Origin of the sequence: Thalassospira sp. MBR-102 (assembly GCF_040549275.1) — a bacterium.
Classification (GTDB): Bacteria; Pseudomonadota; Alphaproteobacteria; order Rhodospirillales; family Thalassospiraceae; genus Thalassospira; species Thalassospira xiamenensis.
In genome coordinates, this window is record NZ_JBEPTC010000002.1 from 57,672 (window position 1) to 288,357 (window position 230,686).

The following is a 230,686-nucleotide window of genomic DNA, read 5'->3' on the forward strand; positions in this document are numbered from 1 at the left end:
GGCACCCTGATGATCGCCATGCTGATCGGCACACCGGCACTCAGCCTGATCGGGGCGATTGGTGCGGCACTGATTTTGGGGGCACGACGCGGCGGTGTGCTGGTGTCATTGCTGGTCCTGCCACTATATATACCGGTACTGATTTTCGGTGCCGGTGCGGTCGAGGCCGCATTGCTTGGCATTTCCGCCCAGGCACAGTTACAGATCATGGGGGCGATCCTGTTACTGTCTTTGGCTGCCGCCCCGTTTGCCACGGCCCACGCCATCCGGCAGGCCGTGGAATAACTTAAAACAGACGACCTTCGGCGGCATCGCCGCAAACGGACGAGAGAAAATGCATCGTTTCGCCAAACCAAGCGTGTTTCTGAAACTGACCGGGGCCATGATGCCCTGGGTGGTCGCGCTGACCGTCATTCTGACAGCCACCGGGCTTTATCTGGCCCTGATCGGATCGCCGGTTGACTATCAGCAGGGCAACACCGTCCGCATCATGTATATCCACGTGCCCGCGGCATGGATGGGACTGTTCTGTTATGTCGGCATGGCTCTTTGCGGGGCCATGAGCCTGATCTGGAAACATCCGCTTGCCGATATCTGCGCGCGCGCCACCGCACCGGTTGGCGCAACATTCACCGCCCTTACGCTTGTTACCGGGTCGCTTTGGGGCGAACCGATGTGGGGAACATGGTGGGTGTGGGATGCGCGTCTGACATCAATGCTGATCCTGCTGTTCCTCTATCTTGGCTATATCGCGCTGGTAAATGCCTTTGACGATCCCGAACGCGGATCAAAGGCCGGATCGGCCCTGGCACTGGTGGGCGCGATCAATGTGCCGATCGTCAAATTTTCCGTCGACTGGTGGAATACCCTGCATCAACCGGCATCGGTTGCCCGCATGGGCGGGCCCAGCATCGATCCCAGCATGCTCGCCCCGCTTCTGATCATGGCCTTTGCCTTCACCGGTTATTATTTCATCGTTCTGGTGCTGCGCGTTCGCCTTGAACTCAACCAGCGGCGCATCCGTGCGCTTCAACTCAGCGGCCTGTTTGACGAACGCCCCGTTGCCAGCGGCGATCATGACGAACTCGCCTATGATCAGGGTCACAACGCCGGAGCCAGCAAATGAACGAATTCTTCTCAATGGGCGGCTATGGCAGCTATATCTGGGCCAGTTACGGTATCGCAGCCCTTGCGATGATCATTCTTCTGATCATGACCCTGCGTGGCCTTCGTCAGAGCCAGACCGAACTTGATCAGCTTGAAACTGTTCTGAAAGCCCGCCGTCCCAGACGTGCCCGCACAACAGACCAGTCCCCGACTTCCTGAGCCCAAGCCTTCCTGAGCGGAGAATATCAAAGTGTCTCTTTCGCGTGCCAAATCCCGCAAACGTCAACGCATGTATATCGTCATGGCTGCCCTTCTGGCGGTCGGGGCGGCGGCTGCCTTGGCCCTTACGGCATTTGAAGATTCGGTTGTGTTCTTCTTCAGCCCGACCGAAATCGCCGAAAAATCGCCGATTGATCCCGATCAGCGCCTGCGCGTCGGCGGCCTCGTCGAAGAAGGATCGCTTAAAAAACTCGGCGGCGGTGAAACCGTCACCTTTATCGTCACCGACATGGCAAATGCGGTCACCATTTCCTATACCGGCATCCTTCCCGACCTGTTCCGTGAAGGCCAGGGCGTCGTCGCCGAGGGCCATATGGGTTCCGAGGGCCAGTTCATCGCATCCGAAGTTCTGGCCAAGCATGATGAAAACTACATGCCGCCCGAGGTCGCTGACTCATTGAAAAAAAGCGGTTATTGGGAAGAAATCGAAGCCCGCAACGCCGAACAGATGCGTAATTAAGCCACATTCTGCCATCATAAAAACCTCATATTGAAGCCATCAAAGCGGCATTAAACTGGGTGGATGCCTTGCTGTTTGACAGCAGGGGCTGAGTGGTGTTCGTTTGGTGAACACCACATATCGGGGAAATCTGAAGAACGCATGATCGCAGAGTTTGGACATTTTGCCCTTATCCTGATTCTTGCATTGGGAACCTGTCAGGCCGTCCTGTTCTGTCCGGCCCTGTTTCGCGCAAGCTATCGCGCGCTCGGCCCGACAACGACAATGACACCGGCAATTGCCGGCGGAACCTTGCCAGATGGACTGACCGGCAATATCCGGACTTCCGAAAATGTCGGTTTCGGTGTCTGGCCCCTGCCCTTTGCCATGTGCGTTCTGGCAATCATTGCCGAAGCCGCCCTGATCCATTCCTTTATTGTCAGTGATTTTACCCTGCCCGTGGTCGCCGATTACAGTCATTCATCTACCCCGATGATTTACCGTATCGGTGCCTCCGTCATCTCCGATAGCGGCGCCATGCTGTTCTGGGTCGCGACCAGCACACTCGCGACACTGATATACGCGCTGCAAAGCATTGCGCGCGGCGTTACCGAACAGGATCGTGTCGCCCTTGGTATCCTTGGCATCATTGTCGCCCTTCTGGCGGCGGTAACAATCATTGATGCCGATCCGTTTATCCGGTCGGGCATCGCACCGCTTGACGGCAACGGTCTTGATCCGGAATTGCAGGACCTTGCCGGTATGGCACGCGGGCCGATCCTGTATGCCGGTCTTGCCGGATTATCGGTGATTTTCGCGGTGACCTTTGCCGCACTGCCGGGTGCGAAGCTTGACCGTGCATGGTCGGAACAACTGCGCCCGTGGACGATGATTTCCTGGACATTGCTGGGCGGTGCCATCGCCATCAACGCCTACCGTGCTTATACCGAACAGGCATGGGGCAACTGGTGGTACTGGGATACATCCGAAAATGCATTATTGCTACCCTGGCTGTTGACCACGGCATTCCTGCATTGTCGGGCCGTTCTTGAAAAAACCGAAACCCTGAAACCCTGGACGGCTCTTTTGGCGCTGTCGGCCTTTGCTGCCGGCTGGTTCGGGACATTCCTCGTACGCTCCGATCTATTGGGTCCGTTGCCAACCGCCCTGCTCAGCAGCGGCGACGCTGTTGCCCTTCTGGTTGCCTTCTGCGTTCTGTTTGGCGGGGCCTATTTCATGTTCTGGCGGTGCGCGACCGACATGATCGATGACAAGGACTTCTCGCTGGTATCGCGCGAAAGCGGCATGTTCCTCAACAGTGTGATGCTCTCGGTTGCGGCGGCCACCGTTCTGATCGGCACCATTTATCCGCTGTTCCTGCGCTGGCTGGGCGGCGATATCATCACGGTTGGCCCACCGTTCTTTGTTCAGGCCCTGATCCCCATCGGTTTGCCACTTCTGTTTCTGATGGGCTTTGCCCCGACGCTGCGCTGGCGCAAGGACGAGGCATGGCAGATCGGGCGGCGGATGAAGCTGGCCGCCATGATGTCGCTGATCGTGATCCTGTTTGTCTGGATGCGCTTTATCGATGCCTCCCCGCTGCCGTTGCTGGGGATCGGTCTTGCGGCCTGGGTCTTTACCGCTGCCCTTGGTGATCTTTGGGAACGCCTGTGGCGTCAACCCGACCACGGCGAAGGCAAATACCGCAATCTGCAGCTTCTTGGCCCCCGCTATCTCAGCATGACCTTTGCCCATATCGGGATCGCCATCCTGATCGCCGGGGGATCGGCCAGTGCCATCTGGGAACAGCAGATATCGCTTTCGGCGCGCACCGGACAAAGTATTCAGATCGGCCCCTATAACCTGCAATACGAAGGTGTGGCGCTGCTGCCCGGTGAAAACTTCGCCACCCGCAAGGCGACCTTCATCATCTATCGCAACGCCCAGCCGGTCGCCGAACTGTTCCCCGAAGTCCGCTATTATCCGATCCGTGGCATCGAAACCAAGGAAGCCGATATCTGGCATGGACGCGATGGGGATCTGCATGTTTCCGTTGGCGAACGGGCCGAAGATGGCGGGCGTGTCGTGACCGTCCGGTTCCTGCCAATGATGCCCTGGGTTTGGGGCGGAATGTTACTGATGCTGATCGGCGGTGCCATCAGTATCTGTACGCGCATTATCCTGCGCTATAAGAAAAACGGAGTTCCCGCTTCATGAGATTCTGGATCGCAGTCATCCCGCTGGTACTCTTTGCTGCTCTTGCCGGTGTCTTTCTGACGAATATTGGTAAAGATACATCTGTTGTGCCGTCGGCCTTGCTGGGTAAACCAGCCCCCGATTTCCAGTTGCCCCCATTGCCAGGCCGTGACCGCGGATTGTCACGCGCCGATATTTCAAAAGGCGAGGTATCGGTTCTGAACGTGTTCGCCAGCTGGTGCATTCCATGTCGTGCGGAACATCCGCTCATCAAGCGCCTCGCGCGTGAGGCTGACGTTCCGGTTTATGGCCTGAACTACAAGGAAAAAGACCCGCAGGACGGTGTCAACTGGCTGGATGAACTTGGCGATCCCTATGCCGCGGTCGGGATGGATCTGTCCGGGCGAACCGGTATTGATTTCGGGGTCTATGGCGTGCCGGAAACCTTTATTATCGATGGCACCGGTCAGATCCGGTACAAACATGTCGGGCCCATCTCAAATCAGGTTCTTGAAGAAGTCTTGCTGCCAAAGATTGCGGAGTTAAAAGGATGATCCGTCGAAATTGTTCACTGTTCGCGGCCCTTGTCATTCTGCTGGGCCTGCACGCGGCACCGGCTCTTGCGGTCAATCCCGACGAGATGCTGACCAATCCCAAGCTTGAAGAACGCGCGCGCGACATCAGTCAGGGCTTGCGCTGTCTGGTCTGTCAAAACCAGTCGATTGACGATTCCGATGCCGATCTGGCCCGTGATCTGCGCATTCTGGTGCGCGAACGTCTGGTTGCTGGCGACACCAACGAAGAAGTCGTTGATTACATCGTCGAACGCTATGGCGATTATGTTCTGCTGAACCCGCCGCTGAAACCCGAAACCTACATCCTGTGGATCAGCCCGGCCGTTCTGGCGTTTCTGGCCCTGATTGCGGTGATCGCCTTTTACCGCCGCAAACAGCGCGAAGACGGTGCAGGCCCGAAATCGCTTTCCAATCAGGAACAGAAGCGGCTTGATGAAATCCTTGGCACGTCACAGGATCGCTCGTAACGATGCAGTTTGGCCGCCCCGCATATAGTATTCTCCCGTCGCGAGGTTCCCTGTGATCTGGCTTGGCCTTGTCATACTTGCCGCGTTTGGCGGGCTTGCGATCTATGCCAGCCTGCCGCGTCGGCCTGCGGGGGGGGATAACCACAATACACCCGATGCCCGCCGCGCCTTTGGCCCTATGGCGCGGATCGGATTTTCAACCCTGCCCGTGATTGCCGCAGTTATTTTGTATAGCGCGATCGGCATGCCACAAATTCCGTCGCGCCCCTATTCCGAACGGGCGGGCGAACGCAATCTTGCCGCCGCTGCGGCCGCGGCAAACGATGTGACCGATCCAGACTTTCAGACCGATCAGCAGATCCGCCGTCTGCTCAGTCAGATCGTCCTGTCGCTCGAAGCCAATCCCCGCAATTTGCAGGGCTGGATCGTTCTGGCGCGTGGGTCATTGCGTCTGGGCGATATCGAGCGGGCGGTTGCCGCCTTTGCGCGTGCCTATGCGCTTTCCGGTCATAATCCGTTACTCGCCATCGAATATGCCGATACACGCATTACCGCCCAACAAGGCCAGATTGACAAGGTGTCACGCGATCTGATCCTGCATGCGCTTGGCCAGATGCCAAACCATCAGCTCAGCCGCTATTACTATGGCATGATGCTCAAACAGCAGGACAAGTATCAGCAGGCCCTGAATGTCTTTACCGATCTCTACCGTGACATTCCAAAGGACGACCCGCTCAGCGGTGCGACCGAGGCGGAAATACAATTGCTGAACGCAGAAATCGCCGACGCAACACAGGCCGAACCGAACTAAAGCGTTTTGTGCCCTTCGCTATTGCGTAATCAGGGGACAACCGGTTCTGGTTGCCAGTTCCGGATCACATTTCGGATCGGTACAGATCATGTCAAACTGCTCCAGCTTGGCAAAAAGCATCGGCTTGATGACATTGAACTTTGTTGAATCGACAACAAGGATCTTGTTGGCCGCGGTCTCAAGAACCGCCTGTTTGATATCAACCTCATGGGGGTTGGAACAACTGACACCCCGGCTGATATTGACCCCGCCCGCCGACATGAAGGCGGTATTGATATTCAGGTTCAGAATGGCATTCACGCTGTTGCTATCGGCAAAGGATGCCGAAGACGCGTGATACATCCCGCCCAGCATGATGACCCGAAGGCCCGGCTTTTTGCACAGGATTTCGGCAACATTGATCGAATAGCAGATCGCCGTGATATCCCGATTTTCTGGTAACGCATTGGCGAGATAGGGAATGGTCGTCCCGCAATCAAGAAATATGGTATCGCCCGGTTTGACATAACGCGCGGCAATCTGACAGGCTGTGCGCTTGAGATCGGTATGCGAACCGCGTTCACGGTCCAAGATGTATCCAAGGCCACCGGCTGCTGGCGACTTGAGCGTGATGTACCCCCCCATATATGTGAAAATATTTTCACAATTGGCGACATCACGGCGGACCGTCATTTCCGAAACGCCCAGCAGATCGGCGGCATCTTTCAACCGAATGACATTGCTGACCTCCAGATTGCGGGTCAGGGCTTCTATCCGGTCCTGCGATTTGATCGACATTCAGACTCCGTTCACTGCCGATATACTGGCTGACAGGCCGCAGACACACCTGAAATGATGTCGAAAACCACTCAGCACAACCATAAATTTTATCCTAAAACCTCTGATTATAGCGAGACGGGCAGCAACTCAATCAAGTTCTGTTCTGATATGTTTTTGGCTTGACCGGATGTTAACCCGATGACAGGATCATTTCAATAAATGTTAAAAATTTAACAAAACGACGATAGCAACCCGTTATCGTCGAGGGAAACGTTACATGTCGAATGCTCCACTTCCCGCCGTTGCTGGCGATCTTGCCGCTTATATTGATCACACCCTTCTGGCGGCGGACGCCACCCCCGATCAGATTGTCTCGCTGTGCGCCGATGCGCGAAAACACGCTTTCAAGGCGGTCTGTGTCAATCCGATCTATATCCCGCTGGTCGTGCGCGAACTGGCCGATACCAATGTTCTGGCATGCTCGGTGGTGTGTTTCCCGTTCGGGGCCGATCCGGTTTCCGCCAAGGTTTCCGAAACCCGCTGGGTGGTTGAACAGGGTGCCCGCGAAGTCGATATGGTCATAGCACTTGGCCTGCTCAAGGCTGGCGATACCGATGCCGTTCGCGCCGATATTGCAGCGGTAAAAGAAGCCTGTGGCGATGCCACCCTCAAGGTCATCATCGAAACAGCATTGCTGACAGACGAACAGAAAGTCCTTGCCTGCGAACTGTCCAAACAGGCCGGTGCCGATTTCGTCAAAACCTCGACCGGTTTCGCCGGCGGTGGTGCCACTGCCGAAGACATCGCCCTGATGCGCAAAACCGTTGGCCCGGATATCGGGGTCAAGGCGTCGGGCGGGGTTCGCACCACCGAAGACGCATTCAAGATGATTGCAGCCGGGGCATCACGCATCGGTGCCAGCGCCAGCATTAAGATTATCGGTCAGTAAACGGTGCCGGTGGCCGCATCCCGGCCACCGGAAAATTGCTGTTTTCGGAACGAACCGCATGAAAAGCCTTGGCTTTCATGCCAATAAGACGCAGAAAACTGCCAGCTAAAAAAACGATTTCAATTTGGAGGTAACAATGAACAAGCTTCTTTCATCGCTTGTCGTCGCCGGTTCCCTGCTTGCAGGTGCGGCCCACGCAGACGAAGCGGTCAAAACGCCGGACATCATTTCGAAATTCACATCCGAAACCACCGGCAAGGAATATTCCATCGCCACCGTGGTCAAGGTTGACGGCATCGCATGGTTTGACCGTATGCGCGAAGGTGTCGAACAGTTCGGCGCAGACACCGGTCACGATACCTGGATGGTCGGACCGAGTGCCGCGGACGCTGCCGCACAGGTGCAGCTGATTGAAAACCTGATCGCACAGGGCGTTGATGCCATCAACATCGTACCGTTCTCGGTCGAAGCCGTCGAACCGGTTCTGAAAAAGGCCCGTGACCGCGGTATCATCGTGATCGCCCACGAAGCATCAAACCTGAAAAACGCCGACTACATCCTCGAAGCGTTTGATAACAAGGCATATGGCGCGAAGCTTATGGAAGTCCTCGGGACCTCCATGGGTGGCAAGGGTAAATATGCCGCCACCGTCGGCAGCCTGACCTCCAAATCCCAGAATGAATGGATCGACGGTGCCGTCGAATACCAGAAAGAACATTTCCCGGACATGGAACTGGCGACCGAGCGTCTCGAAACCTATGACGACGCCAACACCGACTACACCAAACTCAAAGAAACCCTGACCACCTACCCGGACCTTCAGGGTATCGTTGGCGGCCCGATGCCGACCTCGGCTGGTGCCGGTCGTCTGATCGCCGAACGCGGTCTTCAGGGTAAACTGCACTTCGCAGGGACCGGTCTGGTGTCGGTTGCCGGTGAATATCTGGCAAATGGCGACATCGAATACATCCAGTTCTGGGATCCGGCGGTTGCTGGCTATGCCATGAACATGCTGGCCATTATGGCGCTCGACGGCAAAGGCGACCAGATCAAGGCTGGTCTTGACCTTGGCCTTCCGGGTTACACCAATCTCAGCACCCCGGAAGGCAGCAATGCCAACCTGGTTTATGGCCAGGGCTGGGTCGGTGTGACCAAGGAAAACATGGACAAGTATAACTTCTGATTTCATCCTTTGGTGAAGGCGTCCATTAAGGACGCCTTCATTTTATTATGAGATCAGGCCCTTTGTTTCACGTTGACGGGCTTGTCATGTCTGAAAATTTCATTGAATTGCGAAACGTCCGGAAAGAATTTGCCGGCGTTGTTGCGCTTAAGGATCTTTCGCTGACGATCCGAAAAGGCGAAATCCACTGTCTTGCCGGTGAAAACGGTTCGGGCAAATCGACCCTGATCAAGATCATGTCCGGTGTATATCAGCCAAATGCCGGCGAGATTTACATTGATGGCAACAAGGTTGAAAGCCTGTCTCCCATGGCGTCCATCGAACATGGGGTTCAGGTGATCTATCAGGACTTCTCCCTGTTCGGGAACCTGACCGTGGCCGAAAACCTTGCCATGAATGTGCAGCTTCGCGAACAGCGTCAGGTTCTGAACTGGCGCAAGGTCCGCGAGATTGCCAAGGAAGCGGTCAAACGTCTCGGGGTTGATCTTGACCTTGATACCGATGTCGAAAAACTGTCCACGGCAGGCAAACAGCTTGTGGCGATTGCCCGTGCGCTGATGTCAGATGCCCGTCTGATCATCATGGACGAACCGACAACCGCCCTGACCGGCAAGGAAATCGAAACGCTTTTTCGCATCGTCAAGGATATCCAGTCGCGCGGGATTGCCATTTTGTTTGTCAGTCACAAAATGCGCGAAATGCTGGAAATCAGCGAACATATCACCGTCATCCGTAACGGCCAGAAAGTGGCCGACGGCCCGACCGGTGATTTTGACGAAGCCCTGATCACCCGTCACATGACCGGGTCTGATATCATTTCCGAACCCTATATCTGGGACCAGCAGAAATATGGTTCGATGCCGCCGCGCATTGAAACCAAAAACCTGACCCACGGAAACGATCTCGACAATATCAACCTCGCGATCAAACCGGGCGAGATTGTCGGTGTTTCCGGCCTGCTTGGATCGGGTCGCACCGAACTTGCCCTGTCCCTGTTTGGCATGATGCCCGGTTACAGCGGCACCATTTCGATCAACGGCACGCAAACCGTGCTTGATACGCCGCAAAAGGCGATCAGGGCCGGGGTTGCCTATGTTCCCGAAGACCGTCTCAGCGAAGGACTGTTTCTAACCCAGGGCATTGATCGCAACATGCTTGCGACCAGTTACGAAAAACTGGCCCCCGGCCTGCTGATTGATCATAACAAGGCCGAAGAATGGGTTGAAACCATGATCCGCGACATGCAGATCGCAACCCCCACCGGCAAAAAGCTGGTCAAGGAACTCTCGGGCGGCAACCAGCAACGTGTGGTGATTGCCCGCTGGCTTCTGACCAATGCCAAATTCCTGATCCTGAACGGCCCGACCGTCGGGGTGGATGTCGGATCGAAGGCGGAAATTCACCGGATCATTCGCGAACTGGCCCAAAAAGAAGGGCTGGCCGTGCTGATGATTTCCGACGACGTGCCGGAACTGGTCCATAACTGTAACCGTATTGTCCTGATGCATCGCGGAGCCTTTGTCGAGGAAATGGCATCTGCCGATACCTCCGAAGACCAGATCAGCGACAAGCTCAAGAATTTAACGTAAGGAAAAACTCGATGGCCTGGTTTCAAAAATCAGAGGTGGTCATCGCGGGCATTCTTGTGCTTGCCATGATCCTGATCGGGCTGGTCAACCCCGCCTTCTGGAGCCTGGACAACATGTTCAGCCTTCTGCGCAGCAACGTGATCATCGGCATCATGGCGCTTGGCGTTTTGCTGGTGATGATTTCCGGCGGGATTGATGTTTCGTTCCCGGCATTCGCTGTTGCCGCGATGTATCTGACCATCAAGGGCATGCTGTATTTCAATTATGACGGTGTTGTCCTGCCCTTCGTTGCCGCGGCGACGATGGGGGCGCTGTTTGGCTGCCTGAATGCGTTCTTTGTTTATAAATTCCGCATGATCCCGCTGATCGTGACCTTGGGTACGGGCAGCATGGTGCGCGGGTTCCTGCTGGGTGTTGTTGGCACCAGCATGATCAACATCAACAAAATGCCCGATGCCCTGATTGATTTCGGAAAGTCCGATATCATCAGCATGGTCAAACCCGATGGCACAACCTATGGCCTGACCGCGATGGTTGCTGTCTATGTCGTTCTGGCCGTGGCCCTGCATATTGTGCTGCGTTATACCATGATCGGCCGCGGGGTTTATGCCATGGGCGGCGATCCCGAAGCCGCCAGCCGCGTTGGCTTCAACATCCGCAAGATCACCTTCTTCATCTATTGTGTGGCCGGGGCCCTGGCCGGGTTTGCCGGCCTCCTGCACAGCGGCATGATCTGGCTTGCCAACCCGCGTGATTTCGTCGGTCTTGAACTGGACGTGATCGCGGCTGTGGTTCTGGGCGGTGCTTCCATCTTTGGGGGGCGCGGTTCCGTTCTGGGAACCATGCTGGGTGTGTTCATGCTGGTGATGGTGAAAAACAGCCTGATCATCATGAAGATCGACACGACGTGGCAGCGCGTTGTTGTCGGCGTCATCATTGTAATTGCCACCGCCATTACGGCATGGCGTGACCGCCGTGCGAATGCGTGAGGGGGCCGATATGAAACGTGAACTCGATTTCCGCAACCTTCTGAACAAGGACAACAATATCGTTCAGCTGATCGCCATGACGATCCTGATCTTTGTTGTCATGACCGCCCTTAGCCCGGATAAATTCCTGCGCTATTACAATTTTGAATCCATCACCTACACCTTCCCGGAACTCGGCCTTCTGTCGATTGCGATGATGATTGCCATGCTGACCGGCGGCATTGACCTTTCGGTGATCGGCATTGCCAACCTGTCGGGAATCTTTGCCGGGGTGATGTTCAAGAAATTCGCCACCGACGCCGGTGTTGCCGATACCGGTTTTGGCATTGTTCTGCTGGGTGGTGTTGTCGCCCTTGGCACCGGGCTTGTCGCTGGGGCTTTGAACGGTCTGTTGATTACCCGGTTAAAAATCACGCCCATTCTGGCCACCCTTGGCACCGGGCAGGTCTTTACCGGTCTTGCCATTGTCATGACTGGCGGTCCGGCAATTGTCGGCTTCCCCGAAGCCTGGGCCTTTATCGGCAATGGCAAGATCTTTGGTCTGGCAACGCCGTTTGTCCTGTTCGTGGTTCTGGCCTGCCTGATTGCCTTCATGCTGCGCCGCACGACCTTTGGCATCAATCTGATGCTGATCGGTACCAACCCGAAGGCCGCCCTGTTTGCCGGTCTGAAACGCGAAAAGATGGTCCTGCTCAGCTACATGCTGACCGGGGTGATGGCGTCCATCGCCGGAATCATTCTTTCGGGGCGTACCAATGCGGCAAAGTCGGATTACGGCACATCCTATCTGCTTCAGGCGGTTCTGATTGCGGTTCTGGGCGGCACCAACCCGGCCGGTGGCCGTGGCACGGTGCTCGGTGTGTCGATCGCGGTTGCGGCCCTGATGCTGCTGTCAAGCGGCTTCCAGATTCTGCGGTTTTCCAACCATCTGATCGATTTTATCTGGGGCGTGTTCCTTCTGCTGGTGATTGCGCTCAACGCCTATAAAAACCGTTCGCGTTAAACGAGGTGACTTCATGACTGCGTCAACCAAGGTTAACCTGCGCAAAACCTTCTTCGGCGACGCCGAACATGTCATCGCATCGCACGGTGGCATGTCGGCCAGCCTGTTTCGCTATGAAACCGGCATCGAAGCCGTCCGGCTGAAAAACGAACGCGGCTATCTGGTCATTCTGCCCTTCATGGGGCAGATGATCTGGGATGCGGTTTTTGATGGCGTGGATCTGACCATGGAAAACATGTTCAGCATGCCGCGCCCGGCCAACGTCATTGTCGAAACCTATGGCTGTTTTGCGTTCCATTCGGGGCTGCTGACCAATGGCTGCCCCGGTCCGACCGATACCCATCCGCTGCATGGTGAAATGCCCTGTGCCGAAATGGACAGTGCCGCCATTGAATTTGGCCATGACGACGACGGTGCCTTTATGGCGATCAGTGGCACCCGCGAATATGTCATGGGCTTCGGGGCGCATTACATGGCGCGACCCCGTGTGGTTCTGCGCCCGGATGCGACGCTTTTCGATATTCAGATGAATGTCGAAAACCTGTCGGGTGCAGCAATGGACCTGATGTATATGTGCCACGTCAATTTCGCGTTCTGTGACGGCGCACAAATCATCCAGCCCGCCGGTTTCACTCCCACCGACACCATCGTTCGCACCGAAGTCCCGGCCCATGTGCCGCGCAACCCGGATTACGATGCGTTTCTTGAAACGCTGGCGCAAAATCCGGCGGCGATGGAAACCCTCGACGAACCGCATCGCTATGATCCCGAACAGGTGTTTTACATCCGCAACGCCAAAACCGATGCGCATGGCAACACCGCCTGCATGATGCGCCGCGTCGAAGGCGATGGCTTCCACATTACCTATAACACCAATGATTTTCCCAAAACGGTCCGCTGGATACTGGCCAATCAGGATCAGAAGGTCGCGGCCTTTGCCCTGCCATCCACCTGCGAACCCGAAGGCTTCAACGCCGAAAAAGCCAAGGGACATGTCATTTCCCTGCGATCTGGCGAAACCCGGAATTTCTCGGTAAGGCTGGGCTATATGACGCAGGCCGAAAGTGACACGGCCGAACAGGCGATCCGTTCGCTGTAAATCAGGAGAATGAATATGGCAGGCAAAATTGCCATTGTCGGAAGCAACATGGTCGATCTGATCACCTATACGGATCGTATGCCGTTGCCCGGCGAAACCATCGAAGCACCACGTTTCGAAATGGGATGTGGCGGCAAGGGCGCCAATCAGGCCATCGCGGCTGCACGTCTTGGTGCCGATGTCATGATGGTCACCAAGGTCGGCGACGATATCTTTGCTGATAACACCATCCGCAATTTCGAAACATCGGGCATTGATACCCGCTTTGTCGAACGGGTACCGGGCACCTCAAGCGGCGTCGCCCCGATCTTTGTCGAACCGTCAGGCGAAAACTGCATCCTGATTGTCAAAGGGGCCAATGCACAACTGTCCCCGGCCGATGTCGACCGTGCTGCCGATGCGCTCAAGGAATGCGACCTGATTTTGATGCAGCTCGAAATTCCGCTGGAAACGGTCTATCACACCGTCGCCTTTGGTGCCGAACATGGCATTGAAACGCTGGTTAATCCGGCCCCGGCCCCGGCTGACCTCGACAGCACCAAAATCGAAAAGGCCACCTTCCTCGTCCCGAACCAGACGGAACTTGCGACGATTTCGGGTATGGCCGTGAATTCACTGGCCGATGCCGAAGCCGCCGCAAGAAGCCTGATCGCACGTGGTGTCAAAACCGTAATTGTGACACTGGGCGGCGATGGCGCGCTTCTGATCAATGGCAATGACGACGCAGTCCATATTGATCCGGTATCGGTCAAACCGGTTGATACGACCGGTGCTGGCGATGCCTTTATCGGCAGCTTTGCGCGCTACTATGCCGAAAACCGTGACGTCAAAGCCGCCCTTGAAATGGCCGTGCGGTATGCGGCTGACAGCATCACCCGTCCGGGTACCCAGAAATCATATGCAACCGTGCAGGATTTCGAAAAGTTCTGCCAATCGCTGTAATCAGGTCTGATCTTCGGACAACAAAAACGGGCGCAGTCATCTGTGCCCGTTTTTTATGTGGTCCGACGACGCGGCACAAATTGCACCGTCCCCTAGGAACCAATCAGATACAGCACACCCAGCAAAGCCGCGACAATCAGAATGAAAGTTCCCGCGACCGCCGCAAATCGCATCACCGGATGCAGTTTGGCAAGTTCCGTGGTTTCATCGCTCTGTGATTTATGGCCGCCTGCTTCGCGGTCTTTGTGGAACCGGCGAAGCGCCTCATCGCCACTCATCGGTGGCATCTGCATCCGGTCCAGAACCGTTCCCTGATCACGACGATCAGATGCCGGTTCACCATTGCGATTATTGTCTGCGGTCATCAATCCCGATCAGCGTTCGGCGGTCAGGCCGTCATCACCAGCACCAAGGTCCTGCGACTGGTAAACCGGCCACTGCCCCGCAGCAAGACGATCAAGCGACGGGCTGTCCTGCCCCAGACGCGACCGATACATCCAAAGGTTCGCCATCACACGCTCGATAAACAGGCGCGTTTCACGCGACGGAATGCTTTCGATGAAATAAAGCGGATCTTCGTTATCCTTCAGCGCCTTCTGCCAGCGCCCCAGATTGCCGATCCCGCCATTATAAGCCGCCATCAACTGCAAGAAGCCGTTATCGACCCCGTTCTGCCCCAGAAGATGATCGACATATTTCTGACCCAGCGACAGGTTGACTTCCGGCTCGTAAAGTTCTGCACGCTTTTCACCGCGATAACGGGTATTGCCGATATAGCTTGCGGTTGCGGGCATCAGCTGCATCAAACCACGCGCCCCGGCGTGGCTCCGCGCCTCGGCATTGAAGCCGGATTCCTGACGCATCAACGCATAAATCAGCGCCCGGTCAACCTCATAACCGCCTTGCGGCGCCCATGGCGGCACCGGATAAAGCGCATTGACGATGACCTCGCCGGTTTTCTGCGCGATATAACCGCCAAGCCGCATGGTCAGCGCCGCAAAATTGGCACTATCGGCAAGCGCCAGGGCCGCACGGCGCAGCTTGGCATCGTCGCTGGCTGCGGCCTTGCGCAATTCCTGTTCGGCCTCTTCACGCCTGTCGATCTGGATCAGGGCAAGGGCACGACGGCCATGCGGATCAAGCTTCAGCTTGTTGGCGCGATTTTCATCAAGCGCCAGACTGTCCCAGTCAAAAACGTCATCCCGGCCAAGCGACCGCAACGCCAGAAGCCCATAAAACGACCGCGGATATTCCGCGGCCTTCTGCAACATCTTGTCGGCTTCAACAAAACGTCCCGCCGCCAGATCAATCCTTGCGGCCCAGAACGCCCCGGCCGACCGCGTCCAGCTTGACGCATAGTCGTTCTTGGTCAGGGCCACAAAATGGTCATGCGCCTGATCCATCTTGCCCAGCCGCCACGCCGTCAGGCCCGCCGTCCAATGCGCCTGCGGCAGGTATTTGCCCGACCGCTTTGCGGCTTCGGCGGCATGGCGCAAAGCCAGATCGGGCTTGCCGAAATAATAATATCCCGATGCAATCGACGTCCGCGCTTCGTCCTGCTCATAGGCATCAAACAAACGCTTGGTTTCCAGTGCCTCAAGCACCTCAAGCGCGCCGGTGGGCCAACCGCCGCCGATCCGCTGGCGAATACGGCGTTTCAGAACCGAAGCGCGCGAACGCTGTGCCGATGAAAGGCTTTTGGTCGATTTGTGGTAATAGGGACGGATATCTTCGTAATCATATCCGGCACCGTTGACATACCCGCCAACCGGTTTCTTCGGATAGGTGGCATTGCCACGGCGTTGCAACGCCAGTTTGTAGATGGTCGGCGCTTCGGGCAGATCGGCATAAAGTGCCAGCCAGTCCTTCAATTCCTTGTAGCGCGACCGATACGCCGTCGGATGCAGATAGCGCTGTGCTTGGACATGCCCCATCAGCAGGTCATCGGACAGACGCGAAATCAGGTTGTCCGCATCTTTCCAGCGGCCCTGCTCCTGCACGGCAAAAATCTGTTCGTAAAGTTCCGCATCACGCTTGGACAGCACAGTCGGTGTTTTGACCGAGCCCGCATCATCACTGGCCGCAGGCGCACTAAGGGCGGCCTGTTCCTTGGTCGCCTGAGCGTCCGTTACAGGCAGCGCCAATGCAATGGCACCCAGTGCGGTAATGAAAACGGTGCGCCGAAATGCCGATATGGCACGCGGCAGCCTTGTTTGTAGTGCTTCGATCAAAACCAGTCTTTCCCCTACGAGACTCCGGCAAAGCCGTGTTTGTATCCCGAAGCAGTTTCTCGTCGCAACCTGTAGAGTGCGGTGTCCCCCCGCATTTGGCAGAGATATATACCAGCAAAAGCCGGTGCCGCGAAATGATTTCTCCGAAATCAACCACTTGGCGGGGGTGGCCGCACATTGCCTGCCCGCTGCATATCGGCCATGCATCGTGCGTTTCGTAAGGTAATTTACGACAATTTCTGCGCAACAGCCCGCAAATCGCGCCACGCCATCCGTTTCTGTTCCGGTGTCCGAAGCAGATAGGCCGGGTGGAACATCGCCGTCACATCGGCAACACTGGCAGCCCCCAGCGGAATTTCTTTCCACGTACCGCGCAACCGGGTGATGCCGCGGTCTTCTTCCATCAGGGTCTTGGCCGCACTGCCGCCAAGGCAGATAACAACTTTTGGCCCGATCAGTTCAAGATGACGGCGGACAAATGGTTCGCACACCGCGATTTCGGCAGTGGTCGGCTGACGGTTTCCCGGCGGACGCCAGGGCAGGATATTGGTGATATAGACTTCCTCGCGCGCAAAGCCGATGGATCGCAACATCGCATCAAGCAACTTGCCGCTCGGTCCGACAAAGGGTTCGCCCTGCCGGTCCTCTTCCGCCCCCGGTGCTTCGCCGACCAGCACCAAACGTGCTTCGGGGTTCCCCACGCCAAAGACGGTATTGCTGGCCGATTTCTTAAGTGCGCAGCCTTCGAACTTTTCGACCGCTTCCTTTAGATCGGCCAGATTTGTTGCCGCCGCGGCAAGGTCGCGGGCCGATTGCCGGGCTTCGTGTGGCGTATCGGATAACAGGAACCCTGCCCCCGGTGGCATGGGCGGCGGCGGGGTCATCGGGGTTGCACCACCGGCGGGCCGTGGCATCGCCGGGCGGGCAGCCGCGCCACCATTGGGCGGCAATGACGCACGGCCGGGCAGGCCTGCCTGTCGGCTCAGGCTTTCGGATGCCTTGAAACGGTCCAGCGGCTCGTCGGCAATCGCCTCGTCCGCGCCCATTTCAAACTGCCAGATCAATGCCTGCAGCGGGTCCAGGTTATTTACATCAAAATCTGTAATTGGTTTGCTCATCTACACAGGAACGGTGTATGTTGCGGCGCACTCTTTGGAATGGCGCATGGATTTCAATCGACTTTAACGATTTTGGATCACTTGCACCATATACAAACGTGACTCAAATCGGTACACCTATACCGATTAAACAATGAATGTGAGAAATCAGGGCTTGGGCGAGACTCTGATCGGTGAATACCGGCTTGTGACCCATACGGACGAAAACAGTCCGAAACGGTCGGCAGCCAAAGGAGAGAGGCCATATGGAACGCGAATCCATGGAATTTGACGTGGTTGTCGTCGGTGCCGGTGTATCCGGTCTGTCGGCTGCCATTCGACTGATGCAACTCGCCCAGGAACATGAAAAAGAAATCACCGTCTGTGTGGTGGAAAAAGGTTCCGAGGTCGGCGCGCATACGCTTTCGGGTGCGGTGATGGAACCGCGTTCGATGAACGAACTTTTCCCCGACTGGAAAGAACGCGGCGCACCGCTGAATGTCCCCGCTGGCAAGGACGAGTTCCTGATGCTGAGCGAAACCGGCGGTATCAAGCTCCCCACCCCGCCCCAGATGCATAACAAGGGCAACTATATCGTCAGCCTCGGCAATGTGTGCCGCTGGCTTGGCGAACAGGCCGAAGCCATGGGGATCGAAGTTTATCCCGGCTTTGCCGCCGCCGAAGTCCTGTTTAACGAAGACGGTTCCGTCAAGGGGATCGCGACCGGCGATATGGGCATCGCGCGCGATGGCACGCCCGGCCCGAACCACGAACCGGGCATGGAACTGCATGCGAAGTACACCTTCTTTGCCGAAGGTTGCCGTGGCTCGCTGTCCGAACAGCTGATCAAAAAGTTTGATCTGCGCAAAAATTCCGATCCGCAAACCTATGGCATCGGCATCAAGGAACTGTGGGAAGTTGACCCCGAAGTTCACGAAGAAGGCAAAATCACCCACACCACCGGCTGGCCGCTCGATAAAAACACCTATGGCGGGTCGTTCCTGTATCACCTTGATAACAATCAGGTCGTGGTCGGTTTTGTCATCGGTCTTGATTACGAAAACCCGCATCTCAGCCCGTTTGACGAATTCCAGCGGTTCAAAACCCATCCGAAAGTCCGCAAGATTTTCGAAAAGGGCCGCCGCATTTCATACGGTGCGCGTGCGCTGAACGAAGGCGGTTTTCAATCGATCCCCGATCTGGTCTTCCCCGGTGGCTGTCTGATCGGCTGTTCGGCCGGTTTCATGAATGTGCCGAAAATCAAGGGATCGCACACCGCGATGAAGACCGGCATGCTCGCCGCCGAGGCCGCGTTCGAGGCCCTAACTGCCGAAACGCCACCCGCTTCGATGGAAAGCTACCCGGAAAAGCTTAAAAACAGCTGGGTCTATCCCGAACTGCACAAGGTACGCAACATCCGGCCAAGCTTTGCCAAATGGGGCTACTGGGGCGGCATGGCCTATAGTGCGGTCGATACCTATCTGCTCGGTGGCAAGGCCCCCTGGACCTTCAAAAACCATGCGGACCATACCTGCCTGAAACCGGCGGCCGACATGCCGAAAATCGACTATCCGAAACCGGATGGCGTGGTCAGCTTCGACAAACTGTCTTCGGTGTTCCTGTCAAACACCAACCACGAAGAAGACCAGCCGATCCATCTGACGCTCAAGGATGCCAGCGTGCCGGTCGACGTCAACCTTGCGGTTTATGACGGGCCCGAAGCCCGCTTCTGCCCGGCAGGTGTTTACGAATTTGTCGCGGACGAGGATAAAGGCGGCAAACGTCTGCAAATCAACGCGCAGAACTGCGTGCATTGCAAGACGTGTGACATCAAGGACCCGACCCAGAACATCGTCTGGGTCGTACCCGAAGGGGGCGGCGGCCCGAACTATCCCAATATGTAAACGTCAAAAGGGCCGCGTCATGCGGCCCTTTCTCGTGATCCTGATGACCGATATGCGCCTATTCCGGCGCATAGCCAAATGCGGCGGGCGGATTGGCCGCCGTTTCGGTCCAGACACTTTTGGGCTGCATATATTCCATCAACCCTTCCTTGCCGCTCGACCTTCCATACCCACTGGCACCAAATCCGCCAAATGGCGACATGACATTGATCGTCTTGTAACTGTTGATCCAGAACGTCCCGGCACGCACATTGGCCGCCACCCGGTGCGCCCGATCCACTGATTGCGTCCACACCGCCCCGGCCAGACCAAACTTGCTGTCATTGGCAATCGCCACTGCCTCGGCTTCATCCTCGAACGGGATGACGGAAACCACCGGGCCAAAGATTTCCTCGCGCGCAATCGCCATGTCATTGCGCACATTGCCCAACACCGTCGGACGCAGGAAATAACCCTCCTGACACGCGGCCCCTTCCGGGCGGATACCCCCGGCCAGCAATTCCGCGCCTTCTTTCTGGCCTGCTGCCACCAACCGACGCACGGTCTGATATTGTGCGTCATTGTTGATCGGGCCGATCTGGGTTGCGCTATCCATCGGATCACCGACCGGAATGCGATTGGCCCCATCGACCAACATATCAAGGAAACGGTCAACCACATTACGCTGCACCAGCAACCGCGATCCCGCGACACAGCTTTGCCCCGCCCCGCTAAAGATCGCGGCCTGCGCACCCAGCACCGCCCGTTTAAGGTCGGCATCGCCAAACACGATATTGGCCGATTTCCCGCCAAGCTCCAGCACGCAGGGCACGATATTCTGTGCGGCTTGGGCCGCGATAATCGCCCCGGTGCGCGGCGATCCGACAAACACCACCTTGCGCGTCACATCATGGGTGGTCGCCGCAACCCCGGTCGTGGTGCCAAGCCCGGTCAGGACCGTAATCACCCCATCGGGCAAACCGGCCTTTTTCGACAGAACCCCAAGTGCTAGCGACGTTAACGGCGTCATTTCCGATGGCTTCAACACCGCAGCATTGCCGGTGCAAAGGGCCGGGGCCAACTGCCATCCGGCGGTAAAGATCGGCGCGTTCCACGGCGTAATCTGTGTCACCACGCCATACGGCTCGGGCCGGGTATAGTTCAGATGGCTGGTCGGGACCGGGATCACATCACCATGCAGCTTATCCGCCCAACCGGCATAATATTCAAACATCTCGGCAACTTTAAGCACCTCGACCTTTGTATCGCGGATCGGCTTGCCCGCGCTCACGGTTTCCAGCAACGCAAGCTGATCAAGGTGATCACGCACCTGCTGCCCGATCCGCCACATGATCCGGCCACGTTCGGCTGCCGTCATGCCCCACCAGACTTTCTGTCCGGCACTGGCCGCCTTCATCGCGGCATCCACGACGTCCGCCCCGGCATCCTTAAGGGCCAAAAACGCTTTGCCGGTCGCCGGATCGATCAGGTCGAACATATCACCGCGTCCGGGCATCATCGCCCCATTGACCCAGCTTCCGATCTCATCGCTGCCAAAAAACGGTGCCATCGCCTTGTGATAGTCACGTGCCATCAGTTTGCTATCGCTGCTCATGATTTGGCTCCTTTGTGGGTCGGGTCGCATTCGGTGATACGGTTGAAATCGGCATTGTCAGACAGCAGTTCCTCGCTCGCCGCCCAGATCTGCCCCGCCAGTTCCGAAACCGGCATCGCAACACTCTTGTCCTTGGCCAACGCCATGGCAAGACGCACGTCCTTTCGCATCAATCCCATGGTAAAACCGCTGTCAAAGGCCCCATTCATCACCCATTTCGGATAATTGACCTCGCTGATCGCACTGCGGCCCGATCCGGCATTCAGCGCCGCAATCAGGTTTTCGGTGGTTACCCCCGCCGCGTTGCCAAGCCGCACCGCCTCGCTCATGGTCAGAAGGTGGCTTGCCACCAGCATGTTATTGACGATCTTCACCGCATGACCCGCCCCCACCGGCCCGACATGGGTAATCTTCCCGCCCAGTGAATTCAGAACCGGCATCGCACGCGCCACATCGGCATCCCCGCCGCCAACCATCATGGTCAGATTGCCGCTATTGGCACCGGCCGGGCCGCCGCTGACCGGGGCATCAATCAGGATATGCCCCTGCATGCGCAGCACCGCATCAAGTTCGCGGGTCACATCGGGCTCGGACGTGGTGGTATCAATCACCAATCGCGGATCGATATCGCGTCCGCCAAGGCCCTCATCACCGCCAAGAACCTTGCGCACATGGTTTGCCGTCGGCAATGACAGGATGATCGTCGGGCACGCCTCAAACAATTCGGACAGTCCGGCGACAATCGTCACCCCCGACGCGGCGGCCTTGGCCTGACATTCCATCGAAACATCAAACCCGATGACCGAAAAACCATCCCGCAACAGGGTGCGCGCCATGCCCAGCCCCATATTGCCAAGACCAACGACACCAATGGTGCCGGTTTCTGGATTACTCACGATATTTGCCTCTTTGCTTTCAGACAGCCGGGCTCAGCCGGTGAAGGCACGCGCCTTCCCGTCACGGCACCGATGCGGTCCGATGTGATTTTTTGATTTTGCCCCCGAACTTTCCGGTGGATATCGGGCGAACTCAAGATCAATTGCCGGAACATGTTGTTGCCGAAACAGCAACACATGTGGTCTGATTAGGTGATCAGGCACACCGCCCGAAACATCGACCACCATTGTCATGCAGTAACATCATGAAGATCGACGACAAGCCGCTTCGCTATTTCCTTGCCGTGTTCGAGGCCGGATCCATCCGCACCGCGGCCGAAAATCTGCGCATCGCCCCATCCGCGATCAGCCGCCAGATCGCCGCCCTCGAAGCCCATCTTGAAACGCTTCTGATGGAACGCACCAAACGCGGCATCATTTTCACGGAATCGGGCCATATGGTCGCTGCCCATGCCAGACGCCGCTTTGAAATGGACGAAGCCTTTTCGGTCGATCTGGCGGCTGCGCGCGGTGCCATCGCCGGAAAGGTGCGCATTGCCACGGGCGAAGGCTTTGTTGTCGATCTGGTCAATCACGTTGTCCGCCCGCTTCGCGATGAATTCCCCGATATCCGCCTTGAAATCGATGTCGCGGGTACTGAAAAAATCACCCACGGCATCCTGCGTGATGATTACGATATGGGGCTTGTCTTCAACCCGCCGCGCAATCCCGATCTGGAACTACTGGCCGAGGATCACGCACCGCTTTGCGCCCTTGTCCCGCCGGGATTTGATCTGGCGAAAAAGGAAAGCTGCACGCTTTCCGATACGCTGAATTACCCGGCGGCCTTGCTTAACCCGCATTTTGGCGTTGCCAAACTTCTGGCCAATGTCGATCAGGGCAACCGGCTGGCCCGTGATGCGTTCCTGACCGCCGATTCGATCAATGTCGCGGTGCATTTCGTGCTGTCAGGCGGCGGCATCACCTTTCTTCCGGCCTTCGCCGTATCCCGACAATTACGCAGGGGCGAGGTCGTCGCGATCCCGATGACCGACCCTTTTCTCGCCCGTGTTCCATCCCATCTTCTGGTGCGCAAGGGACGCCCGAAAACCGCCGCTGTTCGGGCGGTTACCGGCATGATCCGCGACCGGATGGAGGCCTTCGGCTCTGCCTGGTATCCCGAAGAACACGCATAGCATCAAGGCACCTGTTGCCGTTCTGGCAACACAAGCATCCCAAAATGGCACTTGCTCCACCCCGGTCGAGTTTTCATTGTCGGACAAAATCCCCGGCGCCAAAAATGGCAGAATTGTGAAATCTGCCAATGCCGGGATACCGCAGGGATGATGCAACAGTTCTGGCCTTTTTTGACCGTGGCCATGGTTGCGTCGAACACGCCACGTCAAGGAGACTGGGAAATGAACGCGCTTCGGGGACAATTGGAGCTCTGGCGGCTCCACCTCGCCGTTATCGTACTCGGCGCCATCGCCGAACTGATCGGCATTCAGAAAATTCCATTTGGCATCGGCGCGATTTTGCTGCTGCCGCTGCTTTATGCCTTCGTCATGGCGGCATTGATGAACCCCAATATCATGCCGAAATTCGGGAAATTCATCCGCCAGAAGGAAGTCAAGGCCGCATCACCGCTGATCGTGATTGCGATCATGCCGTTTATTGCGAAATTCGGCACCACGATCGGCCCGGCAATCAATACCATCATCGATGCCGGTCCGGCCCTTCTGTTGCAGGAACTGGGCAACCTTGGCACCATCGTTCTGGCCTTCCCGCTTGCGGTCTGGGGCCTGAAAATGGGCCGCGAGGCGATTGGTGCGACCTTCTCGATTGCGCGTGAACCCAACCTTGCGATCATCGCCGACCGCTATACCCTCAAAAGCCCCGAGGGCACGGGTGTGATGGGCGTTTACGTGATCGGCACCCTGTTTGGCACCTTCATCTTTGCCATTCTGGCGTCCCTTTTCGCCAGTGCGGATATCTTTGATCCGCGCGCCCTTGCCATGGCATGTGGCATCGGCAGTGGCTCGATGATGGCGGCCTGCACCGGCGCGCTGACCGAAGTCATTCCGTCCATGAAGGACGAAATCCTTGCCCTTGCCGGGGCCAGCAACCTGCTGACCTATGCGACCGGGCTTTATGCCGGCCTGTTCATCGCCCTTCCGATTGTTGAAAAACTCTATAACGCGACCGCTGGCAAAAACGATATCGCCACCGCAAACAAGAAGGAGGCCTGATCATGTCCGAGAACGCAATTGCAATGGAACGTACCCGTCCGAACATTGATCTGACAGATCACGCCGTCACCCTTGTCATCGTCTGCCTTGTCGGGCTGGTGATGAATACGGTCGGCCCGGCGATCCCGCTTGCCGATGGTTTTGTCGGCATGGTGGTGATCTATCTGATCACCATGGTCGGCCTGCTTCTGACCCGCTTTGCACCGTTCTATCTGCCAAGTGTCGCATGGATTTCGCTGGTCGGTATTCTTGCAACCCTGCCCTGGACCCCGGGGTCGGAATGGATCGTCGCGCAGGCCAAATCGGTCAATTTCCTGGCCCTTGCCACCCCGGCCCTTGCCTATGCCGGTTTTGCGATTGCCAAAAAGGAAATTGAAGTCGCCAAACATTCCGGCTGGAAACTGGCACTGGTTGCCTGCCTTGTCTTCCTTGGCACCTATGCCGGGTCGGTTCTGGTTGCCGAACTGATCCTGCGCCTGCAAGGCGCCTGATCCAACACCATATAAACGGGGGCCATCCGCCCCCGTTCTTTATGACACGCAACAGAGTATGCAGATGACTGTCACCCAATCCTCCCTTCATCCTCGCGCCACCGAACTCGTTGATGAATTCACCCAATGGCGACACCATCTGCATGCCCACCCCGAAACCGCGTTCGAGGAAAAGCTGACCAGCGCCTTTATCGCGCAAAAGCTTCAATCCTTCGGGCTTGATGTCAAAACCGGCATTGCCAGAACCGGCGTTGTCGCCACCCTTCACGGCAAAAAGGGTTCAGGTAAACGCATCGGCCTTCGCGCCGACATGGATGCGCTTGATATCCACGAAACCACCAATTTACCTTATGCCTCGAAACATCCGGGCAAAATGCATGCCTGCGGTCATGATGGTCATATGACCATGCTGCTGGGGGCGGCCAAAATCCTCGCCGAAAATCCCGATTTCACCGGCACGGTCGATTTCATCTTTCAGCCCGCCGAAGAAAACGAAGGCGGCGGGCGCGAAATGGTCGAAGAAGGCCTGTTTGACAGCCACCCGGCCGATGCGGTTTACGGCATGCATAACTGGCCCGGCCGCGATGTCGGCACCATGGCGATGAAGCCAGGCCCCATGATGGCCAGCTACGATATTTTTGAAATCATTGTGGATGGCCGCGGCTGCCATGCCGCCATGCCCCATCTGGGCCGCGATCCGATTACCGCCGCCGGTCAGGTGCTGCTGGCCCTGCAAACCATTACCGCGCGCAATGTCAATCCGCTGCAAAGTGCGGTGATCTCGCCGACCCAGATTTTCGCGGGCGACACATGGAATGTCATCCCCGACACCGCCACCATCCGCGGCACCGTGCGCACCTTCGCGCCCGACATTCAGGATCTGGTCGAAGACCGCCTTAAAACCGTTGCCGATGCCACCGCCAAGGCATTCGATTGCACCGCGCGCGTGATGTATCAGCGCCGCTACCCCGCCACGATCAACAGCGAAGCCGAAACCGCCATCGCCTTTGCCGCCGCCTCACGCGTCGTCGGGGCCGATCAGATCGACCAGAACCCCGAACCCTCGATGGCGAGCGAGGATTTCGCCTTCATGCTCAATGCCAAACCCGGAAGCTATGTCTGGCTTGGCAATGGTCCGACCGACGGCAACTGCCTTTTGCATAACGCCGCCTATGATTTCAATGACGCGGCCATCCCCTATGGGGTGAGTTACTGGATATCACTGGTCGAGGAATGCCTTTCCGCGTGATTCGGAAGGAAAAGACGGCAAAAAACTACGCTATTGGTCAAAAGCAAAACTTCTCTCGATTAGCCTTGCAATTGAAAAGCCTGACAGTTTCGTCAGCGTCAGCCTCGACTGCACGTAAAAACCTGTCTCGCGCATCAATATGGCCCTTCGCAAGTTCTTGGAAGTCATCTGCCAACTCGGCAATACACGAATCTAAATAAGATCCGTTCTTTTGTTCGCACTCAAAAGATGGAAACCATAGACTAATCTTAACGATAGATGCTTCCAGGTAGGCTTGCTTCACTTGTTCCGAATCACAAATGGCAACCGATTGCTGCTTGCACTCTTGGTAAGCCAAAAAGTCCTTACGGATGGCTTCCACTATCATTTTAGTGTCTTCGATTTTACATTGCGCCATTCTATCAAGGTAATCGAAATAGTTTTTCATGCTCTGTTTACAGGCTTCAAATTCATCTTGGTACGTAAAGCCTTCGTCAAGCGAGATGCCTGTCGCACATATAGGTGCCCCCTTTATAAGTGGAGAGTTTGCTGTGATATGTTTCATATCGCCGCAGCCATAAGGGTACGTTTCGATGGGCCAGCTTGCCGCATAACCCGCAGGACGACTGCACGCTGTCAGACTCATCGCTGCCATAAGAACAACAGCCACAACAATATCACGCATCATATCATCTACCCCAAGCCCACCTAAAACATGGACACCTCAGCCCTAGACACCAAACATAATCACATCACGGTTTTCTAAAACAACTCCTAGATGCCATCCCCTATGGTGTGAGTTACTGGATATCGCTGGTCGAAGAATGCCTTTCCGCGTGATTTTCTGCATGATTTTCTGACGGAAATCTCGCATTTTCCTTGTTTAATCCCCAATCTGCGCGTTCAATGTCCGCCCTTTTTTGACTGGCGATGGATGTGTGATGCAAATCGCGATTGTAACGCTTGATGGTTTTAACGAGATCGACAGCTTTGTCGCGCTCTCGATCCTGAACCGGGCCAGGGGCAATGGCCTTCGTGCCGTCATTACCGGGCCCGGCCCATCCGTGACCTCGATGAACGGTGTCGAAGTCACAATACAGGAACCGTTATCCTTCACCGCGACGGCCGATGTCGTCCTGTTTGGCAGTGGCATCCACACCCGCGATCATATCAATGATCCCGATCTGATGGCGCAAATCCATCTTGATCCGTCGCGTCAGATGATCGGCGCGCAATGTTCGGGTGTGCTGTTCCTGCACAAACTGGGCCTTCTGCCCGCGACCATCACGACCGATACCAAAACCCGGTCCCTTCTGGCGCGCACCGATACCGTGCTTGAAGACCGCCCGCTGGTCGCACAGGGCAATATCGTCACCAGTGGCGGCTGCCTGTCATCACACTATCTGGCGGGGTGGGTTCTCGCACGTGCGCTTGGCACTGACAGGGCGATGGCCATTCTGGAATATGTCGCCCCGGTCGGCCAGAAATCGCATTTTGCCAAACAGGCGCGCGACATCATCGTGCCGCAGCTTGATGTTCCCGCCAAACGCCCGCTTTATTGCTAGCGATATCCTCATCACGGGAACGTTTTTGGCTTTGCGCAACCACCTGTGGGAAGTTGCCGTACAATCACATATGCTGCGCCCGGTAGATACCAAGCCAAATGGCAAATGCTTTGCCTTATATTTGCCGACTGGTTAGGGTTAGCTCCATAAAAGTTAGTGGCCCGCATTGAGCGCAGAAAATGCGGCCGGTTGGGAATTGCAGACGCAGGACAAGTTTTTGAAACGCCATCTGTTAAACATCGTCATTCCGATGACGGCTCTTGCCCTTTCGGCCTGCGGCACCACGTCGCAGCCCGCTGATCGTGCCGAGTTCGAATATCCGCAAAGCAACAGCTTCTCGGGCAATTTCCTTGCCGGCAAGGCCGCCCAGATCGAAAACCGCACGGACTATGCCGCGCGCTATCTGTTGCGCGCCCATGAAATCGACCCGGAAAATGATGATTTGCGCCGCCGCGCCTTTCTGGCCCTGATCGCCGAAGGCCGCATTGCCGATGCCGAACCGGTTGCCCGCGTGCTCGTCGATGAAAATCCCGAAGACCTGTTTGCCGTCATGACGGTGATGGATGCCGAAATCCGCGATCAGGATTATCAGGCCGCCCTTGATGCCGTATCGACCCTGCCGCAACGCGGGATCACCGCCCTGATCGTGCCGCTGGCAAAGGCATGGATCTATACCGGCCTTGATCAGCCGCAAAACGCCATGGCCGCCCTTGACGAATTGCAGGGCAACGGCTCGCTCAATCCGCTGTCGGAATATCATCGCGGTCTGATCCTGGCCTATTTCGATGACCTGAACGCCGCCGAAGTCGCGCTTGCCAGCGCCTATGGCGATCCGGCCGATGCGCCGCTGCGCGCGGCCGAAGCATTGGGGTCGGTCTATGAACGCAAAGGCCAGACGCAAAAGGCATCCCTTCTGTATGAAAGCTATATGGACCGCCATCCGCAGTCCCTAGCGATGCCCTATCACCTTGACCGTCTGGCAAAGGGGGAGCCCCCCACCAGCGTCATCCTGACCCCGGCATCGGGTCTGGCCGAGGCCTATCTTGATATCGCGACCCTGCTTAGCCAGGAAAACGCGGTTGATCCGGCCTTGCTCATGGCGCGTTATTCCCTGTCACTACGTCCCGGTGATGACATTACCCGTCTTCTGGTCGGCGAGATCATGGAAATCCAGGAACGCTTTGACGCAGCCGTCATTGTGTATGAATCGATCCCCAAAGACTCCCCGCATAGCTGGAACGCGCGCCTGCGCGCCGCGTCAAGCTATGAACAGCTTGGCAAGACCGACGATGCGATTGCCCTGCTCGAAACCATGGTCAATGAACGCAGCGACCGCCCCGATGCCCTGATCCAGCTTGGCGATATCCTGCGCATCGATCAGGACTTTGCCGGGGCGGCCAATGCCTATGACCGGGCGATTGAACGTCTGGGCGGCACGGATGCTGTCGGCTGGCGTCTGCTCTATCGGCGCGGCATTGCCTATGAACGCGCCGGAAACTGGCCAAAGGCCGAGGCCGACTTCCTCAAGGCGCTAGAACTTGAACCCGATCAGCCCTATGTCATGAATTATCTTGGCTATAGCTGGGTCGATATGGGCAAAAACTTCGATCAGGCCGAAGACATGCTCAAACGTGCCGTCGAACTGCAACCCGATGACGGTTACATCATCGATAGCCTTGGCTGGGTCTATTACAAGCTCGGCCGTTATGATGATGCGGTCGAACAGCTTGAAAAGGCGGTTGAACTCAAACCCGATGATCCGACCATCAATGATCATCTGGGCGATGCCTACTGGCAGATCGGCCGCTTCCACGAGGCCCGCTTCCAATGGCACCGTGCGCTCTCGTTCAACCCGACCGACGAATTGCGCGCCGATGTCGAGGCCAAGCTTGACGGCAAAACACCCCATGCCGGTGACGTTGCCGCAAACTGATTGATCGGGGATAAAGGGCATCCGCATCATGTCTTCGACCCATACCGAACCGGCCCCGGCCAAGCTCAACCTGTTCCTGCATGTCACCGGCAGGCGCGATGACGGCTATCACCTGCTCGATAGCCTCGTCTGCTTTGCCGATTGCGGCGATGTGATCACCGCAACCGCGCGCGATGACACCGAACTCACCCTTGCGATCACCGGCCCGATGGCGGGTGACCTTGGCCATGGCAATATCGAAGACAACCTGATCCTGCGTGCCGCCCGCCTGCTCCGGGCGGAGGCGAATGTGACACAGGGCGCTGACCTCACGCTTGAAAAAAACCTGCCCGTGGCGTCTGGCATCGGCGGCGGATCGGCCGATGCGGCCGCCACCCTTCGCGTGCTCTGCCGGGTCTGGCAACTTGATATCCCGACCGACGCCCTTGAAAAACTCGCCCTTAAACTCGGTGCCGATGTGCCGGTGTGTTTACATGGTAAAACCGTTTTGATGCAGGGGATCGGCGAAAAACTGATTGATCTGCCGGAATTGCCCAGCCTGTCACTGGTGCTGGTCAATCCGGGCAAGGCGGTTTCAACCCCTGAAATCTTTGCCGCGCGCGATGCCGGTTTTACCGACGAAAACCTGTGGGATCGTACGGCACGGTTTCAAAGTGCCGCCACCCTTGCCGCCGCCCTTCAGGACTGCCGCAACGACCTCACCCTTCCGGCATCGGGGATTTTGCCCGAAATCTGTGACGTACTGAATGCGCTGGCCCGCGAAGACGGCTGCTTGCTGGCCCGGATGTCGGGCAGCGGGGCGACCTGCCTTGCGATTTACGACACCGAAAATCAGGCGGAACGTGCCGCAAACGCGATTGCCGAAAGCCAGCCCGACTGGTGGGTGCAGGCCACCGGAATTCAAACAATGCAGGATCGCGCACGCGCACAAATCGGCGCATCCTTCCCGGCCTAAATCCCCGGCAAAAAAAGGTTCAAATAGAGGGTTGCACTCCGGCGCGGGGAACGCTATTTTCCGCGCCACACACGCTGATGGGGCGTGGCCAAGTGGTAAGGCATCGGTTTTTGGTATCGTGTACCGTAGGTTCGAATCCTACCGCCCCAGCCAAGACAAACCGCTTTGAGGAAAACCTCAAAGCGGTTTTCTTTTTTCTGGTGATTGCCCCCGATCTCTGCCGCAAAACATCCCCCCGATACGCATCTTAACGCTGGCAAAGTGATGATCGCTTTGGCATTGTTTCCCCAACAATAATTTCGCTCTTACGTTGCCGCCACGGCACCGCATCGGCCGACCCAAGATTTGAAAAACCATGTTCGAACAAACCTTCAAACGCCTTGATGATGTCCTGTGGAAAGAAGCAGGCTGCACGACGGAACTGGACTATACGGAACAATCATCATGGATGCTGTTTCTCAAATATCTTGATGATCTGGAACGCGACCGCGCGATGGAGGCCGAACTCCTTGGCAAACCCTACAGCTTCCTGATTGACGAAGCCCACCGCTGGGGCACTTGGGCGGCACCAAAGAACGCCGATGGCGAATTTGATCATGACAAGGCCGTCACCGGTGATGACCTGATCGCCTATGTCGATAATGACCTGTTCCCCTACCTTGCCGGGTTCAAGCAACGGGCCGAAAGTGCCGATACCATCGAATACAAGATCGGTGAAATTTTCGGTGAAATCAAAAACCGCTTCCGCAGCGGCTATAGCCTGCGCGATGCGCTGGAACTGGTGGACGAGCTTAAATTCCGCTCTCAGGCGGAAAAACATGAAATGTCCATGCTCTACGAAGAAAAAATCAAGCGCATGGGCAATGCGGGCCGCAACGGGGGCGAGTATTACACCCCGCGTTCCCTGATCCGGGCGATGATCAAGGTGATTGATCCGAAAATTGGGGAGCGCATCTATGACGGTGCTGCCGGGTCTGCGGGCTTCCTGTGTGAAGCCCACGATTATCTGCGCAAAGATGACCTGAGTGCCAATCAGCTTGAAACCCTTCAGCGCCGAACCTTCTATGGCAAGGAAAAGAAGTCACTGGCCTATGTCATCGCCATCATGAACATGATCCTGCATGGCATTGATGCGCCCAATATCGTCCATACCAACACCCTGACGGAAAACATCGCCGATCTTCAGGAAAAGGACCGCTATGACGTCATCCTTGCCAATCCGCCCTTTGGCGGCAAGGAACGCAAGGAGGTCCAGCAAAACTTCCCGATCAAAACCGGCGAAACCGCATTCCTGTTCCTGCAACATTTCATCAAGTCGCTAAAGGCTGGCGGTCGTGCGGCCATCGTTATCAAAAACACGTTCTTAAGCAATTCCGACAACGCAGCCAAAGCCATCCGCAAGGAACTGCTCGAAAACTGCGATCTGCATACGGTGCTTGATTGTCCTGGCGGCACGTTCCAAGGGGCAGGGGTTAAAACCGTTGTCCTGTTCTTCACCAAGGGCACGGCGACCCAAAATATCTGGTTTTATCAGCTTGATCCGGGCCGCAGCCTTGGCAAAACCACGGCCCTTACCGATGCTGATTTTGAGGATTTCGTGAAGCTTCAGGCGACCAAAGCCGAGAGCGAGAAATCTTGGACCGTGAACATCAACGATGTTGATAAGGCAGGCTTTGACCTATCCGTCAAGAATCCCAACAAGGCTGAAGAAGCACCCATGCGCGACCCTGAAGAGATTTTGGCCGAGATTACTGCGCTTGATGCGGAAAGCGCTAAAATCCTTGATGGTATTCGGGGGATGCTGTGATGTGGGAAACAAAAAAACTCGGAGATGTTTGCACCCTAGTCAAGCGAGGAGTTGCCCCAAAATATGTCGAAGAAAGTGGAATTTGCGTAATTAATCAAAAGTGCATCCGCGATCACAGCATCAATTTTGAGTTGGCTAGGCGACATAACTTTGCGGTTAAACCTGTACCTACTGAACGTTATATCCAACTTGGTGATGTTCTCATCAACTCGACAGGCACCGGAACACTGGGCCGTGTCGCTCAAGTGAGGTCAGAGCCTCATGAACCAGCAACCGTAGATACACATGTCACTATTGTTCGCCCGAAATCTGGCATGTTTTTCAACGACTTTTTTGGCTACATGCTAATCAAGATTGAAGACGAGATTGCTGGAAGCGGAGAAGGTACAAGTGGCCAAACGGAGTTAGCGCTTAGCAAAGTCCAAAATGACTTTAACGTGTCATACCCAACTTCATTGGAAGAACAAAAACGCATTGTCGCCATCTTGGACGAAGCGTTTGAGGGCATCGACGCGGCCATTGCCAACACCCAAGCAAACCTCGCCGCTGCCCGCGAGTTGTTTGATAGTTATCTTGGGCGTGTCTTTGTTTTGAACAGCAAGCATTGGCATCTCGCAACTTTGGAAGAAGTATGCTTCAAAATCACTGACGGGAAGCATGGTGACTGTGAGAATGAACAAAATTCTGGATATTATTTTCTCAGCGCGAAAGATGTTAAAAATGGCTTTCTTCAATACGAGAACGCTCGTGAAATCACTCAAAAAGATTTTGAAGAAACGCATCGCAGAACAGACTTGAGTCCCGGCGACATATTACTGACAAACGCAGGCACTATCGGCAGGACAGCAATTGCACTTGAAAACGAAAAAACGAAACGGACAACATTCCAGAAAAGCGTCGCAATCCTAAAGCCAAAAAGAGAGCTGATTGATAGCCGCTTTTGCCTTTACGCGCTGAAAGCAAACTTACGTGCTTTGATTGATTCCTCATCTGGCACAGCACAAAAAAATCTGCTTCTTAGGGATACCCGATCTTTCCAAGTACCTCTACCTAAAGACATTTCAGAACAGGTGTCTATTGCAAAAAAGCTGGAAGAATTTGAGAAGAAAGCCATTCACTTAGAAAGTTTGTACGAAAAAAAACTCGACGCCCTTCACGAACTTAAACAATCCATCCTTGCCAAAGCCTTCCGGGGTGAACTGACACGAGAAGAGATTGCTGCATGAATGAAGCCGAAACCCGTGCGGAACTGATTGACCCGGCCCTGAAATCTTCAGGCTGGGGTGACGTTGAAAACAGCCGCATCGGGCGGGAGTTCACCATCAATAATGGCCGTTTGCAGGGTGGTGGGCAGCGATCCCGTCGCGACATTGCCGATTATGTGCTGTTCTATCGTGGCAAGATGCTGGCGGTGATCGAGGCCAAGCGTCGCGACCTGCCCGATACCGAGGGGGTCGGACAGGCCAAGGCCTATTCGGACAAGCTTCAGGTACGTTTTGCCTATTCGACCAATGGTCGCGGCATCTATCAGATTGATCGGGAAACCGGGCAGGAAACCTATATCGACGCCTATCCCGGCCCGCAGCAGCTTTGGGATATGACATTTGCCACCACCAATGCGTGGCGCGACCGGTTTGCCGCCATCCCGTTCGAGGATAAGGGCGGCACATGGCAGGCGCGATATTATCAGGACATCGCGATTGACCGGACGCTAGAAGCCATAGCAGCGGGGCGAGAACGCATCTTGCTGACCCTTGCGACCGGCACCGGGAAAACCTTTATCGCATTTCAACTGGCGTGGAAGCTGTTTCAAAGTCGCTGGAACCTGTCACGCGAACCCAGCCACCGCCCGCGCATCCTGTTTCTGGCAGATCGCAACATCCTTGCCGATCAGGCCTATAATGCCTTTTCTGCCTTCCCAGAAGATGCGCTGGTCCGTATTGCGCCCGATGTGATCCGCAAGCATGGCCGGGTGCCGAAAAACGGCAGCATCTTCTTTACGATCTTTCAGACCTTCATGTCTGGCACGGATGAGGACGGCGAACCCGCGCCAAACTTTGGCGATTACCCACCGAACTTCTTTGATTTCATCGTCATTGATGAATGCCATCGCGGCGGTGCCAATGACGAAGGCAACTGGCGGAAAATCCTTGAATACTTTTCGCCCGCTGTTCAACTCGGTCTAACGGCAACCCCAAAGCGCAAGAACAATGTCGATACCTACGCCTACTTTGGGGAGCCTGTTTATACCTACAGCCTCAAAGAAGGGATCAATGACGGCTTCCTGACCCCGTTCCGGGTCAAACAGATCAGCACGACCCTTGATGAATATGTTTACTCCCCGGAAGATGAAGTGATTGAAGGCGCTGAGGAGCTAAAAGATAACCATCGTTATCGTGAAGGCGACTTCAACCGCATCATCGAGATCGAGCAACGCGAAGCATATCGCGTCAAAATCTTCCTGAATGCGATCAACCCGTCACAGAAAACGCTGGTCTTTTGCGCGACACAGGACCACGCCCTTGCGGTTCGCAATCTGATCAATCAGATGAAACAAAGCCCCCATCCTGATTACTGTGTGCGTGTGACGGCAAATGACGGGGCCTTGGGCGAACAACACCTTCGCACTTTTCAGGATAACGAAAAGACCATCCCGACGATCCTGACCACATCGCAAAAACTTTCGACCGGTGTGGATGCGCGGAATGTGCGCAACATCGTCCTGATGCGCCCGATCAATTCGATGATCGAATTCAAACAGATCATTGGCCGGGGAACGCGCCTGTTTGATGGCAAGGACTATTTCACCATCTATGACTTCGTGAAAGCCTACGAGCACTTCAACGACCCCGAATGGGACGGCGAACCAATGGAACCGCCAGAACCGATCATCCCGCCAGAAGGCGGCGGCGATGATGAGGATGAAGGCACTATCGTAGATCCCCCCGGTGGCGATGGTTCAGGTGAAGGAGGCTCCGGCGGCGGTGGCAGAGGTCGCGGTGGCGGTGGAGGGTCCGGCCCGCAGAAAATCAAAATCAGGCTGTCGGACGGGAAAGAACGCACCATTCAGCATATGGCAAGCACCATGTTCTATGGCCCCGATGGCAAGGTGATGTCGCCCGCTCAGTTCATCGAACTGCTGTTTGGCAAATTACCTGAACTGTTCCGTGATGAGGACGAGCTTCGCAAGCTTTGGGGGCAACCCGACACACGCACAGCATTGCTAGAGGGTCTTGCAGAGCGCGGCTTTGGCAATGATGAACTGTCCGAAATCAAGAAGATGGTTGATGCCGAAGACAGCGATCTTTTTGATGTCCTGTCTTATATCGCCTATTCATCCGTTCCGATCAGCCGCAAAGAACGGGTGGACGCGCACAGAGCAGACATCTTTAGCGAACATGATGAAAAGCTTCAGGCTTTCCTTGATTTCGTCCTGTCGCAATATGTCAAGGAAGGCGAGCGTGAGCTTGATAACGAGAAACTGCCAACGCTGCTCAAGGCGAAGTATTACAGCATCAATGACGGCGCAACGGCCCTTGGCGGCATCCAGCGCATTCGTGATGCCTTTATCGGCTTCCAGCGCCGTCTGTATGAATAACGAATAAGGTTTGGGGGAGTTTTCCAATGGGTCGAGCACTTTGGGGCCTGCATATGTCGAACGCACACGGCACAGCACCGATTGATCAAGGCTATATCACCATTGGCTGGCCCAATATGGGCGACCTGACAAAGCTCGCCGCAACGCGCGAAGCTTTCAAAGAACGCTTCAAACAGGTGGATACGGTTGCAAAAGAAGGAGCCGTTCCTGTTAAAGCGGGTGTTCTTTATCGCTTTGCCCACGAAATGCAGGTTGGTGATCTGGTTGCATACCCATCCAAACTGGACCGCATGATCCATATCGGCAGGATCACAGGCGATTATCAATTCCGACCTGACGCCCCAAATCGCTGCCCGCATCGCCGGGAAGTAGAGTGGATCAAGCATGTTCCTCGCTCCGAATTCTCCCAATCCGCACTTCACGAGATCGGATCGGCCATCACACTCTTTTCTATCAGCAACAACACCGAAGAATTCATGGCAACCCTTGCCGGTGAAGCGACAGGTGCAAACGATGTGGACGATGAAAGTGTCGAAGAAGTCTCGACACAGGTTGAAGAATCCACCGAGGACTTCATCATCAAGCGCCTGAAATCAAAACTGACCCCGTATGAGTTTGAAAAATTCGTTGCCCACCTGCTCACCCGCATGGGCTTCTTTGCGCGCGTTACATCGCAATCGGCGGATGGCGGCATTGATATTATCGCGCACAAGGATGAACTCGGTTTTGAACCACCGATCATCAAGGTTCAATGCAAACAGACACTTGAAACCGTTGGACGCCCCAAGGTGCAAGAACTACATGGCGCGATTGAGACGGGTGAACATGGTCTATTTGTTACACTTGGCACATATACCAACGACGCCAGAACCTTTGAACGCGGCAAGCCAAACCTGCGCCTGATTGATGGCCCCGGTCTGGTGGATATGATTTACAACCATTATGAACGGTTCGAACCGCGCTATCAGATGTTATTACCGCTCAAACGCACCTATATCCCCGGCCCGTCGATCAGCGCAGCGGAATAACCGGCCTGAACCAAACGGCGCAGCCTGAATAGGGCAGTGCCGTTTTCATTTATATCGCAACCCCCGCCATCCCCACCTTAAGCCCCCGCACAATCTCCCCATCGGTCGCGACCCGTCCGACCGCGTAACCGTCCCCCGCCGGGTTCACTTTCTTGCACGATGCATGCAGTTCCGTGGCCCCGGTTGTGCGCAGCAATTTTGCCGCATTTTCCGGCGTGATGCCGGATCCGGGCAGGATGGTGATCCGCCCTTCTGCCTGCGAGATCAGGCGCGCGATCATGTCCGCCCCCTGTTCGGCGGTCGGCTGCTGGCCCGATGTCAGGATGCGGTCAAAGCCAAGATCGATGGCACCTTCAAGGGCGTCAAACGGATCGGGCACCGCGTCAAACACCCGATGCAATGTCGCCCCAAGCCCACCCGCCTCGGACAGAAGATCGGCCAGCATGTCGCGATCAAGCCGCCCATCCGGCGTTGCCGCCCCAATCACGATCCCCTCTGCCCCGTGGTCGCGGGCAAGGGCGATGTCATGTTTCATCATCGCCACGTCAGACGCGCCATAGATGAAATCGCCGGGTCTTGGCCGGATCATCACCCGGCAGGGCACGGGAATATCGCGCAAACGGGCCATCGCCCCGGCACTTGGCGTCACCCCGCCCACTGCAAGGGCAGCACAATATTCAATGCGGTCCGCCCCGGCGCGCGCGGCCACCATCGCATCGTCAAAACTTTCAACACAGATTTCCAGAAGCGGTTTGATCCCGGCTGTCATACACCCGCCCCACCATCCAGCAGATGCAGCATCGCCGCCCCGCGAAGCCCGCCATCGCGGCTATGCTGCCCCGGCACCACCAAGGGCGCGTCATAACGGCCCAGAACCCGTTTGCGGACCGCGTCATCGATCATCGCAATCAGGCGGCTTTCGGATGCCAGCCCGCCGCCGACCGGCACACAATCGGGGTCGAGCACATTGACCATCAATGCAAGCTCCCCCGCGATCAGATCAACAAAGATGTCAACCGCGCGGGTCGCCAGTGCATCCCCAGCCTGCCAGCCATCGGTGATCTCGTAACTCGGCCGTTCCTGTCCGGGGGAAAGCCCGGCAATCTGCGCGTAAATCCGTTCAAGCCCCCGCGCCCCGCCCCAGGCATCAAGGCACCCGGTCCGGCCACAGCCGCACACCACCGGCGCAAGCCCATGGCGGATCAGCGCACCCGAAACATCATTGCCATGGCCCCATTCGCCGCGAATGCCGCTGCGCCCGCCAATGAACTGCCCATCCACCACAATGCCGCCGCCGACCCCGGTGCCAAGGATGATGGCAAAAACCGTCCGTGCACCCTTGGCCGCCCCGCTGCGTGCTTCGGCGAGTGCAAAGCAATCGGCATCATTGGCAACCCGCACATCGCGGTTCAGGATTCTGGAAAGTTCCGGACCAAACGGCCATCCCTTGATCGCCGGAATATTGGCCGAAATCACCGCCCCGGTCTTGGGGTCAAGCCCCCCGGCAAAGCTGATGCCGATATCGGCATCCTCGCCAAATTCACCGTCCGCATCGGCAATCAGCCCGGCAATCGCCGCAACAAAGGCATCGCGATCCTGCGTGGGTGTCGGCACCTTGATCTGGGACCGGATGTCGCCACTGGCGTCAAACGCCCCGAATTCGATTTTCGATCCGCCAATATCAAATGCGTACTGCATGCCAGCCTGCCCAAAACCCCGTGATCTTTCCTATCGGATATACCACAGGACCGCCGCCCGCAAAAACAAACGGCGTCCGCCACATGTGCGAACGCCGTTCCATATCGACAATCAGATTGATCAGGCGCGCAGCCGTGCCGCCAGATCATCATAACCCGGCATGCCCTTGACCGGCCCAAGGGCTGTCACCGTCGGCGTACCGCCCAGAAGCGACTTGCCCGCCGCACGCACCCGTTCAAGGTCAACCGCCTCGACCTTGGCAATGATTTCTTCCATGGTCTGCGGACCACCAAAAATCTGGATCTGGCGCGCAAGCGTTTCGCAACGACCGGAATTGCTTTCCATGCCCATCACGACCGATGCCTTAAGCTGTGCGCGCGCCCGGTTCACTTCTTCCTCGGTCAAATCGACCGTAGCGCGCACCAGTTCGTCACACATCACCGGCATCAATTCGCCAATGTCGTTCGGCCCGGTTCCGGCATAAATCGAAAACAGCCCGCCATCGACATAATGAGACGAGAAGCTATAGACCGAATAGACAAGCCCGCGCTTTTCCCGGATTTCCTGAAACAGCCGCGAAGACATGCCGCCACCCAGAAGCGTGTTGAACACCTGCAGATCATAGAAACTGTCATCGGTATAAGACACCGTCGGCAGGCCGAAAATCACATGCACCTGTTCAAGGTCGCGCTGCTCGATCCGGCTGCCACCTTCGTAACGAAGGGCTTCCATTTCATGATCTTCATGCGCCGGAAGGTTATCGAACTTTTCCGACACCAGATCGACAATCTGCTGATGATCGACCTTGCCCGATGCCGAAAACACCATGCGTTTCGGGCTGTAACGGCGTGACATGAAATCAAACAGATCATCACGCGATAGCGACGATACATTTTCAGGGCTGCCAAGGATCGACCGGCCCAACGCCTGATCCGGCAGGGCCGTTTCCTGGAAATAATCGAAAACAATGTCATCGGGCGTATCATTGGCCTGCCCGATTTCCTGCAAAATCACCTGACGTTCGCGTTCAAGTTCCTTCGCATCCAGCGTCGAATTCTGCAAAATATCGGCAATCACATCAATCGCCAGTTCCTGATCTTCATGCAGGACCTTGCAGTAATAGGCCGTATTCTCGCGCGAGGTATAGGCATTCATCTGCCCGCCAACATTCTCGATTTCCTCGGAAATCTGAAGCGCGCTGCGACGCCGCGTTCCCTTGAACGCCATATGTTCAAGCATATGGGAAATGCCGTTGATATCGGGTGTTTCGTTGCGCGCACCCACATCAACCCACGCGCCAAGCGCTACGGATTGAACATGTTCAAGGCGGTCGGTCGCAACGATCATCCCGTTGTCAAGCCGGGTGAGCTCGACTGTCATATAGCTTTACTCCTGTGTTTCATTTCATGCCCTCGTATTACTGTATTTCAGGCCGCACGTCGCCTGTCGCGAACATGCGCCATCAATGCACCAACATCATTGGACATGGGCTCGACCTTCTCAGGCCGGTCATATAGGTCAGACAGCCGTTCGGGCAAGTCCGGATAAATCCCCGATGCCTGTTTGACCGCATCCGGGAACTTCGCCGGGTGTGCTGTCGCCAGCGCCACCATCGGCACCGATTTGTCACGATTGCATTTGCGCCCGGCGACAATACCGATCACCGAATGCGGATCAACAAGCTCGCCACTGGTCGCCAGCACATCCTTAATCGCCGCCCGGGTTTCATCGTCACTTAAACGATAACCGTCGAAATGTTCCTGTGCGCGGGCAAACTGCCCTTGGGACATTTCCATGATCCCGGTTTCGCGGAACTTCGTCAGCATCCCGGCAATCGCAAGGCCATCACGATCATAAAGATCAAACATCAACCGTTCAAAGTTCGAACTGACCTGAATATCCATCGACGGGCTGATGGACGGCTCGACACCTTCCATCTTCATCACCCCACTTTCGAAAAAGCGGGCGAGAATGTCGTTGCGATTGGCCCCGACCACAAACTGCTTGATCGGAAGCCCCATCTGCATCGCGGCATAACCGGCATAGACATTGCCGAAATTGCCCGACGGCACGGAAAACGAAATCTCGCGTTCCGGCGATCCAAGCTGCGCCCCCGCCCAGAAATAATAGGCGATCTGGCACATGATGCGCGCCCAGTTGATCGAATTGACCGCCGAAAGACCGACCTCGTCGCGAAACGCATGATCATTGAACAATGCCTTCACAAGGTCCTGACAATCATCAAACGATCCCTCGACCGCGATGTTATGCACATTGTCCGACAGGATGGTCGTCATCTGGCGACGCTGCACTTCGGAAACGCGCCCCTTCGGATGCAGGATGAAAATATCGATATTTTCGCGGTCCCGGCACGCTTCAATCGCGGCCGATCCGGTATCACCCGACGTCGCCCCGACAATCGTGATCCGTTCGCCGCGCTTGGCCAGAACATGGTCAAACAGTCGCCCGACCACCTGCAACGCATAATCCTTGAACGCCAGTGTCGGCCCATGAAAAAGCTCCATCACCCAGTCATTGGCACCAAGCTGCTTAAGCGGTGCGACCGCTTCGTGATCAAACCCGGCATAGGTTTCTTCAAGGATGGTTTTAAGGGCCGCATCATCAACCGATCCGGTCGTGAAAGGCTGTATCACCTTATAGGCAACCTCGGCATAAGTCAGGGTCCGCAGCGCACGAATGTCATCGGCAGTAAAAGTCGGCCAGGTTTCCGGCACATACAATCCACCATCACGGGCCAGACCGGCCAAAAGGACATCATCAAACTGCAAAACCGGCGCGGTTCCCCGCGTGCTGACATAACGCAACGACCTATGCTCCTGAACTGGGCTTTCACAACATTCAGGCACCCCTGCCCCAAACGGGCAAAGACACTCCAAACCGAAAGTTAGTGAGGGGAACAGCCGCCATAGTCAAGGGTCAATCCGGCAGATCAGGCGTGCTTTGCGCAATATCGCGTAACGCCGCGTGATCGCTGCCTATTTATCAAGCTCGATCCCATGTTCCTTGAGCTTGGCTTCGGCTACGGCGGCACGACGCACCACCGTGCGATAGTTATTCAGCAGAATCCGCAGGATCGCCTTGATGAAGCGATCGGACGCCGCCATTTTCTGCTCAAACGTCTGGCGATTGATCGCAATCAGGACCGTGCGTTCACGCGCCCGCGCCGATGCCATCCGCGGCTGGTTGTCCACCAATGCCAGTTCACCAAAAAGCCCCCCGGCTTCGATGGTGCCAAGGATGACTTCTTCGTTGCCATTCATGGTCTTGAAGATTTCAACCCGGCCTTCCTGCACGACAAAGGCTGCACTTCCCGGTTTTCCTTCCCGGAAGATCACCTGATCGGCGGCATATACCTGCCGATCCATCACTTTCTTGTTGCCGTCGGTTATCCCCATGACACTTCCGGGAAAATGGACATTAAATCAGAATATCCTGATGTGGGGCTATTTGCCTGCCGTCACCTGTGCCGGAAGGACGAGTGATGCTATCAGATACCTATCGCCAATCAATCAGTTTCACCCGCCATATCTGTTTTCCATATGCGCCTTGAAGGCCGCCACGCCAAGCGGTTGACCGGTTGCCTCGATCAGAATCTCGTCGGTTGATTTGCTCGATGCCTTGCCGTGGATATTTTCGCCAAGCCACCCCATCAACGGGCTGAAATCACCGCGCGACAGTGCGCCTGGAATTTCCGGCTTGGCCTTTTTCGCTGCGGCAAAAATCTGGGCCGCTGCCATCGCGCCCAGCGTATAGGTCGGGAAATATCCCCACGCCCCCGACGGCCAATGGATATCCTGCAGGCAGCCATCCCTGTCATCGGGCGGCGTAATGCCCAGCAATTTGCCCATCATTTCGTTCCACGCCCCGGGCAGATCGGCAAGCTTCATGTCGCCTTCGATCAGGGCACGCTCCAGCCGATAGCGCAGGATCACATGCGCCGGATACGTCACCTCATCGGCATCCACGCGGATCAGGCCCGGCTCGACCCGTGTATAAAGCCGATGCAGGTTGCCTGCATTCCATGCCGCGTCATCGCCACCAAACGCCGTCTTGAAGACCGGCCCGGCATAGGTCAGGAATTCTTCCGACCGGCTGGCCTGCATTTCCACCAGAAGCGACTGGCTTTCATGCAAGGTCATCCCGCGTGCCTTGCCCACCGGCTGATTGCGCCACGCGCCGGGCAATCCGCGTTCATACATCGCATGGCCGGTTTCATGCAGAACCCCCATGATCGCCGATGTGAAATCATTCTCGTCATAGCGCGTCGTAATGCGCACATCATCGGGAATGCCGCCACAGAACGGATGATGTGAAATATCCAGACGGCCATGCTCGAAATCAAAACCGACCGCCTGCATCAGATCAAGGCCGACCTTGTTCTGAACCGAAACCGGGAACGGCCCGGCCGGGCTGATCGGGGCCGGTTCGGATTTCTGGCGTTCAATCACCTCGGCGGTGAAAGACGGCAGGAACGATTCCAGTTCGGCAAACAGGCTATCGATCCGATCAGACCGCATCATCGGATCATACTGATCCAGAAGCGCGTCATAGACCGACGTGCCAAGGGCCTCGGCCTTGGCCTTGCCCGCCTCTATCGACAGGTCGAGAACGGTCTGAAGTTTCGGCAGCAGTCCGGCAAAATCGTTATCGGCCCGCGCCCCGCGCCATGCGACCTCGCACGACGTCGCCGCCAGCGACATTTTCTCCACCAGATCGGACGGCACCGCCGTGCCATGTACCCAATTGCGTTTCATTTCCGCCAGATTGGCTTTCTGCCACGCATCAAGGTTCTCTGCGCCTGCGGCTTCGATCAAATCGCCCATATCGGGTGCGGTGATCAGTTCATTGGCCATGACATCAAGGGTCGCCAGTTGCTCGGACCGGGCATTGGCCCCGCCATTGGGCATCATTGCCGCCATATCCCAATGCAGCATGCCGCCTATATCGGACAGAACATTGATGCGGCGAAAACGGGCTTCAAGCGATTTATAGGCGTCAGTCATGGAAACTCCTGTTCGGCGGAACCGGAAAACGGGGCAAAAAAAGCACGGCCAAAACGCCGCACAATGGCGGCATCCGGCAATCAAAGGGCTGGATCACAGGCAGCCAGATCAGCTGTCTGCGCCATCCTTCTGCGGGCGGCGGTGATACAGAATAAAGATCACAATCAGCGAAAGCGCAAGGCTGTACCATGTGATCGCATATTGAAGATGATTGTTCGGAAGATCGATTTTGGCCTGACCACCAATCGGCAACCCGCCGGGGATTTCCGTTTCGTCAAGTTCAAGATAATAGCGGCTGGCAAGATCCGCCCCGCTATCCTCGGCCATCGCATCGACATCGACAAAGAACCACTGGTTTTCCAGCGGTTCGTTTTCCGGCTGAACCCAGTGTCGGGTCTGCGGCAGGCGCAACACACCCGTCACCCGAACATTGCCTTCAATAAGGCTGTCAGGCCGGGTTGACGGATCGCGATAATCCTGCGGCACCCAGCCGCGATTGACCAGAATGATCCGGCCATCTTCCTGTTCCAGCGGCGTGATCAGATGAAACCCGATATTGCCCCGGCGTGTGCGCGCCATAAGATACATTTCCTGATCGTTCAGGAAATGACCGTCGGCATAGGCAGCCCGGAATGCCATCGCCGGGTCCGGTGCCACATCGGTTGGCACGGCAATCGGCGGCTCGGACGCATGCGCCTGACGTTCCGCGATCAGGTTCTGTTTCCAGAACAGGCGATCCACCTGCCAGGACCCAAGTCCCAGAAGGATCACAAGGGCAAGACCGGCACAGATTTTGATCGCAGGGCTGGGGCGTGTCGTCAGAAGGGGCATCTATTGGGTTCAATCCTGTTCGGAAGTCGACCGATGGCGATATTGCAGCGCCACCATGAGGCCTTTTAACGGTCGCAGCAAGGCCAGTGTTACCCCGATGATGGTCGGAAACCATAACACCGCATGCAACCACAAAGGCGGCATATAGGTCATCTCGACCCAAAGCGCCAGCGGCACCACGACAAAACCAAGGATGAAAATGATGAAAATCGCCGGGCCATCACCGGCATCATGACCACGAAGGTCAAGACCGCACTGATCACAGCTCTCGCGAACCGTCAGAAAGCCCGAAAACAGCTTTCCCCCACCGCAGCGGGGGCATTTGCATGCCAGCCCGGTGCGTATGGGGGAAAGTGCTGGATAATAATCCATGGTCATTGGGTGACCGGTATCCTTTATTCGCCGCCCCAGATGTAAACGGCAAAGAACAGGAACAGCCAGACAACGTCAACGAAATGCCAGTACCAGGCTGCGGCTTCCAGACCGAAATGATGATCGGGTTTGAAGCCGTCCTTGATCGCACGGCCAAGGCACACCGCCAGGAACACCGTACCGACAAACACATGGAAACCGTGGAAACCGGTCGCCATATAGAAGGTCGATGAATAAATACCATCGGCAAAACCGAATGCGGCATGGCTGTATTCATAAGCCTGAAGACACAGGAAGATAACGCCAAGGGCAACCGTAATCGCCAGCCCCTGCACCATATCCTTTTTCTTGCCTTCAAGGCAGCCATGATGCGCCCAGGTCAGCGTGCAGCCCGACAAAAGCAGGATCAGCGTATTGAGGAACGGCAAATCCCACGGATCAAGGACTTCAACGCCTGCTGGCGGCCATTCGGTCACGCCGGGGCTGAAAATCACAAACGCGTTATGGAAGAATGCCCAGAAGAAGGCGACAAAGAACATCACCTCGGACGCGATAAACAGCGACATGCCATACCGCAAGCCGATCTGCACCACCTTGTTGTGGTAGATGCTGGACTCGCTGATCACGTTGCTCCACCAGCGGAACATCACAAAAAGAATGCCCGCCAAACCAAGTGCTGCCAGCCAGAAATCTGTCGGCGCACGATCCGAATGCATGAACATGACCATGCCACCGGTAAACAGCCCTGCCGACATCGCAGCCACCAACGGCCACGGGCTCGGGTCTACCAGATGGAACGGATGTTTCTGAGCGTGATCACTCATTCCTCGCCCCCCTCAATCCTCACAAATGAAACCTTTAAAGCTCTCTTCATTGGAAACCGGGATACCTGCACAATCATCAGGCCCTAGCCCCCATTTTCTTCGTCCCCGTCCGGCCCTTCGACCGATGCCTCGGCCTTATAGAAGGTATAGGACAGGGTAATGGTCTTCACGTCTCGGGTATTCGGGTCTTCTGCAATCGCCGGATCGACATAGAAACTGACCGGCATATCCACACGCTGGCCGGGTTCAAGCGTCTGTTCGTCAAAACAGAAACAGGCGATCTTGCTGAAATACTGCCCGGCCTTAAGCGGCGTTACATTGTAAACCGCCTGACCGGTAACCGGTTTGACCGACATGTTTTCGGCCATGTAATGAGCAAGGTTGTCTTCGCCCAGTTTCACGGTCATTTCGCGCTGCTCGGGCTTGAACTGCCACGGCAGACGGGAATTCACATCGGCATTGAACCGGATTTTGATGGTTTTTTCCGAAACATCGCGCGGCGCATCGGTGCCAACCTGCGTCGTGCCGCCATATCCCGTCACCTGACAGAACAGCGCATAAAGCGGGACCGAAGCATAAGACAGGCCAATCATGCCGCCAACAACGGCAACACAACCAAGCAATACGCGCTTGTTGCGCGCCTTTGTTTTGTCCGCATGCTTCTGATCAGCCATATATGCCCTAGCTCATCTTAAGAATGGTGATGGCGAAAAACAGAACCGCCAACCCGCCAAGAATGACAAGAAACGCCCAGTTCTTTTTGCGCCGTTTGGCGTAAAACGCGTCGAGTTCGGCTTTGGTCATTTTGGGCTCGGTCATGCCAGATATCCTTTGATCCAGACATCGGCGACCATCGCCCCGAACAGAACGAACAGATACAGGATCGAATATCCGAACATCTTGTGCGGTGCTTTTTCTTCCGCATTGCGCAACACGCGAACCGCATGACGCAGGAACCACAAACCGGTCAGTCCCGCCGTCACGCCGTAAAACACGCCAAGCAACCCGGTCGCGACCGGCACAAACGTGATCGGCAACAACAGGATCGTATAGATCAGCATCTGCTTTTTGGTTGCGGCCTCCCCGGCCACAACCGGCATCATCGGCACACCGACCTTGGCATAATCGCCACACCGGAACAGGGCCAGCGCCCAGAAATGCGGCGGCGTCCACATAAAGATAATCAGAAACAGCGCAATCGAATTGATATCGATCCCGCCGGTCACCGACGCCCAGCCGATCATCGGGGGGAATGCCCCGGCGGCACCGCCAATGACGATATTCTGCGGTGTGCTGCGCTTCAGCCACATGGTGTAAACAAACACGTAAAACGCAATCGACACCGCCAGAAGGGCGGCGGCGGCAAAATTGATCGCAACCGCCATGACGGTCACCGAAAGAATGGATAACGCAATCCCCAGCGATAGCGCCTCGTCGGCGGGCACACGCCCCGCCGGGATCGGGCGGTTCTGGGTGCGTTTCATGTGGATATCGATGTCGCGGTCGTACCACATGTTGATCGATGCCGCCGCACCGCTGGCAACGGCAATGCAGGCAATCGCAACCAGTGCCAGGAACGGATGCATTGTTCCCGGTGCAATCAAAAGACCCACGGCACCGGTAAACACCACAAGGGTCATCACACCGGGTTTAAGCAACGCGATATAGTCGCGCACTTCCGACACCGGTAATGCGGCGATGTTATCGATTGCAAGGGTCTGCTGGGCGGCCTGCTTGGTCATGTAATTCTGGTCTTCTTTTCTCGGGGCGGTCGTATGTTCCCCGCCGGGAACCCATGGTCACCGGCGGGGAACGCAAGATCGGATCAATTACTTGATGCGCGGCAGTTCGTCAAAGGTATGGAACGGCGGCGGCGAGCTGACGGTCCATTCCAGTGTATCCGCACCTTCGCCATATGGGTTGGCTTCGGCCTTTTTGCCACGGATGAAGGCATGCGCCACCACCCCGACAAAGAAGATCGTCGCTGCGAATGAAAGATACGCACCATAGGACGAAACAAGGTTCCAGCCCGCAAACGCATCCGGGTAATCGGCATAACGGCGCGGCATGCCGGCCAGCCCCAGGAAGTGCTGCGGGAAGAAGGTCAGGTTGACACCGATAAAGAACAGCCAGAAATGAATCTTGGCGCCCAGATCGGAAATCTCGTAACCCGACATTTTGCTGAACCAGTAATAGAAGCCCGCAAAGATCGAGAACACCGCCCCCAGCGACAGCACATAATGGAAATGCGCCACCACGAAATAGGTATCATGCAGCGGCAGATCCATGCCCGAGTTCGCCAGGATAACCCCCGTCACACCACCAACCGTGAACAGGAAGATAAACCCGATCGCCCACAGCATCGGTGCGCGAAGCTCGATCGAGCCGCCCCACATCGTTGCAATCCACGAAAATATCTTAACCCCGGTCGGCACCGCAATCACCATCGTTGCCGCGGTGAAATAGGCACGCGTGTCAACATCAAGGCCGACGGTATACATGTGGTGCGCCCACACGATGAAACCGACAACACCGATTGCGACCATGGCATAAGCCATCCCGAGATAGCCGAAAATCGGCTTGCGCGAGAAGGTCGAAATGATGTGGCTGATGATGCCAAAGCCCGGCAGGATCATGATGTAAACTTCGGGATGACCAAAGAACCAGAACAGGTGCTGATACAGGATCGGGTCACCGCCACCGGCCGGATTGAAGAAATCCGTGCCAAAGTTACGGTCGGTCAGAAGCATGGTGATCGCACCACCCAGCACCGGCACCGCCAGAAGCAGCAGGAACGCGGTTACCAGCATCGCCCACGCAAACAGCGGCATCTTGTGAAGCGTCATGCCCGGCGCACGCATGTTGAAAATGGTGGTGATGAAGTTCACCGCCCCCAGGATCGAGCTTGCACCCGCAAGGTGCAACGCAAAGATCGCCAGATCAACCGATGCATCGGGATGGCCAAGCGAGGCCGACAGCGGCGGATAAACCGTCCAGCCGGTCCCGGCACCGCTACCGACCACCGCCGACAGCATCAGAAGGGCAAAGGCCGGCACGAGCAGCCAGAACGAAATATTGTTCAGTCGCGGGAACGCCATGTCGGGCGCACCGATCATGATCGGCACGAACCAGTTGCCAAAACCGCCAATCATGGCGGGCATGACAACAAAGAACACCATGATCATGCCATGTGCGGTGACCAGAACGTTAAAGAACTGGTGATCTTCGATGATCTGGGTGCCCGGATGGGCCAGTTCCATACGGAACCAGACCGAAAACGCACCACCGATCAGACCGGCAACCAGCGAGAATGCAAGATAGAGCGTGCCGATATCCTTGTGGTTGGTCGAAAGGAACCAACGGGAAAAGAAACCGGGCATGTGATCATCATGCGAATGTGTGTCAGCGTGAGCCATAAATCTCTCCCTCACTCTGCCGAAGCCACAGAAACCGGCGACGGCAGATCAACCGACGCGAATTTCTCCTGGGCCTGTGCGACCCATGCTTCGTATTCTTCCATGGTCACGGCCTTGACCGCGATCGGCATGTAGGCGTGGTTCACGCCACACAGTTCCGAACACTGACCATAGAAGGTGGTGCCTGCATATTCGCCCGGAATGCGGGTCCAGGTTTCGTTCAGGCGGCCCGGCACGGCATCCAGCTTGATGAACAGCGACGGCATGGCCCAGTTATGGATCACATCGTCCGATGTCATGATCAGGCGGATATTGGTGTCAACCGGCAGAACGACGGGGTTGTCCACATCCAGAAGGCGCATCTTGCCCTCTGCAACGGCGGTTTCCTCGTCGATCATCAGGGAATCGAACGTGAAATTGCCGCTGTCGGGATATTCATACGTCCAGTACCACTGCTTGCCGATGATCTTCAGCGTCATATCGGCGTCTTCGACGCGGTCTGCGAAATACAGCAGACGGAACGACGGGATCGCAATAATCAGAAGGATCAGGACCGGCGCCACGGTCCATACGATTTCAAGAAGCGTATGGTGGGTGGTCTTGGACGGGATGGGATTCCGTTTCCGGCTAAAGCGGAAAAGAACATAAAGCAACAACAGCAGGACGATCACCGTAACGGCGGTCATCAGCCATGTCAGAAGAATAAAGAAATCATGGCCCTGTACAGCCACCGGCGAAACCGGGTGCTGAAGACCCAGTTGCCATGGCTCAGGCTGACCAACCGCGGCAAGCGCGGCACTATCCAGTCCGGTCAGAACTGCCAATCCCAGCAAAAGAATGGGAAACAGCATCTTGATCGACATGCGAATCTGCCCCCTCGCATTACATCTCAAGGCAATTTGTCCAAAGGAAAGCCACATCGTGACCCTCGACATATACGAACATAACGGGTTGTTCGTTCATCGAAAAGGTATGCCGTGATGACTCAACCATAAATCGGCATAGCCACCAGGATCGCGACGTAACATCAGACAAACCTGATTTTCAAACCCGCATGCACTGCGGCACAACGGTATGGAAGGCGAATAGCCTATCTTAACAGCCTGTTCCAGAAAAAACCTCGCTGCGTTGCACAAAAATATTACTTTTCCTTTCAGGAATTTAGCGCATGGGTTCAATTTTTTTCTAAATCCAATCCCCTACCCTTGCGATAGAAATGGTGCCATTCCTCATCGCGCCGGACCATCATAGCCCGCTTTGCTGCCACGCAACAGACAGGGCAAAATTATCCTTTAGGCGATACAAACCGCAGGTAAAATCCTTATTTAAGTACGGATTTATCGGCATCCCCCGAACGACGCGTGTTTTACCGCCAGAATCACCTCCGTTTGCCCACTTTATCCACAGGCAAAACCATCACAATCAATCATTTACCCTGTTCCGAGTCGTAAAATCATCACTCCCCGTTTCAACACCGGGCCCGGCATGCCCCGACCGCACGCATGAAGTTTTTCGAATGCACCGCACAAAGGTTGATAAACGCGGCGATCTCTGTGATTGTAATCACAAGGAAATCACCGGAAAAAAGCGCACCGGCTTCCGTATTTCGGGACACGAAACCTACATAAAAACGCGCAGATGCCTTTAATTGAGGGAATCTTCCCCAATATCAGGGGAGTGGTCTTGCCAAACTGATCGTTTGGCTGAAACCATTCTATGCAAAAGTATTATATTTTTCTGTTCCGGGATGATTTGTGGATTATCATCGGAACAGGATTACCGTGACGTTTCAGATCGAGGTTCGCTCATGTCCCGCCAAGGAAGCAAAAAGCTTTTCACCGCAGAGCTCCGGCTGCTCAACAAGCTGGAAAGTATGAGTGATATCGTCTCCCTGCCGCTACCGGCCCCGTCCCCTGATGGCGGCGGCGCAGTGGGTGGTGCGGATATGTCGACACTCCATAATGCGATCGAGGATCTGAAGGCAGAACTTCTGTCCGACATCCGCATCATGATGGAAGAACAGAAGAAGCTGAATGCGCGCGCCGATGATGATGATCAGGACGACGCCCGCAACGAGCTTCGCATGCTCAAGACCGAAATTCGCGCACTCGCCAATTCCATTCAGGAAACCAAGCGCGAAATCGCCGCCCTCTATACCGCGCCGGACGACAGCAGCGGCACGCGGATCAACATCGTCAAGGGCGAACTTGATTCCGTCGTCGCCGCGACCGAGGATGCCACCGCCAACATCCTTGAAACCGTCGAAAAAATCGATGCGGTTGCCCATAATATCCGCTCTGCCGCCCCTGATGACTACACGCAAGGGCTTGCCGACGACATCGTTGATCTGGTGGTCAAGGTGTTTGAATCCTGCAACTTCCAGGATCTGACCGGGCAGCGCATCACCAAAGTCGTCAACACCATGAAATATATCGAGGAACGCGTCACCCGCGTCATCGAAATCTGGGGCGAGGATGACTTTGGCGAATTTGATCTGCCCGCCGACCCCAAAGGTCAGGACAATCTCGATAAAACCGTCACCCGCGCACCGCAAAACGTCGAACGCGTCAGTCAGGACGAAATCGATCAGATCTTCTCGCAGGAAGAAATCGACGCCCTGTTTGACTGATCCGCTTATTGGCCTGAAACGTCACCAAAACATCAAAGCCTGCCGGAAACGGCAGGCTTTTTCATGTGCAGAGTTTGGTCCCGTGGCCTTAGGCGTGGCCCGCTTCGCCCGAGAGAAGTTCCGGGGCAAAACCCAGCTTGGCAAAGGCCTGTTCCCATTTGTCTTCGCAATCAACACCAAACAGAAGGTCGGCATCGGCATCGACATGCAGCCAGCCATTGGCAAGAATCTCGTTTTCAAGCTGCCCGCTGCGCCATCCGGCATAACCAAGGGCCAGAATGCTGCTTTTCGGACCTTCGCCAAGCGCAATCTGTTCAAGAATATCGACCGTTGCCGTCACCGAAACACCCGGATCGACATGCAATGTCGCCTCGTTCTCAAAATCGGTACTGTGCAGAACAAAGCCCCGCCCGCTTTCGACCGGTCCGCCGAAATGCACCTGAATATCTTCAATCGTCGGCGCCGGGCGCGCAATGCCAAGCTGTTCAAGCAATTCCGGGAAGGTGATGCTGTCGATCAGCCGGTTGATCACCAGCCCCATCGCGCCATCCTCGTTATGGGCACAGATATAAACCACGCTTTGCGAAAAACGCGGGTCGCGCATGCCCGGCATCGCCACAAGCAGCTTCCCTTCAAGATATTCGCCAGTGTGATCTCTAATTCCCATTCCCGAACTTTTCCTGTGCTGTTCACTCAAGCCTAGCGCGATCCGTCACACATTACCATCGAAAGCCACCCTTGGCGTCAAAACGGGTAAAAATGACATTGATCAAAGACGCAACGCGCCACTGCGCTACATGTAGGTAGCCTGACACGCAATCGACAGCAACACCGGCATAAAAATATGGTGTTTAAGATCACATCGATGGGCACACTGACCGGCACACCAACCTGCACACATCCCGGTAACGCAGTCGTGCCTTGCCATGAACATCAACAGCTATTAGCCATCGCCACATGGCACAAGGCAGCCGTTTGTGCCATATCCATGAAATGGAACATCATCGTTCCTGCCGCGCCCCGAAAGATGTAAAAAGACTTCACGACCAGAAGGAAGCCACCGTGATCCGATCTTTGTTCCTAGCCCTTGGCCTTGTGATTGCGACTATCCCCCCGTTTGGTGCGGGTGCAAGCGCGCAGACAGCGGCCAGCAACTGGGTTGACGAGGATTTTGCATCACTCCGCCTGATCAGTGCGCGCGATGCCATCAATGGCCGCGATGAAATCCGTCTTGGTCTTGAATTCGAACTTAAGCCCGACTGGAAAATCTATTGGCGCAGTGCCGGGGATGCCGGTTTCCCGCCGCAACTCGACTGGACCGGATCAACCAATATCGGCGACGGTCAAATCCGCTGGCCCGCCCCGCATCGTTTTTCGATCTTTGGCCTCGAAACATTCGGCTACAAGGATCACATCATCCTTCCGATTGATGTGCCGGTGACCGATCCCGCACAGGCCGCCCATATCGAGCTTGATGTCGATTATCTGGTCTGTAGCGACGTCTGCATCCCGGCACAGGCAAACTTCACCCTCGATATCCCCGCCAGCCTTTCGGATGGCGCAAACGGCGATACAGCAGGCATCAGCCGCTTTGCCCACGATATCGAAAAATTCGCATCCCGTGTGCCGCTTCGCGGGGACAACCTGCCGATGTCGGTCAGTGATATCTGGCAGTCGACCGCACAATCAGGCGAAAATGACCAGACCGTCCTGAATGTCGCGATCACCGGCCTTGATCAGACCGCATCCGACCCGGTCGAAATCCTGATCGAAGGCAATGTCCGCCTTGGCTTTGGCGTGCCGGTCCCGACCGCAACCGATGACGCAACCGGCACACAGCAGTTCCGGATTCCGATCTATGGCCTGAAAGACGATCAGGCCACGATTGGCGATGACGTGATCGTCACCGTTATCGCCGGCCCCCTTGCCATCGAACAGGACCGTCAGATTGCCGCCGCGCCGTCTGGCACAAGCAGCACAAGCACCACCACCAGCAGCAACGCGACGTCCAGCCCCGGCATCGCCACCACCAGCCTGTGGTTGCTGGGCGCGCTGGCCCTTCTGGGCGGGTTTATCCTTAATTTCATGCCCTGCGTCCTGCCGGTCCTGTCGCTCAAGGTGATGTCGGCGATGAAGGCCCAAGGCTCTGCGCGCAGTGCGACGCGCCGCGGCTTCCTTGCCAGTGCGGCGGGCATCATCACCTCCTTCTGGCTGATCGCGGCCGTCCTGATCGCCATCAAGCTTGCCGGTGGCACGATTGGCTGGGGCATTCAGTTCCAGCAACCCCTGTTCCTGACCGTGATGACGATCATCGTGGCCCTGTTTGCCTTCAATATGTGGGGTCTGTTTGAAATCAATGGCCCGGCCGAACTCGGCAATGCTGCCAACGATACCATCACCGCGCGCGAAAAATCCGGTCACCACCTTGGCGGTCATTTCCTGACCGGCATGTTCGCAACCCTTCTGGCAACGCCCTGCTCGGCCCCGTTCCTTGGCACGGCTGTCGGCTTCGCGCTGGCCGGCAGCAGCTTTGACATCTTCTGGATATTCACCCTGCTTGGCATCGGGCTGGCCGTGCCCTATCTGGCGATTGCCGCCCGGCCCGAAATCGCCCGCCTTCTGCCCAAACCGGGTCGCTGGATGGGCTTTGTCAAAGGCATTCTGGGCGTGGCCCTTGCTGGCACCGCCATCTGGTTGCTGTCGGTTCTGGCCGTGCAGATCGGGATGGGCGGGGCGATTGCGGTTGGCATCGCCCTTGTCATGGCCGGTATTCTTTTGTTTGCCCGCCATCGCACGACGGTGCAGAAACGCAAATATGTCTTTACCGCACTCGCCACCCTTGGCGTGCTGGCCGCCCTGTTCGCACCGGGCTTTTCCAAGGCCCCGCTCAAGAACACCGCATCGCGCACCAGCACCGAAACCCTGCCGTGGCGGGCCTTCGCCCCGGATGAAATCGCCCGCCATGTTGCCGATGGCAAAACCGTGCTGGTCGATATTACCGCCGAATGGTGCGTGACCTGTCAGGTCAATAAAAAGCTGGTCCTTGAAACCGACGATATGACCGCTGCCCTGACCGCCGATAACGTCATCCTGATGCAGGGCGACTGGACCCGTCCCGATCCGGTGATTTCGCAATATCTGGCGGGTTATGGCCGGTATGGCATTCCGTTCAATGCCGTATTCGGGCCCAAGGCACCGGACGGTGTTCTGCTGTCCGAACTGCTCGGCAAACAGGAAGTTCTTGATGCCATCGCCCGCGCATCCGGTGGTACCGACCTTGTGAAAAAGTGATGTGATGCACATCTTTTCGGGATCACGATAAACCGTGACAAAGATTTGAAACCATCGAAACCCCAACGGATATGATTGAAGATCAACCCGTTTTGCTGTTTGATGGCCCTAGAGCCTTTTCCGTTGGGATTGAAGCGTTTTGCCGGAGGCATTCTTCTGTCCCGCAAGGAAGGGATCGCAGAGCGTAGCGGGGCTACGGTCAAGATCCCTGACGCTGCGGGGCAGAAGAATGTCCCGGCCCGAAGGGTTCGGGTTTGGCGAACAAAATCGCTTCAATCCCAACGGAAAAGGCTCTACCCAATCACCAGAACAAGGGCGGCAATCAAGCCCCCCGCATGACGGAGAAAACCCCATGACCATCGAAGTCGGCAGCAAACTTCCCGAAGTCACGCTTTTCCGCGCCACCGCCGACGGCCCCGAAGCCGTCAACACCAACGAATTTTTCGCCGGTCGCAAGGTCGTTGTCTTTGCCGTGCCGGGCGCTTTCACTCCGACCTGCTCGGCCAAACATCTGCCGGGCTTCGTTGCCAATGCCGATGCCATCAAGGCAAAGGGTGTTGATGAAATCGTCTGCCTGGCATCGAACGATGCCTTTGTTCTGAACGCCTGGGCGAAGGCCGAAAATGCCGGTGAAAACATCACCATGCTGTCCGATGGCGACCTCGCCTTTGTCAGCAAGACCGGCCTTGAACTCGACCTGACCGGTCGCGGCCTTGGCAAACGCGCCAACCGCTTTGCCATGATTGTCGATGACGGCAAGGTCACTGATCTTGCGGTCGAGGAACCCGGCGCCTTTGACGTGTCGAGTGCCGAAACCGTGCTGGGCAAACTCTAAGCCCGAAACACCTGCAAAAAGCAAAAAGCTCCGCCTGATCCGCGGAGCTTTTTATTTTGATCTCGCATCCTTGCCTTGGGGGCAGGCCCCTAACGCGGCAGCAAAACCGGGATCGGTTCTGACCGGCTGTCAAAATCGCATTCAAAAGTCGGGTCGGTGTGTTTGGCAATGAAATGCACCACACCTTCGCGGAAATCTTCCTTGATCGGCGACCAGCTCATGAAGACACCGCCGCGATTGTCATATTCGCGAATGTCACGGTCATGGGACAGTTCAACAAAACTGTGGCCCAGATCTTCGGTGGCCCCGGCGACAAGCCATGACGGTTTGATCCCGCCATGCCACAGCAGATAGACACCGCCAACATTGTCAAGTTTCAGCTCGCTGAAATCATCGATCATGAACAGGCGATAATACTCGCCACGCGGGCTTTTCCGCCATTTGATATCTTGTGCTTTCGGCTGGCGCAAAGTGCCAAGCGACCAGAATCCCATTTCATCCTCCAAGCGCACCAAAACACGCGCAACTGCTCGTTACGCGCATCCCAACGCTGCTTTTGTTTTTATGAACTCGACGATATCCGAAAAATGTAAACTTTTGGTTGACCGATTACAAATCGCGATATCGCAAAATCCTGTTCTTAAACAAGACTTCTTCTGGGTTTCAACCCTGAATATAAGACGGGTACCCCGATTTGGAAATACTCAGTCGAACAATTTGTCGATGTCGTCCTGACTGATCCCCTCGCCTTCCAACTGCGGACCATTCAGAAGATCGTCATCCTCGTTCTTCGGCGTCCCGTCATCATTTTCGGGAACCGGCAGATCGGTAAAGGCATCCTCGCCCCAGATCAGGATCATGTTGTGAACCCGTTCTTCAACGAATTCAAGGGTCCGAACCACCTTGTTGATGCGCTGGCCGGTGATGTCCTGAAAGTTACAGGACTCGAAAACCTTGGTGACCAGAAACGCGATCTGTTCGACATGTTCGGCCACAAAGTCGGATGGTGCCGAATTTTTAAGCGTCATCGCCAGATCGTCGATCTGTTCGGCGGATTCAAGGATCGTATGCGTTGCCATTTCCGTATCCTTGATGATCGCATCAAGTTCGGTGGTCGCACTGACAAGGCGGTCATCCTCGGCCTTCGGATGACGCAGCGACGCGATCTGCATCTTCGCCCTGTGAATATGTTCGTTCATTTCCTCGATCTGCTTGCGGATCAGTTCGAGGTCGTCTTTGTCCGGTTCCGACGCACCCGGACGATTGCTATGGGTAAAATTGCTGCTGACCGGATCGGGCAATACATCCATCGCATCGCCATCCGATGCCGGTGCGATATGGGTGGCATCAATACTGCCCCCGGCACGCACCGCATCGCGCAGTTGGGCTACTTCCGACCTCAGGGCACGAATTTCATCAAGTACAGCCTGATTGATCCCGGATGCGTCAACGGTCGCAGCCGGTTTCGGCGCTGGCAATGGCGCACCTGCCCCCATACCGGTTTCAAGCGTCGGATCGAAAAAGGAATCCGACCAATCTTCGACCACACCACCCGAACGTTCTTTTAAACGGCGTTCTGCGGTGAAAACCTTCTGCACGCGACGTGTCATGGCTGACTTCAATCCTCCGGCAACGGGCTTGACCCGATCCCTGTTCCCCCGATCACCCACCCCCGTGGTCAGATGATCACATTAAAACGAGTATAAGGGTCCAGATTGCTACAAGTCCAATGGGTTTCAAGAACAAGCCTTTGAAAAAGAACACCCCGGCCAGATGACCGGGGTGCGCAAAAAGGTTATGTTGCGTTGCAAATCAAGCAGTTTCAGGCATCCAGCGCAGAACCGGCTTTCTTGCCGCTGCCGTCTCGTCAAGACGACGGCGTGGCGTCAGATACGGTGCATTCTTGAAGAATTCCGCATCGCCCGATTCTGCCTTGGCCACCAATGCCAGAACCGCGTCGCAGAACTGGTCAATCGATTCCTTGGTTTCCGTTTCCGTCGGCTCGATCAAAAGCGCACCATGAACGACCAGCGGGAAATACATGGTCATCGGGTGGAAGCCCTCGTCGATGATCGCTTTCGCAAGATCCAGCGTCGAAACACCGGTATCTTTCAGGAAATCATCGTCAAACAGGGCTTCGTGCATGCAATAGCCCGGAAACGCCACGCTCAGCTTGCCTTTAAGGCGCGCCAGCAGATAGTTGGCATTCAGAACCGCATCGCCCGACGCCTGACGCAATCCATCCGCACCGTGGCTTTTCATATAAGACAGCGCACGAATGAACATGCCCATCTGGCCATGGAACCCTTTCAGGCGACCGAACGGTTTGTTGCCGTCCTTCTCGTCTGCGGTTTCCACCAGATGGAATTTCTCGCCCTTGCGCACGACATAGGGGATCGGTGCGAACGGGGCCAGTGCGTCGGAAAACACAACAGGACCCGAACCCGGTCCACCGCCGCCATGCGGGGTCGAAAAGGTCTTATGCAGGTTGATATGCATCGCATCAATGCCAAGGTCCGCCGGGCGCACCCGTCCGACAATCGCGTTGAAGTTCGCCCCATCGCAATAGAAATACCCACCGGCCGCATGGACCAGATCGGCAATCTTGCGAACGTCGCGCTCAAACAACCCACACGTATTCGGGTTGGTCAGCATGATACCGGCCACATCGTCGCCAAGCTTGGCTTCGAATGCCGCAAGGTCCACACGGCCATCTTCGGTCGCGGGGATCGAATCAACCGTAAAACCACAAGCCGCCGCCGTTGCCGGGTTGGTCCCGTGGGCCGATTCAGGCACCAGAACACGACGACGGTTTTCACCGCGCGCATCAAGGGCCGCCCGGATCGCCATCATGCCGCAAAGTTCGCCCTGTGCGCCCGCTGCGGGCGACATGGAAACCGCGGGCATCCCGGTCAGAACCAGCAACCAGTGTGCGCAACTGTCGATCAGTTCAAGTGCGCCCTGAACCGTGCTTTCGGGCTGCATCGGATGCAGGTCGGCAAGACCGGGCATCCGCGCAACCTTTTCATTCAGGCGCGGGTTATGTTTCATCGTGCACGAACCCAGCGGGAAGAAGCCAGAATCGATGCCAAAGTTTTTCTGCGACAGGCGCGTGAAATGACGCACCACCTGCGGCTCGGACAGGCCCGGAAGACCGACATCGCTATCGCGATCAAGGCCGCCAAGGCGTGATTTGATGCCCGCTGGCTTCGGAAGGTCAACACCGGTACGCCCCGGTTCGCCCATCTCGAAAATCAGCTTTTCCTCAAGCACAAGTCCACGGTTACCGGTATGGGTGGTAAAGCTCATGCCAGCACCTCCTTCAATGCAGACGCAAGGTCCGCGATGTCTTCGTCGGTGTTGGTTTCGGTCGCCGCCACCAAAAGGTAATTGCCCAGATCGTCACGGTTCGGATACAGGCGCGACAACGGAACGCCGCCAAGAACACCCTTGGCAACCAGTGCCTCGACCACCTCGGCTGCCGGTTTGGCAAGCTTGACGGTGAACTCGTTAAAGAAGCTGTCATTGACCACTTCCGCACCCGGTACCGCATCAATCGCATCGGCGGTCTTGCACGCCGTTTCATGGTTAAGTGTTGCCACACCACGATACCCGTCTTCACCCAGAAGGCTCATATGCACCGTAAAGGCCAACGAACACAGCCCGGAATTGGTGCAGATGTTCGATGTCGCCTTTTCGCGGCGGATATGCTGCTCGCGGGTCGAAAGTGTCAGAACAAAACCACGCTTGCCATCCTGATCGACCGTTTCACCACACAGGCGGCCGGGCATCTGGCGTACCAGTTTGCTGGTCGTGGCAAAAAGCCCGACATACGGGCCGCCATAATTCAGGTTGTTACCAATCGACTGGCCTTCGCCGCAGACGATGTCCGCGCCAAAGCTGCCCGGTGACTTGACCGCGCCAAAGGCCATGGCCTCGGTAAACACCACAATCAAAAGCGCACCCTTGGCATGACACGCATCCGCAAGCTTGGTGTGATCCTGAATACGGCCAAACACGTCCGGATACTGGACAACCACACACGCGGTCTGATCATCGATCAGATCGTCAAGCTCATCCGCGGTTGCCTGCTTTTCCGGGTGCCCGTCACGACCGGCAACTTCGGTATCGCTATACTGGCAATAGGTTTCCGTGACTTCACGGTAATGCGGATGCAAGCCACCCGACAGAACCGCCTTCTTGCGGCGCGTGGCCCGGCACGCCATCAGAACGGCCTCCGCGCACGACGTTGCCCCGTCCCACATCGATGCGTTGGCCACATCCATGCCGGTGATCGATGCCACCTGGGTCTGGAATTCGAACAGATACTGCAACGTGCCCTGTGCGATTTCCGGCTGATACGGGGTATAGGCCGTCAGAAACTCACCACGCTGGATGATGTAATCGACCGTGGCCGGAACATGGTGGCGATACGCCCCCGCGCCCAGGAAGCTCGGCACGCTGGCCGTGCCCATGTTTTTGGCGGCCAGTTTCGCCATGTCGCGTTCGACCTGCAATTCACCAAGATGATATGGCAGATCGACCGGCTCGGACAGCAACGCGCCTTCGGGCACGTCGCTATATAACTCGTCAACGGACCCGGCCCCGATGGTTTCAAGCATCGAGGCGCGATCCGCACTGGTTAGCGGAAGATAACGCATATCTTAAAGGCCTTCGACAAAGTCTTTATACGCAGCTTCGTCCATCAGCTCATCAAGCTGGGACTCATCGGAAAGTTCCATGCGGAAGAACCAGCCATCGCTTTCCGGGGCTTCGTTCACCAGTGCCGGATTGTCATCAAGCTCTTCGTTGGCTTCGACAACGACACCATCAAGCGGCGCATAAACGTCGCTGGCGGCCTTGACCGATTCGACAACCGCCGCATCGCCATCCTTGGTCAGCTTTTTGCCAACTTCCGGCAGCTCGACATAAACGATATCGCCAAGCGATTGCTGGGCGTAATCGGTAATGCCAACGGTCGCGACACCGTCTTCATATTCAACCCATTCATGTTCCTGCGAGAATTTTTTAGCCATGGTAATTCGTCCCTGTAAGATCAGTTGTCTCTAAAATCTCGGTATCTTTTGCGGGCCGCAAACGCTGCCCGAACTCTTTTTTTCTGATGATCAGCCGCGATAGTAACGATGTGCCGCAAACGGCAGTTCGACGATTTCCGCCGGGCGTGCCTTGCCGCGCACCATCAGATCGACTTTGGTACCCGGGGCGGCAAATTCAATTGCGACATATCCCATCGCAATCGGGCCATCCACGGTCGGGCCAAAACCACCGCTGGTGATTTCGCCGATTTCTTCACCGTCACTGTTCAGGATCGGGGTGTGTTCACGCGCCGGGGCCTTGCCTTCGGGTTTGATCCCGACACGTTTGCGATCCGCCCCATTGGCAAGCTGATCAAGGATCACATCCGCACCCTTGAACCCGCCTTCTTCGCGGCGGCGCTTGTTGATGATCCAGTTCAGGTCACCCTCGACCGGGGTGGTCGTGGTATCGATATCGTTGCCATACAGGCAAAGACCGGCTTCAAGACGCAGCGAATCGCGCGCGCCAAGGCCAATCGCCTCGACCTCTTCCTCGGCCAGAAGCTTGCGCGCCAGTTCTTCGGCGCGCTCATTCGGCACGGAAATCTCATACCCGTCCTCACCGGTATAGCCCGACCGGGTGACAAAGCACGCGATACCGGCAATATCGATCTCGGCAAAGCTCATGAATTTCATATCGGCAACCGCAGGCGCAAACCGTGCCAGCACGCGGGCCGCATCCGGGCCCTGCAACGCCATCAATGCGCGATCATCAATCTCGATCAGCTCCACACCGTTATCAAGATTGGCCCGCATATGGACAATGTCATCATCCTTACACGCCGCATTGATCACCAGAAACAGGCTGTCGCCCGCATTGGTGATCATCAGGTCATCAAGGATCGTGCCATCGTCATTGGTAAAGGCGGAATAACGGGTGCGGCCGGGTTTCAGAATCGCGATATCACCGGGTACCAGCTTTTCAAGCTCGGCGACGCGATGTTCGCCGGTCAGGCGAACCTGCCCCATATGCGAAACGTCAAAAAGACCGGCCTTCGCACGGGTATGCAGATGTTCGCCCATAACGCCCAGCGGATATTGCACCGGCATGCCGTAACCGGCAAACGGCACCATCTTGGCACCCAGTTCGACATGCAAATCATAAAGGGCGGTTTTCAGCAGTTCGGTTTGATGATCGGCCATCAAGGTCTCCAGACAGGCGTTGAGAAACATAGCCGACCAGTGGCCAACCACGTCCCCCTCTGTCTTGGAGCCTGAAAGAATCACAGCCGGTTTGGATACCGGTCTGCTTACATCTTCGGCGAGGCGCACATCGATTTCTGATGCCGCCTGCTTTCCAGAGTCCCATCTCCCCGCGGTCCGTTTGCCTGAGAGTTTCCGGGGTGGTTGCTCCTTCGGCGTCCGCGCAATCCCTATCGATGCAATCCGACGCATCGATCAAGACCGTGGCACTCTCCCACGGGGATCATTTGGGTATGCCCCCTTATACGGATTTGAATCCGACCAGACCAGCCCCAAAAATCATATCCTTTCGACCCCACCCATTAGTATGAGGATTAAAAGCTCTTTTTTAGTCCCTCCGGCAAATGTCCATTCTTTTGTATGAGGATTACCGAAAACGAACTTTTGTCCAAAAACGAAAATCCCGCCACGCGATGCGGGCGGGATTTGATTATTCACTAAAAATGAATAATAGGCCGGATTATTAATTTTTTCCGAAGCGTCGATTGTAGTCGAGCTGGTCGGCACTCAGCTGGAAACCAAGATAGATTTCATAATCCGGACCGGCCCAGACATCATCCAGCGGCACGTTCAAAGTCACCTGCTCGTCGCGATAGCGCGCCAGGTTCAAATTGCTCGGAAACACCATGTCGACATCAAACAGATTTTTCTGGATAAACTCGCCGGACGGGTCCTTAAGTGCCACGAAATACTGGAGTTTTGCGTTGCGTCCCTGCGCTGCCGGGCCCAGTTCGGCATTGATCACCGGGCTGATGACAACGTTCAGGACCTTTTCTTCAAGGTCATAGCCGCAATCGCCCAGATATCCGGCAAATTCGGCTTCAAGGATAACATCGGTCAGGTCTTTGCCCTGACCATTGAACTGCACCAGACGGGCGGTATCATTGGGCAGGAAGGCACGCGGGCATGCCGGGACCGGCTGTTCTTCGAACGTGCCACACGCTGCCAGAAAACCGGCAAACGACACCAAACCCAATGCACAAACACGCCGCAGTCCGTTCGCAATCGTCATCCAAGCCTCTATAGAACTGGTCAAATTCGCTGTCATGCCCGATCCGGGCACAGCCGCGCGCAGTCTATTCGCTCCGATATGGCGACACAACCCGCTTCCGTTTGAAATCAGTGCATTCACAACAATTGCCACCAATACATGCATCCACATCCATCTTTGCATGGTGTCTGTCATTGCACGTCCGGTGCTGGCGGGTTATGTAACGAAGACACTTGAATAATCGCGGCTGGTGTCGCGCATCATGAACATTCGGACCCGTATCATGTCTGACAAAGCCGACCTTCGGATCATCCTTGCCAACCCGCGCGGTTTCTGTGCGGGGGTGGATCGTGCGATCGAGATCGTCGAAAAGGCGCTGGTGAAGTATGGCGCGCCGGTCTATGTCCGCCACGAAATCGTCCACAACAAATTCGTGGTCGACCGCCTGCGCGATATGGGTGCGGTTTTTGTCGATGAACTCGATAGCGTCCCGGACGGGGTTCCGGTGATCTTTTCCGCGCACGGCGTGCCGAAATCGGTGCCCGAAGCCGCCGAAAACCGCCAGCTTGAATATCTTGATGCAACCTGCCCGCTGGTGTCCAAGGTCCATCGTGGTGCGGAACGCCACCATGCGGACGGCAAACATATTCTTCTGATCGGCCATGCCGGTCACCCCGAAGTCATCGGCACCATGGGCCAGTTGCCACCGGGCAGCATGACCCTGATCGAGACCGAAGAAGACGCCGAAAACCTTCAGGTCGAAAACCCCGAAAACCTTGCGTTTGTGACCCAGACCACCCTGTCGCTGGACGATACGGCCAGGATCATCTCGATCCTGCAAGGCCGTTTCCCGGCGATCGAGGTCCCAAAGAAAGAAGACATCTGCTATGCGACCACCAACCGCCAGCACGCGGTCAAGCTGATCGCGACCGACGCCGATGCCATTCTGGTGCTGGGTGCACCAAACTCGTCGAACTCGAACCGTCTGGTCGAAGTCGCGAAACGCGAAGGATGTGACCGTTCGGTTCTGGTCGAACGCGCCAAGGATATCGACTGGTCAAAACTCGAAGGCATTTCGACCCTTGGCATTACCGCAGGTGCATCCGCCCCGGAAATTCTGGTCGAGGAAGTCATTGATGCCTGCCGTGAACGTTATAACGTCACGGTCGAAACCCTGACTTTGACCAACGAAAACGTCACCTTCAAGCTGCCCCGCCAGCTTGCCAGCTAACCCAGCTCTGATGCAGGAAATCCGGATATCCCATGGCCGTCTATACCGACGTTTCTGACGAAGATATCGCCCGTTTTGTCGCCGAATACGATATCGGCACCGTGATTTCGTTCAAAGGCATCGCCGAGGGCGTCGAAAACACCAACTTCCTGCTTCAGACCGATCAGGCATCCTTCATCCTGACCCTGTATGAAAAGCGCGTGAACCCGGATGATCTACCCTTTTATCTGGGCCTAATGGATCATCTGTCGGCCAAGGGACTGAACTGCCCGACACCGATCCACGGCAGGGACGGGGTTGCGTTACGCCGTTTGTGCGGACGTCCGGCCGCCATCACATCCTTCCTGAACGGCATGTCGCCGCGCCGGATCATGCCCCATCACTGCATGGGGCTTGGCACCGCGCTGGCGCAATTGCACACCGCCGGTCAGGATTTCGACATGTATCTTGGCAATGCGCTAAGTGTGAAGGGCTGGCGTCCGCTGTTTGAAAGCTGCCGTGCCGATGCCGATGGCGTTCAGCCCGGTCTTGAAAAACTGATCGAGGATGAACTGGCCTTCCTCGAAGCCAACTGGCCCCATCAGTTGCCCGCAGGCGTAATCCATGCCGACCTTTTCCCGGATAATGTGTTTTTCTTCCCCGGCAAGGACGACGTTTCCGGCCTGATTGATTTCTATTTCGCGTGCAACGATCTGCTGGCCTATGACATTGCGATCTGCATGAATGCGTGGTGTTTCGAACCCGATAACAGCTTTAACGTCACCAAGGCCCGCAACCTTCTGTCAAGCTATGGCAAGGTGCGCGCATTGTCCGATGATGAACTGTCCGCCCTTCCGATCCTTGCGCGCGGGGCGTCGCTGCGGTTCCTGCTGACCCGTCTTTATGACTGGATCAATACGCCCAAGGATGCGCTGGTCACACCGAAAAACCCACGCGAATACATCAATAAACTGCGCTTTCATCAACGGATCGACAGTGCCAGTGCCTATGGCCTGGGCGAGGAATAGAATTATATGACCGGAACGGACGACAAACGCGTCGAAATTTACACAGACGGCGCGTGCAGCGGCAATCCCGGCCCCGGTGGCTGGGGCGCGATCCTGCGATTTAATGGCGTGGAAAAGGAAATGTCGGGCGGTGATCCCGAAACCACCAACAACCGTATGGAAATGATGGCTGCGATCAGTGCGCTTGAAGCATTGAAACGCCCCTGCATCGTCGACATTTATACCGACAGCAGCTATGTCCGGGACGGAATTACCAAGTGGATTTGGGGATGGCAAAAACGCGGATGGAAAACGGCCGACAAAAAGCCGGTCAAAAATGTCGAGCTTTGGCAAAGGCTTCTGGAAGCTCTTAAAACGCATAAAGTTGAATGGCACTGGGTCAAAGGTCACGCCGGACACCCCGAAAACGAACGATGCGACGAACTCGCCCGTCAGGCCGTACCAAAATAAACGCATCCTAAATAAGAAAAACAAAATAAACTTGGTAGACAAGTCCTTGAAGCTGCTGGACTTCGATCCAAAATAGATGGGTCGAATTACTTTTTGTGAATGCTATATGAAAAAAATGAAATCAAACTTGCTTTTGGGCTGACTTCCAGATTGAGTAAGCACAGTCTTAGGGGTATTGGAGCCCACCCGAAGGTCGAGTATGGTTGCCATTAACTAGTCGATAGTGGGTGCCGAGGAGAAATACGCTTGTCGCGCGGATCGTACGGCTTTTTACAACGGAAGTCGCTTAGCAGCCGATTGCTTTTCATCGCGCTGCCGCTGGTTTCCCTGTTCTCCCTCGCCCTGTTCGTTGTCTTCGGATACGTCAGTTACACGGTTCTGCGCGATGATTTGAACGAGAAAATCGAACAAACCGCCGATATCAATGCCCGCGTTCTGGCAACACCGTTCTGGTATCTTGATGTCGACAATATCGAATCAGCCCTGAACGCCATGAGCCGGGATCGCGATATTGTCGCGGTGCAGGCATTGGGGGCCGATGGCACAGAATTCGCCCATACCGGCGTATCACAATCCGAGCTGAACGATACCCTGCGCCTGTCGCGTCGCGTGTTCTTTGAACGCAATAATGTGCGTCATGACGTCGGCGAGCTTGTGATTTACTTCACAGAAGCCCGCGTTCAGGATTTGCTGTTCCGCCGGATGGTGATCGACATGATCCTGTTCGGTTTGCTGATTGCGGTTGTTGCCGCAAGCCTTCTGATCGCGAACAAGCGTTCGATCAAGGAACCGCTGAACCGGCTTTTGCATTCCATCCGCATGACCAAACATGGTCGTCTGCGCCGCCCGGTGGAATGGAACAGTTCGGACGAACTGGGCCTTCTGATCCGCGAATATAACGAAATGGTCGCCCTGCAGGGACAGGCACAGGAAGAAGCCCAGCGTAAACAGGCCCTTCTGGAAGCGACCCTTCACAATATCGGTCAGGGGATATGCCTGTTTGATCAGGACCTGAACCTGATGGTCTGGAACGAACGTTATATCGAATTGCTGAACCTGCCGCGCGATCTGGTCAAGGAAGGCACGCCGCTTTCCGATATTCTGCGCTATAACGCCGAACGCGGCGAATATGGCGATGTCAGCATTCAGGCGCTGATTTCCGACCGCGTTGCGATTGCGCGCCGTCGCGAACCGTATCGCATGGAACGCACCCGCCCGAATGGCCGGGTCGTTCAGGTTGACCACAACCCGATGCCCGGTGGCGGTTACGTTGCGACTTATACCGACATTACCGAACGCAAACAGACCGAAGCCCGCATGCGCCATCTGGCCGTGCATGACGTGCTGACCAGCCTTCCGAACCGTACCCTGTTCCTTGACCGTCTGCGTCAGGCATTGCTATCCGCCCGCCGGTTCCAGCGCGGGGTCACGGTTCTGTTTGTCGATCTGGACCGGTTCAAGGACATCAACGATCACTTTGGCCATGACGTTGGCGATCTGATGATCCAGGAAATGGGGCAGCGCCTGTCGCGCATCATCCGTGATTCCGATACCGCCGCCCGCCTTGGCGGGGACGAATTCGCCATCATCCAGACCGATGTTCAGAATATCGAAGACACCATTGCCCTTGCCCAGCGCATCATCGATGAACTTTGCCAGCCATTCGATTGCCGTGGCATTCGCCTGCATTCGACCGCCAGTGTCGGTATCACACTGTTCCCCGAAGACGGCGAAAACCCCGAACAACTGGTCAAAAACGCCGATATGGCGATGTATGCCGCCAAGGCCGAAGGCCGCAACAATTACCGGTTCTTCCTGCCGTCGATGCACGAGAGGGTCAAGGAACGCAAAACGATCGAGGAAGATCTGCGCAACGCGCTGGAATATGACCAGCTTGAACTTTACTACCAGCCGAAAATCGATTGCCGCACCGAGCGGGTTGTCGGCGCGGAGGCACTGGTGCGCTGGCACCACCCGGATCGTGGTCTGATCCTGCCGGGCGAATTCATTTCGGTGGCCGAGGAATGCGGCCTGATCAACCGGCTGGGCGCATGGGTTCTGAACAAGGCCTGCAAACAGACGCAAATCTGGCGCGAAACCAGTCTGCCGGGCCTGCGCATTGCGGTAAACCTGTCACCGGCACAGTTCCAGGATGCCGAACTGGTCAGTTCCGTCACCCAGATCATGGATCAGACCCGCCTGCCCGATGGTACGCTGGAACTTGAAATCACTGAATCGATCCTGATGAACAACCCGGAAAAGGCCGTTTCAACCTTGAACGAGCTTAAGGCCCTTGGCGTGCGCATCGCGATTGACGATTTCGGCACCGGTTATTCATCCCTGAACTATCTGAAACGTTTCCCGGTTTCGTCGATCAAGATCGACCGGTCGTTTGTCAACGACATCCATGTCGATATGGATGACAAGGCAATTGTCGATGCGGTGATCGGATTGGGCCACAGCCTTAATCTTGAAGTCGTCGCCGAAGGTGTCGAAGAAGTCGAGCAGCACGAATATCTGCGCGACAAGGGATGCGACTTCATTCAGGGCTTCCTGTTTGCCAAACCGTTGCCCGCCGCAACCTTTGAAAGCTGGGTTCTTGAACGCCACGGCACTGAACAAGCACGGGTTGCCGTCAAGAGCTGAGCAAATCCGCAAAACCGCCGCAATCAATAAATCGCCGTTCCGGCCCCTTCCGGCTTGCCTTCGATGTTACGCGGGGCCGGACGTTCGGTTGACTTGCGATCCACCAGATCGACAATTTCGGAAATCACCCGCACCAGTTGGTAATCCTTGGGCGTGTAAACCGCCGATACCCCCATCTGACGCAGAACAAGCATATCGGCATCCGGGATGATGCCGCCAACAACAACCGGGATATGCCCCGCCCCGTGGGCGCGCAGTCCATTGACCACTTCGCGCACCAGCGGCACATGCGACCCTGACAGGATCGAAAGCCCGATCACATGCGCGCCTTCGTCGATGGCATTGCGCACCAGTTCATCAGGTGTCCAGCGAATGCCGTCATAAAGCACGTCAATCCCGGCATCGCCCGCCTTGACCGCGATCTGTTCCGCCCCGTTGGAATGACCATCCAACCCCGGCTTACCGACCAGCATTTTCATGCGTTCGCCAAGCTTTTCGGAAACCTCGTCCACGCGACTGCGCAGTTTTTTGATATCGTCTGCATCCCCGGTCACGATCATCGATGTGATGCCGGTCGGCGCACGATATTCACCAAACACCTGACGCAGCGTTTCGGACCATTCCCCGGTCGTGACGCCTGCATGGGCGCAGGCAATCGAACTTTCCATGATGTTGCGGTCTTCGCGGGCGGCGGCTTCAAGATCGGCAAGGCTTCTGGCAACCGCGGCCGGGTCGCGACCGGCCCGCCATTCTTTCAGTTTTTCAATCTGTTCCTGTTCGGCCATGTCATCGACCGTCAGGATCGATTTTTCCCCCGATGTCAGGGGTGATGCTTCGGTTTCGGTATAGGCATTCACACCGATCACCTTGGTCAGCCCGGTTTCGATATCGGCCAGACGGCGCGCATTGGACCGCACCAGTTCCTGTTTCATGTAACCAAGATCGACTGCGGCAATCGCCCCGCCCATGGCATCGATTTTCGCCAGTTCTTCGCGTGCACCGTCCTTAAGCAATCCGACCTTGCGTTCAATCGCCGGATTGCCGTCAAACAGGTCGTCATATTCCAGAAGGTCGGTTTCATAGGCCATGATCTGTTGCAGGCGCAGCGACCATTGCTGATCCCACGGGCGCGGCAGGCCAAGGGCCTCGTTCCACGCCGGAAGCTGCACGGCACGCGCGCGCGCATTCTTTGACAGCACCACCGACAGCATTTCGATCAGGATGCGATACACATTGTTTTCGGGTTGCTGTTCGGTCAGGCCAAGCGAATTGACCTGCACGCCATAGCGGAACCGGCGATATTTTTCATCGGAAATGCCATAACGATCCCGCGTGATTTCATCCCACAATTCGCAAAATGCCCGCATCTTGCAAATCTCGGTCACAAACCGGATACCGGCATTCACAAAAAATGAAATGCGCCCGACAACTTTGGCGAAATCTTCTTCGGGCACCTGACCGGATGCCTTGACCGCATCAAGCACGGCAATCGCGGTCGCCAGCGCATAGGCCAGTTCCTGCTCGGCAGTCGCCCCGGCTTCCTGCAAATGGTACGAGCACACATTCATCGGATTCCATTTCGGTACCTCGCGATAGGTAAAGGCCGCAACATCGGTGATCAGTTTCAGACTGGGTGCCGGCGGAAAGATATAGGTCCCGCGTGACAGATATTCCTTGATGATGTCGTTCTGGGTCGTGCCCTGCAGGCTGTCGCGCGGCGTTCCCTGTTTTTCGGCAACGGCAATATAAAGCGATAAAAGCCATGCCGCCGGTGCGTTGATCGTCATCGATGTGTTCATCTGATCAAGCGGAATAGCCTCAAACAGGGTCATCATGTCGCCCAGATGCGATACAGGCACGCCGACCTTGCCGACCTCGCCGCGCGCCAGAACATGGTCCGAATCGTAACCGGTCTGGGTCGGCAGATCGAACGCGACCGACAGCCCCGTCTGCCCCTTCGCCAGATTCTGACGATACAGCGCGTTCGATGCGCTGGCCGAACTATGCCCGGCATAGGTACGGATCAACCACGGGCGGTCGCGTTCCGGCTTTGCTGCACTGCGTTGATTTTCCATCGACATGGCGACCTCGCGTATCTTTATTACCCAAAAGCTTTATGTTTATTACAAGAAAACGTTATTAAATTACCTACTAGACATCACTTGGATAATTATATAACAATTTGTGCAACGCGATAAAAGCAAAAACTAAGAAAGCATTCGGGGAACCAGGCTACAACCCAAGGGAAACCGGTGCATTTCAGGGAAAATATCACAAGTTCCGTGGCTTGGAGGATTCGTCGACCGCAGCGCAACACAAGGTAATTTTATTACCAGCCATTTACAGCGCATCCCGGATCGACCCCGAACAAGGAGTGAAGGCCATGAATACGACTGCTGAAGTTCTGCCGTTCCGTGGTGGTCATGAAGAAAAAGACCTGTATGAAATCGGCGAAATCCCGCCGCTGGGTCATGTGCCGAAAAATATGTATGGCTGGGCCATTCGCCGTGAACGTCACGGTGAACCCGATACCGCCATGCAATGCGAAGTCCTGCCGGTGATCCAGCCTGACAGCCACGAGGTCCTCGTCCTCGTGATGGCGGCGGGTGTGAACTATAATGGTGTGTGGGCGTCGCTTGGCAAACCGATCTCGGTCTTTGACGTGCATGACCTGCCCTATCACATCGCGGGATCGGATGCGTCGGGCATTGTCTGGGCGGTCGGGTCAAAGGTCACACGCTGGAAAGTCGGCGATGAGGTCGTCATTCACTGCAATCAGGATGACGGCGATGACGAGGAATGCAACGGCGGCGACCCGATGCTCTCGCCCACCCAGCGCATCTGGGGCTATGAAACACCGGACGGATCCTTTGCCCAGTTCACCTGCGTGCAGGCCCAGCAGCTCATGCCGCGTCCCAAACACCTGACATGGGAAGAAAGTGCGTGTTACACGCTGACCCTTGCCACCGCCTACCGCATGCTGTTTGGCCATCGCCCGCATATCCTGCGACCCGGTCACAATGTTCTGGTGTGGGGGGCCTCGGGCGGCCTTGGATCGATGGCGATCCAGCTTATTACCACGGCGGGTGCCAATGCGATTGGCGTGATTTCCGATGAAAGCAAACGCGATTTCGTGCTGGGCCTTGGTGCGAAGGCCGTGATCAACCGCAAGGATTTCAATTGCTGGGGCCAGTTGCCAACCGTGAATGGCCCGGAATTTGGCGACTATATGAAAGAAGTACGCAAATTCGGCAAGGCGATCTGGGACATCACCGGCAAGGGCAATGATGTCGATATCGTCTTTGAACATCCGGGCGAACAGACCTTCCCCGTATCGTGCAATGTGGTTAAACGCGGCGGGATGGTCGTGTTCTGTGCCGGGACGACGGGCTTTAACCTGACCTTCGATGCGCGCTTTGTCTGGATGCGCCAGAAACGCATTCAGGGCAGCCACTTTGCCAACCTGAAACAGGCCGCCCAGGCCAACAAGCTGGTGATTGAACGCCGCATTGATCCCAGCATGTCCGAAGTGTTTGGCTGGGACGATATTCCGCGTGCGCATATGAAAATGATGCGCAACGAACACAAGCCCGGAAACATGGCCGTTCTGGTTCAGGCCAAACGCCCGGGCATGCGCACCCTTGAAGAAGCAGTCGACGCCTAACCCACATAAAGCGTCGACTGACCGTTGGTGGCCCTGATGCGTTCTCGCCCGATCCGCATCGGGGCTGCCACTTTTCAATCCTTGCCGAACCGGCAGGACAACAATGATAGTCTGCTTCATGCACCAGATGGACCGAACCCGAGGACCAGACCGATGAGCGATAATGCCCTGCTGCCCGAACTGACCCGGCTTTGCGATGACGCGCTGGCGGCCCTTGCCCCGGTGCATCACGCCGCCGAAACCGCCATGCGCGAAAGCGTGACGGTGGATGGCAAAATCGATGCCAGCGCACTGGATGAAAACCAGTATGCCGCCCATGGCTTTGCATGGTTTTCAACCTATGTCACAGCACTTAAGCAGATGAAGGCATGGGCTGATCGGCTTGAAACGCAGGGCAAATTCGGAACACTTGAACAATTGATCCTTCAGGCGGCCTTTGGCGAATATCTGGCGCAAATCCAAGGCGGCATCGCGATGTCGCAGGGCGAGTTCATCCGTCTTTCACCCCTTGGCGTTCCGGCTGATGTGATTGCCGCCCTTGGCGACAGCCGCGCGGTTGCGACCCTGACCGGTTCGGGCAACAACGACGCCACCCGGCGTGCGATTGCCGACCAGATCAAGGACAGCCTTGATACCGGCCGCTTTGGCGAAACCGGGCTTGAAGACGAAACCCTTGATATGGTCCGCGACCAGTTCCGGCGCTTTGTCAATGAAAAGGTCAGCCCGCATGCCCATGGCTGGCACGAACGCGACGAACTGATCCCGATTGAAATTATCAACGAGATGTCCGAACTGGGCGTTTTCGGCCTGACCATCCCCGAAGAATACGGCGGGCTTGGCATGGGCAAAACTGCGATGTGCGTCGTGACCGAGGAACTCTCGCGCGGCTATATCGGGGTGGGCTCGCTTGGCACACGGTCCGAAATTGCCGCCGAACTGATCCGCCTTGGCGGAACGGACGCGCAAAAGCAACATTACCTGCCCAAACTGGCATCGGGTGAAATCCTGCCAACTGCGGTCTTCACCGAACCCAATAACGGATCGGATCTGGCGCATCTGCGCACGCGCGCGACCAAGGATGGCGATACCTATAAGGTCACCGGCAACAAGACATGGATCACCCACGCGGCGCGTTCCGACCTGATGACGCTTCTGGCGCGCACCAACCCCGATGAAACCGGATATCGCGGGCTATCCATGCTGCTTGCCGAAAAGCCGCGCGGCACGGAGGCCGATCCCTTCCCGGCCAAGGGCATGAGCGGCGGCGAGATCGAGGTGCTTGGCTATCGCGGCATGAAAGAATACGAACTATCGTTTGACGGCTTCGAAGTCCCCGCCGAAAACCTTCTGGGCGGGGATGAGGGCCAGGGCTTCAAACAACTGATGGCGACCTTTGAATCGGCGCGCATCCAGACGGCTGCGCGTGCCGTTGGCGTCGCCCAGAACGCGCTTGAAATCGGCATGCGCTACGCACAGGACCGCATCCAGTTTTCCAATCCGCTTTACAGCTTCCCGCGGGTTTACGGCAAAATCGCCTGGATGGTGGTTGAAACCATGATCGCGCGCCAACTGACCTATTTTTCCGCCATCGAAAAAGATCAGGATATCCGCTGCGATATCGAGGCCGGCATGGCAAAGCTTCTGGGCGCGCGCGTTGCGTGGTCGAACGCCGATAACGCGCTTCAGATCCATGGCGGCAATGGCTACGCACTTGAATACCAGATCAGCCGGGTTCTGTGCGATGCCCGCATCCTCAACATCTTCGAAGGGGCGGCCGAAATTCAGGCGCATGTGGTAACCCGCGGTCTTCTGGGCCGATAGCCAACGATTGCCCCCCTGAACTCGTCTCCCTCCAGCGAACCGTGGCCCCGGTGAAAAACCTGGGCAAACTTGGCCCGTCACCCTTGACGGGCCTCTTTCTTGTATCAACCTAAAGTATGATATCTTTATATCTACCTTGCGGTGGTAACATCACCCCAATCAGCAGGTAAAAAATCGAAAAAATCGAAGCCTGCGCGGCCTGATGTGCCGATGGGGAAACAGGGAGAGACGTTTCATGAATCACGCGTCTGCATCACCGGAAAATGCAATTTTCACGCGTGCACATGCTGCGCGTGAAATCTTTGACAAACATGCCGACAAGCTCGCCGAAAGCCTTCTGGCAGAGCTGTTTGGCACAGGCCAAAGCAGCCGCAATCCGCACGATCCGAAGGCCCATGTCAGCGAACTGGCCAAACGCCTGCGCACCTTGATGGCGGCCAATAGCGGATCGGATTTCGATGCCTGCTTTGCCGATCACATTCTGGCCGATGCCATTGCCGGCATCCCCGCCAGCCGCATCGTCCAAGCCTACCACAACACAATCGAAAATTTCGCCAGGCTGGCGACGTCCGAGGGACGCGGCCGACGCGATCCCGGCGTTCTCGATGCCTGCCGTTCGATGCTGATGGGCGATATGGCCTGCCTGATGGCCAAGGCCGAACGCCACGCAGCACAGGCAAGGTCGGCATCGGAAATCCAGTCGATGTCGGAAATCATCGAACGCGAAACCGATAACATCATCGCCGAAGTCGGGTTTCAGGCCGGACGTACCAATGACGTCGCGCAAACCATGGCATCCGATGCGCATGATCTGTCGGAACTGGTTGAACGGATCACGTCAACCACCGCCATTGCCAGCAACAATGTTTCCACCGTCGCCTCCGCGACCGAGGAATTGCAGGCATCGAGCGAGGAAATCGCCGACCGCATCCACAAAACCAACGATATCGCCAGTCAGGCCGTGACCCGTGCACAGGAAACATCGGTCACGATGAACAGCCTGTCAGACACCGCAAGCGAGATCGGCAAGGTTGTCGATATCGTCAAACGCATTTCCGATCAGACCAAGATGCTGGCCCTTAACGCCACCATCGAAGCCGCCCGCGCGGGCGATGCCGGCAAGGGTTTTGCCGTTGTTGCCAACGAGGTGAAAAACCTGGCATCCCAAACCGAAAAAGCCATTTCCGACATCAACGCCCAGATCACCGCCATTCAGGACGCAACCTCCGACGCCGTTGGCGCGATTGAGGGCATCGGCGGCGCGATTGACGAAGTCAGCCAGCTGTCATCGGATATCGCATCATCGGTTCAGCAACAGACCGCCGCCATCAGCGAGATTTCAACCAGCGCGCAGGAAGTTTCCACCCATATGCAGGGCATTTCCAGCGACATCGCACTGGCAAGTGAAAGATCGCACAATGCCAGCAAGACATCGGAAAACCTGCGTATTCTCTCTTCGAATATCCGCAAGGATATCAACGAAATGGAAAACCGGTTCCGCGTTGTTCTGCGCACCAGTGACAGCAGCAACCGCCGCAATCAGGAACGCGTCCCGATTGCCGTTGATATCGAAATGGATTTCGGCAATGGCGACAAACGCAAAGGTGTTTCCGCCGATATGTCGGTTGCCGGTCTTCTGGCGCGCATCAAGGCCAGCGATCAGGACAATGGCAAACCGGTTTCGATCCTGCTTGATGGCAGCACACGTTTGCATGGCATTTTAAAAGCGGTTTCAGGTCTGGGATCGCATGTCCAATTCACCGAACTGGACGAAGACGCCAACCGCACGATCATGGGGCTTTTGCAAAAAACCCGCGATCACGACAACAAGATCGCCGAACTGGGCGCCCCCTTGGCGGCCCAACTGGCAAAGGTACTGGAAAACGGCATCCGCAGCGGCGAGATCCGCAAAGATGATCTGTTCCGTCCCCGCTACGAACCGATTGAGGGCTCTGATCCGATACAGTTCATGACGCCCTACATCCCCTTTACCGACCGGCATTTCACCCCCTTGCAGGAAGAAATCCTGCAAAAGGACAAACATATCGTCTTTGCCGCCGGGGTGGATATCAACGGCTTCCTGCCGACCCATAACAAGGTTTACAGTCAGCCACAGCGCCCCGGTGAACCGGCATGGAACATGGGCAATTGCCGCAACCGGCGCATCTTTGACGACCGGGCCGGCCTGATGGCGGCGCGCAACACCAAACCCAAACTGTTGCAGACCTACTTCCGCGACATGGGATCGGAAGTCGTGTTCATGAAGGAATGCGACATCCCGATTGTCGTGAATGGCGAACAATGGGGCAATCTGCGCATCGGATATCGCGCCTGATCAGATCGGGCAGCAAGATCGCAGATTGAAAAAAGGGGCAGATCGCAAGACCTGCCCCTTTTGCATTTTGACCTAGCGAAATTCAAACAGTTCGGTATGGAATGATTTGGCAGGCAACCCCTCGCGGACCAGATCGCGTTTCAATGCCGCGGCAAAGGGCTGTGGCCCGCAGAACCAGAAACTGGCGGCATGCCAGTCGGGAATATCGGCTCGAACCCGCTCCGCTTTCAAAAGGCCGTCCACATCGTCGCGCCAGACATGCAGGGTAACCCCGGCTTTGTGCGCCAGTTGCCGGATACGGTCCATCAGGGTCGCATCCTCGCTCGGGGCGACCTGATAGAAATCGATCTTCTGTTCGCCCGCAGCCGGTTTCAGCGCGAGTTCTTCAAGTTTTGCAAGGAACGGCGTCAAACCGATACCACCGGCAATCCAGACCTGACGATCATTGCCCTGCCCAAAGGTGAACCGGCCATAGGGCCCTTCAAGCCGGACGTCACCCCCGACGCGCAAATTATCCGGCAATGTTTCCGTATAATCGCCCAGTGCCTTCACCAGCAGGGTGATCTGCGGGAATTCCGGGTTCCAGTGCGAGGAAATCGTAAAGGGATGCGGGCGTTCGTCATCCCCAAAGGCAACGCAGGCAAACTGCCCTGCCTTGTGCCCCTGCCAGCCCGCCTCGGGCATGATGGTGATCTGCACGGTATCGATATCAGGCAGACGCACGATATTGACGATCTTTCCGGCGACCTGCCGGTTACGGCCGACCCGCCCGGCAAGGACAATACATGCCGATATCGTGCCCGCGATCAGAAGCACAGCCGTCACAATGCCAATCGGGCTGATCCAGTTGCCAAATTCAAACAGGAACATCGCATGCACCACCAGTACCAGATACGCCGCAGCGATAAAGGTGTGTGTTTTGGCAAACCAGCGATAGGGAAACCATTTGATCAGGGCAATAATCATCAGGGCCGCGGCAACATAGAACGCCCATTCGCCAATCCCCTCGGCAAAGCCGCGCTGACCGGCAAAGAAGCCCTGTAACTGGGAAAATCCGATCTGATCCCCATGCGACCTGCGCCGACCGCCTTCAATCAGACCAAGGGCCGATGCCCATTTCGGGCCATTCGACCAAAGCCAGTGGATCACGGATGTCACCAGAACCGTAATGCCAAGCCATTTGTGCAGCCGATAGGTCTTGTCGAGCCCGCCGGTATAATCTTCAAGCCAGACCGGACGTGTCGCCAAAATCATGATCAGGCTCATGATGGCAATCGACAGGGTGCCAAAATACTGGACCATGAAATTTCGAAGCTGAATGAATTCGGCAACCTCGAACAGGCCCGGATTGGCCGCCAGCCAAAGCAGCGTAATCACAGAAAGAAAACCGGCATAAATGAAGGATATGTTTTTCATGATCGTGGTCCCGAATGTCACCCCGCAGCCGGGAACACCCCGACAACGGAATGAACTAACCAGAAAAACTTCACCATATTATGCCAAATGGGGCATTAACTTGTATCAAACCGTATCAAAATACCGGTTCTGATACAAAAGGCGGGAAATCGATATCCCCGCCCTGTTGCATCTTCCGCCCTATCAGCTGTGCGAATGCAAAACCGCCTCGGCAATTTCGCGTTCGACATCCGCCGGATAGGCATAGAATCCCGGCTTGAATGACGATGCCCCACCCGATGCCAGCCAGTCGATCCCGCGGATCAGAATGGCGGAAAACGGATCAAACAGATCCTTGCCCGATCCCCCCATGCCCGGTGCGAGGTTAAGCAGGCTGCCACGGTTCAGAAGGTAAACTTCCTTGCCATTCTCAAGCGTGAAACGCTCGATATAGCGACGCATCCGGGTGCGTTCCTGCGTATCAAGCCATTTGACGTCAATTTCGGTATTGGAATGCCCGACATTGACCAGAATGACACCACGACGCGCCAGCTTGATCTGATCCGCGCCAAGGATGCCGGAAAAACCCGTCGCGGTAACGACAATCGCACACTCCCGAAGCCCGTCTTCAAGGCCAACAACCCGGCAACCGTGATGCTGGGCCTCAAGCGCACGAACCGGATCGCGTTCGGCGACGCAAACCACTGCACCCAGATTACGCGCCCGTTCGGCAACGCCGCGCCCGACCGGGCCAAAACCGATCACCAGAACCGAACGACCATAAAGCGCCAGACCGGTAACATTGGAAAACACCGGCCACATTTCCTGTGCCACGTGATGGCGGTTATGCAGGCGATCCTTGATCGCGATATCGTTCCAGTTAAAGACCGGGAAGGTGAAATCAAGCTTTTCAACGCGGTGAACGCCGGTCGTGGTCGCTTCAAGCGCGCCATCAACCTTATGGCCCTTTTTCACGAACGCCTCGATCAGCTCCCCACCCATATCGGCCACGATATCGGCCGGGCTGTCTGACAGGATATCGATGCTTTTGGCATATTCATCGGGCGTCATGCCGGAAAAGGCATGGACCTCGACCCCGTTCGCCGCCAGATAGGCCGCGGCAACATCATCGGTACTGTCGGGGTTGCACGCGCCCACCTTGACCGTGGCGCCTGCTTTGACAAACGGCAGCAGGGTCGGAATGGTGTCTTCAAGAACGTGCTGAAAACTGACGATGGTTTTGTCACGCAGATCACGTTTGGCAACGTAATTGCCGTATTTGGCCGTCACCGGGCAGATCACCTCGCGCCAGGCAAGGGTTTCATCGGTGATATTGGCGGCAAGTGCCGGATCCTTGATACGGCTGGTCGTCGAGGTGGTCATGGGTGGGCTCGCTTGAAACGTGGGACGAATACTGGATTACCCCCATGTGTTAATCCCAGCCCGGTCGGATGAAAAGCATTTCTGACCGGCTGGTCAGATTTTTCATCCGGCGGGCCAATTGATTGCACAACACCGGCAAACTAAGGACGCGCCGGAATTTCCAGACCACGCTTTACCGCCGGTCGCGCAAGCCCGCGTTCAAGCCATGCCGGAACGTTTTTCAGACTGTCATAATCAACCAGTGCCCCGGCATCATAGAAACCGATCAGATTGCGCACCCAGCCAAGGATTGCGATATCGGCAATGGTATATTCATCGCCCATGATCCAGTCACGCCCGGCAAGACGGGTTTCGAGAACACCGAGCAAACGTTTGGATTCCCCAACATACCGATCCCGCGGGCGTTTATCCTCATACTCGCGCCCGGCAAATTTGTGGAAAAAGCCAAGCTGACCAAATATCGGGCCAATCGCCGCCATCTGGAAAAACACCCATTGGATGGTTTCAATCCGGGCAATCGGATCAGACGACAGGAATTTTCCGGTTTTCTCCGCCAGATACAAAAGAATTGCGCCCGATTCAAACAGGCCAACCGGTTTTCCATCCGGGCCGCTCGGGTCAATGATGGCCGGGATTTTGCCATTCGGGTTCAGCGACAGGAATTCCGGTGTCCAGGTTTCGTCCTTGCCGATATCAATGAAATGCGGCTCGTAATCGATACCGGTTTCTTCCAGCATGATCGAAACCTTGACCCCGTTTGGCGTCGGCAGGGAATAAAGCTGCAGGATATCGGGGTCCTTGGCGGGCCAGCGTTTGGTGATGTCAAATGCGGACAGATCAGCCATCTGATTGTTATCCTTCCTGATGAGGGTCATGGCGGTTGATGGGATCGCACATTGCGCCAGATCATCAACCCCTATCCAACGTGATGTCCCCAAGATGCAGGATAAGACGGCCTTCCCGCCAGCGCGAATTTGGCAATTGACTGTTTCCCGCCCTGTTTCAGTCCCACGGCAACAACAGATCAGGCCAACCCGCGCATGCAGATTGGCCTGACTGGACTGCGACATGCGGACCAATAGTCATCCGCTGCCGATATGGGATTGCCTTAACCGCGTGTGATATTACCAGGCGCGATACGGCAGGAATTTACCATCAAGGGTCACAACAACACGGTCGCCCTTCGGATCGGCCTTGCGTTCGATATACATCTCGTAATCGATCGCGCTCATGATGCCGTCGCCGAACTTTTCATGGATGATTTCTTTGATCGTTTCGCCGTAAACGCCCATGATTTCATAAATGCGGTAAACCGCCGGATCGGTCGGCACCGCCTGTTCCCAGATTTTCATCGGGCATTCCTGCAGCACGGCGGATGCCTCCGCCGGAAGCTCCAGCAGCGCCACCAGCATGTCGGCCTTTTCCTTGGGCGCGGAATTCATGCCAAGGCAGACCGAGGTCGTCCAGACCGGGGACATGCCGATCTTGCTGGCGATTTCTTCCCAGCCAAGGCCCTTGGCTTTTTTGGACGTAATGATCAGTTCTTTCACATCTGCTTTTTTCACAGCTTTTCTCCACTTCACTGTCTGTGTCGTTACGAATTAGTCGGCACCATTCACCACCCGCGGACGGGCGGGTGTTTCGTCGGCACCTTTGTTGGATTTTTGGGCAACCTGCCCGTTCAGACCAAAACGGATGACGTTTGGTTCCGAAACGCCATCCTCGTCGCGTTTTCCGGCCAGTTCGCGGGACCGTTTGGCAAGGAATTCGACCAGATGGTTGCGAATGTCGTAATAGTCGGGATGATGGATGATATCGGCGCGAACGCGCGGACGTTCGATATCGACCTGTACCGATTCAGCCACCCGTGCATAGGGGCCGTTGGTCATCAGAAGGATGCGGTCGGCAAGAAGGATCGCCTCGTCCACATCATGGGTGATCATGAAAACGGTCTGATCCGACCCGGCCCAGATGCGGATCAGTTCATCCTGAATGCTGCCACGTGTCAGGGCATCCAGTGCCCCAAACGGCTCATCCAGCAACAAAAGTTCCGGCTGAATGGCAAAGGCCCGCGCAATCGAAACGCGCTGCCGCATACCACCTGATAATTGCGATGGCTTGCGAAGCTCCGCCCCCCCGGTCAAGCCCACCATTTCCAGATATTTGATCGAATGATCATGGACCTGTTTCTTGGTCCAGTTGCGATGGCGCGCCTGCACGGCAAAGGTCACGTTTTTAAGCGCGGATAACCACGGCAACAGGGAATAGTTCTGAAACACGATGCCGCGATCAAGACTGGGCCCCGATACTTCCCTGCCATTCATGATCACCGCACCGTCGGTCGGTTCATCCAGCCCGGCAAGGATATTCAGGATCGTCGATTTGCCGCAGCCCGAATGACCGATGATGCAGACAAATTCGCCCTTTTCGATGCCAAGATTGACGTTTTCAAACACGGTTAACGGATCAGAGCCCTTGGGGCCGGGGAACCGTTTGCTTAGTCCCTGTACGCTCAGGAAGGGTGTTGGCATGGTGCTTTTCCTTATTCCTGGTACTGCACAAGGCGGGCGCAATAGGCGAACGCCGTATCAAGAAGCATGCCGACAAGACCGATCATCAGGATCGAAAAGATCACACTGGTCAGATCCAGATTGTTCCATTCGTTCCAGACGTAATAGCCAATGCCGGTACCGCCCACGAGCATCTCGGCGGCCACAATCACCAGCCACGCAATCCCGATGGAAATCCGCATCCCCGTCAGGATGGTTGGTGCCGCTGCCGGAAGAATGACGATCCACGCGGTTTTAAGCGTGCCAAGTTCATGGGTGCGCGCGACATTGACCCAATCCTTGCGCACACCGGCAACACCAAAGGCCGTATTGATCAGCATCGGCCAGATCGAACAGATAAAGATCACAAAGATCGCCGATGCCTGACTGTCCTGAATGACAAACAGCGCAAGCGGCATCCACGCCAATGGCGAGATCGGGCGAAGTATCTGGATGAACGGATCAAGTGCCCGATACATCAATGGTGACATGCCAATCAGGAACCCGGCGGGAATGGCAATTGCCGCCGCCAGAAAATAGCCCGACAGCACGCGATAAAGCGAATAACCGATCTGAATGCCAATCCCCTTGTCGTTGGGACCGGCATCATAGAAAGGGTTGGAAAGTTCTTCCCACGCCTTGACGAATACCGCAGATGGCGGCGGCACAGCGGCCTTTGGCTCTGCCCCGCCCATCAGGATTTCATATTCTGTCAGTTCACTGCCCAGTTTCTGCTGGGGGCTGGCGGCCTCCCATATTCCAAGAAGAACCGCCAGCAAAACAGCAGACAACAGCAGCGCCCTGGCATTCAGGGATGCGATCATATCAGCTTACCCCTTTGCCAATCGGGAAGCTGTTGACATAGGCCTCGGGCTGATCGGGATCGAACACTTTGCCCATGATCGTGTATTTCTGATAGGTGCTGTCTGGCGCTTCGTAACCAAGGTCTTTCATGATCTTGGCGCAATCGGCCGCGACATAGACTTCTTCGGCGATTTTCTTGTAATCAACATCGCCGTCGATATAGCCCCAGCGCTTCATCTGCGTCAGAATCCACACACCCATCGAATGCCACGGGAACGGATCGAAATCGATGCGATCCGGCACGTTCTTGACCTCGCCCAGACCATCGGCATAACGCCCGGTCAGGACTTGCTCGATCACCGGCACCGGCTGGTTCAGATAGTTGGTCGGCGCAATTGCGGCCGAAATTTCCTTGCGGTTTTCGGGTTTGGATGCGTATTGCGTCGCATCAACAATCGATTTCAGAAGTGCGCCATAGGTATTGGGCATTTCATCGGCAAACGCCTTGGAACAGGCAAATGCGCAGCACGGATGACCTTCCCAGATATCCTTGGTCAGGGTGTGGATGAAGCCGATTTTTTCCCAGACGGCGCGCTGGTTGAACGGATCAGGCGACAGATAACCATCAAGATTACCGGCACGCAGGTTTGCGACCATTTCGGGCGGCGGAACGACACGGATCTGGATGTCCTTATCCGGGTCAAGGCCATGTTCGGCGACGTAATAACGCAGCAGGAAGTTGTGCATCGAATATTCGAACGGCACACCGAACTTGAAGCCCTTCCACTGTTTGGGATCGCGTTTATCAAGATGGTCGTTATGCAGGACAATCGCCTGCCCGTTGATGTTTTCAACTGCTGGCATCAGGAACGGGGTCGCGGTCGAACCCGCCCCCATGGTGATGGCAAGCGGCATGGGCGTCAGCATATGCGACGCGTCATATTCATTGTTCAGGGACTTGTCGCGTGCGACCGCCCAGCCCGCCGTCTTGATCACATCAACATCAAGACCGTATTTCTCATAAAAGCCCATCGGCTGGGCCATGATGATCGGGGTCGCACAGGTGATCGGAACAAAACCGATATTAAGCTTGGTCTTCTCCGGCGTGCCCAGATCATCAAGGATCGCCGCCTTGACCTTATCAAGCGGCAGGACCGATGCCAGTGCCGCCATCATCGTCCCGCTACCAACCATTTTAGCAAAGGAACGACGTGAAATTTCGTTATGCCCGAAGACAGAGCGGACCACCGCACTTTCAATCGCGCGATCCAGCATTTCCTCGCTGCTGGCAAGCTTGCCAGACGGTGATGCCGCCCCGTCAGCCGCCATATCGCTATGCGCGGGCATCGATGCCAGATCGTATGTGTCTTCGTGATGGTCATGACCGGCATGGTGATGTTTGCCGGTTGCGCAAGCCTCGCAGCCGCACGATTTGCTATGCCGCAGATCGCTTTCGCCACTGAATGGATCGCCCAGACTTTTGATAGACATGTGGTCACCCCCTGTTTTGTTTACGCCGCCCGTCAGGCGACACCGATATTCGGGGTGATAACAGCAACCGGCGTGCCAGATTTGTGCGGCGCGACAAACTCTAGGGAAAGACTGGACTTTGGCCCGAAACAGGCGCAATCTCAGGCCATACGAAATTTCGTAATTTACGATATTTCGTAACCATATTTACGAAATATCGTAGGCCGATCATGATGGATCAGATTGCAAACCCGCCACCCCCAACGGTTTCGGACGCCCTGTATCAACAGGCCCTTGCATCGCATATTCATCCGACTTTGCTGGTGCATCCGCAAAGTGATCGCATCATGTTTGCCAATCAGGCGGCGGCGCATTTGCTGGGCCGCAGCATTTCCGATCTGAAATCCACCGCCATGAGCAGCCTGCACAAGGGGCAGGTGCCAAGCCTTGTGGTGTTCAGTCAGGCCGCCCTTTATCACGGCTTTGCCTGGACGCGGGGCCTTAACCTGATGCATGCCGATGGCACCGAAATCCGGCTTGAACACGAAGCCCGCGCCCTGCATTGGGAGGACGAGGATTACCTGATCATCATCCTTTGTGATCTTGATGCCCGCCACCGCCGCGACGTTGATGCAGAGGCCGATAATTACCTGCGCGAAGGCATTGCCGAATGGCGGCGCGCCGAACGTTTTTTCCGTGAAATCGAACGCGAAAACCAGTTGATACTGGGTGCGGCGGGCGAAGGCATTTACGGGGTCAACAGCGACGGCGTCACCACCTTTGTCAATCCCGCCGCCGAACGCATGCTGGGCTGGACGGCAGAGGAACTGGTGGGCAAGGAAATCCATTCGATCATCCACCATTCGCATATCAATGGCGATCCCTACCACGCCGAACATTGCCCGATTTACAATGCGTTTCGCGAAGGCATCGTTCGGCGCGTTGATGATGAAGTCTTCTGGCGCAGCGACGGCAAACCGATCCGGGTTGAATATACCTCTACCCCGATCCGCGATCATGGGCTGGTGATCGGGGCGGTGATCGTGTTTCGCGATATCACCGAACGCAAGATTGCCGAGGAAAAGCTGCATGCGGCGCTTGCCGAAGTCGACCGCCTGCGCGAAAGGCTGGAACTTGAAAACGCCTACCTGCAGGAAGAAATCCTTTCAACCAACAACCACCATGAAATCATCGGCCAGTCCGAGGCGATCAATAGTGCGCTCAAACAGATCGATCTGGTCGCCCCTACCGATGCCAACGTCCTGATCACCGGGGAATCGGGGACCGGCAAGGAACTGATCGCGCGCGCCATCCATCAGGCAAGCCACCGGCGCGACCGTGTTCTGGTCCGCGTGAACTGTGCCGCCATCCCCCATGAACTGTTCGAAAGCGAGTTTTTCGGCCATGTCCGCGGTGCCTTTACCGGGGCCGTGCGCGATCGCGTTGGCCGGTTCGAACTGGCCGATGGCGGCACCCTGTTTCTGGACGAAGTCGGTGAAATCCCGCTGGAACTGCAGGGCAAGCTTTTGCGCGTTCTGCAGGATCAGAAGTTCGAACGCATCGGCGAGGAACGCACGCGCGAGGTCAATGTAAGGCTATTGGCCGCAACCAACCGCGATCTCAAGGAAGAAGTCCGGCTCGGCCGCTTCCGCGAGGACCTGTATTTCCGCCTCAATGTGTTTCCCATTGAATGCCGGCCGCTGCGCGAACGGCCCGACGATATCCCGCCCCTGGCGACACATTTCCTGCGCAATATCTGCCAGCGGCTGAACATCCCGCAACTGACCCTGACCAACGGGCAGGTCAGAAGCCTGATGAAATATGATTGGCCCGGCAATGCCCGCGAACTGGAAAACATTATCGAACGCGCTGCCATTCTGGCCCGTGACGGCAAACTTAATTTTGACCTGCCCGAACCCAACCGCCGCGAAACCGACCCCGGCAACGCCAACCCCGCCCGTGATCAGGCAAGTCCCGCATCCGCAATCCTGACCGAAGATGACCGGCGCAAACACGAATATGACAATATCATCCGCGCCCTTGAAACCACACGCGGCCGGATTTTCGGCCCCGATGGCGCGGCGGTGCTTTTGAATGTAAAGCCGACAACACTGGCATCGCGGATCAAAAAGCTTCGGATTGACCGGCGCGATTTCACGCCATCCGGCCAGCAATAGGAACCAGTCATCGGAAATCGCAAAGATTTTTCGATCTGCGACCTTGCCCCCGCCCGCAGTTTGACGCAGCATGTCGCCCCGCCCGGCACATTACCACCGCAAGGGCGGCACAAAGGAGTAGTCCGGTATGGCTGGATTTTTACAGATTGGCGTTCTGATCGCGATGGCCGCGGTCGCGGTTATTCTGGTGCTTGGCATCATCACCATGGCGCGCGGCAAGGATGCCAGAAAATCCAACAAGCTGATGCAGCTTCGCGTGCTCGTACAGGGGATTGCCCTTTTGCTGCTGGTCATCCTGTCCTTCATGGCGCTTGGCAAATAAAACAAGCCCGCCGGAGGTCTAGCCTCAGAAAGTCACGTCTCAGAATAACGGAATTCAAGATGGTTCAACTGACCCGCATCTACACCAAATCCGGCGACAAGGGTAAAACCGCCCTTGGCAATGGCACCCGCGTTGCCAAAAACGATATTCGCGTTGCGGCCTATGGCACGGTGGACGAAACCAATGCGGTGATCGGGGTTGCCCGCCTGCATGCGACGGGTGATGTCGATGCCATGCTGGCCCGGATCCAGAACGATCTTTTTGATCTTGGGGCTGATCTGTGCACGCCGGGTGACGGCAGCGACGATAACCCGGAACGCCCGGCCCTTCGCATTACGGCCACGCAAACCGAACGGCTTGAGGCCGAAATCGATGCGATCAATGCCGATCTTGATCCGCTGACATCCTTTGTCCTGCCCGGCGGCAGCGCCCTTTCCGCCCAGCTTCATGTCGCGCGCACCGTATCGCGCCGCGCCGAACGGCTGATTGTCGAACTTGCGGGAATCGAGGCGATCAACCCCGAAGCGGTGCGCTACATCAACCGCCTGTCGGACCATATGTTCGTTCTGGCCCGTCATGCCAATAATGGCGGCAAGGACGATATCCTGTGGCAACCCGGCCTGACCCGCTAGGCAAATATTCGAATAAATCCCTGTCTTTTCGGGGGCTGGTTGCCTATCAATGCCGCCAGATACTTCAGAATTTCAGTAAAGAGGTTATCGTTAACGTTAACCTCTTTACGTAAATTGACAAGCCCCGTAGCACCCCCTATTGTGCATCGCGGGGAAAACAGTAACATCGGGCCCCGCTACGGACTGCCCCGGCAGAACGCAGCAAGCCCATAGCTTCGACAACAAAAACGAACAGGTCTGTCATGAAGGTTCTTGTCGCCGTTAAGCGCGTTGTGGATTACAACGTCAAGATCCGTGTCAAACAGGACCAGTCTGGCGTTGAATTGAACAACGTCAAAATGTCCATGAACCCGTTTGACGAAATCGCCGTTGAAGAGGCCGTCCGCCTCAAGGAAGCCGGCACCGCGACCGAAGTGGTCGCCGTATCGCTGGGTGTGAAACAGTGTCAGGAAACACTGCGTACCGCCCTTGCCATGGGTGCCGATCGCGGCATTCTGGTCGAAACCGACGACGAACTGCAACCGCTTGCCGTTGCCAAACTTCTCAAGGAAGTCGTTGCCAAGGAAAGCCCGGATCTCGTGATCCTCGGCAAACAGGCCATTGATGACGACGCCAACCAGACCGGTCAGATGCTGGCCGCCCTTCTGGACTGGCCGCAGGGCACATTCGCGTCCAAGGTCGCCGTTGCCGATGGCAAGCTTGACGTCACCCGCGAAGTCGATGGTGGCCTTGAAACCATCAAGATCGATCTTCCGGCCATCGTCACCACCGACCTTCGCCTGAACGAGCCGCGCTATGCGTCGCTTCCCAACATCATGAAGGCCAAGAAAAAGCCGCTTGATACCCTAAGCCCGGCCGATCTTGGTGTCGACACCGCGCCGCGCCTGAAAACCCTGAAAGTGACGGAACCACCGGCACGTCAGGCAGGTGTGAAAGTTGCCAGCGTCGCCGAGCTTGTCGACAAGCTTCGCAACGAAGCCAAAGTGATTTAAGCGGGGGCCGATCAAATGAGCATTCTTGTTATTGCCGAACACGACAATACCGAACTGAAGGGCGCAACGCTCAATACCGTTGCCGCCGCACAGAAAATCGGTGGCGACATCACCATTCTGGTCGCGGGCGAAAACTGCCGTGCGGTTGCCGATGCGGCCGCAAAGGTTGCGGGCGTCTCGAAGGTTCTGGTTGCCGATAACGCGGCCTATGGCCATTTCCTGGCCGAAAACATGGCGGGTCTGGTCAATGAACTGGCCGGTGATTACAGCCACGTTCTGGTCGCCGCCTCGACCACGGGCAAAAACTTCATGCCCCGCGTTGCCGCACTAAAAGACGTCGCACAGATTTCCGACATCACCGATGTCGAAAGTGCCGATACGTTCGTCCGTCCGATCTATGCCGGGAACGCGATGGCAACCGTTCAGTCGTCCGACAGCCTGAAACTGATCACCGTGCGTACCACGGGCTTTGATCCGGTCGCAGCCGAAGGCGGTTCCGCAACCATCGAAGATATTGCAACTGCGAAAGATGCCGGAAAATCCGCTTTTGTCAGTCAGGAACTGACCGAGTCGGAACGTCCGGAACTGACCGCAGCAAGCGTTATCATCTCTGGCGGTCGCGGTATGGGCTCGGGCGAGAACTTCCACCTGATCGAACCGATTGCCGATAAACTCGGCGCTGCCATTGGTGCTTCGCGCGCCGCCGTCGATGCGGGATACGCCCCGAACGACTGGCAGGTCGGCCAGACCGGCAAAGTTGTTGCACCGCAGCTATACATTGCGGTAGGCATTTCAGGTGCGATTCAGCACCTTGCCGGCATGAAGGACAGTAAGGTCATTGTTGCGATCAACAAGGACGAAGAAGCACCGATCTTCTCGGTTGCCGATTACGGTCTTGTCGCGGACCTGTTCGAGGCCCTTCCCGCATTGGCGAGCGAACTCGACAAATAATCAGATCCCATCTAGGGTCAGAACAATCTAAAGAACGTTGTTCTGACCTTGTTTTGACCCTTGGGGATGAGTGGGGAACAAATGGCTTCGCTTGAAGATATCAAGACCATTGGCGTAATCGGCGCCGGTCAGATGGGCAATGGCATTGCTCATGTGATTGCACTTGCCGACTACGACGTCCGACTGCTTGACGTATCGGCAGAGGCGCTCGACAAGGCGCTTGGCCTGATTGGCAAGAACATGGATCGTCAGGTCAAGAAAGACCTGATCACCGAACAACAGAAAGCAGCAGCCCTCGCCCGGATTACCACGGGTACGGAATACAGCTTCCTGTCTGATTGCGATCTCGTGATCGAGGCCGCAACCGAAAACGAAGAGACCAAGAAACAGATTTTCAAGGCTCTGTGTCCGGTTCTGGGCCCCGAGGCCATCATTGCGACGAACACCTCGTCCATTTCGGTGACGCGTCTGGCATCCTATACCGACCGCCCGTCGAAATTCATGGGCATGCACTTCATGAATCCGGTGCCGCTGATGAAGCTGGTCGAACTGATCCGCGGCATTGCCACGGACGAGCCGACCTATCGCACCATTCATGAACTGACCAAGAAACTGGGCAAAGACACGGCAAGTGCCGAAGATTTCCCGGCCTTCATCGTCAACCGCATCCTGCTGCCGATGATCAACGAGGCGATCTATACGCTTTACGAAGGTGTCGGCAATGTCCGGTCCATCGATGATGCCATGCGCCTTGGCGCAAACCATCCGATGGGGCCGCTGCAACTGGCCGATTTCATTGGTCTGGATACCTGCCTGTCGATCATGCATGTCCTGCATGATGGCTTGGCCGATACCAAATATCGTCCCTGCCCGCTTCTGGTCAAATATGTCGAAGCCGGCTGGCTTGGCCGCAAGGTCGGCCGCGGCTTCTATGACTATAGCGGTGACGAGCCGGTTCCGACCCGCTAATCATTGCCAGGTTACGCATTCAAGGGCCATCGCATCGCTGCGGTGGCCTTTTTGCATTGGATTGATGATTTAACCAACGTGCAAAGCTTTTGATCTTTCGATCAGAAATTGCCCTGCTATGATGACGGCCAAGTAACCAAGACCAAAAAAAGAGTCCAGGTCAGGACCCAGGAGGCCGTCCCACATGTTTCTCGGAATAGATGTCGGCACATCTGCCGTTAAAGCGCTTCTGATGGATGAACATTCGCTCACCGTCGCCGAAACCGATGTGCCCCTGACGCTGAGCAACCCCAAACCATTCTGGAGCGAACAGCACCCCGATGACTGGTGGGCTGCGACCTGCACGGCGCTGGATCAGTTGAAATCATCCAACCCCAAAGCCCTTGCCGCGGTTCGGGCCATCGGCCTGTCCGGCCAGATGCACGGGGCGGTGATCCTTGATGCCGATGATAAACCGCTCCGCCCGGCGATCCTGTGGAATGACGGCCGGGCCAAGGCCGAATGCGATGAATTGCAGGCCGCCCTGCCCGATCTGCCATCGCGGGCCGGTGTGGTTGCCATGCCCGGCATGACCGCGCCCAAACTGATGTGGCTGCGCAAACACGAACCCGAAATCTTTGCCCGAATCAAAACCGTCCTGCTGCCCAAGGATTACATCCGTTTCTGCCTGACCGGCGAAAAGGTCACCGAAATGTCGGATGCCGCCGGTACGCTCTGGCTTGATGAAGAAAGCCGCAGCTGGAATTTTGACGCCATTGCCGCAACCGGCATGGATATCGCCCAACTACCCCGCCTTGCCGAAGGAAGCGACCCCACAGGCCATCTGCGCGGTGAACTGGCCGCGCGCTGGGACATGAAGCCGACCGTGATTGTCGCCGGTGGTGGCGGCGATGCCGCGACCGGTGGCATCGGTGTCGGCGCGGTCAGCCATGGCGACGGCTTCATTTCGCTTGGCACCTCGTCACAGATTTTCGTGGCATCGGACCGTTATCGCCCGAAACCCCACGAACTTCTGCACAGCTTCGCCCATGCCGTGCCGCAGCACTGGTTCCAGATGGCCGTACTGCTTAACGGGGCAAGCTGCCTTTTGTGGGCGGCAAACCTGTTGGGGGAAAAGGATATCGGCGCATTGCTGCAACGCACCGAAGCCGGACACAAGGCCCCGTCGGATGTTGTGTTCCTGCCCTACCTTAATGGCGAACGGACCCCGCATAACGATCCCTATGCGCGCGGCGTGTTCTTTGGCCTTGGCAGTGACACATCGCGCGAAACAATGGTGCAATCGGTACTCGAAGGGGTCGGTTTTGCCCTTCTGGACGGGCAATCGCGCCTGCATGCCGCCGGAACGCATTGCGAATTGCCCGGTGTCATTGGCGGCGGCGCGCGCAGCCGATACTGGATTCAACTGATATCCGACATCATGGGATGTCCGCTTGCCCGATACGAAGGGGCGGCCAAGGGCCCGGCATTTGGCGCGGCCCGTCTGGGGCGGCTGGCACTTGATCACGAAACGGTCGAGGATGTCTGCCAGAAACCGGTCATTCAGGAAGTGATCGAACCCGATATGCGCAAACATGCCGATTATCAGCCGCGATTTGCCAAATTCAGACGAATCTATGCTGCCCTGCGCGATGAATTCCAACCTGTCTGAATACGTCATCAGACCATACCGATTGCCTTACCTGACCGGCCTTTCAGCGGTGTGATGCATTTCACCTGAAATGTTGCATCCGGGTTCTTTAAACACCTGAAAAGATGCCAATATCAGTAAAAGGTATTAGAAATTTTCTAATCGGATAGTCCATGACCATTGCCATCGTCGGAAGTTCCAATATCGATTTTGCCGCCCGCGTTGCCCAATTGCCCAAACCCGGCCAAACCGTATCGGCCAAGGATTACATGACCGGCCCGGGCGGAAAGGGATGCAATCAGGCGATTGCCGTTGCACGACTGGGTCAAATGCCTGTTTTCATTTCCAAAATCGGCAATGATGTTCTGGGACGCAGCCTGATCGATACCCTGAACGCCGAAGGCTTTGACACCAACCAGCTGATCCAGTCGACCGACGCCCAGACCGGAACCGCCCTGATATCCATCGACGATGCTGGCGAAAACATCATCACGGTGGCCGGTGGGGCAAACATGACCATGAGCCGGGCCGACATCCGCGAAAAACAGGTGTTTCTGGAACATTGCAATTATCTGCTGGTGCAGCTCGAATGCCCGGTTGTTGCCATTGCCTGCGCAATGAAATACGCCCGCGAAGCTGGCGCAACCATCATCCTTGATCCGGCACCGGTGCCCGACCGGGTTGTTTTGCGCGATCTGATGGAACTGACCGACATCGTCACCCCGAATATCAGTGAATGTTCTGCCATGACCGGCATTCACCCCGACAATGATGAAACCGCCCACGCGGCCGCATCAAAACTGCACGAAATGGGCGCGCGTATCGTGGTGATCAAAATGGGATCAAGGGGCGCATTTTATTCCGACGGCGACCAGTCGGGCAGGGTCGAACCCTTTGACGTTGCCGCAATTGATACGGTTGCCGCGGGGGATTGCTTTAATGGCGGGCTGGCCGTTGCCCTGCATGACGGACGACCATTGCGTGATGCCGTCCGGTTTGCCTGTGCGACCGGGGCATTGGCGACCACGCGCTATGGTGCTGCCGACGCCGCCCCGACCCTTGATCAGGTTCTATCACTGATGGAAAGTGCTGATTGATCCCAATCAGGACGCGGCATCAATCAGATTGTTGAAATAGTCGATCACCCCGTCGGCATCCCATTTGGCCGTGCCTTCCAGTTTGCCGATAACCTGCCCGTTGGCATCGATCACGAAACTGGTCGGAAGGCCGCGCGCGCCAAATGCCCGTGCGGTTGCCCCGCGCGGATCAAGCACGACATCAAGATGGCCGATTCCGTTTTCATCAAAGAATTCCTGCACGATTTCCGCCCCACCGCGATCCTGACTAAGCGCAAGAACACGGAACGGCTTGCCATCCATTTTCGCCGCCAGTCGATCAAGATCGGGCATTTCCTCGATGCAGGGCGCGCACCATGTCGCCCAAAGATTGACCAGAATAACCTTTCCTTTCAGGTTCTTAAGGTCACTTTCGCTGCCATCGGCCTCGATGAAAACCGCCTTTTCCGGCAGGCTTGAGCCCTCAGGCACCGTCTCCATTTTCGAAAGTTCTTGCGGCAATTGCGTATCTGCAAAGGCAGGGCTTGCATAAATGGCCGATATGGCGACAATCACGCCCAGTTTTACGTAACGAAGCAATGCCTTCACAATACTCACCTTTCCAACGCTTGCGGATCACAATGACCGATCAAAACGCCACCGACCAGAAAAATGCCAACGCCCTGTGGGGAGGCCGCTTTGAAGCGGGCCCGTCCGCCATCATGGAAGAAATCAATGCTTCCATCGGCTTTGACAAACGCCTGTACGCCCAGGACATTCAGGGTTCCAGAGCCCATTGCGCCATGCTGGTCAAGCAGAAGATCATCCCCGCAGAAGATGGCGACAAAATAGTCGCGGGTCTAGACCAGATCCTTCAGGAAATCGAAAACGGCACATTCACCTTCTCGGCTGCCCTTGAAGACATCCACATGAATGTCGAAAGCCGCCTGCGTGATCTGATCGGGCCTGCCGCCGGTCGCCTGCATACCGCGCGCTCCCGCAATGATCAGGTCGCAACCGATTTCAAACTCTGGGTCCGCGACGTGGCACTGGCCGATCTTGAAGCCGGGCTCAAGGGCCTTCAGGAAGCCCTGATCGAACAGGCCGGCACCCATGCCGAAACCATCATGCCGGGCTTTACCCACCTTCAGGCGGCCCAGCCAGTCACCTTTGGCCATCATCTTCTGGCCTATGTCGAAATGTTTGGCCGGGATCGTGGCCGCGTTGCCGATTGCCGCACACGCGCCAATGAAAACCCGCTGGGTTCGGCGGCCCTTGCCGGAACGCCCTATCCGATTGACCGTCACATGACGGCATCATCGCTTGGCTTTGATCGTCCGACCGCGAACTCGCTCGATGCGGTGTCGGATCGTGACTTTGCGCTGGAATATCTGAACACGGCATCGATCACCGCCATGCACCTGTCGCGCCTGGCCGAAGAAATGGTGATCTGGTGTTCCGCACAGTTCAAATTTATCGGCATGTCGGACAAATTTTCGACCGGCTCGTCGATCATGCCGCAGAAACGCAACCCCGATGCTGCCGAACTGATCCGCTCCAAAATCGGCCGTATCGTTGGCTGCTACAATTCCCTGATGCTGTCGATGAAGGGGCTGCCGCTGGCCTATTCCAAGGACATGCAGGAAGACAAGGAACCGGTATTCGAAGCCCACGACCATCTGGGTCTTTGTGTCGCCGCCATGACCGGCATGATTGCCGACATGAAGGTCCATAAGGACAATATGCGTGCTGCCGCCGGTGCCGGTTACACCACCGCAACCGATCTGGCCGACTGGCTGGTGGCCGAACTGGGCATGCCGTTCCGCGACGCCCATCACGTGGTCGGTGCGACCGTGAAACTGGCCGAAGGCAAGGGTTGTGATCTCGATCAGCTTTCGCTCGAAGACCTTCAGGGGATCGAACCCAAAATCACCAAGGCCGTTTACGATGTCCTGACCGTCGAGGCATCGGTCAGCGCCCGTCAAAGCTTTGGCGGCACCGCGCCGGTCCGGGTGAAGGAACAGGTTGCGGCGGCAAAGGAAAGGTTCCTGAAATGAGCAACCCGATCTTTAAACGCAGCACAGTGATCGTACTGGCGGTGATGCTGGGCCTGTCTGTTGCCGCCTGCGGCAAAAAAGGCCCGCTTGAACCACCGACCGACGAAGGCCGCAACTATCCACGGACATATCCGGCACAATGAACCATTTTGAATATATTGATGGCGTCCTTCACGCAGAAGGCGTTTCCATCCCTGAGCTTGCCGAAAAAGTCGGCACGCCGTTCTATTGCTATTCCACCGCCACCCTTGAACGTCACTATCACGTTTATGCCAGTGCGTTTGACGGGCTTGATGCCACGGTTTGCTATGCCATCAAGGCGAACTCCAATCAGGCTGTGCTGAAAACGCTGGCCAAACTGGGGGCCGGTGCCGATGTGGTTTCGGTTGGTGAAATGCGCCGTGCCCTGCGCGCCGGTGTCGCCCCGGGCAAAGTCATTTTTTCCGGCGTTGGCAAGGCCGATGCCGAAATGCGCGAAGCCCTTGATGCAAATATCGCCCAGATCAATGTCGAAAGCATCCCGGAACTCGAAGAACTCAACCGGGTTGCCATCGACATGGGCAAAAAGGCTCGCATCGCGATCCGCATCAACCCGCATGTCGATGCCAAAACCCACGAAAAAATCGCCACCGGCAAGGCCGAAAACAAATTCGGCATCGACTGGACCCGCGCGATCGAAGTTTACCGCATGGCCGCCGCCATGGACGGGATCGACGTCACCGGCATTGCCATGCATATCGGATCACAGCTGACCGATCTTGCACCCTTCCGCGAGGCCTTCACCCGTCTTGCCGGGCTGGTCGAAAAGCTTCGGGCCGAGGGCATCAATATCCGCAATCTTGATCTTGGTGGCGGGCTTGGCATTGCCTATCAGGGCGAAACACCACCCCTGCCCGATGCCTATGGCCAGATGGTGCGCGAAACCGTCGGTCACCTTGGCTGTCACATCACGCTGGAACCGGGCCGCCTGATCGCAGGCAACGCCGGTGTGATGATTTCGCGCGTCATGTATATCAAGGATGGCGAGGCCAAACGCTTTGTCATTCTCGATGCCGCGATGAACGATCTGATCCGGCCAACCCTTTACAACGCCTATCACGAAATCATCCCGGTCGATGAACAGGCTGAAGGCGACAAACAGGCAACCGTCGATATCGTCGGCCCGGTCTGCGAAACCGGCGATACCTTCGGCAAGGACCGCAAACTGCCCGATGACCTGAAACCGGGTGATCTGGTCGCGGTCATGTCGGCGGGTGCCTATGGTGCGGTGATGTCATCGACCTACAACACCCGTGCCCTGACACCCGAAGTCCTGGTCAAGGGCGACGACTTCGCCATCGTCCGCCCGCGTCAGTCGATTGACGACCTGATCGGTTTGGACCGTATTCCCGACTGGCTGGACTGACCCGGACCGACGGCAGAACCCGAAAAACTTTGCAAGGCGGCTTTTCAACGCGAAAGGCCGCCTTTTGCATATCCCCATCCTGCCCGGCAGGTTTCATTGGCCCCTGACACCCCAAGGGTATCGTTGATCGTATCAGCACTTTCGGCTCATCCCTTTCGATCTCCCGGATGCAGGTCAATGCCCTGCCCGGACAAACCTCGGGCCCTCGCCGGACTCGCCCTCAGACGCCCAACGACCTCGCTGCCTGCCCCGGTTCCGTCCGGCACGGCCACAACCATCGACGCCGGACAAACCTCGGGCCCTCGTCAGACTCGCCCTCAGACGGTCCTCGGGCTCGCTGCCCGCCCCGTCCCGTCCGGCACGGCCACAACCACCGACGCCGGACAAACCTCGGGCCTCCAGCAACCCAACCGTCGCCGACGGACAATCATCGGGCTCTCTGCCGCCTCGATCACCGTCCGGCCAAGGCGACAAACTGCCACCCCGACATCCAGACACACCTCGGGCATCCGCCATTCTCACCGGCAGACGGACTTCAGGCGCACTGCCCCCAACCTGTCCACCACCGACGGGCCACAATCCGATGCCGTCACTGCTGCCATTTCTGCCGCTTCCGGCAAATCCGGGGGCCCTTCCCCGACAAGACGCACCTCTCCTGTCATGACAAATAAGGGTGTTCGAAATCTGTTAACCCCGACGCAAAATGCCGCCGTAATGGCTCCGCCATCCGCCGATGAGCATCCTGCGGAGTGCCCCGCCGCCCTGCCTCAATCCTTGCCGCTGCATCCTGATCACCTCTTTGATCCCGGCCCCAAACGCAAAAACCCGCGAGGCGCACAAGGCGCTTCGCGGGTTTCGGTCCGGGTGCATTTCTCCCGTTGACTTTGTCCTTATGCCACAATAAAAAGAACAAATCAAGAACTTTCTGAAAAAACTTTATATACCGCCAAAAACCGCCCCATCCGGGCCAGTTTTTATTTTGGCTCACGCGCGATCCTGACTTGACCCGCCGCGTCAAAGCCCCAAACTTAGATGAGGGTCCTGTCAGACCCAGTTGGCGTCACATGTCCCGAAAACGGGGCGATTGCAGGGGCCGAAATTCGATATGTCGATCATACCACCCAATCCCCGACTGGAACGTCATCTGCGCCTGGCGCGGATGATCATGTCGTGGGAACGGGTATGGCCGCGGCTGATCCCGCCTTTGACAATCGTGATGCTGATTGCCGGTCTGACCCTGACCGGTACCTTTGAAATGCTGCCCGCGACCGGGCATATCATTTTGCTTTCGATCCTGTCGGTTGCCGGTCTTGCTGCCATTATCCTGCCGTGGCGCCATTTCACATGGCCCAATCGCCGTGCTGTCCTGCAAAGGATGGAACAGGAAAACGGCCTTGAAAACAACCCGCTGCAAAGCCTTGAAGACCATATCGAAGATCGCGACGACCCACTGACCAGCTATCTGTGGCAAAAACAGTTGCAACGCCACGAGGCAATGCTGAACCATCTGCATCTACCGCGTCCGGTGCCGTCCCTTGCCAGGGTGGATCGATACGGGTTGGTCATCTTGCCCGTATTGCTTCTGAGCGTTGGCCTGTTTGCCGGTCACGACCGCATGAGCGAGCGGTTTTACAAGGCATTCAGCCCGCTGCAACGGCTGGGTACTGCTGATTTCAGCACGACATTGTGGGTGACCCCACCGGCCTATACCGGACAAATCCCGCGCGTCCTGCGGTTTGAGCAGGTTAAAGGCCCGCAAAAACAGGATGATGGCGGCTCTGACGCATCGCGCGTCATTGATGTCGACGTGCCTGTCGGGTCGACACTGGCCGGCAGCATCGGCAGCGTCTGGCAACCGACCCTGCATACGCCGACCGGTGAACGCGACATATCCGAAAGCAGCGACAACAGCTATGTCCTCTCGACCGCACTTGATCAGGCCGGACCATGGCGCATTTCGGTGTGGGGCACGGATCGGCTGACCCTTAATGTCAATCTGGTTGCCGATAAACCGCCCGCCCTTTCATTTGCAAGCCCGCCTTCGATTACCCGGCGCGAACATATCCGGCTGGACTACGTTGCGACCGATGATTACGGCATGAAAAACCTTGAACTGGTTATCACGCCCGCAACCGACGGCATTGGTCGCGAACAGTTTGGCACCATCGACACTATCCGTATCGATCTGTCTGGTGGCGACACCCCGGGTGGTCCGGCCGCCATGCCGACACGGATCGAAGGCCCCCGTTTCATTGATCTGGTATCCCATCCATGGGCGGGGCTTCCGGTTAATCTGCAACTGGTTTCGCTCGACAACGCCGGACAAAATGGCGAAAGCGACATACGTTCGATCATTCTGCCCGAACGTGAATTCACCCATCCCGTGGCGAAAAAACTGATCACGATCCGCCGCGGATTGCTGCGCTATCCCGACAAGGCCCTTGAAATGCGCAACGCCCTTATGCCTGTCATTTATGCCCCGCAGGCATTTAACGGCCATATCGGCATTTTTCTTGCACTTTCCGTGACAGAGGCACGGCTTTCGGCACATCTGCGCGACCGTAAGGTCCATCAGGACGTGGCCGGTTTGCTTTGGCACATCGCCGAAGAGATCGAACGCGGCAGCTATGGTATGGCCGAACGCAATCTGATGGAGGCCGAGGAACGGCTGCTGGATGCCCTTGCCAACCCGGACGTGACCGAAGCCGAAATCGCCGATCTGATCGAAAACTATCGCCGCGCCCTTAACGAATATATGGCCGCCCTCGCCCGCGAGGCACCGCAGAATCAGCAGAACCAGCAACAGGGCCCCGCCGCCATCCTTGAACAGCAGGACCTGGCACGTATCGTCGATCAGATCGAAGCACTCATGCAGGCTGGTGCGCGTGATCAGGCGCGCGCCCTGATCGACCGCCTGCGCGAACTGGTCGAAAACATGCAGGTCACATCGGGCGACGGCGGGGCCGATATCACATCCACCTTGCGCGAAATGCTTGATGGCATTCGCGATCTTGCCCGCCGCCAGCAGGACCTGATGAATCAGGGGGATAATCCCTCAAGCCCCGGCGGCAATGGCAACCGCGCCCGGCAGCAGCAAAATCTTGCCGGGGACGCACAGAGCCTGACCAATAATTCCGGCTTTGGCCAGTTTGGCAATCTCAGCGGCATAGAAACCGCGATAGAGGCCATGCAACGCGCCGCAGAGGCCCTTGACCACAATCGCGCCCACGAAGCCCTGCAACAACAGGGGCAGGCCATGGAAGCCCTGCAACAGGGTATTGGCGAGCTAAGCCGTGCTCTTGAAGGTTTAAGCCAGATGATGCCGATGCTTGATGAACTTCAGGGGTCGGGCAATCGTGATCCGCTTGGTCGGCCGGTGGGCGGCGATGGCACCACCGTCATCCCCGAAGTCGACACCCTTGAACGGGCATGGCGTATCTTGCAGGAACTCCGCCGTCGTTCCGGCGACCCGGACCGCCCGGTGATCGAACAGGAATATATTGATCGCTTGCTGAAACGGTTCTAAAGGCCGGTCAAAAGGACGACACAGATAAAACAAAAGGGCAGCGACGGATCGCTGCCCTTGTCATTTTCAGATCAAACCGGTCAGGGTTCGACCGCCTCGCGCGGGTCAAGGAATGTGACCTGCAAACGGGTTGCTGTCGGGTTCGGACGGCGGATTTTGGTTTCGACCGTCATGGTTTCACCAACCGGCAGCATCTGGGCTTCCATCGGCATGTCCGCCCCGCCCTGCACCGCACTTTCGTCATAGATCAGCGGCACTTTTTTGCGCTGAACCACACGATCCAGCGGATCGAGAAGCTCAATCAACAAATAGGGCAACGCCCGGTCGATCTCATCTATATTGACGATCTCGGCGCGAACGACAAGAACATCAACCCCGTCTTCCTCTTCGCGAGTCGGCGGCAATTCACGAATATCAAGGCCTTCGCCAACATGGGGCACATCAAGCCCGACCATGTCATAGACCTTGGCAATCGGCGGCCACAGATTGATCAGGATATCTTTGGCAAAATATCCGCCCGCACCAATCCCGCCAAGGATCAGGAAGAACAGGATCCAGCCAATCACACCCTTTTTCGATTTCGCAGGCGGTTTCGGATTGTTGCGAATCAGCTGCTGCGGGATGGGGGGCGGATCGGGAATTTTGTCCGCATCCTCGAAACCGGGATCAACCTGACCTGGCATCTGATCGGCATTGAAATCGGCACCAAGCGCGCCATCCTGATCGAAAGGCGGCGGCAGCTTGTTTTCCTGTGCTGGCGACGGGGTTTTCATTCCCGGCGGGTCCTGATGCCAGCTATTGCCGCAGTTTTTGCAGCGTACGGTTCTGCCCTTTGGGCCGATCGCCTCTGTTTTCACAGAGTATTTTTTTGAACAATCTGGGCAAGTAATGATCATTGCAAACCTGGCATCTCGATGTCAGCGGCATGAAACCCGGGGCACGGCCATAACCTGAGTGATTTCCGACGATCCCCCGAATTCGCCGGTGTAGGGCAGAACCTACACTATATGTAAATAGCGGCGATTTAACAGACTGTTAAGCACAGATAACTGAAGCTGCCCCAATTTGGATGGCACAGCATTGCACATATGGTGCTTAGATGACATCCGAAGAACTGTTTAAGTCGTCATATTTTCGGCCAATCTATAATGATACCCACTTTGGGATCAGCCAAATCGGACTTTTGCAATTGTTCAAGCGGCCCCATCATTATCATGTTATGTCGGGTCTGATACGTCGTGCTGCGATATGGAGCGCAAGTTTTGACTGAAGTCGTAAGTTTCAGGAATGTGGGTGTCCGCTATGAATCCGGGCCGGAGATTCTGCGCGATCTGAACTTTACCCTGCATCGTGGCAGCTTTCATTTCCTGACCGGGGCTTCTGGTGCGGGCAAATCGACATTGATGCGCCTGCTCTATCTTGCCCTGCGCCAGACACGCGGCGAGATCAATATTTTCGGACGCGACAATATCCGCATTCCGCGCGACGAACTGCCCGCCATCCGCCGCAAGATCGGCGTGGTGTTTCAGGACTTCCGCCTGATCAATCATTTGACGACTTTTGAAAATGTCGCCCTGCCGCTTCGCGTCGCCGGGGTCGAGGATCTGCAAATCCGCAAAAATGTGACCGAACTTCTCGAATGGGTCGGCCTTGGTGATCAGATCAATGCGGTTCCATCGCGGCTTTCCGGCGGGCAGCAGCAACGCGTTGCCATCGCGCGCGCGGTTATCGGCCGCCCGGCCCTGCTTCTGGCTGACGAGCCGACCGGCAACGTTGATGACCGGATCGCCATGCGGCTGTTATATCTTTTTGAAGAACTGAACAAACTTGGCACCACGGTGCTGATCGCCACCCATAACCGGCAACTTGTGCGTCGCTTTGGCCATAATCAATGGCTGCTTGAGGCTGGCACCCTGCACGACATCACGCATAGCGCGTAACCGACCAAACCGACGGCAACTGGCTCAGACAGGACCCAAAATCGATCATGGCTTTTCGTTCGCAACCGTCACATCTGCCACTTGATAGCGACTCATCGACGCGCTTTTTGCCAAGCATCGTCGCATTGATGGTGGCCTTGCTGACGTTTTCGATCGTTGGCCTGGCGGCCCTGCATGACAGTGTCGGCAAATGGTCCGGTCAGATCGAAGGCAGCCTTTCGATACAGGTTCCCCCGACCGGCATGGCGGATCGCGACCCCGAAGAACGCGAACAGGCTTTGCAGGCAACCGTTGACGATATTATCGAACAGCTCGCCGACATGCCCGGCATCTCCCGGATCGAGGAACTCAGCCCCGAAACCATGTCGGCCCTTCTTGAACCGTGGCTTGGCCCCGATGAAATCGTCAGCGAATTACCGATCCCGCGCATTATCGAAATCACCCCGGAAACCGGGTTTAATTTCGATATGCTTGAACGCCGTCTGGGTGAAATCGCCCCCGAAGCCGTTCTGGACGATCATCGCATCTGGATCGAACGGATTGCCGATGTTGCCTTTTCGGTGGAACTGGCATTGATGGCGTTAATCGTCGTGCTGTTTGGGGCAACGATGCTGTCGGTTGTTTTTGCCACACGTTCGGGTCTTTCAATCCATCGGACGATCATTGAATTGCTGCATCTGATCGGGGCACAGGATTCCTATATCGCGGGCCAGTTTGCCCGCCATAACCTGCGGCTGGCATTTTTCGGGGCATTGATCGGCCTTCTGATCGCCCTGCCGGTTTCAGGTGTGATCGCGTGGCTTGGCCTGCGGGCGGGATGGCCAATCCCGACACTGGTTTTCAGCCCGCTTTTCATCGGCATCATCATCGCCATTCCGTTCGTGGTCGCCGGTGTCGCACAGATGACGGCCAAAAGAACTGTGCTGCGTGTCTTGCGCAGAATGTTGTAACCTGCCTCACTCCTCCGTATAGTCGGCCTGCAGCGTCGTGATCATTTACTGTTTCGGATCATGACCTTGTCCCAAAAGGAGAGCCCTGTCGCATGCCAGCGTCCCGTCAGGCCCAATCATATGAATAGGCCGCCCCTTTCCGTTCAGCACCGACGACGCTTTCGCCGGTTCCGGTTTTTGCTATCGACCCTGATCCTGCTGGGGCTGGTCTGGGCGGGTGGCTTTATCTGGTATGTCGACATCATTCCAACTGCGGTTGATGAACCTGATCGCAAGACTGACGCCATCGTTGTTCTGACCGGTGGCAGTGAACGGCTTTCGGAAGGGCGCCGTCTTCTGACCCGCCAGCTTGCCAGAAAGCTGTTTATTTCCGGCGTCTATCGCGGGGTTGAAGTCGACGAGCTTCTATCGGCGGGCAAAGCCGATCCCCGGCTGGTTTCATGCTGTGTGGTTCTGGGTCATGTTGCGGAAAACACCCGCGGCAATGCGCAGGAAACGGCGGTTTGGGTGTATGAGGAAGGCTATAAAAGCCTGCGCATCGTCACGGCAAACTATCACATGCCGAGGTCGCTTCTGGAATTTCGCAGCCTGATGCCCGATGTCGAAATCATCGCCCACCCGGTGTTCCCCGATAACGTCAAGGTCGACAGCTGGTGGCGGTGGCCGGGAAGCGCCAGCCTGATCGCAAGCGAATATAACAAATTCCTGTTTGCCAGCCTCAGGAACTATATCCTGCGGCTGCTGCCAGACGGTGATCGCGCCAACCTGCATGGCCCCGCCCCGACACCAGAACCCTCCGGACAGGATTATTCCGCATCAAATCGCCCGGCGCAGAAATCGGGTTGAAGATACAGCGTTTCACTCGTGTCGTATAACTGTTACAAACCCTTTGACTAAGTGTTTGAAGGATCTGTCTGCATGAGAGCCCTGCGCGCGTTTTTGTTTAACGTGTTGTTTTTCGCCGGTACAACAGCACTTTGCATTTGTATGGTTCCCCTGATGCCGTTTGGTCGCAAGGCCAATCAGCTTGTTGGACATATGTGGTGTCATTTGACGCAAGGCGCGTTGGCCATCTCTGTTGGCATGTATAAACGTATTCGCGGCCTTGAAAACCTGCCCAAAGGTCCCTGTATTCTGGTTGCCAAACATCAGTCTGCGTGGGAAACCCTGACCTTTCACACAGTCGTGCCTGACCCGGCCTATATCCTGAAAAAGGAACTGACCCGCATTCCGTTGATGGGGCAGTTCCTATTGTTTTCCGGGCAGATTGCGGTCGACAGATCGGCTGGATCATCCGCCCTGAAAGACATGATCAAGGGTGCCGAACGTGCGCTTGAGGACGGCAGGCAGATCATAATATTCCCCGAAGGAACCCGCACACCGCCCGGTTCGGATCGGCCGTATCATCCTGGTATTTATGCGCTATACAAGGCGTTCCCCAATACGCCGGTCATTCCGGTTGCCATCAATTCCGGCATGTTCTGGGGACGTCACAGCTTCATGAAATACGGTGGCGAGGTCACCATGGAATTCCTGCCCGCGATTGAGCCGGATCTGGATCGCAAAACATTCATGAAAACGATCAAAAGCAGGATTGATGACCGCACGCGGGAACTTGAACGCGAAGCACAGGCCGAGTTTAATCTGCCGACCCTGACATCACGTGACGTCGAGATCGAGGAAGCCCGAGAAAAAGCCGAAGCCGAACAGCAGGAAGCCAAAACCGCGATTCCGATGAAATCCGTCGACCAGGAAAAAACGCCGTCCTGATCATACGGAGCGTTCGAACACCAAAAAGGCCGGAGTTTGATCCGGCCTTTTCGATTCTGTCCGTCCGGCAGCTTTTATGCTTTCCGGCGTGTCGCCTGCCAGATGCCAAAGGCAATCAATGTGATCCCGCCCAGATGGTAAATGTGCAGTTCCTCACCCAAAAAGATGATGGCAAGGATGCTGGCAAAAACCGGCATCAGATACAGAAACACACCGGCATTTGCCGGGCCGACAACCGCAACCCCCTTGTTCCAGAACAGATAGCCCAAAAAAGCGGGCCCCGCGCCGATATAGAAAATCTTGAGCATATCGGGCCATGCCGGATCAAGATGGGTAAAGAACGGCTCATTGCGAACAGTCACCGACCAGATATAAAGCGGAGTCAGGAACACCAACCCGATCAGGGCCGAAACAAACACGAGGCTTAGCGGATGCACGCCCTTGGGGGCGCGTTTCAAAAGCATCGAGTATGCCGCCCAGACCATTGCTGAAATCATCGCAAACAGATCGCCCGAGACAAAGTTCATCTCGGCAAAGACCGAAAAGTCGCCTTTGGCAATGATCACCGCCGTCCCGACACCGGCAATCAGCACACCAACCCACTGGCCAAGCTTGGGTTTATCGGCCGTAAGCACCGCTGCAAATAACAGAACCCAGACCGGGGTTGTCGCATTGAGAAGCCCGGTATTGACCGCCGTTGTGTTGTAAGCCGCCAGATAAATGACGATTGAAAACATGAAAACGCCGGTTGTTCCGATCAGGAACATCGACATTTTATGATCCGCCATCAGCCTCAGATCGCGTTTAAGGTGCGGAATACAAACCGGAAACAATAATACGGCGGCCACAACCCAACGCCAGAACGCCAATGCTTCAAGCGGCACCGTGGCATTCACCCCGCGTGCAACGACATGGTTTGACCCCCACATCATCGCGCAGGCAACCAGCATCAGATAGGCGGCCATCAATGGGGCATTGGCACCTTTGGACGTTGTGGTGGCGTCCGACATCAGATTCCGGCTCCCATATTGATTTCACCGTATTCGCGGCGCACCAGATCCATCAGATCATGCAACGGCGGGTCGACAATTCCCATCTCGTCAAGATGGCAGACCGTGTTTTCAAGATATTCCAGGTTCGGGCCAATATTGCCATGTGCCGCAACAATGATTTCAACCGCCGTTCGCACCGGCAGGTTTCCGGCGAACTGTTCATGCGTTGGATCGGCGACATAGGTGTGCGCGATCACCTTGCGTCCGTCGGCAAGCTCGACCTCGACATCGGCGGGAATATAGGTGTTGGTCACCAGTTCGCGTTCATCAAGATAGGCCTTGACCAGCGGCCAGTTGTCCGGCGCGATCCGAAACGCGTTCCCGACACATTCCCCGCCAACATTCAGCCCCAGAACCAACCCCGGATTTTCCGGTGTGCCGCGATAGTGATGGGAATAGATGCAAAAGGACCGGTGATAGCCGCGCAGCGTCGCGCGTGCCCGTTCTTCAAATTCGAAGCCCGGACGCCACAGCAGCGATCCATATCCAAATACCCATCTTTCCTGGGGCTCAGTCAAAATTTCCTCCGGTCATGCTGGCGTTTTATGTCCGGTTCTGAACCTAGCGTTTCACCATCACCAATGCCACCCCAAGTGCGGCAATTGCAAATCCGGCAAAGCCGAGCATGCCCAGATGTTCATCAAAAAGCAGCCAGGCAAAGAAGGCAGCCGTGGGCGGGACAAGGTAAAACATGCTTGCAACCCGGGTTGCCTCGCCCTGCTTGATCAAAACCATCAGAAGCATGATCGCCCCGATTGATAACACCAGAACCAGCCACGCCATCGCAAGAATGAAGTTCATGCTCCATTCGATCACCAAGGGTTCCTTGATCAGGGCAACCACCCCGACAAAGGCCGCGGCGGCAACATACTGGATAACCGTACCGCTCATCAGGTCCATGCCCGTGCAGAACCGCTTCTGATAAAGCGTCCCGGCCGTCATGCCAAACAGCGCCATGATGGCAAGCCCGATGCCAAAGGCCGTAATACCGATCCCGTCACCGATTTTGGGCACCAGCACCAACGCCACACCGATCAGGCCAAGAACAAGCCCCGCCCACTGGCGTCCACTGACACGTTCCCCAAGAAGGGCACCGACGACCGATGCGGTCACGACCGGCTGCAATCCGACGATCAAGGCCGCCAAGCCCGACGGAAGCCCCGTATCAATTGCCCAGAAAACACCGCCCAGATAAATCCCGTGGACAAGAACACCGGTCGTGCTGATATGGGCAACCTGCCGCCAGCTTTTGGGCCATTTGGCGCCCAGCAGCGAAATCACCGGCACCATCAGAACAATCACAATGGCGAAACGGGCAAACAGAAAGGTAAACGGGTCGGCATAGGGAAGTCCGAACTTTGCGCCAACAAAGCCCGTGCTCCAGAGGAACACAAACAAGAACGGCATAATCCGTGCAAAAGCCGGATGATCGGTGGCAGGCATGACGTTCCCCTTTTTCCGGCGAAAGATGCTGTTTGGGGCACATCTTTCCACCCGACGACGGCCTGCCATTTGCAAACCGTGAATTGATTATTTATCGGTCTTGTTTTTGCCCTTGGCGTCGCTTTGGCGGTCTTCACCTTCGGCCGAGAAATTGGTGAAATACTGCCCGGCATCGACAATACCACGGCGGATTTCACGCGTACGGCTGAACAGGTCGAACAGTTTTTCGCCCTCGCCCCAGCGGATCGCGCGTTGCAACGCCATCAAATCTTCCTGAAAACGGCCAAGAACCTCAAGGACCGCTTCGCGGTTGTTCAAAAACACGTCGCGCCACATCGTCGGGTCGGATGCGGCAATACGGGTGAAATCACGGAAACCCGATGCGGAAAACTTGATGACTTCCTGACGCAGTGCATCTTCAAGATCGGTTGCCGTCCCGACGATGGTATAGGCGATCAGATGCGGCAGATGCGATGTGATGCCAAGAATGCGATCATGATGATCGGCATCCATGCACTCAACCTTCATGCCACATGCTTCCCAAAGGGCCTGCACGCGCGCGGTCGCACTTTCCTTTTCACCGGGAACCGGGGTCAGGATGCACCACCGGCCTTCGAACAGTTCGGGAAAACCTGAATCCGGTCCGGAATGTTCGGTCCCGGCCAAAGGATGACCCGGCACGAACGAGACGCCTTCGTCAAGATGCGGCGCAATGTCACGAATGACCGCCTGTTTGACCGACCCGACGTCGGAAACAATCGCACCCTTTTTAAGTTTTCCGGCAAGCTGTGCGCCGATGGCTTCATTGGCCCCCACCGGCGCACAGATCATCACCAGATCGGCATCTTTAACCGCTTCCTTGATGTCGCAATAAGCTTCATCGGCAATACCCAGTTCAAGCACCCGGTCACGGGTGGCTTCGGAACGCACGGCACAGGTGATTTTTTTCGCCAGACCGTCGCGCAGGATACGACGGGCAAGTGACGAGCCAATCAGCCCCATGCCGATAAAGGCAACGGTATCAAAAAGCGGTTCGGATGCGGTGTTGGTCATTTTACCTGTTCACAAAGTCTTTGATCGCCTGAAGGCAGATTTCCATTTCTTCCTTCGTACCGATGGAAATACGCAACATCTGCGGCAGGCCATAAGCACCGATTTTGCGTGGGATAACGCCCTGTGCCATCATGAAATCATTGGCAGCATCGGCGTTTTTGCCTTCTTCCTTGGGGAATTCGACCAGAACAAAGTTGCCATAGCTCGGATGGGCGATCAGCCCGTCAATCGCGTTCACCTGATCACGGAACCACGCCAGTGTTTCGGCATTGTGACGCACGCAGGCATTGACGAATTCATCATCATCAAGTGCAGCAAGACCGGCTTCCTGTGTCGGAAGGGCCACGTTAAACGGATTGCGCAGGCGTTGCAGAACATCGGCAATATCAACCGGCGCATAGCACCAGCCAAGGCGAATGCCACCAAGACCATAAATCTTGGAAAAGGTGCGGGTCATGACGGTATTTTTACCGGCACGCACCAGTTCTTCACCGGCGGAATAATCTTCCTGACCGGTCATGAATTCGGCATACGCCGCATCAACGACCAGAACGATATCTTCGCGCAAACCATCACGCAGGCGTTTCATTTCCGCATCATTGATGTAGGTGCCCGTTGGATTGTTCGGGTTCGCGACAAAAACGATTTTTGTTTTTTCGGTCACAGCCGCCAGCAACGCATCAACGCTGGTAGTCATATTGGTTTCGGCCGCAGTCACCGGAACCGCACCGACACCCTTGGCCGCAATCGGATACATCAGGAAGCCATGCTGCGAATACAGCACTTCATCCCCCGGACCCGCATAGGCACGGATCAGAAGGGTGATCAACTCGTCCGAGCCGGCACCGCAGACAATCTGATCGGCTTCAATATTGTATTTCTCGGCCAGCTTGTTGCGAAGCGCCTCGCAACCGCCATCGGGATAGCGATGCAGCTTTTCAGCCGCCTTGCGGAGCGCCTCGATGGCCTTGGGGCTCGGGCCAAGCGCGCCTTCGTTCGATGAAAGCTTGATCACGCGGGTTGCACCATCGGTGCGCGACTTGCCGCCAACATAAGGCGCAATATCAAGAATGCCGGGACGTGGGGTGGGCGCAGACATTTCCTAGTTTCTCCCAGTGGGCAGGGCCGGTGACAATCAACCGACCGGTATTATCAACTCAGCGCGTCTTCAGGAATCGGCACGCCATAGGCACCGACAACACTGAGCCCTTCGGGATCAAGTCCCTGATCGGTCAGTGCACGTTGAAACGCTTCGGCGCGATTACAAAAGAATCCCGGCACATCAACAAGAACAAAACGCCGATCACCGGTTTCATCGGCAGAAAAGCCAAGGATTGCCGATCCATCGATGCCATTCGCAATTTTTTTGCGCGCCGTATCCATCGAAATCTCGTTTGGCAGGCTGACGATAAACAGCGTGCGATCATCACCGCTTTCTTCAAGCTCGATTGCCGCAAGGACAAATCCTTCGGTCTGCTCACCCCGTCCGACCGGACGTCCGCCAAATGGCAGTTTCGAGACAATGCGCACCGGGCTGTCATCGGACAACAAGGTCCACCATGGCTGTGCTTCGCCCAGTTCGGGTTTCGGGAACACACCGACCGCCGCGCGCCCTTCTTCAAGGGCATAAAATGCTTCGCGCGGTGTATCGAATTCGACGATTTCGTTCAGGCAGCCAAAGTTAAGGCGCGCAAGTTCCCAGCAATCCACCCCGTCGGCATTGCGGCAAAGGGCGACTGTATAAGGCGCTTCAAGGCGCGTTCCGGCAGCGATCATTTCGCGCCAGATCTGGATCAGGGCCGTTTTCGGAAAGGCACCATCGTGACGATCAACCAGTGTACGCATGATACGGGCTTCACGTGCCGGACGATACGGCACCTTGACCTTGCCACCGGCCGCAATCACCCGGTCCTTATAGGCCCCGACTGCCTGCACAACCTTGGTACGCCGAATGATCAGGGATTGCAGTGCCTGATCGATATCATCGATTTCCGCCCTCAGCCCGTTCAGGTCAAGATTTGCTAAATTTTCGTCGCTTTGCGCCATGATCCGCTCTTTTGTCAAACGGGGCCCAGTATTAGGACAGGGCAACCGAAAAGCAAAGAAAAGATTGACTAAATCCCGGTCTATTCCTAGCTAGAACAGGCTTGTTTTCTTTGATGCCAAGGAACAGCCAGCCCTGCCTGCAACAAAAACAACCTAATCCAAGGGAAACGGACATTCATGTCGACCGCCGCCAGCACAAATCAGCGCAGCAAACTTCCCGGCCATCACATGGTCCTTGGGGAAACGGAAAAGCTGCGTCTTGATAGCGGCATCGAATTCGGGCCGTTCACCATTGCCTATCAGACATATGGTGAACTTAACGCCGACAAAACCAACGCCATTCTGGTGTGCCACGCCTTGACCGGCGATCAGTATGTCGCCGATGAAGTTCACCCGATCACCGGCAAGGAAGGCTGGTGGCGTGAAATCGTCGGGCCGGGCAAAATCATCGATACCAACAAATATTTCGTCATTTGTTCGAACGTGATTGGCGGTTGCCTGGGAAGCACCGGGCCCAAGGAAATCAACCCGGCTACCGGCAAGCCTTGGGGCCTTGATTTCCCGGTGATCACGATTGCCGATATGGTGCGTGCGCAGACCATGCTGATCGATGCATTGGGCATCGATACCCTGTTTGCGGTTATTGGCGGCTCGATGGGCGGCATGCAGGTTCTTGAATGGTGCAAAAGCTATTCCCATCGCGTTTTTGCCGCCGCGCCGATTGCAACCAGCTTCCGCCATTCGGCGCAAAACATCGCGTTTCACGAAGTCGGGCGTCAGGCGGTCATGGCCGATCCGGACTGGTGCGGGGGCAATTACCTGCTGGAAGGCAAAAAGCCTTCCCGCGGGCTGGCCGTGGCGCGGATGACGGCGCACATCACCTATCTGTCGCAACCGGCCCTGCATCGCAAATTCGGTCGCAAGCTTCAGAACCGCGGGGCGATTACCTATAGCTTCGATCATGATTTCCAGATCGAAAGCTATCTGCGCCATCAGGGCAAAAGCTTTGTCGACCGGTTTGATGCCAACAGCTATCTCTATATCACGCGGGCGATGGATTATTTCGATCTGTCCGCCGATGCCGAAGGCCGCCTTGGCGAAGCCTTCGTTGGCTGCAAAACCCGTTTCTGCGTCATTTCTTTTTCCAGCGACTGGTGCTTTACCACCGCCGAAAGCCGCCAGCTGGCCCATGCACTGAATGCGTCGTCATGCAATGTCAGTTGTGTGGAAATCGAAAGCGACAAGGGGCATGATGCCTTCCTGCTCGACGAGCCGGATTTCCATATGGTGTTAAGCGGCTTTATCGAAGGCGCTGCTGAAATCCGGGGATTGAAATAGGTTATGAATCACTCTTTACCCAATGGCAGCGGCGTTATTCCGAATGATCGCATTCGTGTCGATTTGCAGGTTATTGCCGATATGGTCGAACCCGGCACCCGTGTGCTTGATATCGGGTGCGGCGATGGTGAATTGCTGGGTTATCTGACGCGCAGCAAAAATGTTGATGCCCGCGGGCTTGAGCTTTCCAACGAAGGGGTTCGCAATTGCGTGGCACAGGGTCTTCCGGTGATGCAGGGCGATGCGGATCGTGATCTTGGCGATTATCCCGACGGGGCGTTTGATTACGCCATCCTCAGCCAGACATTGCAGGCGACCAACCGCCCGAAACAGGTTCTGACCGAACTGCTTCGCATCGGTCAGAAAGCCATCGTTTCCTTCCCGAATTTCGGTCACTGGCGTGCGCGGTTTGATTTGATGTTCCGCGGGCGCATGCCGCAAAACCCGAACCTGCCGATCATGTGGTACGAAACTCCGAACATCCATTTTTGTACCGTCCGGGATTTTGTCGCCCTTTGTGATGAATGCGGCTTTAAGATCGAACGGTCGATGGTGCTGAATGAAAGCGGATCGAAAGTCAGTCTGGATAGCCATTCACGGCTTGCCAATTTCTTTGGCAATCAGGCGCTTTTCATGCTGAGCAAGTAGTTCCTGCCAACGCCTTTGTCATTTTTGCCATCACAATTGCCCCCCATCCACGTCAGATGACGAGCATGATCACGTGATGGGGACGTTATGGCAGTTTCATCGATCTACCAATTCACACGCAAGGCAGTTCTGATTATTGGCATCGGGCTTTTGGCCGCCTGTTCGCAAAAGGCCGAAACCCTGAAAATCACGGTCACCCAGTTTGGCAGCGCGACCGAGGATGCCTTTGATGCCTATGGCACGGCACAGACCGCGCAATTTGCACCGACACCAAAATCACAAAGCGCCCGACAATCCGAATTCATCACAAATATGGAAGCCTTCACAGGCAAGGTGACGCCATCCAATCTGCCCACTCTGCTTGATCCGGATGCGGTTAAAATCGATCCGAATGTTGCGCAACAATGGCAAAAGACACTGGCCAGCCTGCGAAACCAGTATCAGCAATTTGTCGCGATTTTCGATCAGATCGAAGCCGGATCGGCACTTGGGGCATCGGCGGTAACGGATACCGGTCCGATCCTTGAAAAACTACGCAATCAGCTTGACGCCATCACCAGCGATCTGGCCAAAGACCCGCCGCAATTTCTGGTGCGCCGTGGCACACTGATTGCCGATTTGAACAAAATCCGTTCCGAACCGAACGATGATGACGATGCCAAATCACTGCGTCTGCAAATCTGGTGGCAGGACTGGAACGCTTTGATGGCCGAAGAAAAACTGCTTCAGGCACATACATTGCGCAGTTTCATGGCGGCATCTGCGTTAGGCAGACATTTGCAAACGCAGATCGATAATTACGCCAAGCTGGATGTAAATGCCCTGATCGGGGCTGCCGAACAAGGCATAACACTGGCCAGAAAAGTGCGCAGCCTGTCCCCACCGGAACTTGTCGCCGAGGGCCGCAATCTGTTTGAGACCGCAACCGGCAGCACAACAGCCACACCGGCACAATAGGGAGATTCCCATGAACAATCTTGATGAATTGATCCGTGCGGCCAAAAACAGCTTTGTTGAAATTGACGCAGCCTATCAGGCAGCCGACATCAACGAAAAACTCGTGATGGCCGAAACGCGCAACAAGGCCGCCGATCAGCTTATAGCGCTTCAGGCAAAGCGACTGATCCGGAATGCATCGGCAATTACCGATGCGGATATAACCGAGATGAAGAACCTTAAAGACCGGATCGACGATGCCGCCCAAATCCAGACAGCCCTGCTGCAATTTGTCGGGTTGCTGGCAAAATTTGTCGGTTAATCCGTGTTCCAGCGCTCGGCATCGGCATCGTCCGATGCCTTCGCTGTGACCCAGTGATCGCCTTTGGGGGTTTGCTCGCGTTTCCAGAAGGGTGCACGGGTTTTAAGGAAATCCATGATGAAGTCGCAGGCTTCGAACGCGGCGCGACGATGGGCCGATAACGTGATCACCAGGACAATCCGTTCACCGGGTAACATACGCCCGAACCGATGCACAATCCGCACATCATCAAGCTGCCAGCGTCTGGCGGCCTCGTCTGCGATATTTTCAAGTTCGCGTTCGGTCATCCCCGGATAGTGATCAAGGGTCAGGGCCGAAACCTGATCACCACCATGAATATCACGCACCAGTCCGACGAAACTGACCGCCGCCCCGATATCGGTACGGCCATCGGACAGGGCTGCCAGTTCGGCGCCCGGATCAAAATCGTTTTCCTGAACGGATACGCGTGCCATGCGGAACCTTATCCTATGCAGCCCTTAGTCGAGATGCTTAAGCCCGGTGCGAAGATAGATATACCCGGTCTGAACCGTCACCAGCCCGGCAATCCATAACAGGATATCACCAATCAGGATCGACGGGATCATGTCCGGCGACGCATCGCCAACCAGAAGAAACCCGATGGCAAGGATTTGTGCCGTGGTTTTCCATTTCGCAAGCACCGTCACCGGCAGCGGTACTTTCAGTTCGGCCAGATGTTCGCGCAGGCCCGACACCATGATTTCCCGGCACATGATGATCACAGCCGGCAAAACAGCCAGACCGGAAATACGTTCAAACGCCACCATCATCATCAGGGCGGCGGCAACCAGAAGCTTGTCCGCAATGGGATCAAGGAACCGGCCAAGCGGCGAAACCACATTCATGCTACGCGCAAGGTAGCCATCAAAAAAGTCCGTTACCCCGGCAAAGGCAAACAGCACAAACCCGATCCAGTTGCCAATCGGCCCGTTGATATAGAAGGACGCGACCAATGCCGGAATCACGATGATGCGCGACAATGTCAGCAGATTGGGAATCTGGTTTTTCATAAGGGGCCTGTTTGCGGGTATGTGCGGCAGTAATAAAATTTCGGATGACCTGTTATGAGCCAAACCGCACAATTATTAAAGTCTTGAATATATGACAACAAGGGCGATGTTTCAGATGTCAAACAACCGAAACATCGCCCTTGCGTTTCAAACGCCTCAGTCCGCGGGGGCCTCGGATGATTTGCGACCAATGCTGAGCAACTGGTAAAGAATGATTGCCGCAAGCGTCGCCGTGCCGATCCCGCCAATCGCGAAACCACCAAATTGCACCGTGAAGTCGCCGCCCCCGAAAATAAGGGTAATACCAACGGTGAACAGATTGCGCGGATCGGAAAAATCGACCCGGTTATCCACCCAAAGGCGCACCATTGCCGCCGCAATAAGTCCAAATACCGCAACACCAAGCCCGCCCAGAACCGGTGCCGGGATGGTATGGAGCAACGCCCCGAATTTCGGCGAAAAGCCCAGCAGGATTGCAATTACCGCCGCAATCACAAAGATCAGGGTCGAAAAGACGCGCGTTACGGCCATGACACCCATGTTTTCAACATAGGTGGTCACCCCCGTACCGCCACCGGAACCGGCCAGCATGGTTGCCAGACCATCACCGACAAAGCCGCGCCCGATATAACGGTCCATATTCTGTTTGGTCATGCCACCAATCGCCTTGATATGGCCGAGGTTTTCCGCCACCAGAATGAAGGCCACCGGAGCGATCATGAACATTGCCGAACTTTCAAAGCGCGGCGCGACAAAGGATGGCATGCCAAACCACGCTGCCTGCGAGAGTTCTGTAAAGTCAATCGCTGGCATCAGGCCAAACCCGTTCCCCAACACCAGAACCAGCACATAACCCGCCAGAATCCCGATCAGAATCGAAACCCGGCGCACTGAAACCGGCGCATAGACAGAAACCATCGCCACCGACAGCAATGTCAGAAGCGCCACCAGCATATGCATGTTATCGCCGGAAATACCGTTGATCCCGACGGGTGCCAGATTAAGACCGATGGCCGCCCCCACCGCCCCCGTCACAGCCGGTGGCATCAGTTTTTCAACCCAGCCCGTCCCGGTTGCCATGACGATCAAACCAATCACGACATAAAGTGCACCCGCCGCAATAATACCGCCAAGCGCGCCACCGATATCCGGGTTGGGGCCAGATCCGGCATAGCCGGTCGCGGCAATAACCACCGCAATAAAGGCAAAGGAAGATCCCAGATAGCTGGGCACACGCCCCGCCGTGCAGATAAAGAAGATCAGCGTGCCGATCCCGGAAAACAGGATTGCAAGGTTCGGATCAAAACCCATCAGAAGCGGGCCAAGAATGGTGGCACCCGACATGGCGACAAGGTGCTGCAAGCCCATCGGGAACATTGCCCCCCACGGCAGACGTTCGTCAGGCATGACGGTAGAAGACCGGGTCAGAGACCAGGAAGGAAAATATCGCATCGGTTTCCTTAAGCTGACTTTTAGACGTTACCCCAGTAACGCACTCTGCCCGATCAGCATGGCGCGTTATCAAACCGCGTCGGGTATCGCGCCCTGACCGGCAAAAAGCAAGATGCCTGCCGCAGGTTTTTTATTCCGTGTCATGAAAATGATCGTAAATCTTGCGGGCGAGGGCGGCACTGATGCCATCCACCGCCTCAAGATCGGTTAAACCGGCATCCGCCACGCCGCGCGCCGATCCGAAATGATGCAGCAACGCCTTTTTACGCGCCCCACCCACGCCGGGCACATTATCAAGAACGCTTTTGCCGATCTGCTTGGACCGTTTGGCGCGATGCGTGCCAATCGCCCAACGGTGCGCTTCATCGCGCAAACGCTGGATGAAATATAAAACCGGATCCTGCATATCAAGACGCACGGGCGGTTTTCCGGGGATATGCAGCACTTCTTTGCCCGCATTGCGGTCAACACCCTTGGCAACGCCGACAAGCATCACGTCTTCGATCCCAAGGTCTTCAAACACTTCGCGGGCCACGCCAAGCTGCCCCAAGCCACCATCGATCAGACAAAGGTCCGGCCATGTACCGTTTTCCCGGTCCGGGTCTTCCTTTTGCGCACGCGCAAACCGCCGGGTCAGAACTTCGCGCATCATGGCGAAATCATCACCCGGCGCGATATCGCCCTTGATATTGAATTTGCGATAGGCACTTTTCATAAAACCCTCGGGTCCGGCAACGATCATGCCGCCAACCATGTTGGTGCCCTGAATATGACTGTTATCGTAAACCTCAATCCGTTCTGGCGTGCCGTCCAGTTCGAGTTTATCGGCCAGATCTTCCAGCAATTTCCGTTGCGAAGCACTTTCGGCCATGCGCCGCCCAAGCGCGTCCTTGGCATTGGTCAACGCATGTTCAACAAGCTTGCGTCGACCGCCACGCTTGGGCACCTGCAAGGTGATCTTACGGTTATTGTTGATCGACAATGCGGTTTCGACCAGTTCCTGACCTTCGATCTCATGCGATAGCAGCACCTGTTTCGGGGCCGGTTTATCGGCATAGAACTGCCCGACAAAGGCCGACAGGATTTCGGCAATTTCCGCCCCCTGTTCATGGCGCGGAAAATAGGACCGGTTGCCATAGTTAGAGCCCGAGCGGAAGAAGAAGACCTGAACACAGCTTTGCCCGCCTTCATGATGCAGGGCGATCACATCGGCCTCTTCTACGCCTTCCAGATTGATGTCCTGATGCGACCTGATCTGGCTTAACGCACGGATACGATCGCGATACATCGCGGCCTGCTCGAAATCCATCCGTTCAGACGCGGCAAGCATGTCGGCTTCAAGCTGCTTGAGGATTTTCTGGCTGCGCCCGGTCAGGAAGTCACGGCAGATATCGACAAGCGCGTCATATTCGGCTTTGGCAACCCGATCCACACACGGCGCGGAACACCGTTTGATTTGATACAGCAAACACGGACGCGACCGGTTGGAAAACACCGCATCCGTGCAGGAGCGCAGCAAAAAGGCACGCTGCAAATGATTGATCGTGTTGTTCACCGCCCAGGCGGACGCAAACGGACCAAAGCAACTGCCATCCTTGGCCCGTGCCCCGCGATGTTTGACGATGCGCGGATAATCATGATCCTCGGTGATCAGGATATAGGGGAAACTTTTGTCATCGCGCAGAAGGATGTTGTAACGCGGTTTAAGCTTCTTGATCAGGTTGGATTCAAGAAGAAGCGCCTCGGCTTCGGTGTGGGTGGTGATGATTTCCATCTGCACCGTCTGTGCGACCATACGGGCAATCCGTATCGGCAACTGCATCAGACGGGTATAGGCCACCACGCGCTTTTTAAGGTTCTTGGCCTTGCCGACATATAGAACCCGGTCCTTGTCATCAATCATGCGATAGACACCGGCCGATCCCGGCATGGTTTTCAGCGCATGTTTGATGGCCTCGACACCGCGCGCAGCTCCCCCGTCATAATCATCGCCTTCAAGCGACAATCCGATTTCCCGAGCGGGGTTTTCGGATGGGGTTTCAGGCTTCATCAGGCGTCTCCGGCAGATTTATTAAAAATCAAAAGTTGTGACGGCTGTCACTTCTCAAAGTGGCTTCCGACAATACCCAAAAAGATTAACGTCGCAACATCACTTCACAGAATCGCAACCCAAAAAAGATGTCCACCAAGGCTGTGGATAAGTTTGTGGGTAATAGGGGGGCTCTTTGCTGCACCCCTTGAGAGTCTTAACGTTCTATGAAGTGCACATTTATTGAGCAAACAATCTAAGTTATTGTTTTTAAACACAAAAAATACTGTCAACCTGAAAACATTCGGTAATACAGGAGTCAAAAAAGAATATTTTCCTTTGATTCCATGCCCCCAGATGCTTGTGCATAAGGGAGACAGCGATTCGGCCTAGAGGAATCACAGAGTCCCCGTCCAAAACCGTTAACAAAAGTAAATTTTAAGCAGATTTACGGATGGGATCAGCGCGCGATATTAAAGCGCTCTATTTCCACTCCGACCGCGGCAACGTCGTCAAAGACATCAAGCTTTTCAACTCGGACGTTTACCTTGCGTACCCGACGATCCGCCAGGCACATATCGGCCAGTTTTTCCCCAAGGGTTTCCACAAGGTTCACATGACCGTCACGGCAAATTTCCCGCGTGCCGGTCACCAGATCTTCGTAGCTTAAAACAGTGGCAATATCGTCATTCTGGACACCCTCGCCTTCCAGAACGGCAAGGTCCAGATTGATCCGCACCCGCTGCGGAGCATGTTTTTCATGGTCATATACGCCAATGGATGTCTCGACGACCATGTCGCGCACGAAGACACGACGCAAACTGCCGGCATGATCTGCATAGGGCAGTGTCGTAATGTTATCGTCCTGCTTAAGGCCTGCGGTCATGGTCTGGTCTTCCTTGTGCTGCGCTTGGTGCGGCCAGATGTCCGGAACCCAAGCCCGACGCATCATTCCTCTGGCATATTCTGTTCACCACTGGGCGCCCAATTGAGGTGCTGCCCGCCGTCAAGCGCTAACATTTGCCCGGTGATGGCTGGCGCGGCAAGGAAAAATCGTACCGCGTCGCAAATCTCTTGCGGGTTTGTCCCAATTTTCAGGGGCGTCTGATCGCATTGCTGATCGAAAACTTCCTGTGTTTGCCGGACACTAGGCAGTGCCGGGCCGGGACCAATCGCATTAACCCGAATGTGCGGCGCCAATGCCAGTGCCAGTGTCTGGGTCAGCGTCCAAAGGCCGGCCTTGGACAAGGTATAAGTCATGAAATGCGGTGTCAGATTCCAGACACGCTGATCAATCAGGTTGATGATGACGCCCTTTTGCCCGGCGGGCAGCCGTTTAGCGAAATCCTGCGACAACACAAACGGTGCGCGCAGATTGGCTTCCATATGATAGTCCCAGCCCTCACGCGTGGCGGTGCTGATATCATCATATTCAAAGGTGGATGCATTATTGATCAGCACACCAATCGGGCCAAGTGCAGCCGTTGCTTCGCGTACGACACGGCTGGTGTCTTCTTCCTTGCCAAGATCAGCGGAAATAACGCAGGCGCGACGACCGAGGGACCGGATTTCCTCGGCAAGCTGTTCCGCATCCCTGCGCGAGGAATGGCAATGAAGGGCAACATCATAACCCTGTGTCGCCAGATCAAGCGATAAAGCCCGTCCGATACGCTTGGCAGCCCCGGTTACAAGAGCCGTTTTAGGCATTTTCCCTGTCATCTGGTTTCCATCCCGTTCATCAAGATGCGCCCCTTCCCGGGGAAGGCAGCCCCCTTAAATATCGGCCGCCGTCATTTATGTTTGGTCATTCCGGAACTTACAATCAAACCCGCCAGCCGGTCCATAACCGCATTTACCGTTTCAGGCATGAAGATCAATCATGCCGTAACCAGACTCGCGACATATCCCAGATAAGCCAGAACAAAGACGATCCCGGTGATCCGCGACACTCCGCGCAGGAAATAGCCGACCACCAGCAAAAGAATGGTAACTGCCAGCATGATCCAAAGATCGGATTGCAGAATCTGGTCTGGCACGGCAATCGGCGCAATCAGCGATACACCACCGATGATCACCAGCAGGTTCAAAAGATTGGAACCAACAACATTGCCAAGTGCAACGTCGGAATGCCCGCGGAACGCCGCAACAATCGATGCCGCCAGTTCAGGAAGCGATGTTCCGAATGCGACAAGGGTCAAGCCAATGACGGCTTCGGACACACCGAACTGACGCGCGACAGAAACACCACCATCCACCAGCAGATCCGCCCCATAGGTCAAGGCGACAATCCCGATAACAGTGGCAACAATCGGCTTGAGCCAACCGCTTGGTACTTCGCCGACTTCGTCGACTTCTTCCTCATGCAGGTGGCTGGCATCACCCGGGCTTTTTTTGTCATGCTGATAGGTAAAGTACCAGATCGCTGCCAGAACCAGCAGCATCACCGCCCCAGCCCAGCGTTCGACAACGCCAAACATGCAAAGCCCGATGAACAGAACGGTCCCCAGCAGCATGGTGCCGCCATCGCGCACAACCATGGTCCGCGATGCCGTAATCGGTTTTAGAACCGCTGTTGCGCCGAGGATCAAAAGAATATTGGCAATGTTAGAACCAACCACGTTCCCCATCGCGATGTCGCCCGACCCGGCAAGCGCCGCATTCAGCGACACGACAAATTCGGGGGCCGACGTCCCAGCGGCAACCACGGTCAAACCAACAATGATCTTGGAAACCCCCATCAACAGCGCCAGACCGACAGCACCGCGAACAATGAACTCACCACCGGCAGTCAAAAGCACAAGACCACCGATAATCTGCAAATAGGGGATGAACTGTTCCAATTCCGGCCTGCTCGTTTGGGGAAATTTCTGATTGTTCCATGCCCTTTTACGGGCCAGCGGAACATGGCATTGCGAACGTAGAATAGCAAGCTGCGTCGTCCCGTCGTAATACCATTCGTCACATCGGTGTGATGCGGTTCCCACACTGGCACGCATACCGAAAGCAATCGTCGCGGTCGCCTGCTCTTAAGACGTGTCATCCATCACAGATGCCCTCTCATACGCGAAATTTCCATAGAAATCATAGGGGTATTTCCGCTATCCTGATTTGAACGACTTCCTTTACACGCCTATCTGCGCCGGACGCATAATCCATCATGTCACACAGCGTTCTTTTCGAGCTGTTCCTTGTCCTGACCGCCGCGGTGATTGCCGTCCCGCTGGCACAGAAATTACGTGCGAACTCGATCATCGGTTTCCTGATCGGCGGCTTTTGCATCGGCCCTTTCGGTTTTGGCCTGATCAGTGACCGCGAAGACATTTCAACCGTCGCCGAGCTTGGCATTGTCTTTCTGCTGTTCATGATCGGTCTTGAATTGTCGCGCGAACGCCTGCGCGTGATTGGGGGCCGGTTCGCGACCCTTGGTTTCCTGCAGATCGGCGTCACGATGGCCGTGATGTTCGGTGTATTGCTGCTGATCAATTACGATATGCCCGCCTCCATCGTGATTGCCGGAGCACTGGCCCTGTCATCAACAGCCATTATCCTTAAACAGCTTTCCGATGAGCGCCAGTTGCACACACGTTTCGGGCGTGCAGCCCTTGCCATCCTGCTGTTGCAGGACGTTGCGGTTGGTCCCTTCCTGATCATGGTGCAGGCCGCAGGCAATGCCGGGAGCGAAACCAGCCCCTGGATCAGCGCACTAAGCGGTGTGGGGGCGGTTGCTGTATTGTTGCTGACCGGTCGTTATCTGCTGCCACGACTGTTTCGGTATATTGCGGCCCTTAAAAACCCGGAACTTTTTGCAATCGGGACCCTGTTTGTCGTTCTGGCTGCCAGCACATTGACCGAAGCCGCGGGCCTTTCAATGGCGCTTGGTGCCTTTATCGCCGGAGTAATGTTGGCCGAAACCGAATTCCGCCATCAGATCGAAGCCGACATTTCGCCATTTCGCGGTGTTTTCCTGTCGCTGTTCTTCATGTCTGTGGGAATGTCGGTCAATGCCAATGTGGTCATCGGTCAGGCCGGAACGATCATTTTGTGGCTGATCGGGCTTCTGGTCATAAAGGCAGCGGTTCTTTTCGGATTGTCCCTGCTGATCGGCTTTAACCGGGCATCGTCAATCCGGGTCGCCATGAGCCTGGCCGCCGGTGGTGAATTCGCCTTCGTCATGCTTGCACTGGCATCGCAGAACGGGGCGGTTCCGATTGACATCGCCGTGATGCTGATCCCGGTGGTTGCGATTTCGATGGGTCTGACGCCGACTTTGATTTCGCTCGGCCATCGCATCGAACAGAAGCTTCATCCCAAGGAAACCGATCAGCTAAGCGAGATCTCGGATGAAACCGACGGCATTCAGAAACATGTTCTGGTGATTGGTTGCGGGCGCGTGGGCCGGGTTCTGGCCCGTCTGCTGCGCACCAAGGAAATCCCGTTTATCGTTCTGGAATCCGATGCCCAACAGGTTTCGCGTGGCCGAGCCGAAGGTCTGCCGGTTTATTTTGCCGATGGGTCCCGACCGGAAACATTTCGTGCCGCCCATACCGAACAGGCCCATATTGCCGCCGTTGCCATGGGCAACCCGCACGCAACGGAAAAGACCGTCGCCTTGCTGCGACAGCATTATCCGCATCTGAAAATCTTTGCCCGTGCCCAGGACATCACCCATATCGGTCCGCTGTCACGCAGTGGTGCCGATGCAGCCATCCCAGAGGTACTTGAAACCGGTTTACGCCTGTCCGATCACGTTCTGGCGGCCTGCGATATCCCGCAGGAAGATATCGATATCGAAATAGCCAAGTTCCGGCGTGCCGATATGCTGCTGATGAACGAACTTGCCCCGCGCACCGCGCGCCAAAAAACCGAAGACCAGGCACAAAAAACTGCCAAACCGGCAAAATCCAGGAAAAGCACCTGAAACGCAAAGACCCCCATCACAATAATGGGGGTCTTTCGTTTCGTCTTCCGGAATAACCGCAATCAGGCGGCTTCGACATCCAGTGCATAACCCGCGGCACGAACCGTGCGGATCACATCGCGCGTTCCCTTGACGTCATTCAATGCCTTGCGCAGACGACGAATGTGAACGTCAACCGTGCGGGTTTCGACATAGATATTCGGCCCCCAAACCGCATTCAGAAGCTGCTCGCGCGAGAAAACCCGCCCCGGATGTTCCAGGAAATAACGCAGCAGACGGAATTCGGTTGGGCCAAGATGGATAGCCTTGCCGTTACGACTGACACGATGGGCGGCCAGATCCATTTCGATATCGGAATAGATCAACTGCCCTTGTGGTTGCGCCGGACCGGATCGACGCAGAAGTGCGCGAATACGGGCCAGCAATTCACCAATCGCAAACGGCTTGGTTACATAATCATCGGCCCCGGTATCAAGGCCGCGGATGCGGTCGCCTTCTTCGCCACGCGCCGTAACCATGATCACCGGCAAATCGCGGCTTTCAGGCTTCCGGCGGATCTGGCGGCAAACCTCGATCCCTGACATCACCGGCAGCATCCAGTCCAGAAGGACCAGATCGACATGGGTTTCGGCCAGAATTTTCAACGCTTCGTCACCGTCCCCGGCTTCGACAACCTGCATCCCCTCGCGTTCGAGGTTGTAGCGCAACATGGTTACGATTGCAGCTTCGTCCTCGACGATAAGAACCGTTGGGTCCATCTTCCTATGCTCCAGTGTCACTCATTCGGTTCTACGACGGCAAAGTTCGCCGCGTCATTTTTTGGCCGAGTATCCATCGGCAGGTCTTCGCCCTTGATCCGGTAATAGATCGTTTCGGCAATGTTGGTCGCATGATCGCCAATACGTTCGATATTCTTGGCGATAAACAGCAGATGGGTCGATGCCGTGATGTTACGCGGATCTTCCATCATATAGGTCAGCAGTTCACGGAACAGGGAATTGTACATATCGTCAACTTCCTGATCGCGCGCCCAGACACGCTGGGCCTTTTCCGCATCACCTTCGATATAGGCATCCAGAACGTCCTTGATGATTTCCTGGCACAGCTTGGCCATGTTCGGGATCACCTGAACCGGGCGGATCGGCGGCACCTGGTTAAGAACCTGCGCACGCTTGGCGATATTTTTCGCCAGATCACCGATACGTTCTAGATCGTTGGACAGTTTAAGCGCGGTCACCACCTGTCGCAGGTCATCTGCCATCGGCTGACGCAGGGCCAGAAGACGTACGGCAAAATCCTGCACTTCCTGTTCCAGCGTATCGATACGGTGATCGGAAAGAATGACCTTCTCGGCCAGTTCAGAATCCCGTTTAACGATCGCACGAATGGCGGAAATCAGCTGACTTTCGGCAAGCCCGCCCATCTGCGAAATGATGTTGTTCAGACGGGTCAGTTCTTCGTCAAACGAACTGACGATATGATGTTTGTCATCGACCATCGAAAATACTCCTGCCCGGACTTAACCGAAGCGACCCGTAATGTATCCCTTGGTGCGTTCGTCCTTGGGATTGGTGAAAATCTGATCGGTTTCGCCCACTTCGACCAGCTTGCCGAGATGGAAAAACGCCGTGCGCTGCGACACGCGGGCAGCCTGCTGCATGGAGTGCGTCACGATCACAATGGTGTAGTTCGAACGAAGCTCATCGATCAGTTCCTCGACCTTTGCGGTTGCAATCGGGTCAAGTGCCGAACACGGTTCATCCATCAGGATGACTTCGGGGCTGACGGCAACCGCACGTGCAATGCAAAGACGCTGCTGCTGCCCACCAGAAAGACCGGTTGCCGGTTCCGGCAGACGGTCTTTGACTTCTTTCAGTAGACCCGCCCGTTCAAGCGAGGTCATGACGATTTCATCGAGCTCGTCGCGCGAATTCACCAGACCGTGAATACGCGGGCCATAGGCCACGTTGTCATAAATCGACTTCGGGAACGGGTTCGGTTTCTGGAACACCATGCCAATGCGCGCGCGCAACTGAACAACGTCGATTGCCTTGTCATAGATATCACGGTCATCAAGCGTTACCTTGCCCTTGATCGTGACACCGTCAATCGTGTCATTCATGCGGTTCATGCACCGCAGGAAGGTTGATTTGCCGCAGCCCGACGGGCCGATAAGTGCTGTGACCTGGCGTTCGACAATGTCAAGATTGACATCAAAAAGCGCCTGGTTGTCGCCGTAGAAAAGATTGAGGTCACGGGCCGTCATTTTCGGGCTAGTGACTGACGGCTCTGCCGTCATTGCGCTTTGAGTTACAACAGCCATTTTACCACTTCCGTTCAAATTTCTTGCGCAGATACACGGCCAATCCGTTCATCAGGATCAGGAAGCCCAGCAAGACCATGATGGCCGCCGAAGTCTTCTCGACAAAGGCACGTTCCGGACTATCCGCCCACAGATAAATCTGCACCGGCAGAACTGTCGCCGGATCAAGTGCCCCGCCTGGGATATCAACAATAAACGCCACCATACCGATCATCAAAAGCGGTGCGGTTTCCCCAAGAGCCTGCGCCATGCCGATGATGGTCCCGGTCAGAATACCGGGCATCGCCAGCGGCAACACGTGATGGGTCACCGTCTGAACCGGCGACGCCCCAAGACCAAGGGCAGCCTGCCGGATCGACGGCGGCACTGCCTTGATCGCCGCACGTGATGCGATGATGATGGTCGGCAATGTCATGAGGGCCAGCGTCAGACCACCAACAACCGGGGCCGACCGCGGCAGGTGCATGACATTAAGGTAAACCTCAAGCCCGAGAAGACCGAACACGATCGACGGCACAGCCGCAAGATTGTTGATGTTGACTTCGACAATCGTCGTGAACCGGTTTCGCGGTGCAAATTCTTCCAGATAGATCGCCGCCAGAACACCAATCGGAAACGACAGTATCAGTGTCACAACCAGGGTATAGAAAGACCCGACCGCAGCGCCCCAGATCCCGGCCAATTCCGGTTCGCGGGAATCACCATTGGTAAAGAACCGCGTATGGAACTGCTTTTCGACCGATCCTTGAGAGACCAGTGTATTATACCAACCAATTTCCTGATCATTCAGGCGACGGTCGCCTTCGTCTGTGTTTGCACTGATATAACCTTTGTTGAGCATATCAAAGTCGTCACCGGAAATCAGCCAGACCTTCCGGGTCTGTCCGATCAGAGACGGATTTTCAAGCACCCTCTCGCGCAGATCATAAGATGCCCCGCCCGAAACAATGTCATAGAGATCACGCCGTTCGCTACGTCCGCTCACTTCCGGGAACTGTTTGCTCAGTGCATCCCTGATCAGACTATCAAAATTGGCCCTGCCAATAATTGCCGGATCACCTGTTCCGTCCGGATCAATCTTGGCCGGGTCGAAAAAGATTTCCATCTGAACATAGGTCTGGAAAAAGGCACTATAACCTTTCGAAATGATCGAATAGCCAAGCACAACCAGCGCCATAAGAGCGATGGCAATTGCGCTTAAGCCGTAAATCTTGAACCTGCGTTCCGCTGCGTAACGTTTTTTAATGTTACGTGCCAATTTCGGGCTGTCCCAGTCAACCGGCGTGTGCAGATTGCCAGAGATCACTTTTGCGGCGGCTCTGTCTTCCATAAGCGATGCCATATCAGTCATATTTCTCGCGATACTTCTGAACAACCTTAAGGGCAAACACGTTCAGACCCAAGGTGATAAGGAAAAGAAGCAGACCTAGTGCAAATGCCGACAGGGTTTTGGCACTGTCAAATTCCTGGTCACCGACCAGAAGTGTTACGATCTGCACGGTAACAGTGGTCACGGCCTGCAACGGGTTTACCGTCATGTTGGCGGCAAGTCCGGCAGCCATCACAACGATCATGGTTTCCCCAATCGCACGCGACACCGCCAGCAATACCGCACCAACAATACCGGGCAGGGCTGCGGGGAAAATCACATACCGAATGGTTTCAGACCTTGTTGCACCAAGGCCATACGATCCGTCGCGCAACGACTTCGGCACCTGTGACATGACATCATCAGACAGCGATGACACGAACGGAATGATCATGACCCCCATGACCAGACCCGCAGCCAGCGCACTTTCGGAACTGACATCAAGTCCAAGCACAGCACCATTGTCGCGCAAGAACGGAGCAACTGTCAGGGCCGCAAAGAAGCCGTAAACAACCGTCGGAACACCCGCCAGAATTTCAAGCGCAGGTTTGGCAACGGCCCGGAATTTGGGCGATGCATATTCACCCATATAGATGGCAGAGAACAAACCGACCGGCACCGCCACAAACATTGCAATCAGCGTAATCAGCAATGTTCCAACAAAAAGCGGGATTGCGCCAAATGCACCGTCGGACGCCACCTGATCTGCGCGGATGGCCGTCTGCGGGCTCCATTCCAGACCGAACAGGAAGTCCAGCGGGCTGACCTTGCCAAAGAAATGCAGCGCTTCAAACAAAAGCGAGAAAACAATGCCGACCGTCGACAGGATGGCAATCGCCGAACACACGATCATGATATAGCGAAACAGCCGTTCGACATTGTTTCGCGCGCGCATTTCCGAAGAAATCCGGCGGTAAGACAGAGCCAAGCCCACCAGGGCAACAGACACCATCACAACAATAAGAGCAGCATTTGCGATGGTGTTAAGATTGGCAAGCCGATGGCCGGCCTCTACAATCTCGGGAGAAACGGTAAGATGTTCCCCGCCTCCGGCAGCAATTTGCGAGATGCTGTTAAGCGCCAAAGATAACAGCCCGGAATTGGACGTCACTTCTTCGGGAAGATCGGCAACGATCATTGTCTGAATGATCGTCCCTTCAGACATCATCCAAACCAGCAAAAGGCCCAAAGCCGGCAGGCCGCACCACAACGCCGTATACATCCCGTAATGCGCAGGCAGCGAATGAAGATTGCTGTATCGACCTTTCGACAGGGCCACCGCGCGCTGTCGACCGAAATAAAATGACACGGCACACAGGAGTGCCACAGCAAGCAGCAAATAGGTCAGGGACATTGCGATTAATCCATTTGCCAAAGAATGACCAAAAAACTTGGTGCGCGTTTAAGGCAGGTCCAAGAATAAATCAATTAAAGCCTGAAAACAAAGAAACCGGTGGCAGAAAAGGCTGCCACCGGTTGAAAGATCGCGTTACATGCTCAGCGGAGCAAGGTTCAGCGCAGCATTACGGACTGCTTCACGCTCGGCCGCATCCATCGGGATGAGACCACGGTCAGCAAGGTAACCTTCGTCACCAAATGCTTTGTCGGAGGTGAATTCGGTCAGATATTCTTTGATACCCGGAATGGTACCAACATGGGCGTTCTTGACATAGAAGTACAGCGAACGCGAAACCGGGTAATCACCAGCAGAGATGGCTTCGAAGGTCGGCTCAACACCGGCAATCAGGGAACCCTGAAGTTTGTCGCCGTTCTGATCAAGGAACGAGAAGCCGAAGATGCCAAGCGCATCATGGTTTGCTTCGAGTTTCTGAACGATCAGGTTGTCGTTTTCACCGGCTTCAACATAGGCACCGTCTTCACGAACGCCTTTGCAAACTGCACCGTGCTGATCTTTGTTGTCCTTGATTGCCTTAATGGCTTCGAAGGAGTCACAGGCCTCTTCAAGTACCAGCTCGGTGAAGGCATCACGGGTACCGGAGGTCGGGGGCGGGCCGAGAACTTCGATTTTAACGTCCGGCAGGCTCGGGTCGATTTCGGCCCAGGTGCTGTACGGGTTATCGATCAGCGACTTGCCGTCTTTCGAAGGAACGGTTTTGGCCAGCGCCAGGAAGATCTGTTCTTTGGTCAGGTCAAGACGCGGAGCATCTTTGGAGTTCGACAGAACGATACCGTCGTAACCGACTTTGACTTCGGTGATTTCGCTGATGCCGTTTTTGGCACAGGTTTCAACTTCGGACTTCTTGATGCGACGCGAAGCATTGGTAATGTCCGGATGCTGTTCGCCAACACCGGCGCAGAACAGCTTCAGACCACCGCCGGAACCGGTCGATTCAATAACCGGTGTCTTGAACGAGGTGGTTTTACCGAATTCTTCAGCAACCGCAGTTGCGAACGGGAAAACGGTGGACGAACCAACGATACGAATCTGGTCGCGTGCCTGAGCCGCGCCAACAAAGGCAACGCTCATCAGCGCCGCAACAGCAAGAGTCTTCTTCATGGTAAATTCCCCAGTAATTGTTCCAAACCGGAACGGTGCAACGATCTGCGAGGCGGACTCTAACGCTGGGTGCTTACGGTATTGCGTCACTTTTGTTAACATTATGTGACAACGCATCGGAGATGAAAAAGACCTCGAAAAAACCTTTATTTATCAAAGGTTTTCTAAAATAGATCCGGGCCGGAATCAAAACTGGAACCGGCATTTTTCCTGTTTCCAGCCGCAGGTTTTACAGTCTTCGTTACATAAACTGTAACATTGCCCCGAAACATCACCCGGACTGGATAGACGACGCCACGGCAGCAGACCATCAACTGTTTTCGGTTTCCCTGCCTTTACAAAGTCCCCTGAAAACACGAAGCTTGTTCATAAGATATCAATCCGTTGGGGACAAAGTAGCGCAGAACCGCGCAAAAGGGAGACGACCATGAGCACTTCGCTCGACGAGATTCAGGCACTGATCCAGAAGCTTTCCGGTGAACTGGGCGACATGTCCGAAGCCGCATCACGCCACATCGATGACCTGCATGTCGCGGTCAACAACATTGCGTCTCATGTCCTTGCCATGGAAGCCGTCATTGCGGTGATGGCAACAAAGGTCGATGTCAGCGAAGCCGAAGTTCAGAACTGGATTCGCGAAAAAACCGCTGCTTTTGCCGAAGACAGCAGCGAAGGTTCTGCCGCCGAAAGTATCGCCACCAGCCTGCTTGCGAAATAAGCGGTTTCGCAAGCAGTCTCTGCCAGATTGCATAAAAGCCCGCACGACGCAACGTCGGCGGGCTTTTGCATTTAGACGTCCAAACCGTTGTCTAGGCGATCTTTTCAGCATAGTACGGCAAAAGCTTTTCGGGGGTCGGTCCCCCCGCTGCCCAGTCAAGCAATTGCACCGTATGCACAACTTTCAACGCATCGGTTTCAAGCTGCACCATGCAGCCGATATTGCCCGTCGCAACCAGATCCGGTGCCGTGTTTCTGATATTGCCAAGTTTGCGGTCGCGCAATTTGCCCGCGATTTCAGGCTGCAACAGGTTATAAACCCCCGCCGACCCGCAGCATAAATGCCCTTCGGCAATTTCAAGCACCTCGTACCCGGCCTTTTTCAGAAGGTCGCGCGGTTCACGAATGATCTTCTGACCATGCTGCATCGAACATGCCGAATGATAGGCAACCCGCGCCCCGCCATGAGTCGCCCCGGCAAAACGATCCGCCGGGACATCAATCCCTGCCAGATATTCGGTCACATCACAGGCAAGGTCGGAAATTTTGGCCGCTTTCGCCGCGTAGTTCCGATCATGGCGCAACATGTGCCCGTAATCCTTGACCGTTGTGCCACATCCCGATGCCGTAATGACAATCGCATCAAGCCCCTCGCCCGCAAGTTCCCGGCTCCAAGCATCAATGTTGGCTTTGGCCTGTTGATGGGATTGCGCTTCCTTTCCCATATGATGGACAAGCGACCCGCAACAACCCGCCCCTTGGGCCACAACGATTTCGATGCCAAGGCGTGTCAGTAAACGAACGGTTGCCTCGTTTATCTCGGTCTCAAGAACCTGTTGCGCACAGCCGGTCAGGATGGCGACCCGGCCTTTGCGTTGACCAATTGCCGGGATCACCTGCGGCTTGTCGACCCAGCTTGGCGGCGGCATATGGCGCGCCCCCATTTTGACCATGCCCTTCAGACGGCCCGGCAAAAACCGTGCGAATGGCGATGCCAGTTTCGCCCCGATCAGCGAAAGCCTGAAAAGCGTCGGGTTTGGCACGACAATCGATAAAATCCGGCGCAACCATTTATCCGCAAACGGCCGGTCATAGGTTTCTTCGATATGGGCGCGCGCATTGTCGATCAGATGCATGTAATCGACACCCGACGGGCATGTCGTTGTGCAGGACAGGCACGACAGGCACCGATCAAGATGTTTGACCACCTTTTCCGTCGCCGGTTTATCGTTTTCCAGCATGTCCTTGATCAGGTAAATCCGCCCGCGCGGACTATCAAGTTCATCCCCCAAGGTCACAAAAGTCGGGCATGTCGCGGTACAGAACCCGCAATGCACACATTTCCGCAGGATCTGTTCACTTTCGTTAATTGCCGGGTGGGCAAGCTGGGCGGCGGTAAAGTTCGTTTGCATTACGCGTTCCCCCGCTTGGCAATCATGTGTCCGATCCGGCCCGGATTAAGGATACCTTCAGGGTCAAAATTCTCGCGGATTCTCGCATTGATCCGCGCCAAAGCCGCGTCCTCGGCATGGAAAACCGGCACCTGATTTCTAATATCTTCGGGCGCGCGCACCAGAACTGCCCGCGCATCGTAGGACACGGCAATGTCGCGCACTTTATCGGCCATCGCATCACCCCCGGCCAATTGCAGCCAGATTTGCGCCCCGGCCCAATCCATCATGATCTTCCCGCCGGTTTCGTCGGCCAGTTTCGCAGCAATCGCACCGCCAGATGCCGGTGGCCCGGAAACACGCCATAGCAATCCGATCCCCCCTGCAAACGGGGCAACATCGGCAACCGCCTGCCAGAACGCGTTGCTGTTGGCGCTATGAAGTTCTTCACTGGCACCGATATCGGCCAGAAGCTTACGCAATGCCTCGCACCGCCAGGCAACCGAGGGTGCAGGACCTTCAACGCGCAGCGCGACAATACCGGCCCCGATGCCGGTCACAATGTCCAGACCAAGTTTTACAACCTGTTCCCGCGCAATCCATGCGGCGGCCGAAACCTCGTTCTCGCTGCCTAGGGCGCGCGTCATGGCACTGCCTGCAATTTGCATATCGTCACAGGCGATCAGAACAGTTCGGGTTTTCTCGTCGCGCGGCATGACTTTCATGGTGATGGTATGCATCACGCCAAGCGTGCCAAACGATCCCGCCATCAGCTTTGACAGATCAAACCCGGTTACGTTCTTCATGACCCGTCCACCGGATTTAAAATCCTCGGCCCGGCCGCTGATGGCTTCAAATCCCAAAAGATGATCGCGTGCCGCACCGACCTTGATCCGGCGCGGTCCCGAAAGATTGGACGCAATCAGTCCGCCAATCGTTCCGGCATGATCCGCAACACCATCGGCGAGCAACCCCGGAAAATTTCCGGGTTCAAAATGGAATTGCTGGTTCTTATCGCGCAGCAATGCGTGAATTTCGGCAAGAGACGTGCCCGCCCGCACAGAAACCACCAGTTCTTCCGGTTCATAAAACATGACCCCGGTCAATTTCGACAGGTCCAGAACATGGTCGGCTGCTACCGCATGCCCATATGTTTTCTTGCTGCCCGATCCAATGATTTCAAGCGGGTTTTTTGAACCAAGCGCCCAACTGATGGCCTCACGCAATTGTTCGGGCGTGGTGGGGGATATGACTTCCGTCATTGCGGCTTCTCTCTTCCTCTCCTGATCCTTGCCAACCGGTTGGTGGGAACCGGTGGCAGGATTATTTTTCTTCTCGTCTCTCGTTCCGGCCTAAAAGCGCGGGATATCCGGGAACTTGTTGGCGACTTCGCGCGCATGCAGGGTTTTAAGCTCGCCACAACCATGCAAGGTCGGGAAAACCTTGCCGGGGTTCAGCAATTCATCCTCGTCAAACGCCAGTTTCAGGCGTTCCTGATGTTTCATGTCATCTTCGGTGAACATTTCAGGCATCAGATCGCGTTTTTCGACGCCAATCCCGTGCTCGCCCGACAAAACCCCGCCGACCTCGACACATAGTTTCAGGATATCGGCACCAAATGCCTCGGCCCGTTCCAGTTCGCCGGACTGATTGGCATCAAACATGATCAGCGGATGCAGATTGCCGTCGCCTGCATGAAAAACATTGGCAACCCGCAACCCGTGGCGTTGCGACAAAACCTGCATGCCGGACAGGACTTCGACCAGACGTCGGCGCGGGATGGTGCCATCCATACAGATATAATCGGGCGAAATACGGCCAATCGCCGGAAAGGCATTCTTGCGCCCCGACCAGAACAGCAGCCTTTCATCCTCGCTTTCGGAAATACGCGAATAAACCGCACCGCATTCACTGGCAATCGCGCCCACCCGTTCAATCAGATAATCGACCTCGACCTTTGGCCCATCGAGTTCGACAAGCAGCAACGCCTCGACATCAAGCGGATAACCCGCATGGACGAAATCCTCGGTCGCCTTGATGGCCGGGGCGTCCATCATTTCAAGACCGCCCGGAATGATCCCGTCGGCAATGATCCGGGCAACGCAATTGCCGCCCTCCTCGCTACTGTTAAAGCCAAGCAGAAGCGCGCGCGCCGTTTCAGGCTTTCGCAGAATGCGCACCGTGACTTCGGTAACGATGCCCAGCAACCCTTCGGACCCGGTAATCACCCCCAAAAGGTCATAGCCCGACTGATCCAGTCCCTTGCCCCCGATCCGAAGGATTTCACCCTCGATCGTGACCATTTCAACACCAAGGACATTGTTGGTGGTTAGTCCGTATTTCAGGGAATGCACACCGCCCGAATTTTCCGCGATATTGCCGCCAATCGAACAGGCGATCTGGCTGGACGGGTCCGGGGCATAATAAAACCCCTTATGTTCGACCGCGCGCGTGATCCCAAGATTGGTCACACCGGGCTGCACGACGACCGCCCTGTTGTCCCAGTCGATATCCAGAACGCGGTTAAACTTCATCATACTGATCGTGATCGCATCCGCCATCGGCAACGCACCGCCCGAAAGGCCGGTGCCCGCCCCACGTGGAACGACACGAATTTTGTGGGTATGGCAATATTTCAGGATGGCCGCGACCTGCCCGGTATTTTCGGGCAGGACCACGATCATCGGAAGCTGGCGATAGGCCATCAACCCGTCGCATTCATAGGGCCGGAGCCGGTCTTCATCAACAATAACCCCGCCGTCGTTGGGAACGATGTTCCGCATGGCAGCAATGATGTCCTTGCGACGTGCAAGGGTCGATTGATCCGGCTCAGGCATCCTAAGCATGCGACGTTTACTCCCTTAATTCGATCAGCAAATCCTTGCTGTCGACCTGTGTACCGGCGGGGGCATGAATGGTTGCCACGACCCCGTCCCTTTCCGCATGAACCGCGGTTTCCATTTTCATCGCCTCAAGCGAACAAATCACATCGCCCGCCTTGACCTTCTGGCCTTCGGCAACATGGACCTCGACGACAAGGCCCGGCATCGGGGCCGCGATATGAAGCTGGTTACCATCCTCGGCCTTTGGCTTGACCTTGCCCGTGGCGGCCAATGTCTTATCGGCAACCTTGACTGTCCGGGGCTGGCCGTTCAGTTCAAAGAACACGGTACGGTGACCTTCCTCATCCCCGCCTTCGGAGGTCGCGAGATAGCGGATCACAAGCGTCTTGCCCTTTTCCAGATCGACGGAAATCTCGTCATTCTGGCTCATGCCATAGAAGAAGATCGGGGTCGGCAGGATCGAGACATCGGCGTTGTGACTACGATGTTCGGCATATTCAAGGAACACCTTGGGATACATCACATAGGATGCAACCTCGGCATCACTGATGCTGCGATGGGTTTTCTTTTCGATTTCCTTGCGGGTTGCTTCGAAATCAATCGGGGCCATGGATTTACCCGGCCGATCCGAAAGGGCTTCGGCCCCCTTAAGCACCTTGCGCTGAAGGGCTGGCGGGAAGCCACCAACCGGTTGACCGATTTCCCCGCGGAAGAACGAAATGACACTATCGGGGAAGGCAATGTCCTTTTTCGGGTCCAGCACGTCCCTTTCGGTAATACCCGATGTCACCATCGTCAGCGCCATGTCACCGACAACCTTCGAACTTGGCGTCACCTTGACGACATCGCCAAACATCTTGTTGACCGCGGCATAAGCTTTCGACACTTCCGGCCAGCGTTCCTCGATACCAAGGGAACGTGCCTGCTGGCGCAGGTTGGTATATTGGCCACCCGGCATTTCATGGACATAAACATCCGATGTGCCACTGCGGATATCGCTTTCAAATCCGGCATAATACCGCCGGACCTGTTCCCAATAGGTCGAAACTTCTTTAAGCGCCTCGGTATTAAGCCCCGGATCACGTGGTTGCCCGATATAGTTATTGGCAATCGAACCAAGGTTTGGCTGCGATGTCAGGCCCGACATCGAATCCATGGCTGCATCCACCGCATCCACCCCGGCATCAATCGCGGCAATCACGGTGGCCGCCGAAATGCCGCTGGTATCGTGGGTATGGAAATGGATCGGAATATTGACCGTATCCTTCAACGCCTTGATCAGGGTCGTTGCCGCCGCCGGACGCAGAACCCCCGCCATATCCTTAAGCCCCAGGATATGCGCACCGGATGCCTCAAGCTCCCGGGCCATTTTGACATAGTAATCAAGGTTATATTTCGGGCGTTTCTCGTCAAAGATATCGCCCGTATAGCAAATGGTTGCTTCGCACAGCTTGTCGGTTTTCAGAACCGCATCCATGGCAACCTTCATGTTTTCGACCCAGTTCAGGGAATCGAACACACGGAAAACATCCATGCCGTGTTCTGCCGCCTGCTTGACGAAATATTCGACCGCATTGTCGGGATAGTTGGTGTACCCGACCGCATTCGACGCCCGCAACAGCATCTGTGTCAGGATATTGGGAACGCGTTCGCGCAGCTTGACCAGACGATCCCACGGATCTTCTTTCAGGAACCGCATCGCGACGTCAAACGTCGCCCCGCCCCAGCATTCCAGCGAAAACAGCTCCGGCAGCCCATGCGCATAATAAGGCGCGATTTCAAGCATATCGAAGGTTCGCATCCGGGTCGCCAGCAACGACTGATGGGCATCACGCATCGTGGTATCGGTGATCAGAACGCGTTTCTGATCCTTCATCCAGCGTGAAAAGCCCTCGGCCCCCAACTGGTCAAGCTTCTGCTTGGTGCCCGGGCGGATTTCACCCAGATCAATCGATTTCGGCATCACCGGCGCATGCAGGTTTGTCGGTACCACCCGGCCTTCGACCTCCGGGTTACCGTTGACCGTAACCTCGCCAATGAAACGCAGCAAACGGGTCGCGCGGTCGCGACGGCGCACGAATTTGAACAGTTCAGGCGTTTCATCAATGAACCGCGTGGTATATTCACCGGCCCTGAATTTCGGATGATTGATCAGGTTTTCAAGGAAGGCCAGGTTGGTCGCAACACCGCGAATACGAAACTCGCGAAGGGCACGGTCCATACGGTCGACCGCTTCGCGCGGGGTACTTCCCCATGCGGTGACCTTTTCCAGCATACTGTCATAAAACGGGGTGATCACCGCCCCGGAATAGGCCGTGCCACCATCCAGACGGATGCCAAAACCGTTGGCCCCGCGATACACCTTGATGATCCCGTAATCGGGCACAAAGCTGTTTTCGGGGTTTTCCGTCGTGATGCGGCACTGAAGCGCATGATCACGCAGCTTGATCTTGTCCTGCCACGGAATGCCGGTTTCCGACGGGAAACCGATGCGTCCCCCCTGCGCAACAAGGATTTGCGCCTTCACAAGGTCAAATCCGGTCACGCATTCCGTCACGGTATGTTCAACCTGGATGCGGGGATTGACCTCGATGAAGTAAAACTTGGATGTATCAACATCCATCAGGAATTCGACGGTCCCCGCATTGACGTAATTCGCAGCCTTGCCCAGACGAAGGGCTGCTTCGCAAAGTTCCTTGCGCTGTTCTTCGTCAAGGTAGGGGGCGGGTGCGCGTTCAACGACCTTCTGGTTGCGGCGCTGAACCGAACAGTCACGTTCAAACAGATGCACCAAAGTGCCATGCGTATCACCCAGAAGCTGGACTTCGACATGGCGGGCGCGACGGATCAGTTTTTCAAAATAAACCTCGTCATTGCCAAATGCAGCGGCGGCTTCGCGTTTGGCGGCCAGAACCTGCTTGGAAATATCCTTGGAATTCTCGATGACGCGCATCCCGCGGCCACCACCGCCCCAACTGGCCTTCAGCATGATCGGATAACCGACCTGATCGGCGATGCGGGTAACTTCATTCATATCGTCAGGCAATGCACCCGATGCCGGCATTACGGGCACACCGGCACTTTCTGCCAGATTACGCGCGGCAACCTTGTTGCCCAATGTCCGCATGACTTCGGAATCAGGACCGATAAACGTTATTCCGGCCTCGGCACAGGCGTCGGCAAAATCGGGGTTCTCAGACAGAAACCCATAGCCCGGGTGAATGGCATCAACGCCAGCTTCACGGGCAACACGCAGGATATCCTCGATATCAAGATAGGCGCGAATGGGTTTGTTGCCCTTGCCAACGGTGTAACTTTCGTCGGCCTTGAACCTGTGCAGGGCAAAACGGTCTTCGTCGGAAAAGATGGCAACTGTGCGAATGCCAAGCTCGTTGGCGGCACGCAGAACACGAATCGCGATTTCACCGCGGTTCGCGACCAGAAGTTTACGGATACGCTTTGGTGCAGAACGCGTCATGGACACCGGGCTCCTACCAGATTTGTAGGGCAGGTGCGTCCCTGTGCGCCCCTGCCGAAAACCAAGAGAAACGCCACGATATGATCCCGGAATGCGTTGCGGTGCGGGATGCCTGCAACGCCATACCATCTGTGGCGATAAAGGATGTCTGTCACGTTAAAACGCGTGCAGCGCATCCAGGGTTCCTGGCGCCCGGTGGGCAGGCGACGTGTCTGATATATGCGCAATGCGCTGCCTCTGTCAAAGCATGATCTTCGAAATTGGTAATACCAATTTCACTTTATCGCAGCCAGTGTCTTTTCACCATGTGGAAAATCGCGCCCGTGCCTAATGCAACCCAAAGGTTCGAAACCTGTGATCAGGCGCAGACTTTTCGTGCTTTTGTGATATTGTCCGGCCCGAAAATTCTTCCTGTATCCGAGACTGTTGTGCCCATGCGGAAAATCAATCTTCGACTAAAGTTTTTGCTGCTGTCGATCCTGCCACTGGTTCTGGCCGCTGCGGCAATATCGTATCTGGTATTTGCACAGGCCGAACGACTGGCCGAAGCAGAAATCAGAACGTTCGAACGCAACATTCTTGAAGCCCGCAAGGAAGAGCTTAAAAGCTATCTTGAACTCGCCCTTGCTTCGATAGATCACATTTATTCGGTCGCAAGCCCGCTGGATGCCGTTTCCAAGGAACGGGTCAAAAGCATCATCGAAGACCTGTCCTATGGCGAGGATGGCTATTTCTTTATCTATGACCGCGATGGTACGGCCCTTGTCGACCCGCCACAGCCATGGCGTCTGGGGCGCACATATTGGAACCTGCGCGATTTGAACGGAAATTCCGTCATTCAGGCGCTGATTTTCAATGCCGAAAAAGGTGGTGGTTTCCTGCGCCATGTCTGGGAAAAACCGTCAACCGGCGAACCCGCCGAGAAAATCGCCTATTCCCTGATGCTTGAAAAATGGGGCTGGATGATCGGTACCGGGATTTATATCGATGACATTTCCGAACAGGTGAAGGAAATCGAGACGGAGGTATCATCCCATATCCGTGACACGACAATATCGATTGTCGGCATCACCATTCTGGCGGTTTTGCTGGTCGGCATTTCGGGCACCGTCGTCACCCTTTCGGAACGCAAACTTGCTGATTCGAAGCTAAAGGAACTGACCCATCGGGTTGTTGATGTGCAGGAACAGGAACGTTTGCGGGTGTCGCGCGAATTGCATGACGGCATCAGCCAGATTCTTGTTTCCGTCAAATATTCGGTCGAAACCGCAATCGCACGCCTGGGACCGGAAAAGAATGCAGCAACCGAACCTATGGAAAAGGCCGCCAAGCGATTGCAGGATGCCATCCACGAAGTCCGTCGCATATCGCGCGACCTGCGTCCGGCCGTGCTTGATGATCTTGGCCTGCGCCCGGCGATTGAAAGCATGTGCAAGGAACTGGCAGACCGGTCCGACATGCAGATTGATGTCAAATCGGACAATATCGATGTGGTTCTCGATATCGCAAAGAAAACGACGCTCTATCGCGTCTTGCAGGAAACCCTGACCAATATCGAACGTCACGCCGATGCCACGCATATCAAGGTCACGATCCGCCGCGAAGGTCAAAGTGTCGTGATGAAAATCATCGATAACGGTGTCGGATTTGAAACCAACCGGTATATTCGCAACCGTGATCCGCGTGCGGGGATCGGCCTTCGCAATATGCGCGAACGCATGGAATTCCATGGTGGGGGCATGACCGTCAAATCCGAACCGGACGATGGAACAACCATAACTGCCTATATTCCGGTTTCGCGTGATAATGATCTACCCGTCACCGTCATCAGCGGCTAAGGTGGCAACAGATGTTTCGGCCCAGATGTTTCAGCAATGTGACAGAGAACTGAATTGACCATGAGCAGCGCAAATACCCCCTATTCGCCCAACCGTCCCATTCGTGTTTTGCTGTGCGACGACCATGCGCTGGTCATGGATGGCATTCGTTCGCGTCTTGAATGCTATGACCATATCGATATCGTCGGCGAGGCTGGAAACGGCATGGAAGCCCTGTCGCTGGCCGGAAATGTCAAACCCGACATCGTTCTGATGGATATCTCGATGCCGGTCATGAACGGGCTGGAAGCCGCCGAAAAATTCCGCGAAACCATGCCCGATATCAAGGTCATCATCCTGACCATGCATGAGAATCCGGAATATCTTCGTACTGCCCGACTGGCAGGTGCGCGCGGCTTTATACTGAAAGATGTATCGTCAAACGACATGGTGCGCGCGATCGAGGCAATTGCAAATGGCGGCGAAGCTTACAGTCCGACATTTGATCGCATCAGCAACACCGAAGGCGTGCCTGACGATGGCATGCCGCTGACCACGCGGGAACGCACCGTCTTGCGGCTTCTGGCCAAAGGTGCCAGCAACAAACATGTCGCCCGCGAACTTGATATCAGTGTGCGTACCGTGGAAACCCATCGCCGCAACATCAAACGCAAGCTCGACATCGACAGCTCCGCCGGCCTCGTGCGTTATGCGATAGAAAAGGGCCTTGTCACCCTGGACAGCACCGCCTGACGGCACGCCCGAAAAAGTCGTACTATTGTGATGTTTTTCACCTTTTGATCGCTATTAGGTTGAATTTACAAACCAATAGGGTAGATTGCTCAAAGATTTAGAGTGCTTCCATTTAACAGCCTGCGGCGACCGATCCTGCATCTGTCCCGTTCCGTCAGGGGGTTTTGTGAATTACTCCGCGCCGCAATCAACCATGCCAGACATGTTGCGCTGCCGCCGATGCGGCGTCCGGCAACTTGCGCTTTTCAACGATCTGACGGATGACGATTTCAAACTGGTTCATCTGCCGATTGAGGACATGGCAATTGCCAAACGCGCGATCCTTTACAATGCCGGGGACACTGCAAACGCGCTGTTCACCTTGCGCAGCGGTCTGATCAAATTGACGCATTATCTGGCCGATGGTTCGCAACGGGTTGTGCGCCTCGTCCGTCCCGGTGGCACAATCGGCCTTGAAGCCCTCGTCAGCGACAGCTTTGCCCATCACGCCGAAGCCCTCCAGGACAGCACGCTATGCCGGATTCCGGTTGCGGTTGTTGAAAAACTTGATCGTGAAAGCCCCCATTTACACAAACAGTTGCTCACACGCTGGCATCAGGCGGTAATGGAATCAGATAACTGGTTGACCCAGATGTCGACCGGATCTGCCCGGGAACGGGTTGCACGGCTGTGCCTTTATCTGTGTGATCATGCGGATGACAGTTGCGTTCTGCCCGGTCGGGAAGATATTGGCGCAATGTTGGGTATCACCACCGAAACCGCCAGCAGGATCATCGCCGAATTTCGCCGAAACGGTCATCTAAACCCGCGCTGCCGTTCGGAATTCGATCTTGATGTCAAAGCACTTCAGGTCGTCGCCGGACTTGATCACGAAGCAGCCTGATCAGATTGTGCAAAATCCGTCAGCGCATTGCATCGGGCAATGTTGTCTGGAATGCCGAATTTGGCCCGCACGCCTTCGATAGCCGTTCATATTCATCCGGGGTATCTATCGCACGATGGTCTTCGCGCCGCAAAAGATCAATGGCGCGCAAACGGCGTTTGAAATCCTGTCCATACTGGTTCAATAAACGCCGTTGCAGACGTTGCACCTCGCCCGCACCAACCGGTCGCATGGCGGCAAAGTCCGCCATGATTTCGGCGACCATGGCATCAAGTTCCCGCTGGATATCCTGTTCCATATGCTGATTGATCTGCACGTGCTGCCCTTCATGGGCATAAACCACATCATATTCACATGTGCCACGCTCTAGCTCGGATGCGACATACACCAGATGCTTGATCACTTCGACCTCGGGGTTAATCCGGATCGGATACAGACAGAATGCCCCAACGCCGACCTCGACCGGCTCCAGCCGCATGTCAAACCGTGCCTGAAGTTCATATTCGGTCAGGCCGGTCACAAGATAACGACTTCCCTGATTGGCCCGGTTGTTAAGCCAGCGCACAGACCGATGACGATCCAGCATCGGGTCCTGATTGATAAATGACAGGCTTGCAACAGGCGCACGCGCAACCGCACAACTGTTTTGTTGTGCGGAGGCATGATCGTTGGGCGTCACAAACAGAAACACCGCGATCAGAATGCATACTGCAACCGCGCCCCACCTGATCGATGATTTGGGTGCAACGTGTTTCGCCCTTTGATCTGCCATATAAAAGATACGTTAATTCGGTCTGACCGGTTTGATCAATCCGTCCCTAACTGTGTTTGACATGGGCAGCGCAATCAACGCAAAGCGGTGTGGTCGGGTCAAATTCCAGGCGCTTCTTCTCGATTTCTTCGCCACAATTGTGGCAGAAGCCGTAATCGGCATGCTCGATCCGGGCCAGCGTCTTTTCGATGCGATCAAGTTCGGCAGCACGACGGCGCTCCTGTTCCAGATGCATTTGCTGATCCTGAAGCGCATCCATCCGTGACAGGCGGCCGACGGCCTGCTGATCAAGCTCGACCGGCTTTCGATAATCTTCCGAATGATTTGAATGGGCATTTATATCCGCGCGTCGGTCTTCAAGTCGCTGACGCAAGAATGCAATGTCAATATCGCTACGCTCAGACATTCTGGTCCCTCACCGATTTGTTGCCGCCATAAAACATATATATGGGTAGCAACCGATGCATTTCGCCAAGGGGGGGATACGAATTTGTTCCACCCCGGCATTCGGCCTTGCCTAGCCACAGTTTCCGCAGGCATCCAACAGCTTCTCCATCGCCGCCTCCGCTTCGTCATCATCGAGTTTTTCGGCCTTCATCTTTTTCTGGATCTTGCAGCACAGTGCAGGACCATCGGCAAAGGCATGGTCTGTCCAGAACGGAATATCGGTGCCGAAATATCCAATCTGATCAAGGAACGACACACCATAATAATACGCCGCCCCGACCGAATTATAAAAAGTCGGGTCATCGATGAATCCGCCATCCGGCGTCATGGATTTGGTCAGACACCAGTCCATGATCGTGGAAATATCGGCTGATGCCAATTTCTGGCTATCGCTGTCGACTTCCGCCCAGCCAAGGTCAAAGATTTTGGCAACGTCATAATTGTTGTGATTGTTGAAGTCACCATTGTGCTTCCAGCCAAACGGATAGGCATCATCACGGATCGCCAGTGTCGTTTTGAAAATAGCGGGCCAAAGCCCGACCTTGCCATGCTGATACGAAATATTGTGGAACGTCAGACTAAGGTCCGGGCTTTTCAGAATATCGCCCGTATCTGTTTCAAACCAGCCGCCCCAATATCCCGATTGCGCGTCCTGCCAATCATCCAGCCAGCTTTTATAAGCTGCGATATAATCGTCGCTAAGATCGAAACCTTTGACATACTGGCGGAAATAATCGCGGATTTCGCTTTTGAAGCACATTTCCGACAAGGCGGCACTGACCGCGCCCAATGCATCGCGACGATCCAGACCATCGGCAAAAATCCGTGATGTTTTCTGACTGTCCAGCCAGGCAACAAGATCGGCGGGTTTGGCAATCGGCGACAGAAAAGTCAGCGGATAATCCGGTGCAATCCCCTTGTCTGCCAGCGCGTTGATCGCATCGATCATCGCATCCACCTTCAGGAACCACTGGTCATAGCATGGTCCCCAGGAACCATCGCTTGCCACCTGTTCCTCGGCCCAGTCCTGATCCTTGTTTTTCAGCGATTTTTCAAACTGGGCTATCTTCTTTTCCAGCCCATCCCAGTCAGCGGTATAAAGCAGCAACCACTTGCACTCGATCATATACTGATCGGACGCGGCCATGCTGTTGCCGGTCTGCTGGGCCGCAATCAGTTTTTCTTCCAGCGGGGCAAGCTTGTCGGCATAGGCACCTTTTCTATCGGAATAGTCCGGATCAAAAGCACTGAACTGCTGCTCTATCAAGGAATTGAAATCTGTCACGCTGGCCCCCTGTCATCGGTGTGTTCGACGACTTAAAACAGGTGCCGCCCGAAATGCAAAGTGAAACAGAAACAAAGATCAGAAACGACCATCAGTTCTGGGCCAACCAATTTCTGATCACACGCAATGCCTGTCCAGGATCGGTATCGACGATCCGGTTTGCAATATTGGCCTTGCGACGATCAATTTTCCCGTCGATACCGGCCACAGAAAAACTGTCAGCATCAATACCATCTCCCTCATCGTTCGGGCGATGACGGCCCGGCGATGATCCCGGCTGATAACGCGGGATCGGCGCCGACGGCTTTGGCCCGGGCAGATACCCCGGATCAGAAGAAGCCTGCCCGGATGATGCAGATTTTTTTGCCATTCAGAAATTGTCTCTCCGATCCGCTCGTTCTGACAAGAAGAATCACAATTGGTGTCTTTGACGTCAAATGCCCCACGAAACGGCCCAGAACGAAATTGATCACCGAAAACTTATATGATGCAGTACCCATATTAGGTTGTGTTAAACTTTAGTCGAATTCGCCGTTGATCGGGGCAAAAGATCATTCCTGTCCAAATGGTCGGGAAACCGGCACAGATCAAGGTCAAAACTCTTGACCTTGGCGTAACCGGGACCCTTCAATCGCTTCATTTCACATGGTTCAAGCGAAAACACGGCGGACCGATATGTTGTTTATCGATCCCAAAAGGTGCAAATAGGAAAATTATCCGCCTTTGCGTTGTAAAAACGAACAGCTCGCGCATCTTTAAAAGATCAGGGGAAAATCCGCTTTCAGAACTTTACCCGGAAATGGCTTTAGGATATTCACCACCTAAGAGTAGGATAATCGATACCTTTCGATAAGCATAAGAAATTCAGGGGAAGCCCGAAGTGTACAGGGTAGTGGGTTGCTTTATATCGCTGGTATTATTGCTGGCCGTGGTTTTGACCGCGCCCCGGAATAATGCATATGCAGCCGAATTCGGCGAAGCGCCGATGCTTGCCGAGATGGTGGTGAACGGCACATTGCCCCCGGCCGCAGAACGCCTGCCCAAGACCCCGATGATTGTTACCCCGACTGACAAGCTTGGCCAGTATGGCGGCACCTGGATGATGGCGCAAAATTCGGAACGCGATCACGCCCTTCTGATCAGGACGATCGGCTATGAACCGCTTCTGCGCTGGACCCCGCAATGGACAGACACGGTTCCCAACGTTGCTCTTTCGATGCAGGCCAACAGTGACGCCACGGAATTTGTCTTCCGGTTGCGTCCGGGCATGCGCTGGTCAGATGGTGCGCCTTTTACCGCCGAGGATATATCCTTCTGGTACGACGACATTTTACGCAATCCGGCTTTTGGCAATGCGACGCCTGAATGGCTGACCGCGGGCGGAAATCCGGTGCATGTTGAAAAAATCGACGAAACCACGGTCGCGTTCCGCTTCGACACGCCCTATGGGCTGTTTCCGACCTTTCTTGCCCGGCCTGAAGGTGTCGAACCGGTAAGCTATCCCGCCCATTTCCTGAGGCCCCTGCTTCCGAAATATAACAGGCACGCAGATGCCGATGCGCAAAAGCTTGGCTTCAAGGATTGGAAAGATCGCTTCCTTTCGGTGTTCGGAACGCCGGGCACCATAGACGATCCCAGTCGCTGGATGAACCCGCAGGTTCCGACCCTGAACGGCTGGAGTCTGACCGGGACATATGGCAAAGACGATCCGCTGGTTGCGGTTCGCAATCCGTTTTATTGGAAAATCGATCCGGGCGGACGTCAGTTACCCTATATTGATCGGGTTTCCTTTGATCTGGTCGGCAGCAAAGATGAAGCCGGTGACACCGCCATCACAGGCAGGGTCAATATGCAGGAACGCCATATTGGCCGCCGCGTGGACGAAATTCTTGCGGCCAATAACAATCTGCAATCCTTCACGCTGATTGAAAGCGACATGAATATCCTGACCCTGTCGCTTAATCTGAACGACAGGGACCCGGTGCTTCGCGACATATTCCAGAACAAGGAATTCCGCGTGGCCCTGTCGCATGCCATCGACCGCGACAGCATCATTGGCCGGTTCGTTCCCGGTGCCCTGCCCCATCAGGCAGCACCACGTCCCGAAAGCCCGCTATACCACACGGTTCTCGCACGCCAGTTCATTACCTATGATCCGGTACTTGCCGCAAGCCATCTGGCGAATGCCGGTTTGACACGCAAAGACGACGAAGGTTTCCTTCTGCGTCCCGATGGCAAAAGGCTGTCCTTTACCATCGATACCGAAGGCGCATCCCGCTTCGAAATGCTCTCTGCCGTTATCGATTACTGGCGTGATGTCGGCCTTGATGTGACGGCCCGCGACTTATCGCGTGATGTATTTGTCGATATGCGTGAAAAAAACAATCACCATGCCAGCGCATGGGGCGGTGATGGCGGGCTTGATGCCATGGTTCTGCCGATCAACTACCTGCCGGTATCCAGTGAATCATCCTGGTACGCCACCGGTTGGGCACAATGGTATTCCGACCCGGAAAATCCCGACGCGGTTGAGCCCCCGGCCGAGGTTATCCGTCAACTGGAACTCTATAACCAGTTGAAAGCCACCGCAGATGCAGAAAAACAGAATAAACTTATGCGCGATATTCTCGACATCAGCGCAAATCAGTTTTACGTTATGGGAATTGCCTTGCCCCCCAATCGCAAAGGGCTGGTGGCAAAGAACTTCAAGAATGTTCCCAAGGTCATCCCGGCGGCTTGGAGCTATGCCACACCGGCACCAACCAATCCATCCCAGTATTATCTTGAGAGCCAATAACAGAATTCACCGGCAATCAGGCTGGGCCAGGGTTTAGAGGTTGGCGTGAAGAAGCTTTTTGACCGCCTGTTTGGCAGTCTGGTTTTCAAGATCGGGATCGCAATTGTCATTGTCGAAACCATACTGCTTGGCCTATTTGGTGGTTACTATGTTCAATATTTCGGTGCAGAAATTGATCGGCGGATCGCCGAACAGATCAGTGCGCCCGGCCGCCTGATTCAGGATGAACAGCTCAAGATTTCCGTCATTAGCGATCCCAAGCAGCTTGAACTGCTGTTGGGACCGCATCTTCGCGAAGCCATGGCCATAGGCTTTGATGGTACGATCTATCACGCTATGGACCCGATGCTGATCGGATCCGATATTGCCTCTGTCCCGGATTTCCCCAAAGACCGGCTTTCTGCTGATTTGCGCAGTCAGGTGCTGTTTACCACCGATGGCCCGGATGGCCGCAACATGGTCAGCATCACACCCCTGTTCAGCCTGAACGCCAACCAGCCCTTCATGTTTGCTTATTTCAAGGTCTCGACCCTCGGTCTGGAACAAAGCCAGCGACAGATGCAGTCGGTTCTGCTGATCGGCTCGGTTCTGTGCATTCTGATGACGTCGGGACTGATTTTCCTTTTCATGCAGCAAACCGTTCTGCGTCGCCTGATCACGGCAGCGCAATTTGTTTCTGAAATCCAGTTTGGAAAGCTTAGCGCCCGCTTGAAACCGGCTGGTCGCGACGAAATCGGCGCGCTTGAACGTGGCCTGAACACCATGGCCGAAAGCCTGGAGCGGCGCACCAACCAGCACCAGATCGCCCAAGAGGCCCTTCGCGATAGCGAGGAACGTTTCCGCGACTTTACCCTGTCGTCCGCCGACTGGTACTGGGAAATGGGGCCGGACCTTAAAATCGCGTTTGCATCCTACAAATTCTATCAGCTGATCGAAGAACTGAACGGCTCCCCGCAGGGTCAATCCTTTGACAAACTGGGCCTCAAAGCCGAAACAGATCATAGCTGGAACAGTCTGGTCAAACGGCTCGAAAGTCATCTTGCATTCCAGAATTTCGAATTTTCCTGGATGTCGCGGGACGGACAAAAACATTTCGGGCGCATCAATGGCGTCCCGGTTTTTGATCTTGATGGCTCGTTCAAGGGGTATCGTGGCACCGGTAGTGACGTCACATCACAGCACCGCGCGACCGAAGAACAGCATGCCCTGCAACGTCAGCTCGCCACGTCACAAAAACTCGAAGCCGTCGGTCAGATGGCAGGCGGCGTGGCGCATGAATTCAACAATTGCCTTGCAGGTATTCTAAGCTTTGCCGAAGTAGCTCGCGCGAAAATTGATGATCCGGAACGGGTCAAGGAATATCTGGACCATGTGATTTCCCTTGGCGAACGCGCCACCAGTGTCGCCGATCAGCTTCTGATGTTCTCGCGCCGCCGGATTGATCAGCCGACCGTCGTTCAGGTCGATACAGCCATTACCGAAATGGAAAAGCTGCTGATCACGCTGCTGGAACACCGTATTGAATTGCAAATCTGGGCCAATGATGCCCCGCTATATACGCGGGTTGACCCGACACAGCTATCGGCCTGCATCCTGAACCTTGCGATCAATGCCCGTGATGCGATGCCCGATGGCGGCACATTGCAGATTTCCTGCTATGGCGCGACAGTCCCGCCTGCGGATGAACGCTCCCCCGATGACGAAGATGACATCTTCCCGAAGGCCGCCGCAGGCGACTATGTCGTGGTAACAGTTCAGGATACCGGCACCGGCATTCCTGCCGACATTCTTGGCAACATCTTCGAACCCTTCTTCTCGACCAAGGAACCCGGCAAGGGCACCGGGCTAGGACTGTCGATTGTTCATAGCTGGGTCGAAGAATCGAACGGCTTTATCGATGTCGAAAGCGTCGAGGGCGAAGGCACGACCTTCTCGATCTATCTGCCGCGCTCAGAAGCCGGAAAGGTCAAGGCATCCGCCTTGCAGGAAATCGACTATTTTCCCGGCAATGGCGAACGGGTTCTGATTGTTGATGATGAGCAATCCCTGCGCACGACCGCCAAGATCATCCTTGAAGATGCCGGCTTTGATGCCCTTGTGGCCCGCAGTGCCGAAGAAGCCCTGCAAATCATTACCGAATCCCATAAAACAGATCGCATTGATGTCATTCTGACCGACGTTGTGATGTCGGGACTGAGCGGACCGCAACTTGCGATCGAGGCACAACGTCAATATCCCGATCTGGCCGTCGTCTTCATGTCCGGCTATCCGGCACGCACACGCAAGGAAATGGAAAAGATGCTGGGCGACTATATCTTTGTCAAAAAGCCGTTCCGCCCGGCCCAATTGCAAAAAGCCATTCACGAGGCCCTGGCCCATAAAACCGAACGCCAGCGTCTTTAGAAACCTTGTTCGATTCGTTCAAGCTCATCCAATGTTCTGGTCTTCCGCACGGCAAGCCCCCCGCACGCAAAAATTTTATTATTCCAGCCACAGATAACCCATTGATATAAAACGGCTCACAAAAATGTCATCGGGTTCAAATGCCACATTGTGACAGCTGTCACTTTAAAAGTGTTAATTGAAGCCTAATCTCTAAGTCAGAAGCAAGGATATCTCGATATGCAGGTATCACAACTTCACGAAATTTGAGGCGAGGATACAATGATCGGTTCAGTGGGTTCAGGACTAAGTTCAGCAGCGCAAGCCGTTAATGACGCCATTACGCCGGGTGGCGGAAAAGATGGCGTATCCGCACCGCTCGCCGCTGCAACCTCCTCCATCCAGAAGGCTCAGGGCCTTGCTCAGGTTATCGGGTCCATCGTTACGGAACATCAGCCGCTTGAAACCAGCGGTGCACGCGGTACCCGCGTCAATCTTCTAGCGTGATTTTTCCCTCTCGTTAGCTTCCTTGGGTGGTTTTGACCACCCCTTTTTCTGTGTGCGTCCCTGTCCACAGCGGTCCCACCCGCTACCCGCTTCAACGTCATGACAAAACCCGTTGATCATGCTAATGTTTTTGCAGTTTCAGAACGGATAAACTCATGGCAACCAACCGGATTGGCAGCAGCGCCACACAAACGGGCCTTCTTGATGCCCGATCCATGCCGCAAGGCGTGCCTTCGGGTACGCGCGGCCGTGTTGCCGCGAACATGGATCAACCTTCATCCGACAGCTTCATCGCCGCCCAGCTTGCCCGTCTGCGCAATCTGATCGCCGCCGACCAGATTGACCACAATGCGCGGCGCGGGACATATCTGAACATTGTCCTTTGATCAGGCCTTATCCTGGCCTACCCTTGCCTTGTGGGATGACCAAAAACCCGGATGTAACGTTCGACCTGCCTGGGATCGCCAGAAATCTTTTCCGGATTGTCTGAAAGCTTGACCGCCGGATGACCATTGGCACTTGTCACCTTGCACACCAGCGACATCGGCTCAAGCCCTTGTTCCCCCGCCGGATCACAACCGCGAAAATCATTGGTCAGGTTAGTGCCCCAGCCAAAGCTCATACGGACCCGGCCATGGAAATGCAGATAGGTTTCGATAATCGCATCAATGTCGAGATTGTCTGAAAAGACCAGAAGCTTCTCGCGCGGGTCCTTGCCGTGCTTTTCCCACCATCGAATGATCTGTTCACCGCCTTCAATCGGCGGCGCACTGTCGGGGCGAAATCCGGTCCAGTCCGCCAGCCAGTCGGGCGCGCCTTCAAGGAACGCCGCCGTTCCATATGTATCGGGCAACGCGATCAGAAGATTGCCGCTGTAATGCTGGCGCCATTGCTCCAGCACCCGATAAGGCGAAGCCGCAAGTTCGTCATCATTTTTGGAAATCGCCGCTTCGACCATCGGCAATTCATGGGCATTGGTACCAATCGCCTCGATATCCGCGGTCATTGCCAGCAACACATTTGACGTGCCGATGAACCGGTTGCCGATCCCTTCTTTCAGGGCCTCGACACACCAGCGCTGCCACAAAAAACCATGCCGCCGCCGGGTACCGAAATCGGCAAGAACAAGGTCTGGCAAATCGCGAAGCCGCTCAACCTTTTCCCAAAGCTTGGCCTTGGCACGCGCATACAGCACATCAAGTTCGAACCGCCCGCGATTGCGCAACACAGCACGCGACCGCAATTCGGTAATGATCGCAAGGGCCGGTGTTTCCCACATAGAACTATGCGTCCATGGCCCCGTAAAATGCAGTTCAAACTGCCCGTCGATCTTGCGCAGTTCATATTCCGGCAATTGGAAATCGCCAAGCCAGCGAATAAATTCCGGCTTGAACATATGGCTGCGCCCGTAAAATGTCGCCCCCGCCAGCCAGATCAGTTCCTGGCGGGTAAAACGCAGGCTGCGCGCATGGTCAAGCTGCGCGCGTAATTCATCTTCATCAATGATATCGCCAAGCCTTATATGATGGCTGCGATTGATCAGCGAAAAGGTAACCTCCACATCCGGATGTTCCTGCCAGATCGCCTGCAACATCAGAAGCTTGTAAAAATCGGTATCCAGAAGACTGCGGATGATCGGATCAAGCTTGAAATTGTGGTTATAGGTCCGTGTGGCAATATCGGTAACGGTCATGAACCACCTGTCAGATTGGCAAAGATGTTCGCTTTGACATAAGTATCAATGTCCCCCGGCGAAAGCGCCACCCCGCAAACATCCCGACCGGCAAAAAAAGAAGCCCCGTACAAAGTACGGGGCCAGTTTGTTTGTCCGGGTGTATGGACAAGGGAGCTTGCGCAAAAGCGTGAAAAAGGGTTCACGCAGTTGCCTGGTTTTCGCTCATCGAGCGAATGGGGTTTTCCAGCTTGTCGACGATTTCTTTCGGCACGATCTGCCAGAAATTGCCGCGTTCGCGATCCCAATTGTCAAGGATGGTGCGTGCAAAACCACTGTCGGTTTCCGCAACATGCTCTTCAATCAGCGAACGACAGACTTCGTCCCAATGCTGGGTTTCAATACGCTGGTACAGGATGGAGCCATCGTTGACGACATCCCCAAAGGTGCCCTCGACGTCATAGATGAACGCCATGCCGCCGGTCATGCCAGCACCGAAGTTCTCACCAACCGCGCCAAGGATCACGGCGGTACCGCCGGTCATGTATTCACAACCGTTCGAACCACATCCTTCGACCACAACCGTCGCGCCCGAGTTACGAACGCAGAAACGTTCCCCGGCCTGACCGGCTGCAAACAGCTTGCCCGCCGTTGCACCATAAAGGATGGTGTTGCCGATAATCGTGTTTTCGTTGGTCTTAAGCGGGCTTGACGGTCGCGGGCGCAATACGATGGTACCGCCCGAAAGACCCTTGCCGACATAATCGTTGGCATCGCCCTGAACTTCGATTTTCAGCCCCTGAACCGCAAACGCGCCCAGTGACTGACCGGCAGAACCGCGCAAACGTACATGCAGATGGCCCGGTTTCAGGCCGGTCATGCCATATTTCTGCGTGATCAGCGACGAAATACGCGTCCCGATAGCACGCTGCGTGTTCTGAATGTTGTATTGCAGTTGCATCTTTTCGCCGTCTTCAAGCAATGCACGCGCATCCTTGATCATCTGGGCGTCAAGCGTATCGGGCACTTCGTTGCGCCCCTCAATCGTGCAGTAACGCTTGTGATCACCGGCATCGGCCTGTGCAAGCAGCGGGTTCAGGTCAAGGTCAACAAGGTCCTTCGCACCGCGGTGAACCTGCTGCAGCAGATCCGAACGACCGATGATTTCCTGCAGGTTGTCATAGCCAAGCTCGGCCAGGATATCCTTGACCTCTTCGGCCATGAAGGTGAACAGGTTGACCAGTTTGTCCGCCGTACCGACGAACTTGGCACGCAATGCCGGGTCCTGTGTGCAAACACCAACCGGGCAGGTGTTCGAATGGCACTGACGCACCATGATGCAGCCAAGCGCAATCAGGGATGCGGTGCCGATACCGAATTCTTCCGCGCCCAGCATCGCACCGATCACCACGTCACGGCCGGTTTTGAACCCGCCATCAACACGCAGTTTCACCTTGCTGCGCAGGTTGTTCAGCGTCAGAACCTGATTGACTTCCGAAAGGCCCATTTCCCAAGGAATACCGGCATATTTGATCGAGGTCTGCGGGCTGGCACCGGTACCGCCATCATAACCTGAAATCAGGATGACGTCGGCCTTTGCCTTTGCCACACCGGCCGCAATCGTACCGACACCCGAACGCGACACCAGCTTGACGCAAACGCGGCAACGCGGGTTGATCTGTTTCAGGTCATAGATCAGCTGCGCCAGATCTTCGATGGAATAAATATCGTGGTGCGGCGGCGGCGAAATCAGGGTCACACCCGGCGTCGCATGACGCAACTGTGCGATTTCCACCGTGACCTTGAAGCCCGGAAGCTGACCACCTTCGCCCGGTTTTGCACCCTGGGCGACCTTGATCTGGATTTCTTCACAGTTGTTCAGATATTCGGCAGTCACACCGAAACGACCCGATGCCACCTGCTTGATTGATGAACGTGCGTTATCCCCGTTCGAACGCGGCCGGAAACGTTCACGCGATTCACCGCCCTCGCCAGAGTTCGATTTCGCACCGATGCGGTTCATCGCAATCGCAAGCGCCTCGTGGGCCTCGGTCGAAAGCGCACCGTGGGACATGCCCGGGGTAACGAACCGTTTGCGGATTTCGGTGATGCTTTCAACCTGTTCCTGACGAACCGGTTTGCGGTCAGAACGGAAATCAAGCAGATCGCGAAGATGAAGCGGTTCACGCGAACGAAGCCCCTCCGAAAACTTGCGGAAGGTATTATACGACCCCGTAGTGACGGATGACTGCAACGTGTGGATCAGCGGACCGGTCCAGACATGGCGTTCACCCGAACGACGATATTTGTAAAGGCCACCGACCGGAAGGGTCACAACATTGCCGTTAAACGCTTCCTTGTGCTGGGCAATGCAACGACGCTGGATACCCTGAAGGCCGATACCCGAAATGCGCGACGGCATGCCGGGGAAGAATTCCGCCACCAGCGACCGCGACAGGCCGATACTTTCAAAGTTATAGCCACCGCGATAGGAACTGATGATCGAAATGCCCATCTTGGACATGATCTTGAGCAGTCCGGCATCAATCGCCGCCTTGAAACGCTGCATGACTTCGGCCGTGCTGCCGACATTGGGGAACAGCCCGCGCGCATAACGGTCCAGAAGACCTTCCTGCGCCAGATAGGCGTTCACCGTCGTCGCACCTACACCGATCAGAACCGCAAAGTAATGCACATCCATGCATTCCGCCGAACGGACGTTAAGCGAGATATAGGTACGCAGCGACGTTTTCACGAGATAGCTGTGCACACCGCCCGTCGCCAGAACCATCGGGATTGCGGCACGCTCGGCCGAAATGCCCTCGTCGGTCAGGATGATATGAAGCGCACCGCCACGAACCGCTTCTTCGGCTTCGCGCTGGATGCGGGTGATCGCATCGCGCAGTGCCGACGCGCCGCCATTGATATCGAACGTGGTGTCGATTTCGACCGCCGTATCGCCCATATAGCCGCGCATTGCGTCATATTCGGCATTGGTCAGAACCGGGCTTTCAAGCTGCAGCAGGTCGCACTGGCTTTCATCCTCGTCAAGGATGTTGCCAAGGTTGCCAAGCCGCGTTTTCAGGCTCATGACGCGGGCTTCGCGCAAAGAGTCAATCGGCGGGTTGGTCACCTGCGAAAAGTTCTGACGGAAGAAGTGATGCAAACCGCGATACCGATCCGAGAGAATCGCAAGCGGGGTATCATCCCCCATCGAGCCAATGGCTTCCTTGCCGTCTTCCCCCATAGGATGCAGGATCAGTTCAAGGTCTTCGTGCGTAAGCCCCATTGCCTTCTGCAAGCGCAGAAGCGCTTCCTTGCCAAGGCGCGCGGGTTCAGTGTGCTCCGGCGAAATCAGGTCATCAAGCACCTTGGTGCGACCCACCCATTTCGACCAGTCACGACGGTTCGCAAGCTTATCCTTAAGCTCGCTGTCATGGTACAGCTTGCCTTCTTCAAGGTTGATGGCAATCATCTGCCCTGGGCCAAGCCGCCCTTTTTCAAGGCAGCTCTCCTCATCGATATGCACCATACCGGCTTCGGAACCGGCAATCAGAAGACCATTGCCCGTCACCGCATAACGCAGCGGACGAAGACCATTGCGGTCGGTACCACCCATCAGCCACTTGCCGCCATAAGCTGCCAGTGCCGCCGGGCCGTCCCACGGTTCCATCACCGCGTTGCAATAGGCATAAAGGTTTTTATAGCTGTCCGGCGTCGATGCCTTTTTCGACCAGGCTTCGGGGACCATCATGGTTTTCACCATCGGCAGGTCACGACCGGCACGCACCATCAGTTCGAACACGGCATCAAGGGCGGCCGAGTCAGATGACCCCGGCTGAATGACCGGTTTCAGATCTTCGATAGTGTCGGAAAATGCCTCGTGCGCCATGCGGGCTTCGTGGCTTTTCATCCAGTTGACGTTACCGCGCAGCGTGTTGATCTCGCCGTTATGGGCCAGAACACGGAACGGCTGCGCCAACGGCCAGCTCGGGAAGGTGTTGGTCGAATAACGCTGATGATAGACGCAGAAATTCGAAACGAACCGCTCGTCACGCAAATCCGGATAGAAAATATCGACCTGCTCGGCAAGGAACATGCCCTTGTAGATGATCGAACGGCACGACATCGAACAGATATAGAAATCCTTGATCGCTTCGGACAGGACCGCTTTCTCGACACGACGACGGATGGTGTAGAGATCGACCTCGAACTGGTCTTCATCAACGTCACCCCGCGCACCGATCAGAACCTGTTCGATTTCAGGCCGCGTCTGGTTGGCTTTTTCACCGATAACCGAAACATCCACCGGAACCTGACGCCAGCCAAGAATGCCGTAACCCTGTTTCAGGATTTCGGTTTCAACGATGGCACGGCACCGTTCCTGTGCCGACATATCGATACGCGGCAGGAATACCTGACCAACCGCAATCAGGCTTTCCGGCGCTTCCTGATTGATAACCTTCAGATACGCCTTAAAGAAATCCTGCGGGATTTGCAGGTGAATGCCTGCGCCATCGCCGGTTTTGCCGTCGGCATCAACGGCACCACGGTGCCAGATCGCCTTAAGCGCTTCGATACCGGCTTCAACGACCTCGCGACGCGGCTTGCCATCAATCGCACCGACCAGACCCACGCCACAGTTGGCATGTTCTTCGGCCGGATCATACATACCGTGCGCCGACAGATGTTCGGCATTCTTTTCAAAACGGGCGATCTCTTGCGCGCCACGGTCATGAATAATCTTGTTCATAACTCTCTCTCCTAATGCGGCAGCGGGCTTAAGCAGCAGCTTCTTTGCGCGCCAGCAAATACTCATCGATCCGGTCAGCCGCATCGCGACCGTCACGGATGGCCCAAACCACCAGCGACGCACCGCGCGCAATATCACCGGCGGCAAAAACGCCATCCAGATTGGTCATCATCGAACGGAAATCGATTTTAACCGTGCCCCAGCGCGACACACCCAGTTCCGGCGCATCAAACAGGGTCGGCAGGTCTTCGGGCTCGAACCCAAGCGCCAGAATGACCATGTCGGCATCCATGGTGTAGTTCGACCCTTCGATCAGTTCCGGGCTCTGGCGGCCACCGGCATCCGGGGCACCAAGGCGCATCTTGACCGCACGTACACCGGTCACCTTGTCGTCGCCAACAAAGGCTTCCGGGTTGGTCAGCCAGACAAATTCAACGCCTTCTTCCTCGGCATTGGCCACTTCGCGCTGGGACCCCGGCATGTTCGCACGGTCACGGCGATAAAGACATTTGACCGATTTCGCACCCTGACGGATCGCGGTACGGACACAGTCCATGGCCGTATCGCCACCGCCAATAACCACAACGTTTTTGTCTTTGGCATTCAGCGTGCCATCGTCATAGGCGGCAACCGTGTCGCCAAGGCCGATGCGGTTCGACGTCGTCAGATATTCCAGTGCCGGATAGATATTGCCAAGACCAACACCGGGCAGCTTCAGATCGCGGGACTTGTAAACACCCGTGGCGATCAGAACGCTGTCATGTTTGCGGCGCAGTTCATCAAGCGTCGCGTCGCGGCCAACCTCGAATTCGGTGTGCATGACGACACCACCTTCTTCAAGCAGCTTCACACGGCGTTCAACGATATGTTTTTCAAGCTTGAAACCCGGAATCCCGTAAACCAGCAACCCACCCATGCGGTCATAGCGGTCATAGATATGGACTTCATATCCTTTAAGGCGCAGTTGTTCCGCAGCCGCCATGCCTGCCGGGCCACCACCGATGATCCCGACCGACATGCCGTTTTCCTGCGTCGGCTTGGGTGCCTTGACCCAGCCATTCGCAAAGGCGGTATCGGTAATGTATTTCTCGACCGACCCAATCGTGACCGCACCATGCGTTGACTGTTCGATCACGCAATTGCCTTCGCACAGGCGATCCTGCGGGCAGATGCGGCCGGTCACTTCGGGCATGTTGTTGGTGGCCGCCGAAATGGCATAGGCTTCTTCCATGCGACCTTCGGTCGTCAGGCGCAGCCAGTCCGGGATGTTATTATACAAAGGACAATGGGCCTGACAGAACGGCACGCCACATTGCGAGCAGCGCGCAGACTGATCCGCCGCGGCTTCTGTCTCGAAACCTTCGTAAATTTCATTGAAGTCCGTGCGACGCTCGGATGCTTCTCTCTTGTGCGGATATTTTTGTTCAAGATGAACAAACTTCAGCATCTTTTCTGTCATAGCGGCCCTCTAAAAGGGTTTTATGTTGCGGGTTGGCTTTTGTATACGCGCCGGTTTTGCAAGAATCCAGCACAAAATGCATGATAGGTCAACATTGCTGACCATTATATCCCCAAATAAAATCAGGATATCGGGAATTTCGGGATTTAAAGCGCTGAAAGAAAGTTTCATTAGTACCACAATGGTACTATTAATGCATTTCGTCTGTTTGCGCTAAGCTGCTATAAGCGGTGAGTTTTTGCCGATAACAGCGATCGAGGCCGGGGTGACGTTACAACATATAATTCTTCTGGCGGTCATCCAGGGGATCACGGAATTCCTGCCCATCAGTTCATCGGGTCACCTGATCCTGACCCCCGCCCTGACAGGGGCCGCAGATCAGGGTTTGTTGGTAGATGTTGCCGTTCATGTCGGTACACTGGCCGCCGTCCTGATCTATTTCTGGCGCGATGTTTTCGCGATGATCGGCGGATTCTTCTTCCTTTTGTCCGGTCGGATCAACCCCGGGGCCCGACTCGCCCTGCACATCATCCTTGCCACCATCCCGGTTGTCGCGGTCGGATTCTATCTGAAGGTCTCCGGGATCGAAGAACAGATGCGCTCGGTCGAAATCATTGCATGGACCACACTTGTATTTGGCATCGTGCTTTGGATTGCCGACAAGATCGGCATGACGATCAACCGGCTTGAACATATGCGTTGGGGCGGGGCGCTGTTCATCGGCCTTGCACAGGTTATTGCCCTCATTCCCGGCACCAGCCGTTCGGGCATCACCATGACCGCCGCACGGCTGATGGGCTATGAACGCGCCGATGCCGCACAGTTTTCCATGCTGCTGTCGATTCCGGTTATTCTGGGCGCGGGTCTTCTGGCCGGTATTGACCTGCAACAGTCCGGTGACATGGCCCTGACCATGGATGTCCTTCTCGCGGCGGGCCTGTCCTTCATTACCGCCCTGATTGCCATTGCCATGCTGATGAGCTGGCTTAAACGCTCCACCTTCACACCGTTCGCAATCTATCGCATCCTTCTGGGCGGCGGTTTGCTGGTGTGGATCTATGGCTATGGCGGCGGCCCGATCCCGCTCCTTGGATAAAACCGCAACTGACCATGTGATTGACGATGACAACCCGAATGTTTCTGCGTCCGCTTGATCCTGTTGCTGACGGTGCGGCTCTCCACGCCATTTTTGGTGATCCGGAATGCTGCACATGGCTTCCCGAACCGGCCTTTGCATCGGTCGCGGATACCATCGCAAAGCTCAAAGACTGGAACAGCGGCTTTGAAAAGACGTCATGGGTGGTCGCCGCGTCGCCGGATGGCCCAGCCCTTGGCCGCATCGCCCTTTATAATACCGGCGATGATCCTGACGTATGGGAAGCTGCCTGCATGATTTCCCCTGCGGCACGCGGGCAAAACCATGCCGCCCGTGCCCTGTCCCATGCAGTTGGGTATCTGTTTGAAACGACAAGCGCACGTCGCGTTTTTGCCGATATAGATCCGGATAACATTGCATCAATCCGGGTATTTGAAAAACTGGGCTTTACCCGCGAAGGTCTGCTTCGCGGGACCTGGAACACCCATATCGGCATTCGGGATTCGGTCATCTTTGGATTGATGAAAACAGATCCGATGCCCGATATCGGCCCGGCCCCCGTCGTGATGATATGAATTCGGTCCGACAACACGACCGGAAGGCATCAATCCTGCCAGATCGGCCCACCCGAAAGAATGACTTGCGCGCGCGCCGGGTCTTCCGGTGCATAACCGCTATCTTCGGCAAAACGCACTAAAAACGGCTCATGCGACATTAAAAAATCAATCGCACCCAGTTGGACTTCATTGCTGGTAATCCCGGCTTTCAGGTCATCAAGCCCCATACCGGTTTGCGCAAAAAGCCCCTCCAGCAACTCGTCATCACCTGCAATATGCGCGATTGCCCGAATGGCAAGCGTTTCTGCTGCTTCCTTGTTCATCGTCCATCTGCCCTTTGCCGCAAGACCTGTTTATTGACCAAAAGCACTAGCTGAACCACTTGGCCTTGGCCAACGCACGCCAGACAACCAGCCCGGCAATCACGATCAGAACCGTGCCGATCATACCGAAATTCTGCCCAAGCAACACGACAAGCCCCCAGAACCCGATAGTACCAAACCCGACAGCAAGTGCGAGGAACGCCGATTTTGTAAGGCTATCCTGATTTTTCTGGGCGGCTTCGGCGCGTTTGAGTTCGTCAACAATCTCGTACCAGGCAATCTGTTGCCAGCGGGAATATTTAAGGCCCTTGCGTGGACCTTTGCGCAGGAACTCGTCAAGCAGCTTGACGATATTGTTCGCGCGCTCCTCGGGTACGACATATTTGCCGAACCGCTCTTTCTTGCGCGGGCCTTCGTCTTCACTATCGATATCGTTCACCCAACCACTCCGAAAGCTGCCCGTTTTCAGGCCATGTCATCGGTCATAAGCGTTTCTGATTTATATCCGGTAAATCAGAAACGCCATGATGACGATCACACAGCACTTTATGCCCCGCAATGGATTGCAGGAAAAAGATCACGGCAGAAACCAGACGGTTGGAAATATCCAGGCTCAGGCAACAACCATTGCGGTAATTGCAATCACGCCAAATGCAAGAAGATGGATCATCATTTTCTCCTGTTGCTAGGGACATTCGTCCCGGTCAAACGTATGCATCTTACGTTTGTTCCTGATCCCTAATCTGCAAAACAGGTAATTTGATGGCGCAATTCCGCGCCAAAAACGGTGATCAAACAATCGTGACTGGGGAATATGGTGCGGGCGGCCGGACTTGAACCGGCAAGGTCTTTAAGGACCGGCGGATTTTAAGTCCGCTGCGTATACCAATTTCGCCACGCCCGCAAAGCGCTTACAAGGTTGGTGTCCAACCGGCAGAACAGGGTTCTAGCGCGGCTTTAAAAACGGCGCAATACCGGAATGCCTGATTTTATCAATCCGTAAAAGCCGAAATCCGATGCCATCGCACAAAAGCGAATGCGGCATTGCGACAGAATTGCCTGTCTTTCACCATATTACCCCCATTTTTCTGCGACACGGTTGCAAGGATCCCATCGGAATCAAACAGGCGTACCGGTTGACCGTGAAGAGGCGCAGCTACATTTCACTGGCTATCTCAGCATGTCTGGCATTTGCCATGCTTGGCCTTTTGCTGCGTCACGAAATCGTCCCGAATGCCAATGCCGAAGATGACGGCTCCGGTCGCCCCGACGCCCCGATTTTGCGCAGCGAAACACTGAACCGCGCCGCCAACCAGCAACGCCATATCGACCGCCTTTATGACAAGATGGAAAATGACCTGCTGGGCAGCACCATCGGCCCCCTGTTTCTTGACGATTCTGTTCCCGCGCCCGAACAGCCGCCCAATGCCCTTGCGCTTGGCACCGGGAATGCGACCACGATTGAAACCTTTGGCGGGCGCTCGGCACTGGCATCCATCGCCAAGAAACTGGATTTCGATACCGCAAATGGCACCTTCCCCAACCAGACCCGCCGCGGTGCCTCCCCGATCAGCCTTTGGGTCCATGGCAGCCAGACCGACATCGAAAACAGGGTTACCGATACCGGCTATAACCCGAACCTCAGCGGTGACGTCATTTCAATCGATACCGGGGTCGATTATCTGGTGGATGACAGCCTGATCATCGGGCTTGGCGTTGGCTGGGGCAGCACGCTTAGCGAGGCCGCCGCCCGTCAGGTACTGTATCGGGAAAACAACGTGACCTTTTCCCCCTATTTCGTGTCGCGCATGACCGAATGGCTTAACATTCGTGGCAGTGTGGGGATGGGCACAAGTACCATCACCCAGTCCGCCATCGATGGCGGCCCGGATGATCTCAGTTACGCCGAAAATCTTGAAAGTTCGACACTATCAAGCTCGATTGGTTTTGGCACCGAATACGACCTTGGTTTTCTGCCCGTCACCGTAAGCCTTGATGGCGACATCATCACCGCCCGCGAAGAATTTGAAAGCGCACGCGGTGCCGACGGGTCACTGATCCCGGCCAGAACCGCCCTGACCCAGCTTTTCGACAGCACCGCCGAGGCCCGCTACAACCTCGTGCTGGGTGATCATCGCCTTGTGCCCTTCGCCGGACAGGATCAAACCATCACCCTGATGAACCAGGGATACGGTCGATCCACCAATCGCCGCTACTTTGCCGGAAGCGAATATGCCTATGACCCGTGGAATTTCGGTTTATCACTCGAAGGATTCCGCGAATTTGCACCCAATACCGATCCCTTGGAAGGTGTTCGCTCTGAACTCAGCCTCAGTTCCGAACTCCCCTATGGCTACGGTATTCTAAGCCCCTATGTCACAAGCGAAAATACCAGTACCTATTCACAGCTGGGCGGCGGCATCACCCATGACTGGGGTGGCATTCCCGGCCAGATGAGCCTCGAAGTACAGCGCAAACTGACCTTTGCGACCGAACACAACAATCTGTCAGGGCTGATGACAATCCATTTCGATTTCTGATGCTTTCCCATGCGCGCCCCCATCTTGTGTCTTGGCGTAATAGTGCTGTGCGGTTAGGGTGCACAAAGAATTGAAACCGCCAAGACCAGCAGGTTCGCGCCATGACCCGATCCGATCGCGATGCGCCCGATACGTCCGACGCGCCCACCTCGCCCAACGCGCCCGCCGCGAAAGATACACTGACCCCGCCGGTGTTTGATCGCACCTTTCAAAAACAGTTCATCGATCTGTTGTTATGGCGGCGTGACGTACGGCGTTTTCGCACCGACCCGATCCCCGGGGACGATATTGACGACCTGATCAAGGAAGCCTGCCTTGCGCCATCTGTTGGCAACTGTCAGCCATGGCGCTTTGTAAAGGTCAACGATCCCGACCGCCGCAAAACCATCCGCGACAGTTTTGAACGCGCCAATCAGCAGGCGCTTAACGACTATCACGGCGAACGCGCCAGACTTTATGCGTCGCTGAAATTGCAGGGCATGGATCAGGCTCCCATACAGCTCGCCGTTTTCGCCGACGAGGAAACCGAGGCCGGCATGGGACTGGGCCGCAAAACCATGCCCGAAATGCTCGATTATTCCGCCGTCGCGGCCGTACAGCTTTTGTGGCTGGCCGCGCGCGTCAAGGGCATCGGGGTGGGCTGGGTTTCGATCCTTGAACCCGAAACCGTTCTCAAAACGCTAGACGTTCCGTCGCACTGGCGTCTGATCGCCTATCTGTGCATCGGCTATCCCGAAGAAGACCACGTCGTTCCCGAACTCGTCCGCGAAGGCTGGCAGGATCGCATCGATCCGGCTGCCCTGACGCTTGAACGCTAACCAAATTGATCATCAAAGGAAACCCCGATGTCCGCCGACAAAGGCCAACCGACCAATCCCGAACAACCCGCCAAGAAAAGCCTGCCGAACGGTCACTATTTCAAGATCATGGGCTATCTGCTGACTGCCGCATGGGTCGGCTACATTCTGGCGATTTCCGGGGGCGATACCACGCACCCGATGTTTGATTATATCTTTGTCGTTCCGCTGGCATTCTGGATTGGCGGCATGATCATCGGCAAAATCCTGCGCGCGCGCAGTGGTGCAGATCGGCCCTAGAGCCTTTTTATTCGCCCCTGCCGTCATTGCGGTCATTCCGGTGGCTTTTGCGTTCGTCCTCATAACGGTCGTTATCGGAAAAACCGCCCAGATTCATGATCCCGATGCCAAGACTGATGCCGCCAAACGTGATGAACAACCCGAAAAACAGCAACATGATAAAGATCGGCGCATCGCGTGATGCCATGGCAAGGCTGTAAATCCCGCCAATATCAAAAAACAGCACCAAGGCACCAAAAACCAGCGCCCCGAACCCGCCATAGGCGGTATGTTCAATCATGAATCTGACAATTGACCGGGCTTCGCGCGCAGCCCGGCTGTTGCGAATTTCATCCGTTTCCTTCGGGTCACCTGTCATACCGGTCCCTCCAACGCATCCTCAAACGATTGTCATAGCCGCAATGATAGCTCCGCCAAAATGATCAATCGCAATCCGCACGTTATGAAACGGCACCACTATCTTCGATAATCTCACGGCCGAGCTCGATGATCACCGCGCGAATGCGCTCTGATGCAAGGTCAACATCCTTGGCCTCTTCGCCCCGCACCACAAGCGTCGTGCCCAGCTTCCCCTCGCGCAGGAACGGATAGGACCCGATATCGGTATCGGGGAAATCATGCTGGATCTCGCCCAGGACCTTGGCAATCGTGCCTTCCGGGATATAACCGCCAACCGATCGCGATACCATGGGTCGCCCGCCGGTCAGCTGATGTTTGATCCCCTGGAACATCGCCTGCATGATCATCGGCACACCGGCCATGACATAGACATTTTCCATCCGGAACCCCGGTGCCTTGGAAACCGGGTTATCAATCAGATCCGCCCCCACCGGAATATGCGCCATGCGCAGCCGCGCCTCGTTCAGGTCGGCAGGGTTCTCATAATGGCTTTTCAGCAATTCATGCGCTTGCGGGTTCAGCTCGATCTCGACCCCGAACGCACGCGCCACACAGGGCGATGTAATATCATCATGGGTCGGACCTATGCCGCCCGTGGTAAAGACATAGTCGAACTTTGCCCGGCATTCATTGACCGTCTCGATGATCGTGGTTTCGATATCGGGAATCACCCGCGTTTCTGCCAGGCGAATGCCAAGCTTGTTCAGCTCCTCCGCCAGATAAGGCAGATTCTTGTCATGGGTCCGTCCCGACAGGATTTCATTGCCGATAATGATCAGACAGGCCCGAACCGCTTCAGACATCACAACCTCGTAAACTTGAACTCAATATTCAAATACGACCGCCAAGAGGGGTCGGATCGTCACAGAAAATCGCGCAACATCGCCACCAGCGGCACATCGGCAGGCGGCATCGGATAATCACCCAACCGGATCGGGCGCACCCATTTTACCTGCTGGCCTTCCATCGGGGTGATTTCCCCTTTCCAGACCCGACACAGATAAAGCGGCATCATCAGATGGAAATCATCATAGGTAAATGACGCAAAGGTAAAAGGTGCCAGACAGCTTTCGGTAATATCAATGCCAAGCTCTTCCTTAAGCTCGCGCACCAATGCCATTTCCGGCGTCTCGCCGGCCTCGACCTTGCCGCCGGGAAATTCCCACAGCCCCGCCATGGATTTGCCTTCGGGGCGTTGTGCGATCAAGACACGATGATCGGCATCCACCAGCGCCACCGCACTGACAAACACCGTTTTTTCGGGGATTTTTCCCTGCCGCAAGTCCACCGACATGCAGCCTCTTTCTGGATTTTGAATGGTCATGCGATTGTTTTATCCTGCATGGCGGCTTTCGCCAAGAGATGCATTTGACGGATACCCGCCCCTTCCCGATCCGGGTTGAAACGGCAATATCCTTTGCGTCATATTTCCCTGAAATAAAAAAGAACCCGATAGCGGGCTATCGCGTACAACAGTCAAAATCCAATCAATAATATCTGCTTTACGGTGACAATGCGCGTATTCAAACTGACGGCAAATGCCCTGATCGCGGCCCTGTTTCTCGCCGGTTGCGATAAGCTCGCCGCATTCAATCACCTTCAGGCTGGCGACTATCAGCCGACCGTTGCCGATCTGCGATATGGCGATGCGGATCGCCAGAAACTTGATCTTTATCTGCCTGCTGATCGCACAAAACCGGCCCCGTTGATCGTCTGGTTTTATGGCGGATCATGGGATTCGGGCGATAAGGCAAAATACGCTTTCGTCGCCAAACGCTTTACCGAAATGGGCTATGCCGTCGCCATCCCCGATTACCGGCTGGTGCCTGAAATCCGTTTCCCGGAATTCATCAAGGACGGCGCAAAAGCCCTCGCCTTCATCAAGCAATACAGCCATGACCATCCCGACCGCATCACCACAGGTCCAATCATCCTGGCCGGTCATTCCGCCGGTGCCTATAACGCGGTTCAACTGGTGGCCGATCAATCCTATCTGGCATCCGTGGGGATGACCGCCAACGACATTGCCGGGATCATCGGGCTGTCCGGCCCCTATGATTTCTATCCCTACGACGTCAAGGCAACCCAAATCGCCTTTGGCGATACCCCCGCCGCCCAAAGCCAGCCGGTCGAGCAGGATTTATTCCACATGCCGCCGATGCTTCTGATCACCGGCAACCGCGATCACACGGTCTATCCCCGCAATTCCCGCCGATTGGCCGAACTCGCCCCGGACACGAAACTGATTGAAATCGCCGACACCGGCCATGCCGGAACCCTCATTGCTCTGGGCAGTATCCTGACCGAAAACCGGGAAATTCTGGCACCAATGTCTACGTTTCTAACCAAACATCTGCCCGCGCCAACAAAGAGGACTGACGCATACTGAAACGTGCATCAGCCGCAATAGTCGTCGTCGCTCTCATTCAGTCCTATTTGTAACGCTACCCTATTTGATCTCGATATCCTGCGCCGCCTTACCTTCGCGATACAAGTCATATGCCTGGGTGAAGGCCGCCTCCAGGTGACGTGTGTAACGTTCGGAATCAAACAATGGATGCGTCGAACGGTTCTCAGCCAGTTTACGACGAATATCTGCCAGCTTTTCCGGATTCAAAGCCAGATCAAGGGCAATTTCTTCGTAATCCGCATCACTTCTGGCCACAAGCTCCGTCATGCCAACTGCATGCAGAAGACTTGCTGCGACGCGCGCAGCAAACTGTTTTCCGGACCGTGTAATGACCGGCAAGCCTGCCCAAAGTGCATCACTGGCCGTCGTATGTGCATTGACGTTAAAGGTATCAAGAAACAGATCGGCATGCTTTTGCCGCGCCAGATGTTCTTTCTCAAGAAGCCTTTGCGCAAAGACCAGGTGGTCCGGGTCAACACCACGCGCCTTTGCCTCGCGGCGCAGGTTGTTCACCGCCCAGTCATTTGAATGAAACAGCCAAAGAACGCTTCCCTCAACCTTGTTGAGCAACCTCATCCAGATATCAAATTCTCGCGGGGTAATTTTGTAATTGCCGTTAAAACAACAAAAAACAAACCCGTCGTCGGGCAATCCGAAGTCCGCGCGGGTCGTCTTTGTATCTGCTATTTCCCGGCAATTGTCATTTGGCTGATAACTGTCGGGCAGATAGATAACCTTTTCCGTGTAACAGTCTTTGTATTCCTGCGGGATGACAACCTTGTCGGCCACGATATAGTCGATGAAATCAGTGCCCAATGTTCCCGGATAACCGACATAGTTCATCTGGACCGGCGCCAGTTTATAGGCAAACACCGCTGTCCTGCCTTGGCGGGTGTACCCCTTCAGTTCAATGGCGATATCCAGATCCTTTTGGCGTGCGCGTTCCACCATTTCCTCATCGGAAACCCCGAACACATTTTCAAAAGAATCCACAAGACCCAGTAGCCGGTATCTCGTTTGACCCTGCTGAACTTGACCATAACTGAACGCATGGATTTCAAACCGATTGCGATCATGATGCTTAAACAGCCCCATCATCAGGGATACGGTCGCATGGTTATGAAAATCGGCAGAAAAATAGCCGATTTTCAACTTGGCCGTTTTCTCTTTCGGTTTTCCAAACACCGGCTGTGGTGGTTTATGGAAATTGGTGCGCGCATATGCCTGTGACCGCTGAAGCTGATGCTTCGGATCATCCTCATAGGACAGCATGGTAAAGGGCTCGATGGCCTGATCTCGCGTACCAATCCGATCCGCAACCCGTTCAAATTCGGTTATTCCCGACCAGTCACATAGAATGGCCTGAATATAAAGCTTCTGGGACAGGGCACTCCAATAATCCGTCCTCATCCTGCAGGCAAAGGCAAAACCCTCCTGCGCTGCGGTAAGCTTGCCTTTGTCAAACAGGACAGTTCCAAGATTGTTATAAGCTTCGGCATATTTTGGATTGGCTTTGACCGCTTGAACAAAATATGCCTCGGCCGCGTCCAGCCTGCCAAGTTTGTAAAGCACACCACCAAGCGTGTTGTAGGCTTCTGCATCATCCGGATTTGCTTTAATCGCCGCAACCAGGGTTTCGCATGCGGCGTCCATCTTACCCTGATGGAAATAGAGCGTGCCAAGATTTGAAAGTGCCTGTGCGAAATCCGGGCGAAGTACGATTGATTTTTTCAAGCTGTCTTCGGCAACATCAAGCAATCCGAGGCGAAAGGCTGATGCCCCTCTGATGTTCCAGGCCATCGCAGCATCAGGGAATTCTTCCACAAGCGCGCCTGCACCCGAAAATGACTGGCTTACCTGCCCTTTCGCGAAAAGACTCACAACTTCTTCAAGTCTTTTCTGCAATGGTCGTCCCTGATCCTGTCTCTGCGCAGTCAGGTCCGCAAGGGCTTTGCGTGCACGTTCGTTTTTCGGGAAAGCATTCAGAAACTCTTGATAAAGCCCGACGGCCTGCCCGACTTCCCCGTCGCGCACCAACTTTTTTGCCCGTCGTGCGACCTGATCAAATGTAAGCTTCAAACCCCGTTCTCCAAACAACCCGCAACATAATTCACCAGCATCCCCCAAACGACGACACACCTCAAATATCTAACCGTTTAAACGACTACGGTTACAATAAAGCTAATTGCTCCGTCCGTCTGGAAACAACTTTTACCACACAAAAAGCCCGGAAAATCTCTGTGATTTTTCAATCGTCATGCCTCGTCGCAAGGTCCATTTTCACCATCAGGTGCAGTCCCCGCACGGTGATTACCCCGGTGTCAGCCCCTAACCTTACGAAACAAAAATATGATCTGGTTCTTTGCCTTCGAAATAACGGTCATATGCCTCAACATATGCTTTTTCCAGATGCTTGGTATAAGTCGCCGAATCAAATAGCGGCGCGCTTAAACGGTTGTCGATCAACTGCTGGCGGATTTGAGCAAGCCGTCCGGGGTTTTCCACCAGATCAATGATCAACGCCTCATATTGCTCTTCGGTTTCTGACACCAGCTCAGGCAATCCAACCGCACAAAGCAGACTTGCCGCAACGCGCGCCGCAAAGCTCTCCCCGGTTTTTGTCACAATTGGCAACCCGGCCCAAAGCGCATCACTCGCTGTTGTGTGCGCATTGACATTAAATGTATCAAGGAACAGATCTGCATGTTTGTGGCGTGCCAGATGCTCGGGCTCTTGTAACCGTTCGGCAAATACGATCCGTTCCCGTGCAATTCCCCTGGCTTCGACCTCGCGCAACAGGTTTTCGCGAACGCCTTCATTGGCGTTCAACAGCCAAAGAACGCTGTCGTCATATTTCGCCAAAAGTCGCATCCAGATATCGAATTCTCTGGGCGTTATCTTGTAATTGCTATTGAAGCAGCAAAACACAAAACCCTTTTCGGGCAGTCCAAAGTCGCTGCGCGTCGTTGTTGTTTCGGGAATGATGCGGTTACGGTCATTGGGCTGATAACTATCTGGAAGATAGATCACTTTTTCGGTGTAAAACTGTCGCAGATTGTCAGGGATGATGACCTTGTCAGCAACGATGTAATCCATGAAATCTGCGCCAAGCGTCCCCGGATAGCCGAGATAGCTGATCTGGATCGGTGCCAAACGATAGGCAAAAAGCCCACTGCGCCCCTGACGGGTAAAGCCCTTCAGATCAACAGCGATATCAATTTTCTGCTGCCTGACGACCGCCACGATCTGCGGATCAGACGCCATCGAAATATCGACAAAGCTGTCAACAAGCTTGCTCAATCGGTCCCGTTTGACACCCTGTTTGACGATCCCATAGCTATAGGCATGAATTTCAAACTTCTCGCGATCATGATGCTCAAGCAATCCGATCATCAGAATAAGCGTCGCATGATCGTGGAAATCGGCTGAAAAATAACCGATTTTGATTTTTTCCGGTCGGGTCACCGGTGGTTCTGGCAACGGCACCGCATTCACGTGACACCGTTTGCGGATCATATTGGCCGCACGCTTTTGCTGGCGTTCTGCATTGTCATCGTATGAAAGCATGGAAAATGGCTCGACGGCATCGCCTTCAATACCGATACGCGGCGCAAGCTTTTCAAAATCGGCAATTCCCGACCAGTCACATAACAGCGCCTGCATATAAAGCTTTTGCGACATGGCGGGCATATTCTCGCCCTGAACCTGTGCAGCAAAACCAAAACTTTGCTGCGCAGCACTGATCTTGCCGCTTTTGAAGAAGGTATTGCCTAGATTATAATAGGCTTCGGCATAGTTCTTGTTGGCCTGTATCGCCCCAACAAAGTATTTCTCCGCCGCGTCAAATTTACCCAATTTGTGGTAAATGCCGCCAATGCTGTTGTATCCCTCGGCATATTGCGGATTGGTTTTGATCGCGTTGGCAAAGGCTTCCAACGCGGCCTGAAGCCTTTCCTGCTGATACAGCAAAACCCCCAGGTTGGCGTGGGCTTGGGTAATTTCCGGTTCCAGTTCGACCGCTTTGCGGAAACTCTGCTCGGCAAGGTCGAATTTCTTAAGGCCAAAGGCCGCCGCGCCGAGCAGATTCCAAACCACGCCAGAATTCGGCACTTCTTTTAACACCGCGTTCGCCGCATCAAATGACGCTTGGATCTGTCCGCTGTCAAACAACCTGCGAACTGCGGTCACTTTCTCCTGCAACGAACCCTTGGCGACTTCCGCTGGCAGCTTAAGCTCGGCAAGTGCCTTTCGCGCGCGTTCATTTTTCGGATAGGATTCCAGGAACTCTTCATAAAGCTTGATCGCCTCGTTCTTGCTTCCCTGACGCTCAAGTGATTTCGCCCGACGCCTGACCTGATCGAATGAAAGCTTCAAGTCCCGTTCCCCGCAACACACAAATTATCAATCAACCTGCCCGATCCCAAACTTGGGACTCCTCGGTCTCATTGTTACGTTCAGGCAGTATTTGTCTTCCATCATCATGAAAAAAGCCCGGATCAACAATCCGGGCTTTGTATTAATTTATGATTTCTGCCTTACGCCAGCTGACCGTGGCAATGCTTGTACTTTTTGCCTGATCCACACGGGCAGGCGGCATTGCGTGCAACACGGCCCCAGGTCGATGGATCGTTCGGATCAACATTACCCGAAGCAGCCCGCGAATGGACCGTTGCGCTGTCACCACCCTCGCCTGCCATGGCTTCGGGTTCCGGGTGATTTTCGTGCATTTCCTGCGGCGCGCGGCGCGGTTCCAGATCTTCCGGGCGGGGCGTCGATTGCAATTCAACATGTGACAGCATCTGGGTCACGCGTTCACGCAATGTCACCAGCATGCCTTCAAACAGGTTGAACGCCTCGCGCTTGAACTCGTTTAACGGATCGCGCTGGCCATAAGCCCGAAGCCCGATGCCCTGACGCAAATGGTCAAGGGCGAGAAGATGCTCTTTCCATGTCTGATCAAGCAGCTGAAGAACCAGGCTCTTTTCAACCTGGCGCATGATATCCGCGCCATAATTGGCAACCTTGGCTGCCATCTTGCTTTCGACCGCCTGCTCGATCCGCTGGCGCATGACTTCGACATCAATGCCTTCTTCCTTGACCCACTCGGCCACCGGAAGATCAAGACCGAACAGACGTGTACATTCTTCATGCAGGCTGGCGGCTTCCCACTGTTCCGGATAAACCTTCTCCGGGCAGTATTTGGTCACAAGGTCCTCGACAACCTCGCTGCGCATATCCGCCACATCTTCGGCAACATTCTTGGCCTGCATCAGATCGCGGCGCTGTTCATAAATGACCTTGCGCTGGTCATTCATCACATCATCGAATTTCAGTACGTTCTTACGAATGTCGAAGTTACGCGCCTCGACCTTCTGCTGTGCCTTTTCAAGCGCCTTGTTGATCCACGGATGATAGATCGCCTCGCCTTCCTGAAGGCCAAGCTTCTGAAGCATCCCGTCCATGCGCTCGGACCCGAAAATACGCATCAGGTCATCTTCAAGCGACAGGAAGAATTTCGATCCCCCCGGGTCACCCTGACGGCCAGAACGACCGCGAAGCTGGTTATCAACGCGGCGCGATTCATGGCGCTCGGTACCGATCACAAACAGGCCACCGGCATCAAGAACCTTCTGCTGATCGGCTTTGACTTCGGCCTTGATCCGCTCGATCCCCTCGGCACGCTTTGCGTCGTCTTCGATATTGGCAAGCTCGATCTCGGCACGCATTTCAACGTTGCCACCAAGCTTGATGTCGGTACCACGACCGGCCATGTTGGTGGCAATCGTGATCGCGCCCGGCGCACCGGCCTGTGCCACGATGAACGCTTCGCGTTCATGCTGCTTGGCGTTCAGGACCTCGTGCGGGACTTTACGTTCTTTCAGCAACGCGCCAAGAATTTCCGACTTTTCAATCGACACCGTGCCGACAAGGGCCGGCTGGCCGCGTTTGTGGCAATCTTCCAGAAGATCGGCAATCGCGTTCCATTTTTCCTTGGCCGTCCGATAAATTTCATCATCGGCGTCTTTACGGGCAATCGGGCGATGGGTCGGGATTTCGACAACCTGAAGATTGTAGATTTCCTCGAATTCCTCGGCCTCGGTCATTGCCGTACCGGTCATGCCCGCAAGGGTCGGATAAAGACGGAAATAGTTCTGGAAGGTGATCGATGCCAGAGTCTGGTTTTCGTTCTGGATCTTGACCTTTTCCTTGGCTTCCAGCGCCTGATGCAAACCGTCCGAATAACGGCGGCCTTCCATCATGCGGCCGGTGAATTCGTCAATGATCACGACCTTGTCATCCTTGACGATGTAATCGGTGTCCTTCTGGAACAGCTTGTGCGCCTTAAGCGCCTGATTGACGTGATGCACCAGATGCACGTTGGCAACGTCATAAAGCGTGCCTTCGGTCAGGATGCCCATCTGCTGCAAAAGCTGCTCGGCATTCTCGGTGCCATCTTCGGTCAGGGTGACGGCACGTGCCTTTTCATCCTTCTCGTAATCGTCCTCGGTCAGTTTCGGGATCAGCGCATCAATCGCGCGATACAACTCCGAACTGTCTTCGGCCGGGCCGGAAATGATCAGCGGCGTCCGTGCTTCGTCAATCAGGATGCTGTCAACCTCATCGACAATGGCAAAGTTGAACGGGCGCTGCACCATGTCTTCAAGGCGGAACTTCATGTTATCGCGCAGATAATCAAAGCCCAGCTCGTTATTGGTCGCATAGGTAATATCGCATGCATAGGCCGCACGACGCTGGTCATCGGTCATGCCATGCATGATCACGCCAACAGAAAGCCCCAGGAAGCCGTAAACCTGCCCCATCCATTCCGCGTCACGACGCGCAAGGTAATCGTTGACCGTCACAACATGGACGCCCTTGCCTTCGATCGCGTTCAGATAAACCGGAAGCGTCGAAACCAGCGTTTTACCTTCACCGGTTTTCATCTCGGCGATCTTGCCAAGTGTCAGAACCATGCCGCCCATCAGCTGCACATCGTAATGACGTTCGCCGCGGACACGCTTGGCAGCCTCGCGAACGGTGGCAAATGCGTCAGGAAGAATATCCTTCAGAGTCTCGCCCTTGGACAGACGTTCGCGCAGCCAATCGGTACGGGCGCGCAGTTCGTCGTCACTAAGCTTCTCGACTTCGGGTTCCAGGGCATTGACTTGCTCGACCGTGGCCCGCAGGGCTTTGACTTCACGATCGTTAGCTGAACCGAAAATTTTCCGGGCAATTACGCCGAGCATTAAAACGTTCCTGAACAAATGAAAAAACAGTTATGGGGCAACGGCTATATACCGAGGCCCGATCACAGATAGAACCCTGTCTGCCATCTGTCAACGGAACGAACCATTATCACTAATGTTAGGGCGGTTATGGCCGCAAAAAGTCCCGACCAAGGGCACGCAGTTATACAACCTTTGCCTGCACACGCAGATGTCACTTTCTTCACGCTTGAGGAAATCACAAAAAACACGTATGATCTGTGTTCAACTTTGAATTTCAGAGCAAGTAGCTCATCTTTTTCGCGATATCTCAGGGCTTGGGTGCCCTGCGCGAAAGAAGCCTCAGGAGGAGGAAATGGTGGATTTCTCCACGCTTAATCCCTTTCGACAGGGACAATCATCCCTGACCGACGCGCGTCAGCCGATTGCCACATCTGGCAGTCAAGCTGGTCAGAATGCAGGCAAAACCGGTGGCAATCCGACCCCGGTTGTTGATCCTGTTGACCTGTCCGAGAATGCGGTTGCCGCACGCAATGCGGATAAAAACCCGTTGCAGGCTGCCGGTTCGAAATCCCTGAAATCCGAACCGATGACCACCGACGAGCTTTTCGCCAAGGCGCTCGACGCCGCCCTTGAGCTGATCAAGGATGACATGGTCGAAATGTTCAAACTGGCCGGAATGGATGACAAGGAAGCCCTTGCCGCGACCAACGCGATGTTCAAGGGAATCCGCGAAATGGCTGCTGATGACGGCCAGATCGATTTCTCCTTCCAGCAGGCCATCGCAAGCCACTCGCGCACCGAAATTTCCTATGCAGGTGCCAATGGTGCGGGTGTCGGCGTTTCCGAGTCCGCGATGATGGCGATGCAGTCTCTTGATATCAACATCAACAGCGACACCGGCGAGTTTTCATTCAATTACGAGGCCTCCAAGATCCAGGTTGTCAGAACCGAAGCCGTTGCCATTGGCAACAGCATGGGGGCGGCGATGGGCGCGCTTGGTACCGTGATGAATGGCCTTGGCGGCGGCAATCTCGTCGATATGCTGGGGAACCCGGCCGGTGCGGGCAATGGCGGTCTTCTGTTTGATATGGAAGGCAGCGGAGTCGCTGACTTCATCCGCGATCTGATGCTTGATACCACCGGGGCCGCACCGGCCGCCGACGGCAAAGAAAATGCAGATGGCACCACCGAAGACGCCAGCATGCAGGAAATTCTCGCCAGCCGCATGGCCAAACTCAATGCCCAGATCATGGAACAGGCAACCCTGGTCGTACGTGGCGTGACCGAAACCATGGCCGAAGACGGTTCTGGTGATCCGATGCTGAAACTGTCGGTCGACATGCTGATGCCGATGGGCCGTTTCGGACAGGATGAAAACGGTGCCACCTTCCAGTTGCCGAACGGCGAAACCGTCTCCGTAATTGACCCAAGCCAGGAACAGGACGTTCTGGCCTGACCATAGCAGCACGGGATGGGGCCGCAGCAATTGCCCCCATCCCGCAGCCCTTCAGGAAGGAGGCGCTGAATGTTTGGACAAATCAATATCTCCAATTCTCCTGCCGATGCGACAGAACGCTATGTCGCGGCGACACCTAATGTCGTCACGAACGTCGTTGACGAAGCCAAAAGCACCGCGCAGCTGGAAGAAGACATCGCCCGGACGCGAAGCATCATCGACAATATCGAGATAAGCCAAGAAGCCAATGAACGATTGAAATCGACCGTCGAAGAATTCGACAAGCCGGTTTTTGAATTTCAAAGCAGCGCACTTGACGTTCTGAACCTGATGAAGCCTGCGCTTAGCGATGCGCAAAAGCGCATGAATAACGAGGCTTTCATCGTTCTTGCGATGATGGGAATCCCCCCGGAAAAGGCACGCGAAATTGCCAATTCCATGACGGGAAACACCCCCGAAGGGCTCGCCGTTTCAAATCTGGATGGCACCAACGCCTCGGTCTCAGCGCAAGAACTGTCTTTAAATGCCACCAACGAAACATCCGTCATATCTGCTGGCGGGATGTCGATCGTTTCACAAAGCTTCAAGCTTGACCTGACCCAGCTCGAAAGCCGTTTCTCAAAGATCAAAGGCAGCGCGAACATCTCGATCTCGGAATTCCGCGCCCAGATCGAAATGATCCGCATTGAAATCACCCAAGTCTATCAGAAAGATCCGCTCATCCTTGATCTTGACGGGGACGGCATCACCACCTCACACGTCAATGATAACAAACAGTTCGACATTGATGGCGATGGAACTATTGATCAAACCGCATGGGTTGGCGGCAATGACGCACTTCTGGCGCTTGATCGCAACGATGATGGCATCATAAATGATGGCACCGAATTGTTTGGCGATCAAAACGGTGCCAAGGACGGCTTTGCCGAACTCGCCAAATATGACGACAACAATGATGGCGTGATAGACAATAAGGACAAGGTCTTTTCCTCTTTGGTCCTGCTGCGTGCTGATGGCAGCCAAAGCTCGCTTGAAAGCGAAGGCATCAAATCGATTTCGCTGACAATGATCACCCCGCTTGATCAGCGTCTGATCGGTGGTGATCTGGTTGCCAAATCACAATTTGAGCGTGATGACGGCACCACCGGCACCGTTGGCGAAGTCTTTTTTGACGTTCGCGCCTGACGGCTATTTCTGGATTCTGGCAGAAACCGGTGGGCAAGGGCGCGAAATCACCCTTGCCCGCGCCATTATATTTTCCGCACTACATCAGCATTTCACATTTTAGCCAGATTGCTTTGAAAAAACCGTGACATCCGAGGGGAACCCTTGTGTGTCACGAGCGGATGTGATTTATCCGTGGGGTGAGGCATGGGGAAAAATCCCCCTTAAATGAAAAGTCTGGAGAAAATATGCTGCGCAAAACCCTACTCGCTGCGTCACTTGCGACCGTCATGTTTGCAAGCCCGGTTATGGCACAGGACGCTGCACCGGCCGAAGACCAGGTTCTTGCAACCGTCAATGGCGAGGAAATCCTGGAATCCGAAGTGCGCGCGACACAAGAGGGCCTGCCCCAACAGTATCGCCAGCTCCCGTTTGAAATGCTCAAGCCGATGCTTGTCGACCGCGAAATCAATCAGCGCCTGCTGATGCTTGCCGGTCAGGATGCGGGTCTTGCCGATGATGAAGAGGTCAAGAATCAGCTCGCAGCTCTTGAGCGCCGCCTCGTTGCCGAAACCTATCTTGAACGCGCAATCGCCGAGAAAGTCACCGACGACGCGATCAAAGCCCATTACGACGAATTCATCAAAACCAACGAGCCAGAGCCGCAGGTTCACGCGCGTCACATCCTTCTGGAAAACGAAGACGACGCCAAAGCCGTGATTGCCGAGCTGGATGACGGTGCCGATTTCGTCGAACTCGCCAAAGAAAAATCAACCGGCCCGTCCGGTCCCAATGGTGGTGATCTTGGCTTCTTCAACAAGGGCGACATGGTCGCACCGTTCGCCGAAGCTGCCTTCGCGATGGAGCCGGGCACATACAGCAAAGAACCGGTTCAGACCCAGTTCGGCTGGCACGTGATCCTGGTTGAAGAGAAAAAAGACGGCGTACAGCCGACCCTGGAAGAAATCCGTCAGCAGATGGAAGCAGAAGTCACCCAGCAGGCCGTTCAGGACCTGATTGAAGAACTTCGATCCGATGCCGAGGTGGTGAACAACACCGAAACCCCGGCCACAGACGACAGCGCAGAAACCCCGAAAAACTAAGCCCCACGGCTTAACCGGTTTCAAAGCTGAGATCCAAAACGGGGTGAGCCGTCCGGCATCGCCCCGTTTTTTTTGTCATCCACCCGTGCCAAATGCGCTACCTTTGGATTAATGGCAGGGTTACGTTCAACGAAGGAAATTGAACAGATGGTTGCGACGTCGCTTTCTCCGCTGGCCCCGGCCAGCTTCCCCGATCTTCCGGCAATTCCCGGTGTCAAACTGCATACCGTGACCCTTGGCATCCGCTACAAGGGCCGCCCCGATGTCCTTCTGGCCGAACTCGAACCGGGCACACAGGTTGCGGGTGTCTTCACCACCTCGACCACGGCATCGGCCGCTGTTCGCTGGGGACGCGAGGCGCTTAAAGGCGGCACCGGCCGGGCATTCTTTGTCAATGCCGGTAACTCGGTTGCCTTCACCGGCAAGGCGGGCGAAAAATTCGTCGCAGACAAGGTCGAAGCCGCCGCAAAGGCGCTGGGCTGCGACAAGACCGAGATTTTCACCGCCTCCACCGGTGTCATCGGGGAGCCGACCACCGCAAACCGCATCACCGATGCCCTGCCCGATCTTCTGGCAAATGACGCTGGCTGGCTTGATGCCGCCAAGGCGATCATGACCACCGACACCTTCCCCAAGGGCGCATCGGCCACCGCCACCATCCACGGTGCCAAGGTCAGCATTGCCGGTTTTGCCAAGGGTTCAGGCATGATCGAACCGAACATGGCAACCATGCTGGGCTTCATCTTTACCGATGCCGCCGTGCCCCATGCCGTGCTGCAATCCCTGCTTGCCGATTGCACCAACCGGTCGTTCAATGCGATCACGGTCGATAGCGATACCTCGACGTCTGATACCGTCCTTCTGGCGGCAACCGGCAAGGCGGGCAATGCCGCCGTCACCGGTATTGATGATCCGGCACTGGCCGGTTTCAAAACCGCGCTTGAAGACGTCATGCGTGATCTTGCCCATCAGGTCGTGCGCGACGGCGAAGGGGCGTCAAAATTCATCACCGTCAATGTCACCGGCGCCATCAGCGAAGCAGAAGCCAAAATCACCGCCAAAGCGATTGCGAACTCTCCGCTGGTCAAAACCGCGATTGCCGGTGAAGACGCCAACTGGGGCCGCATCGTCATGGCGGTTGGCAAATGCGGTGTGCAGGCCGACCCGAACAAACTGACCGTTTCCATCGGTGGCATTGTTCTGGCGAAAAACGGCGAACGCGTCGCCGATTATGACGAAGCCCCGGTCGCAGCCCATATCAAGGGCCAGTATATCGATATCGATGTCGATCTTGGCTTTGGCGATGGCACGGCCACCGTCTGGACCTGCGATCTGACACATGGCTATATCTCGATCAATGCGGATTACCGCAGCTGATCCGCTTGCCAGCCCCCAAAAGATCAAATCCGCCTTTCACCCGAAAGGCGGATTTTTTACAGATACCCCCGACCTTCAAAATCAGGCGTGATCGGGCAAACGCCCATTCAGGGCCGCGGCCACATTGGCTCCGGCAAAATCCACACTGCTCAGGTCCGTTTCACCAAATGCAACGCCGGAAATATTGGCGCGCACCATTTTGACTTCCGCCATCTTTGGCTGGCTGAAACTGGCATTGCGCATATCGGCCTTGGAAAAATCCGCACCGCTCAGATCGGCATACCAGATCACACCTGTTTTTTGCCCATTGCCATCACGTTGTTCAACGGCACCAAACCGCGCGCCCTGGAATATCGCCTTCTGGCAGTTGGCCCCGTTCAACCGCACACCGCTTAATATCGCACTATTGAATTTCGCCAGTTTAAGGTCTGCCCGCCGCAGTGATGCCATGGCAAGAATGGTGTCGACGAACAACGCACCGCGTAAAACGCAATTTTCAAAACATGCCGCCGAAAGATCCAGGCCCGAAAAATCCATCCCCGAAAGGTCACGCCCGGTCGCATCCAACGGCTTGCCCTGTCGTCCACCGGTCGAAAGCCATTCGCTATGTGCATTGACCAGATCGCGAATATCTTCGGGCAAGGGGGCCACTGCCTTGCTGCCAAGGCTGTTGGCCGTATTGGCCTGCGAAAGATCGACACCGTTCAGATCGACATTGCGAAGGTTCGCTCCGCTTAAATCGGTACCGGCCAGAACTGCATTATGAAGCTTCGCCCCCTTGAGGTTGGCGTTCTTCATCTTCGCCCCCGAAAGATTACAGCCCGTTAAATCCGCCCCGGCAAGATTGACGGCAAACATGTTCGCATCACTCAGGTCGGCATCCACCAGACTGGAACCCGACATATTGGCTTCCGAAAGATTGGCCCCCGCCATCATCGACCCTGCCATGTCGGCATTGCCAAGATCGGTGGCCCGTTTGACCCGGCGTTCCCGCCCGGCATCCATCACGATCATCACTCCGGACCGAAGGTCGGCCGCCTTGAGACTGGCGTTTCGCAACTTGGCCCGCGCCATATTCGCCCCGCGCAAATCGGCTCGCTCAAAGCTTGATCCTTCAAGATCGGCTTCGACAAAGTTGGTTCCAAACAGGTCACAGAAATTGAAACTGACATCCTTGATCACGGCCTGAATGAAGTTTGCTCCGGGCAGGATGGCGTCTTCAAGGCTGATCTTGCTCATTTTGATACGCGAAAGGTTCCCGTTGCGAAGCTGCATGCGCTTGCCACCGGGCTGCTTTAAAACATATCGCTGATGCTTTTTGATCGCCTCGATCAGCTCCGGTCGTGACACCATGTGATAGAATCAATCCCCCAGCAACCTGCCCCAACCGCAAAATGCAACGTTACAAAATTAGTATATCCGGGCCGGGCCCGTTATTTTCTGACACTATATGACATCTTGGAATTTGCCGGGCGCTTTCCAACAACCAGCCAACATAAATTGTAAAACAATTATGCTCGCCCGGGGCCTGTTCGATGCGGCATTGATCGACCCTGTATCGCCTGTGCACGACTCGCGGCCCGCCGCCGAAATGCGCCATCACATCCTGAACGTGCAGAATATCTTTTCCTGCAATTTTATTTAAATGTGATCGAGACCTTTGATCTGGCGGACAAAATCACCAAATTCATAGTCAGTTCTCGTGGCATGGACCTATTTTATGAATAATATCCTGTTCGTTGATGATGACGAAAACATCCTGAACGGCCTGCGGCGGCGGTTGCGCGGCATGCGTCCGGACTGGCACATGGTTTTTGCCACCAGTGCGGCTGCCGCCATTGAACTTGCAAGTCACGAAGAATTCGATGTGGTCGTATCGGATATGCGGATGCCAGGTATGGATGGCGCAACGTTGCTGAGCACCCTGCAAAAATCCCATCCACACGCCACCCGCATCATCCTTTCGGGCTTCGCCGAGGAAGAAGCCGTTCTGCGTACCGTCGGGCCAGCCCATCAATATCTTGCCAAACCGTGCGAAGACCTGGTGCTGATCGAAACCATCGAAAACGCGCTTGATTTGCGCAGTCTGCTGACCCGGCCGGAATTGCGGTCCCTCGTTGCCAGCATCGACACACTCAGTTCCCCACCCGATACTTACCTTCGGCTGGTCAAGGCACTCGAAGACCCGAGAATATCCCAGGATCAGATCACCCGGATCGTTTCATCCGATATCGCCCTGACCGCCGAAGTCCTGAAACTGACCAACTCCGCCTATTTCGCCATCGCCCAGAAAATCAGTTCCGTCTCCCATGCCGTACGCATGATCGGGACCGAGACGCTAAAAGCACTGGCCCTTTTTGTTGGCATTTTCCGCGGATTTGATGGCCCCAAAAGCGAAGCCGACAAATTGCTGCGCCTCTGCCATCGCAGCCAGCAGATCGGCGTCACCGCCGCCCTGATTGCCGAATATGAAAAACTGCCGCGCGCCATCTGCCACGCTGTTCCCTCGACCGGCATGCTCAGCCACGTCGGCAGCCTGATCCTTTACGCCAACCGCAATGCCGAAATGGCCAAGGTGATTGATCGGGTCGAACAGGAACATATCCCCATCGAACAGGCCGAAATCGAACAGTTCGGCGCCGGTCATCCGGAAATAGGCGCCTATCTTCTGGGTTTATGGGGCTTCCCCGCCCCGGTGGTACAGGCCGTTGCCTATCACCACCGCCCGATGGATACCCCGCATCGCGAAATGAACGTCCTTACCGCAATTTATGTCGCACAGGACCTCACCCGGCAGGTTGCCGCCGAAGAAACCGGCAAACAGGTCGAAAGCCATATCGACATGGAATATCTGAAAACCATCGGCAAAGCTGACCAGCTTGACGAATGGCGCATGATCGCGCGCGTTGTCGCCGACAAATACAAAACCCTGACCCAGTAAAGATCCGTGGCCATGGAAAAAAGCAAAGTCCTTTTCGTTGATGACGACAAAAACCTGCTGCATGCCCTGCAACGCAAGATGCGCCACAAATACGATTTTGAAATCGCCATTGGCGGGCAGGAAGCCCTGCGTATCCTGATGGAAGACGGTCCCTTTGCCGTCTGCATCGCCGATATGCGGATGCCCGGCATGGACGGTGTGAAACTTCTGACCGAAATCGGGCGCGTCAGTCCCGATACGGTTCGCATGATGCTGACCGGCAATGCCGACCAGCACACCGCCGTCGAGGCCATCAATCGCGGCCATATTTTCCGGTTTTTCAGCAAACCCTGCGATGACGAGGTGCTGGAACAGGGGATCAACGATGCCATCCGCCAATATCATCTGATCACGGCGGAACGCGATCTTCTGGAACAGACACTGGCAGGCAGCGTCAAGGTTCTGACCGATGTTCTCGCCCAGCTTAATCCCCTGATATTCGGCCGGTCCATGCGGGTGAAATCATGGTGCGACATGATTGCGCGCGATATTGGCTATCCCCAGCCGTGGGAACTTGGTCTGGCCGCCCTTCTTGCGCCGATTGGCCTGGTCTCGCTACCACCTGAAACGCTGGCGCGTCTGGCCATGGGCAAGGTTCTGCAACCGCTTGAACGCGACCTTTTGAAACGCACGCCAGAGGTCGGAAAACGACTGATTTCCAATATCCCGCGTTTGAACCATATCGGCGAAATCGTCTATCTTCAGTTCCGCAATTTTGACGGGACGGGCTTCCCCACTGACAACAGTCCGAAGGGTACGGATATTCCTCTTGGCGCGCGCGTGCTGCGTATCCTCAATGACCTTGCCGAAATCAGCACCAGCGACATGCCACTGGCCCAGAATTTCGATGAATTGAAAGAACATTCGCATCGCTACGATCCGGAACTTTTCGGTCAGATTTCCGACCTGCTGGCAATAGTTGACGACTCTTACGATGTCGATATCCATCCCAAGGGCCGCGAACAGGATATCTTGCTGAAATCGCTGCGTGTGCACGACTTCCTGATGACCGATATCGAAACCGTCGATGGTCATGTGCTGCTGACCCACGGCAACCACGTTTCCGAGGTCCAGTTGCAGCGCCTGCGCGTGTTTCAACAGATTCACAAATTCCATGAACCGATCCGCATTCGTCGTGGCGGCATGAAACCTTCGCAAAACGGTTGAAACACGGAAAGCCGGTATGAACGACACACACCACAATGACGAAAACCTCAAGGTCATCCACCCGACCAGCGATTCGGCGGGTACCGACGACTTGCTCGACGCGATTGATCAACTTGATGTCAGCCCCGAAGCCCTGAAACAGATTCATGCTCTTCTGAACGAACAGAAGAAACGCGAAACCGAGTCAAATCAGCGGCTTAAAACCATCCTCAACAGCGTTGTCGAAGGCATTCTGGTCATTGATGGTGCCGGGATGATCTGCGATTGCAACGAGTCCGCACTCAATCTGATGCGGGGCACGATGTCCGATATGCTGGGCCGGTCGGTTGATGCATTGTTTGTCGATCGAAAATCGACCGTGCGTCACAAATTACTCAACCGTTGCATCAATATCAGCAGCGGCACACTACGCTATGATTATACCGAAACCATGGGACAGCGCCTTGATGGCGATACCTTTCCGATGGAAATCACCGTAAGCCCCGCCAATTTCACCGGCGAAATGAGCTACCTTTACATTTTCCGCGATATCACGCGCCGCAAACAGGCCGAAGAATCGCAGCAAAAGCTCGAAGGTGAATTGCGCGAAGCCTTGAAACTCGAAGCCATCGGTCATCTTGCCGGGGGCATTGCCCATGAAATCAATACGCCCAGCCAGTATATCCGCGACAACCTGAAATTCCTCAATGACGGCTATGGGGCGCTGTCGCGCATTCTGGGGCTGGCGCTGCAAACGCTCTGGCAGAATCGCGACCGATTGCCTGAAAACACCTTCAGGAATTTTGCCCAGAAAATGCGCGATGCCGATCTGGAATTCCTGCTTGATGAAATCCCGCACGCCACCCAGCAATCCCTTGACGGCATCAATCAGGTGGCCCGCATTGTGCTGTCGATGAAGGAATTTTCCCATCCGGGCGGGGCGGAAAAAACCGCGACCGATATCAATCGCGTCCTGTCAAACGTCACCGTGATTTCGCGTAACGAATGGAAACATTACGCGCAGCTCGTCGAAAATTACGAACCGGAACTGCCGCATATCCCGTGTCACATCAACGAAATCAACCAGGTATTCCTCAACCTGCTCGTCAATGCCGCCCAGGCGATTGACGCCGCCGGACGCACGCCCGAAGAAGGCGAGATCAGGATCAAAACCACCTTCCTCGATGACAGTGTCCTGATCAGCATTTCCGATAACGGCACGGGCATCGCCAAGGAAAACCGATCCAAAATCTTCAACCCGTTCTTCACCACCAAGGAAGTCGGCAAAGGCACCGGTCAGGGCCTTGCCATCACCCACGACATCGTCCAGGTCAAGCATGGCGGGCGCATCTGGTTTGAAACCGAAATGGGCAAGGGCACAACCTTCCATGTCCTGCTCCCGGCCGAGGATCGGACAGGCAAACCCGATACGGTCAAAAAGGCTCCCGATAAAAAGAAGAAAAATGCCTAGGATCCCGATGTATCGCGACATCTTTGAATATATTGGATTTATCCAAACTGTTTCATAAGTTAGGGTTCGGCTTCTGAAAACCTCATCGGCGAAAACCCAATCTGGAGACCAATATGGCGTTGCGTCCGACCGTTCATGACGTTGCCCGCGAGGCCGGAGTCAGTCTTGCCACCGTCGACAGGGTTTTAAATGCACGAAGCGGCGTACGTCCGGCCACCGCGCGCAAGGTCGAGGAAGCCATGGCAAAACTGCGATATGAACGCGATATCGCCGCCGCCAATCTGTCCAAAAAACGCTTCTACCGGTTCTGCTTTATCCTGCCCAAGGGGCCCAACACCTTCATGCGCGGCCTGGAACAGGAAGTCGGCAGGATTGCCGAACACGGACCGCTTGATCGCATAGAAATCGAAACCATCATGGTCCCCGCCTTTGATGGCATTGCCCTGGCCGAGGTGCTTGACGCCATCGAACATCAGGCATTCGACGGTGTCGCCGTTGTCGCCACCGAATCGCAGGCCGTATATCAGGCCATAGAAGGATTGCGTCGGCGCAATATCCATGTCGTCACTCTGGTCAGTGACCACCCGGCTTCAGGACGCGAACATTTCATCGGGATCGACAACGAAGTTGCCGGGCGCACTGCCGCCGGTCTTTTGGGGCGTTTCTGTCACGCGCCATCGGGAAAGATTGCCGTCATCGCCGGGTCGATGCTGCTGCGCGACCATATGGAACGGCGCAACGGCTTTGAGCGGATCATCCGCAACGAATATCCGCATTTCTCGATCCTGCCCGCCATCGAAGGTCTGGATAATTCCGACCGGGTGGAACTTTTGCTGCGCGAAATGCTGGAACAAAATCCCGATATTGTCGCGCTCTACAGTCTGGGGGCGGGCAACCGCGGCGTCATTCGCGCCCTTGAAAAAACCGGCAAGGCCGGAAAAATCCCGGTGGTCGCCCACGAACTGACCGAACATACCCGGACCGCATTGCAAAACGGCATCTTTGACGCCGTCATCAATCAGGACCCCGGCCACGAAGCCAGAAGTGCCGTGCGCGTGCTCAAGGCACTGGTTGACGGACGCCCCTTCCTGAATGCGCAGGAACGCATCCGCATTGACATTTTCATGCGCGACAACCTCCCCTAGAATAAAATCTCAAACAGGCACTTTTAAATTCCTCTCTTTTGAGGTACGTTCATCAAAGACGCACGTACCTCAGAAATGCACCTGAATATCGCCACGTCCCAAAACACATCAACAAAAGGTTGCAAAAGCAGCCCCCGGGAGGAACCAATGAAACATATGTTTGGCGCTGTCGGCATCGCCGTATGCAGTCTGTGCACCGTCGCCGCACAGGCCGATACCACCATCAATATCCTGCGCGTTGAAACCGGCGATCCGGCCCAGAAGGCGTACCTTTCGACTATCGGCAAAGATTACGAAGCCAGCCATCCCGGCGTGAAAGTCAATTTCGAATATCTCGCCAACGAAGCCTATAAAAGCAAACTGCCAACCTTGCTGCAATCCGATGCTGCCCCCGACATTTTCTATAGCTGGGGCGGTCAGACGCTGGCTGATCAGGCAAAGGCCGGTTTCCTCAAAGACATATCCGGCCTGCTAAACAGCGATTTCCTTGATACCGTTCCCAAATCCGCGGTTAACGCCTATTCGGTCGATGACAAGATTTATGGTCTGCCGATCTATGCGACCGAGGTTGTCTTCTGGGTCAATAAAGACCTGACCGCCAAGGCCGGTGTCGATCACACCCAGATCAAAACCTGGGATGATTTCCTCAAAGCCGTCCAGAAAATCAAGGATGCGGGCGTTACCCCGATTGTCGCTGGCGGCAAGGATAAATGGCCGCTGCATTTCTATTGGGCCTATCTTGCGCTACGCTATGGCGGGGCGGATGCGATTAACGAAGCCATGCAGGATGATGGCGAGAATTTTGAATCAGAGCCCTTCGTCAATGCCGGCCGGACCTTCCAGGAACTGGTCAAGCTCGAACCCTTCCAGTCGGGCATGATGGGCACCAGCTATGAACAGGCCAGCGGCATGTTCGGCGACGGTGCCGCAGCCTTCCACCTGATGGGAGACTGGGATTATCTGCCGTCGCGCGCACGTTCCCAAAGTGGCAAGGGCCTGTCTGATGAACAGCTCGCCATCATGCCCTTCCCGATGATCGATGGCGGCGAAGCCGGTGCCGATGCAACCTTTGGCGGCATCAATGGCTGGGCGGTTTCCCATAATGCGCCTGACGAAGCGGCTGATTTCCTGCAACACATGATCAGCGCCAAATATCAGCGCGAAGCCGCCAAGGCCGGGATTTTCATCCCGATCGTCAAGGGAACCGACGACGCAATCGATAATCCGTTCTTCCAGCAGGTCGCCCGTGATCTGACGCAATCTTCCTATCACCAGATCTTCCTTGATCAGTATCTCGGTGCGTCCGTCGGCGCCACGGTGAATGATATTTCTGCCGATCTGGCACAGGAAGTCATCACCCCCGAAGAAGCCGCCGCACAAATTCAGGAAGCCTGGGACTTCCAGTAAGTCCTGACCCTGCATTTGGCCCTGCATTCGGGGGTGTTTGGCCCAACCCGGTTTCGGGTTGGGCAACGCCCCCGCCTTCTCCAATGATAAATGCTTCGGAGGCGGCCCATGCCGACCATCCCCCACGCCCCGCCGCACCTTTCGCTGGCCCAGCGCACAAGAAACGTCCTGACCAATGGCAAATTCGCGGCCCTTGTGTTGCTGCTGCCGCCTGCCCTGATCCTGTTCAGCCTGTTTGTCATCCTGCCCCTGCTTCAGTCGGGCTATTTCGCGTTCTTTAACTGGAACGGATATGGCGAACCGACCGACTATGTCGGACTGAAGAATTTCGAACAGATGATCGGGCATTCCGTGTTCCATTCGGCGATCTGGAACACGATCAAGATCGTTCTGGTATCGCTTCTGGTCCAGATGCCACTCGCCCTGTTTCTGGCCCTTCTGATCTATAAAAAAACACCGACCAACGCCCTTTTCCGGCTGATCTTCTTTGTGCCCTACATTCTGGCCGAAGTCGCCGCCGGCCTGATCTGGAGCTTCGTTTTCGACGGCCATTACGGCGTCACGGCATCGGTTGGGGGTGCCTTCGGGCTCGAACCCTTCTTCATTCTGGCGGATCGCGACTGGGCCTTTGTCGCGGTGATGACCGTGATCGTCTGGAAATATTTCGGCTTCCACATGATGATCTATATCGCCGCCCTGCAAGGCGTACCGCGCGATCTGATCGAAGCCGCCCGCATCGAAGGCGCAAAACCGTTTGATATCGTGCGCTATGTGCAAATCCCGCTGATCAAGCCCGCCATCATCGTCAGCGCCTTTTTCGCCATTATCGGCGCGCTTCAGGTCTTTGACGTGATCATCCCGCTGACCAATGGTGGCCCGTCCAACACCAGCCACACCATTGTGACCTATCTTTACACCTTCGGCCTGACCCGTCTGCGCATCGGTTTTGGCAGTGCCATCGGGGTTGTTCTGTTCATCACCGCGGTTGCCGTTGCCATTTTCTATCAACGTGCCGCCATGTCGCCGGGGAAAAAACCATGACAAGCAAAACCTTCCTGCGCAATCTTCTGCGCGTGACCATACTGTGCATCATCGCCAGCTTCGTCATCGCCCCCCTGCTTGCCACCGCCCTTGGCGGCTTTAAAACCAACGCCGAAATCCGCACCAGCGCCTTTGGTCTGCCCGAAAACTGGAATTTCGAATTCTATAACGCCATCGCGTCGGACCCGGCTTTCTGGCGCTATCTCGGCAATTCGCTGCTGATTTCGGTTTCGGCGGTGATCCTGACCCTGCTGGTCGGGGCGGCGGCGGCCTATGTGTTTGCGCAAATCCGCTTTTTTGGGTCGCGGATGCTGTTTTCATATCTGTTGCTGGGCCTGATGTTCCCGTTTGCAACCGCAATCCTGCCGCTGTTCATTCAGGTGCGTGATATCGGCCTTCTGGATTCCTACTGGTCGGTCATTCTGCCGCAAACCGCCTTCGGTCTATCACTGGCGATTTTGCTGTTCCGCACCTTCTTCGAACAGCTCCCGCGTGAATTGTTCGAAGCCGCCTATGTCGATGGCTGCGGCTATATCCGGTTTTTCTGGCGGTTCACCCTGCCACTTTCCACACCGATCCTCGCCACGGTTGGCGTCTTCGTATTTGTCCAGAGCTGGAACAACTTCCTGCTGCCTCTGGTCATGCTCAATTCGCGCGAAGCCTTCACATGGCCGCTTGGCATGATGCAGTTCCGCGGTGAATTCGTCACCGAATGGAACCGCACCCTGGCCTTCGTCACCCTGACGATCATGCCCGCCATCGTGTTCTTCCTCGCTGCCCAGAAATATATCGTCGCCGGCCTGACCGGTGGTGCTGTCAAAGGTTGATGCCATGTCTGCTGAAATGATCCAGAACCCCATCCTTCCCGGTTTCAACCCGGACCCGTCAATCTGCCGCGTTGGCGATGATTATTACATCGCAACATCGACCTTCGAATGGTTCCCCGGTGTGCAAATTCACCATTCCCGCGATCTGGTGAACTGGAAACTGATATCACGTCCGCTTAATCGCAAATCGCAACTCGATATGCGCGGCAACCCGGATTCCGGTGGCATCTGGGCGCCCTGCCTGACCTATGCCGATGGTTTGTTCTGGCTGATTTATACCGACGTCAAACGCAAGGATGGCGCTTTCAAGGATACGCCAAACTATCTTGTGACCGCACCCGCGATTGATGGCCCGTGGTCTGATCCGGTCTATCTCAACGCATCGGGTTTTGACCCGTCGCTGTTCCATGATGATGACGGCCGCAAATGGCTGATCAATATGATCTGGGATCACAATCAGGTAGTCGGTGAACGCTTTGTCGGCATCGCCCTTCAGGAATATTCCACCACCGAACAGAAACTTGTCGGCCCGATCCGCAACATCTATCGCGGGACCGATCACCTGTTTACCGAAGGCCCGCATCTTTATCGTCGCGATGGCTATTACTATCTGCTCGTTGCCGAAGGCGGCACTGGCTATAACCACGCCGTCACCATCGCCCGGTCACGCGAACTGACCGGCCCGTATGAAACCGATCCGGCCAAACATATTCTGACGTCCAAGGACAATCCCGAAAACCCGCTGCAACGGGCGGGTCATGCCGATATTGTCGAAACGCAGAATGGCGAATTTTATATGGTACATCTGTGCAGCCGTCCGCTGCCCGGCACCAAAAGATCACCCTTGGGCCGCGAAACCGCGATCCAGAAACTGATCTGGGAAAAAGGCGCATGGCCCCGTCTGGCCAATGGCACCAACCAGCCTGACCTGATGGTCCCGGCCCCCGATCTTGAACCCCATCCGTTCGAAGCCGAACCGTCACGGATTGATTTCACGCCGGGCGACCTGCCCGCCATGTTCCAATGGCTGCGCACCCCCGAACCCGAACGTCTGTTCTCGCTGGCCGAACGGCCGGGGCATCTGCGCCTGTTCGGGCGTCAGGCACCGGGGGGCGCATTCGAACATTCCCTTGTCGCCCGTCGCCAGAGCGACATCAATTACAGTGCCGAAACCGTTGTCGAATTTACCCCGCTGGACTTCCAGCAGATGGCGGGCCTGATGGCGTGGTACAACCGGTTCCAGTATCACTACCTTGCCGTCACCGCCGACGAAGACGGCAACCGGAAGCTCAACATCTATAGCTGCCCGGGCGATTTCCCCTCTGCCCGGCTGACCTACCCGCTACCGGCTTCTATCGACCTTCCCAAAGACGGTGTCATCCGCCTTGGTGTCGATGTGAACGGGCCGGAATTACGCTTCCGCTATGCCCTGCCGGGTGGGGACTGGACCATAATTGATCCGATCCTCGATCACACCGCCCTGTCTGACGAAGCCGGAAGCGGCGAAGGCACGAACTTCACCGGTGCCTTTATCGGCATGGCCGCCCACGACAACAGCGGTCGCGGCATTCACGCCGATTTTGCTCATTTCATCTATAAAGCCAACGGGGAACGCAACAATGGCTGACGTTCATCTCAGACATATCAATAAAAGCTTCGGCGCTATCGAAGTCATCCCTGATATCGAACTCGAAATCCCGCATGGCTCCTTTACCGTTCTGGTCGGGCCATCGGGTTGCGGCAAATCGACCCTGCTTCGCATGATTGCCGGTCTGGAAAAACCGACATCCGGGGCAATTGAAATCGGCGGCACCGACGTCACCGGTTTCGAGCCATCCGCACGCGGTATTTCGATGGTGTTCCAGTCCTATGCGCTTTATCCGCATATGACGGTGGCACAAAATATCGATTTTGGCCTGCGTCTGATGAAAATGCCCGCGACTGAGCGCGAAGAACGGGTCAGGGATGCCGCCAAACGCCTGCATCTTGAACCATTGCTGGATCGCAAACCTTCCGAACTTTCCGGCGGGCAACGTCAACGTGTTGCCATCGGGCGGTCGATTGTGCGCAATCCCAAGGTGTTCCTGTTTGACGAACCGCTTTCAAACCTTGATGCCGCATTGCGGACCCAGATGCGCGTTGAACTGGCAGAACTGCATCAATCCATCGGTGCCACCATGGTGTATGTCACCCACGATCAGGTCGAAGCCATGACACTGGCCGATCAGATCGTGGTGATGAATGCCGGTCGCATCGAACAGGTCGGCCCGCCGATGGAACTTTACGACAATCCGCAAACCGAATTTGTCGCAGCCTTCATCGGGTCCCCGAAAATGAACCTGCTGCCCGGTCAGGCCATTGGCCGCGATGACATCAAATCGGTCGGCATCCGCCCCGAACATCTCGAAACCCATATGGAAAATGGCAAATGGGCCGCAAAGGTCGGGGTGATTGAAAATCTTGGCAGCGACACAGTCGTCTATATGGAAACCGATGATTTCGGGCCCGTTACCGTGCGCCTGCCCGGCCATCACCCCTTGCGCACCGGGGATCGTGTTTTCCTGACCCCGGATGAAAAACACCTGCATCTGTTTGGCAAGGATGGCCGCAAAATCCACGCCAAAGACGCACTTTCTGCGCCCGCCACCTGAACGGAAAAACGCGTTATGACAACATCATCACTTGGCGTTGGTATCATCGGATGCGGTGTTATCAGCGAAATATACCTTAAACGCGCCCAAACCTTCCCGCAGATCGACGTCAAGGCCGTCGCCGATCTGAACCCGGACGCCGCACGCATCCGCGCCGAGGCATTCAACCTCGAAGCCCTGACCGTCGATGCCCTTCTGGCCCGCGATGACATTGATATCATCCTGAACCTGACGATCCCGGCCGCCCACATGGATGTCAGCGTGGCAGCGGTTCACGCGGGCAAACATGTCTATTCCGAAAAACCGCTAACCGGAAATGTCGCCGATGCCCGTGCCCTGCTCTCGCTCGCGGCCCAAAAAGCTGTTCGCGTCGGCTGCGCGCCCGATACCTTCCTTGGCGGCAGTCACCAGACCGCACGCGCCCTGATCGATCAGGGCAAAATCGGCACTCCCCTTGCCGGGACGGCTACCTTGATGCTGCCCGGTCATGAGCGCTGGCATCCCAACCCGGATTTCTACTATGTCCGCGATGGCGGCGGTCCATTGCTCGATATGGGGCCTTATTACATCACAGCCATGATCAACATGCTGGGGCCGGTATCGCGTGTTTCGGGCATGGGGCGAAGCAGCCGCACCACCCGCGTCATTGAATCCGGCCCCCGCAAGGGACAGGAAATTCCTGTCACCACGCCAACCCATATTACCGGTGTCATGGAATTCACCAGCGGCGCACTGGTTCAGATCACCACCAGTTTTGATGTCGAGGCACACCGCCACACCCCGCTTGAAGTCTATGGCAACGAAGGCACCCTGCTTGTGCCCGATCCCAACCGCTTTGATGGCACCGTCGCACTCTATCGCCGCGGCGAGGACTGGCAGGACATGCCAATGACGCATGGCTATGGCGACGACAATTATCGCGGGATCGGCATTGCCGATATGGCCGATGCCATTCTCAATAATCGTCCGCACCGTGCCAGTGGCAAACTCGCCCTGCATGTCCTCGACGTGATGGAAAACCTTCTGACCGCCACGCTGGAACAACGCACCATCGCCATCCAAAGCCACTGTGACCGACCCGACGGGCTCGCCCCAAACCTGTCCGTCGGCCAAATTCACGCATAAAGGATAAATCCATGCCCCAGAAATCAGCCCTCATCTTCTACGGCGGATGGGAAGGTCACGAACCCGAAGCCTGCGCCACCGTGATCGACAAAATGCTGCGCAACGAAAATTTCAAAACCGAACGCCACGAAGGCACAGACTGCCTTGCCCGCGAAGACCTTGATCAGTTTGATCTGATTGTACCCATCTGCACCCAGACAACGGTTGAAAAGGATGCGCTCGACAATCTGGTTGCCGCCATTGCTGCCGGAACCGGGCTTGGTGGTTTTCATGGTGGTATGGGCGATACGTTCCGTATGGAACCGGCTTATCAATTCATGGTCGGCGGGCAATGGGTCGCCCATCCGGGCAATATCATTGATTACCGCGTCACCATCACCAAACCCGACGATCCCCTCGTCGCCGGTATCGGCGATTTCGATTACCATTCCGAACAATATTACATGCATATCGACCCGGCGATTGATGTGCTGGCCGAAACCACCTTCACCGGCGAACATGCCGCGTGGATTGACGGGGTGAAAATGCCGGTTGTCTGGAAACACCGTTATGGCAAGGCGCGTGTCTTCTACTCGGCGCTTGGCCACGTGGCCGAGGAATTCAAGGTTCCCCAGATGCACGAAATCGTCCGTCGCGGACTGCTGTGGGCCGCACGCTAAGACCCGACACCGCGCATTGACAAAGACCACACCCGTTGATTTTCGGGTGTGGTCTTTGCATGTGAGGACACTGTCAAAAAATCGCCGGCCTATCGCGGCGCAAACAGGATGATCCCCGCCCCGACCAGACAGACCGCAACCCCGGTCATGTCCCATCTATCGGGCATTTTACCTTCAACCAGCCATAACCAGCCCAGTGAGGCCGCAATATAAATCCCGCCATAGGCCGCATAGGCCCGCCCGGCAAAATCGCTTTCAACCCTGGTCAGCGCCCAGGCAAACACAATCAGCGATAAGATGCCCGGCACGATCCAGAATGCCGATTTGCCAAGCCGCAGCCATGCCCAGAATGCAAAGCATCCGGCGATTTCGGCAATTGCTGCACCGGCATAGGCCGCGATGCTGTGCATCTTTCCCCCAAATCAGAATGCCGGGCGCAAATCCCCGGCATATTTGCCCGCCCAGTTGGTCAGAACCGGCGTCAGATAATTTTTAAGTGTTTCGGCACGGGCATCATCAATCACGCCATGCTGGCGCAGGATCGCGCCCATCGCAACCTCGGCCCCGCGCTGGGTGCCATCATCAATCTTAAGGGCAACGCCAAGACCCTGTTTGGGGAATGCTGCGCAATAAACGCCTTCCGCCCCAACCTTGACCAGCGCATCCTCGCCGCACACTTCCATGATCCCGGTGCAAAAACGCCCGGTGCCCGCCACCATGAACGGGGCTTGCGCACATCCCTTGCGAATACGTTTGATTGCCTCAATACGTTTCGGTGCCAATCCGCTCGGATCGGCCATCCGCGCCATGGCAAGGCCAAGGTCACGCAACCGCATCCCGATCACCGGAATGCCGCATCCATCAATGCCACGTGGCGTGGACGACAGATCGCAATCGCCCATTTCCTCCAGAACCCGGATCAGGCGCTGCTGAACCGGATGGGCTTCCTCGATATAACCTTGCGGATCATCGCCCAGATGCTGCGCCGTCGTCAGGAACCCGCAATGCTTGCCCGAACAGTTATTGTGCGCCTTTGAAAGCTTCACATGATCAGACGCCTGCTTGATCGCTGCATTCAGGCTTAGCGAATAATGCGACGCGCATTCCAGCGTATCGACCGACAACCCGATTTTCTCAAGCCACGCCGCCACCGTCCGGGCATGTTCTTCCTCGCCATTATGCGACGAACAGGCCAGTGCAATATGCTTATCCTCAAGCCCGAACGCATCCGCCGCCCCGCTTTCAACCAGCGGGATCGCCAGCAACGGCTTGATCGCGGATCGCGGATACATCAGCGCGTCGATATCCCCGCCCTCGGCAACCACCGTGCCATCGGCCTTCATCACGACATACCGCCCGCGATGGAAACTTTCGACCATTTCGCCACGGGTGGCTTCGACAAGGATCGGATTGGCAGCAATCTGGTTGGCAGAATTGGCAGACATCTTGGGGCTCTCCATGACTGGGCAAATTCAAAGACCGGGCGCATTCAGAACAGGATCAAACCTATGCCCGAAATCACCAACCAAAAGCAAGCATCACCCGTGACGCAGTGCAGCGCGATCACAATCAATCCGGCGGGACGTCAAATCTGGGCTTCCTTCTTTTCGAAGATGATCAACGAACCAAGGACCCACAAATGAAACGCCTCTATTCCCTACTCCTCGGATTGGTTCTGACACTTCCCTTGGCCATCCCTGTTATGGCTCAGGATCAGTGGGCAGACCCGCAAGATGCCATCGGACAATTATGGTCGGGCCGCGCACCAAACGGGGCTTCGCATACTTTCCCGGTCAATCAGTGCGATAACTGGGCTGCTTTACCCCAAAACGTGCAGGCCGTCTCGACCCAGACTTTATCCGGGTTGGTCGTGCCTTCGGTCAGTGCAACGCGCGCCGTTGTTACCAACGGCCTTCGCCAGATGGCGCAATCCCTGCACGCCTACAATGTCGCACAGGTGGCCGCCGGGAATTTCTATCCCGCTGCTGTTAATGGGCCTTTCGCGATGGGGCCTGCCTATTGGCAGGGGGCGGTTCGCTCACCACATGGCAACGCCGTTGATCACCTGCCCCGGATCGCGTTGGGCGGATTAAATACCGCCGCTTGCCCCAACTACGCAGGCAACCCGAACCAGCAACAGACAATGGATGCACTTGATAACCTGGCGGGCATCTCAAACAGCCAACGCTGGCATTGCGTTGCGCATCGTTTCTCTGTTGTCGGCGGTGCTGCTGTCCCGCTGACCGGCTATATCGAGTTTACCCAGCAGGAATATCCGGCCGATAACCAATATGCCTATGCCAACTCGGATGGCCGGATTGTCTACGACTATGTAAACAACCTCGTCTATTTCACCCCGGCCCATTATCGCCAATGGAAGAAAGCCGATTTTTCAATGGATATGACTGGCAATTACGGCTGCACGCCGGGTGGGACCTGCTGCGACCCGTTCTTCAAGATTGTGCCGTGATTTTGCAAAGCCGGTCCCAAAGAACTTCCCGGTAATTACAACCAATCATCAAGACGCTGTCGGCCAGGTCGAAAGTGCCTGGTCGATAACGCGTTCCAGCCTTTCACGGCTGAAACCTGCCTTGGCCTGTACTGCCATGCCATGCAGGATCGTCAGAACGAACGACGCAAGCACGCCCGGATCGGCTGTTTCAGGCAGATCACCCTCGGCCTTTGCCCTCTCGAACCGTTGGCGAAGCTGTTCTTCACCGACTGCACGGGCCTCAATCAATGCCTGTCGCACCGGTTCCGCATCATCCGATCCGGCAAGAACCCCGTGGATGCCAAGACAGCCGGTATGATCGGGGTAACGTGTGTTCAAATCAGCCGCCTGATACAGGATATGCGCTGCAACTTCGCGGGCCGTCGGCAGGTCGAGTGCCACCGGAATATAATCAAGATAGTGCGCGTAATAACGGTCCAGCGCCTTGCGAAACAGGGCTTCCTTGTTGCCAAACGCGGAATAAAGCGCGGGCCGTTCGACACCGGTTGCTTCTGTCAGATCGGCATAGGACGCGCCTTCGTAGCCCTTGCGCCAGAAAACACAAAGTGCCGCGTCGAGTGCCTTTTCCACATCAAATTCGCGATGACGTCCCATCAGTCCAATCCTGTTTTTCGTAATGATCGTTATTAAACCACTTGACAGTGCACGTCCAGTTTTCATAATGATCGTTATAGTAACGAACGTTATGAAATGTGCTGCCGCCATATTGGCCGACCAGCGCGGATCACACACAGGAAGGATTAATCATGACCGAAATTCTTCGCGGCAAAGTCGCCCTCATCACGGGCGGGTCGCGTGGCCTTGGGGCTGTCACGGCCGAAAAGCTTGCCGATCTTGGCGCAAACGTCGCCATCAGCTACGCGTCTTCCGCCGACAAGGCCCATGCCGTCATCGAAAAACTCAAATCCAAAGGTGTTCGTGCGATTGCAATCAAAAGCGATCAGTCGGATCTGGCCTCTGCCAAACCATTGATCGATGCGGTGATTGCCGAATTCGGCAGGCTCGACATCCTTGTGAATAATGCCGGCATCGCCATTCAGGGGCAGTTGGTGGATGATCCCGAACTTGATGGCGAAAAATACAATCGCCAATGGCAGGTCAATGTCATGGGGACAATCGCCAATACCCGTGCGGCCGCCCCCAAACTTTCTGACGGGGGCCGGATCATCTTTATCGGCTCACTCCTTGGCAGCCACGTTCCCTTCGCCGGTGCGGCCGACTATGCCGGGACCAAAGCCGCCCTTGTCGGCTATGCCAAGGGCGTTGCCCGTGATCTCGGCGGTCGCAACATCACGGTCAATGTCATTCAGCCCGGCGTGATGCCAACCGACATGGCCACCGAAGTCCTTGGCGACAGCGTGCCCGATGCGCTTCTTGACATGCACCCGATCCGCCGGATCGCGACACTCGACGAAGTCGCCGAAACCATCGCCTTCTTTGCCGGGCCGCATGCCGGTTACATCACCGGCGAAACCGTCAATGTCGCGGGTGGCATCGGCACCTGATGATCGCCCTGATGCGGGCGGGAAAATTCCCCCTTTGCCTGCCCGCATCGCTTTCAAAGGCAAATCCAAAGGTAAATCTCCCATGACGATCATCGGCATCATTGGTGCGGGCGAAGTTGGCAGCCATATCGTGCCTGCAACCCTCAAACCGTCGCCAATATCGGAATCGCCGTCTGGTTCTTGTATTCCTTAAGCACAAGGCTTGACTGCACATCACGCACATTGGGCATCGATAAAAGCTTGTGCGTCACGAAATCCCCAAAGCTTTCAATATCGCGCGCCAGCGCCACCAGAAGGAAATCCTGCCGACCGGTCATCGCCCAACAGGACATGATCTGCGGCAGGTCGTTCATCGCCTTGGCAAAATCCTCTGCCCCTTCTTCGGTGTGGCGTTGCAGGCGGACCTGAATGGTTGCCAGCACGCCAAGCCCGGCCTTCCTGCGATCCAGCAACGCGACCGTCTGGCGAATGATCCCCGATGCCTCAAGCTGCTTGACCCGGCGCAGGCACGGCGATGGCGACATACCGACCTTTTCGGCGAGCTGCACATTGCTGATCGATGCGTCACGCTGAAGGATTTGCAGGATTTTGATGTCGGTCGGGCTTAACAGCATATCGGTCATTTTTCGCCCTCAAAATGGTTTATGCGGTCATATTTGATCAACCATAACGCATTTTGATCCCTATATCGCGCGAAAATGACATTTGAATTGATGTAAAATGGTTCATGCAGAAAGTCTCATCAGGGAGCAAACGAGGACCGTCATGGACCAGAACAAAAATCTGCGCGGCGATTACAGCCACATCAATGATGACTACACCGTGGCCCAGGACTGGGCATCCTATTCCGCGGCCGAACATGACCTTTGGCGCAAACTTTATGCCCGTCAGAAGGCGATCCTGCCCGGCTATGCCGCCCCGGACTATATCCGCAATCTTGAAAAACTTGATGCCGCCGATGGCATTCCGCATTTCGGCCGGGTCAGTGAGAAGCTCCATGCCGCCACTGGCTGGCACCTTGTCGCGGTGCCGGGGCTGGTGCCCGATGATGTGTTTTTCGATCATCTCGCCAACCGGCGTTTCCCGGTGACCGTCTGGCTGCGCAAGCCCGAGGAAATCGACTATCTGGTCGAACCCGATATCTTCCATGACTTCTTTGGTCATGTGCCGATGCTCTATGATCCGGTCTTTGCCGATTATCTGGCGGCTTATGGTGCCAAGGGCCCCGAAGCCATTGCCAAAGGCGGGCTCAAGAAACTCGCCCGCATGTACTGGTACATGGTCGAGTTCGGCCTGATCATGACCGACCATGGATTGCGCGCCTATGGGGCGGGCATGCTGTCATCGCAAACGGAAACCATCTATTCCGTCACCGATCCAACCCCCAACCGGGTGGCATTTGACCTCGAACGGGTGATGGCAACCGACTATGCCATTGACGATTTCCAGAAAACCTATTTCGTGCTGACCGACTATCAGCAGCTTTTTGATGCGATGGATGCGGATTTTGCGGCACTCTATGACCGGCTCGCCCACCGCCCGGCCATCGATCCGGCAGACACGCTTGCCGGTGATCAGCTTTATCATGTCCACGGGGACGAAAACCACACGATCACCATGCCATCAGGTGATCCGGCGCAACTTCGCCACGCCTGAGATGGCATTTAAATAGTATGATATGAGGAATACGAAAAATCGGGTCCAACGGCATTTTTTACCAAAAGACCCGATTTTTTGATTATTCACTGAAAACGAAAAATGCAGGCGATTACCAAAAATAGTTCAGCAATGGCTCATGGATTTATCAAGCGCCCGGTTAAGCTGCTCGATCACCACCATCGGGCTGGCATCTTTGCTGATAAAGTCCGCCGCGCCAAGGGCATCGGCCTGGGCCCGCGTATCGGCATCATAATGGGCCGAGAAGAACAGAACCGGCACTTCAACCGCATTCGGATAGCGGCGTCGAATCTCGCAAAAGGCTTCAAACCCGCTCATCCCGGGCATTTCAAGATCCAGAATGATCGCCCGCGGATAAAGACCGTCCAGTTGGTCGATCAGATCGTCGGCACAATCAAACCCTGCCACGTCATAGCCGGCACGGCGCAAAACGGTTTCAAGAGCCGCCTTGGCGCTGGGGCTGTCGTCGGCAAACACCACCAGACCGTCATTCATTGGTCGGGGCGGCACGGCGCTAAGCGCATTCATGGATGGCAATACTCCGAGATTTGGGACAGCGCCAATCTGGCAGACGAAAATGTCAAATTGGTTAAACCCCGCAATTTTTCCCAGAAACCATCACAATCCGGCCAAAGTATAATGGCAGCGGCACGCCATTAATATCCGTTCATCGACCCCATCCTTGGCAGAAAACAACCACTTTTCAGAAGGATAACGTTACGGAATGCTGATGGCTGGCCGCAACATTGATCTAAATAGGTATTTCCATGCCTATTTACGTAATTATGGGCGGGTGCTATAAACACCGCCATGTCGCAGATGCGATATGAAACATTCTTTCGGGAATTCGGTGCGGTCCGGCGAAAGCCCGCGATCAAGGCCGAAGCTGCCCTCGCAACTGTAAATGCGCCGTTTTTGACGGTGCATAAGCCAGATACCGAAAGATGGCTCTTGTTTCTGCCGGACCGGGCGGGGTGTACCGGGCGGAGGGAATCCGTTGTAAAATAGATATCGGCCCAGATCCGAAAAGATCCGACCGCGACCGGGAGAGAGCATGACAGACCCGTTAAAGCTGGCCTCAGAGTTTCCAGCCGCCGATTATGCAAGCTGGCGTCAACTGGCGGAATCCGGCCTGAAAGGCGCATCCTTTGACAAGAAACTGGTCACAAGGATGCTTGACGGTTTCGCGATGCAGCCGCTTTACACCAACGACGATCAGGACGACGCAACCCGCCTGATCCATCAGGTCCTGTGTGCCGCCGTCGATGCCAAGGACGCCGCCAGCGGCTGGGACATCCGCCAGCTTCATGACCATCCCGATCCCAAATCGGTCAATGCCGCGATTCTCGATGATCTGGAAAACGGCGCAACGTCGGTCCTGCTATGTCTGGATGCCGCCGCACGCACGGGGGCGGATATCACATCGGGCGATGCTGGCATTGACGGCATTGCCATTCACTGCCTTGCCGATCTCGATGCTATACTTGACGATGTCTATACCAACCTTGCGACCGTCGCACTTGATGCCGGTGCCGCCGCCATCCCGGCCGCTGCGCTTTTGGCCGCGCGCCTTGAAAAGGATGGGCAAAACAGCGCCGACGCGGATGACGATTTTGCAAGCGACGCCGCACCGGCCTTCAACATCGATCCGATTGGCACATTGGCCGCAACAGGGTGCCTTCCGGTTTCAGCCGATGATGCGATCAAACAGGCCGCCGATATTGCCGCCGATCTGATCGACCGTTTCCCCCATGCCACCGCCATCACGGTAAATGGTGCGCCGTTTTACAATGCCGGAGCAACCGACGGGCAGGAACTCGCCTGCCTGCTGGCAGGTGGTGTCACCTACCTTCGCGCGCTGACCGATACCGGCATGGTGATTGATCAGGCGGCAGGCGCGATTGCGTTCAATGTTGCGGTTGGCACCGATTTCTTTGCCGGGATTGCCAAGCTTCGTGCGCTTCGCCTGATGTGGAGCCGGGTTCTTTCGGCATCGGGTGTCGATGATGCCACCATCACGATCAATGCGGTATCAGCCGAAATGGCACTGTCGAAGGTTGATCCGTGGGTCAATATGCTGCGCACCACCGTCACCAGCCTGAGCGCCGGTCTGGGCGGTGCCGATAGCGTTATCTGCCTGCCCTATGATCATCTGATCGGCCTGTCTGATGGCTTTGCGCGCCGCATTGCGCGCAACACCCAACTGATCCTGCAGGAAGAAAGCAACGTTCATCGTGTGATCGACCCGGCAGGCGGTTCATGGTTCATCGAAAACCTGACCCGCGAACTGGCATCCAATGCCTGGGGCCGGTTCCAGTCACTTGAAGCCAAGGGCGGCATTATCAAGGCCCTTGCCGACGGGTCCCTGCAAAAGGAGATTTCCGAAATCTGGCAGAACCGCGCAAACCGCGTTGCCACCCGGCGCGATCCCCTGACCGGGGTGTCGGAATTCCCCAACATCACAGAGGCCAAAGTCACCTGCGATGCGCAAGACCTGACGACAATCCGCAAGGAAGCCAAAGCCCGCCAGACCGGGTTTAAGGATGCAATCGGCATCAGCCTTGAGGATCTGATCACGGCGGCCAAATCCGGTGCCACCATCGCACAGATGTATGAAGCCCTTTATGGCAAGGCCGCGGGCACAACCATCGATCCGCTGCCAACCCATCGTCTTTCGGAAAGCTTCGAAACCCTGCGGGATCGTGCCGATGCCCACAAGGCATCAACCGGCAAATTTCCGCAAATCTTTCTGGCCAATCTGGGCCCGGTTGCCAAACACACCGCACGCGCCATGTTTGCCCGAAACTTCTTCGAAGCGGGCGGGATCGAGGCGATTACCAATAACGGCTTTGCCGATGCCAGCGATGCCGCCAAGGCATTTGGCGAAAGTGGTGCCAGGATCGCGGTGATTTGCGGATCGGACCCGCAATATGCCGACATGGCCGCCGATATTGCCAAAGCCCTTAAACAGGCCGGGGCGACCCGCATTTACCTTGCCGGGCATCCCGGCGATGCGAGGGCCCATTACGAGGCGGCGGGTATCGATGATTTCATATTTATCGGGGCGGATGTTCTTGCGATCTGCGAGACAGCCCTTTCACATCTGGGGGTAAAATAACCATGACCCGGATTCCGGACTTTTCCGATCTGCCGCTGTTTGATCGTGCTACTTCCGGCCCGACCAGCCCGGTCAACACCGCACCCTGGACCACGCCCGAAGGCATCGACGTCAAGGCCGTCTTTGGCGCGGATGATCTGGCGGGGCTTGATCATCTCAACACCATGCCGGGCATGCCGCCCTTCCTGCGCGGCCCCTATCCGACCATGTATGTCCAGCAACCCTGGACGATCCGGCAATATGCCGGTTTTTCGACCGCCGAAGAATCCAACGCGTTTTATCGCCGCAACCTTGCCGCCGGGCAAAAGGGCCTGTCGATTGCCTTCGACCTTGCCACCCATCGCGGCTATGACAGCGACCATCCGCGGGTAACCGGCGATGTCGGCATGGCCGGTGTGGCAATTGACAGCATCTATGACATGCGGACCCTTTTTGATGGCATTCCGCTCGATCAGATGTCGGTATCCATGACCATGAATGGCGCGGTTCTGCCGGTGATGGCGCTTTATATCGCGGCTGCCGAAGAACAGGGTGTGAAGCATGAACAGCTTTCAGGCACCATTCAGAACGACATTCTGAAGGAATTCATGGTCCGCAATACCTATATCTATCCGCCGAAACCCTCGATGCGGATTATTTCGGATATCTTTGCCTTTACCTCGCAAAACATGCCGAAATTCAATTCGATCTCGATTTCCGGCTATCACATGCAGGAAGCCGGGGCGACCGCGGACCTTGAACTGGCCTATACTCTGGCCGATGGCATCGAATATGCCCGTGCCGGTCAGGCTGCTGGTCTTCCGATTGATAAGTTCGCGCCGCGTCTGTCGTTCTTCTGGGCGATTGGCATGAATTTCTTTATGGAAATCGCCAAAATGCGCGCCGCCCGCATGATCTGGGCCAAGCTGATCAAACAGTTCGATCCGCAGAGCCCCAAATCGCTGTCATTGCGGACACACAGCCAGACATCAGGCTGGTCACTGACTGCCCAGGATGTGTTTAACAACGTCATCAGAACGTGCGTTGAGGCGATGGCATCAACCCAAGGCCACACGCAGTCCCTGCACACCAACGCCCTTGACGAAGCATTGGCCCTGCCGACCGATTTTTCGGCCCGCATTGCCCGCAATACACAGCTTTTCCTGCAACAGGAAAGCGGTACGACCAAGGTTATCGATCCGTGGGGCGGGTCCTATTATGTTGAACGGCTGACCCGTGATCTGGCGGAAAAGGCATGGGCCCATATTCTTGAGGTCGAAGAACAGGGCGGCATGGCCAAGGCGATTGAGGCCGGCATTCCGAAAATGCGCATCGAAGAAGCGGCTGCGCGCACGCAGGCCCGCATCGATAGCGGCCGTCAGACATTGGTCGGCGTGAACAAATACCGTGCCACCGATGATCGCCCGGTGGATGTCTTGCAGGTCGATAACGCCGAAGTCCGCCGTCAGCAGATCGCCAAGCTGGAACGTCTGCGCGCCGAACGCAACAATGCGGATGTTGAAAGCGCCCTTACCGCCCTGACCAATGCCGCCGATCAGGGAAATGGCAATCTGCTTGAACTTGCCGTGCAGGCCGCCCGGTCGAAATGCACGGTGGGCGAGATTTCCGACGCGCTTGAAAAGGTCTATGGCCGTCATCAGGCCGTGATCCGGTCGATTTCGGGGGTCTATAAAACCGAAGTCGGTGCCGGTAACGAAGCGCTGGCCAAGGTTGACCGGCTGGTAAACGAGTTCGAACAATCCGAAGGCCGCCGCCCGCGCATCCTGATTGCCAAAATGGGGCAGGACGGGCATGACCGCGGCCAGAAAGTCATCGCAACCGCCTTTGCCGATCTTGGCTTTGACGTCGATATCGGCCCGCTGTTCCAGACACCCGAAGAAGCCGCCCGGCAGGCGGTCGAAAACGATGTCCATATCGTCGGTGCCAGTTCTCTTGCCGCCGGTCACCTGACACTTGTGCCGCAGCTTCGAGCGGAACTGGACAAGCTTGGCCGCGAAGACATCATGATCGTTGCCGGTGGTGTTATCCCGCCGCAGGATTTTGACAAACTTTACGAAGCCGGGGCAGAGGCGATCTTCCCGCCGGGAACCGTGATTGCCGAAGCGGCCTGTGACCTGTTAGAAAAGCTGAAGGAATCAACGTCCGAAGAGGTAGCCTGATTGTGAAGGCAAGATCGTGACAGAAACCGCGCCAAAGAGTGTACCCCAAAATGCACCGGAAACACTGCGCACCCTATCGGGCGGTCCCAAGGGCCAGCCCCGCAAAACGGTGCGCAGGCGGGTTCTTTCAACCGACGAGATTGTTGATGGCATTCTGGCCGGTGACCGCACCATTCTGTCACGCGCGATCACGCTGGTCGAAAGCCGCAATGCCAGACATTTTGATCAGGCGCAGGACGTTCTTTCGCGCCTGATGCCCCATACTGGCGGGTCGCAGCGGATCGGCATTACCGGCGTGCCCGGTGTCGGCAAATCCACCTTTATCGAGGCCTTTGGCAAAAACCTGACCAAGACGGGCAAAAAGGTCGCGGTGCTGGCGGTTGACCCGACAAGTGCGCGGTCAGGCGGCTCGATCCTGGGTGACAAGACCCGGATGAATGAACTTTCCATCGATCCGAACGCCTATATCCGCCCATCGCCCAGCAGCGGCTATCTTGGCGGGGTCAATCGCATGACCCGCGAAACCATTTTGCTGTGCGAGGCGGCCGGTTTTGACGTGGTTCTGGTCGAAACCGTCGGGGCCGGTCAAAGCGAAATCATGGTCGCCCAGATGACCGATTTCTTCCTAGTTCTGATGCTGCCCGGGGCCGGGGACGAATTGCAGGGGATCAAGAAAGGCGTTCTTGAAATCGCCGATCTGATCGCGGTCAACAAGGCCGATGCCGACCCGGCCAAGGCGCGCGAAGCCAAACGCGAATATTCATCCGCCCTTCGCATCCTGCAACCCAGCAGCCATCATTGGCGCCCGCAATCGATCATGGTTTCCGCCCTGATCAATGACGGCCTTGATCAGGTCTGGGATTTGATCAACCAGCACCGCACCATCATGGAAAACGAAGGCGAGTTCACTGCGAAACGGGCGCGTCAGCAACGCGACTGGATGTGGACCATGCTGCGTGACCGTTTGCTTGAAACCTTTACCGCCCGCGAAGATGTCGCCGGACGCCTCAAAGCCCTAGAAGCCGATGTTCTGGCCGGGTCAACCAACCCGACCGCCGCGGTCGAGGAAATGCTTAAATTTATCACCAAACCTCCTTCATGTTGAAGGCGGTATGTCTATATACTCTATAATATTACTCCATCCTTGACCTATCTCCTTAAGGTTATCATACGCTTTGTTCGCTGCGTGAATGAGCCTTGTTATACTCACAATTCCAGTGCTCAATTTACTTAATCGGTCAGAAATGTCAGGAGAAGCTCCGCCTTCTGCTACCTTTATGTCCTTTGCCAGTTCATAGCTGGCCCCTAGTATACTCCCTGCACCAAATATAGAATATGTATCCAAAGAAAACTTCAGATTCTCGATTCCAGAAATCAATGAATACTTCACATAAGGAGGAAGATCAGAATTCAAAAATTTTTCGATCACATCATCACTGACATTCTCTCTTATCTGATCAATATCACTTTCATTCAGATAACTGATAGGATTAGATCTATTTAACTCTGAATATAGCGCCCTAACATTAGAAACATTTTGAGCAGATAAAAATCTGTTGACAGATGAACGATAATTTGAATTTAAATTTTCAAAAAGAAAGATTCCCTCGAACCTTTCAATAGACCGCAATGCATCAGCTTTAACTTCTTCATCAATGTGATCACTATCCAGAGAACCCACGAGGCATAAAAGGTCATCAATTCTTCTTTGGTAATTTATTATAATTTTGTGCGAATCAGTACCTTTCTCGCTAAAATTCATAGCAAGTACTTGGTACGTTGAGAAATTCTCAGATGATGCCAAAGATGAAAAATAAGAACACATACTTACAACTTCTTTTGCCGGGTTAGTGTATTCAGGCATGAAATCTCCCTTACAAAACACGTTTTGAATAATAATCTAATATCGCATTAATAAATGCATACAATACATAATTAAAAACTTAAATAAAAAAAAGGCCGCGCAAAAGCGCGACCTTTGATCGGATAGCTCATCGCAGCAGGTCTTATTTCTTTTCGCCAGCTGCTTCGAGTTTTGCCTTAAGAATTTTCAGCTTTTCGACGGCTTCATTGATTTCGGTGTCGAGATGCGCCAGGTCTTCACGCTTGTCACGCGGCATGGCTTCGATCTCGTTCAAAGCTTTTTCGATGATATAAAGCAAATTCTGTCCTCCGTTATTGGCTGCCGGTTATATGACAGCTCGAAATCTCTTTGTCTTAAGCAGGCCGTAATTCGGCCTGTCATAATCGCCACCGTCATAGCCCGGTTTGCTGTCAACCCCCATGATCCTGATCAACAATCCGGTCAGGCCGGGTCAACGGCTTATTGGTGGCGCATCCTTTTTTGATGCGCACCAATGAACCGCCCGGATCGTATGCCGGACCCGCACGTTATTCTACCCAAAACAGGGGTAAAGAAACAGGGATACAAGACAATGTCTGGTGAAAAAAGACCGGCAGGCTAGCCGTTGGTGGCAGGCTGTTCGAGTTTGTCTTTGAGGATTTTCAGATTTTGCGCGGTTGATTTCATCACGGTTTCAAGACGTGACAGTTTTTCACGGGCATCGCGCGATACGGCTTCGACTTCGTCCAGCGCACTTTCGATGACATACAGCATTTTCACACTCTCCTGCCCGAACCATTCGTTCGGGTCGTTTTATTGTGATTGACCTTATGAAGGTGGGCGGGAAATTCGCTGAAACCTTGTCGGAAATAAGCCAAATCGGCCTTAATTCGCCGATCCTGCTGTTGGCAAGGCAAACCTGGTCTGTGATTTTTGACCGGCATGATGTTGCGGTTTGTGTTAAAAGCCGCGCACTTGATTTCATGAAACGGGATAATCTGCACATGACGCATCTGGTGCTTGCACCAATGGAAGGACTGGTCGACTGGCGCGTTCGGCAATTGCTGAGTGCGACGGGCGGGTTTGACCTGTGCGTGACCGAATTTATCCGTGTGTCGCAAAACCTGTTTCCGGCCCATGTGTTTTACCGTTACTGCCCCGAATTGCTTCAGGGCGGCAAAACGGCATCGGGCACGCCGGTTCTGGTGCAGTTGATGGGGCATGATCCCGAACTGATGGGGGAAAATGCCGCCTTTGCCGCATCCCTTGGCGCGCCGGGGATCGATATCAATTTCGGCTGCCCGTCCAAGACGGTGAATAAACGCGAAGCCGGTGCATCGCTTTTGAAATGCCCCGACAATCTGTTCAATATCGTCTCAAGCGTGCGCCGGGCGGTTCCCGATCATATACCGGTCAGTGCGAAAATCCGTCTGGGTTATGCCGACAAGGAACTGTTTCTGGACAATTCGCGCGCGGTTGAGGCCGCCGGTGCCCAGCACCTGACAGTGCATGCGCGCACCAAGCTGGAAGGATACAAACCGCCCGCACATTGGGAATATCTGGCACGCATCCGCGACGCCATTTCAATCCCGATGACGGCCAATGGTGAAATCTGGACCGTTGAGGATTACGCAAAATGCCGGGATATTTCCGGCTGCACGTCCTTCATGCTCGGCCGCGGGGCGATTGCCGCCCCGGATATCGCCAATCGCATCAAGGCGTTTGAAGCCGGTGAGATCCTTGAAAAACAAAGCTGGTCAGATGTCCTGACGATGCTTTTGACCTATATCGATCTGATGAGTGCCGATGACACTACCGAAAACCATCAGGCCGGGCGCATCAAGCAATGGGTGGCGATGATCCGCAAGGGGCATGAACAGGCCGCCGATTGCTTTGACGAGATCAAGCGCATTCGCGACATTCACGAGCTTCGCGCCAAACTGACCATAGACCGCGATAACCCGGAAAATCAGCGGCCAAATATTCCGATTGCCGCCGAATAGACGGTAAAGACAGACAATCAAAAGAAAAGGCAGCATGGTTGGCTGCCTTTGTCATTTCCGGGTCAGGTGATCCAAACGATCCGCGATCAGGTGCCAAACCCGAAATCATCGGCATCAAGATCATCGGTATCATGGACGCCCATCAGGGTGACGGATGCATCATTGCCAAGTTCAATCACGACATTGCCATCGGTATCAAGATGCATGTCGTTCTTGATCTGGTTGAAGTTGCTGTAATTCCATTCCGACAGATTGATGATGTCCTCGCCCGGGGTGAAGTCGGTGATGATGTCGTGACCGTTGGTTTTGCCGATCTCGAACTCGTCCCAGCCCGAACCACCGGTCAGGGTGTCGTCACCGGCACTGCCATACAGGCGATCATTGCCCGCCCCGCCCAGAAGCACGTCGTCGCCCGAATTGCTCCAGAGGATGTCATTGCCGTTGCCACCATCCAGCGTGACATTGCCATAGGTTTCATAGGAGCTGGTCAGATCGATGATGTCATCGCCATCACCGGCCTCGATCACCTCGATATTGCGGATGCGCGGCGAAATGCCCGGATCGCTGACCGTGTCGGCAAGGAATAGCGCATCATTACCGCTGGTCAGTTTCAGGGTATCGGTGCCATCGCCACCTTCGAAGATGTCGTTCGACTGGTTATAACCGTTCAGATTGACATATTCGCCAGTCCCGACATCACCAGTGTAATCATGGCCCCAACCATTACCGTGATGGCCGGTATGGCCCCAGCCGGTATTGTTGTCATGGCCATCTTCGCCCGGCGCGCCATCATTAAGCGCATGCCAGTTCGAGCTCCAGGTGTCGTCGGCATTGTATTGCAGAACGTCATCACCGGCACCGCCGTTCAGAACGTCGATGCCATCGCCGCCAGATAGGGTATCGTTGCCCGCACCGCCCCAAAGCGTGTCGTTGCCTTCGCCGCCATCAAGGACGTCGTCCCCGGCGTTGCTCCAGATAATGTCATTGCCGGTTCCGCCAAGAACCGTCACATCGCCATAGGACTGGGTTTCGCTGGTCAGGTCGACAATATCGTCGCCGTTACCGGCATCGATGACTTCGATATTCGAAATGCGCGGCGAAACGCCCGGATCGGTGATCTTGTCGTCAAGGAACAGGGCATCATTGCCGCTGGTCAGGGACAGGGTATCGGTACCGTCACCCCCATCAAAGATATCCTGCGAACGGGTATAGCCCTGCAGATTGACCTGTTCGTTGGTGCCATCCATATCCGGATCGCCGACATTCTTCGCGGCATAGCTGCCCGACCAGGTCGCGTCTTTCTGATATTCGATGATGTCGTCACCGGCACCGGCACCGATCAGATCGCTGCCCGATCCGCCATTGATGACGTCATTGCCATCGCCACCCCAAATGGTGTCATTGCCGCCATCACCGCCCAGAACATCATCGCCAGACAGGCCGGACAGCAGGTTCGCACCATCATCGCCAAACAGGTAATCGTTGAAGTTCGACCCGATCAGATCTTCGATCGAAGACAGGACGTCATATCCATCACCACCAACGGCGGTACCGTTTTTCAGGCTGACACCAACCGCGGATGTCGCATTGGCATAACTTGCGGTATCGCGGCCCGATCCCCCCGAAAGGGTATCGTTGCCCTGACCACCCATCAGGGTGTCATTGCCGCCATCACCATAAAGCCTGTCATCGCCTGATCCGCCGAACAGGGTATCGTTACCGTCGCCGCCCCACAGACGGTCGTTGTTTTCGCCGCCATCCAGAACATCGTTGCCATCCCCGCCAAGGATCGAGTCATCGCCGGTGCCGCCATTGATCACGTCATTGCCGGCTTCGCCATAAAGCTTGTCCTGACCCTGACCACCCAGCAGCGTATCGGCCCCGTTACCCGCCCAGACACGGTCATCGCCCGACCCGCCATCCAGCGTATCATCGCCTTCGCCGCCGGTGATGCTGTCCTGACCGCTGCCGCCGTCAATCAGGTCATTACCGTTATCACCATACAGCTTGTCGTCGCCATCACCGCCATAAAGGCTGTCATTGCCATCCATGCCCGACAGCGTGTCCTGACCATTCAGGCCAAAGACGGTATCGTCACCCGAAAGGGCTGCAATCGTGTCATTGTTGCTGGTGCCATACAGGACATCGTCATAGGGGGTCGGCCCGGTCGATGCTTCGACACCGACAAACATGTTCGCATTCAGGTCGCTAACCGCGACACCGATCAGCGTCAATGTCCCCTGCCCATTCAGGTTGATCACGGCATTGCCGTTTACATCACTCATCAGGCCACGCAGTTCGGCCCAGTCATCGACATCAAGGGCAGACAGATTGATCTGGTCACTTGCCGGATTGAAATCGGTAACGACCTTGTCGCCGGAATTATCCGAAACGATGATCTGGTCCGAACCGGCACCACCGGTATAGGTATCGTTGCCAGCCCCGCCATCCAGCGTATCGTTGCCGTCACCACCCAGCAGCGTGTCATTACCGGCATCACCCGACAGGGTGTCGCTTCCGATACCGCCTTCGAGCAGATCATTGTCATTGCCGCCCGACAGGACGTCATTTCCGGTGCCACCCGAAAGCGTATCGGCACCGTCGCCACCCATCAGGGTATCGTTGCCATCCGCACCCGAAAGGGTGTCATTGCCCGCATCGCCCGAAAGCACGTCATTGCCAAGACCGCCATTGATGGTATCGGCACCATCGCCGCCCGAAATGACATCATCGCCCGCTTCGCCCGAAAGCTGGTCATCACCGGCCGCGCCATAGATCGTGTCGGTATCATCACCGCCGGTAACAACATCATCGCCATCCATCGCATCGATGAAGTCCGAACCGCCGCCACCAGAAATCACATCGTCGCCCGATCCACCGATCAGGGTGTCATTGCCCGCACCGCCCGCGATCACATCATGGCCGTCATTGCCATGCAGGCTATCGTCGCCGTCGCCACCGTCGATCACATCATTGCCGTTGCCGCCCGAAATCGTATCGTTTCCGGCACCACCCGACAGGTTATCGTCGCCGTCATTGCCAAGGATGGTGTCATTACCATCCCCGCCATCGACCACATCATTCCCGGCCAGTGCATCGATATAATCATCTTCGCTGGTGCCCAGCAGGACATCATCAAACGGTGTTGCGCCAACCGGGCCTTCGATGCCGACAAACATGTCGGACGTGACTTCGTTCAGACGCACACCCAGCAGCGTGACCGAGCCATCCTGGCCCAGATCGATGACAAGATTGCCATTAACCTCGCTCAGACGCGGGGCCAGTTCGGACCATTCGGAAATGCCAAGCGCATCAAGGGAAATCTGGTCAACACTGGTGTTGAAATCGGTAACGACCTTATCGCCGACAAGGCTTGTGACCTTGACCAGATCGGCACCCGACCCGGTCGAGATACGGTCATTCCCCGATCCGCCATCCAGTGTATCGTTGCCATCACCGCCCACAAGGCTGTCATTACCAGCCCCACCGTCAAGCGTGTCGTCGCCTTTTTCACCGTTCAGATAGTCGTTGCCATTGCCACCGATCAGGGTATCGGCGCCATCGCCGGTCCAAATCGTGTCATTGCCTTCGCCGCCATCGACTGTATCGGCACTGACATCGGCTTCTACATTGTCAAACGTATCGTTGCCATCCCCAAGATCGACAACGTTGTTCTGGCTGTTGCCATAGACGTAATCATCATGCGCCGACGCAATGACACGTTCGAAATTGGCAAGAATATCGCCTGCGGCATCACCACCAAATGCGCGACCGCCTTCGCCCGGTGTTCTGGCATTGGCATCGGTATCGCCAAGATAAATCTCGACCCCGGCATCCGATCCCTCATAGCTGATCGTATCAATGCCATCGCCGCCATCAAGCGTATCGGCACCCGCACCGCCTTCGATGGTGTCATCCCCGGCACCGCCCGAAAGGACGTTTGCCCCGTCCGATCCGGTAATATCGTCATTGCCATCTGATCCGATGACATTTTCAAAGCCGGAAATAGTGTCGTTGCCGGTTTCCGCACTGCTTGCGGTACCGGCCGACAGATCAACCGTGGCACCACTTGCCGCCTGGGTCAGGTCAAGGGTATCGGTGCCTGCACCACCCGAAAGCGTGTCATTCCCGGCACCGGCGATGAAGGTGTCATTACCGGCCCCGCCATAAACGGCGTCATCACCCGCACCCCCGTCCAGAACGTCATCACCATCCGCACCAGACAGGACGTTTGCCCCGCTTGATCCGATAAGCGTATCCGCCCCCGCCGTGCCCAGAACATTCTCGAAGCCGGAAATGGCGTCCGTACCGGTGGCATCGCTGCTTGCGGTGCCGGTCGACAGGTCAACCGTCACACCATTGGCGGCAGCGAAATCAAGGGTGTCGGTGCCATCACCACCGGCAAGAATATCGTTGCCCGCACCGGCAACAACCGTGTCATCACCCGTACCCGCATCAACCGTATCGGCACCGGCACCTGCGGTGATGACGTCATTGCCATCGCCCGCCAGAATAACGTCGTCGCCCGCCCCGGCATCAAGGGTATCGTTACCGGCACCCCCATCAAGCGTATCATTGCCTGCCCCGCCATAAAGACGATCAGCACCATCGCCGCCGGTCAGGATGTCATCACCATCGCCACCATCGAGCATGTCGTTGCCGATACCACCATCAAGGGTATCGTTGCCGCCATTGCCGATCAGGCTGTCATTGCCCGCACCGCCCGAAAGCAGGTTATCGCCATTCGATCCGGTCAGGGTGTCGCTGCCGCCCGAACCAATCAGGTTTTCAATGCTGGTCAGGGTGTCTGCTTCGCCATTGGCAAGCTGTGCGGTACCGGTTGCAAGGTTCGCACGAACCGCCGCGGCCGAATTGCTGTAATCCGCCGTATCGTTGCCATCACCACCGCGCAGCGCATCATTCCCGGCACCACCCGAAAGGGTGTCATCACCAGAACCGCCATCCAGCGTGTTGTTCTGCGCATCACCCCTGATGATGTCATCATGGGCAGAGCCAACAACATTTTCGACCCAGTAGATACCGTCATTCCCGGCACCACCCGTGGCAGTGTAATTGGCCAGATCGACATTCACGCCCGATGCCGCGTCGTCATAGGTCACGGTATCGATGTCACCACCGCCATGGATGATATCGTCGCCTTCACCTCCGCGAAGCGTGTCGTTACCCTGCCCGCCGATCAGCGTATCGTTGCCTTCGGCACCATCAAGGATATCGCGGCCATAACCACCATCAAGATAGTCGTCACCCGCGCCGCCATAAAGATTGTCGTCGCCAAGCTCGCCATTGATGCGGTCATCACCTTCGTTGGCCCAAAGCGTATCGTTGCCGCCGCCACCATTGATGGTGACATCGCCATAGGCAATCGTATCGCTTGTCAGATCGACAACGTCATTGCCTTCGCCCGCGTTGATAACCTCGACGCCGTCAAGGCGCGCGCCGTCGGCAACCGTTTCTTCAACCACCGCATCAAAGGTGATGGAACGCACGAAATAATCGCTGCTGTCACCACCCGATGAACCATCGGCATAAGGCTCGCTTTCGAAGGCGAGGTAACGGAATTCAACCGGATTGCCGAGACTGTCGGTGACACTGATCGTTGCCGTGCCAACACCGCCACTGGTGTAGCTGATCGTGCTTTCGTCAAGCACACCCGACGCAACCAGATTGCCATCGGCATCAAAGGCCTGCCAGGAACCGACTTCGCCGCCATGTTCGGCCGCAATCAGGTTGGAAACCTGAACCGTGGCATTGCGCGCATTGGCCCCCAGATCGACAACGACGGCTTCGCTTTCGCCGGTATTGCCATTGTGGTTGATCTGGCTTCCGGCCGGTGAACCGCCGTTATTGCCAATACCGTTGCCATCAAAGGTCACGGTGTCATCGGCCGCGGCAAGGTTCAGTTTGCCATCTTCACCGACATAGGATGTGCCAAAATCAAAGGCATAAAGATTTGCATCCGACCATGCGGCCTGCACGGCACCCGATGATGCCGAATCCGTCAGGCCCAATGTCCGGGTTTCAATCGTGCTACCCGTCGTCTGGCCATCGCCCAGTTTGCTGCCATCAAGGATCAGCGCATCACTGCCACCGGTCAGGTTCAGGGTATCGGTACCGTCACCACCGACGAAGGTATCATCCGAGATGTTCTTGCCACCGATATCGGCAAGATCGCCGGTGCCATCGGCGCCCGGGCTGCCGGTATTTTCGGTGGTTTCACCGCTTGCGGCCGTGCCATCGGCTTCAAAGTTCAGAACATCGTCGCCGGATCCGCCATCAAGGGTGTCGTCACCCGATCCACCCGAAAGCGTATCCGCACCATCGCCACCGTTGAGTTCATCATTGCCGGTGCCGCCGCCAAGCGTATCCGAACCGGTCCCGCCATCGACGGTGTCATCGCCCGAACCACCCGTCAGGGTATCGTTGCCCGCACCACCATCAATCGTGTCATCACCGGCACCGCCATCGACAACATCGTCCCCGGCAAGCGCATCAATGACATCATCGCCATCGCCACCGGTAAGGCTGTCGTCGTAAGGCGTACCGCCATCCGTCACACCGGTGAAATCATCGGCTGAAAGATCAAGCGGATTGACACCTTGCAGCGTGATCGTGCCGCCGGATGGCAGATTGATCACCGCATCGCCAAGCGAATTGCCGGTGATCAGATCACGAAGCTGGGTCCATGTTTCAATGCCCGTGCCATCAAGGGTCAGTCTGTCGGTCCCGACTTCGAAGTCGGTGACAACATCATCATCGGTGCCATCGGCAAAGATAAAGCTGTCATTCCCCGCCCCGCCCGAAAGCGTATCGTCGCCAGTCCCGCCATCAAGGGTGTCGTTACCCGCCCCTGCGGCCATGACGTTATTGGCATCCGATCCGGTCAGTCCATCATCGCCCGAACCGGTTGTGACATTTTCAAAGTTCGAAATGCTGTCCGAACCGGTTTCTGCCGATTGCGCCGAACCTGCCGCCAGATTGACCGTGGCACCACTGGTTGCGTTGCGCATATCGATGGTGTCATTGCCATCGCCACCATCAAGACTGTCATCACCGTCACCCGCGATAACCGTGTCATCGCCTGCACCGGCATCGACATAATCACTGCCCGCCCCATCGGATACGACATCATTACCGTCACCCGCCACGATCCGGTCATTGCCATCGGCACCGTCAATCGTATCGTTTCCTGCACCGGACGATATGGTGTCATCGGCGGAACTTCCGGAAATCGTATCGTCACCAGCACCCGTAACGACCTGTTCAAAGCCCGAAATGGTGTCGGACCCGGTTTCCGTGCTGCTTGCCGTGCCATTTTCAAGATCAATGACGGCCCCGCCATCGGCATTGGTCAGATCAAGCGTATCGGTGCCATCGCCACCGGCAAGAATATCATTCCCGGCATCACCGATAACGCTATCGTCACCCGCACCGGCATCGACCGTATCATTGCCATCACCCGACGAAATCACATCGTTGCCGTCACCCGCGGTGATCACATCATCGCCGGAACCCGCCGCGATATCATCATCACCCGCCCCGGCATCAATCACGTCACTGCCGGAACCCGTATTGATATGGTCATTGCCATCACCGGCAAGGACGCTGTCATCCCCGGCACTGGTCCAGATGGTATCGTTGCCCGCCCCACCATCAACCGTGACATCGCCATAGGAATGAACCTGGCTGGTCAGATCGACAATGTCATCACCGTCGCCGGTTTCAATGATTTCAACGCCACTGATCGACGGATTGGCGGAACCATTTTCATGATCGCGATCCAGAATGATGGCATCGCCACCCGACGTGCCCACCAGCGTATCAATGCCTTCGCCGCCATCATACTGGTCATCACTGATGCCAAGACCGTCAAGATCGGCAATTTCGCCGGTGCCATCGACACCCGGACTGCCCGCATGATCGGTGGTATCACCCGACTGGCCGGTGCGATCCGCACCGAATTCCAGAACGTCATCACCCGCACCACCGTCAAGCGTATCCGTGCCCGGGCCGCCGATCAGGGTGTCGTTGTCGGCACCACCACCAACAGTGTCGTTACCAGCACCACCACCGACGGAATCATTACCATCACCGCCATCGACCGTGTCATTACCGTCGCCACCGTCGACCGTGTCGTTACCGGCACCACCGCCAACACTGTCATCGCCCGTGCCGCCACCAACGGAATCATCTCCGTCGCCGCCATCGACCGTGTCATTGCCATCGCCACCGTCGACCGTGTCGTTACCGGCACCACCGCCAACGCTATCGTCGCCCGATCCGCCACCAACGGAATCATCACCGTCGCCGCCATCGACCGTGTCATTGCCATCGCCACCGTCGACCGTGTCGTTACCGGCACCACCGCCAACACTGTCATCGCCCGTGCCGCCACCAACGGAATCATCGCCTTCGCCGCCATCGACCGTGTCATCACCATCGCCACCGTCGACCGTATCGTTGCCATCACCGGCACCAACCGTATCGTCACCGCTGCCACCGCCAAGTGTATCATCACCCGGCGTTCCGACATTTTCGATTCCGGCAAAGTGATCCGGCGTCAGGTCGCCAACAGCAACACCCGAAAGCGTTACCGTGCCACCGGAAGGCAACGTGATCACCGCACCATCCGGACCATCGGACAGAATCGACTGCAATTCGGTCCAGCTTGTAACACCGATATCGGGCAGGGAAATCACATCGCTGGCAAGATCAAAGTCACTGACCAGATCGGCATCGCTGCCATCCTCAAAAACAAAGACATCCGCGCCATCGCCACCGGTCAGGGTGTCGTTGCCGTCACCTGCGGCCAATGTATCATTGCCCGCACCGCCCGAAAGGACGTCGTCGCCAGCCCCGCCATCGATCACGTCATCACCAGCACCACCATCAATCGTGTTGGCCGCATCATTGCCGGTAATGGTATCGGCATCTGCCGAACCGGTGACATTTTCGAAATTGGCAATCGTATCGGAACCGGTTTGCGCACCATTCGCCGTACCAGCGGCAAGATCAACCGTTACCCCGCCACTAGTGCCCGACAGATCAAGCGTATCAATGCCGTCGCCGCCATCAAGGTGATCGTTACCGGCATCAATCGAAACCGTATCGTTGCCTGCACCGGCATCAATCACATTGTTCGCGGCATTACCGGTGATGGTGTCATCACCATCCGTCGCGATCACATTTTCAAAGCCGGAAATGCTGTCCGAGCCAGTGGCATCGCTGCTTGCCGTACCATTGGCCAGATCAATTTCCGCGCCATTGGCCGCAGACATATCAAGCGTATCGGAACCGTCACCACCCGAAAGCGTATCATCGCCGATACCGGCCATGATCGTATCGTCACCGGCACCGCCCGCGATGATGTCATTCCCGGTTCCGCCATCAAGGATGTCGTTATCAGCACCCCCATCGATATTATCGGCACCCGCACCGCCCAGTATATTGTCAGAACCGGCACCACCAAGGATGACGTCATCACCATCATTGGCCCAAAGGGTATCGTCACCGGCACCGCCATCAATCGTGACGTCACCGTAAGAATGCGTTTCACTGGTCAGGTCGACAACATCGTTACCCGCACCGGCATTGATGTTTTCAATATCCACAATCGACGGGTTGGCGGCACCGCCACCGGCGTGATCGCGATCCAGAATGATGGCATCATCACCGTCGCCTGCCTGCAGGGTATCGTTGCCTTCGCCACCGACAAAGCTGTCATCAGACAGGTTTTTGCCACTGATATCGGCGACGTCACCGGTGCCATCCGTCGTCGGGCTGCCGACATGGTCGGTGGTTTCACCCGACGCCGCGACATGGTCCCCGTCGAAGGTCAGGACATCATCACCGGCCCCACCGTCAAGCAGATCGGCCCCGGCGCCACCGGCAAGGGTGTCGTTCCCTGCACCGCCCGAAAGGGTGTCATCACCCGCACCACCCGAAAGGATGTTATCGCCATCCGATCCCAGAAGGGTATCGTTGCCCGAACCACCGGTCGCCCCTTCGATATCGATCAGCGTATCGTTGCCATCGCCGGTCGTGCCGGTCCCCGCGGCCAGATCGACCACAACCGGATCGGTCCGATCCGAATAATCGGCGATATCGGTGCCATCGCCACCGACAAGGGTATCACTGCCGGTACCCGCCTGCAGGGTATCGTTACCCGCCCCGCCCAGAATGGTGTCATCGCCCGCACCACCGGCCAGCACATCATCCCCGGCACCGCCTTCGATCACGTTGTTGGCATCATCGCCCGAAATGGTATCGGCATGGTCGGACCCGATCACGGTTTCAAAACCGTCAATCACATCATTTCCGGCACCACCGGTTGCGGTACCATTGGCAAGGTCGACGGAAACGCCTTCTTCGGCCCCTTCGTAGGACAGCGTATCATCGCCTTCGCCACCAATCAGGGTATCGTCGCCGCCATTGCCGTAAACGGTATCGTTGCCTGCGCCGCCATCCAGGATATTGGCGTTTTCATCACCAATCAGGATATCGTCGCCATCCCCGCCGGTAACATTTTCGATGCTATCAAGGGTATCGTTTCCGGCTTCACCAGTTGCGCTACCTGTGCTCAGGTCAACGGTGACACCTTCGGAAGTGTCGGAATAATCGGCGGTATCGTTACCGTCACCACCATTGAGTTCGTCATCACCGGCACCACCGATCAGGGTATCGTTGCCTGCATCGCCATTGATGACATCATCACCGGCACCACCATCAACAATATCGTCACCGTCCAGCGCATTGATTTCATCGCCAAGCTGGCTGCCCTGCAGGACATCGTCAAATTCAGTACCTTCGATGGTGACATAGCCAAAGAAGTTATCCGGCCCGAGATCATCGACCGAAACGCCTTCAAGCGTGATGCTTTCACCCGGGCCGAGCGAGATAACCGCATTGCCGTTGGCGTCATCGAACATGCGATCGGCAAGATCGCTGTAATCCTCAATCCCGTAGGATGACAGATCAATCACATCTTCGTTGACGTCAAAATCGGTAACCGTATCGCTGCCGCCGCCCGGGGTAACAACAATCATGTCTTCGCCGTCGCCGGTGATAATGACGTCGTCGCCATCGCCGCCAATCAGCGTATCATTGCCCGAACCACCATCAAGCGTATTGACCCCGTCCGCCCCGATCAGGGTATCGGCAAAGTCGGTACCAATGACCCGTTCGACATCGCGAACAATGTCATTGCCACCCGAACCCGATGCATACTGGTTGACCAGATCAACAACAACCGGACCTTCGACATTGGAATAATCGACCGTGTCGATACCGTCGCCACCATCAATGATGTCGTCACCGGTATCGCCATAAATCCAGTCATTGCCGGTGCCTGCCTGAACAATATCGTCACCCGCACCGCCCGACAGGGTGTCATCATCGGCACCACCGTCGATAACGTCATTGCCGGTACCACCGGAAAGGGTATCCGATCCCGCACCGCCGGTAATTTCGTCATCACCACTTCCGGCATCAACAACGTCATCCCCCGAACCGACATTGATCACGTCGTTCCCGGCACCGGCCGTTACGGTGTTATCAGCAGCATTGCCATTGATTGTGTCGTTGAAGTCCGAACCGACGACATTTTCGATATTGGCAAGGGTATCGTTGCCCTGACCGGTCGCTGTGCCTGTGGTCAGGTTGACATTCATCGCCCCGGTTGCGGCACTGTAATCCACAGTGTCAGAATCCGCACCACCGTCGAGCACATCATTGCCTTCGCCACCGACCAGCACATCATCGCCAGCCAGGCCCGAAAGGGTATTGCTGCCATCGGTTCCGGTCAGGGTATCTGCATATAACGTCCCGGTAAGATTTTCGATGCCGTCAAGAACATCATTACCATCACCACCGGTTACAGTGCCGGCCGTCAGATCACCAACTATTCCGGCACTTTCGGTCGAATAATCGACCGTATCGGTGCCTGCACCACCAATCAGCGTATCCGACCCGGAATTACCAACCAGGGTATCGTCACCGGCATCACCCGACAGGGTATCGTTACCCGAACCGCCAATCAGACGATCATTGCCATCACCACCCGAAACGGTGTCATCCCCGCCCAAAGCATTGATGATATCGCCACCGTTTCCGCCAACCATTTCGTCGGCATTTTCCGTACCAAGACGAACGTCGACACCGATGAAGTTTGCCGCGGTCAGGCTGCCTGCCTGAATATTGTTCAGTGTAATCGTATCGCCGCTATCAAGCGTGATGATCAGATTACCATCGCCATCCGCACTGAACTGGGATTTCAGGGCATCGAAACCGGCAATATTGAAATCGGTAAGATCAATAACATCAACGGCCGGGTCGAAATCGGTAATCGTGTCATTGCCATCGCCCGGGCGGAAGACAACCTGATCAGCCCCTTCGCCAAGCGTCAGAATATCGTCGCCAACCCCGGCATCGAAGGTGTCGTCACCAGCCCCGCCAAGGAAGATGTCCGTGCCTTCCCCGCCAAGGAAAGTATCGCTGAATCCTGAGCCTTCGATGATTTCGATACCGTCAAGCGTATCGGTTCCGGTTCCCGTCCCGCTGACGGTATTGTTCGCGGTATCAATAACCAGCCCACCGGTCGCATCCGAATAGGTTGCCGTATCAAGACCTTCACCACCGATCAGGACATCATCCCCGGCACCTGCACGCAGGATATCGTCGCCTGCACCACCATCTAGAATATCTGCCCCGCCGCCACCGGAAATGACGTCATTTCCTTCGCCACCGGTCACATGGTCATCGCCCGCACCCGCGGTGATCGTATCAGCGCCGACACCACCATCGACAGTATCGTTCCCCGTGCCACTATCGATGACATCATTGCCTTCGCCACCAAGGACGACGTCATCGCCTTGACCTGCAACAATCGTATCGTTACCGGTACCGCCGTCGACCGTATCGTTGCCATCACCGGCATTGATGACATCGCTGCCTGCCCCACCGGTAACAATATCGTTGCCGGAACCCGTGGTCACAACGTCGCTGCCGTCGCCACCATCGACGGTGTCATTTCCGGCACCGGTATCAATGATATCGTCTCCGGCACCACCAGAAACATAATCCTCGCCGCTGCCGGTTGTCAGCGTATCTTCACCGCCCGCACCGATAACCGTGTTATCGCCATCCCCGGCATTGATAACATTTACCTCATCGGTCGCGGTGATAACGTCATTACCGTCACCGGTAACAAGGTTTTCGATATTGGTGAAGATGTCGGTTGTTGTACCGTCTGTTGCCGTACCGGCGGCAAAATCAACAGTCAGATCACCCGAAACGTCTGACAGATCAAGGGTATCGGAACCTTCGCCACCATCAATGGTGTCTGCGCCGCTGCCACCGCGAATAACATCATTCCCGGCACCGCCCAACAGAACGTCATCACCATCACGGCCATCAAGGGTATCGTTCCCCGCACCACCATCAAGCGTATTACGACCTGCATCGCCTTTCAGAGTATCGTCGAAACGCGAACCGGCAATATTTTCAAAATTGGCAACCTGATCGCCTTCAGAACCACCGACGACACCGGTTTGCAGATCAACCGAAACACCACCGGCGGCACTGTCGTAGGAAAGGGTATCTTCGCCGTCCCCACCATCGAGCGTATCGTTGCCGGCACCGCCATCAATCAGGTCATCGCCAGCCCCGCCGCTAATGATATCGCTTCCGGCACCACCAGATATGATGTCATTACCAGCCCCGGCCGAGATGGTATCGGCGTTGGCGCTACCGGTGATGGTGTCGTCAAAATTCGTCGCAACAATTTGCTCGATATCGCTCAGGATGTCCGTGCCGGTATCCGCACCAGTCGCGATATTGTTGGCAAGGCTGATATCCATCCCCGACTGGGCATTACTGAAATCGATGATGTCCGAACCGGCACCACCGATATAGGTATCATCACCTGCTTCGCCGACGAATGTATCGTTGCCTGCACCGCCATCCAGCACATCATTGCCCGAACCACCGGACAGCGTATCGTTCCCCGCACCGCCCGATAGCACGTTATTGGCGTTATCACCGATAAGGGTATCGTCAAAATCGGTGCCTGTGACATTTTCAAAACCGGAAATGTCATCTGTGCCGTCGGCACCTGTCGCGACGCCGGTTACCAGATTGACAACCTGCCCGCCGGATGCCTTGGAATAATCCAGTGTATCGACACCGGCACCACCGCGCAGCGTATCATCCCCGGTTCCACCCGAAACCGTATCATTGCCACCGCCCGCATTGATGATATCGTTCCCCGCACCACCAGCCAGGCTGTTTGCACCCGACGTCCCGGTCAGGGTGTCATCAAATGCGCTACCCGTCGCATCCTCGATATCCGAAAGCGTATCGGTACCGTCAATCTTGGTAGCAGTGCCACCTTCCAGATCGACATTAACCGCACCTTCGCTTGCGCTGTAATCAACACTGTCGGTGCCGGTTCCACCGGAAATCACATCATTGCCGGCACTTGTATTGAAAACATCATTACCGGCACCACCGATCAGCGTGTTATCGCCACTGCTGCCGGTAATGGTATCGTTAAGGTTTGAACCGGTAACGTTTTCAACATTCAGTACCTGATCGCCGGTCTCGGTATCGGTTTCACCGGTTTCAAGATCAATGGTAATGCCGTTCAGGCTGTTGCTGTAGTCGACAGTATCGTTACCCTCGCCACCATCAATAAGATCTGAGCCAGCGCCGCCGGAAAGTGTGTCGTTGCCACGGCCACCGAGCAATGTGTCATCACCGCCGCCACCAGCAATAATATCGTTGCCATCTTCACCCGACAGGGTGTTCGCGGCCTCGTTACCGACAAGGGTATCGGCAAACTGCGTGGCGATAATATTTTCGATGCCTGTGACTTTATCCTGTCCAAGACCGGAAACATCGCCTGTCGACAGGTTTGCCGAAATGCTGCCGGTTGCGGCACTGTAATCAACCGTATCAACCCCGTCCCCGCCAATCAGGGTGTCATTGCCCTGTGTTGCGGTAAAGAGGTCATCACCGGCCCCGCCATTCAGGACGTTCGCGCCGCTATCGCCCTTCAGGACGTCGTCGAATTCCGACCCGATGACATTTTCAATATCGATCAGTTTGTCCTGACCATCAGCACCGGTCGCACTAAGGGCGGACAAATCAACATTCACGCCACCGTCGGCATTTTGATAACTGGCCGTGTCGTTACCCGCGCCACCAAACAGCGTGTCGTCGCCGCCAAGCCCTTCGAGCAGGTCATCACCGGCACCACCGGCAAGAATGTTTCCTTCATCATTACCGGTCAGGACATCGTCCCCGGTACCGCCAATGACATTTTCAATATCAAGCAGTGTGTCGTTCTCAAATCCGGTCGAAGCCGTACCGTCTTCAAGATTGATCTGCATATCAGCGGTTTTGTCACTGTAGTCGGCGGTATCATTACCCGCACCACCGTCCAGTATATCGTCCCCGGCACCACCATCGAGCAGGTCATCCCCGGCACCGCCAAGCAGAACGTCATCACCTGCCAACCCGTCCAGCGTATCGTTGCCATCCAGACCCGATAACGTGTCTTCGCCAGCGGTACCGGCGAGAATGTCATCGCCAGACGTTCCAACGATGTCGCGGATACCGATGAAATTGTTGGCAGAAATCTGGTTCAGGCTGACGCCTTTGAGAACCATGCTGGTATCTTCGCCGAAATCAACAACCAGATCACCATCCGCATTGACCGACATGCGGCTGTAAAGTTCGTCATAGGTGTCTATCGCGAGTTCGGAAATGTCGATCTGATCGTAATTTACATCGAAATCTGTAACGGTGTCCTGACCGTCACCCGCAGACAATTTGTAAATGTCCGCGCCGAAGCCACCGCTGAGCGTATCGTCACCCGCGCCACCACGAATAACGTCATTGCCAATTCCGGCCGAAATAACGTTTGCACCGTCACTACCGATGATCGTGTCATCACCGGTGGAACCGATAACATTTTCGACGTTTGAAATGCTGTCCGTCCCGGCCTCGCTTGTCGCAGTGCCCGCGGCAAGATCGATATTTACAGCGCCCGAACCAAAGAAACTGACGGTATCCGTTCCCGTACCGCCATCAATGACATCGTCGCCATCGCCACCATACAAAAGATCATCACCAGCACCGCCGGAAACGGTATCGTTCCCTAAACCGCCCGCAATTGTATTATTGGCAGAATCACCTGTAAGGATGTCGTCGAAATCCGAACCCGATATGTTTTCGATTTCCGAAAGCGTGTCATTGCCAGCCGCACCAGATGCCGTTCCGGATGCCAGATCAACGCTAATAGCACCTTCTGCGTCGGTGTAATCCACAAAATCCTGGCCCGCACCGCCAACCAGTTGGTCATCCCCAAGGCCACCATCAAGTATGTCGTTGCCAGCCCCACCGGAAATCTGATCGTTTCCGGCACCACCGCTCAGATCATCATTGCCGGAACCACCTTCGATCCGGTCATCGCCAGCACCGCCATCGATGCTGTCATTGCCGCCCAACCCCTTCAGAGTGTTGTTCTGTGCATCACCAGTGATCGTGTCGTTGAAGCTAGAACCCGTAACATCTTCGATATCGACAAGCGTGTCGCTATTGCCGTTGGCGATAAAACCACTGCCATTGTTCAGATCAACCGTAACAGCAGATTCTGATGAATAATCGACCGTGTCCTGACCATCGCCACCATCAAGCGTGTCATTGCCAAGCCCGCCCGAAAGCGTATCGTTGCCAGCACCGCCATAAACAGTGTCCGCACCAGCCCCCGCGTTGATGGTATCATTGCCACCAAGGCCATCGATGATTTCGTCAAAGCCCGTACCAACCAGAACATCGTCACCTTCGGTCGAACCAAGGCTTTCAATGCCAACAAAGTTATCAGCGGCAAGCTGATCCGGTGAAACACCGGTCAGGGTCAGCGTCTGGTCATTGATGGAAATGACGGCATCGCCATCGGCATTGGTTTCGATCAGGCTTTTCAGTGCTTCCCAGTTCGGAAGGCCAAAGCTGCTCAGATCAATACGGTCTTCACCAATATCAAAATCGGCAATTTTATCTTCGCCGGAAGTCCCGTTGAAAATAAAGGTATCCGCCCCGGTGCCACCAGCAAGATAGTCGTTGCCTGCGCCACCATTGATCAGATCATTACCAGCACCACCCAAAATGCTGTTTGCACGATCCGAACCAGTCAGAACATCATCGAAGTCCGAGCCAACTGCATTCTCGATTTCCTTGAGTGTATCGGTGCCTGCACCACCAGTTGCCGAGCCCGAACCCAAATTAACCTGAACGCTGCCTTCTGCACTGGCATAATCGACGGTATCAGAGCCATCCCCCCCCACAAGGGAGTCATTGCCCGCCCCACCGATCAGCGTATCGTTGCCTGCCCCACCAAGAAGCAGGTCATCGCCATCGCGACCATCAAGGATGTCATTTCCGGCACCGCCAGAAAGCACGTTATTCTGGTCATCTCCGGAAAGCGTATCGTTATAGGATGATCCGGAAACATTTTCGAAATTGGCAAGTGTGTCCGTACCCTGACCTGTTGCCGAACCTGCATCAAGATCGACATTCACACCACTGCCTGAATCCTGGAACGAAACGGTGTCAGTACCTTCGCCGCCGTCAAGTGTATCAGAGCCGACCCCGCCAACGATCACATCGTTGCCAAGACCACCATCTATGATGTCGTCGCCAGCATCACCGGATATAAAGTCATTCCCCGTGCCGCCATCGACGACGTCATTTCCAACGCCCCCCGAAATGACGTCATTGCCAGAACCACCTGAAATCGTGTCATTCCCGGCATTGCCCGAAATGCTATCGTTGCCAGCCTTGCCATCGATCACATCGCTGCGGCTGGTACCAACAAGGGTGTCGGCATTTTCTGTACCGTCCAGCGAACGAATACCTTCAAAGTTCTTGAAGGTCAGGCTATCGGGATCAACGCCCTGCAAGGTGACAATAGAATCACCAATCGTGATGGTCGCGTTTCCATCGCCATCCACACCGATAAAGTCTGCAATGTCAGAAAACAGCTCAAGACCATCGATGCCCTGAATGTCGATGATGTCATTTTCAGGATCGAAATCCGTGATCAGGTCATTGTCGCTATCGGTCGAAATAACAAATGTATCCGAACCGGCACCGCCCGAAAGCGTGTCTGCGCCCGCCCGGCCATCAATCGTATCGTTGCCGGCACCGCCCCTAAGGATATCGGAACCCGAACTGCCCAGCATGCGATCATTGCCGGCCGAGCCTTCGACCTGCTCAAACCCGTCAATCTGATCGACAAAATCGCCACCGGTAACAGTTCCGGCTTCGAGATCGACGGTTACACCACCAACCGGGTTGCCTGCGGCGTCGCTATAGCTAAGCGTATCGAAACCGTCACCACCCGACAGCGTGTCCGAACCCGCACCACCAAATACGGTATCGTTACCCGCGCCGGTATCAATCTGGTTCTGCGCACCATTTCCGCGAACGGTATCGTTACCGTCACCGGTTGTCACATTTTCGATATCGATCAGCGTATCATTGCCATCGCCTGATGCTGTTCCGGCATCAAGATTGACGTCCATATCGGCGTCGACATCACTGTAATCGGCGGTATCGGAACCCGCACCGCCATCAAGGGTATCGTCGCCGCCACCGCCAGCAAGAATATCGTCACCGGCAAGGCCGGTCAGGATATTATTGCCGTCATCGCCGGAAATGATGTCGGAACTTGCCGAACCGCGAACATTTTCGAAGTTGGAAACGGTCGACAGACCGGAATTGGTCTGGACGGTGCCCGCCGCAAGATCAACAACCGCACCGGTTTCACTGCCAAGGGCGAGCGTGTCAGTGCCTTCGCCCCCATCAAGCGTGTCATCCCCGCCACCACCGGCGACCAGATCGTCACCCGCTCCGGCCGAAATGACGTTATTCGCACCATCACCGATCAGAACGTCATTGCCCGCACCGCTGACAATGTTTTCAACGCTGCTAACCGTATCGACTTCGCCGCTGGTGTTGTCTGTGACGGTCCCGGAACCCAGATTAACCGTCTGCGCACCATCGCGTGCCGTCAGATCCAGCGTGTCGTTGCCCGCACCGCCGATATAGGTGTCATTGCCTGCCTCGGCGACAAAGGTATCGTCACCCGCACCACCATCAAGCGTATCGTTACCATCGCGGCCGGTAATGGTGTCGTTGCCGGCCCCGCCCTGAAGCACGTTGACACCGCTGTCACCGGAAATCGTATCGTCGGAATTCGATCCGATAACGTTTTCGATACGGTCAAGAACGTCATTGCCATCGGCACCGGTTGCGCTACCGGCGGCAAGGTCGACATTCACCGCGCCATTGGCACCGGAATAATCAACCGTATCAATACCTTCCTGACCGCGCAGGGTATCATTGCCCGCACCGCCCGAAAGCGTGTCATTGCCATAACCGCCCGAAATGACATCGTCACCGGCACCACCGCCGAGGATATCATTGCCGTCAAAGCCATACAGCGCATCATCGCCGTCAGTACCTTCGGCAACATCGTCGCCATCGCCTTCAAAGATGCGCCCGAACCCGCGGAAATTATCCGCAACAAGACTGTCAGAACTGACCCCTTCAAGGGTCAGAACACCCTGTTCACCGAAATCGATAACAGCGTTGCCGTTGCCATCATCGCTCATCATCGATTGCAGGGTCGCGAAATCGGTCACGCCCAGCTTCGAAAGGTCGACCGTATCTTCGGCAATATTGAAATCGGTGACCGTATCGTTGCCGAAATTCTCGGTCAGTTCGATGTCATCCTTGCCCGAACCGGTCGTCAGCGTATCGTCGCCTGCGCCACCGGTCAGGGTATCGATGCCATCCCCGCCAATCAGCACGTTATTGCCGTCATTGCCGGTAATATGATCGTCGAAGTCCGACCCGATGACGTCTTCAACCATTTGCAGGACATCATTTCCTGCCCCACCGGTTGCCGTGTTCTGCGAAAGATCAACGGTTACCGCATCGGTCGCATCGGTGTAGCTGACGGTATCAGTGCCATCGCCGCCCTGGATATGATCATTGCCAAGACCGCCGCGCAGGAAATCGTCACCCGAACCGCCTTGCAAAACGTCATTGCCGGTACCGCCAACCAGAAGGTCGCTGCCTTCGCCACCCTGAAGAATGTCGTCTTCGGAACCGCCATAAAGGCTGTCATTGCCTTCACCGCCCTGCAAGACATCCGCCCCAGCACCACCATCAAGGCTGTCATCGCCAAGGCCGCCCTGCAGCACGTCGTCACCAAGACCACCATCGATGACGTCATTGCCATCACTGCCCTGCAACGTGTCATTCCCGGCAGCCCCGCCAAGGAAATCATCACCATCAGTACCGTGGACAATATCGTTCCCCGATGTCGGGGTGTTGTCATAGATGCTGGTCTCGTCGCCTGTCTCGTTTCCGCTGTCTGAAGCGCTGCCGCCAGTATCGTCGCCAGTGTCGTCACCAGTAGCGTCCCCGGCTTCGGCATCCGTCTCGCCAGTGGTTCCACCATCAGTCTGTTCGCCCGATGTGCTGTCGCCGTCTTCAGCACCCGCGTCAATCGGGTCGGCTTCGCCATTCGTGGTTTCGCCGCCGGTCGCATCCTCGGCTCCGCCTTCATCCGCGCCAGCATCTTCACCAACAGTCTCATCGCCAGTCTCATCACCGGAAAGACCGGTTTCATCCGTGCCGGTTTCGGGCGATGTTTCGGCCCCGGCCTGAAGACCGCTATTGGTGTTTTCCTGTTCGGTCTGGCTCTCTGACTGCGACGGCTGTTCTTCGCCGTCCGTGCTGTCATCACCATCGCCCGACGCAGGCGTATCTTCATTCAGAACGTCTTCGCCCGCACCGTCCGAACCGCCAAGGCTGTCATCTTCGGCACCGTTACCCGCGTTCGTTTCATTACCCGCCGCGTCCGAACCGGTTTCAGCACGGGGTGTTTCCTGATCGGGCTGGGTTTCCCCGTCGGCTCCCTCATTCGGTGAACCATCGGAAGTCTCACCATCGGTTTCAGTCGAAGGGCCCTCTTCGGTTCCGGATGTTTCCGAACCGTTTTCTGCCGGGGTCTCTTCGCCTTCCGTTACTGGATCAGCCGAACCTTCCTCGGTGGTGTCCGCGGTGGTGTCATCCGCGCCATTTGAAGTTTCTTCATCACCGGCGGTGCCGGTTTCAACCGCACCATCACCCGATGCCGTGTCGTCGACCTGATCCGGCGATGTGTCATCGGATGCGTTATCGGATGCTTCATCCTGTGCACCGGTTTGTGCATCACCCGTCTGCGCCTGATCCCCGCCGGTGGTCGATCCGGTTTCAGTTTCCTGCGAAGCACCACCGGTTTCGTCGGCACCATCCGTCCCGTCACTGCCAGTTTCCGATCCCGTGTTGGTATCGGCACCAGCATCAGAGCCCGTTTCGGCGCCATTTTGATCGGTAGGGATTGTCTCATCGACAGTGGTGTTCGGATCGGTTTCTTCATCCGTTCCGGCATCACCGGTCGCTTCATCACCCACACCCGAACCGGTGTCGGTTCCTGTATCGGTTCCTGTGTCGGTTCCTGCGTCGCCGCTTTCCTCGGCGATGGTGTCATCACCCGATCCGCCAGACGCAGAATCATCGCCAGCCCCGCCATCGCTTTCCGACTGAGAGCTGTCCCCACCGCCACCGGAAGAAGCCTGATCACCCGTTTCGCTACCGCCCGTATCACCGCCGGTCGTATCAGTTTCGCCCGTCACCGGATCATCCGACGGGTCTGATGCCCCACCGGTGGTATCCCCAGCATTTGACCCAGCAGTATCGCCGGTCGTTTCACCAGAATTTTCAGAACCGCTGTCCGCACCGGTATCGGTCTCGGCTGCCGTATCACCGCCTGATGCATCGTCATTTGCCGTGCCGGAATCCGTGTTGCTGCCGGTTTCAGATGCGGCATCATCGCCGGTTTCAGTTTCTGTCCGGCTTTCGGTCGCGCCATTTTTCAGATCGACAACAACACCCTGTTCGGACGTGCTGTAATCAAGGGTGTTGCGGCCCGCGCCACCGTCAATAGAGTCATTACCGCCACTGGTGCCAAAGGTATCGTCGCCTGCACCACCCGAAAGCGTATTGTTTCCGGCATCCCCGCGCAGAACATCATCGCCCGATGTCCCGGTCAGATTTTCGATATTGCTAAACGAAACGGTATCGTTGCCTGTCGCACTGCCTGCCGTACCGGTCGAAAGATCGGCCGTTACGGCATCATCCGAACCGTCAAATGACAGCGTATCGTTGCCAGAACCGCCATCAACAATATCGCCGCCGCCATTGCCCGAAATCACATCGTCGCCAGACGTGCCCTGGATAACGTCATCACCTGACGTTCCGTCAATGATGGTTGCGTCGCCCGACGACAGATCGCCGGAACTGTCCAGCGCGACATCGGTCAGTTTCGGGGCATCAACAAGAGTGATTTCGGAAAGCTGGGCAATGCTAATGCCCTTAAGCGTCAGCTGATCACCGGACGCAAAGGTAATGACGACATTGCCCTGACCGTCATCCGAGGCGCGCGAAACCAGATCGGCCGCACTTTCAATGCCGAGATCATCAAGAGCCAGATAATCTTCGCCAAGGGTGAAATCGGTGATGGTCGCCTGACCAAATCCGGCCTGCAAAACAAATGTATCGCGGCCTTCGCCACCCGTCATTTCATCCTGGCCCTCGCCCGGTACCAGGATATCGTCACCCGCACCACCGATCAGGGTGTTGTCGCCCGCATCCCCGATCAGGATGTCGTTAAACGACGTGCCGATGACGTTTTGAATATTGGTGAAGGCCTGCGTTGCAGGGGATTGTGAACCTGACGCGCCCGACGAACCGGAATCAGAATTACCCGCAACAGAGCGATCCCCTGCGCGGTCATCCAGCACCTGTTCGATATCAGCATCCGTTAAACCGGTGCCATCGTCCTGATTGGCGGGCGAAGCCAAGATTCTGCTCCCTACTTGGGATTAATTTTTCAATCCATTGAATACAGAAGACAAAGCGGCCTTCTATATACAGTAGTATAGACGCCAATCAAGCACCCATCAACGGAAGATGCGCACTGGAATCGCTAAATTACATTTTTTTCATGTTTTCCCGGGATTTGAAAGGCGAAATTCGCCTCTGACAGAATCTGTCAGGTTGTATAGGGTAGGTAGAAAGACCCCAAATCGGGCTGGAAGACCTATTGTTCGCGGAATGCGCGATCAAAACTGTCGGTGATCGGGGCAAACAGATAGGCGAGAATCGTTCTGGCACCGGTGACGATCTCAAGCTGTGCGGCCATTCCCGGCGATAAAATCATGCCTTCATGTTCGGCAAGGCTTTCCGAATCGATTTCGATCATTGCCTGAAAATACGGGCGACCTTCCGGGTCGGTCAGACGATCCGGCGACACATCCGCCACAACGCCCTTTACCGGCGCAAACCAGCGCTGGCTGAAAGCCGTCACCCGGATATTAACCTCAAGCCCCTCATGCACGACATCGATATCGTTCGGCGATACGCGCGCCTCGATCACCAGCTTGTCGTCCTGCGGCACGATTTCAAGCACTTGCGCACCGGGCGGGATCACTCCGCCAACGGTGGAAAACTGCAAATTGGTGACCGTACCGGAACGCGGTGCCTTGATGTCGGACCGCACCAGAATATCCTCCGCCGAACGTAACCGTTCATTCAGGTCTGAAATCTCGCCCTGGATATCGCGAAGCTCGGTATTGATGGTTTGCAGATTGTCCCGTGTCAGCTGCGCCTGACTGGATTTGACCTGCTGGATTTGCTGCTCAATACGTGCGATATCGGCCGAAAACCGTCCGATATTGCCAAGAACCTCGACCAACCGGCTTTCAAGCTGAAGCAGACGGGTGCGTCTGGCATAGCCAAGATCGACCATGGGCTTGA

Annotated in this window: 183 protein-coding genes, 2 tRNA genes and 3 riboswitches (2 of these 188 only partly in view); of the genes, 96 read left to right on the top strand and 89 right to left on the bottom strand. The window is 55.7% G+C overall.

The window, feature by feature from the left end; all coding sequences use genetic code 11:
- The 8 genes from ccmB to ABIE64_RS03785 all read left to right on the top strand — a co-directional run.
- Positions 1–285, top strand: partial view of a heme exporter protein CcmB gene (ccmB, locus tag ABIE64_RS03750; protein ID WP_007090223.1) — the 3' end only. 381 nt of this gene lie to the left of the window's left edge; only the last 285 of its 666 coding nucleotides appear in the window; its start codon lies beyond the left edge, outside the window; its stop codon occupies positions 283–285.
- 49 nt (positions 286–334) lie between these two features.
- Positions 335–1,126, top strand: a complete 792-nt coding sequence (locus ABIE64_RS03755; protein WP_354376672.1) for a heme ABC transporter permease — start codon at positions 335–337, stop codon at positions 1,124–1,126.
- The gene (ccmD, locus tag ABIE64_RS03760; RefSeq protein ID WP_007090225.1) at positions 1,123–1,326 is read left to right on the top strand and encodes a heme exporter protein CcmD; all 204 of its coding nucleotides are present in this window, start codon (positions 1,123–1,125) and stop codon (positions 1,324–1,326) included. The genes ABIE64_RS03755 and ccmD overlap by 4 nt, the downstream gene beginning before the upstream one ends.
- 31 nt (positions 1,327–1,357) lie before the next feature.
- Complete coding sequence (ccmE, locus tag ABIE64_RS03765) at positions 1,358–1,846, top strand: cytochrome c maturation protein CcmE (protein ID WP_082822581.1); 489 nt, start codon at positions 1,358–1,360, stop codon at positions 1,844–1,846.
- A gap of 141 nt (positions 1,847–1,987) precedes the next feature.
- The gene (locus ABIE64_RS03770; RefSeq protein ID WP_065701808.1) at positions 1,988–4,042 is read left to right on the top strand and encodes a heme lyase CcmF/NrfE family subunit; all 2,055 of its coding nucleotides are present in this window, start codon (positions 1,988–1,990) and stop codon (positions 4,040–4,042) included.
- Entirely contained in the window at positions 4,039–4,575 is a 537-nt protein-coding gene (locus ABIE64_RS03775; RefSeq protein ID WP_007090228.1) for a DsbE family thiol:disulfide interchange protein, read from the top strand. The genes ABIE64_RS03770 and ABIE64_RS03775 overlap by 4 nt, the downstream gene beginning before the upstream one ends.
- Complete coding sequence (locus tag ABIE64_RS03780) at positions 4,572–5,063, top strand: cytochrome c-type biogenesis protein (protein WP_110252524.1); 492 nt, start codon at positions 4,572–4,574, stop codon at positions 5,061–5,063. Before ABIE64_RS03775 ends, ABIE64_RS03780 begins: the two co-directional genes overlap by 4 nt.
- A 52-nt stretch (positions 5,064–5,115) precedes the next feature.
- A complete protein-coding gene (locus ABIE64_RS03785; protein WP_114093570.1) occupies positions 5,116–5,874 on the top strand; it encodes a tetratricopeptide repeat protein in 759 nt (252 codons plus the stop codon).
- A gap of 18 nt (positions 5,875–5,892) precedes the next feature.
- Here ABIE64_RS03785 and ABIE64_RS03790 read toward each other — a convergent pair whose 3' ends face one another.
- A complete protein-coding gene (locus ABIE64_RS03790; RefSeq protein WP_085645416.1) occupies positions 5,893–6,651 on the bottom strand; it encodes a DeoR/GlpR family DNA-binding transcription regulator in 759 nt (252 codons plus the stop codon).
- Between the two features lie 259 nt (positions 6,652–6,910).
- Here ABIE64_RS03790 and deoC point away from each other — a divergent pair, with 259 nt between their 5' ends.
- The 7 genes from deoC (at position 6,911) to rbsK (ABIE64_RS03825) (ending at position 14,387) form a co-directional block, all read left to right on the top strand.
- Positions 6,911–7,582: a deoxyribose-phosphate aldolase gene (gene deoC / locus ABIE64_RS03795; protein WP_007090232.1), complete on the top strand. Its 672-nt coding sequence runs from the start codon at positions 6,911–6,913 to the stop codon at positions 7,580–7,582.
- A 136-nt stretch (positions 7,583–7,718) separates the two neighbouring features.
- Positions 7,719–8,765: an autoinducer 2 ABC transporter substrate-binding protein gene (locus ABIE64_RS03800; RefSeq protein WP_007090233.1), complete on the top strand. Its 1,047-nt coding sequence runs from the start codon at positions 7,719–7,721 to the stop codon at positions 8,763–8,765.
- An 86-nt stretch (positions 8,766–8,851) separates the two neighbouring features.
- Entirely contained in the window at positions 8,852–10,354 is a 1,503-nt protein-coding gene (locus ABIE64_RS03805) for a sugar ABC transporter ATP-binding protein (RefSeq protein ID WP_007090234.1), read from the top strand.
- An 11-nt stretch (positions 10,355–10,365) separates the two neighbouring features.
- The gene (locus ABIE64_RS03810) at positions 10,366–11,343 is read left to right on the top strand and encodes an ABC transporter permease (protein ID WP_007090235.1); all 978 of its coding nucleotides are present in this window, start codon (positions 10,366–10,368) and stop codon (positions 11,341–11,343) included.
- A gap of 10 nt (positions 11,344–11,353) precedes the next feature.
- A complete protein-coding gene (locus ABIE64_RS03815) occupies positions 11,354–12,346 on the top strand; it encodes an ABC transporter permease (protein ID WP_037987469.1) in 993 nt (330 codons plus the stop codon).
- A gap of 13 nt (positions 12,347–12,359) precedes the next feature.
- Positions 12,360–13,445: an aldose 1-epimerase family protein gene (locus ABIE64_RS03820; protein ID WP_354376673.1), complete on the top strand. Its 1,086-nt coding sequence runs from the start codon at positions 12,360–12,362 to the stop codon at positions 13,443–13,445.
- 15 nt (positions 13,446–13,460) lie between these two features.
- Positions 13,461–14,387: a ribokinase gene (gene rbsK / locus ABIE64_RS03825; RefSeq protein WP_063092034.1), complete on the top strand. Its 927-nt coding sequence runs from the start codon at positions 13,461–13,463 to the stop codon at positions 14,385–14,387.
- Positions 14,388–14,479: 92 nt separating this feature from the next.
- On the opposite strand, the gene ABIE64_RS03830 is transcribed toward rbsK (ABIE64_RS03825), so the two are convergent.
- The 3 genes from ABIE64_RS03830 to ABIE64_RS03840 all read right to left on the bottom strand — a co-directional run bounded on the left by ABIE64_RS03830 (position 14,480) and on the right by ABIE64_RS03840 (position 17,736).
- Complete coding sequence (locus ABIE64_RS03830) at positions 14,480–14,752, bottom strand: hypothetical protein (protein WP_110252522.1); 273 nt, start codon at positions 14,750–14,752, stop codon at positions 14,480–14,482.
- Positions 14,753–14,761: 9 nt separating this feature from the next.
- Positions 14,762–16,618: a lytic transglycosylase domain-containing protein gene (locus ABIE64_RS03835; protein WP_110252521.1), complete on the bottom strand. Its 1,857-nt coding sequence runs from the start codon at positions 16,616–16,618 to the stop codon at positions 14,762–14,764.
- Between the two features lie 227 nt (positions 16,619–16,845).
- Positions 16,846–17,736, bottom strand: coding sequence for a uracil-DNA glycosylase (locus tag ABIE64_RS03840; RefSeq protein WP_354376674.1), 891 nt, complete (start codon positions 17,734–17,736; stop codon positions 16,846–16,848).
- A gap of 245 nt (positions 17,737–17,981) precedes the next feature.
- On the opposite strand from ABIE64_RS03840, the gene ABIE64_RS03845 reads away from it, so the two are divergent.
- Positions 17,982–19,619, top strand: coding sequence for an electron transfer flavoprotein-ubiquinone oxidoreductase (locus ABIE64_RS03845; RefSeq protein WP_354376675.1), 1,638 nt, complete (start codon positions 17,982–17,984; stop codon positions 19,617–19,619).
- Positions 19,620–19,677: 58 nt separating this feature from the next.
- Here ABIE64_RS03845 and ABIE64_RS03850 read toward each other — a convergent pair whose 3' ends face one another.
- Both ABIE64_RS03850 and ABIE64_RS03855 read right to left on the bottom strand, forming a co-directional pair.
- A complete protein-coding gene (locus ABIE64_RS03850) occupies positions 19,678–21,213 on the bottom strand; it encodes an aldehyde dehydrogenase family protein (RefSeq protein WP_354376676.1) in 1,536 nt (511 codons plus the stop codon).
- A complete protein-coding gene (locus ABIE64_RS03855; protein WP_354376677.1) occupies positions 21,210–22,109 on the bottom strand; it encodes an NAD(P)-dependent oxidoreductase in 900 nt (299 codons plus the stop codon). Before ABIE64_RS03855 ends, ABIE64_RS03850 begins: the two co-directional genes overlap by 4 nt.
- A 245-nt stretch (positions 22,110–22,354) precedes the next feature.
- Here ABIE64_RS03855 and ABIE64_RS03860 point away from each other — a divergent pair, with 245 nt between their 5' ends.
- The 4 genes from ABIE64_RS03860 (at position 22,355) to ABIE64_RS03875 (ending at position 26,077) form a co-directional block, all read left to right on the top strand.
- A complete protein-coding gene (locus ABIE64_RS03860; protein ID WP_354376678.1) occupies positions 22,355–23,284 on the top strand; it encodes a LysR family transcriptional regulator in 930 nt (309 codons plus the stop codon).
- A gap of 222 nt (positions 23,285–23,506) precedes the next feature.
- Entirely contained in the window at positions 23,507–24,337 is an 831-nt protein-coding gene (locus tag ABIE64_RS03865) for a DUF3100 domain-containing protein (RefSeq protein WP_037987466.1), read from the top strand.
- A gap of 2 nt (positions 24,338–24,339) precedes the next feature.
- Positions 24,340–24,828: a hypothetical protein gene (locus ABIE64_RS03870; protein ID WP_110252516.1), complete on the top strand. Its 489-nt coding sequence runs from the start codon at positions 24,340–24,342 to the stop codon at positions 24,826–24,828.
- A gap of 64 nt (positions 24,829–24,892) precedes the next feature.
- A complete protein-coding gene (locus ABIE64_RS03875) occupies positions 24,893–26,077 on the top strand; it encodes a M20 aminoacylase family protein (protein WP_341364910.1) in 1,185 nt (394 codons plus the stop codon).
- 37 nt (positions 26,078–26,114) lie between these two features.
- Here the strand turns inward: ABIE64_RS03875 and ABIE64_RS03880 are convergent, their stop codons facing one another.
- Positions 26,115–26,744: a hypothetical protein gene (locus ABIE64_RS03880; protein WP_354376679.1), complete on the bottom strand. Its 630-nt coding sequence runs from the start codon at positions 26,742–26,744 to the stop codon at positions 26,115–26,117.
- 253 nt (positions 26,745–26,997) lie between these two features.
- Here ABIE64_RS03880 and ABIE64_RS03885 point away from each other — a divergent pair, with 253 nt between their 5' ends.
- From ABIE64_RS03885 to ABIE64_RS03920, 8 genes are all read left to right on the top strand, one after another.
- Positions 26,998–27,621 carry a DJ-1/PfpI family protein gene (locus ABIE64_RS03885; protein ID WP_354376680.1) on the top strand — a complete coding sequence of 208 codons (624 nt, stop codon included), beginning with the start codon at positions 26,998–27,000 and terminating at the stop codon, positions 27,619–27,621.
- Between the two features lie 166 nt (positions 27,622–27,787).
- Positions 27,788–29,554 carry a tetratricopeptide repeat protein gene (locus ABIE64_RS03890; protein ID WP_354376681.1) on the top strand — a complete coding sequence of 589 codons (1,767 nt, stop codon included), beginning with the start codon at positions 27,788–27,790 and terminating at the stop codon, positions 29,552–29,554.
- 28 nt (positions 29,555–29,582) lie between these two features.
- The gene (locus ABIE64_RS03895; RefSeq protein ID WP_354376682.1) at positions 29,583–30,509 is read left to right on the top strand and encodes a 4-(cytidine 5'-diphospho)-2-C-methyl-D-erythritol kinase; all 927 of its coding nucleotides are present in this window, start codon (positions 29,583–29,585) and stop codon (positions 30,507–30,509) included.
- A gap of 78 nt (positions 30,510–30,587) precedes the next feature.
- Positions 30,588–30,662: transfer RNA gene (locus ABIE64_RS03900), tRNA-Gln, on the top strand.
- Between the two features lie 202 nt (positions 30,663–30,864).
- Positions 30,865–32,316: a class I SAM-dependent DNA methyltransferase gene (locus ABIE64_RS03905; protein ID WP_354376683.1), complete on the top strand. Its 1,452-nt coding sequence runs from the start codon at positions 30,865–30,867 to the stop codon at positions 32,314–32,316.
- The gene (locus ABIE64_RS03910) at positions 32,316–33,542 is read left to right on the top strand and encodes a restriction endonuclease subunit S (RefSeq protein WP_354376684.1); all 1,227 of its coding nucleotides are present in this window, start codon (positions 32,316–32,318) and stop codon (positions 33,540–33,542) included. Before ABIE64_RS03905 ends, ABIE64_RS03910 begins: the two co-directional genes overlap by 1 nt.
- Positions 33,539–35,914: an EcoAI/FtnUII family type I restriction enzme subunit R gene (hsdR, locus tag ABIE64_RS03915; RefSeq protein ID WP_354376685.1), complete on the top strand. Its 2,376-nt coding sequence runs from the start codon at positions 33,539–33,541 to the stop codon at positions 35,912–35,914. The genes ABIE64_RS03910 and hsdR overlap by 4 nt, the downstream gene beginning before the upstream one ends.
- A gap of 26 nt (positions 35,915–35,940) precedes the next feature.
- Complete coding sequence (locus ABIE64_RS03920) at positions 35,941–36,942, top strand: restriction endonuclease (RefSeq protein ID WP_114093557.1); 1,002 nt, start codon at positions 35,941–35,943, stop codon at positions 36,940–36,942.
- Between the two features lie 49 nt (positions 36,943–36,991).
- Here the strand turns inward: ABIE64_RS03920 and ABIE64_RS03925 are convergent, their stop codons facing one another.
- From ABIE64_RS03925 to coxB, 14 genes are all read right to left on the bottom strand, one after another.
- Positions 36,992–37,711, bottom strand: a complete 720-nt coding sequence (locus ABIE64_RS03925; protein WP_354376686.1) for a copper homeostasis protein CutC — start codon at positions 37,709–37,711, stop codon at positions 36,992–36,994.
- On the bottom strand, positions 37,708–38,640 hold the full coding sequence (locus ABIE64_RS03930) for an ROK family protein (protein WP_354376687.1): 933 nt from the start codon (positions 38,638–38,640) through the stop codon (positions 37,708–37,710). The genes ABIE64_RS03925 and ABIE64_RS03930 overlap by 4 nt, the downstream gene beginning before the upstream one ends.
- A 120-nt stretch (positions 38,641–38,760) precedes the next feature.
- Positions 38,761–40,020, bottom strand: coding sequence for a M16 family metallopeptidase (locus tag ABIE64_RS03935; protein WP_341364918.1), 1,260 nt, complete (start codon positions 40,018–40,020; stop codon positions 38,761–38,763).
- Positions 40,021–40,067: 47 nt separating this feature from the next.
- Positions 40,068–41,465, bottom strand: a complete 1,398-nt coding sequence (gene thrC, locus ABIE64_RS03940; RefSeq protein WP_354376688.1) for a threonine synthase — start codon at positions 41,463–41,465, stop codon at positions 40,068–40,070.
- 171 nt (positions 41,466–41,636) lie between these two features.
- On the bottom strand, positions 41,637–42,056 hold the full coding sequence (locus ABIE64_RS03945) for a cyclic nucleotide-binding domain-containing protein (protein ID WP_063092049.1): 420 nt from the start codon (positions 42,054–42,056) through the stop codon (positions 41,637–41,639).
- Between the two features lie 120 nt (positions 42,057–42,176).
- Positions 42,177–43,664 (bottom strand): carboxypeptidase M32, encoded by a 1,488-nt coding sequence (locus ABIE64_RS03950; RefSeq protein ID WP_354376689.1) that lies wholly within the window; start codon positions 43,662–43,664, stop codon positions 42,177–42,179.
- A 108-nt stretch (positions 43,665–43,772) separates the two neighbouring features.
- On the bottom strand, positions 43,773–44,495 hold the full coding sequence (locus ABIE64_RS03955) for an SURF1 family protein (RefSeq protein ID WP_063092051.1): 723 nt from the start codon (positions 44,493–44,495) through the stop codon (positions 43,773–43,775).
- A gap of 9 nt (positions 44,496–44,504) precedes the next feature.
- Positions 44,505–44,873, bottom strand: a complete 369-nt coding sequence (locus ABIE64_RS03960) for a DUF983 domain-containing protein (RefSeq protein WP_037987152.1) — start codon at positions 44,871–44,873, stop codon at positions 44,505–44,507.
- Between the two features lie 17 nt (positions 44,874–44,890).
- Complete coding sequence (locus tag ABIE64_RS03965) at positions 44,891–45,691, bottom strand: cytochrome c oxidase subunit 3 (protein ID WP_007092272.1); 801 nt, start codon at positions 45,689–45,691, stop codon at positions 44,891–44,893.
- Positions 45,692–45,774: 83 nt separating this feature from the next.
- Entirely contained in the window at positions 45,775–46,365 is a 591-nt protein-coding gene (locus ABIE64_RS03970) for a cytochrome c oxidase assembly protein (RefSeq protein ID WP_007092273.1), read from the bottom strand.
- 7 nt (positions 46,366–46,372) lie between these two features.
- Positions 46,373–46,510 (bottom strand): cytochrome c oxidase system small membrane protein, encoded by a 138-nt coding sequence (locus ABIE64_RS03975; RefSeq protein WP_156487974.1) that lies wholly within the window; start codon positions 46,508–46,510, stop codon positions 46,373–46,375.
- Positions 46,507–47,433, bottom strand: coding sequence for a heme o synthase (cyoE, locus tag ABIE64_RS03980; protein WP_175484468.1), 927 nt, complete (start codon positions 47,431–47,433; stop codon positions 46,507–46,509). Before cyoE ends, ABIE64_RS03975 begins: the two co-directional genes overlap by 4 nt.
- A gap of 87 nt (positions 47,434–47,520) precedes the next feature.
- A complete protein-coding gene (ctaD, locus tag ABIE64_RS03985) occupies positions 47,521–49,107 on the bottom strand; it encodes a cytochrome c oxidase subunit I (protein ID WP_354376690.1) in 1,587 nt (528 codons plus the stop codon).
- Between the two features lie 11 nt (positions 49,108–49,118).
- Complete coding sequence (coxB, locus tag ABIE64_RS03990) at positions 49,119–49,970, bottom strand: cytochrome c oxidase subunit II (protein ID WP_007092276.1); 852 nt, start codon at positions 49,968–49,970, stop codon at positions 49,119–49,121.
- Between the two features lie 944 nt (positions 49,971–50,914).
- Between coxB and ABIE64_RS03995 the strand changes: the two genes are divergently transcribed.
- Positions 50,915–51,736 (top strand): hypothetical protein, encoded by an 822-nt coding sequence (locus tag ABIE64_RS03995; protein WP_354376691.1) that lies wholly within the window; start codon positions 50,915–50,917, stop codon positions 51,734–51,736.
- Positions 51,737–51,824: 88 nt separating this feature from the next.
- Here the strand turns inward: ABIE64_RS03995 and ABIE64_RS04000 are convergent, their stop codons facing one another.
- Positions 51,825–52,403 (bottom strand): YqgE/AlgH family protein, encoded by a 579-nt coding sequence (locus ABIE64_RS04000; protein ID WP_007092278.1) that lies wholly within the window; start codon positions 52,401–52,403, stop codon positions 51,825–51,827.
- 395 nt (positions 52,404–52,798) lie between these two features.
- Between ABIE64_RS04000 and ABIE64_RS04005 the strand changes: the two genes are divergently transcribed.
- Together ABIE64_RS04005 and ABIE64_RS04010 are read left to right on the top strand one after the other, a co-directional pair.
- Positions 52,799–55,027, top strand: coding sequence for a protein-disulfide reductase DsbD family protein (locus tag ABIE64_RS04005; RefSeq protein ID WP_354376692.1), 2,229 nt, complete (start codon positions 52,799–52,801; stop codon positions 55,025–55,027).
- Positions 55,028–55,379: 352 nt separating this feature from the next.
- On the top strand, positions 55,380–55,862 hold the full coding sequence (locus tag ABIE64_RS04010) for a peroxiredoxin (protein WP_007092280.1): 483 nt from the start codon (positions 55,380–55,382) through the stop codon (positions 55,860–55,862).
- A gap of 89 nt (positions 55,863–55,951) precedes the next feature.
- Here the strand turns inward: ABIE64_RS04010 and ABIE64_RS04015 are convergent, their stop codons facing one another.
- From ABIE64_RS04015 to ABIE64_RS04045, 7 genes are all read right to left on the bottom strand, one after another.
- Entirely contained in the window at positions 55,952–56,356 is a 405-nt protein-coding gene (locus ABIE64_RS04015; protein WP_007092281.1) for a hypothetical protein, read from the bottom strand.
- A 210-nt stretch (positions 56,357–56,566) separates the two neighbouring features.
- Complete coding sequence (locus ABIE64_RS04020; RefSeq protein ID WP_354376693.1) at positions 56,567–57,472, bottom strand: protein phosphatase CheZ; 906 nt, start codon at positions 57,470–57,472, stop codon at positions 56,567–56,569.
- 202 nt (positions 57,473–57,674) lie between these two features.
- Positions 57,675–59,171 carry an aminomethyl-transferring glycine dehydrogenase subunit GcvPB gene (gcvPB, locus tag ABIE64_RS04025; RefSeq protein WP_354376694.1) on the bottom strand — a complete coding sequence of 499 codons (1,497 nt, stop codon included), beginning with the start codon at positions 59,169–59,171 and terminating at the stop codon, positions 57,675–57,677.
- Entirely contained in the window at positions 59,168–60,523 is a 1,356-nt protein-coding gene (gene gcvPA, locus ABIE64_RS04030) for an aminomethyl-transferring glycine dehydrogenase subunit GcvPA (protein WP_354376695.1), read from the bottom strand. The genes gcvPB and gcvPA overlap by 4 nt, the downstream gene beginning before the upstream one ends.
- A gap of 3 nt (positions 60,524–60,526) precedes the next feature.
- A complete protein-coding gene (gene gcvH / locus ABIE64_RS04035) occupies positions 60,527–60,898 on the bottom strand; it encodes a glycine cleavage system protein GcvH (RefSeq protein WP_007092285.1) in 372 nt (123 codons plus the stop codon).
- A gap of 90 nt (positions 60,899–60,988) precedes the next feature.
- Entirely contained in the window at positions 60,989–62,101 is a 1,113-nt protein-coding gene (gene gcvT, locus ABIE64_RS04040; protein WP_354376696.1) for a glycine cleavage system aminomethyltransferase GcvT, read from the bottom strand.
- A gap of 57 nt (positions 62,102–62,158) precedes the next feature.
- Positions 62,159–62,261, bottom strand: a riboswitch (glycine riboswitch).
- 3 nt (positions 62,262–62,264) lie between these two features.
- A riboswitch (glycine riboswitch) is annotated at positions 62,265–62,388 on the bottom strand.
- A 236-nt stretch (positions 62,389–62,624) separates the two neighbouring features.
- Complete coding sequence (locus tag ABIE64_RS04045) at positions 62,625–63,209, bottom strand: hypothetical protein (protein ID WP_354376697.1); 585 nt, start codon at positions 63,207–63,209, stop codon at positions 62,625–62,627.
- Between the two features lie 226 nt (positions 63,210–63,435).
- Between ABIE64_RS04045 and ispH the strand changes: the two genes are divergently transcribed.
- The 4 genes from ispH (at position 63,436) to ABIE64_RS04065 (ending at position 68,486) form a co-directional block, all read left to right on the top strand.
- Positions 63,436–64,383, top strand: a complete 948-nt coding sequence (ispH, locus tag ABIE64_RS04050) for a 4-hydroxy-3-methylbut-2-enyl diphosphate reductase (protein WP_354376698.1) — start codon at positions 63,436–63,438, stop codon at positions 64,381–64,383.
- A gap of 32 nt (positions 64,384–64,415) precedes the next feature.
- Entirely contained in the window at positions 64,416–65,390 is a 975-nt protein-coding gene (locus ABIE64_RS04055) for a homoserine kinase (protein ID WP_354376699.1), read from the top strand.
- A 6-nt stretch (positions 65,391–65,396) separates the two neighbouring features.
- Positions 65,397–65,840: a ribonuclease HI gene (gene rnhA / locus ABIE64_RS04060; RefSeq protein ID WP_354376700.1), complete on the top strand. Its 444-nt coding sequence runs from the start codon at positions 65,397–65,399 to the stop codon at positions 65,838–65,840.
- 246 nt (positions 65,841–66,086) lie between these two features.
- Entirely contained in the window at positions 66,087–68,486 is a 2,400-nt protein-coding gene (locus ABIE64_RS04065; protein WP_354376701.1) for a putative bifunctional diguanylate cyclase/phosphodiesterase, read from the top strand.
- Positions 68,487–68,509: 23 nt separating this feature from the next.
- Here the strand turns inward: ABIE64_RS04065 and ABIE64_RS04070 are convergent, their stop codons facing one another.
- The gene (locus ABIE64_RS04070) at positions 68,510–70,567 is read right to left on the bottom strand and encodes an ethylmalonyl-CoA mutase (protein ID WP_354376702.1); all 2,058 of its coding nucleotides are present in this window, start codon (positions 70,565–70,567) and stop codon (positions 68,510–68,512) included.
- 302 nt (positions 70,568–70,869) lie between these two features.
- On the opposite strand from ABIE64_RS04070, the gene ccrA reads away from it, so the two are divergent.
- From ccrA to ABIE64_RS04085, 3 genes are all read left to right on the top strand, one after another.
- Complete coding sequence (gene ccrA / locus ABIE64_RS04075; RefSeq protein WP_007092360.1) at positions 70,870–72,150, top strand: crotonyl-CoA carboxylase/reductase; 1,281 nt, start codon at positions 70,870–70,872, stop codon at positions 72,148–72,150.
- A gap of 153 nt (positions 72,151–72,303) precedes the next feature.
- Positions 72,304–73,971 (top strand): acyl-CoA dehydrogenase family protein, encoded by a 1,668-nt coding sequence (locus tag ABIE64_RS04080; RefSeq protein ID WP_354376703.1) that lies wholly within the window; start codon positions 72,304–72,306, stop codon positions 73,969–73,971.
- A 235-nt stretch (positions 73,972–74,206) separates the two neighbouring features.
- Positions 74,207–76,306 (top strand): methyl-accepting chemotaxis protein, encoded by a 2,100-nt coding sequence (locus ABIE64_RS04085; protein ID WP_354376704.1) that lies wholly within the window; start codon positions 74,207–74,209, stop codon positions 76,304–76,306.
- 72 nt (positions 76,307–76,378) lie between these two features.
- Here the strand turns inward: ABIE64_RS04085 and ABIE64_RS04090 are convergent, their stop codons facing one another.
- The 7 genes from ABIE64_RS04090 to ABIE64_RS04120 form a co-directional block, all read right to left on the bottom strand.
- Positions 76,379–77,722 (bottom strand): ferredoxin reductase family protein, encoded by a 1,344-nt coding sequence (locus ABIE64_RS04090; RefSeq protein WP_354376705.1) that lies wholly within the window; start codon positions 77,720–77,722, stop codon positions 76,379–76,381.
- A 183-nt stretch (positions 77,723–77,905) separates the two neighbouring features.
- Positions 77,906–79,084, bottom strand: coding sequence for an adenosylhomocysteinase (locus tag ABIE64_RS04095; RefSeq protein ID WP_354376706.1), 1,179 nt, complete (start codon positions 79,082–79,084; stop codon positions 77,906–77,908).
- Positions 79,085–79,224: 140 nt separating this feature from the next.
- Positions 79,225–79,929 carry a glutathione S-transferase N-terminal domain-containing protein gene (locus ABIE64_RS04100; protein WP_354376707.1) on the bottom strand — a complete coding sequence of 235 codons (705 nt, stop codon included), beginning with the start codon at positions 79,927–79,929 and terminating at the stop codon, positions 79,225–79,227.
- A 279-nt stretch (positions 79,930–80,208) separates the two neighbouring features.
- Complete coding sequence (gene cynS, locus ABIE64_RS04105) at positions 80,209–80,649, bottom strand: cyanase (RefSeq protein ID WP_007092354.1); 441 nt, start codon at positions 80,647–80,649, stop codon at positions 80,209–80,211.
- Positions 80,650–80,685: 36 nt separating this feature from the next.
- Complete coding sequence (locus ABIE64_RS04110) at positions 80,686–81,615, bottom strand: ABC transporter ATP-binding protein (protein WP_354376708.1); 930 nt, start codon at positions 81,613–81,615, stop codon at positions 80,686–80,688.
- 11 nt (positions 81,616–81,626) lie between these two features.
- A complete protein-coding gene (ntrB, locus tag ABIE64_RS04115) occupies positions 81,627–82,457 on the bottom strand; it encodes a nitrate ABC transporter permease (RefSeq protein ID WP_007092352.1) in 831 nt (276 codons plus the stop codon).
- Position 82,458: 1 nt separating this feature from the next.
- Entirely contained in the window at positions 82,459–83,928 is a 1,470-nt protein-coding gene (locus tag ABIE64_RS04120; RefSeq protein WP_354376709.1) for a CmpA/NrtA family ABC transporter substrate-binding protein, read from the bottom strand.
- Positions 83,929–84,137: 209 nt separating this feature from the next.
- On the opposite strand from ABIE64_RS04120, the gene ABIE64_RS04125 reads away from it, so the two are divergent.
- From ABIE64_RS04125 to rbsK (ABIE64_RS04160), 8 genes are all read left to right on the top strand, one after another.
- On the top strand, positions 84,138–86,084 hold the full coding sequence (locus ABIE64_RS04125) for a sigma 54-interacting transcriptional regulator (RefSeq protein WP_354376710.1): 1,947 nt from the start codon (positions 84,138–84,140) through the stop codon (positions 86,082–86,084).
- Between the two features lie 127 nt (positions 86,085–86,211).
- The gene (locus ABIE64_RS04130; RefSeq protein WP_062961271.1) at positions 86,212–86,406 is read left to right on the top strand and encodes a twin transmembrane helix small protein; all 195 of its coding nucleotides are present in this window, start codon (positions 86,212–86,214) and stop codon (positions 86,404–86,406) included.
- Positions 86,407–86,465: 59 nt separating this feature from the next.
- A complete protein-coding gene (locus ABIE64_RS04135) occupies positions 86,466–87,038 on the top strand; it encodes a cob(I)yrinic acid a,c-diamide adenosyltransferase (RefSeq protein WP_354376711.1) in 573 nt (190 codons plus the stop codon).
- Positions 87,039–87,280: 242 nt separating this feature from the next.
- Positions 87,281–88,030 carry an electron transfer flavoprotein subunit beta/FixA family protein gene (locus ABIE64_RS04140; protein WP_037987118.1) on the top strand — a complete coding sequence of 250 codons (750 nt, stop codon included), beginning with the start codon at positions 87,281–87,283 and terminating at the stop codon, positions 88,028–88,030.
- 15 nt (positions 88,031–88,045) lie between these two features.
- Positions 88,046–88,981 carry an electron transfer flavoprotein subunit alpha/FixB family protein gene (locus ABIE64_RS04145; protein ID WP_063092072.1) on the top strand — a complete coding sequence of 312 codons (936 nt, stop codon included), beginning with the start codon at positions 88,046–88,048 and terminating at the stop codon, positions 88,979–88,981.
- Positions 88,982–89,062: 81 nt separating this feature from the next.
- On the top strand, positions 89,063–89,950 hold the full coding sequence (locus tag ABIE64_RS04150) for a 3-hydroxybutyryl-CoA dehydrogenase (RefSeq protein ID WP_037987116.1): 888 nt from the start codon (positions 89,063–89,065) through the stop codon (positions 89,948–89,950).
- Positions 89,951–90,134: 184 nt separating this feature from the next.
- The gene (xylB, locus tag ABIE64_RS04155) at positions 90,135–91,601 is read left to right on the top strand and encodes a xylulokinase (RefSeq protein WP_007092019.1); all 1,467 of its coding nucleotides are present in this window, start codon (positions 90,135–90,137) and stop codon (positions 91,599–91,601) included.
- A gap of 152 nt (positions 91,602–91,753) precedes the next feature.
- Positions 91,754–92,677, top strand: coding sequence for a ribokinase (rbsK, locus tag ABIE64_RS04160; RefSeq protein WP_110252489.1), 924 nt, complete (start codon positions 91,754–91,756; stop codon positions 92,675–92,677).
- Between the two features lie 6 nt (positions 92,678–92,683).
- Here the strand turns inward: rbsK (ABIE64_RS04160) and ABIE64_RS04165 are convergent, their stop codons facing one another.
- Complete coding sequence (locus ABIE64_RS04165; protein ID WP_007092017.1) at positions 92,684–93,244, bottom strand: TlpA disulfide reductase family protein; 561 nt, start codon at positions 93,242–93,244, stop codon at positions 92,684–92,686.
- 32 nt (positions 93,245–93,276) lie between these two features.
- Here ABIE64_RS04165 and argH point away from each other — a divergent pair, with 32 nt between their 5' ends.
- The 4 genes from argH to ABIE64_RS04185 all read left to right on the top strand — a co-directional run bounded on the left by argH (position 93,277) and on the right by ABIE64_RS04185 (position 99,623).
- Positions 93,277–94,692 (top strand): argininosuccinate lyase, encoded by a 1,416-nt coding sequence (gene argH / locus ABIE64_RS04170; protein ID WP_354376712.1) that lies wholly within the window; start codon positions 93,277–93,279, stop codon positions 94,690–94,692.
- A complete protein-coding gene (gene lptM / locus ABIE64_RS04175) occupies positions 94,689–94,835 on the top strand; it encodes an LPS translocon maturation chaperone LptM (protein WP_007092015.1) in 147 nt (48 codons plus the stop codon). Before argH ends, lptM begins: the two co-directional genes overlap by 4 nt.
- Positions 94,832–96,097: a diaminopimelate decarboxylase gene (gene lysA / locus ABIE64_RS04180; protein ID WP_354376713.1), complete on the top strand. Its 1,266-nt coding sequence runs from the start codon at positions 94,832–94,834 to the stop codon at positions 96,095–96,097. Before lptM ends, lysA begins: the two co-directional genes overlap by 4 nt.
- Positions 96,098–97,202: 1,105 nt before the next feature.
- Positions 97,203–99,623, top strand: a complete 2,421-nt coding sequence (locus tag ABIE64_RS04185; RefSeq protein ID WP_354376714.1) for a DUF4175 domain-containing protein — start codon at positions 97,203–97,205, stop codon at positions 99,621–99,623.
- Between the two features lie 80 nt (positions 99,624–99,703).
- Here ABIE64_RS04185 and ABIE64_RS04190 read toward each other — a convergent pair whose 3' ends face one another.
- A complete protein-coding gene (locus ABIE64_RS04190; RefSeq protein WP_074624793.1) occupies positions 99,704–100,519 on the bottom strand; it encodes a zinc-ribbon domain-containing protein in 816 nt (271 codons plus the stop codon).
- A 366-nt stretch (positions 100,520–100,885) separates the two neighbouring features.
- Between ABIE64_RS04190 and ftsE the strand changes: the two genes are divergently transcribed.
- The 4 genes from ftsE (at position 100,886) to ABIE64_RS04210 (ending at position 104,283) form a co-directional block, all read left to right on the top strand.
- Positions 100,886–101,563, top strand: coding sequence for a cell division ATP-binding protein FtsE (ftsE, locus tag ABIE64_RS04195; protein WP_037987102.1), 678 nt, complete (start codon positions 100,886–100,888; stop codon positions 101,561–101,563).
- 47 nt (positions 101,564–101,610) lie between these two features.
- Complete coding sequence (locus ABIE64_RS04200; protein ID WP_063094384.1) at positions 101,611–102,513, top strand: cell division protein FtsX; 903 nt, start codon at positions 101,611–101,613, stop codon at positions 102,511–102,513.
- A 120-nt stretch (positions 102,514–102,633) separates the two neighbouring features.
- A complete protein-coding gene (locus ABIE64_RS04205) occupies positions 102,634–103,359 on the top strand; it encodes a YdcF family protein (RefSeq protein WP_181849867.1) in 726 nt (241 codons plus the stop codon).
- Positions 103,360–103,431: 72 nt separating this feature from the next.
- Positions 103,432–104,283, top strand: a complete 852-nt coding sequence (locus ABIE64_RS04210; protein ID WP_354376715.1) for a lysophospholipid acyltransferase family protein — start codon at positions 103,432–103,434, stop codon at positions 104,281–104,283.
- Between the two features lie 74 nt (positions 104,284–104,357).
- On the opposite strand, the gene ABIE64_RS04215 is transcribed toward ABIE64_RS04210, so the two are convergent.
- From ABIE64_RS04215 to ABIE64_RS04240, 6 genes are all read right to left on the bottom strand, one after another.
- Positions 104,358–105,293 (bottom strand): DMT family transporter, encoded by a 936-nt coding sequence (locus ABIE64_RS04215; RefSeq protein WP_114093528.1) that lies wholly within the window; start codon positions 105,291–105,293, stop codon positions 104,358–104,360.
- Positions 105,293–105,853 carry a gamma-glutamylcyclotransferase gene (locus ABIE64_RS04220; protein WP_007092003.1) on the bottom strand — a complete coding sequence of 187 codons (561 nt, stop codon included), beginning with the start codon at positions 105,851–105,853 and terminating at the stop codon, positions 105,293–105,295. The genes ABIE64_RS04215 and ABIE64_RS04220 overlap by 1 nt, the downstream gene beginning before the upstream one ends.
- A 43-nt stretch (positions 105,854–105,896) precedes the next feature.
- Positions 105,897–106,778, bottom strand: a complete 882-nt coding sequence (locus ABIE64_RS04225) for a DMT family transporter (protein ID WP_062948450.1) — start codon at positions 106,776–106,778, stop codon at positions 105,897–105,899.
- 87 nt (positions 106,779–106,865) lie between these two features.
- On the bottom strand, positions 106,866–107,831 hold the full coding sequence (locus ABIE64_RS04230; RefSeq protein WP_007092001.1) for a prephenate/arogenate dehydrogenase family protein: 966 nt from the start codon (positions 107,829–107,831) through the stop codon (positions 106,866–106,868).
- 1 nt (position 107,832) lies between these two features.
- Positions 107,833–108,930 (bottom strand): histidinol-phosphate transaminase, encoded by a 1,098-nt coding sequence (gene hisC, locus ABIE64_RS04235; RefSeq protein WP_007092000.1) that lies wholly within the window; start codon positions 108,928–108,930, stop codon positions 107,833–107,835.
- 53 nt (positions 108,931–108,983) lie between these two features.
- Positions 108,984–109,877 carry a chorismate mutase gene (locus ABIE64_RS04240; RefSeq protein ID WP_007091999.1) on the bottom strand — a complete coding sequence of 298 codons (894 nt, stop codon included), beginning with the start codon at positions 109,875–109,877 and terminating at the stop codon, positions 108,984–108,986.
- A gap of 177 nt (positions 109,878–110,054) precedes the next feature.
- On the opposite strand from ABIE64_RS04240, the gene metX reads away from it, so the two are divergent.
- From metX to ABIE64_RS04260, 4 genes are all read left to right on the top strand, one after another.
- Positions 110,055–111,215: a homoserine O-acetyltransferase MetX gene (gene metX, locus ABIE64_RS04245; RefSeq protein ID WP_007091998.1), complete on the top strand. Its 1,161-nt coding sequence runs from the start codon at positions 110,055–110,057 to the stop codon at positions 111,213–111,215.
- Positions 111,216–111,218: 3 nt separating this feature from the next.
- The gene (gene metW, locus ABIE64_RS04250; protein WP_354376716.1) at positions 111,219–111,863 is read left to right on the top strand and encodes a methionine biosynthesis protein MetW; all 645 of its coding nucleotides are present in this window, start codon (positions 111,219–111,221) and stop codon (positions 111,861–111,863) included.
- An 87-nt stretch (positions 111,864–111,950) separates the two neighbouring features.
- Positions 111,951–112,820: a hypothetical protein gene (locus tag ABIE64_RS04255; RefSeq protein ID WP_354376717.1), complete on the top strand. Its 870-nt coding sequence runs from the start codon at positions 111,951–111,953 to the stop codon at positions 112,818–112,820.
- Between the two features lie 10 nt (positions 112,821–112,830).
- Positions 112,831–113,121 carry a hypothetical protein gene (locus ABIE64_RS04260; protein WP_037987088.1) on the top strand — a complete coding sequence of 97 codons (291 nt, stop codon included), beginning with the start codon at positions 112,831–112,833 and terminating at the stop codon, positions 113,119–113,121.
- On the opposite strand, the gene moaE is transcribed toward ABIE64_RS04260, so the two are convergent.
- The 7 genes from moaE to ABIE64_RS04295 all read right to left on the bottom strand — a co-directional run bounded on the left by moaE (position 113,118) and on the right by ABIE64_RS04295 (position 120,473).
- Positions 113,118–113,576: a molybdopterin synthase catalytic subunit MoaE gene (moaE, locus tag ABIE64_RS04265; protein ID WP_354376718.1), complete on the bottom strand. Its 459-nt coding sequence runs from the start codon at positions 113,574–113,576 to the stop codon at positions 113,118–113,120. The two genes, ABIE64_RS04260 and moaE, sit on opposite strands and share 4 nt — an antisense overlap.
- Before the next feature lie 24 nt (positions 113,577–113,600).
- Complete coding sequence (gene pgsA / locus ABIE64_RS04270) at positions 113,601–114,152, bottom strand: CDP-diacylglycerol--glycerol-3-phosphate 3-phosphatidyltransferase (RefSeq protein ID WP_007091993.1); 552 nt, start codon at positions 114,150–114,152, stop codon at positions 113,601–113,603.
- 156 nt (positions 114,153–114,308) lie between these two features.
- Positions 114,309–115,559 carry a uracil-xanthine permease family protein gene (locus tag ABIE64_RS04275; protein WP_354376719.1) on the bottom strand — a complete coding sequence of 417 codons (1,251 nt, stop codon included), beginning with the start codon at positions 115,557–115,559 and terminating at the stop codon, positions 114,309–114,311.
- A 175-nt stretch (positions 115,560–115,734) separates the two neighbouring features.
- A complete protein-coding gene (gene uvrC / locus ABIE64_RS04280) occupies positions 115,735–117,654 on the bottom strand; it encodes an excinuclease ABC subunit UvrC (protein ID WP_354376720.1) in 1,920 nt (639 codons plus the stop codon).
- Positions 117,655–118,093: 439 nt separating this feature from the next.
- Entirely contained in the window at positions 118,094–118,519 is a 426-nt protein-coding gene (gene folB, locus ABIE64_RS04285; RefSeq protein ID WP_051682075.1) for a dihydroneopterin aldolase, read from the bottom strand.
- Between the two features lie 62 nt (positions 118,520–118,581).
- Positions 118,582–119,352, bottom strand: a complete 771-nt coding sequence (locus ABIE64_RS04290; RefSeq protein ID WP_037987078.1) for an SDR family oxidoreductase — start codon at positions 119,350–119,352, stop codon at positions 118,582–118,584.
- Between the two features lie 158 nt (positions 119,353–119,510).
- A complete protein-coding gene (locus ABIE64_RS04295; protein ID WP_063094364.1) occupies positions 119,511–120,473 on the bottom strand; it encodes a calcium/sodium antiporter in 963 nt (320 codons plus the stop codon).
- Between the two features lie 317 nt (positions 120,474–120,790).
- On the opposite strand from ABIE64_RS04295, the gene ABIE64_RS04300 reads away from it, so the two are divergent.
- Positions 120,791–122,551, top strand: coding sequence for a cation:proton antiporter domain-containing protein (locus ABIE64_RS04300; RefSeq protein ID WP_007091987.1), 1,761 nt, complete (start codon positions 120,791–120,793; stop codon positions 122,549–122,551).
- 62 nt (positions 122,552–122,613) lie between these two features.
- Here the strand turns inward: ABIE64_RS04300 and phoB are convergent, their stop codons facing one another.
- The 6 genes from phoB to ABIE64_RS04330 form a co-directional block, all read right to left on the bottom strand.
- Positions 122,614–123,309 carry a phosphate regulon transcriptional regulator PhoB gene (phoB, locus tag ABIE64_RS04305; RefSeq protein ID WP_007091986.1) on the bottom strand — a complete coding sequence of 232 codons (696 nt, stop codon included), beginning with the start codon at positions 123,307–123,309 and terminating at the stop codon, positions 122,614–122,616.
- 17 nt (positions 123,310–123,326) lie between these two features.
- Positions 123,327–124,049, bottom strand: coding sequence for a phosphate signaling complex protein PhoU (phoU, locus tag ABIE64_RS04310; protein WP_354376721.1), 723 nt, complete (start codon positions 124,047–124,049; stop codon positions 123,327–123,329).
- Positions 124,050–124,070: 21 nt separating this feature from the next.
- On the bottom strand, positions 124,071–124,874 hold the full coding sequence (pstB, locus tag ABIE64_RS04315; protein WP_037987065.1) for a phosphate ABC transporter ATP-binding protein PstB: 804 nt from the start codon (positions 124,872–124,874) through the stop codon (positions 124,071–124,073).
- Position 124,875: 1 nt separating this feature from the next.
- Complete coding sequence (pstA, locus tag ABIE64_RS04320) at positions 124,876–126,225, bottom strand: phosphate ABC transporter permease PstA (protein ID WP_063094362.1); 1,350 nt, start codon at positions 126,223–126,225, stop codon at positions 124,876–124,878.
- A complete protein-coding gene (gene pstC / locus ABIE64_RS04325) occupies positions 126,218–127,597 on the bottom strand; it encodes a phosphate ABC transporter permease subunit PstC (protein WP_354376722.1) in 1,380 nt (459 codons plus the stop codon). Before pstC ends, pstA begins: the two co-directional genes overlap by 8 nt.
- Positions 127,598–127,732: 135 nt before the next feature.
- On the bottom strand, positions 127,733–128,761 hold the full coding sequence (locus tag ABIE64_RS04330) for a PstS family phosphate ABC transporter substrate-binding protein (RefSeq protein WP_063094360.1): 1,029 nt from the start codon (positions 128,759–128,761) through the stop codon (positions 127,733–127,735).
- Positions 128,762–129,188: 427 nt separating this feature from the next.
- On the opposite strand from ABIE64_RS04330, the gene ABIE64_RS04335 reads away from it, so the two are divergent.
- The gene (locus ABIE64_RS04335; RefSeq protein ID WP_063094358.1) at positions 129,189–129,479 is read left to right on the top strand and encodes a hypothetical protein; all 291 of its coding nucleotides are present in this window, start codon (positions 129,189–129,191) and stop codon (positions 129,477–129,479) included.
- Between the two features lie 91 nt (positions 129,480–129,570).
- Here the strand turns inward: ABIE64_RS04335 and glcF are convergent, their stop codons facing one another.
- From glcF to pyc, 4 genes are all read right to left on the bottom strand, one after another.
- Positions 129,571–130,890: a glycolate oxidase subunit GlcF gene (gene glcF / locus ABIE64_RS04340; RefSeq protein WP_354376723.1), complete on the bottom strand. Its 1,320-nt coding sequence runs from the start codon at positions 130,888–130,890 to the stop codon at positions 129,571–129,573.
- The gene (gene glcE / locus ABIE64_RS04345) at positions 130,890–132,131 is read right to left on the bottom strand and encodes a glycolate oxidase subunit GlcE (RefSeq protein WP_354376724.1); all 1,242 of its coding nucleotides are present in this window, start codon (positions 132,129–132,131) and stop codon (positions 130,890–130,892) included. The genes glcF and glcE overlap by 1 nt, the downstream gene beginning before the upstream one ends.
- Positions 132,132–132,221: 90 nt before the next feature.
- A complete protein-coding gene (locus tag ABIE64_RS04350; RefSeq protein ID WP_354376926.1) occupies positions 132,222–133,706 on the bottom strand; it encodes an FAD-linked oxidase C-terminal domain-containing protein in 1,485 nt (494 codons plus the stop codon).
- 16 nt (positions 133,707–133,722) lie between these two features.
- Complete coding sequence (pyc, locus tag ABIE64_RS04355; protein WP_354376725.1) at positions 133,723–137,190, bottom strand: pyruvate carboxylase; 3,468 nt, start codon at positions 137,188–137,190, stop codon at positions 133,723–133,725.
- A gap of 434 nt (positions 137,191–137,624) precedes the next feature.
- Here pyc and ABIE64_RS04360 point away from each other — a divergent pair, with 434 nt between their 5' ends.
- The 3 genes from ABIE64_RS04360 (at position 137,625) to ABIE64_RS04370 (ending at position 140,643) form a co-directional block, all read left to right on the top strand.
- On the top strand, positions 137,625–139,028 hold the full coding sequence (locus ABIE64_RS04360; RefSeq protein WP_037987450.1) for a cache domain-containing protein: 1,404 nt from the start codon (positions 137,625–137,627) through the stop codon (positions 139,026–139,028).
- A 60-nt stretch (positions 139,029–139,088) separates the two neighbouring features.
- Complete coding sequence (locus tag ABIE64_RS04365) at positions 139,089–139,760, top strand: response regulator (RefSeq protein WP_007091662.1); 672 nt, start codon at positions 139,089–139,091, stop codon at positions 139,758–139,760.
- A 166-nt stretch (positions 139,761–139,926) separates the two neighbouring features.
- On the top strand, positions 139,927–140,643 hold the full coding sequence (locus ABIE64_RS04370) for a Crp/Fnr family transcriptional regulator (RefSeq protein WP_354376726.1): 717 nt from the start codon (positions 139,927–139,929) through the stop codon (positions 140,641–140,643).
- A gap of 19 nt (positions 140,644–140,662) precedes the next feature.
- Here the strand turns inward: ABIE64_RS04370 and ABIE64_RS04375 are convergent, their stop codons facing one another.
- The 4 genes from ABIE64_RS04375 to ABIE64_RS04390 form a co-directional block, all read right to left on the bottom strand.
- Positions 140,663–141,415: a hypothetical protein gene (locus ABIE64_RS04375; RefSeq protein ID WP_354376727.1), complete on the bottom strand. Its 753-nt coding sequence runs from the start codon at positions 141,413–141,415 to the stop codon at positions 140,663–140,665.
- Positions 141,416–141,461: 46 nt separating this feature from the next.
- The gene (locus ABIE64_RS04380) at positions 141,462–141,821 is read right to left on the bottom strand and encodes a TraR/DksA family transcriptional regulator (protein ID WP_037987050.1); all 360 of its coding nucleotides are present in this window, start codon (positions 141,819–141,821) and stop codon (positions 141,462–141,464) included.
- 111 nt (positions 141,822–141,932) lie between these two features.
- The gene (locus ABIE64_RS04385; RefSeq protein WP_354376728.1) at positions 141,933–143,147 is read right to left on the bottom strand and encodes a hypothetical protein; all 1,215 of its coding nucleotides are present in this window, start codon (positions 143,145–143,147) and stop codon (positions 141,933–141,935) included.
- Positions 143,148–143,238: 91 nt separating this feature from the next.
- Positions 143,239–143,517 (bottom strand): hypothetical protein, encoded by a 279-nt coding sequence (locus ABIE64_RS04390; RefSeq protein ID WP_354376729.1) that lies wholly within the window; start codon positions 143,515–143,517, stop codon positions 143,239–143,241.
- Between the two features lie 615 nt (positions 143,518–144,132).
- On the opposite strand from ABIE64_RS04390, the gene ABIE64_RS04395 reads away from it, so the two are divergent.
- The 4 genes from ABIE64_RS04395 (at position 144,133) to ABIE64_RS04410 (ending at position 149,219) form a co-directional block, all read left to right on the top strand.
- Positions 144,133–145,944, top strand: coding sequence for an ABC transporter substrate-binding protein (locus tag ABIE64_RS04395; protein ID WP_354376730.1), 1,812 nt, complete (start codon positions 144,133–144,135; stop codon positions 145,942–145,944).
- 45 nt (positions 145,945–145,989) lie between these two features.
- On the top strand, positions 145,990–148,347 hold the full coding sequence (locus tag ABIE64_RS04400; RefSeq protein WP_341364964.1) for an ATP-binding protein: 2,358 nt from the start codon (positions 145,990–145,992) through the stop codon (positions 148,345–148,347).
- Positions 148,348–148,608: 261 nt separating this feature from the next.
- Positions 148,609–148,833: a hypothetical protein gene (locus ABIE64_RS04405; RefSeq protein WP_063094333.1), complete on the top strand. Its 225-nt coding sequence runs from the start codon at positions 148,609–148,611 to the stop codon at positions 148,831–148,833.
- Positions 148,834–148,988: 155 nt separating this feature from the next.
- On the top strand, positions 148,989–149,219 hold the full coding sequence (locus ABIE64_RS04410) for a hypothetical protein (protein WP_007091670.1): 231 nt from the start codon (positions 148,989–148,991) through the stop codon (positions 149,217–149,219).
- A gap of 17 nt (positions 149,220–149,236) precedes the next feature.
- Here ABIE64_RS04410 and pncB read toward each other — a convergent pair whose 3' ends face one another.
- The 3 genes from pncB to ABIE64_RS04425 all read right to left on the bottom strand — a co-directional run bounded on the left by pncB (position 149,237) and on the right by ABIE64_RS04425 (position 156,717).
- Positions 149,237–150,526 (bottom strand): nicotinate phosphoribosyltransferase, encoded by a 1,290-nt coding sequence (gene pncB, locus ABIE64_RS04415; RefSeq protein WP_354376731.1) that lies wholly within the window; start codon positions 150,524–150,526, stop codon positions 149,237–149,239.
- A gap of 181 nt (positions 150,527–150,707) precedes the next feature.
- Positions 150,708–155,258, bottom strand: coding sequence for a glutamate synthase large subunit (gene gltB / locus ABIE64_RS04420; protein WP_110252465.1), 4,551 nt, complete (start codon positions 155,256–155,258; stop codon positions 150,708–150,710).
- A 28-nt stretch (positions 155,259–155,286) separates the two neighbouring features.
- A complete protein-coding gene (locus tag ABIE64_RS04425) occupies positions 155,287–156,717 on the bottom strand; it encodes an NAD(P)-dependent oxidoreductase (RefSeq protein WP_007091673.1) in 1,431 nt (476 codons plus the stop codon).
- A 265-nt stretch (positions 156,718–156,982) separates the two neighbouring features.
- Here ABIE64_RS04425 and ABIE64_RS04430 point away from each other — a divergent pair, with 265 nt between their 5' ends.
- Both ABIE64_RS04430 and ABIE64_RS04435 read left to right on the top strand, forming a co-directional pair.
- Entirely contained in the window at positions 156,983–157,813 is an 831-nt protein-coding gene (locus tag ABIE64_RS04430) for an undecaprenyl-diphosphate phosphatase (RefSeq protein WP_181849865.1), read from the top strand.
- A 38-nt stretch (positions 157,814–157,851) separates the two neighbouring features.
- Positions 157,852–158,388: a GNAT family N-acetyltransferase gene (locus ABIE64_RS04435; RefSeq protein ID WP_037987036.1), complete on the top strand. Its 537-nt coding sequence runs from the start codon at positions 157,852–157,854 to the stop codon at positions 158,386–158,388.
- Between the two features lie 29 nt (positions 158,389–158,417).
- Here the strand turns inward: ABIE64_RS04435 and ABIE64_RS04440 are convergent, their stop codons facing one another.
- Positions 158,418–158,693 (bottom strand): DUF3572 domain-containing protein, encoded by a 276-nt coding sequence (locus ABIE64_RS04440; protein ID WP_037987034.1) that lies wholly within the window; start codon positions 158,691–158,693, stop codon positions 158,418–158,420.
- 46 nt (positions 158,694–158,739) lie between these two features.
- Positions 158,740–159,132 (bottom strand): hypothetical protein, encoded by a 393-nt coding sequence (locus tag ABIE64_RS04445; protein WP_007091677.1) that lies wholly within the window; start codon positions 159,130–159,132, stop codon positions 158,740–158,742.
- 85 nt (positions 159,133–159,217) lie between these two features.
- Here ABIE64_RS04445 and ABIE64_RS04450 point away from each other — a divergent pair, with 85 nt between their 5' ends.
- Positions 159,218–159,382 carry a hypothetical protein gene (locus ABIE64_RS04450; protein ID WP_354376732.1) on the top strand — a complete coding sequence of 55 codons (165 nt, stop codon included), beginning with the start codon at positions 159,218–159,220 and terminating at the stop codon, positions 159,380–159,382.
- Positions 159,383–159,508: 126 nt separating this feature from the next.
- Here the strand turns inward: ABIE64_RS04450 and ABIE64_RS04455 are convergent.
- A tRNA-Leu gene (locus tag ABIE64_RS04455) sits at positions 159,509–159,597 on the bottom strand.
- Between the two features lie 292 nt (positions 159,598–159,889).
- On the opposite strand from ABIE64_RS04455, the gene ABIE64_RS04460 reads away from it, so the two are divergent.
- From ABIE64_RS04460 to ABIE64_RS04470, 3 genes are all read left to right on the top strand, one after another.
- The gene (locus tag ABIE64_RS04460) at positions 159,890–161,233 is read left to right on the top strand and encodes a hypothetical protein (RefSeq protein WP_354376733.1); all 1,344 of its coding nucleotides are present in this window, start codon (positions 159,890–159,892) and stop codon (positions 161,231–161,233) included.
- Positions 161,234–161,334: 101 nt separating this feature from the next.
- Positions 161,335–162,051, top strand: a complete 717-nt coding sequence (gene bluB, locus ABIE64_RS04465) for a 5,6-dimethylbenzimidazole synthase (RefSeq protein ID WP_354376734.1) — start codon at positions 161,335–161,337, stop codon at positions 162,049–162,051.
- 27 nt (positions 162,052–162,078) lie between these two features.
- Positions 162,079–162,330 (top strand): hypothetical protein, encoded by a 252-nt coding sequence (locus ABIE64_RS04470; protein ID WP_007091680.1) that lies wholly within the window; start codon positions 162,079–162,081, stop codon positions 162,328–162,330.
- 7 nt (positions 162,331–162,337) lie between these two features.
- Here the strand turns inward: ABIE64_RS04470 and ABIE64_RS04475 are convergent, their stop codons facing one another.
- From ABIE64_RS04475 to mutT, 3 genes are all read right to left on the bottom strand, one after another.
- Positions 162,338–162,688: a hypothetical protein gene (locus tag ABIE64_RS04475; RefSeq protein WP_354376735.1), complete on the bottom strand. Its 351-nt coding sequence runs from the start codon at positions 162,686–162,688 to the stop codon at positions 162,338–162,340.
- Positions 162,689–162,770: 82 nt separating this feature from the next.
- Positions 162,771–163,532 (bottom strand): competence/damage-inducible protein A, encoded by a 762-nt coding sequence (locus ABIE64_RS04480; protein WP_354376736.1) that lies wholly within the window; start codon positions 163,530–163,532, stop codon positions 162,771–162,773.
- Between the two features lie 59 nt (positions 163,533–163,591).
- Positions 163,592–164,023, bottom strand: coding sequence for an 8-oxo-dGTP diphosphatase MutT (gene mutT, locus ABIE64_RS04485; RefSeq protein WP_007091683.1), 432 nt, complete (start codon positions 164,021–164,023; stop codon positions 163,592–163,594).
- A gap of 219 nt (positions 164,024–164,242) precedes the next feature.
- Between mutT and ABIE64_RS04490 the strand changes: the two genes are divergently transcribed.
- Positions 164,243–165,118, top strand: coding sequence for an alpha/beta hydrolase (locus ABIE64_RS04490; RefSeq protein ID WP_354376737.1), 876 nt, complete (start codon positions 164,243–164,245; stop codon positions 165,116–165,118).
- 60 nt (positions 165,119–165,178) lie between these two features.
- On the opposite strand, the gene ABIE64_RS04495 is transcribed toward ABIE64_RS04490, so the two are convergent.
- The 3 genes from ABIE64_RS04495 to secA form a co-directional block, all read right to left on the bottom strand.
- Positions 165,179–167,218: an O-linked N-acetylglucosamine transferase, SPINDLY family protein gene (locus tag ABIE64_RS04495; protein WP_354376738.1), complete on the bottom strand. Its 2,040-nt coding sequence runs from the start codon at positions 167,216–167,218 to the stop codon at positions 165,179–165,181.
- A 255-nt stretch (positions 167,219–167,473) separates the two neighbouring features.
- Positions 167,474–169,513: an O-linked N-acetylglucosamine transferase family protein gene (locus tag ABIE64_RS04500; RefSeq protein WP_354376739.1), complete on the bottom strand. Its 2,040-nt coding sequence runs from the start codon at positions 169,511–169,513 to the stop codon at positions 167,474–167,476.
- 161 nt (positions 169,514–169,674) lie between these two features.
- Entirely contained in the window at positions 169,675–172,386 is a 2,712-nt protein-coding gene (gene secA / locus ABIE64_RS04505) for a preprotein translocase subunit SecA (protein ID WP_007091685.1), read from the bottom strand.
- A gap of 334 nt (positions 172,387–172,720) precedes the next feature.
- Here secA and ABIE64_RS04510 point away from each other — a divergent pair, with 334 nt between their 5' ends.
- The 4 genes from ABIE64_RS04510 to argJ all read left to right on the top strand — a co-directional run bounded on the left by ABIE64_RS04510 (position 172,721) and on the right by argJ (position 177,468).
- Positions 172,721–173,824, top strand: a complete 1,104-nt coding sequence (locus ABIE64_RS04510; protein WP_354376740.1) for a hypothetical protein — start codon at positions 172,721–172,723, stop codon at positions 173,822–173,824.
- A gap of 69 nt (positions 173,825–173,893) precedes the next feature.
- On the top strand, positions 173,894–175,009 hold the full coding sequence (locus ABIE64_RS04515; protein WP_354376741.1) for an SPM autocatalytic domain-containing protein: 1,116 nt from the start codon (positions 173,894–173,896) through the stop codon (positions 175,007–175,009).
- 227 nt (positions 175,010–175,236) lie between these two features.
- Entirely contained in the window at positions 175,237–176,091 is an 855-nt protein-coding gene (locus ABIE64_RS04520; protein WP_114093504.1) for a peptidylprolyl isomerase, read from the top strand.
- A 147-nt stretch (positions 176,092–176,238) separates the two neighbouring features.
- Positions 176,239–177,468 carry a bifunctional glutamate N-acetyltransferase/amino-acid acetyltransferase ArgJ gene (gene argJ / locus ABIE64_RS04525; RefSeq protein ID WP_341364974.1) on the top strand — a complete coding sequence of 410 codons (1,230 nt, stop codon included), beginning with the start codon at positions 176,239–176,241 and terminating at the stop codon, positions 177,466–177,468.
- A gap of 81 nt (positions 177,469–177,549) precedes the next feature.
- On the opposite strand, the gene ABIE64_RS04530 is transcribed toward argJ, so the two are convergent.
- Complete coding sequence (locus ABIE64_RS04530) at positions 177,550–178,821, bottom strand: pentapeptide repeat-containing protein (protein ID WP_354376742.1); 1,272 nt, start codon at positions 178,819–178,821, stop codon at positions 177,550–177,552.
- Between the two features lie 367 nt (positions 178,822–179,188).
- Between ABIE64_RS04530 and ABIE64_RS04535 the strand changes: the two genes are divergently transcribed.
- The 11 genes from ABIE64_RS04535 (at position 179,189) to ABIE64_RS04585 (ending at position 191,920) form a co-directional block, all read left to right on the top strand.
- Positions 179,189–180,409 (top strand): response regulator, encoded by a 1,221-nt coding sequence (locus ABIE64_RS04535; RefSeq protein WP_037987020.1) that lies wholly within the window; start codon positions 179,189–179,191, stop codon positions 180,407–180,409.
- A gap of 12 nt (positions 180,410–180,421) precedes the next feature.
- On the top strand, positions 180,422–181,615 hold the full coding sequence (locus tag ABIE64_RS04540) for an HD domain-containing phosphohydrolase (RefSeq protein WP_037987017.1): 1,194 nt from the start codon (positions 180,422–180,424) through the stop codon (positions 181,613–181,615).
- 16 nt (positions 181,616–181,631) lie between these two features.
- Positions 181,632–183,065 (top strand): two-component system sensor histidine kinase NtrB, encoded by a 1,434-nt coding sequence (locus tag ABIE64_RS04545; protein WP_354376743.1) that lies wholly within the window; start codon positions 181,632–181,634, stop codon positions 183,063–183,065.
- A gap of 113 nt (positions 183,066–183,178) precedes the next feature.
- Positions 183,179–184,210 (top strand): LacI family DNA-binding transcriptional regulator, encoded by a 1,032-nt coding sequence (locus tag ABIE64_RS04550; RefSeq protein WP_354376744.1) that lies wholly within the window; start codon positions 183,179–183,181, stop codon positions 184,208–184,210.
- A gap of 147 nt (positions 184,211–184,357) precedes the next feature.
- Positions 184,358–185,617 (top strand): ABC transporter substrate-binding protein, encoded by a 1,260-nt coding sequence (locus tag ABIE64_RS04555; RefSeq protein ID WP_354376745.1) that lies wholly within the window; start codon positions 184,358–184,360, stop codon positions 185,615–185,617.
- 108 nt (positions 185,618–185,725) lie between these two features.
- Entirely contained in the window at positions 185,726–186,658 is a 933-nt protein-coding gene (locus ABIE64_RS04560; RefSeq protein ID WP_354376746.1) for a carbohydrate ABC transporter permease, read from the top strand.
- Positions 186,655–187,485, top strand: coding sequence for a carbohydrate ABC transporter permease (locus ABIE64_RS04565; protein ID WP_354376747.1), 831 nt, complete (start codon positions 186,655–186,657; stop codon positions 187,483–187,485). The genes ABIE64_RS04560 and ABIE64_RS04565 overlap by 4 nt, the downstream gene beginning before the upstream one ends.
- Positions 187,486–187,489: 4 nt before the next feature.
- Positions 187,490–189,112: a glycoside hydrolase family 43 protein gene (locus ABIE64_RS04570; protein WP_354376748.1), complete on the top strand. Its 1,623-nt coding sequence runs from the start codon at positions 187,490–187,492 to the stop codon at positions 189,110–189,112.
- Positions 189,105–190,136 carry an ABC transporter ATP-binding protein gene (locus tag ABIE64_RS04575; protein WP_354376749.1) on the top strand — a complete coding sequence of 344 codons (1,032 nt, stop codon included), beginning with the start codon at positions 189,105–189,107 and terminating at the stop codon, positions 190,134–190,136. Before ABIE64_RS04570 ends, ABIE64_RS04575 begins: the two co-directional genes overlap by 8 nt.
- Positions 190,137–190,151: 15 nt before the next feature.
- On the top strand, positions 190,152–191,261 hold the full coding sequence (locus ABIE64_RS04580) for a Gfo/Idh/MocA family protein (protein ID WP_354376750.1): 1,110 nt from the start codon (positions 190,152–190,154) through the stop codon (positions 191,259–191,261).
- Positions 191,262–191,272: 11 nt separating this feature from the next.
- Complete coding sequence (locus ABIE64_RS04585; RefSeq protein ID WP_354376751.1) at positions 191,273–191,920, top strand: ThuA domain-containing protein; 648 nt, start codon at positions 191,273–191,275, stop codon at positions 191,918–191,920.
- An 89-nt stretch (positions 191,921–192,009) separates the two neighbouring features.
- Here the strand turns inward: ABIE64_RS04585 and ABIE64_RS04590 are convergent, their stop codons facing one another.
- Both ABIE64_RS04590 and ABIE64_RS04595 read right to left on the bottom strand, forming a co-directional pair.
- Positions 192,010–192,330 (bottom strand): YnfA family protein, encoded by a 321-nt coding sequence (locus tag ABIE64_RS04590; protein WP_110252440.1) that lies wholly within the window; start codon positions 192,328–192,330, stop codon positions 192,010–192,012.
- 12 nt (positions 192,331–192,342) lie between these two features.
- Positions 192,343–193,365, bottom strand: a complete 1,023-nt coding sequence (locus tag ABIE64_RS04595; RefSeq protein WP_354376752.1) for an asparaginase — start codon at positions 193,363–193,365, stop codon at positions 192,343–192,345.
- A 194-nt stretch (positions 193,366–193,559) separates the two neighbouring features.
- Between ABIE64_RS04595 and ABIE64_RS04600 the strand changes: the two genes are divergently transcribed.
- Complete coding sequence (locus tag ABIE64_RS04600) at positions 193,560–194,390, top strand: hypothetical protein (protein ID WP_354376753.1); 831 nt, start codon at positions 193,560–193,562, stop codon at positions 194,388–194,390.
- Positions 194,391–194,438: 48 nt separating this feature from the next.
- Here ABIE64_RS04600 and ABIE64_RS04605 read toward each other — a convergent pair whose 3' ends face one another.
- Positions 194,439–195,026 carry a TetR/AcrR family transcriptional regulator gene (locus ABIE64_RS04605; RefSeq protein ID WP_037986999.1) on the bottom strand — a complete coding sequence of 196 codons (588 nt, stop codon included), beginning with the start codon at positions 195,024–195,026 and terminating at the stop codon, positions 194,439–194,441.
- Between the two features lie 152 nt (positions 195,027–195,178).
- Between ABIE64_RS04605 and ABIE64_RS04610 the strand changes: the two genes are divergently transcribed.
- Positions 195,179–195,937, top strand: coding sequence for an SDR family NAD(P)-dependent oxidoreductase (locus ABIE64_RS04610; RefSeq protein ID WP_354376754.1), 759 nt, complete (start codon positions 195,179–195,181; stop codon positions 195,935–195,937).
- Between the two features lie 143 nt (positions 195,938–196,080).
- Here ABIE64_RS04610 and ABIE64_RS04615 read toward each other — a convergent pair whose 3' ends face one another.
- On the bottom strand, positions 196,081–196,560 hold the full coding sequence (locus ABIE64_RS04615) for an Lrp/AsnC family transcriptional regulator (protein WP_110252437.1): 480 nt from the start codon (positions 196,558–196,560) through the stop codon (positions 196,081–196,083).
- Between the two features lie 142 nt (positions 196,561–196,702).
- Between ABIE64_RS04615 and phhA the strand changes: the two genes are divergently transcribed.
- Positions 196,703–197,593, top strand: a complete 891-nt coding sequence (phhA, locus tag ABIE64_RS04620; protein ID WP_354376755.1) for a phenylalanine 4-monooxygenase — start codon at positions 196,703–196,705, stop codon at positions 197,591–197,593.
- 126 nt (positions 197,594–197,719) lie between these two features.
- On the opposite strand, the gene ABIE64_RS04625 is transcribed toward phhA, so the two are convergent.
- Entirely contained in the window at positions 197,720–198,142 is a 423-nt protein-coding gene (locus tag ABIE64_RS04625; protein WP_007091698.1) for a response regulator, read from the bottom strand.
- Between the two features lie 266 nt (positions 198,143–198,408).
- A riboswitch (cobalamin riboswitch) is annotated at positions 198,409–198,575 on the top strand.
- Between the two features lie 93 nt (positions 198,576–198,668).
- Here ABIE64_RS04625 and ABIE64_RS04630 point away from each other — a divergent pair.
- Genes ABIE64_RS04630 through meaB form a run of 3 tightly spaced genes read left to right on the top strand, consistent with a single transcriptional unit; the run spans position 198,669 to position 203,996 of the window.
- A complete protein-coding gene (locus ABIE64_RS04630) occupies positions 198,669–200,732 on the top strand; it encodes a methylmalonyl-CoA mutase family protein (protein ID WP_354376756.1) in 2,064 nt (687 codons plus the stop codon).
- Positions 200,733–200,734: 2 nt separating this feature from the next.
- Complete coding sequence (gene scpA / locus ABIE64_RS04635; protein WP_354376757.1) at positions 200,735–202,891, top strand: methylmalonyl-CoA mutase; 2,157 nt, start codon at positions 200,735–200,737, stop codon at positions 202,889–202,891.
- 16 nt (positions 202,892–202,907) lie between these two features.
- Positions 202,908–203,996, top strand: a complete 1,089-nt coding sequence (gene meaB / locus ABIE64_RS04640; protein WP_354376758.1) for a methylmalonyl Co-A mutase-associated GTPase MeaB — start codon at positions 202,908–202,910, stop codon at positions 203,994–203,996.
- On the opposite strand, the gene ABIE64_RS04645 is transcribed toward meaB, so the two are convergent.
- From ABIE64_RS04645 to ABIE64_RS04655, 3 genes are all read right to left on the bottom strand, one after another.
- The gene (locus ABIE64_RS04645; RefSeq protein ID WP_354376759.1) at positions 203,988–204,755 is read right to left on the bottom strand and encodes a hypothetical protein; all 768 of its coding nucleotides are present in this window, start codon (positions 204,753–204,755) and stop codon (positions 203,988–203,990) included. The two genes, meaB and ABIE64_RS04645, sit on opposite strands and share 9 nt — an antisense overlap.
- Before the next feature lie 142 nt (positions 204,756–204,897).
- Positions 204,898–205,053: a hypothetical protein gene (locus tag ABIE64_RS04650; protein WP_156487990.1), complete on the bottom strand. Its 156-nt coding sequence runs from the start codon at positions 205,051–205,053 to the stop codon at positions 204,898–204,900.
- A gap of 299 nt (positions 205,054–205,352) precedes the next feature.
- A complete protein-coding gene (locus ABIE64_RS04655; protein ID WP_156487991.1) occupies positions 205,353–205,508 on the bottom strand; it encodes a hypothetical protein in 156 nt (51 codons plus the stop codon).
- Between the two features lie 44 nt (positions 205,509–205,552).
- Between ABIE64_RS04655 and ABIE64_RS04660 the strand changes: the two genes are divergently transcribed.
- A complete protein-coding gene (locus ABIE64_RS04660) occupies positions 205,553–206,737 on the top strand; it encodes a tRNA dihydrouridine synthase (RefSeq protein WP_354376760.1) in 1,185 nt (394 codons plus the stop codon).
- An 86-nt stretch (positions 206,738–206,823) separates the two neighbouring features.
- Here the strand turns inward: ABIE64_RS04660 and ABIE64_RS04665 are convergent, their stop codons facing one another.
- The gene (locus ABIE64_RS04665; RefSeq protein WP_354376761.1) at positions 206,824–229,731 is read right to left on the bottom strand and encodes a hypothetical protein; all 22,908 of its coding nucleotides are present in this window, start codon (positions 229,729–229,731) and stop codon (positions 206,824–206,826) included.
- 239 nt (positions 229,732–229,970) lie between these two features.
- On the bottom strand, positions 229,971–230,686 hold the 3' portion of the coding sequence (locus ABIE64_RS04670; RefSeq protein WP_354376762.1) for an HlyD family type I secretion periplasmic adaptor subunit. It continues 589 nt past the right edge of the window; 716 of the gene's 1,305 nt are visible here — the last part of the coding sequence; the start codon falls outside the window, past its right edge; the stop codon is at positions 229,971–229,973.

Bases quoted from the DNA above. Each gene is read 5' to 3' on its own strand.
- ABIE64_RS03755 (WP_354376672.1), top strand. From the start codon at position 335: ATGCATCGTTTCGCCAAACCAAGCGTGTTTCTGAAACTGACCGGGGCC.
- ccmD (WP_007090225.1), top strand. From the start codon at position 1,123: ATGAACGAATTCTTCTCAATGGGCGGCTATGGCAGCTATATCTGGGCC.
- ABIE64_RS03770 (WP_065701808.1), top strand. From the start codon at position 1,988: ATGATCGCAGAGTTTGGACATTTTGCCCTTATCCTGATTCTTGCATTG.
- ABIE64_RS03775 (WP_007090228.1), top strand. From the start codon at position 4,039: ATGAGATTCTGGATCGCAGTCATCCCGCTGGTACTCTTTGCTGCTCTT.
- ABIE64_RS03780 (WP_110252524.1), top strand. From the start codon at position 4,572: ATGATCCGTCGAAATTGTTCACTGTTCGCGGCCCTTGTCATTCTGCTG.
- ABIE64_RS03790 (WP_085645416.1), bottom strand. From the start codon at position 6,651: ATGTCGATCAAATCGCAGGACCGGATAGAAGCCCTGACCCGCAATCTG.
- deoC (WP_007090232.1), top strand. From the start codon at position 6,911: ATGTCGAATGCTCCACTTCCCGCCGTTGCTGGCGATCTTGCCGCTTAT.
- ABIE64_RS03800 (WP_007090233.1), top strand. From the start codon at position 7,719: ATGAACAAGCTTCTTTCATCGCTTGTCGTCGCCGGTTCCCTGCTTGCA.
- ABIE64_RS03805 (WP_007090234.1), top strand. From the start codon at position 8,852: ATGTCTGAAAATTTCATTGAATTGCGAAACGTCCGGAAAGAATTTGCC.
- ABIE64_RS03810 (WP_007090235.1), top strand. From the start codon at position 10,366: ATGGCCTGGTTTCAAAAATCAGAGGTGGTCATCGCGGGCATTCTTGTG.
- ABIE64_RS03815 (WP_037987469.1), top strand. From the start codon at position 11,354: ATGAAACGTGAACTCGATTTCCGCAACCTTCTGAACAAGGACAACAAT.
- ABIE64_RS03820 (WP_354376673.1), top strand. From the start codon at position 12,360: ATGACTGCGTCAACCAAGGTTAACCTGCGCAAAACCTTCTTCGGCGAC.
- rbsK (WP_063092034.1), top strand. From the start codon at position 13,461: ATGGCAGGCAAAATTGCCATTGTCGGAAGCAACATGGTCGATCTGATC.
- ABIE64_RS03830 (WP_110252522.1), bottom strand. From the start codon at position 14,752: ATGACCGCAGACAATAATCGCAATGGTGAACCGGCATCTGATCGTCGT.
- ABIE64_RS03840 (WP_354376674.1), bottom strand. From the start codon at position 17,736: ATGAGCAAACCAATTACAGATTTTGATGTAAATAACCTGGACCCGCTG.
- ABIE64_RS03845 (WP_354376675.1), top strand. From the start codon at position 17,982: ATGGAACGCGAATCCATGGAATTTGACGTGGTTGTCGTCGGTGCCGGT.
- ABIE64_RS03850 (WP_354376676.1), bottom strand. From the start codon at position 21,213: ATGAGCAGCGATAGCAAACTGATGGCACGTGACTATCACAAGGCGATG.
- ABIE64_RS03860 (WP_354376678.1), top strand. From the start codon at position 22,355: ATGAAGATCGACGACAAGCCGCTTCGCTATTTCCTTGCCGTGTTCGAG.
- ABIE64_RS03865 (WP_037987466.1), top strand. From the start codon at position 23,507: ATGAACGCGCTTCGGGGACAATTGGAGCTCTGGCGGCTCCACCTCGCC.
- ABIE64_RS03870 (WP_110252516.1), top strand. From the start codon at position 24,340: ATGTCCGAGAACGCAATTGCAATGGAACGTACCCGTCCGAACATTGAT.
- ABIE64_RS03875 (WP_341364910.1), top strand. From the start codon at position 24,893: ATGACTGTCACCCAATCCTCCCTTCATCCTCGCGCCACCGAACTCGTT.
- ABIE64_RS03880 (WP_354376679.1), bottom strand. From the start codon at position 26,744: ATGATGCGTGATATTGTTGTGGCTGTTGTTCTTATGGCAGCGATGAGT.
- ABIE64_RS03885 (WP_354376680.1), top strand. From the start codon at position 26,998: ATGCAAATCGCGATTGTAACGCTTGATGGTTTTAACGAGATCGACAGC.
- ABIE64_RS03895 (WP_354376682.1), top strand. From the start codon at position 29,583: ATGTCTTCGACCCATACCGAACCGGCCCCGGCCAAGCTCAACCTGTTC.
- ABIE64_RS03905 (WP_354376683.1), top strand. From the start codon at position 30,865: ATGTTCGAACAAACCTTCAAACGCCTTGATGATGTCCTGTGGAAAGAA.
- ABIE64_RS03910 (WP_354376684.1), top strand. From the start codon at position 32,316: ATGTGGGAAACAAAAAAACTCGGAGATGTTTGCACCCTAGTCAAGCGA.
- hsdR (WP_354376685.1), top strand. From the start codon at position 33,539: ATGAATGAAGCCGAAACCCGTGCGGAACTGATTGACCCGGCCCTGAAA.
- ABIE64_RS03920 (WP_114093557.1), top strand. From the start codon at position 35,941: ATGGGTCGAGCACTTTGGGGCCTGCATATGTCGAACGCACACGGCACA.
- ABIE64_RS03925 (WP_354376686.1), bottom strand. From the start codon at position 37,711: ATGACAGCCGGGATCAAACCGCTTCTGGAAATCTGTGTTGAAAGTTTT.
- ABIE64_RS03930 (WP_354376687.1), bottom strand. From the start codon at position 38,640: ATGCAGTACGCATTTGATATTGGCGGATCGAAAATCGAATTCGGGGCG.
- ABIE64_RS03935 (WP_341364918.1), bottom strand. From the start codon at position 40,020: ATGACAGTCGAGCTCACCCGGCTTGACAACGGGATGATCGTTGCGACC.
- ABIE64_RS03945 (WP_063092049.1), bottom strand. From the start codon at position 42,056: ATGGGGATAACCGACGGCAACAAGAAAGTGATGGATCGGCAGGTATAT.
- ABIE64_RS03950 (WP_354376689.1), bottom strand. From the start codon at position 43,664: ATGACTGACGCCTATAAATCGCTTGAAGCCCGTTTTCGCCGCATCAAT.
- ABIE64_RS03955 (WP_063092051.1), bottom strand. From the start codon at position 44,495: ATGCCCCTTCTGACGACACGCCCCAGCCCTGCGATCAAAATCTGTGCC.
- ABIE64_RS03960 (WP_037987152.1), bottom strand. From the start codon at position 44,873: ATGACCATGGATTATTATCCAGCACTTTCCCCCATACGCACCGGGCTG.
- ABIE64_RS03965 (WP_007092272.1), bottom strand. From the start codon at position 45,691: ATGAGTGATCACGCTCAGAAACATCCGTTCCATCTGGTAGACCCGAGC.
- ABIE64_RS03970 (WP_007092273.1), bottom strand. From the start codon at position 46,365: ATGGCTGATCAGAAGCATGCGGACAAAACAAAGGCGCGCAACAAGCGC.
- ABIE64_RS03975 (WP_156487974.1), bottom strand. From the start codon at position 46,510: ATGACCGAGCCCAAAATGACCAAAGCCGAACTCGACGCGTTTTACGCC.
- cyoE (WP_175484468.1), bottom strand. From the start codon at position 47,433: ATGACCAAGCAGGCCGCCCAGCAGACCCTTGCAATCGATAACATCGCC.
- ctaD (WP_354376690.1), bottom strand. From the start codon at position 49,107: ATGGCTCACGCTGACACACATTCGCATGATGATCACATGCCCGGTTTC.
- coxB (WP_007092276.1), bottom strand. From the start codon at position 49,970: ATGTCGATCAAGATGCTGTTTCCCATTCTTTTGCTGGGATTGGCAGTT.
- ABIE64_RS03995 (WP_354376691.1), top strand. From the start codon at position 50,915: ATGTCCCGCCAAGGAAGCAAAAAGCTTTTCACCGCAGAGCTCCGGCTG.
- ABIE64_RS04000 (WP_007092278.1), bottom strand. From the start codon at position 52,403: ATGGGAATTAGAGATCACACTGGCGAATATCTTGAAGGGAAGCTGCTT.
- ABIE64_RS04010 (WP_007092280.1), top strand. From the start codon at position 55,380: ATGACCATCGAAGTCGGCAGCAAACTTCCCGAAGTCACGCTTTTCCGC.
- ABIE64_RS04015 (WP_007092281.1), bottom strand. From the start codon at position 56,356: ATGGGATTCTGGTCGCTTGGCACTTTGCGCCAGCCGAAAGCACAAGAT.
- ABIE64_RS04020 (WP_354376693.1), bottom strand. From the start codon at position 57,472: ATGACACGTCGCGTGCAGAAGGTTTTCACCGCAGAACGCCGTTTAAAA.
- gcvPB (WP_354376694.1), bottom strand. From the start codon at position 59,171: ATGAGCTTTACCACCCATACCGGTAACCGTGGACTTGTGCTTGAGGAA.
- gcvPA (WP_354376695.1), bottom strand. From the start codon at position 60,523: ATGCGTTATCTTCCGCTAACCAGTGCGGATCGCGCCTCGATGCTTGAA.
- gcvH (WP_007092285.1), bottom strand. From the start codon at position 60,898: ATGGCTAAAAAATTCTCGCAGGAACATGAATGGGTTGAATATGAAGAC.
- gcvT (WP_354376696.1), bottom strand. From the start codon at position 62,101: ATGGCCGATCATCAAACCGAACTGCTGAAAACCGCCCTTTATGATTTG.
- ABIE64_RS04045 (WP_354376697.1), bottom strand. From the start codon at position 63,209: ATGACAGCGAATTTGACCAGTTCTATAGAGGCTTGGATGACGATTGCG.
- ispH (WP_354376698.1), top strand. From the start codon at position 63,436: ATGTCTGACAAAGCCGACCTTCGGATCATCCTTGCCAACCCGCGCGGT.
- ABIE64_RS04055 (WP_354376699.1), top strand. From the start codon at position 64,416: ATGGCCGTCTATACCGACGTTTCTGACGAAGATATCGCCCGTTTTGTC.
- rnhA (WP_354376700.1), top strand. From the start codon at position 65,397: ATGACCGGAACGGACGACAAACGCGTCGAAATTTACACAGACGGCGCG.
- ABIE64_RS04070 (WP_354376702.1), bottom strand. From the start codon at position 70,567: ATGTCGATGGAAAATCAACGCAGTGCAGCAAAGCCGGAACGCGACCGC.
- ccrA (WP_007092360.1), top strand. From the start codon at position 70,870: ATGAATACGACTGCTGAAGTTCTGCCGTTCCGTGGTGGTCATGAAGAA.
- ABIE64_RS04080 (WP_354376703.1), top strand. From the start codon at position 72,304: ATGAGCGATAATGCCCTGCTGCCCGAACTGACCCGGCTTTGCGATGAC.
- ABIE64_RS04085 (WP_354376704.1), top strand. From the start codon at position 74,207: ATGAATCACGCGTCTGCATCACCGGAAAATGCAATTTTCACGCGTGCA.
- ABIE64_RS04090 (WP_354376705.1), bottom strand. From the start codon at position 77,722: ATGAAAAACATATCCTTCATTTATGCCGGTTTTCTTTCTGTGATTACG.
- ABIE64_RS04095 (WP_354376706.1), bottom strand. From the start codon at position 79,084: ATGACCACCTCGACGACCAGCCGTATCAAGGATCCGGCACTTGCCGCC.
- ABIE64_RS04100 (WP_354376707.1), bottom strand. From the start codon at position 79,929: ATGGCTGATCTGTCCGCATTTGACATCACCAAACGCTGGCCCGCCAAG.
- ABIE64_RS04110 (WP_354376708.1), bottom strand. From the start codon at position 81,615: ATGCCAACACCCTTCCTGAGCGTACAGGGACTAAGCAAACGGTTCCCC.
- ntrB (WP_007092352.1), bottom strand. From the start codon at position 82,457: ATGATCGCATCCCTGAATGCCAGGGCGCTGCTGTTGTCTGCTGTTTTG.
- ABIE64_RS04120 (WP_354376709.1), bottom strand. From the start codon at position 83,928: ATGTCTATCAAAAGTCTGGGCGATCCATTCAGTGGCGAAAGCGATCTG.
- ABIE64_RS04125 (WP_354376710.1), top strand. From the start codon at position 84,138: ATGATGGATCAGATTGCAAACCCGCCACCCCCAACGGTTTCGGACGCC.
- ABIE64_RS04130 (WP_062961271.1), top strand. From the start codon at position 86,212: ATGGCTGGATTTTTACAGATTGGCGTTCTGATCGCGATGGCCGCGGTC.
- ABIE64_RS04135 (WP_354376711.1), top strand. From the start codon at position 86,466: ATGGTTCAACTGACCCGCATCTACACCAAATCCGGCGACAAGGGTAAA.
- ABIE64_RS04140 (WP_037987118.1), top strand. From the start codon at position 87,281: ATGAAGGTTCTTGTCGCCGTTAAGCGCGTTGTGGATTACAACGTCAAG.
- ABIE64_RS04145 (WP_063092072.1), top strand. From the start codon at position 88,046: ATGAGCATTCTTGTTATTGCCGAACACGACAATACCGAACTGAAGGGC.
- ABIE64_RS04150 (WP_037987116.1), top strand. From the start codon at position 89,063: ATGGCTTCGCTTGAAGATATCAAGACCATTGGCGTAATCGGCGCCGGT.
- xylB (WP_007092019.1), top strand. From the start codon at position 90,135: ATGTTTCTCGGAATAGATGTCGGCACATCTGCCGTTAAAGCGCTTCTG.
- rbsK (WP_110252489.1), top strand. From the start codon at position 91,754: ATGACCATTGCCATCGTCGGAAGTTCCAATATCGATTTTGCCGCCCGC.
- argH (WP_354376712.1), top strand. From the start codon at position 93,277: ATGACCGATCAAAACGCCACCGACCAGAAAAATGCCAACGCCCTGTGG.
- lptM (WP_007092015.1), top strand. From the start codon at position 94,689: ATGAGCAACCCGATCTTTAAACGCAGCACAGTGATCGTACTGGCGGTG.
- lysA (WP_354376713.1), top strand. From the start codon at position 94,832: ATGAACCATTTTGAATATATTGATGGCGTCCTTCACGCAGAAGGCGTT.
- ABIE64_RS04185 (WP_354376714.1), top strand. From the start codon at position 97,203: ATGTCGATCATACCACCCAATCCCCGACTGGAACGTCATCTGCGCCTG.
- ABIE64_RS04190 (WP_074624793.1), bottom strand. From the start codon at position 100,519: ATGATCATTACTTGCCCAGATTGTTCAAAAAAATACTCTGTGAAAACA.
- ABIE64_RS04200 (WP_063094384.1), top strand. From the start codon at position 101,611: ATGGCTTTTCGTTCGCAACCGTCACATCTGCCACTTGATAGCGACTCA.
- ABIE64_RS04205 (WP_181849867.1), top strand. From the start codon at position 102,634: ATGAATAGGCCGCCCCTTTCCGTTCAGCACCGACGACGCTTTCGCCGG.
- ABIE64_RS04210 (WP_354376715.1), top strand. From the start codon at position 103,432: ATGAGAGCCCTGCGCGCGTTTTTGTTTAACGTGTTGTTTTTCGCCGGT.
- ABIE64_RS04215 (WP_114093528.1), bottom strand. From the start codon at position 105,293: ATGTCGGACGCCACCACAACGTCCAAAGGTGCCAATGCCCCATTGATG.
- ABIE64_RS04225 (WP_062948450.1), bottom strand. From the start codon at position 106,778: ATGCCTGCCACCGATCATCCGGCTTTTGCACGGATTATGCCGTTCTTG.
- ABIE64_RS04230 (WP_007092001.1), bottom strand. From the start codon at position 107,831: ATGACCAACACCGCATCCGAACCGCTTTTTGATACCGTTGCCTTTATC.
- hisC (WP_007092000.1), bottom strand. From the start codon at position 108,930: ATGTCTGCGCCCACCCCACGTCCCGGCATTCTTGATATTGCGCCTTAT.
- ABIE64_RS04240 (WP_007091999.1), bottom strand. From the start codon at position 109,877: ATGGCGCAAAGCGACGAAAATTTAGCAAATCTTGACCTGAACGGGCTG.
- metX (WP_007091998.1), top strand. From the start codon at position 110,055: ATGTCGACCGCCGCCAGCACAAATCAGCGCAGCAAACTTCCCGGCCAT.
- metW (WP_354376716.1), top strand. From the start codon at position 111,219: ATGAATCACTCTTTACCCAATGGCAGCGGCGTTATTCCGAATGATCGC.
- ABIE64_RS04255 (WP_354376717.1), top strand. From the start codon at position 111,951: ATGGCAGTTTCATCGATCTACCAATTCACACGCAAGGCAGTTCTGATT.
- ABIE64_RS04260 (WP_037987088.1), top strand. From the start codon at position 112,831: ATGAACAATCTTGATGAATTGATCCGTGCGGCCAAAAACAGCTTTGTT.
- moaE (WP_354376718.1), bottom strand. From the start codon at position 113,576: ATGGCACGCGTATCCGTTCAGGAAAACGATTTTGATCCGGGCGCCGAA.
- pgsA (WP_007091993.1), bottom strand. From the start codon at position 114,152: ATGAAAAACCAGATTCCCAATCTGCTGACATTGTCGCGCATCATCGTG.
- ABIE64_RS04275 (WP_354376719.1), bottom strand. From the start codon at position 115,559: ATGCCTGACGAACGTCTGCCGTGGGGGGCAATGTTCCCGATGGGCTTG.
- uvrC (WP_354376720.1), bottom strand. From the start codon at position 117,654: ATGAAGCCTGAAACCCCATCCGAAAACCCCGCTCGGGAAATCGGATTG.
- folB (WP_051682075.1), bottom strand. From the start codon at position 118,519: ATGACCGCAGGCCTTAAGCAGGACGATAACATTACGACACTGCCCTAT.
- ABIE64_RS04290 (WP_037987078.1), bottom strand. From the start codon at position 119,352: ATGACAGGGAAAATGCCTAAAACGGCTCTTGTAACCGGGGCTGCCAAG.
- ABIE64_RS04300 (WP_007091987.1), top strand. From the start codon at position 120,791: ATGTCACACAGCGTTCTTTTCGAGCTGTTCCTTGTCCTGACCGCCGCG.
- phoB (WP_007091986.1), bottom strand. From the start codon at position 123,309: ATGGACCCAACGGTTCTTATCGTCGAGGACGAAGCTGCAATCGTAACC.
- phoU (WP_354376721.1), bottom strand. From the start codon at position 124,049: ATGGTCGATGACAAACATCATATCGTCAGTTCGTTTGACGAAGAACTG.
- pstB (WP_037987065.1), bottom strand. From the start codon at position 124,874: ATGGCTGTTGTAACTCAAAGCGCAATGACGGCAGAGCCGTCAGTCACT.
- pstA (WP_063094362.1), bottom strand. From the start codon at position 126,225: ATGACTGATATGGCATCGCTTATGGAAGACAGAGCCGCCGCAAAAGTG.
- pstC (WP_354376722.1), bottom strand. From the start codon at position 127,597: ATGTCCCTGACCTATTTGCTGCTTGCTGTGGCACTCCTGTGTGCCGTG.
- ABIE64_RS04330 (WP_063094360.1), bottom strand. From the start codon at position 128,761: ATGAAGAAGACTCTTGCTGTTGCGGCGCTGATGAGCGTTGCCTTTGTT.
- ABIE64_RS04335 (WP_063094358.1), top strand. From the start codon at position 129,189: ATGAGCACTTCGCTCGACGAGATTCAGGCACTGATCCAGAAGCTTTCC.
- glcF (WP_354376723.1), bottom strand. From the start codon at position 130,890: ATGCAAACGAACTTTACCGCCGCCCAGCTTGCCCACCCGGCAATTAAC.
- glcE (WP_354376724.1), bottom strand. From the start codon at position 132,131: ATGACGGAAGTCATATCCCCCACCACGCCCGAACAATTGCGTGAGGCC.
- ABIE64_RS04350 (WP_354376926.1), bottom strand. From the start codon at position 133,706: ATGCCTGAGCCGGATCAATCGACCCTTGCACGTCGCAAGGACATCATT.
- pyc (WP_354376725.1), bottom strand. From the start codon at position 137,190: ATGACGCGTTCTGCACCAAAGCGTATCCGTAAACTTCTGGTCGCGAAC.
- ABIE64_RS04360 (WP_037987450.1), top strand. From the start codon at position 137,625: ATGCGGAAAATCAATCTTCGACTAAAGTTTTTGCTGCTGTCGATCCTG.
- ABIE64_RS04365 (WP_007091662.1), top strand. From the start codon at position 139,089: ATGAGCAGCGCAAATACCCCCTATTCGCCCAACCGTCCCATTCGTGTT.
- ABIE64_RS04375 (WP_354376727.1), bottom strand. From the start codon at position 141,415: ATGGCAGATCAAAGGGCGAAACACGTTGCACCCAAATCATCGATCAGG.
- ABIE64_RS04380 (WP_037987050.1), bottom strand. From the start codon at position 141,821: ATGTCTGAGCGTAGCGATATTGACATTGCATTCTTGCGTCAGCGACTT.
- ABIE64_RS04390 (WP_354376729.1), bottom strand. From the start codon at position 143,517: ATGGCAAAAAAATCTGCATCATCCGGGCAGGCTTCTTCTGATCCGGGG.
- ABIE64_RS04395 (WP_354376730.1), top strand. From the start codon at position 144,133: ATGCTTGCCGAGATGGTGGTGAACGGCACATTGCCCCCGGCCGCAGAA.
- ABIE64_RS04405 (WP_063094333.1), top strand. From the start codon at position 148,609: ATGATCGGTTCAGTGGGTTCAGGACTAAGTTCAGCAGCGCAAGCCGTT.
- ABIE64_RS04410 (WP_007091670.1), top strand. From the start codon at position 148,989: ATGGCAACCAACCGGATTGGCAGCAGCGCCACACAAACGGGCCTTCTT.
- pncB (WP_354376731.1), bottom strand. From the start codon at position 150,526: ATGACCGTTACCGATATTGCCACACGGACCTATAACCACAATTTCAAG.
- gltB (WP_110252465.1), bottom strand. From the start codon at position 155,258: ATGAACAAGATTATTCATGACCGTGGCGCGCAAGAGATCGCCCGTTTT.
- ABIE64_RS04425 (WP_007091673.1), bottom strand. From the start codon at position 156,717: ATGACAGAAAAGATGCTGAAGTTTGTTCATCTTGAACAAAAATATCCG.
- ABIE64_RS04435 (WP_037987036.1), top strand. From the start codon at position 157,852: ATGTTTCTGCGTCCGCTTGATCCTGTTGCTGACGGTGCGGCTCTCCAC.
- ABIE64_RS04440 (WP_037987034.1), bottom strand. From the start codon at position 158,693: ATGAACAAGGAAGCAGCAGAAACGCTTGCCATTCGGGCAATCGCGCAT.
- ABIE64_RS04450 (WP_354376732.1), top strand. From the start codon at position 159,218: ATGATGACGATCACACAGCACTTTATGCCCCGCAATGGATTGCAGGAA.
- ABIE64_RS04460 (WP_354376733.1), top strand. From the start codon at position 159,890: ATGCTTGGCCTTTTGCTGCGTCACGAAATCGTCCCGAATGCCAATGCC.
- bluB (WP_354376734.1), top strand. From the start codon at position 161,335: ATGACCCGATCCGATCGCGATGCGCCCGATACGTCCGACGCGCCCACC.
- ABIE64_RS04470 (WP_007091680.1), top strand. From the start codon at position 162,079: ATGTCCGCCGACAAAGGCCAACCGACCAATCCCGAACAACCCGCCAAG.
- ABIE64_RS04475 (WP_354376735.1), bottom strand. From the start codon at position 162,688: ATGACAGGTGACCCGAAGGAAACGGATGAAATTCGCAACAGCCGGGCT.
- ABIE64_RS04480 (WP_354376736.1), bottom strand. From the start codon at position 163,532: ATGTCTGAAGCGGTTCGGGCCTGTCTGATCATTATCGGCAATGAAATC.
- mutT (WP_007091683.1), bottom strand. From the start codon at position 164,023: ATGTCGGTGGACTTGCGGCAGGGAAAAATCCCCGAAAAAACGGTGTTT.
- ABIE64_RS04490 (WP_354376737.1), top strand. From the start codon at position 164,243: ATGCGCGTATTCAAACTGACGGCAAATGCCCTGATCGCGGCCCTGTTT.
- secA (WP_007091685.1), bottom strand. From the start codon at position 172,386: ATGCTCGGCGTAATTGCCCGGAAAATTTTCGGTTCAGCTAACGATCGT.
- ABIE64_RS04510 (WP_354376740.1), top strand. From the start codon at position 172,721: ATGGTGGATTTCTCCACGCTTAATCCCTTTCGACAGGGACAATCATCC.
- ABIE64_RS04515 (WP_354376741.1), top strand. From the start codon at position 173,894: ATGTTTGGACAAATCAATATCTCCAATTCTCCTGCCGATGCGACAGAA.
- ABIE64_RS04520 (WP_114093504.1), top strand. From the start codon at position 175,237: ATGCTGCGCAAAACCCTACTCGCTGCGTCACTTGCGACCGTCATGTTT.
- argJ (WP_341364974.1), top strand. From the start codon at position 176,239: ATGGTTGCGACGTCGCTTTCTCCGCTGGCCCCGGCCAGCTTCCCCGAT.
- ABIE64_RS04530 (WP_354376742.1), bottom strand. From the start codon at position 178,821: ATGGTGTCACGACCGGAGCTGATCGAGGCGATCAAAAAGCATCAGCGA.
- ABIE64_RS04535 (WP_037987020.1), top strand. From the start codon at position 179,189: ATGAATAATATCCTGTTCGTTGATGATGACGAAAACATCCTGAACGGC.
- ABIE64_RS04540 (WP_037987017.1), top strand. From the start codon at position 180,422: ATGGAAAAAAGCAAAGTCCTTTTCGTTGATGACGACAAAAACCTGCTG.
- ABIE64_RS04545 (WP_354376743.1), top strand. From the start codon at position 181,632: ATGAACGACACACACCACAATGACGAAAACCTCAAGGTCATCCACCCG.
- ABIE64_RS04550 (WP_354376744.1), top strand. From the start codon at position 183,179: ATGGCGTTGCGTCCGACCGTTCATGACGTTGCCCGCGAGGCCGGAGTC.
- ABIE64_RS04555 (WP_354376745.1), top strand. From the start codon at position 184,358: ATGAAACATATGTTTGGCGCTGTCGGCATCGCCGTATGCAGTCTGTGC.
- ABIE64_RS04560 (WP_354376746.1), top strand. From the start codon at position 185,726: ATGCCGACCATCCCCCACGCCCCGCCGCACCTTTCGCTGGCCCAGCGC.
- ABIE64_RS04565 (WP_354376747.1), top strand. From the start codon at position 186,655: ATGACAAGCAAAACCTTCCTGCGCAATCTTCTGCGCGTGACCATACTG.
- ABIE64_RS04570 (WP_354376748.1), top strand. From the start codon at position 187,490: ATGTCTGCTGAAATGATCCAGAACCCCATCCTTCCCGGTTTCAACCCG.
- ABIE64_RS04575 (WP_354376749.1), top strand. From the start codon at position 189,105: ATGGCTGACGTTCATCTCAGACATATCAATAAAAGCTTCGGCGCTATC.
- ABIE64_RS04580 (WP_354376750.1), top strand. From the start codon at position 190,152: ATGACAACATCATCACTTGGCGTTGGTATCATCGGATGCGGTGTTATC.
- ABIE64_RS04585 (WP_354376751.1), top strand. From the start codon at position 191,273: ATGCCCCAGAAATCAGCCCTCATCTTCTACGGCGGATGGGAAGGTCAC.
- ABIE64_RS04590 (WP_110252440.1), bottom strand. From the start codon at position 192,330: ATGCACAGCATCGCGGCCTATGCCGGTGCAGCAATTGCCGAAATCGCC.
- ABIE64_RS04595 (WP_354376752.1), bottom strand. From the start codon at position 193,365: ATGTCTGCCAATTCTGCCAACCAGATTGCTGCCAATCCGATCCTTGTC.
- ABIE64_RS04600 (WP_354376753.1), top strand. From the start codon at position 193,560: ATGAAACGCCTCTATTCCCTACTCCTCGGATTGGTTCTGACACTTCCC.
- ABIE64_RS04605 (WP_037986999.1), bottom strand. From the start codon at position 195,026: ATGGGACGTCATCGCGAATTTGATGTGGAAAAGGCACTCGACGCGGCA.
- ABIE64_RS04610 (WP_354376754.1), top strand. From the start codon at position 195,179: ATGACCGAAATTCTTCGCGGCAAAGTCGCCCTCATCACGGGCGGGTCG.
- ABIE64_RS04615 (WP_110252437.1), bottom strand. From the start codon at position 196,560: ATGACCGATATGCTGTTAAGCCCGACCGACATCAAAATCCTGCAAATC.
- phhA (WP_354376755.1), top strand. From the start codon at position 196,703: ATGGACCAGAACAAAAATCTGCGCGGCGATTACAGCCACATCAATGAT.
- ABIE64_RS04625 (WP_007091698.1), bottom strand. From the start codon at position 198,142: ATGAATGCGCTTAGCGCCGTGCCGCCCCGACCAATGAATGACGGTCTG.
- ABIE64_RS04630 (WP_354376756.1), top strand. From the start codon at position 198,669: ATGACAGACCCGTTAAAGCTGGCCTCAGAGTTTCCAGCCGCCGATTAT.
- scpA (WP_354376757.1), top strand. From the start codon at position 200,735: ATGACCCGGATTCCGGACTTTTCCGATCTGCCGCTGTTTGATCGTGCT.
- ABIE64_RS04645 (WP_354376759.1), bottom strand. From the start codon at position 204,755: ATGCCTGAATACACTAACCCGGCAAAAGAAGTTGTAAGTATGTGTTCT.
- ABIE64_RS04655 (WP_156487991.1), bottom strand. From the start codon at position 205,508: ATGCTGTATGTCATCGAAAGTGCGCTGGACGAAGTCGAAGCCGTATCG.